This window comes from Parasedimentitalea psychrophila (genome assembly GCF_030285785.1).
In the GTDB taxonomy this organism is placed as follows: domain Bacteria; phylum Pseudomonadota; class Alphaproteobacteria; order Rhodobacterales; family Rhodobacteraceae; genus Parasedimentitalea; species Parasedimentitalea psychrophila.
The window spans coordinates 3,063,945-3,293,221 of the sequence record NZ_CP127247.1 but is presented as its reverse complement, the minus strand read 5'-3'; the positions used below and the strand labels follow the sequence as shown (position 1 = coordinate 3,293,221).

At 58.8% G+C, this 229,277-nt stretch carries 218 protein-coding genes, 1 tRNA gene, 1 other RNA gene and 5 pseudogenes (2 of these 225 cut by a window edge); 96 read left to right on the top strand and 129 right to left on the bottom strand.

Features of this window, described 5'->3' with window-relative positions:
• Positions 1-392, bottom strand: partial view of a copper-containing nitrite reductase gene (gene nirK / locus QPJ95_RS16045; RefSeq protein WP_270917124.1) — the 5' portion only. Its footprint begins 760 nt before the window's first position; the window shows 392 of its 1,152 coding nt (coding positions 1-392); its start codon is at positions 390-392; its stop codon lies off the left edge, out of view.
• Between the two features lie 529 nt (positions 393-921).
• A complete protein-coding gene (locus tag QPJ95_RS16040; RefSeq protein WP_270917123.1) occupies positions 922-2,160 on the bottom strand; it encodes a PAS domain-containing protein in 1,239 nt (412 codons plus the stop codon).
• A gap of 378 nt (positions 2,161-2,538) precedes the next feature.
• On the opposite strand from QPJ95_RS16040, the gene QPJ95_RS16035 reads away from it, so the two are divergent.
• On the top strand, positions 2,539-4,416 hold the full coding sequence (locus QPJ95_RS16035) for a monovalent cation:proton antiporter-2 (CPA2) family protein (RefSeq protein WP_270917122.1): 1,878 nt from the start codon (positions 2,539-2,541) through the stop codon (positions 4,414-4,416).
• Positions 4,417-4,463: 47 nt separating this feature from the next.
• On the opposite strand, the gene cobT is transcribed toward QPJ95_RS16035, so the two are convergent.
• Positions 4,464-5,480, bottom strand: coding sequence for a nicotinate-nucleotide--dimethylbenzimidazole phosphoribosyltransferase (gene cobT, locus QPJ95_RS16030; protein ID WP_270917121.1), 1,017 nt, complete (start codon positions 5,478-5,480; stop codon positions 4,464-4,466).
• A 99-nt stretch (positions 5,481-5,579) separates the two neighbouring features.
• Here cobT and cobS point away from each other — a divergent pair, with 99 nt between their 5' ends.
• Positions 5,580-6,329 (top strand): adenosylcobinamide-GDP ribazoletransferase, encoded by a 750-nt coding sequence (gene cobS / locus QPJ95_RS16025; protein ID WP_270917120.1) that lies wholly within the window; start codon positions 5,580-5,582, stop codon positions 6,327-6,329.
• Positions 6,330-6,516: 187 nt separating this feature from the next.
• Here cobS and QPJ95_RS16020 read toward each other — a convergent pair whose 3' ends face one another.
• The 5 genes from QPJ95_RS16020 to QPJ95_RS16000 form a co-directional block, all read right to left on the bottom strand.
• Complete coding sequence (locus tag QPJ95_RS16020) at positions 6,517-7,038, bottom strand: CarD family transcriptional regulator (protein ID WP_270917119.1); 522 nt, start codon at positions 7,036-7,038, stop codon at positions 6,517-6,519.
• A gap of 325 nt (positions 7,039-7,363) precedes the next feature.
• Complete coding sequence (fdxA, locus tag QPJ95_RS16015) at positions 7,364-7,702, bottom strand: ferredoxin FdxA (protein ID WP_270917118.1); 339 nt, start codon at positions 7,700-7,702, stop codon at positions 7,364-7,366.
• A gap of 62 nt (positions 7,703-7,764) precedes the next feature.
• Entirely contained in the window at positions 7,765-8,139 is a 375-nt protein-coding gene (locus QPJ95_RS16010) for an RNA-binding S4 domain-containing protein (protein ID WP_270917117.1), read from the bottom strand.
• A 4-nt stretch (positions 8,140-8,143) separates the two neighbouring features.
• Positions 8,144-11,143: a helicase-related protein gene (locus QPJ95_RS16005; protein ID WP_270917116.1), complete on the bottom strand. Its 3,000-nt coding sequence runs from the start codon at positions 11,141-11,143 to the stop codon at positions 8,144-8,146.
• Positions 11,144-11,157: 14 nt separating this feature from the next.
• Positions 11,158-11,727 carry a tetratricopeptide repeat protein gene (locus QPJ95_RS16000; protein WP_270917218.1) on the bottom strand — a complete coding sequence of 190 codons (570 nt, stop codon included), beginning with the start codon at positions 11,725-11,727 and terminating at the stop codon, positions 11,158-11,160.
• Positions 11,728-11,825: 98 nt separating this feature from the next.
• Between QPJ95_RS16000 and QPJ95_RS15995 the strand changes: the two genes are divergently transcribed.
• The 3 genes from QPJ95_RS15995 (at position 11,826) to QPJ95_RS15985 (ending at position 15,016) form a co-directional block, all read left to right on the top strand.
• Positions 11,826-12,116: an SCP2 sterol-binding domain-containing protein gene (locus tag QPJ95_RS15995; RefSeq protein ID WP_270917115.1), complete on the top strand. Its 291-nt coding sequence runs from the start codon at positions 11,826-11,828 to the stop codon at positions 12,114-12,116.
• Positions 12,116-13,075, top strand: a complete 960-nt coding sequence (locus QPJ95_RS15990) for an alpha/beta hydrolase (RefSeq protein WP_270917114.1) — start codon at positions 12,116-12,118, stop codon at positions 13,073-13,075. The genes QPJ95_RS15995 and QPJ95_RS15990 overlap by 1 nt, the downstream gene beginning before the upstream one ends.
• A 120-nt stretch (positions 13,076-13,195) precedes the next feature.
• Positions 13,196-15,016: a M3 family oligoendopeptidase gene (locus QPJ95_RS15985; protein WP_270917113.1), complete on the top strand. Its 1,821-nt coding sequence runs from the start codon at positions 13,196-13,198 to the stop codon at positions 15,014-15,016.
• A gap of 111 nt (positions 15,017-15,127) precedes the next feature.
• Here QPJ95_RS15985 and QPJ95_RS15980 read toward each other — a convergent pair whose 3' ends face one another.
• Entirely contained in the window at positions 15,128-15,397 is a 270-nt protein-coding gene (locus QPJ95_RS15980; RefSeq protein WP_270917112.1) for a DksA/TraR family C4-type zinc finger protein, read from the bottom strand.
• A gap of 31 nt (positions 15,398-15,428) precedes the next feature.
• A complete protein-coding gene (locus QPJ95_RS15975; RefSeq protein ID WP_270917111.1) occupies positions 15,429-16,403 on the bottom strand; it encodes a Gfo/Idh/MocA family protein in 975 nt (324 codons plus the stop codon).
• A 139-nt stretch (positions 16,404-16,542) separates the two neighbouring features.
• Between QPJ95_RS15975 and QPJ95_RS15970 the strand changes: the two genes are divergently transcribed.
• The gene (locus QPJ95_RS15970; RefSeq protein WP_270917217.1) at positions 16,543-17,715 is read left to right on the top strand and encodes a dipeptidase; all 1,173 of its coding nucleotides are present in this window, start codon (positions 16,543-16,545) and stop codon (positions 17,713-17,715) included.
• Between the two features lie 482 nt (positions 17,716-18,197).
• Here QPJ95_RS15970 and rpoH read toward each other — a convergent pair whose 3' ends face one another.
• Positions 18,198-19,094: an RNA polymerase sigma factor RpoH gene (gene rpoH, locus QPJ95_RS15965; protein ID WP_270917110.1), complete on the bottom strand. Its 897-nt coding sequence runs from the start codon at positions 19,092-19,094 to the stop codon at positions 18,198-18,200.
• A 262-nt stretch (positions 19,095-19,356) separates the two neighbouring features.
• Positions 19,357-20,406: an RluA family pseudouridine synthase gene (locus QPJ95_RS15960; protein ID WP_270917109.1), complete on the bottom strand. Its 1,050-nt coding sequence runs from the start codon at positions 20,404-20,406 to the stop codon at positions 19,357-19,359.
• Here QPJ95_RS15960 and QPJ95_RS15955 point away from each other — a divergent pair.
• Positions 20,405-20,704 carry a DUF6476 family protein gene (locus QPJ95_RS15955; protein WP_270917108.1) on the top strand — a complete coding sequence of 100 codons (300 nt, stop codon included), beginning with the start codon at positions 20,405-20,407 and terminating at the stop codon, positions 20,702-20,704. The two genes, QPJ95_RS15960 and QPJ95_RS15955, sit on opposite strands and share 2 nt — an antisense overlap.
• 114 nt (positions 20,705-20,818) lie before the next feature.
• Positions 20,819-21,979: an MFS transporter gene (locus QPJ95_RS15950; RefSeq protein ID WP_270917107.1), complete on the top strand. Its 1,161-nt coding sequence runs from the start codon at positions 20,819-20,821 to the stop codon at positions 21,977-21,979.
• A gap of 249 nt (positions 21,980-22,228) precedes the next feature.
• On the opposite strand, the gene scpB is transcribed toward QPJ95_RS15950, so the two are convergent.
• The 7 genes from scpB to QPJ95_RS15915 all read right to left on the bottom strand — a co-directional run bounded on the left by scpB (position 22,229) and on the right by QPJ95_RS15915 (position 29,330).
• Entirely contained in the window at positions 22,229-22,876 is a 648-nt protein-coding gene (gene scpB, locus QPJ95_RS15945) for an SMC-Scp complex subunit ScpB (protein WP_270917106.1), read from the bottom strand.
• Positions 22,876-23,667 carry a segregation and condensation protein A gene (locus QPJ95_RS15940; RefSeq protein ID WP_270917105.1) on the bottom strand — a complete coding sequence of 264 codons (792 nt, stop codon included), beginning with the start codon at positions 23,665-23,667 and terminating at the stop codon, positions 22,876-22,878. The genes scpB and QPJ95_RS15940 overlap by 1 nt, the downstream gene beginning before the upstream one ends.
• Positions 23,660-24,691 carry a beta-N-acetylhexosaminidase gene (gene nagZ, locus QPJ95_RS15935; protein WP_270917216.1) on the bottom strand — a complete coding sequence of 344 codons (1,032 nt, stop codon included), beginning with the start codon at positions 24,689-24,691 and terminating at the stop codon, positions 23,660-23,662. The genes QPJ95_RS15940 and nagZ overlap by 8 nt, the downstream gene beginning before the upstream one ends.
• Positions 24,691-25,797 carry an SPOR domain-containing protein gene (locus QPJ95_RS15930; RefSeq protein ID WP_286018138.1) on the bottom strand — a complete coding sequence of 369 codons (1,107 nt, stop codon included), beginning with the start codon at positions 25,795-25,797 and terminating at the stop codon, positions 24,691-24,693. The genes nagZ and QPJ95_RS15930 overlap by 1 nt, the downstream gene beginning before the upstream one ends.
• Positions 25,798-25,882: 85 nt before the next feature.
• Complete coding sequence (gene argS, locus QPJ95_RS15925) at positions 25,883-27,628, bottom strand: arginine--tRNA ligase (protein ID WP_270917103.1); 1,746 nt, start codon at positions 27,626-27,628, stop codon at positions 25,883-25,885.
• Positions 27,629-27,761: 133 nt separating this feature from the next.
• A complete protein-coding gene (locus QPJ95_RS15920) occupies positions 27,762-28,061 on the bottom strand; it encodes a YciI family protein (RefSeq protein ID WP_270917102.1) in 300 nt (99 codons plus the stop codon).
• Between the two features lie 114 nt (positions 28,062-28,175).
• Positions 28,176-29,330, bottom strand: a complete 1,155-nt coding sequence (locus QPJ95_RS15915; protein ID WP_270917101.1) for a deoxyguanosinetriphosphate triphosphohydrolase — start codon at positions 29,328-29,330, stop codon at positions 28,176-28,178.
• 90 nt (positions 29,331-29,420) lie between these two features.
• Here QPJ95_RS15915 and QPJ95_RS15910 point away from each other — a divergent pair, with 90 nt between their 5' ends.
• On the top strand, positions 29,421-29,744 hold the full coding sequence (locus tag QPJ95_RS15910; protein WP_270917100.1) for a HesB/IscA family protein: 324 nt from the start codon (positions 29,421-29,423) through the stop codon (positions 29,742-29,744).
• 40 nt (positions 29,745-29,784) lie between these two features.
• Here QPJ95_RS15910 and QPJ95_RS15905 read toward each other — a convergent pair whose 3' ends face one another.
• Complete coding sequence (locus QPJ95_RS15905) at positions 29,785-30,855, bottom strand: DUF6902 family protein (RefSeq protein ID WP_270917099.1); 1,071 nt, start codon at positions 30,853-30,855, stop codon at positions 29,785-29,787.
• A gap of 64 nt (positions 30,856-30,919) precedes the next feature.
• Positions 30,920-31,213, bottom strand: a complete 294-nt coding sequence (locus QPJ95_RS15900; protein WP_270917098.1) for a DUF6749 family protein — start codon at positions 31,211-31,213, stop codon at positions 30,920-30,922.
• Positions 31,214-31,564: 351 nt separating this feature from the next.
• Between QPJ95_RS15900 and xth the strand changes: the two genes are divergently transcribed.
• Positions 31,565-32,371, top strand: coding sequence for an exodeoxyribonuclease III (gene xth, locus QPJ95_RS15895; protein WP_270917097.1), 807 nt, complete (start codon positions 31,565-31,567; stop codon positions 32,369-32,371).
• A gap of 87 nt (positions 32,372-32,458) precedes the next feature.
• On the opposite strand, the gene QPJ95_RS15890 is transcribed toward xth, so the two are convergent.
• Both QPJ95_RS15890 and dksA read right to left on the bottom strand, forming a co-directional pair.
• Complete coding sequence (locus tag QPJ95_RS15890) at positions 32,459-33,634, bottom strand: FAD-dependent monooxygenase (protein ID WP_270917096.1); 1,176 nt, start codon at positions 33,632-33,634, stop codon at positions 32,459-32,461.
• A 92-nt stretch (positions 33,635-33,726) separates the two neighbouring features.
• Complete coding sequence (gene dksA / locus QPJ95_RS15885) at positions 33,727-34,149, bottom strand: RNA polymerase-binding protein DksA (RefSeq protein ID WP_270917215.1); 423 nt, start codon at positions 34,147-34,149, stop codon at positions 33,727-33,729.
• 185 nt (positions 34,150-34,334) lie between these two features.
• On the opposite strand from dksA, the gene QPJ95_RS15880 reads away from it, so the two are divergent.
• From QPJ95_RS15880 to QPJ95_RS15855, 6 genes are all read left to right on the top strand, one after another.
• Positions 34,335-35,174, top strand: a complete 840-nt coding sequence (locus QPJ95_RS15880; protein ID WP_270917095.1) for an AAA family ATPase — start codon at positions 34,335-34,337, stop codon at positions 35,172-35,174.
• A gap of 91 nt (positions 35,175-35,265) precedes the next feature.
• Entirely contained in the window at positions 35,266-35,715 is a 450-nt protein-coding gene (locus QPJ95_RS15875) for a GNAT family N-acetyltransferase (protein ID WP_270917094.1), read from the top strand.
• Positions 35,712-37,079: a DUF2927 domain-containing protein gene (locus tag QPJ95_RS15870; protein WP_270917093.1), complete on the top strand. Its 1,368-nt coding sequence runs from the start codon at positions 35,712-35,714 to the stop codon at positions 37,077-37,079. Before QPJ95_RS15875 ends, QPJ95_RS15870 begins: the two co-directional genes overlap by 4 nt.
• 3 nt (positions 37,080-37,082) lie before the next feature.
• Positions 37,083-37,250, top strand: coding sequence for a hypothetical protein (locus QPJ95_RS15865; protein WP_270917092.1), 168 nt, complete (start codon positions 37,083-37,085; stop codon positions 37,248-37,250).
• 4 nt (positions 37,251-37,254) lie between these two features.
• Positions 37,255-38,439, top strand: coding sequence for a vWA domain-containing protein (locus QPJ95_RS15860; RefSeq protein ID WP_270917091.1), 1,185 nt, complete (start codon positions 37,255-37,257; stop codon positions 38,437-38,439).
• A 123-nt stretch (positions 38,440-38,562) separates the two neighbouring features.
• Positions 38,563-39,249 carry a M48 family metallopeptidase gene (locus QPJ95_RS15855; protein WP_270917090.1) on the top strand — a complete coding sequence of 229 codons (687 nt, stop codon included), beginning with the start codon at positions 38,563-38,565 and terminating at the stop codon, positions 39,247-39,249.
• Between the two features lie 98 nt (positions 39,250-39,347).
• Here QPJ95_RS15855 and QPJ95_RS15850 read toward each other — a convergent pair whose 3' ends face one another.
• The 5 genes from QPJ95_RS15850 to QPJ95_RS15830 form a co-directional block, all read right to left on the bottom strand.
• Positions 39,348-39,890 carry an RSP_2648 family PIN domain-containing protein gene (locus QPJ95_RS15850; protein WP_270917089.1) on the bottom strand — a complete coding sequence of 181 codons (543 nt, stop codon included), beginning with the start codon at positions 39,888-39,890 and terminating at the stop codon, positions 39,348-39,350.
• An 11-nt stretch (positions 39,891-39,901) separates the two neighbouring features.
• Positions 39,902-41,116, bottom strand: a complete 1,215-nt coding sequence (locus QPJ95_RS15845; RefSeq protein WP_270917088.1) for an RSP_2647 family RNA methyltransferase — start codon at positions 41,114-41,116, stop codon at positions 39,902-39,904.
• A gap of 52 nt (positions 41,117-41,168) precedes the next feature.
• A complete protein-coding gene (locus QPJ95_RS15840) occupies positions 41,169-41,936 on the bottom strand; it encodes a DUF6778 family protein (RefSeq protein WP_270917087.1) in 768 nt (255 codons plus the stop codon).
• Between the two features lie 216 nt (positions 41,937-42,152).
• Entirely contained in the window at positions 42,153-42,389 is a 237-nt protein-coding gene (locus QPJ95_RS15835) for a hypothetical protein (protein WP_390923829.1), read from the bottom strand.
• A 19-nt stretch (positions 42,390-42,408) separates the two neighbouring features.
• The gene (locus QPJ95_RS15830; RefSeq protein ID WP_270917214.1) at positions 42,409-45,207 is read right to left on the bottom strand and encodes a [protein-PII] uridylyltransferase family protein; all 2,799 of its coding nucleotides are present in this window, start codon (positions 45,205-45,207) and stop codon (positions 42,409-42,411) included.
• 278 nt (positions 45,208-45,485) lie between these two features.
• On the opposite strand from QPJ95_RS15830, the gene QPJ95_RS15825 reads away from it, so the two are divergent.
• The 6 genes from QPJ95_RS15825 (at position 45,486) to QPJ95_RS15800 (ending at position 49,919) form a co-directional block, all read left to right on the top strand.
• Entirely contained in the window at positions 45,486-46,247 is a 762-nt protein-coding gene (locus tag QPJ95_RS15825; RefSeq protein ID WP_270917085.1) for a class II aldolase and adducin N-terminal domain-containing protein, read from the top strand.
• A gap of 219 nt (positions 46,248-46,466) precedes the next feature.
• A complete protein-coding gene (locus QPJ95_RS15820) occupies positions 46,467-46,838 on the top strand; it encodes a hypothetical protein (protein ID WP_270917084.1) in 372 nt (123 codons plus the stop codon).
• Positions 46,839-46,951: 113 nt separating this feature from the next.
• Positions 46,952-47,383 (top strand): c-type cytochrome, encoded by a 432-nt coding sequence (locus QPJ95_RS15815; RefSeq protein WP_270917083.1) that lies wholly within the window; start codon positions 46,952-46,954, stop codon positions 47,381-47,383.
• 9 nt (positions 47,384-47,392) lie between these two features.
• Complete coding sequence (locus QPJ95_RS15810) at positions 47,393-47,734, top strand: copper resistance CopC family protein (protein WP_270917082.1); 342 nt, start codon at positions 47,393-47,395, stop codon at positions 47,732-47,734.
• Positions 47,735-47,817: 83 nt separating this feature from the next.
• On the top strand, positions 47,818-48,603 hold the full coding sequence (locus QPJ95_RS15805; protein ID WP_286018137.1) for a copper resistance D family protein: 786 nt from the start codon (positions 47,818-47,820) through the stop codon (positions 48,601-48,603).
• An 8-nt stretch (positions 48,604-48,611) separates the two neighbouring features.
• Complete coding sequence (locus tag QPJ95_RS15800) at positions 48,612-49,919, top strand: multicopper oxidase family protein (protein WP_270917080.1); 1,308 nt, start codon at positions 48,612-48,614, stop codon at positions 49,917-49,919.
• Positions 49,920-50,083: 164 nt separating this feature from the next.
• On the opposite strand, the gene QPJ95_RS15795 is transcribed toward QPJ95_RS15800, so the two are convergent.
• On the bottom strand, positions 50,084-50,926 hold the full coding sequence (locus QPJ95_RS15795) for a hypothetical protein (RefSeq protein ID WP_270917079.1): 843 nt from the start codon (positions 50,924-50,926) through the stop codon (positions 50,084-50,086).
• Between the two features lie 406 nt (positions 50,927-51,332).
• Between QPJ95_RS15795 and QPJ95_RS15790 the strand changes: the two genes are divergently transcribed.
• On the top strand, positions 51,333-53,210 hold the full coding sequence (locus tag QPJ95_RS15790; protein ID WP_270917078.1) for an FAD-dependent monooxygenase: 1,878 nt from the start codon (positions 51,333-51,335) through the stop codon (positions 53,208-53,210).
• A gap of 340 nt (positions 53,211-53,550) precedes the next feature.
• Here QPJ95_RS15790 and QPJ95_RS15785 read toward each other — a convergent pair whose 3' ends face one another.
• The 3 genes from QPJ95_RS15785 to QPJ95_RS15775 form a co-directional block, all read right to left on the bottom strand.
• Entirely contained in the window at positions 53,551-54,744 is a 1,194-nt protein-coding gene (locus QPJ95_RS15785; protein ID WP_270917077.1) for an ABC transporter substrate-binding protein, read from the bottom strand.
• Complete coding sequence (locus QPJ95_RS15780; protein ID WP_270917076.1) at positions 54,741-55,808, bottom strand: prohibitin family protein; 1,068 nt, start codon at positions 55,806-55,808, stop codon at positions 54,741-54,743. The genes QPJ95_RS15785 and QPJ95_RS15780 overlap by 4 nt, the downstream gene beginning before the upstream one ends.
• Before the next feature lie 79 nt (positions 55,809-55,887).
• A complete protein-coding gene (locus QPJ95_RS15775; RefSeq protein ID WP_270917075.1) occupies positions 55,888-56,538 on the bottom strand; it encodes a YcjF family protein in 651 nt (216 codons plus the stop codon).
• A 550-nt stretch (positions 56,539-57,088) separates the two neighbouring features.
• On the opposite strand from QPJ95_RS15775, the gene QPJ95_RS15770 reads away from it, so the two are divergent.
• The 5 genes from QPJ95_RS15770 (at position 57,089) to QPJ95_RS15750 (ending at position 62,909) form a co-directional block, all read left to right on the top strand.
• On the top strand, positions 57,089-58,294 hold the full coding sequence (locus QPJ95_RS15770; RefSeq protein WP_270917074.1) for an MFS transporter: 1,206 nt from the start codon (positions 57,089-57,091) through the stop codon (positions 58,292-58,294).
• A gap of 483 nt (positions 58,295-58,777) precedes the next feature.
• Positions 58,778-60,034 carry a diaminobutyrate--2-oxoglutarate transaminase gene (gene ectB, locus QPJ95_RS15765; RefSeq protein ID WP_270917073.1) on the top strand — a complete coding sequence of 419 codons (1,257 nt, stop codon included), beginning with the start codon at positions 58,778-58,780 and terminating at the stop codon, positions 60,032-60,034.
• Positions 60,035-60,058: 24 nt separating this feature from the next.
• A complete protein-coding gene (locus QPJ95_RS15760) occupies positions 60,059-61,411 on the top strand; it encodes a SidA/IucD/PvdA family monooxygenase (RefSeq protein ID WP_270917072.1) in 1,353 nt (450 codons plus the stop codon).
• A gap of 77 nt (positions 61,412-61,488) precedes the next feature.
• Positions 61,489-62,541 carry an aminotransferase class I/II-fold pyridoxal phosphate-dependent enzyme gene (locus QPJ95_RS15755; protein ID WP_270917071.1) on the top strand — a complete coding sequence of 351 codons (1,053 nt, stop codon included), beginning with the start codon at positions 61,489-61,491 and terminating at the stop codon, positions 62,539-62,541.
• Positions 62,542-62,555: 14 nt separating this feature from the next.
• A complete protein-coding gene (locus QPJ95_RS15750) occupies positions 62,556-62,909 on the top strand; it encodes a nuclear transport factor 2 family protein (protein ID WP_270917070.1) in 354 nt (117 codons plus the stop codon).
• Between the two features lie 920 nt (positions 62,910-63,829).
• Here the strand turns inward: QPJ95_RS15750 and QPJ95_RS15745 are convergent.
• A tRNA-Val gene (locus QPJ95_RS15745) sits at positions 63,830-63,904 on the bottom strand.
• A 19-nt stretch (positions 63,905-63,923) separates the two neighbouring features.
• Positions 63,924-64,286, bottom strand: coding sequence for an HU family DNA-binding protein (locus tag QPJ95_RS15740; RefSeq protein ID WP_313851320.1), 363 nt, complete (start codon positions 64,284-64,286; stop codon positions 63,924-63,926).
• Between QPJ95_RS15740 and QPJ95_RS15735 the strand changes: the two genes are divergently transcribed.
• Together QPJ95_RS15735 and QPJ95_RS15730 are read left to right on the top strand one after the other, a co-directional pair.
• Positions 64,285-64,572, top strand: a complete 288-nt coding sequence (locus tag QPJ95_RS15735) for a hypothetical protein (protein ID WP_270917069.1) — start codon at positions 64,285-64,287, stop codon at positions 64,570-64,572. The genes QPJ95_RS15740 and QPJ95_RS15735 overlap by 2 nt on opposite strands.
• A gap of 308 nt (positions 64,573-64,880) precedes the next feature.
• A complete protein-coding gene (locus tag QPJ95_RS15730) occupies positions 64,881-65,930 on the top strand; it encodes a Glu/Leu/Phe/Val family dehydrogenase (protein ID WP_270917068.1) in 1,050 nt (349 codons plus the stop codon).
• A gap of 63 nt (positions 65,931-65,993) precedes the next feature.
• Here QPJ95_RS15730 and lon read toward each other — a convergent pair whose 3' ends face one another.
• Both lon and tgt read right to left on the bottom strand, forming a co-directional pair.
• Positions 65,994-68,408, bottom strand: a complete 2,415-nt coding sequence (gene lon, locus QPJ95_RS15725; RefSeq protein ID WP_270917067.1) for an endopeptidase La — start codon at positions 68,406-68,408, stop codon at positions 65,994-65,996.
• Between the two features lie 295 nt (positions 68,409-68,703).
• Complete coding sequence (gene tgt, locus QPJ95_RS15720) at positions 68,704-69,834, bottom strand: tRNA guanosine(34) transglycosylase Tgt (protein WP_270917066.1); 1,131 nt, start codon at positions 69,832-69,834, stop codon at positions 68,704-68,706.
• Between the two features lie 179 nt (positions 69,835-70,013).
• Here tgt and QPJ95_RS15715 point away from each other — a divergent pair, with 179 nt between their 5' ends.
• Together QPJ95_RS15715 and QPJ95_RS15710 are read left to right on the top strand one after the other, a co-directional pair.
• Positions 70,014-70,904, top strand: coding sequence for an SPFH domain-containing protein (locus tag QPJ95_RS15715; RefSeq protein ID WP_270917065.1), 891 nt, complete (start codon positions 70,014-70,016; stop codon positions 70,902-70,904).
• Positions 70,904-71,182, top strand: coding sequence for an NfeD family protein (locus QPJ95_RS15710; RefSeq protein WP_270917064.1), 279 nt, complete (start codon positions 70,904-70,906; stop codon positions 71,180-71,182). The genes QPJ95_RS15715 and QPJ95_RS15710 overlap by 1 nt, the downstream gene beginning before the upstream one ends.
• A gap of 99 nt (positions 71,183-71,281) precedes the next feature.
• Here QPJ95_RS15710 and tpiA read toward each other — a convergent pair whose 3' ends face one another.
• From tpiA to QPJ95_RS15695, 3 genes are all read right to left on the bottom strand, one after another.
• A complete protein-coding gene (gene tpiA, locus QPJ95_RS15705; protein WP_270917063.1) occupies positions 71,282-72,031 on the bottom strand; it encodes a triose-phosphate isomerase in 750 nt (249 codons plus the stop codon).
• A gap of 147 nt (positions 72,032-72,178) precedes the next feature.
• Positions 72,179-72,538, bottom strand: coding sequence for a HesB/IscA family protein (locus tag QPJ95_RS15700; protein ID WP_270917062.1), 360 nt, complete (start codon positions 72,536-72,538; stop codon positions 72,179-72,181).
• A gap of 193 nt (positions 72,539-72,731) precedes the next feature.
• Entirely contained in the window at positions 72,732-73,094 is a 363-nt protein-coding gene (locus QPJ95_RS15695; RefSeq protein ID WP_270917061.1) for an SUF system Fe-S cluster assembly protein, read from the bottom strand.
• Positions 73,095-73,552: 458 nt separating this feature from the next.
• Between QPJ95_RS15695 and QPJ95_RS15690 the strand changes: the two genes are divergently transcribed.
• Positions 73,553-74,254: a hypothetical protein gene (locus QPJ95_RS15690; protein WP_270917060.1), complete on the top strand. Its 702-nt coding sequence runs from the start codon at positions 73,553-73,555 to the stop codon at positions 74,252-74,254.
• 77 nt (positions 74,255-74,331) lie between these two features.
• On the opposite strand, the gene QPJ95_RS15685 is transcribed toward QPJ95_RS15690, so the two are convergent.
• The 5 genes from QPJ95_RS15685 to QPJ95_RS15665 form a co-directional block, all read right to left on the bottom strand.
• The gene (locus QPJ95_RS15685) at positions 74,332-75,708 is read right to left on the bottom strand and encodes a TRAP transporter large permease (RefSeq protein ID WP_270917059.1); all 1,377 of its coding nucleotides are present in this window, start codon (positions 75,706-75,708) and stop codon (positions 74,332-74,334) included.
• Positions 75,708-76,388 carry a TRAP transporter small permease gene (locus QPJ95_RS15680; protein WP_270917058.1) on the bottom strand — a complete coding sequence of 227 codons (681 nt, stop codon included), beginning with the start codon at positions 76,386-76,388 and terminating at the stop codon, positions 75,708-75,710. The genes QPJ95_RS15685 and QPJ95_RS15680 overlap by 1 nt, the downstream gene beginning before the upstream one ends.
• A gap of 101 nt (positions 76,389-76,489) precedes the next feature.
• The gene (locus QPJ95_RS15675) at positions 76,490-77,494 is read right to left on the bottom strand and encodes a DctP family TRAP transporter solute-binding subunit (RefSeq protein ID WP_270917057.1); all 1,005 of its coding nucleotides are present in this window, start codon (positions 77,492-77,494) and stop codon (positions 76,490-76,492) included.
• A gap of 330 nt (positions 77,495-77,824) precedes the next feature.
• On the bottom strand, positions 77,825-79,054 hold the full coding sequence (locus tag QPJ95_RS15670) for a sigma-54-dependent transcriptional regulator (RefSeq protein ID WP_270917056.1): 1,230 nt from the start codon (positions 79,052-79,054) through the stop codon (positions 77,825-77,827).
• On the bottom strand, positions 79,051-80,805 hold the full coding sequence (locus tag QPJ95_RS15665) for a sensor histidine kinase (protein ID WP_270917055.1): 1,755 nt from the start codon (positions 80,803-80,805) through the stop codon (positions 79,051-79,053). Before QPJ95_RS15665 ends, QPJ95_RS15670 begins: the two co-directional genes overlap by 4 nt.
• 59 nt (positions 80,806-80,864) lie before the next feature.
• On the opposite strand from QPJ95_RS15665, the gene QPJ95_RS15660 reads away from it, so the two are divergent.
• Complete coding sequence (locus tag QPJ95_RS15660; protein WP_270917054.1) at positions 80,865-82,046, top strand: cytochrome P450; 1,182 nt, start codon at positions 80,865-80,867, stop codon at positions 82,044-82,046.
• 278 nt (positions 82,047-82,324) lie between these two features.
• On the opposite strand, the gene QPJ95_RS15655 is transcribed toward QPJ95_RS15660, so the two are convergent.
• Positions 82,325-82,792 carry an Lrp/AsnC family transcriptional regulator gene (locus QPJ95_RS15655; protein ID WP_270917053.1) on the bottom strand — a complete coding sequence of 156 codons (468 nt, stop codon included), beginning with the start codon at positions 82,790-82,792 and terminating at the stop codon, positions 82,325-82,327.
• A gap of 158 nt (positions 82,793-82,950) precedes the next feature.
• On the opposite strand from QPJ95_RS15655, the gene cobA reads away from it, so the two are divergent.
• The 7 genes from cobA to infC all read left to right on the top strand — a co-directional run bounded on the left by cobA (position 82,951) and on the right by infC (position 88,706).
• Complete coding sequence (cobA, locus tag QPJ95_RS15650; protein WP_270917052.1) at positions 82,951-83,769, top strand: uroporphyrinogen-III C-methyltransferase; 819 nt, start codon at positions 82,951-82,953, stop codon at positions 83,767-83,769.
• Complete coding sequence (locus QPJ95_RS15645; RefSeq protein ID WP_270917051.1) at positions 83,769-84,077, top strand: DUF2849 domain-containing protein; 309 nt, start codon at positions 83,769-83,771, stop codon at positions 84,075-84,077. Before cobA ends, QPJ95_RS15645 begins: the two co-directional genes overlap by 1 nt.
• Entirely contained in the window at positions 84,070-85,737 is a 1,668-nt protein-coding gene (locus tag QPJ95_RS15640) for a nitrite/sulfite reductase (protein WP_270917050.1), read from the top strand. The genes QPJ95_RS15645 and QPJ95_RS15640 overlap by 8 nt, the downstream gene beginning before the upstream one ends.
• A gap of 4 nt (positions 85,738-85,741) precedes the next feature.
• Positions 85,742-86,533: a phosphoadenylyl-sulfate reductase gene (locus tag QPJ95_RS15635; RefSeq protein WP_270917049.1), complete on the top strand. Its 792-nt coding sequence runs from the start codon at positions 85,742-85,744 to the stop codon at positions 86,531-86,533.
• Positions 86,530-86,937 carry a DUF934 domain-containing protein gene (locus QPJ95_RS15630; RefSeq protein WP_270917048.1) on the top strand — a complete coding sequence of 136 codons (408 nt, stop codon included), beginning with the start codon at positions 86,530-86,532 and terminating at the stop codon, positions 86,935-86,937. The genes QPJ95_RS15635 and QPJ95_RS15630 overlap by 4 nt, the downstream gene beginning before the upstream one ends.
• A gap of 139 nt (positions 86,938-87,076) precedes the next feature.
• On the top strand, positions 87,077-87,940 hold the full coding sequence (locus QPJ95_RS15625; protein WP_270917047.1) for a ferredoxin--NADP reductase: 864 nt from the start codon (positions 87,077-87,079) through the stop codon (positions 87,938-87,940).
• Positions 87,941-88,085: 145 nt separating this feature from the next.
• A complete protein-coding gene (gene infC / locus QPJ95_RS15620; protein ID WP_270917046.1) occupies positions 88,086-88,706 on the top strand; it encodes a translation initiation factor IF-3 in 621 nt (206 codons plus the stop codon).
• A 212-nt stretch (positions 88,707-88,918) separates the two neighbouring features.
• On the opposite strand, the gene QPJ95_RS15615 is transcribed toward infC, so the two are convergent.
• From QPJ95_RS15615 to QPJ95_RS15585, 7 genes are all read right to left on the bottom strand, one after another.
• A complete protein-coding gene (locus QPJ95_RS15615; protein WP_270917045.1) occupies positions 88,919-89,704 on the bottom strand; it encodes an FAD binding domain-containing protein in 786 nt (261 codons plus the stop codon).
• A gap of 109 nt (positions 89,705-89,813) precedes the next feature.
• Positions 89,814-92,177, bottom strand: coding sequence for a xanthine dehydrogenase family protein molybdopterin-binding subunit (locus tag QPJ95_RS15610; protein WP_270917044.1), 2,364 nt, complete (start codon positions 92,175-92,177; stop codon positions 89,814-89,816).
• Between the two features lie 142 nt (positions 92,178-92,319).
• Entirely contained in the window at positions 92,320-92,805 is a 486-nt protein-coding gene (locus QPJ95_RS15605; RefSeq protein ID WP_270917043.1) for a (2Fe-2S)-binding protein, read from the bottom strand.
• 196 nt (positions 92,806-93,001) lie between these two features.
• Positions 93,002-94,000 (bottom strand): molybdopterin-binding protein, encoded by a 999-nt coding sequence (locus tag QPJ95_RS15600; protein ID WP_270917042.1) that lies wholly within the window; start codon positions 93,998-94,000, stop codon positions 93,002-93,004.
• A complete protein-coding gene (locus QPJ95_RS15595) occupies positions 93,997-94,992 on the bottom strand; it encodes an XdhC family protein (protein WP_270917041.1) in 996 nt (331 codons plus the stop codon). Before QPJ95_RS15595 ends, QPJ95_RS15600 begins: the two co-directional genes overlap by 4 nt.
• A 133-nt stretch (positions 94,993-95,125) precedes the next feature.
• Positions 95,126-96,373: a vWA domain-containing protein gene (locus QPJ95_RS15590; protein WP_270917040.1), complete on the bottom strand. Its 1,248-nt coding sequence runs from the start codon at positions 96,371-96,373 to the stop codon at positions 95,126-95,128.
• An 81-nt stretch (positions 96,374-96,454) separates the two neighbouring features.
• Positions 96,455-97,363 carry an AAA family ATPase gene (locus QPJ95_RS15585; RefSeq protein WP_270917039.1) on the bottom strand — a complete coding sequence of 303 codons (909 nt, stop codon included), beginning with the start codon at positions 97,361-97,363 and terminating at the stop codon, positions 96,455-96,457.
• A gap of 195 nt (positions 97,364-97,558) precedes the next feature.
• Between QPJ95_RS15585 and QPJ95_RS15580 the strand changes: the two genes are divergently transcribed.
• The 9 genes from QPJ95_RS15580 (at position 97,559) to QPJ95_RS15540 (ending at position 106,541) form a co-directional block, all read left to right on the top strand.
• Positions 97,559-98,620 (top strand): glycosyltransferase family 2 protein, encoded by a 1,062-nt coding sequence (locus QPJ95_RS15580; protein WP_270917038.1) that lies wholly within the window; start codon positions 97,559-97,561, stop codon positions 98,618-98,620.
• 104 nt (positions 98,621-98,724) lie between these two features.
• Positions 98,725-99,681 (top strand): phosphoadenosine phosphosulfate reductase, encoded by a 957-nt coding sequence (locus QPJ95_RS15575; RefSeq protein WP_270917037.1) that lies wholly within the window; start codon positions 98,725-98,727, stop codon positions 99,679-99,681.
• 63 nt (positions 99,682-99,744) lie between these two features.
• The gene (gene pyrC / locus QPJ95_RS15570; protein ID WP_270917036.1) at positions 99,745-100,785 is read left to right on the top strand and encodes a dihydroorotase; all 1,041 of its coding nucleotides are present in this window, start codon (positions 99,745-99,747) and stop codon (positions 100,783-100,785) included.
• 75 nt (positions 100,786-100,860) lie between these two features.
• The gene (locus QPJ95_RS15565; protein ID WP_270917035.1) at positions 100,861-101,541 is read left to right on the top strand and encodes an orotate phosphoribosyltransferase; all 681 of its coding nucleotides are present in this window, start codon (positions 100,861-100,863) and stop codon (positions 101,539-101,541) included.
• Between the two features lie 255 nt (positions 101,542-101,796).
• Positions 101,797-103,323 (top strand): replicative DNA helicase, encoded by a 1,527-nt coding sequence (locus QPJ95_RS15560; RefSeq protein ID WP_270917034.1) that lies wholly within the window; start codon positions 101,797-101,799, stop codon positions 103,321-103,323.
• Between the two features lie 116 nt (positions 103,324-103,439).
• The gene (locus QPJ95_RS15555) at positions 103,440-103,889 is read left to right on the top strand and encodes a nuclear transport factor 2 family protein (RefSeq protein ID WP_270917033.1); all 450 of its coding nucleotides are present in this window, start codon (positions 103,440-103,442) and stop codon (positions 103,887-103,889) included.
• Between the two features lie 95 nt (positions 103,890-103,984).
• Positions 103,985-105,019: an alanine racemase gene (gene alr, locus QPJ95_RS15550; RefSeq protein WP_270917032.1), complete on the top strand. Its 1,035-nt coding sequence runs from the start codon at positions 103,985-103,987 to the stop codon at positions 105,017-105,019.
• Entirely contained in the window at positions 105,016-105,798 is a 783-nt protein-coding gene (locus tag QPJ95_RS15545; RefSeq protein WP_270917031.1) for an MlaE family ABC transporter permease, read from the top strand. The genes alr and QPJ95_RS15545 overlap by 4 nt, the downstream gene beginning before the upstream one ends.
• Positions 105,795-106,541 carry an ABC transporter ATP-binding protein gene (locus tag QPJ95_RS15540; RefSeq protein WP_270917030.1) on the top strand — a complete coding sequence of 249 codons (747 nt, stop codon included), beginning with the start codon at positions 105,795-105,797 and terminating at the stop codon, positions 106,539-106,541. The genes QPJ95_RS15545 and QPJ95_RS15540 overlap by 4 nt, the downstream gene beginning before the upstream one ends.
• A 261-nt stretch (positions 106,542-106,802) precedes the next feature.
• On the opposite strand, the gene QPJ95_RS15535 is transcribed toward QPJ95_RS15540, so the two are convergent.
• Both QPJ95_RS15535 and QPJ95_RS15530 read right to left on the bottom strand, forming a co-directional pair.
• Positions 106,803-107,285: a dihydrofolate reductase gene (locus tag QPJ95_RS15535; protein WP_270917029.1), complete on the bottom strand. Its 483-nt coding sequence runs from the start codon at positions 107,283-107,285 to the stop codon at positions 106,803-106,805.
• A gap of 1 nt (position 107,286) precedes the next feature.
• Positions 107,287-108,120, bottom strand: coding sequence for a thymidylate synthase (locus tag QPJ95_RS15530; RefSeq protein ID WP_270917028.1), 834 nt, complete (start codon positions 108,118-108,120; stop codon positions 107,287-107,289).
• Positions 108,121-108,272: 152 nt separating this feature from the next.
• Between QPJ95_RS15530 and QPJ95_RS15525 the strand changes: the two genes are divergently transcribed.
• On the top strand, positions 108,273-108,701 hold the full coding sequence (locus tag QPJ95_RS15525) for a VOC family protein (protein WP_270917027.1): 429 nt from the start codon (positions 108,273-108,275) through the stop codon (positions 108,699-108,701).
• Between the two features lie 277 nt (positions 108,702-108,978).
• Here QPJ95_RS15525 and QPJ95_RS15520 read toward each other — a convergent pair whose 3' ends face one another.
• The 3 genes from QPJ95_RS15520 to QPJ95_RS15510 form a co-directional block, all read right to left on the bottom strand.
• Positions 108,979-109,476, bottom strand: a complete 498-nt coding sequence (locus QPJ95_RS15520; RefSeq protein WP_206188329.1) for a MarR family winged helix-turn-helix transcriptional regulator — start codon at positions 109,474-109,476, stop codon at positions 108,979-108,981.
• A 74-nt stretch (positions 109,477-109,550) separates the two neighbouring features.
• The gene (locus QPJ95_RS15515) at positions 109,551-109,808 is read right to left on the bottom strand and encodes a succinate dehydrogenase assembly factor 2 (protein ID WP_270917026.1); all 258 of its coding nucleotides are present in this window, start codon (positions 109,806-109,808) and stop codon (positions 109,551-109,553) included.
• A complete protein-coding gene (locus QPJ95_RS15510) occupies positions 109,805-110,206 on the bottom strand; it encodes a helix-turn-helix domain-containing protein (RefSeq protein ID WP_270917025.1) in 402 nt (133 codons plus the stop codon). Before QPJ95_RS15510 ends, QPJ95_RS15515 begins: the two co-directional genes overlap by 4 nt.
• 95 nt (positions 110,207-110,301) lie before the next feature.
• Here QPJ95_RS15510 and QPJ95_RS15505 point away from each other — a divergent pair, with 95 nt between their 5' ends.
• Positions 110,302-111,504 carry a pyridoxal phosphate-dependent aminotransferase gene (locus tag QPJ95_RS15505; RefSeq protein ID WP_270917024.1) on the top strand — a complete coding sequence of 401 codons (1,203 nt, stop codon included), beginning with the start codon at positions 110,302-110,304 and terminating at the stop codon, positions 111,502-111,504.
• A gap of 11 nt (positions 111,505-111,515) precedes the next feature.
• Positions 111,516-111,923: a hypothetical protein gene (locus QPJ95_RS15500; RefSeq protein ID WP_270917023.1), complete on the top strand. Its 408-nt coding sequence runs from the start codon at positions 111,516-111,518 to the stop codon at positions 111,921-111,923.
• Positions 111,924-111,993: 70 nt separating this feature from the next.
• Here QPJ95_RS15500 and QPJ95_RS15495 read toward each other — a convergent pair whose 3' ends face one another.
• The 3 genes from QPJ95_RS15495 to QPJ95_RS15485 all read right to left on the bottom strand — a co-directional run bounded on the left by QPJ95_RS15495 (position 111,994) and on the right by QPJ95_RS15485 (position 115,099).
• Positions 111,994-112,515, bottom strand: coding sequence for a hypothetical protein (locus QPJ95_RS15495; protein WP_270917022.1), 522 nt, complete (start codon positions 112,513-112,515; stop codon positions 111,994-111,996).
• A gap of 228 nt (positions 112,516-112,743) precedes the next feature.
• Positions 112,744-113,475 carry a sulfotransferase family 2 domain-containing protein gene (locus tag QPJ95_RS15490; RefSeq protein ID WP_270917021.1) on the bottom strand — a complete coding sequence of 244 codons (732 nt, stop codon included), beginning with the start codon at positions 113,473-113,475 and terminating at the stop codon, positions 112,744-112,746.
• Between the two features lie 229 nt (positions 113,476-113,704).
• Positions 113,705-115,099 carry an MATE family efflux transporter gene (locus QPJ95_RS15485; protein ID WP_270917020.1) on the bottom strand — a complete coding sequence of 465 codons (1,395 nt, stop codon included), beginning with the start codon at positions 115,097-115,099 and terminating at the stop codon, positions 113,705-113,707.
• Between the two features lie 108 nt (positions 115,100-115,207).
• On the opposite strand from QPJ95_RS15485, the gene QPJ95_RS15480 reads away from it, so the two are divergent.
• Together QPJ95_RS15480 and QPJ95_RS15475 are read left to right on the top strand one after the other, a co-directional pair.
• On the top strand, positions 115,208-115,468 hold the full coding sequence (locus QPJ95_RS15480; RefSeq protein WP_270917019.1) for a hypothetical protein: 261 nt from the start codon (positions 115,208-115,210) through the stop codon (positions 115,466-115,468).
• Positions 115,465-116,076 (top strand): glutathione S-transferase family protein, encoded by a 612-nt coding sequence (locus QPJ95_RS15475; RefSeq protein ID WP_270917018.1) that lies wholly within the window; start codon positions 115,465-115,467, stop codon positions 116,074-116,076. Before QPJ95_RS15480 ends, QPJ95_RS15475 begins: the two co-directional genes overlap by 4 nt.
• 71 nt (positions 116,077-116,147) lie before the next feature.
• On the opposite strand, the gene QPJ95_RS15470 is transcribed toward QPJ95_RS15475, so the two are convergent.
• A complete protein-coding gene (locus QPJ95_RS15470; RefSeq protein ID WP_390923825.1) occupies positions 116,148-117,566 on the bottom strand; it encodes a pyridoxal phosphate-dependent decarboxylase family protein in 1,419 nt (472 codons plus the stop codon).
• 233 nt (positions 117,567-117,799) lie between these two features.
• Here QPJ95_RS15470 and parE point away from each other — a divergent pair, with 233 nt between their 5' ends.
• The 4 genes from parE (at position 117,800) to QPJ95_RS15450 (ending at position 122,391) form a co-directional block, all read left to right on the top strand.
• A complete protein-coding gene (gene parE, locus QPJ95_RS15465; RefSeq protein WP_270917016.1) occupies positions 117,800-119,758 on the top strand; it encodes a DNA topoisomerase IV subunit B in 1,959 nt (652 codons plus the stop codon).
• On the top strand, positions 119,755-120,339 hold the full coding sequence (locus QPJ95_RS15460) for a hypothetical protein (protein WP_270917015.1): 585 nt from the start codon (positions 119,755-119,757) through the stop codon (positions 120,337-120,339). Before parE ends, QPJ95_RS15460 begins: the two co-directional genes overlap by 4 nt.
• An 834-nt stretch (positions 120,340-121,173) precedes the next feature.
• On the top strand, positions 121,174-121,854 hold the full coding sequence (locus tag QPJ95_RS15455; RefSeq protein WP_270917212.1) for a hypothetical protein: 681 nt from the start codon (positions 121,174-121,176) through the stop codon (positions 121,852-121,854).
• Positions 121,855-121,956: 102 nt separating this feature from the next.
• Positions 121,957-122,391, top strand: coding sequence for a DMT family transporter (locus QPJ95_RS15450; RefSeq protein WP_270917014.1), 435 nt, complete (start codon positions 121,957-121,959; stop codon positions 122,389-122,391).
• A 126-nt stretch (positions 122,392-122,517) separates the two neighbouring features.
• On the opposite strand, the gene QPJ95_RS15445 is transcribed toward QPJ95_RS15450, so the two are convergent.
• Together QPJ95_RS15445 and QPJ95_RS15440 are read right to left on the bottom strand one after the other, a co-directional pair.
• Positions 122,518-123,201 (bottom strand): ABC transporter ATP-binding protein, encoded by a 684-nt coding sequence (locus QPJ95_RS15445; RefSeq protein ID WP_270917013.1) that lies wholly within the window; start codon positions 123,199-123,201, stop codon positions 122,518-122,520.
• Complete coding sequence (locus QPJ95_RS15440) at positions 123,194-124,480, bottom strand: ABC transporter permease (protein WP_270917012.1); 1,287 nt, start codon at positions 124,478-124,480, stop codon at positions 123,194-123,196. The genes QPJ95_RS15445 and QPJ95_RS15440 overlap by 8 nt, the downstream gene beginning before the upstream one ends.
• Before the next feature lie 230 nt (positions 124,481-124,710).
• Here QPJ95_RS15440 and QPJ95_RS24470 point away from each other — a divergent pair.
• Both QPJ95_RS24470 and QPJ95_RS15435 read left to right on the top strand, forming a co-directional pair.
• A pseudogene (locus tag QPJ95_RS24470) lies at positions 124,711-124,833 on the top strand (hypothetical protein); the annotation flags it as partial.
• 90 nt (positions 124,834-124,923) lie between these two features.
• Positions 124,924-125,385, top strand: a complete 462-nt coding sequence (locus tag QPJ95_RS15435) for a pentapeptide repeat-containing protein (protein WP_449301438.1) — start codon at positions 124,924-124,926, stop codon at positions 125,383-125,385.
• An 82-nt stretch (positions 125,386-125,467) separates the two neighbouring features.
• Here the strand turns inward: QPJ95_RS15435 and proS are convergent, their stop codons facing one another.
• The gene (gene proS / locus QPJ95_RS15430; RefSeq protein ID WP_270917010.1) at positions 125,468-126,823 is read right to left on the bottom strand and encodes a proline--tRNA ligase; all 1,356 of its coding nucleotides are present in this window, start codon (positions 126,821-126,823) and stop codon (positions 125,468-125,470) included.
• A 173-nt stretch (positions 126,824-126,996) separates the two neighbouring features.
• Between proS and QPJ95_RS15425 the strand changes: the two genes are divergently transcribed.
• The 4 genes from QPJ95_RS15425 (at position 126,997) to QPJ95_RS15410 (ending at position 131,895) form a co-directional block, all read left to right on the top strand.
• Positions 126,997-128,361 carry an FAD-dependent oxidoreductase gene (locus QPJ95_RS15425; RefSeq protein WP_270917009.1) on the top strand — a complete coding sequence of 455 codons (1,365 nt, stop codon included), beginning with the start codon at positions 126,997-126,999 and terminating at the stop codon, positions 128,359-128,361.
• A 158-nt stretch (positions 128,362-128,519) separates the two neighbouring features.
• Positions 128,520-129,587 carry an AI-2E family transporter gene (locus QPJ95_RS15420; RefSeq protein WP_270917008.1) on the top strand — a complete coding sequence of 356 codons (1,068 nt, stop codon included), beginning with the start codon at positions 128,520-128,522 and terminating at the stop codon, positions 129,585-129,587.
• A 1-nt stretch (position 129,588) separates the two neighbouring features.
• Complete coding sequence (locus QPJ95_RS15415) at positions 129,589-130,296, top strand: P-loop NTPase family protein (RefSeq protein WP_270917007.1); 708 nt, start codon at positions 129,589-129,591, stop codon at positions 130,294-130,296.
• Positions 130,297-130,353: 57 nt separating this feature from the next.
• Positions 130,354-131,895: a Ppx/GppA family phosphatase gene (locus QPJ95_RS15410; protein ID WP_270917006.1), complete on the top strand. Its 1,542-nt coding sequence runs from the start codon at positions 130,354-130,356 to the stop codon at positions 131,893-131,895.
• Here the strand turns inward: QPJ95_RS15410 and QPJ95_RS15405 are convergent, their stop codons facing one another.
• The 8 genes from QPJ95_RS15405 to QPJ95_RS15370 form a co-directional block, all read right to left on the bottom strand.
• Positions 131,896-132,258 (bottom strand): hypothetical protein, encoded by a 363-nt coding sequence (locus tag QPJ95_RS15405; RefSeq protein ID WP_270917005.1) that lies wholly within the window; start codon positions 132,256-132,258, stop codon positions 131,896-131,898.
• Positions 132,259-132,290: 32 nt separating this feature from the next.
• Complete coding sequence (locus QPJ95_RS15400; protein ID WP_270917004.1) at positions 132,291-133,286, bottom strand: endonuclease/exonuclease/phosphatase family protein; 996 nt, start codon at positions 133,284-133,286, stop codon at positions 132,291-132,293.
• A complete protein-coding gene (locus tag QPJ95_RS15395; protein ID WP_270917003.1) occupies positions 133,267-133,965 on the bottom strand; it encodes a molecular chaperone DjiA in 699 nt (232 codons plus the stop codon). Before QPJ95_RS15395 ends, QPJ95_RS15400 begins: the two co-directional genes overlap by 20 nt.
• Positions 133,966-133,974: 9 nt before the next feature.
• Complete coding sequence (locus QPJ95_RS15390) at positions 133,975-134,499, bottom strand: GNAT family N-acetyltransferase (protein WP_270917002.1); 525 nt, start codon at positions 134,497-134,499, stop codon at positions 133,975-133,977.
• Positions 134,496-135,098 carry a VOC family protein gene (locus tag QPJ95_RS15385; protein ID WP_270917001.1) on the bottom strand — a complete coding sequence of 201 codons (603 nt, stop codon included), beginning with the start codon at positions 135,096-135,098 and terminating at the stop codon, positions 134,496-134,498. The genes QPJ95_RS15390 and QPJ95_RS15385 overlap by 4 nt, the downstream gene beginning before the upstream one ends.
• Before the next feature lie 275 nt (positions 135,099-135,373).
• On the bottom strand, positions 135,374-135,859 hold the full coding sequence (locus QPJ95_RS15380) for an MAPEG family protein (protein WP_270917000.1): 486 nt from the start codon (positions 135,857-135,859) through the stop codon (positions 135,374-135,376).
• Complete coding sequence (gene scpA / locus QPJ95_RS15375; RefSeq protein ID WP_270916999.1) at positions 135,859-137,988, bottom strand: methylmalonyl-CoA mutase; 2,130 nt, start codon at positions 137,986-137,988, stop codon at positions 135,859-135,861. Before scpA ends, QPJ95_RS15380 begins: the two co-directional genes overlap by 1 nt.
• The gene (locus QPJ95_RS15370; RefSeq protein ID WP_270916998.1) at positions 137,951-138,952 is read right to left on the bottom strand and encodes a hypothetical protein; all 1,002 of its coding nucleotides are present in this window, start codon (positions 138,950-138,952) and stop codon (positions 137,951-137,953) included. Before QPJ95_RS15370 ends, scpA begins: the two co-directional genes overlap by 38 nt.
• Before the next feature lie 114 nt (positions 138,953-139,066).
• Here QPJ95_RS15370 and QPJ95_RS15365 point away from each other — a divergent pair, with 114 nt between their 5' ends.
• Positions 139,067-139,510, top strand: a complete 444-nt coding sequence (locus QPJ95_RS15365; protein WP_270916997.1) for a DUF4174 domain-containing protein — start codon at positions 139,067-139,069, stop codon at positions 139,508-139,510.
• Between the two features lie 4 nt (positions 139,511-139,514).
• On the opposite strand, the gene QPJ95_RS15360 is transcribed toward QPJ95_RS15365, so the two are convergent.
• From QPJ95_RS15360 to QPJ95_RS15330, 7 genes are all read right to left on the bottom strand, one after another.
• Positions 139,515-140,039, bottom strand: a complete 525-nt coding sequence (locus tag QPJ95_RS15360; protein ID WP_270916996.1) for a hypothetical protein — start codon at positions 140,037-140,039, stop codon at positions 139,515-139,517.
• A gap of 4 nt (positions 140,040-140,043) precedes the next feature.
• Positions 140,044-142,044 (bottom strand): acetyl-CoA carboxylase biotin carboxylase subunit, encoded by a 2,001-nt coding sequence (locus QPJ95_RS15355; protein WP_270916995.1) that lies wholly within the window; start codon positions 142,042-142,044, stop codon positions 140,044-140,046.
• 134 nt (positions 142,045-142,178) lie between these two features.
• The gene (locus QPJ95_RS15350) at positions 142,179-142,382 is read right to left on the bottom strand and encodes a hypothetical protein (RefSeq protein ID WP_270916994.1); all 204 of its coding nucleotides are present in this window, start codon (positions 142,380-142,382) and stop codon (positions 142,179-142,181) included.
• A 256-nt stretch (positions 142,383-142,638) separates the two neighbouring features.
• Complete coding sequence (locus tag QPJ95_RS15345) at positions 142,639-142,986, bottom strand: hypothetical protein (protein WP_270916993.1); 348 nt, start codon at positions 142,984-142,986, stop codon at positions 142,639-142,641.
• A 69-nt stretch (positions 142,987-143,055) separates the two neighbouring features.
• Positions 143,056-143,196, bottom strand: coding sequence for a hypothetical protein (locus QPJ95_RS15340; protein WP_270916992.1), 141 nt, complete (start codon positions 143,194-143,196; stop codon positions 143,056-143,058).
• A 214-nt stretch (positions 143,197-143,410) separates the two neighbouring features.
• Positions 143,411-143,779 carry a DUF6497 family protein gene (locus QPJ95_RS15335; RefSeq protein WP_270917211.1) on the bottom strand — a complete coding sequence of 123 codons (369 nt, stop codon included), beginning with the start codon at positions 143,777-143,779 and terminating at the stop codon, positions 143,411-143,413.
• A 215-nt stretch (positions 143,780-143,994) separates the two neighbouring features.
• Positions 143,995-145,527 (bottom strand): acyl-CoA carboxylase subunit beta, encoded by a 1,533-nt coding sequence (locus QPJ95_RS15330; RefSeq protein ID WP_270916991.1) that lies wholly within the window; start codon positions 145,525-145,527, stop codon positions 143,995-143,997.
• 188 nt (positions 145,528-145,715) lie between these two features.
• Between QPJ95_RS15330 and QPJ95_RS15325 the strand changes: the two genes are divergently transcribed.
• On the top strand, positions 145,716-146,927 hold the full coding sequence (locus QPJ95_RS15325) for a multidrug effflux MFS transporter (RefSeq protein WP_270917210.1): 1,212 nt from the start codon (positions 145,716-145,718) through the stop codon (positions 146,925-146,927).
• A 93-nt stretch (positions 146,928-147,020) separates the two neighbouring features.
• Positions 147,021-148,409: a helix-turn-helix domain-containing protein gene (locus QPJ95_RS15320; protein ID WP_270916990.1), complete on the top strand. Its 1,389-nt coding sequence runs from the start codon at positions 147,021-147,023 to the stop codon at positions 148,407-148,409.
• Between the two features lie 79 nt (positions 148,410-148,488).
• Here QPJ95_RS15320 and QPJ95_RS15315 read toward each other — a convergent pair whose 3' ends face one another.
• From QPJ95_RS15315 to QPJ95_RS15300, 4 genes are all read right to left on the bottom strand, one after another.
• On the bottom strand, positions 148,489-148,728 hold the full coding sequence (locus QPJ95_RS15315) for a YdcH family protein (protein WP_270916989.1): 240 nt from the start codon (positions 148,726-148,728) through the stop codon (positions 148,489-148,491).
• Between the two features lie 152 nt (positions 148,729-148,880).
• A complete protein-coding gene (gene betA / locus QPJ95_RS15310; RefSeq protein ID WP_270916988.1) occupies positions 148,881-150,536 on the bottom strand; it encodes a choline dehydrogenase in 1,656 nt (551 codons plus the stop codon).
• A gap of 115 nt (positions 150,537-150,651) precedes the next feature.
• Positions 150,652-152,109 carry a betaine-aldehyde dehydrogenase gene (betB, locus tag QPJ95_RS15305; RefSeq protein WP_270916987.1) on the bottom strand — a complete coding sequence of 486 codons (1,458 nt, stop codon included), beginning with the start codon at positions 152,107-152,109 and terminating at the stop codon, positions 150,652-150,654.
• 3 nt (positions 152,110-152,112) lie between these two features.
• Entirely contained in the window at positions 152,113-152,319 is a 207-nt protein-coding gene (locus QPJ95_RS15300) for a hypothetical protein (protein WP_270916986.1), read from the bottom strand.
• Positions 152,320-152,348: 29 nt separating this feature from the next.
• Here QPJ95_RS15300 and betI point away from each other — a divergent pair, with 29 nt between their 5' ends.
• The gene (betI, locus tag QPJ95_RS15295) at positions 152,349-152,924 is read left to right on the top strand and encodes a choline-binding transcriptional repressor BetI (protein ID WP_270916985.1); all 576 of its coding nucleotides are present in this window, start codon (positions 152,349-152,351) and stop codon (positions 152,922-152,924) included.
• A gap of 30 nt (positions 152,925-152,954) precedes the next feature.
• Here betI and QPJ95_RS15290 read toward each other — a convergent pair whose 3' ends face one another.
• Positions 152,955-153,815 (bottom strand): DMT family transporter, encoded by an 861-nt coding sequence (locus tag QPJ95_RS15290; protein WP_286018283.1) that lies wholly within the window; start codon positions 153,813-153,815, stop codon positions 152,955-152,957.
• 221 nt (positions 153,816-154,036) lie between these two features.
• Complete coding sequence (locus QPJ95_RS15285; protein ID WP_270917209.1) at positions 154,037-154,642, bottom strand: LysE/ArgO family amino acid transporter; 606 nt, start codon at positions 154,640-154,642, stop codon at positions 154,037-154,039.
• A 150-nt stretch (positions 154,643-154,792) separates the two neighbouring features.
• Here QPJ95_RS15285 and QPJ95_RS15280 point away from each other — a divergent pair, with 150 nt between their 5' ends.
• Complete coding sequence (locus tag QPJ95_RS15280) at positions 154,793-155,689, top strand: LysR family transcriptional regulator ArgP (RefSeq protein ID WP_270916983.1); 897 nt, start codon at positions 154,793-154,795, stop codon at positions 155,687-155,689.
• A 62-nt stretch (positions 155,690-155,751) separates the two neighbouring features.
• On the top strand, positions 155,752-156,597 hold the full coding sequence (locus QPJ95_RS15275; RefSeq protein ID WP_270916982.1) for a COG3904 family protein: 846 nt from the start codon (positions 155,752-155,754) through the stop codon (positions 156,595-156,597).
• A 99-nt stretch (positions 156,598-156,696) separates the two neighbouring features.
• On the opposite strand, the gene QPJ95_RS15270 is transcribed toward QPJ95_RS15275, so the two are convergent.
• The gene (locus QPJ95_RS15270; protein ID WP_270916981.1) at positions 156,697-157,437 is read right to left on the bottom strand and encodes a YebC/PmpR family DNA-binding transcriptional regulator; all 741 of its coding nucleotides are present in this window, start codon (positions 157,435-157,437) and stop codon (positions 156,697-156,699) included.
• Positions 157,438-157,558: 121 nt separating this feature from the next.
• Here QPJ95_RS15270 and QPJ95_RS15265 point away from each other — a divergent pair, with 121 nt between their 5' ends.
• Together QPJ95_RS15265 and QPJ95_RS15260 are read left to right on the top strand one after the other, a co-directional pair.
• Complete coding sequence (locus tag QPJ95_RS15265; protein ID WP_270916980.1) at positions 157,559-159,331, top strand: SLC13 family permease; 1,773 nt, start codon at positions 157,559-157,561, stop codon at positions 159,329-159,331.
• 181 nt (positions 159,332-159,512) lie between these two features.
• The gene (locus tag QPJ95_RS15260) at positions 159,513-161,174 is read left to right on the top strand and encodes an FAD-binding dehydrogenase (protein WP_270916979.1); all 1,662 of its coding nucleotides are present in this window, start codon (positions 159,513-159,515) and stop codon (positions 161,172-161,174) included.
• Between the two features lie 78 nt (positions 161,175-161,252).
• On the opposite strand, the gene QPJ95_RS15255 is transcribed toward QPJ95_RS15260, so the two are convergent.
• The 5 genes from QPJ95_RS15255 to mgtE all read right to left on the bottom strand — a co-directional run bounded on the left by QPJ95_RS15255 (position 161,253) and on the right by mgtE (position 167,055).
• On the bottom strand, positions 161,253-162,011 hold the full coding sequence (locus QPJ95_RS15255) for a YbaY family lipoprotein (RefSeq protein WP_270916978.1): 759 nt from the start codon (positions 162,009-162,011) through the stop codon (positions 161,253-161,255).
• Positions 162,012-162,125: 114 nt separating this feature from the next.
• Positions 162,126-163,904 carry an SLC13 family permease gene (locus tag QPJ95_RS15250; RefSeq protein WP_270916977.1) on the bottom strand — a complete coding sequence of 593 codons (1,779 nt, stop codon included), beginning with the start codon at positions 163,902-163,904 and terminating at the stop codon, positions 162,126-162,128.
• Positions 163,905-163,989: 85 nt separating this feature from the next.
• The gene (locus QPJ95_RS15245) at positions 163,990-164,802 is read right to left on the bottom strand and encodes a TIGR00282 family metallophosphoesterase (RefSeq protein ID WP_270916976.1); all 813 of its coding nucleotides are present in this window, start codon (positions 164,800-164,802) and stop codon (positions 163,990-163,992) included.
• 278 nt (positions 164,803-165,080) lie between these two features.
• A complete protein-coding gene (locus tag QPJ95_RS15240; RefSeq protein WP_270916975.1) occupies positions 165,081-165,644 on the bottom strand; it encodes a 5-formyltetrahydrofolate cyclo-ligase in 564 nt (187 codons plus the stop codon).
• 10 nt (positions 165,645-165,654) lie between these two features.
• The gene (mgtE, locus tag QPJ95_RS15235; protein WP_270916974.1) at positions 165,655-167,055 is read right to left on the bottom strand and encodes a magnesium transporter; all 1,401 of its coding nucleotides are present in this window, start codon (positions 167,053-167,055) and stop codon (positions 165,655-165,657) included.
• 134 nt (positions 167,056-167,189) lie between these two features.
• Here mgtE and guaD point away from each other — a divergent pair, with 134 nt between their 5' ends.
• Positions 167,190-168,476 carry a guanine deaminase gene (gene guaD / locus QPJ95_RS15230; RefSeq protein ID WP_270916973.1) on the top strand — a complete coding sequence of 429 codons (1,287 nt, stop codon included), beginning with the start codon at positions 167,190-167,192 and terminating at the stop codon, positions 168,474-168,476.
• A 102-nt stretch (positions 168,477-168,578) separates the two neighbouring features.
• Here the strand turns inward: guaD and QPJ95_RS15225 are convergent, their stop codons facing one another.
• The 4 genes from QPJ95_RS15225 to QPJ95_RS15210 form a co-directional block, all read right to left on the bottom strand.
• Positions 168,579-169,019, bottom strand: coding sequence for a CAP domain-containing protein (locus QPJ95_RS15225; protein WP_270916972.1), 441 nt, complete (start codon positions 169,017-169,019; stop codon positions 168,579-168,581).
• 4 nt (positions 169,020-169,023) lie between these two features.
• Positions 169,024-170,361 (bottom strand): 8-oxoguanine deaminase, encoded by a 1,338-nt coding sequence (locus tag QPJ95_RS15220; RefSeq protein WP_270916971.1) that lies wholly within the window; start codon positions 170,359-170,361, stop codon positions 169,024-169,026.
• A 110-nt stretch (positions 170,362-170,471) separates the two neighbouring features.
• On the bottom strand, positions 170,472-171,263 hold the full coding sequence (gene hisN / locus QPJ95_RS15215; protein WP_270917208.1) for a histidinol-phosphatase: 792 nt from the start codon (positions 171,261-171,263) through the stop codon (positions 170,472-170,474).
• A 117-nt stretch (positions 171,264-171,380) separates the two neighbouring features.
• Positions 171,381-171,752 carry a helix-turn-helix domain-containing protein gene (locus QPJ95_RS15210; RefSeq protein ID WP_270916970.1) on the bottom strand — a complete coding sequence of 124 codons (372 nt, stop codon included), beginning with the start codon at positions 171,750-171,752 and terminating at the stop codon, positions 171,381-171,383.
• A 344-nt stretch (positions 171,753-172,096) separates the two neighbouring features.
• Here QPJ95_RS15210 and QPJ95_RS15205 point away from each other — a divergent pair, with 344 nt between their 5' ends.
• The gene (locus QPJ95_RS15205) at positions 172,097-173,068 is read left to right on the top strand and encodes an NADPH:quinone oxidoreductase family protein (protein WP_270916969.1); all 972 of its coding nucleotides are present in this window, start codon (positions 172,097-172,099) and stop codon (positions 173,066-173,068) included.
• A gap of 69 nt (positions 173,069-173,137) precedes the next feature.
• Here QPJ95_RS15205 and QPJ95_RS15200 read toward each other — a convergent pair whose 3' ends face one another.
• The gene (locus QPJ95_RS15200) at positions 173,138-174,025 is read right to left on the bottom strand and encodes a LysR family transcriptional regulator (protein WP_270916968.1); all 888 of its coding nucleotides are present in this window, start codon (positions 174,023-174,025) and stop codon (positions 173,138-173,140) included.
• A gap of 127 nt (positions 174,026-174,152) precedes the next feature.
• Between QPJ95_RS15200 and QPJ95_RS15195 the strand changes: the two genes are divergently transcribed.
• The 3 genes from QPJ95_RS15195 (at position 174,153) to QPJ95_RS15185 (ending at position 175,880) form a co-directional block, all read left to right on the top strand.
• Positions 174,153-174,362, top strand: a complete 210-nt coding sequence (locus QPJ95_RS15195; RefSeq protein WP_270916967.1) for a DUF1127 domain-containing protein — start codon at positions 174,153-174,155, stop codon at positions 174,360-174,362.
• A 183-nt stretch (positions 174,363-174,545) separates the two neighbouring features.
• Positions 174,546-175,322 carry a Bax inhibitor-1/YccA family protein gene (locus QPJ95_RS15190; RefSeq protein ID WP_270916966.1) on the top strand — a complete coding sequence of 259 codons (777 nt, stop codon included), beginning with the start codon at positions 174,546-174,548 and terminating at the stop codon, positions 175,320-175,322.
• Between the two features lie 84 nt (positions 175,323-175,406).
• A complete protein-coding gene (locus tag QPJ95_RS15185) occupies positions 175,407-175,880 on the top strand; it encodes a GNAT family N-acetyltransferase (protein ID WP_270916965.1) in 474 nt (157 codons plus the stop codon).
• 103 nt (positions 175,881-175,983) lie between these two features.
• Here QPJ95_RS15185 and QPJ95_RS15180 read toward each other — a convergent pair whose 3' ends face one another.
• The 9 genes and pseudogenes from QPJ95_RS15180 to QPJ95_RS15140 form a co-directional block, all read right to left on the bottom strand.
• On the bottom strand, positions 175,984-176,145 hold the full coding sequence (locus QPJ95_RS15180; RefSeq protein ID WP_270916964.1) for a hypothetical protein: 162 nt from the start codon (positions 176,143-176,145) through the stop codon (positions 175,984-175,986).
• Between the two features lie 329 nt (positions 176,146-176,474).
• Complete coding sequence (gene rpmG / locus QPJ95_RS15175; protein WP_270916963.1) at positions 176,475-176,642, bottom strand: 50S ribosomal protein L33; 168 nt, start codon at positions 176,640-176,642, stop codon at positions 176,475-176,477.
• Positions 176,643-176,749: 107 nt separating this feature from the next.
• Positions 176,750-177,172, bottom strand: an RNA gene (gene rnpB, locus QPJ95_RS15170) — RNase P RNA component class A.
• Between the two features lie 271 nt (positions 177,173-177,443).
• A pseudogene (locus tag QPJ95_RS15165) lies at positions 177,444-177,941 on the bottom strand (N-acetylmuramoyl-L-alanine amidase); the annotation flags it as partial.
• A complete protein-coding gene (locus QPJ95_RS15160; RefSeq protein ID WP_313851295.1) occupies positions 177,938-178,708 on the bottom strand; it encodes a hypothetical protein in 771 nt (256 codons plus the stop codon). The gene QPJ95_RS15160 and the pseudogene QPJ95_RS15165, both read right to left, overlap by 4 nt.
• A gap of 37 nt (positions 178,709-178,745) precedes the next feature.
• Positions 178,746-180,233: an Asp-tRNA(Asn)/Glu-tRNA(Gln) amidotransferase subunit GatA gene (gatA, locus tag QPJ95_RS15155; protein ID WP_270916962.1), complete on the bottom strand. Its 1,488-nt coding sequence runs from the start codon at positions 180,231-180,233 to the stop codon at positions 178,746-178,748.
• Positions 180,234-180,237: 4 nt separating this feature from the next.
• Entirely contained in the window at positions 180,238-180,525 is a 288-nt protein-coding gene (gene gatC / locus QPJ95_RS15150; protein ID WP_270916961.1) for an Asp-tRNA(Asn)/Glu-tRNA(Gln) amidotransferase subunit GatC, read from the bottom strand.
• Positions 180,526-180,690: 165 nt separating this feature from the next.
• Positions 180,691-181,296: a DNA-3-methyladenine glycosylase I gene (locus tag QPJ95_RS15145; RefSeq protein WP_270916960.1), complete on the bottom strand. Its 606-nt coding sequence runs from the start codon at positions 181,294-181,296 to the stop codon at positions 180,691-180,693.
• A gap of 197 nt (positions 181,297-181,493) precedes the next feature.
• Positions 181,494-181,943 (bottom strand): nucleoside deaminase, encoded by a 450-nt coding sequence (locus tag QPJ95_RS15140; RefSeq protein ID WP_270916959.1) that lies wholly within the window; start codon positions 181,941-181,943, stop codon positions 181,494-181,496.
• A 61-nt stretch (positions 181,944-182,004) separates the two neighbouring features.
• Here QPJ95_RS15140 and QPJ95_RS15135 point away from each other — a divergent pair, with 61 nt between their 5' ends.
• The 6 genes from QPJ95_RS15135 (at position 182,005) to QPJ95_RS15110 (ending at position 188,734) form a co-directional block, all read left to right on the top strand.
• Positions 182,005-183,069 carry a pseudouridine synthase gene (locus tag QPJ95_RS15135; protein WP_270916958.1) on the top strand — a complete coding sequence of 355 codons (1,065 nt, stop codon included), beginning with the start codon at positions 182,005-182,007 and terminating at the stop codon, positions 183,067-183,069.
• 165 nt (positions 183,070-183,234) lie between these two features.
• Positions 183,235-184,146: a 5-bromo-4-chloroindolyl phosphate hydrolysis family protein gene (locus QPJ95_RS15130; protein ID WP_270916957.1), complete on the top strand. Its 912-nt coding sequence runs from the start codon at positions 183,235-183,237 to the stop codon at positions 184,144-184,146.
• Between the two features lie 20 nt (positions 184,147-184,166).
• Complete coding sequence (locus tag QPJ95_RS15125) at positions 184,167-185,357, top strand: toxic anion resistance protein (protein ID WP_270916956.1); 1,191 nt, start codon at positions 184,167-184,169, stop codon at positions 185,355-185,357.
• Between the two features lie 3 nt (positions 185,358-185,360).
• A complete protein-coding gene (locus QPJ95_RS15120) occupies positions 185,361-186,350 on the top strand; it encodes a DUF2927 domain-containing protein (RefSeq protein WP_270916955.1) in 990 nt (329 codons plus the stop codon).
• A 16-nt stretch (positions 186,351-186,366) separates the two neighbouring features.
• Positions 186,367-187,533: an SPFH domain-containing protein gene (locus QPJ95_RS15115; RefSeq protein ID WP_270916954.1), complete on the top strand. Its 1,167-nt coding sequence runs from the start codon at positions 186,367-186,369 to the stop codon at positions 187,531-187,533.
• Positions 187,534-187,606: 73 nt separating this feature from the next.
• Positions 187,607-188,734: a primosomal protein N' (replication factor Y) - superfamily II helicase gene (locus QPJ95_RS15110; RefSeq protein WP_270916953.1), complete on the top strand. Its 1,128-nt coding sequence runs from the start codon at positions 187,607-187,609 to the stop codon at positions 188,732-188,734.
• 50 nt (positions 188,735-188,784) lie between these two features.
• On the opposite strand, the gene QPJ95_RS15105 is transcribed toward QPJ95_RS15110, so the two are convergent.
• Complete coding sequence (locus tag QPJ95_RS15105; RefSeq protein ID WP_270916952.1) at positions 188,785-189,213, bottom strand: META domain-containing protein; 429 nt, start codon at positions 189,211-189,213, stop codon at positions 188,785-188,787.
• Between the two features lie 232 nt (positions 189,214-189,445).
• Here QPJ95_RS15105 and QPJ95_RS15100 point away from each other — a divergent pair, with 232 nt between their 5' ends.
• From QPJ95_RS15100 to QPJ95_RS15090, 3 genes are all read left to right on the top strand, one after another.
• Positions 189,446-195,007, top strand: a complete 5,562-nt coding sequence (locus QPJ95_RS15100; protein ID WP_270916951.1) for a hypothetical protein — start codon at positions 189,446-189,448, stop codon at positions 195,005-195,007.
• A gap of 22 nt (positions 195,008-195,029) precedes the next feature.
• Complete coding sequence (locus tag QPJ95_RS15095; RefSeq protein WP_270916950.1) at positions 195,030-195,734, top strand: CpXC domain-containing protein; 705 nt, start codon at positions 195,030-195,032, stop codon at positions 195,732-195,734.
• Between the two features lie 96 nt (positions 195,735-195,830).
• Positions 195,831-196,091, top strand: a complete 261-nt coding sequence (locus tag QPJ95_RS15090; protein ID WP_270916949.1) for a hypothetical protein — start codon at positions 195,831-195,833, stop codon at positions 196,089-196,091.
• 62 nt (positions 196,092-196,153) lie between these two features.
• Here QPJ95_RS15090 and QPJ95_RS15085 read toward each other — a convergent pair whose 3' ends face one another.
• The gene (locus tag QPJ95_RS15085; protein WP_270916948.1) at positions 196,154-197,242 is read right to left on the bottom strand and encodes an alcohol dehydrogenase family protein; all 1,089 of its coding nucleotides are present in this window, start codon (positions 197,240-197,242) and stop codon (positions 196,154-196,156) included.
• A gap of 83 nt (positions 197,243-197,325) precedes the next feature.
• Between QPJ95_RS15085 and QPJ95_RS15080 the strand changes: the two genes are divergently transcribed.
• The 3 genes from QPJ95_RS15080 (at position 197,326) to QPJ95_RS15070 (ending at position 200,092) form a co-directional block, all read left to right on the top strand.
• Entirely contained in the window at positions 197,326-197,838 is a 513-nt protein-coding gene (locus tag QPJ95_RS15080) for a TetR/AcrR family transcriptional regulator (protein ID WP_270916947.1), read from the top strand.
• 556 nt (positions 197,839-198,394) lie between these two features.
• Positions 198,395-198,859 (top strand): FAD-dependent oxidoreductase, encoded by a 465-nt coding sequence (locus QPJ95_RS15075; RefSeq protein WP_270916946.1) that lies wholly within the window; start codon positions 198,395-198,397, stop codon positions 198,857-198,859.
• 468 nt (positions 198,860-199,327) lie between these two features.
• Positions 199,328-200,092, top strand: a complete 765-nt coding sequence (locus tag QPJ95_RS15070) for a phosphodiesterase (protein ID WP_286018282.1) — start codon at positions 199,328-199,330, stop codon at positions 200,090-200,092.
• 116 nt (positions 200,093-200,208) lie between these two features.
• Here the strand turns inward: QPJ95_RS15070 and cls are convergent, their stop codons facing one another.
• The gene (gene cls / locus QPJ95_RS15065) at positions 200,209-201,618 is read right to left on the bottom strand and encodes a cardiolipin synthase (RefSeq protein ID WP_270916944.1); all 1,410 of its coding nucleotides are present in this window, start codon (positions 201,616-201,618) and stop codon (positions 200,209-200,211) included.
• A 214-nt stretch (positions 201,619-201,832) separates the two neighbouring features.
• Here cls and QPJ95_RS15060 point away from each other — a divergent pair, with 214 nt between their 5' ends.
• Positions 201,833-202,921, top strand: coding sequence for a mechanosensitive ion channel family protein (locus QPJ95_RS15060; RefSeq protein WP_270916943.1), 1,089 nt, complete (start codon positions 201,833-201,835; stop codon positions 202,919-202,921).
• Here the strand turns inward: QPJ95_RS15060 and QPJ95_RS15055 are convergent.
• From QPJ95_RS15055 to QPJ95_RS15040, 4 genes are read right to left on the bottom strand one after another with little or no spacing between them, the layout of a single operon-like run.
• Positions 202,902-203,363: a phage holin family protein gene (locus QPJ95_RS15055; RefSeq protein ID WP_270916942.1), complete on the bottom strand. Its 462-nt coding sequence runs from the start codon at positions 203,361-203,363 to the stop codon at positions 202,902-202,904. The two genes, QPJ95_RS15060 and QPJ95_RS15055, sit on opposite strands and share 20 nt — an antisense overlap.
• An 11-nt stretch (positions 203,364-203,374) precedes the next feature.
• Positions 203,375-203,671 (bottom strand): hypothetical protein, encoded by a 297-nt coding sequence (locus QPJ95_RS15050; RefSeq protein ID WP_270916941.1) that lies wholly within the window; start codon positions 203,669-203,671, stop codon positions 203,375-203,377.
• A gap of 5 nt (positions 203,672-203,676) precedes the next feature.
• The gene (locus QPJ95_RS15045) at positions 203,677-204,798 is read right to left on the bottom strand and encodes an AI-2E family transporter (protein ID WP_270917206.1); all 1,122 of its coding nucleotides are present in this window, start codon (positions 204,796-204,798) and stop codon (positions 203,677-203,679) included.
• A gap of 60 nt (positions 204,799-204,858) precedes the next feature.
• On the bottom strand, positions 204,859-205,095 hold the full coding sequence (locus QPJ95_RS15040) for a hypothetical protein (RefSeq protein WP_270916940.1): 237 nt from the start codon (positions 205,093-205,095) through the stop codon (positions 204,859-204,861).
• Between the two features lie 279 nt (positions 205,096-205,374).
• On the opposite strand from QPJ95_RS15040, the gene QPJ95_RS15035 reads away from it, so the two are divergent.
• On the top strand, positions 205,375-206,223 hold the full coding sequence (locus tag QPJ95_RS15035) for a YihY/virulence factor BrkB family protein (protein ID WP_270916939.1): 849 nt from the start codon (positions 205,375-205,377) through the stop codon (positions 206,221-206,223).
• 124 nt (positions 206,224-206,347) lie between these two features.
• Here the strand turns inward: QPJ95_RS15035 and QPJ95_RS15030 are convergent, their stop codons facing one another.
• Entirely contained in the window at positions 206,348-207,205 is an 858-nt protein-coding gene (locus QPJ95_RS15030) for a DUF1269 domain-containing protein (protein ID WP_270916938.1), read from the bottom strand.
• Between the two features lie 330 nt (positions 207,206-207,535).
• Between QPJ95_RS15030 and QPJ95_RS24255 the strand changes: the two are divergent.
• Positions 207,536-207,712: pseudogene (locus QPJ95_RS24255) on the top strand (helix-turn-helix domain-containing protein); the annotation flags it as partial.
• Positions 207,713-207,735: 23 nt separating this feature from the next.
• On the opposite strand, the pseudogene QPJ95_RS24250 reads toward QPJ95_RS24255, so the two are convergent.
• The 5 genes and pseudogenes from QPJ95_RS24250 to QPJ95_RS15010 all read right to left on the bottom strand — a co-directional run.
• Positions 207,736-207,993 (bottom strand): annotated as a pseudogene (locus QPJ95_RS24250) (hypothetical protein); the annotation flags it as partial.
• A gap of 71 nt (positions 207,994-208,064) precedes the next feature.
• Positions 208,065-208,631, bottom strand: a complete 567-nt coding sequence (locus QPJ95_RS15025; protein WP_270916936.1) for an HdeD family acid-resistance protein — start codon at positions 208,629-208,631, stop codon at positions 208,065-208,067.
• Between the two features lie 110 nt (positions 208,632-208,741).
• Positions 208,742-209,152 carry a PRC-barrel domain-containing protein gene (locus tag QPJ95_RS15020; protein ID WP_270916935.1) on the bottom strand — a complete coding sequence of 137 codons (411 nt, stop codon included), beginning with the start codon at positions 209,150-209,152 and terminating at the stop codon, positions 208,742-208,744.
• 86 nt (positions 209,153-209,238) lie between these two features.
• Positions 209,239-209,748 (bottom strand): DUF1269 domain-containing protein, encoded by a 510-nt coding sequence (locus QPJ95_RS15015; protein WP_270916934.1) that lies wholly within the window; start codon positions 209,746-209,748, stop codon positions 209,239-209,241.
• A gap of 105 nt (positions 209,749-209,853) precedes the next feature.
• Entirely contained in the window at positions 209,854-211,359 is a 1,506-nt protein-coding gene (locus tag QPJ95_RS15010; RefSeq protein ID WP_270917205.1) for an arylsulfatase, read from the bottom strand.
• A 442-nt stretch (positions 211,360-211,801) separates the two neighbouring features.
• Here QPJ95_RS15010 and QPJ95_RS15005 point away from each other — a divergent pair, with 442 nt between their 5' ends.
• The gene (locus QPJ95_RS15005) at positions 211,802-213,100 is read left to right on the top strand and encodes an AI-2E family transporter (protein WP_270916933.1); all 1,299 of its coding nucleotides are present in this window, start codon (positions 211,802-211,804) and stop codon (positions 213,098-213,100) included.
• 93 nt (positions 213,101-213,193) lie between these two features.
• Here the strand turns inward: QPJ95_RS15005 and QPJ95_RS15000 are convergent, their stop codons facing one another.
• The 3 genes from QPJ95_RS15000 to QPJ95_RS14990 form a co-directional block, all read right to left on the bottom strand.
• Complete coding sequence (locus QPJ95_RS15000; protein WP_270917204.1) at positions 213,194-215,197, bottom strand: AsmA family protein; 2,004 nt, start codon at positions 215,195-215,197, stop codon at positions 213,194-213,196.
• A 1,238-nt stretch (positions 215,198-216,435) separates the two neighbouring features.
• On the bottom strand, positions 216,436-217,572 hold the full coding sequence (locus QPJ95_RS14995; protein WP_270916932.1) for an acyl-CoA dehydrogenase family protein: 1,137 nt from the start codon (positions 217,570-217,572) through the stop codon (positions 216,436-216,438).
• The gene (locus QPJ95_RS14990; RefSeq protein WP_270916931.1) at positions 217,569-218,744 is read right to left on the bottom strand and encodes a CaiB/BaiF CoA transferase family protein; all 1,176 of its coding nucleotides are present in this window, start codon (positions 218,742-218,744) and stop codon (positions 217,569-217,571) included. The genes QPJ95_RS14995 and QPJ95_RS14990 overlap by 4 nt, the downstream gene beginning before the upstream one ends.
• A gap of 80 nt (positions 218,745-218,824) precedes the next feature.
• On the opposite strand from QPJ95_RS14990, the gene QPJ95_RS14985 reads away from it, so the two are divergent.
• Complete coding sequence (locus QPJ95_RS14985) at positions 218,825-219,718, top strand: LysR family transcriptional regulator (protein ID WP_270916930.1); 894 nt, start codon at positions 218,825-218,827, stop codon at positions 219,716-219,718.
• A 98-nt stretch (positions 219,719-219,816) separates the two neighbouring features.
• Here QPJ95_RS14985 and QPJ95_RS14980 read toward each other — a convergent pair whose 3' ends face one another.
• The 8 genes and pseudogenes from QPJ95_RS14980 to QPJ95_RS14945 all read right to left on the bottom strand — a co-directional run bounded on the left by QPJ95_RS14980 (position 219,817) and on the right by QPJ95_RS14945 (position 228,509).
• Positions 219,817-220,200: a diacylglycerol kinase gene (locus tag QPJ95_RS14980; protein ID WP_270916929.1), complete on the bottom strand. Its 384-nt coding sequence runs from the start codon at positions 220,198-220,200 to the stop codon at positions 219,817-219,819.
• A gap of 61 nt (positions 220,201-220,261) precedes the next feature.
• On the bottom strand, positions 220,262-221,971 hold the full coding sequence (locus QPJ95_RS14975; RefSeq protein WP_270916928.1) for a sulfatase-like hydrolase/transferase: 1,710 nt from the start codon (positions 221,969-221,971) through the stop codon (positions 220,262-220,264).
• A gap of 389 nt (positions 221,972-222,360) precedes the next feature.
• The gene (locus QPJ95_RS14970; RefSeq protein ID WP_270916927.1) at positions 222,361-223,017 is read right to left on the bottom strand and encodes a M15 family metallopeptidase; all 657 of its coding nucleotides are present in this window, start codon (positions 223,015-223,017) and stop codon (positions 222,361-222,363) included.
• A gap of 38 nt (positions 223,018-223,055) precedes the next feature.
• Positions 223,056-224,513: a caspase family protein gene (locus QPJ95_RS14965; protein WP_270916926.1), complete on the bottom strand. Its 1,458-nt coding sequence runs from the start codon at positions 224,511-224,513 to the stop codon at positions 223,056-223,058.
• A 249-nt stretch (positions 224,514-224,762) separates the two neighbouring features.
• Positions 224,763-225,896 (bottom strand): MFS transporter, encoded by a 1,134-nt coding sequence (locus QPJ95_RS14960; RefSeq protein ID WP_270916925.1) that lies wholly within the window; start codon positions 225,894-225,896, stop codon positions 224,763-224,765.
• A gap of 250 nt (positions 225,897-226,146) precedes the next feature.
• Positions 226,147-226,257 (bottom strand): annotated as a pseudogene (locus QPJ95_RS14955) (IS6 family transposase); the annotation flags it as partial.
• 739 nt (positions 226,258-226,996) lie between these two features.
• On the bottom strand, positions 226,997-227,932 hold the full coding sequence (locus QPJ95_RS14950; RefSeq protein ID WP_286018136.1) for a pirin family protein: 936 nt from the start codon (positions 227,930-227,932) through the stop codon (positions 226,997-226,999).
• Between the two features lie 145 nt (positions 227,933-228,077).
• Entirely contained in the window at positions 228,078-228,509 is a 432-nt protein-coding gene (locus QPJ95_RS14945; protein WP_270920765.1) for a DoxX family protein, read from the bottom strand.
• 112 nt (positions 228,510-228,621) lie between these two features.
• Here QPJ95_RS14945 and QPJ95_RS14940 point away from each other — a divergent pair, with 112 nt between their 5' ends.
• Positions 228,622-229,277: the 5' portion of a LysR family transcriptional regulator gene (locus tag QPJ95_RS14940; protein WP_270920764.1), read on the top strand. 247 nt of this gene lie beyond the right edge of the window; 656 of the gene's 903 nt are visible here — the first part of the coding sequence; its start codon is at positions 228,622-228,624; its stop codon lies beyond the right edge, outside the window.

Below are 229,277 nucleotides of genomic sequence, written 5' to 3'. Positions count from 1 at the left end.
TGGAAGTCGATATTGTGCTGAAACATGTTTTCTGGCGGATTGTAGAGGGTCAGTTCAACATAGTCGCCTTCATGCACCACCATCATCGGCCCTGGCATCGAACCATTGAAAGTCATCGCCTGCAAATAGGCATCATCGGAAATTTGCACTTCTTTCTCGATGATCTTCATTTCGAACTGAATAACCGCAGGACCGCTGGTCGCGACCTGTTCATGCTCATGCACAAACGGCGGTCTGACCAATTTGACTTTGCGACGGGGAAGAGTGCTGAGATCAACGGATTTCGCATCGGAAGTGTCCATGACTTCCTCTGATGAAGCTGAGGCCTTGATTGCCAGCGGCGCGGTTGCGACCGCTACAGCACCCATCAGTGTGGCTCTACGTGTCAGCATTGGCTCTCTCCTATTAGGACATTGTTTCACCACTGACCTACTGCGGTTTTTGCCGCTCAACTTTGTTCCAACGCAAACTTCAAAACTAAACTCTGGCCGATTGGATATCCTCGCGCCTGAGCCGGTAAAACATTGTGGGGATTAACTTGTTTGGATTCGTCGGCAGACCCTGGCAGCACCGCCAGAAACGCCCCCGCATGTCTTGATTGGCCCGGCCAGATTTTCCGGGATCACGGGATAGCACCCGTCCCGGCCCTCCTATGGAGGAGGGCGAAATCAGACCGTGGAAAGGCTGCCGTCAATCCGACGTCGAATGACACGCCAAGACCCCTGCGCCCCGCAGCGGCGGCGCAGGGGTCTTGGTAAATGCAGGCAAATTTCCTGACAAAAGAGTGGGCCAAATAAGTTTGAAACCACCGAGAACCATCGAAGAACCACCGCGGATGGGCTGGAACGAGCCAGCAGATGGCCGTTGCCAGTTGGTCAGTTCAAAGCGCCAAAGCGGGTCAAAGCGCCAAAGCGGGCTTTGTTACCGAACCCGTTGTGTCTCGAAGTCCTGCGATCGAATTTCGTTACTCAACCGAACGATGTGATCCAGTTTTTCGGAAATACGAGACTGAAAATCGGCAAGCTGATCTATGATATCGGTCAGTGTTTCTCCGGTGTCTGGCAGCCGGGCACTTTCGATTTTGCACAGCACACGGGTAGAACTCAGCCCCAGCAAATGACGATGCATGATACTGCAGGCCTGCAAAATGCGGTCGGCCTCGGTTCTCACATCCTGTAATCCAGCATAGGCCTCGGTAACCCGGTCCGCCGATACCTTACTCAGAATCTTACGTTCTGCATCCACATCCTGATTGTCGAGACTTTGTTCCTCGGCTGAAAACATCTCGCCACACTCTCCTATGACCAGGGCCATACACTCGGCGAACAGGCTATTATTGACGGTGCCATTGATGCTGGAAAAATTGCTTTTCTCACCCAGAACATGTGCTTCAAACCACTGTGACATGCTCTCAGACATGGTGCTGTAGTTTTGCGACAGAACTGTTACCGGCCCACCGGCAGGTTCAATGCGTGAGGCGATAACCCGCAAATTATGCGGAATGGTCCGCATCGCCTGAAATTCTTTAACCAGGCCTTGGCTTTCCTGCTTCAGCGTCTGGGCATTGTTCAGCATCTTGCGCATGTTTGAGATCGTTGCATTTTGTGTTCGCTTCAGACCGACATCGCGCGCCAACAGTTCTTCGCTGGCAGCATGGGCTGCAAAATGATGATATTTGTCAAATCCCAACTCTTGCAGCCGGGCCAGTAAGCGCATGGCGCTGGCTTGCGGCGTCAGATTTTCGGTCTGTTCGGCCTTAAGCAGCGCTTCATATTCAGTTTGAATTGTTGCGAGCAGAGGACTGCTGGGTTTAAAACGAACCGAGAGGTACCCGCCCTCGCAGGGGACCACCATAGCGTAGACCCAGTAATAAAGCCCATCCTTGGTGCGGTTCTTTACATAGGCCCCGATACTGCGGCCGCGCTTGATCGTGTCCCATAAAAGCCAGAACAGGCCCTTGGGCATATCGGGGTGACGCACCATTTTATGCGGCGCCCCCTTCAATTCGTCCCATTCAAAACCTGCAACCCGCTTGAAAAGGTAGTTTCCGGCCTGAATGATCCCGCGTTCATCTGTTCTTGAGAAAAAACACTCGTGCAGCTGGAATGGAGCTTCGCCGTTGGAGGCCTGGTTTCCCATATGCTGGTCGTGAAAGGACATGGCAATTTCCGTTATAAAAATGATTCGTAGTCATTTCTAAGACACCAAACTTTTTCAGATCTTAATTGCGGTAGTTTTACGCCGCGTAGCCTGCGAAAAAATCATCTTGCTGCTTGTTTTTATCAAATCCCCCGGCGCGACCGCCGCTGCCGGACACACATCAGTCTGCGGCCAGCACCAAAACGATGCAAAATGCCTCTTCTGCGCCCCAGCTTCGCATGATTTCGGCAAGTCCCATAGGGCTGCGGGAGGCAAAGTTTGCAAGCGCCGCACCCTAACGGATCCACTAAAACACCACTGCAATTGGACCATCCCCATCGAGAGGTCTGTCTTGGCAACCCCATTGCCAAGACCACTGCGCCTTGCGATACCAACAATATGGAAGCCTTTTTATACCAAGCCACGATCTATCTATCGGCCGCGGTGATAGCGGTTCCAATTGCTGCCCGGCTCGGGTTGGGATCCGTGTTGGGATATTTGGCGGCCGGCATCATGATCGGCCCGGTTTTTGGGCTGGTTGGCTCTGAAGCCCGTGACCTCCAGCATTTTGCTGAATTTGGCATCGTGATGATGCTGTTCCTGATTGGGCTGGAACTGGAGCCCCGGGCGCTTTGGGCCATGCGCCACAAGCTGATCGGCCTGGGCGGCCTGCAAATAATCCTGAGCACTCTGGCGCTGATGGGGGCGGCGATGGTGGCCGGTGAGCCCTGGCAGGTATCATTGGCAATCGGCTTGTCATTGTCGCTGTCATCAACCGCCATCGTCCTGCAAACCCTGTCGGAGAAGGGCCTGATGCAGACCGGTGGCGGCCGCGCCAGCTTCTCGGTATTGCTGACTCAGGATATCGCAGTCATTCCCATTCTGGCCTTCATGCCACTTCTGGCGGCAAAGAACCTTCTGCAGATGTCCGATGATGGCTCCATTCAGCGGGCAAGCAGCGTTGCCACCGAACACGGCAGCCGTCTGTCTCTGGTGGATGGACTGCCCGGCTGGGGCGTCACCTTGGTCACCATCGGTCTGGTTGCCCTGATTGTGCTTGCAGGGATCTACCTGACCCGTCCGGTTTTCCGCTATATCCACGCGGCCAATATGCGCGAAATGTATACCGCACTGGCCTTGCTGATCGTGGTTGGCATCTCTTTTCTGATGACATTGGTGGGCCTTTCGCCTGCCCTTGGGGCGTTCTTAGCCGGAGTGGTGCTGGCCAACTCCGAATTCCGCCACGAGCTGGAGAGCGATCTCACCCCGTTCAAAGGACTGCTACTGGGATTGTTCTTTATCACGGTCGGCGCAGGCATCAACTATCAGCTGTTTTTGTCCAATCCCGGTGATTTGATAGGGCTTGCGCTACTAGTGATCGTGGCCAAAGGCAGCATCTTGTATTTTGTGGCCCGTGCCTTTGGTCTGAAGCGGCGCAATCGCTGGCTGTTCACCCTGGGGCTGGCTCAGGCCGGGGAATTTGGCTTTGTGCTACTGTCGTTTTCCCGCCAGTTGGACGTCATCCCGTCGGCCCTGACTGAAAAACTGCTGTTGATCGTGGCGCTCTCGATGCTGATCACGCCGTTGCTCTTCATCACCTACGACCTGCTGTCGAAACGACTTGGCGACACCGCAGCCGAACTCGAACCCGATGAAATCGATGAAGAAGGCCCGGTTATCATCGCTGGCATTGGTCGTTTTGGTCAGATCGTCAACCGGTTGGTTCGGGCCAGCGGTGTTAAAACCGTGGTGCTCGACTATGATATGAAGTCGATCCAACTGATGCGCCGCTATGGAGTCAAAGGCTTCCTCGGCGACCCCACCCGCCCTGAACTTCTCAAGGCTGCAGGCCTGTCTAAGGCTCGGGTACTGGTGGTGGCGCTGGATGACCCCAAGAAAACCGTTCAGATGGTCCGCCAGGTGCGTCGTATGCAACCGGATCTGCACATCATCGCCCGCGCCCACGACCGCACCCATGTGTTCGAGCTATATAAGGCCGGCGCCAATGACATCGTCCGCGAATTATTCGACAGCTCGCTGCGCGCCGGGCGTTATGTTTTGGAAAACATCGGTCTCAGCGAGTATGAGGCCGCCCGGGCAGAACAGACCTTTTATGCCCATGATCGGATGACCGTCCGCGATCTGGCCGATTACTGGATACCCGGAGTGCCCTCCAGCCTGAACAAAGCCTATATCGCCCGCGCCCGGGAGTTGGAAAAAGACTTGGAAACGGCGCTGCTGGAACTGTACGAGGAAAAGGATCAAAATCAGGCGTAAATGCCGCCTGATTTTTGGCTTTTTGGTCCGAAATCCGGTGTCAGGATCTAACCGTCACTGACGCCAGCCTCGGCGAATGTTGCCATACCACTATGGCAAACAACCGCCCCCTTCAGAATCTGAATGGCCAATGCCGCGCCCGATCCTTCGCCCAGGCGCAGCCCCAGCGACAACAGTGGCTCTTTTCCAAGCTTGGCCAACAATGCTGCATGCGCGTTTTCAGCGCTTTGGTGACCTGCAATGCAATGATCCAATGCCCCGTCAGCAGTCTGCGCCAGGCAGGCCGCCGCCGCGCAACAGATGAAACCGTCGAGAATAACCGGAATACGCAACATCCGCGCCGCGGCGATTGCCCCGGCCATCGCAACAATCTCCCGTCCGCCGAGACATCTCAATGCATCCAACCCGTCTTGGATAGCCGATTGATGCAGAGCCACGCCCTCGCGCACCACACGGGTCTTGTTTTCCAGCCCGGCATCATCGACGCCAGTCCCCCGTCCGGTCCAATCCGCAGCCTCACCGCCAAACAACGCATGCGCCAAAGCCGCAGCCGAGGTGGTATTGCCAATGCCCATTTCCCCAACAACCAGCAAATCCGAGGCCGGATCCACCGAGCCCCAGCCTGCCTGCAGCGCCGCCATCAGGCCGGCCTCATCCAGCGCGGCCCCTTGGGTGAAATCCTTGGTGGGGTGATCCAAGCACAGGGCCTGGACATCCAACCGCGCCCCGGCCAGAGCAGCAAGCTGATTGATCGCCGCCCCGCCATGTTCAAAATTTCCCACCATCTGAGCAGTGACTTCTGGCGGAAACGCCGACACGCCCTGCTCGCAAACCCCATGATTGCCCGCAAAAATGACCACCTGCGGGCTTTCAATAACCGGACGCCCGGTTTGGCGCCAACCGCCGTACCAAATCGCCAGCTGTTCCAGCCGGGCCAGAGCGCCTGGCGGCTTGGTCAACTGACCATTGCGCTGCTCAGCAGCGGCCAGCGCCCCAAGATCGACAGCAGGCGCTTGAGACAGCAGGGAACGGAAGTGATCTAGATCAGTCAGCACTGGCAGCATAAAAAGCCTCGTTGCATTAAAGGGGACGTCGCGGGTAAAGCGGGTAGCAACTGTTTAACCGCTGCAAACCATACCGCAAGCCCTGCAAGAGGCCCGCAAATGCGAAAAAACGACATCATCCGGGATATTGCCCTGGCCCTGATCCTGCTGACCCGGCTGCCACTGCCCAGCCTGCCCAAGCACTGGTTTCAGCACCAGGCGCAGGCGGCCTGGGCGTTTCCACTGGCTGGTGCGGCGGTCACCCTGCCTGCCTGCGCCGCAGCGGCACTGGCCCTATGGCTGGGCCTGCCCGCAACAATCGCCGCCGGGCTGCTGGTGACGGTGCAAATCATACTGACCGGAGCCATGCACGAAGATGGTCTTGCCGATACAGCTGACGGCTTCTGGGGTGGCTTCACTGTGGAACGTCGTCTCGAGATCATGAAAGACAGCCAGATCGGCACCTACGGGGTGCTGGCGCTATTGCTGAGCATCAGCCTGCGCTGGCTGGCGCTGGCGGCGCTTATCCCGCAAGCCGGGCTTTGGCCGGTGCTGGCCCTGGCCATCCTCAGCCGGGCTGTAATGCCGCTGTTGATGGTGGCACTGCCCCATGCGCGCAATTCAGGTCTGTCGCAATCGGTGGGTCGCCCCAGTGCGGCAGCCAGCTCCATTGGCCTGGGGCTGGCTCTGCTGATTTCGATATTGATAATCGGCATCACGACCGTCCCTGTCGCAGTGGCCATGGGCCTGACCACCCTCGGCATAGCCCTGCTCGCCCGCGCCAAAATAGGTGGCCAAACCGGCGATGTCTTGGGCGCCGGACAAAATATCGCCGAACTCACCGGGCTGCTGGTCCTGCTGGCGACCTAACCTCAGCCCACCGCCCGGCTTCATCTGGCTAAAAATATCCCAGGGGTGAATTGGCCGTAGGCCAAGAGGGGGCAGCGCCCCTTCCCTTCCCAAACCTTCCCCTGCCAAATCCTCCCAAATTGTCACCTCCCAAGAAAAAGGGCCGCACCCTACGGCACGGCCCCAATCGTCTTTTTCAACCGCTGGCTCAGGCTGCGGCTGCGGGGGCGCGGGACGCCAACACATCGCCAACCTGCTTGGCGGCCAGGATCTCGTCCCCACCAGCCACAGCAGCCACTTCGCGGGTCAACCGCTCCAGCGCCGCTTCATACAGCTGACGCTCAGAATAGCTCTGCTCCCGCTGATCATCGGTGCGGTGAAGATCCCGGACCACTTCGGCAATAGCGATCAGATCGCCCGAGTTGATCTTCTGCTCATATTCCTGAGCGCGGCGCGACCACATGGCCCGCTTGACCTTGGCCTTGCCCTTCAGTGTCTTCATCGCATGGGCGATCACATCGGGTGAGCTGAGCGACCGCATCCCCACCTCGATGGCCTTATTGGTCGGCACCCGCAGCGTCATCTTGTCCTTTTCAAAGGTGATCACGAACAGCTCCAGCGAAAAGCCGGCCACTTCCTGCTCTTCGACCGAGATGATCTGGCCAACGCCATGGGCCGGGTAGACCACAAACTCGTTCGGGCGGAAGTCGAGCTTCTTCGATTTACTCATTCATGTCGTTCCTTGCTGTCTATCGGCCTCAGGGCCAAAAACCGGTCAAACCATCTCATCATCTCAACTGGCCGCAGAATGCGTCCCATATCAGAGAATCAGGGTAGGTAAATCCACCCGAATGAGCACACCAAAAGGCACGCTATCGGAATGGGGACCGGTATGTGAGTATGTTGGTGGCATTAGTATACCACAAAATTCACCGCTCCAACAGTCGAGCCACGTCAAAGGATAGTGAAAATTTCCCCAATCTGCCTGAATATTGCAGAAAACGGCCGGTGCCCGGACCCTGTTCGCGAATCATCCGGTGCCAGGACTGGCCTGTTTAGCCGCCCTCGCCCGGGGCTTCCGAGAAGTATTTCTCCAGCTTGCCAGCTTCGCCGTCTCGTTCCTCAGCACTTGGCATCGGATCTTTTTTGGAGATGATCACCGGCCAAAGTTCAGCATATTTACGGTTGAACTCAACCCATTTGTCCATGTCTGGCTCAGTATCCGGGCGGATTGCGTCTGCCGGGCATTCCGGCTCGCAAACACCGCAATCGATACATTCATCGGGATGAATGACCAGAAAGTTCTCACCTTCATAGAAACAGTCTACCGGGCAAACCTCGACGCAGTCGGTGTATTTGCATGCAATGCAGTTGTCCGTAACGATGTAGGTCATAGGCCAGGTCCAGTTTGTATCATGCCGCCTAGCTAAATCAGAGCCAGCGCTACTTCAAGGTGTCAATACACGTCCCGGCGCCTGCTAAGGTCAAGCTCACGGCGTTCCTTCTTGCCAGGACGGCCTTTTCCTTCAAACCGAGGATTAGGCGGAACATCGTCCTGCGTTTCGCTCATATCAAAGTACAGCGCCTGCGCCTCGGGGGCCGGTCCACGCCGACTGCCGATTGCCTCAATGCGCACGACCCGGACCTGCCGACCCTGGGGAAAGGTCAAAACATCCCCCGGGGTCACCATTTGAGCCGGTTTCTGAACCCTGTTGCCGTTAAGGCGGACATGACCCGCAGTGACCTGTTTGGCCGACAGGCTGCGGCTCTTGTAGAACCGCGCCTGCCACAACCATTTGTCAATTCGAATCCTGCCCGCCGGTTCCGACATCAGATCACTTGCCCTGCTTCATCCCCATCAGCGCTGCTGCAAATGGGTTGTCGGGATCGATCTTCTTCTCCGGCCTGGTGGGCCGCGATGAGAAGGTCTTGGCGCCCTGCTGAGGACGACCACCCTTTTTGGCAGCACCAGCAGCTTTACCAGCGCCACTTTTGCCCTGCGGCTTACCACCACGGCCCTTGCCCTGGGGTTTACCCTGAGGCTTGCCACCCCGACCGGCGCCGCCCTCTGTGCCCTGCTCGCGACGTTGGCCCCGTTGGCCACCAGCCTGGCGATTGCGGCCCCAGGTGAAGGTCACAAACTGTTCCATTTCAGGCGCAGGTTCTGCAGCGACTGCCGCGTCTTCTGCAACAGGATCTGCCGTCACATCTGCAGCTTCAGTGGCCGCAGTTTCGGTGCTCTCAGTTTCACTGACCGCAGTGTTTTCGGTAGCCTCGGCTGGTGCCTCGGTACTTTCGTTGGCCTCGGCTGCCGCCTCGGTGCTTGCGGTGGCCTCGGCTGCCGCCTCGGCGGTGGCGGCAGTTTCATCTGCCGGAGCAGGTTCAACCGCAGCATCTGCGACCGCATCGTCAGACCCGCGTGCCTTGGCGGCGTCGGGTTTTGGCTCGGCAGAGGCCTTGACCTTAAGCCGCTCGCCCTTTTCAGCCTTATAGCCCAGGCCGCTCATCAGATCGGCAAACTGCTCCAGCGTCATACCGGTAATCGACAGCATGTCCGGCTTGGCCTCAAAGCCACCGCGGCTGTCTTCGCCGCGCAGCATATCAGCCAGACGTTCCAGCATATCGATGCGGATTGCCCGGGTGCCAGCAGAGCGATAGCCACACATGGTGTCATAGCCCTTTGGTGCAGTGGCGTCAGCAGGCACAGTCACCAGACCCGGAGGCGGCGCCTCGGGGAATTCCTGCAGACCCTGCACCAGCGACCACAGCACCAGACGCAGGCGCGTCGGAGCCGGTTTCAGCAGCAGCGGCATGAAGATGGTGAACTGACCAAACCGAATGCCGTGCTTGCGCAGGGCCCCGCGAGAGTCCTGGTCCAGATCCTTGACCTCCTGGGCCACATCCGCGCGTGGCAGGATGCCCAACGATTCGACCATGCGAAAGGCAAAGCCCCGCGCCAGGCCGGTCAGCGCTTCGTCTTGTTGCAAGGCGATCAGCGGCTCAAACAGAGCGGCAACCTTGCGACTGATGAAATGCTGCAGGCGGCGTTCAACCTTTTGGGCGACCTCCGCACCGGCAGCGTCATCCACAAACACTGTGATCGTTGGTGTCAAAGCGTCAGCGCCGGCAGTCAATTTGCCAACCGCATGTTCGCCCCACATCAATCCACCCTGTTCGGTAAAATCAATCTCGGTATCGGGTGCATTGTAGAACCGGTCTGCGCGCAAATGGAATTGCGGCGCCAAAGCCTGCATCGAGGCGGTTTTCAAGGCTTTCGCCTCGGCCCCCTGCGCGCTTTTGTCCGGTGAAAACCGGAACCCTTCCAGCCGACCAACGAATTCGCCTTCGATGGTCACATCACCTTTGTCATTCACTTCGGCCAAGAGGGCCTCCTTCTGTTTGAGCCGGCGCAAAAGCACGGATGTGCGCCGATCCACAAATCGCTGAGTCAGACGCTCGTGCAATGCGTCCGACAGTCGGTCTTCTACAGCGCGGGTTACCCCACGCCAATGGCTTTCGTCACGAAGCCAGCCTTTCCTTTGCGAAACATATGTCCACGTCCGGATAAAGGCCAATCGCTTGGACAAAGTATCAATATTGCCGTCGGTGCGGTCAATCAACTTTATCTGACGCGCAATCCAATCGTCCGGCACCACGTTGCGTTCAACCAAATGGTCAAAAATCAACCCCAGCAGATTGGCATGTTCACCGTGAGAAACGCCCCGAAAATCAGGGATTCGGCACACATCCCAAAGCAATTTCACGCTTGGCCCCGAGCGGGTACGCGCCGCGATCAGCGCATCCTGCGACAGCATTTTCAGGGTGCGCAGGTCATCGGCCTCGCGGGCCCTAGTCAGCTGTTCGCCTACCGGGCTAACCTCCAATGAGCGGATAAGCGCCTCTGGCGTGCCAAATTGCAGATCGGCAGAGCGCCAGTTCAGTTTTTTCAGCGGTGCAAACTGGTGGTCCATGATCGCGCCCGCAACATGATCGTCCAATGGCCGGGCATCACCGGTGACCCCAAAGCTGCCATGGCTCATGCCGCGCCCGGCCCGACCGGCGATCTGCGCCAGCTCATTTGGCTCCAGCGGCCGCATCCTCTGGCCGTCGAATTTGCTAACCGAGGAAAACGCCACATGGTCAATATCCAGGTTCAGCCCCATGCCGATGGCGTCGGTGGCGACCAGATAATCCACCTCGCCATTCTGGTACATCTCGACCTGAGCATTGCGGGTGCGCGGCGACAGCGCCCCCATCACCACGGCAGCACCGCCTTTTTGGCGGCGAATCAGCTCGGCGATTGCATAGACATTATCCACCGAGAAGCCGACAATAGCGCTGCGCGGCGGCATCCGGCTGATCTTTTTCGAGCCACTATAGACCAGCTGCGACAGCCGCTCTCGGTGGATGAACTGTGCCTCGGGCACCAGCGCCGAAATGGGGCCGCGCATGGTGTCTGAGCCCAGAAAAAGGGTCTCATGCAACCCGCGCGCCCGCAACAGCCGGTTGGTAAAGACATGGCCGCGCTCGGGATCAGCGCAGAGCTGGATTTCATCAATCGCCAGGAAATCACAGCCCATGCCCTCGGGCATCGCCTCGACTGTGCAGACGTAGTATTTGGTACGAGGGGGAACGATGCGCTCCTCACCGGTGATCAATGCCACCACCGAGGGGCCGCGAATCGCGACGATCTTGTCATAGACCTCACGTGCCAGCAGCCGCAGCGGCAGCCCGATCACCCCTGTGCGATGCCCCAGCATACGTTCAATTGCGTAATGGGTTTTGCCAGTGTTGGTCGGGCCCAGAACGGCCACAACCCGAGATGCGCCAGTCATTGCGTCAGCCCTACTTACAGTTCTTTGCCCACAACCGAGCGTCTTAATCTATTCAGGGCCGTGGATACGTCCTCGTGATGCGGATGTATAGCCTGCGCCCTGAGATAGGCCTGATACGCAGCCTCCGGGTCCCGGAAAAGCTCAAACACATTGCCCAGTGCAAAAATGGCGTTGTAATCATTTGGGTTCAGCAACAGCGCCCGCTCCAGATCTGCGACCGCCGGGCCGTAGCGTCCGATCAGGAAATACGCCCGCGCCCGTTGATACCAGCCATAGGAGAATTCTGGCGCGTGATCGGTCAGGGCGGTCAGATGCTCGATGGCCTCGGGCAGATCTCCGCGTTCGATCCCATCGATACCGCGTTTCAGCAACAGATCCATCGCGGCTGAGCCGCTTTTGCTCCAGAGCGCCTGCAATTGGCGATCCAGCCGCCGTGCTTGCGATGATTCTGCCCCGGCCAGCGCCGATAACAGCGCCGGTTCATCCGTTGAATCCTGTGCATTCGCGGCAAATGGTAAGATAATCGTGACTGACAGCAGGGTTGCCGCCACGATAGCTTTGAGGTTCGACGTGTTTATGATCATGATGTCAGGCAGTGTAACGACGCAGGCCATGATTTCCAGTGCTGACGGACGGACCGTCACGCAGAAGTGCTGGCTACAGTATCAAATAAGGACACCAGATGAGCGACATTCTTTCCCAGGCCGCAGACGCGCTGAACGAGAAACTGACCGGCGCAGACTTCGACGCCTCGGCAAAATTTGAGATTGCCGACCTTGGGGCGGTGGTGATTGATGCCAATGGCGCACGGGTCAGCGATGACGAGGCCGATGTGACCCTGTCCGCTGACACCGAAACCTTTCAGGACATCCTTAGCGGCGAGCTGAACCCAACCAGCGCCTTTATGTCCGGCAAGCTGACCATTGACGGCGACATGGGTACCGCGATGAAGCTGGCGGCGGTTCTGGCCTGATGGATGCCCGCCCAGGTGACCTGCAGCCCGCTCCGTTTTTTGCCGATATCGCCAAAGGACCGGAGGGAGGTCAGGCCCATTGGGTAAAGACCAGCGATGGCCTGCGCATCCGCGTGGGCCATTGGCAGCCTGAGACCGCGACCAAGGGCACAGTGCTGCTGTTCCCCGGCCGCACGGAATATATCGAGAAATATGGCCCCGCCGCCGCGGAACTGGCCAATCGCGGCTATGCCACCCTGACCATAGACTGGCGTGGTCAGGGTCTGGCCGACCGGATGCTACCAGACCGCCGGCTGGGGCATATTGATGATTTTCAGGATTTCCAAAAGGATATCGCGGCAGCGCTGGATCTGGGCGACCGGCTGGCCCTGCCAAAGCCCTATTTCCTGATCGGCCACTCGATGGGCGGCGCTATTGGTCTGCGGGCGCTGATAGAGGGGCTGCCGGTCAAGGCCTGCGTGTTCACCGGCCCCATGTGGGGCATTGATATCGCCCCGGCAATGCGCCTCTTGAGCAGGCTGATGGGCAAGATTGGCCCCGCCATCGGATTGGGCGGCAAACTTGTACCAACATTGGAGCTGCAAACCTATGTGCTGGCAAATCCCTTTGACGGCAACACTCTGACCAATGATCCCGCAATGTATCAACTGATGCGTGACCAGCTGCAGGCACAGCCGGGTCTGGCGCTTGGCGGGCCAACGATAGGCTGGCTGGGCCAGGGCTTGCAGGACTGCGCCGCACTGGCAGCACTGGACTCGCCAGCCCTGCCCTGCATCACCTTTCTGGGCAAACAGGAACAGATCGTCGATTGCCCTGCCATTCATGACCGCATGGCGCGCTGGCCCGGTGGCGAGCTGGTCTTGCTGGATAACGTCCAACACGAGGTGATGATGGAAGCCGCTGAGGTTCGCAGCCGCGTCTTTGACCGCATCTGCAGCCTGTTTGATCAATACCGCTAACCCCGGGGCTACCCCTGCCCCCGGGGTAGCGGCAGTATCGGTTTCAAGCGGTTCGTACCGCTTGTGATCCCCCTTCGCGCCGCTTAGATGTTTTGCAAACGCTAGATATTGAGGTGCACCATGTTCCAACTCCCCTTCCCCGTTCGCGACGCCAATGCCGCCTCTGGTTCCGATCAATTCGGCAACCTGCCAGAGTGGGATCTCAGTGATCTCTACACCGGCGAAGACGCCCCCGAGCTGAAACGCGACCTGCAGTGGCTGGAGAGCGAATGCAGCAGTTTTGCCAGCGATTACGAGGGCAAACTGGCAGATATCGACGCTGACGGCTTGCTGACCTGCGTGCTGCGCAACGAAAAGATCAACGGTATTGCCGGGCGTATCATGTCTTATGCCGGTCTGCGCTATTACCAGCTGACCACCGATGCCGACCGCGCCAAGTTCATGTCGGACATGCAAGAGGCCATCACCGTCTTTACCACCCCGCTGGTGTTCTTCACACTGGAACTGAACCGCATCGACGACGCCGTTCTGACCGCTCACTTTGCGGCCAACACCGATCTGGCCCGCTACAAGCCCGTCTTTGATCGCATCCGCGCCATGAAGCCCTATCAGCTGTCGGACGAGCTGGAGAAATTCCTGCATGATCTCGGCGTGGTCGGCGACGCCTGGGAGCGATTGTTCGATGAGACCATCGCTGGCCTCACCTTTTGCATCGACGGCGATGAGCTGAATATTGAGGGCACCCTGAACCTGCTCACCGAGCAGGACCGCTCCAAACGTGAGGCCGCCAGCCGTGAATTGGCGGCAGTGTTCCAGGACAACATCAAGATCTTCGCCCGCGTCCACAACACCCAGGCCAAGGAAAAAGAGATCGTCGATCGCTGGCGCGGCATGCCCAGTGCGCAGGCGGGTCGCCACCTGTCCAACGATGTCGAACCCGAAGTGGTCGAGGCCCTGCGCAGCGCTGTTGTCGCCGCCTACCCCAAGCTGAGCCACCGCTATTACGATCTGAAACGCAAATGGCTGGGGCTAGAGCGGATGCAGGTCTGGGACCGCAACGCGCCACTGCCGATGGAAAACACCCGCACCGTCAGCTGGGCTGAGGCCGAACAGACGGTGATGGAGGCCTATACCGCCTTTGATCCGCGCATGGGTGAACTTGCCGCGCCGTTCTTTTCCAAGGGCTGGATTGACGCTGGCGTCAAACCCGGCAAGGCCCCCGGCGCCTTTGCCCATCCCACCGTCACCGATGTGCACCCCTATGTGATGCTCAACTATTTGGGCAAACCGCGCGATGTGATGACCCTGGCGCATGAACTGGGTCACGGCGTGCATCAGGTGCTGGCCGCCGGTCAGGGCGAAATGCTGTCCTCCACCCCGCTGACCCTGGCTGAAACGGCCTCGGTGTTTGGCGAAATGCTGACCTTCCGCAAGATGCTGGACAAGGCCGAAACCAAAGAGCAGCGCAAAATCCTGCTGGCGGGCAAGGTCGAGGACATGATCAACACCGTGGTGCGCCAGATCGCGTTCTACGATTTTGAATGCAAACTGCACGCCGCACGCGCCGAGGGTGAGCTGACACCTGATGACATCAACGCCCTGTGGATGTCGGTGCAGGCCGAATCCCTGGGCGAGTGTTTTGACTTCATGGACGGCTACGAGACCTTCTGGGCCTATATCCCCCACTTCGTGCACTCACCGTTCTACGTCTATGCCTATGCCTTCGGCGATGGCTTGGTGAACGCGCTCTATTCGGTTTACGCCGAGGGCGACGAGGGGTTCGAGGACAAGTATTTCGAGATGCTGAAAGCCGGTGGATCGAAGCACCACAAAGAACTGCTGGCGCCCTTTGGTCTGGATGCCAGCGATCCCAAGTTCTGGGACAAGGGCCTCAGCATGATTTCAGGCTTCATTGATGAGCTGGAAGCGATGGAAGACTAAACCGGCCCCACATTTCTCTGTTTGGCCCGGCGGTGCCCGCCCCTCCCCTGTGGGGGAGGGGCGGGCGCGGCCACCCAGGGTCAGATATGACCCTGGTCAATCACCGCAAACCTACTTCAACTGGCTGTCCTTGGACCCACGCCGGTTGAACCCGCCGCGGGCCTTATAGGTCCCGTCGCGCTCCTGCTGGCAATCAACGCATAGTTTGACACCGGGGATGGCGATCTGGCGCCTCTCGGGGATCGGTTCCTCGCAGTCGGCACAGTGGGTCAGACTGTCGCCCACAGGTTTCTTGCGGGTCTGCATCCGGGCCAGCTCGTCACTGATCGAGGCTTCGATCTGCTCGCTGACCGCGCCGTCCTTTGCCCATCCGCCTGCCATGGCACCATCTCCTGTTGTTTCGACCCAGCCCTCACAAGGGCTGCGCCACCTCAAATACCCGGTCAATCATCTCTTGCGTGCCGCGCGAGAATTCCAGCGGACAGGGGTAGCTGACCCCGTCGCGCACCGAGCGGCCAAAGGCCTCAACCTGCAGCTTGTAGTGATCATCCGCCGGAAAGCGTGTCACCTGCACCTCTAATCCCGACAGGTGCAGCTCCACCCGCGCCTCGCCAAAGACCCGCGCGTTGAACGGTGCCGTCAGCCGTATTACCCCGGTCTCGCCATGGAACAGCATCTCTTGATACGGATGCATCCGAATGCTGACATAGGCGGAATAGGAAAATCCCGGGAATTGTGCCTGCACCTCGGCCAGAGCATCCACTCCGTTTTCCCAGCGAATACGCGCCGAAATCTCATCCGGCTCCTGACCCGTGGCATAACGCGCTGCGCCAAACACATAGACGCCAATGTCGCGCAAGCCACCGCCGCCGGTCTCGGCCTTGTTGCGAATATTATTGGTATCCGCCCGGTTATCAAATGAGAACTTGCCGCTGACATGGGCCAGCTTGCCAATTGCGCCCTCGTCAATCAGCCGCTTCACCATCTGCCACTGAGGGTGATGCACGATCATATAGGCCTCAGCCGCCAGCAAACCGGTCTCGTCTCGCTTAGCGATCAACTGGTCGAACTGCTCCGCCTGCATGGTCATCGGCTTTTCGCACAGCACATGTTTGCCCGCAGCCAAGGCCTTCAGGCTCCACTCCACATGCAGATGATTGGGCAGCGGCACATAGACCGCATCGATATCGGGATCGGCCAATAGCGCGTCATAATCGCCGTAAACCGTCAAATCGGGGCAGAACGCCCGAAACGGTTCCGCTTTCTCAGAACTCGAGGTGGCGAGCGCGACCAATTGCGCGCCCTCAGCCGCGTGGATCGCAGGCGCCATAAACTGGCGCGCAAACTGCGCGGCCCCCAGAATTCCCCATCTCACTGGTTTCTGCATCATCACTCTCCTGATTATGCGTGCAATTTACCTATGTTACCGCCACCGGCAAGAGGGGTGTTGCCCTGACGTTCCCCTTTGCGCCCCTATGGCCCTGCCCTAGGCTACCGGAAAAATGGATCTGGGAAAGGGTATTCACATGCGCAGGTTGGGAAAATGGCTGGGGCGGTTGCTGATCCTGCTGGCAATTGCGGTTATCACATTTCTTGTTTACGGCCCGGAATATGTGGAGACAAAGCGCAATGTGGTGAGCGAACACGCGCCCTACCCAATCAGCCCCGAAGCCACCGCGCTGCACAGGGATCTGCTGATTGGCGACTGGCACGCCGATAGCCTGCTGTGGAACCGCGACCTGAACAGGCGCGGCACCCGGGGCCAGGTCGACATTCCACGCCTCATCGAGGGAAACGTGGCGTTGCAGATGTTCACGGCGGTCACAAAAACCCCCGCAGGAATGAATTATGACCACAACGCGGCGGATGCTCGGGATAATATCACCCTGCTGGCCATTGGTCAGCTCTGGCCGCCACGCACCTGGGGATCGCTGTATCAGCGGGCGCTGTATCAATCGGAGAAGCTGCACGCCGCTCAGGCCGCCTCGGGTCGGCACCTACGCATCATCCGCAGCGAGGCCGATCTGGATGCATTGATGGCCCTGAAACTGGCAGGGGAGCCTGTGGTCGGCGGGCTGCTGGGCATCGAAGGCGCCCATGCTCTTGAGGGCGATCTGGCCAAACTACTGGGCCTGCAGCAGGCCGGCTATCGAATGATTGCGTTGCAGCATTTCTTTGACAACGAACTGGGCGGGTCTTTGCACGGCGACGGCAATACCGGGCTAACCGATTTTGGCCGCGAGGTGGTTGAGGCCGTGGCGACCCGAGGGTTGATTCTGGACCTGGCCCATTCGGGCCACCAGGTGGTGCGCGACGTGCTGGCAATGACAGACATGCCGCTGGTGGTGTCGCACAGCGGCATTCACAAGAACTGCCAGGTCAAACGCAATATCCCCGACACGTTGATGCAGCAGATCGCTGCCACTGGCGGCGTGATCGGCATTGGCTATTGGGCCGATGTCACCTGCGACGACAGCCCCGCCGGGGTGGCCCGGGCCATCAAAGTTGCCATTGACGTTGTGGGCGAAGATGCCGTGTCGCTGGGCTCGGATTTCGACGGCTCAGTGACGACATCCTTTGACACCTCCGAGCTGGCGGCAGTGACACAGGCGATGATGGACATTGGGCTGAGCGAGACCCAGATCCGCAAGGTCGCTGGTGAAAACATGCTCCGGGTTCTGCGCGCCAGACTGGACTGATCCCAGACCCTGCAAGGGGACCATCTCAAACCCGCCCGCGACAGCCTGGGCGGGTTTTTTGTTGCCGCAGCCTATCTGATGGTTTTTGCCGGCCATTCAATTCCGACAATTACTGTCAAGTATATGATTTTATTACATTTCCACATTGACCCCGCGCTGGTGCTGGCCTATCTAGGCGGCAAGACATGCAGCCAGCCAAACTCATTGGGCTGCAAGCATCGAGCCAATCCAGCCAGCCCGCAGGGCACGCCAGATAGCCAGACACGCCAGCCCCCCAATGCGTTCAGCCAGCCATGCCAGCCAAGGGCCCTGCCCTAGCCAGTCGCTGAAACGACCCCAACAGCCAGCCGCATCCTGTCAGCCAGCATTCCTTTGCCAGCGAATCCAGCCGGTTTCCGGTCCCGCCTGCAGGACGATGCCAGCATCAAAAAAGGCGGCGCATAAGCACCGCCTTTCTTGCATTTCAATCCCGAAAAATCGCGTTACGCTGTGGCCATCATACCTTTGGCCAGCGCCAGTTCCCGCATCTTCGTTTGCAGCTTTTCAAAGGCCCGCACCTCGATCTGACGGATCCGCTCGCGGCTGACACTGTACTGGCCGCTCAACTGCTCCAGGGTCATGGCCTTTTCGGCAAGACGGCGCTGGGTCAGAATGTCCTTTTCACGGTCATTCAACACTTCAAGCGCCTCCCCCAGCAACTCACGACGGGCGTCCAGCTCATTGCGTTCTTCGTAATCGCCAGCCTGATCAGCGCTTTCGTCTTCCAGCCAGTCCTGCCATTGCATGGTGCCTTCGCCTTCGGACCCCACGGTGGCATTCAGCGAAGCATCTCCGCCCGACATCCGCCGGTTCATCGAGATCACCTCGGCCTCGGTCACGCCCAGATCAGTGGCAATGCGCTTGACGTTGTCGGGGTGCATGTCGCCGTCTTCCAGCGCACCGATGCGGGCCTTGGCCTTGCGCAGATTGAAGAACAGCTTCTTCTGCGCCGAGGTCGTGCCCAGTTTCACCAGCGACCAGGACCGCAGGATATATTCCTGAATAGACGCCCTAATCCACCACATCGCATAGGTTGCCAGCCGGAACCCACGCTCGGGGTCAAACCGCTTCACCGCCTGCATCAAACCAACGTTGGCCTCTGAAATCACCTCAGCCTGAGGCAATCCGTAGCCACGATAGCCCATTGCAATCTTTGCCGCCAACCGCAGGTGCGAGGTGACCATACGGTGCGCGGCACCGGTGTCTTCCTTTTCCACCCAGGCCTTGGCCAGCATGTATTCTTCTTCCGGTTCCAGCAGCGGAAACTTACGGATTTCCTGCATATAGCGGTTCAGTCCGCCCTCTGGTGTTGGTGCAGGTAGGTTCTTAAAATTCGCCATGTAGTGTGCCCCTCCCTAATGTATAAAGACTTAACATATCAGCATATGGGTCAGCATTGTCTCCCTTTCAAGAGGTGCTGCAACTTTCTGATATACTAACACGAGAAGGCGCGTCTGTGATCTGCTTCACAGGGATGTGCAAAAAGTTGCCAAAAAGTTAAGACCGCTATCCGCCTGCAACGGCACTGCAGCCGCCCGGCCTTGCAGCCGGGCCACATAGTGCGCTCAGGTCAAACGCTCGGGCCCTCCCTCAGGCCCTCCCTCAAGCCGGTCTGGACTGCTCTGCCGGCAGTCGCAACTGCTCCATCAGCGCTTCCATGTCGCTTGGCATCGGTGCTTCGAACCGCATTTCCTCGCCCGATACCGGATGCACGAAGCCCAGAACCGCAGCATGCAGCGCCTGACGCGGAAAGGCCCGCAAGGCGTCATGTGCAACTGGAGCCAGTGACTTACCCGCCAGCTTGCGCCGCCCGCCATAGGTCGGGTCGCCCACCAGCCCGTGACCAGCATGGGCCATATGGACCCGGATCTGATGGGTGCGGCCGGTTTCCAGCCAGCATTCAATCAGTGCCACAACACCGGGATTGCCAAAGGGCTCCACAATCCGCGCCCGTGTCACCGCATGGCGGCCGCCCTGAAACAGCACTGCTTGCCGTTGGCGATCAAACTTGTGCCGCGCCAGTTGGGTGGTCAGTTTCAGAATGTTGCCGGGTTCAAAACTGGTGCCCCTGATACCGCGCAGGCGCGGATCATTGGCATCTGGAACACCGTAGCAAATGGCGCGGTAATAGCGCTCAACCGTGTGTTTTTCGAACTGCTTGGCCAGCCCCTGATGCGCCACATCAGACTTGGCCACCACCAGCAAGCCACTGGTTTCCTTATCGATACGGTGCACGATACCGGGGCGCTTTATGCCGCCCACACCGGACAGATTGTCACCGCAGTGGTGCAACAGCGCATTGACCAAGGTCCCCGACGGGGTGCCCGGCGCCGGGTGCACAACCATGCCAACCGGTTTGTTCACCACAATCAGATCATCGTCTTCATAGATCACATCCAGCGCGATGTCTTCGGGGCCAATATGACTGTCCTCGGCCTCTTCCACGGTGACCAGGATCATTGCACCCTCAGCAATCTTGGCCTTGGGGTCTACGACCACCACACCGTCCACAGTCACCGACCCGGCAGCGATCAACCGGGCCAACCGGGTGCGCGACAGGGTTGCTTCCTCTGGCACATTCCGCGAAAGCGCCTTATCAAGCCGGTTAGGCGGATTTTCCGCAATGACAAACTCAATTTGGCGGCTGCCCATGACACGTCCTTCCGAACCCGAAATCCAAGAGCCAGCTCAGCTAAAGTTCCTGAGACGGCTGGTGACCACGCTCACCGCGGTCATGATTGGCGGGCTTGTAGTGGTAATTAGCCTGCTTGTCATCCGCTTGTCGGATAAAGCTGTAACATTACCCGACAGCATCACCCTGCCCGATGGCACCACGCCCACCGCCGTCACCTTTGGCAAGGGCTGGATTGCCGTGGTCACTGACGACAACCGCATTCTGATTCTGGATGCCGAAAGCGGCGCCCTGCGTCAGACGATTATGATTGAATAGCCGCCGCAGCCCGCCCTGGGTATCATAAATCTACGGCAGCGGGTCTTTCGTCATTTCACAGAACACGGTTCAGCCAATACGAGATCTTCCTGAACACAATTCGAGGGCAAGCCCATGTTGGCATCCATTCTTATTCTGCTGAGTGCCATTGGTGTCATCGGTGCAAATTCCCTGTTGCTGTCGCCGCTGGTGACCGCCGTGGGTAGTGAATTGCAGGTCAGCGCAGCGCAGGTCATGCAGGCCGCCAGCGCCTATGGGCTGGGCGTCGCGGCTGCCGCTTTGGTGCTGGCGCCGCTGGGTGACCGGTTTGGCGCCGGGCGCCTGCTGCGGGCGGCGCTGGTCGTTTTGACCTTCGGACTGGCGGCCAGCGCTTGGGCGCCAAACCTTGCGGCCCTGATTGCTGCCCAAGCGCTTTGCGGATTGGCGGCCGGCGCGGCGCTGCCTTCGATCTACACATTGGCCATCACCATCGCCCCAAAGGGGCGCGAGGCGCAGACCATGGGGGCGGTGCTGACCGGCTGGACGGTGTCGCTGGTGCTGGGCGTCAGCGCCGGAGCCTGGCTCACCGACCTGGCAGGCTGGCGGGCTGTTTACACGGCGCTGGCTGTTGGCACTGCCCTTCTCTGGCTGCTCAGTTCCGGCTTGCGTCAGTTGGGCACCAGCGGAAACCCAGGCACATCGCCGCTGACGGCGCTGAGAGTGCCCGGCATGGCCCGTGGCTTGCTGGCGACGGTGATGCTGATGCTGGGTTTTTACCTCACCTATTTCTTTATTGGCGCCCATGTCACCGTGGCTCTGGGGCTCAGCACCACAAAGGCCGGGTTGATCCCGCTGTTCTATGGAGTTGGCTTTGGTCTCGCGGTGCTGCTGGATCCGCTGCTGGACCGGCTGGGTCTGGCGCGGGCAACCGCCCCGGTGTTTCTGGCCATTTCCCTGATATACCTCGGCATGGCGACCCTGACGGAATCGTTTCACGCCATGTTGATGATAGCGGTTGTCTGGGGGATTGTTCAGCATCTGGGCCTGAACCTGCTGGTGGCCCGCCTGACCGCGCTGGATCCGTCGCAACGCGGCGCCATCATGGGGCTATACAGCACCGCTACATATCTGTGCATCTTTGCGGTGCCGGTTCTGGGAGATCAGGCCTATGCCCGCTGGGGGCTGGCTGGATGCCTGGCGATTTCGGCGCTGTTATGTCTGATCGAGGCGGTCGAATCCCTTAGCCTGCGGCGCGCTACTTCCATGGCCCCCGTTGCGTCAGACGCGCCTGTTTAGCAGCCCGCTTGCGATCTGATCCGGGGACAGGCATTGTCGATCCCCGACTGTCGCCTCCACGGGAGTTCTTGCCCAGCCTGGTGGCCGCTTTGATACCTGCACCGACGCCAAAATTAACCGCCCGGCGCATAACCTGCCTGATGACCATGTTGATGATGGAATTTAGATTCATACCAGTACTCCCTGCAGTCCGTCGCATTTTTTAACAGAGGATTAAGTCCATTTAGAGGCGTCAGAACGGTGGTGAATTCAGTCCTCAAACAGTTCCGGCTGCTCTTCGTCTGCCTCATCCAGATCGCCAAGTTCCAAGGCCCCGGGCGGTGGGCGATTATCCAGCAAGCCGGCGGACCGCAGCTCTTTCAGCCCCGGTAGATCGCGGGCGCTCTCAAGCCCAAAATGATCGAGAAAATGCGGTGTCACCACAAAGGTCACCGGACGCCCCGGCGTCATTTTGCGCCGCCCCAGCCGGATCCACTCCATTTCGAGCAGTTGATCAATGGTGCCCCGCGACACCGAGACGCCGCGAATTTCCTCGATCTCGGCGCGGGTGACGGGCTGGTGATAGGCGATGATGGCGAGGGTCTCGATCGCAGCCCGGCTCAGCTTGCGGGTCTCGACAGTCTCTTTCTGCATCAGAAAGCCCAGATCACGCGCCGTCCGCATCGCCCAGGTGTCGCCGACCCGAACCACCTGCACACCACGCCCCTCATATGTCTTGCGAAGATGCGCCAGCGCCTCGGCCGGGTTGCAGCCATGCGGCATCCGCGCTTGCAGATCCCGCAGGGTGACAGGCGTGGCACTGGCGAACAGAACCGCCTCGACCATACGTTCCTGCTCGGCCATCAGCGGCGCATCAAACAGGCTTTCGCCGTCAGAAACTGTACTGTGGTCTTCCATTAATGGCCCTCGCCGCAGCTGCGCAATTGAATCGGAGCGTAGATCTCTGACTGGCGCAGTTCAAGTTTACCTTCTTTGACCAGCTGCAACGCCGCCGCAAAGGTCGCAGCGGTCGCCGAGCGGCGCCGCACCGGGTCACTGTGCCAGCCATCTGGCAGATAGCTGAGCATATCCGTCCAGCTGCCGGTAAAGCCGATCAACCCGCGCATCCGCTCCAGCGCCTCCTCCATGGTGAACACAGAGTCACGATCAACCACAAAGGGGCGAAAATCATCGCGGGTGCGGATGCGGGCATAGCCCTGCATCAGATCCAGCAGCGTGGCACTGTGGGTCACGGTTTTGATCCGGGTGATGTCTTCCGCCTGACCACGGGCAAAGAAGTCACGCCCCAGCTGGTCCTGCGCCATCAACTGAGCGGCAGCGTCGCGCATGGCCTGCAACCTCTCCAGCTGAAAGGCCAGATGTGCCGCCAGCTCTTCGCCGCTGGGCCCCTCTTCACCCGGTTCGGGGGGCAACAGCAGTCGCGATTTCAAGAAGGCCAGCCAGGCCGCCATCACCAGATAATCCGCAGCCAGTTCGATCCGCAGCAGCTTGGCACGTTCCACAAAGCTCAGGTATTGTCGGGCCAGCTCCAAAACAGAGATCTTGCGAAGGTCGACTTTTTGGCTGCGCGACAGGCTGAGCAGCACGTCAAGCGGCCCCTCATACCCGTCAACATCCACAATCAGTGCTTCAGCCGCCAGCCTTTCGGCCACCGATTGCGCAGTCTCCTGAAACAGATCGTCAGCCATATACCTGTCCGCCCATGAGGGCAGATAGTTCGTCTTCGGCGGCAGCAATGTCAAGTTCAACGGGGGTTTGGCGGGCCGCAAGGGCCCGTTCGGCGCGAATTTGCGCTGCCTCGGTCATTTCGCCAGCAGCCTGGGCCACTGCCGAGCGCTCGGCAATTGGGCCGTTGCAGTACAGTGCGACGTCACATCCGGCATCAAGCGACGCGCGGGCCATGTCAGCCGGAGCGCCTTTCAGCGCCTTCATCGAGATATCATCGGTCATGACCAACCCATCAAAGCCAATCTGCTCGCGGATCAGCCGCATCATCACCGGGGACAACGTGGCTGGCTTCGGATCTATAGCGTCATAGACCAAATGCGCGGTCATCCCCATTGGCAGATCATTCAGGGCGCGGAACGCCTCAAAGTCAGTGCGGTTGAGGGTGGCCCTATCGGTGCCCACATGCGGCAGATCGTGATGGCTGTCTGCCGTCGCACGCCCGTGCCCTGGCAGGTGCTTCAACACCGGCAAAACGCCTCCGTCCAGCAAGCCTTGCGCCGAAGCGCGGCCAATGTCTGCGACGGTCTGCGCATCGCTGCCGTAGCAGCGGTTTTTCAGAAATGGATGGGTGTCGTTGCCGGCCAAGTCGACCATTGGCGCGCAATTGCTATCGATTCCGAGCCCCTGCAGCTCGTCCGCGATCAGCCGATAGCGCAGATACATGGCGCGGGCGACAGCCGTCGGCTCGTCGCAGGGCGGCGCAGTCGCCTGCGCCCGCGCAACATGGTCCAACGGCGCCAGCCACTGACGGGCCAGTGGTGGGCGCAGGCGTTGAACCCGGCCACCCTCTTGATCAATAGTAATAAGACAGTTGCGCCCCACCGCATTGCGGAAATCATCGCACAGGGCGCGGATCTGGTCCGCCGTGTCGATGTTGCGGGCAAACAGGATAAAGCCAAACGGGTTGGCATCGCGAAACAGCGCCACTTCCTCGGCTGTCAGCCGCAGGCCTGCGGCGTCCAGAATGGTGGCCCCGAACCGCATCAGCGAGTGGTCACAGGAATGCAATCGGCCTTGCCGGCCACCAGCGTTGCGCAGAAGCGCCGGGCGCCAGACAGGTCAGCGAACCCCATGGCCCGAAGCCGGTAAAAGGTCCGGCCGCCGCTTTGTGCTTTTTGGATCACCCGTTTTTTGCCCTCCAGATAATCTTCGAACCTTCCGTAAATACGATCCCACTCGGCCCGCGCCACATCGGCGCTTTCATAGGCCCCCAGCTGGGCCAAACGCGTGCCCGCAGGCAGGCTGGCGGCATCAACCTCCAGCGTTGACCGCCCCTGAGAGGCGGAGGCGCTATACAACGAGGGTGAAAACCGTGCGGGGCGCACCAGCGGACGCAACGACACTTTGACACCGGGCGCATTGAGCACAGCCGGAGCGGTAACCGCCGTTTCAGACCTGACAGGTAGCAGGGGTGCGGGTTGCACGATCGAGGCTGCCGAAGCCGAGGCCAGGGTTGCCCCCACCCGGTTTGTCGTGGTGCTCAAAGGTGTAACACCAGCAGTCAACGCCGCAACCAGCACGTCAATTTCAGTGGGCTGAGTGGCGGCGGATTCGGCTGCCTGGCCCGCATCGTTCAGCGCCTGAACCGGTGCAGCAGATCCGGAAATGACCACTTCGGCCACAGGAACGTCATCCTCGGTCAGGCGCAGCGAGCTGGGCGCCAGAATCAACCGGTCCGCCGGATCCGACGCAATACCATTGGCGGCAACCGCATTGACCGCCAGCCCCTGATTGACGGCGGCCTGACCACCTGGATTTTCGGGCTGAACCCTCATTGGGCCTTCCAGAGACCGGACAACTGGCACCCCACTGACGTCCCGCGCCACCAGTTTGTAGCCCCAAACGCCGACGCCCACGATCAGGGCCAGCGAGGCCACAGCGCCCAAAAAACCCAGTGTCCTGGTGACATCCCCCGAGAAGGCAATCGGGGCATCCTCATTCGTCGCAAGAGGATCCGCCTGGCCATAGGCCTGCGGTTCATGCTGCTGGTATTGTGTCTGGTACCGGCCATCATCGGGCGCACCCCGGGACGAGGATGCACCTTGCAAAGAATACGCCTGGCTCTCGCCAGCTTGCGCGTTAAACGCCATGTCCGCCTCACTGCCCAGCTGATGCGTCAACGCGCATTTTCAGGGTCTCTTGAACTGCCTCAGACCAGCGCTTTGGGCGATTTTGTTACCGCATCTCCTGCGCCGGAGTCACTCCCAGAATACCCAAACCAGCGGAAATAACAATCGAAACGGCCCGCGCCAGTGCCAAATTCGCATGTGTTGCCGATTGGTTGCTTGTGTTAACAAATCGTAAATTGTCATTGGATTTGCCCATATGATAAAGCCCGTGCAGGTCTGAGGCCAGATCATAGAGGTAGAAGGCCACCCGGTGTGGTTCATGGGTGCGCGCGGCGATATCGACCAGACGCGGCCATTCTGCCAGCTTCTTGGCCACCATGATCTGCGCGCCGTCCGCCAGCAGCGTCAGATCCGCAGCACCAAGGGTTGCATCGTCAATGGCGATTCCCTCGACAACCGCCTTACGCAGGGTTGAGCAGATCCGGGCATTGGCGTATTGCACATAGAACACCGGATTGTCCTTCGACTGCTCCAGCACCTTGGCAAAATCAAAGTCCAGCGGCGCATCGTTCTTGCGGGTCAGCATCACAAAGCGGGTAACATCCGCCCCCACCAGGTCCACCACGTCGCGCAGGGTCACAAAGGTGCCCGCCCGCTTGGACATTTTGAATTCCTGGCCGTCCTTGAACAGTTTGACCAGCTGGGTCAGCTTGATATCCAGTGGCACCCGGCCATCAGACAACGCCGAAACCGCCGCCTTCATCCGCTTGACATAGCCACCGTGATCGGCGCCAAAGACGTCGATCAGCATGTCAAAGCCGCGGTCAACCTTGTCATAGTGATAGGCGATATCGGGGGCAAAATAGGTCCAGGCACCGTCAGATTTCTTGACCGGGCGATCAACATCATCGCCGTGCTCGGTGGATTTGAACAGAGTCTGCTCGCGCGGTTCCCAGTCTTCGGGCTTTTTGCCTTTTGGTGGCTCCAGCACGCCCTGATAGATCAGCCCCTTGCCGTCCAGCTCGGAAATAGCCGCTTCGATGCGGCCGGTGCCATAGAGAGACTTTTCGGAATAGAATTTATCCATCACCACGCCCAGTGATTTCAGGTCAGCGCGGATCAACACCATCATTGCGTCGGTGGAGAAGGTCCGGACCTCTTGCAGCCAGACATCCTCGGGCTGGTCAACATAGGCGTCGCCCACCTTGTCCTTCAGCGCCTTGCCGGTCTCGATCAGGTAATCGCCGGGATAGGTGCCATCGGGAAAGGCAACCTCTTGGCCGTGTGCCTCAAGATAGCGCAGGTACACTGACCGCGCCAAAACATCGACCTGGCCGCCACCATCGTTGATGTAATATTCGCGGGTCACGTCATAGCCGGCAAAATCCAGCAGACTGGCCAGCGCGTCACCAAAGACCGCCCCCCGGGTGTGGCCCACATGCAGCGGACCGGTGGGATTGGCCGAGACATATTCGACGTTGACCTTCAGCCCCTGCCCCATATCGGAGCGGCCAAAATCCAGGCCAGAATCAAGCACTGATTTCGGGATGTCTTGCCAGATTGACGTCGCCAGACGTATGTTCAGAAACCCCGGCCCCGCCACTTCGGCCGAGGTGATCCGGTCATCCGCAACCAGCTTGGCCGCCAGAGCATCAGCAATGTCGCGTGGCTTTTTCTTGGCCGCTTTGGCCAGCACCATCGCCGCATTGGTGGCCATGTCGCCATGGGCCGCATCGCGGGGGGGCTCAACCGCAACATTTCGCAGGTCCAAACCTGCCGGAAGTGTGCCGTCAGACACCATAGTGTCGAGGCTTTCAATCACAAGCGAGCGGATATCTGTAAACAGGTTCATGTCTGGCGTCCCATAGGTTCAGTCACGCGAAGTATCACGCCCAGCCCAAGGGTCAATATCTTATGGACTGCATCAGCAGCAGTGCTGGGCTGCAATCGCGGGCCATATGGCGCCCCCACCCCCAAAATTCGGCTTAGGCTAGCATGCCCTGCACCACAGAGGTCTGACCCTGGATATCAATGGAATACCGGCGCAGCGACGGGACATAATAGGGATCCTTTAGCACCAATCTCTCCACCTCGGCACGGGTTTCGGCCTCGACAGTCCAGATTGCGCCCGGAAAATCCTGCTGCGGGCATAGCGCCAAAGTGCCACCAATCTGCAATCCCGGCCGCCCACGCACATAGGCAATATGGGCATCCCGGCGCGCCTTGTCGGCCCGGATCTTGGTCATTTCAGGGGCATCCTGAAAAATAACGGTCCAATGTGTCATTCTGGTCTCCCTGCCAGTCTCCCTGCCGGCCTCCCTCACAAAGAAAGAATAATGCACAAAGCTCATAGGGCCAGTTTCACACCGCTCATATTTCCAGCCCCAAACACAGGGCCCTTACTTGGTCACCTCCAGCCCCAAGATCAATCGCTGATGTTCCTGCAGGGCAAAGCGGTCGGTCATGCCGGCGATATAATCCGACACAATCCGCGCCAGCGCGGTCTCACTGTTGGCCGCTTTTATCTCGGCGTGCCAGCGGTCCGGCATTTGCAGCGGGTTCTGCTGGTAATAGGGGAACAGAGCCTCCACCACCTTGCTCACCTCGGAGCGCTTCACCATCACCGACGGCGCGCGATACATGCGGGTGAACAGAAAGCCGCGGATTTCCTTCAACTCACTCCAGATCCGGTCCGAGAACTGAACCACCGGGTGATCCAAGGCCCGCACGGCTTCGACGGCTTGGACGCCGGTCTGAGCAATCAACCCACGTGAGGTGTCGATCACATCGCCCACCATGACGCCAAACACCCGGCGAAGCGCCTCGTGTCTGCGACGGCTGGGATCCAATCCGGGATACAGATGGTCCACCTGGGCGTAGGCAGGCCCAATCATCGACAGCTCAGAAATATCAGCATCGCTAAACAGCCCGGCGCGCAAGCCGTCATGCAGATCGTGATTGTTGTAGGCAACATCATCGGCCAACGCGGCCACCTGCGCCTCGGCGCTGGCATGGGTGTGAAGCTCCAGGTCATGCCTGGCGTTATAGTCAGACAGAGCATAGGGCAGCTCTCCCACCACCGGGCCGTTGTGCTTGGCAATCGCCTCCAGCGTTTCCCAGGTCAGGTTCAACCCGTCGAATTCGGCATAATGACGCTCCAGCGCGGTCACGATGCGGATCGCCTGCGCGTTGTGATCAAAACCGCCATAGGGCGCCATCAGGGCATGCAGCGCGTCCTCGCCTGTGTGGCCAAAGGGCGTGTGTCCCAGATCATGCGCCAAGGCCACCGCCTCGGTCAGTTCCTGGTTCAACCCCAAGACCCTGGCAATGGTTCGCCCGACCTGCGCCACCTCAATCGTATGGGTCAGCCGGGTGCGGTAATTGTCGCCCTCATGCTCAACAAAGACCTGGGTCTTATGTTTGAGCCGCCGAAAGGCGCTGGCGTGAATGATCCGGTCGCGGTCGCGCTGAAAAGGCGAGCGAAAGCTGCTCTCGTCCTCCTCGACCAATCGCCCACGAGTGTTTTCTGGTTTTGAAGCATAAGGCGCATGCATCTTAAATCTTTTCCTTTGCAAATCTTGTCGCCCAGCCACTACCTTTCTATATAATGGATGACACCGCAACAGAACATCGTGGAGACGGGCATGCAACTGCCACCAAAAGTAACTGACCGTGCCTTTGCCCGGCTGGCAGAGATCGGCGCTGCCGGACAGGGTCAGGCCCTGCGGATTGCCGTCGAAGGCGGTGGCTGTTCCGGATTTCAGTATGAAATTGAGCTGGACAGCGCCAAGACCGACGATCTGGTGCTGGAAGGTCAGGGCGAAAAGGTGGTGGTTGATTCCGTGTCACTGCCATTCCTGGAAAACGCAGTGATTGATTTCACCGAGGAACTGATCGGGGCGCGCTTCACCATCGAAAACCCCAATGCCACCGCCAGTTGCGGCTGCGGCACTTCATTTTCAATGTAATTCAGGCTTTGGCTGGTGTTTTCAGAGGCTTCGACTGCGGCTAGGCAAAGGCCGTGCCGGCCCGAGCGAACCCAGCAAAGAAGCGTTCAAAATTGCTGGTACTGCTTTCGGCGGCGCTCAAAATATCATGGAATTCCTGGCTCAGGCCGGATTGCAAATGCCGCCGCATCAAGGGCCAGTCGGCGCTCCTGTGATCCTGCAGTTCATATAACATCTGTGACATCTGCCGCAGCGGCCCGGTTCGGCTGGCGCTTTGCCTGATCTGCATCGCTCCCGGCGGCACCCGCTGCGCAAAATATGAGTGCTGCGTCGCCGCCATCAGCCAGTTGCACACAAAATACTGGTGATATGCGTCCGGTGTCTGCCCCGGGCCATCGCCGGTCAGAACAAAACCAGCCGTCTGCCGCAAAAGCCAGCCCATCCATTCCACCGGTGGCGGCTTTCCGGCATAGTGCAAGGCGATACACACCTCTGCCAGCAGGTCCGAGTTCTGATCCAGATAGGCCAGCAGCCCGGCATATTCGAGACTGATCAGCGCGCTCGACTCCAGCTGCGGATCAAGACGACCGTACTCCGACAGGTAGAACACGATATGGGTCAACTCATAGGCCGCTTTGCGATTGGGCAGCGCAAATGTGTCAGATCGATTGATGAAGCAGCGAAGGCGGTGTTCCAGGGCGGCATAATCGCCGACGGCCTTGATGCCGCGCCGCTGCATCAGCCGGTGCGCTTCAGCACGTTGAAGGTCTGACAACTCGGCCTCGGCCAACCCCTGCTGCGCCACCCAATAGGCAATATCTTCACCCTTGCGTCCCGCCAGCCCCAGATCCTCAAGATCCAGGCAAATCGACAAAATGAAGCGATAATATTGCTGGAAAAAGCATATCTGATCTTCGATCTGATGGTAGAAACTGATCAGTGGCCGCAGCTGGTCTTCGCTAAACTTGGCCCCGGTGCATTCCAAAATATTCAACAGCTCGGCATTTTCCTTTAGCCAGAACACATCGCCTTGCTGTCGCCGGTGCTGTGCAAAATTATCAATGAGCGCAGTGCATTGCTGATCAAAACTGGGTTGCGCACCTGGCGCCCTGAGTGGAATGACGTTTGACATTCGATAACTTTCTTTCAGTCCACGTAATCACAAGGCGCCCTGATGGGGCAAAGAGCAGGCGCTGTTAGCTGCCTGACGAGAACATCTGCGTCCCCTCGCCCAAAGTGGTCAACTGAAGCCGGGTTGGCGCGGAGCCCGAGGAAAACAATTGAGTGCCCTCACCTGCCAAACACGCGGATACAGAGGTCGGAGCCGATCCCGAAGAAAAGGCGCCGATTGCCTCTCCATTGAAAATATCGGCGCTCATCTCAGCAATGGAGCCAGAGGAAAACAATGCGGTGTCATCACCGTCAAAAAGACTGGACACTGTGGATACGTGGTCACTGGTAAACGCTGTATTTTTACGAAGAGCGGTCATGGAATAAACTCCTTAAACGGGTTGAATGGGCACAGATCGCAGTTGCACTCTTAACGCGATATTTGTTTCTAAAATATACTCATAATTGTATGATATCTCATATTTCAGAGAGCTTCGCGTCACAACTCCATGAAATAATTGCTCAATAAATAATCAAAAAATATTCAACCACCAGCACCCGCTACCGCAAAACTGCAAGACTTCTTAACCATACCGAGGGTTTATTTTGCGATATTTCACTATCAAATTGATCGCCCCAGCGCCCGATTCGGTCGCCATGTTCACATCGCCAGCTTGCCCCTGCCGCCAACATCGGCAATAGATCTCACTCAGCCCAACAGGAGACCTGAGATGAAAATCGCCAGTTTTAACATCAATGGCATCAAAGCCCGCGCTTTGGCTCTCCCGGCCTGGCTGGATGACGCCCAGCCCGACGTGGTGCTGCTGCAAGAGGTCAAATCGGTCGATGAGGCCTTCCCGCGCGCGCTGTTCGAAGACCGGGGCTATAACGTCGAAACTCATGGCCAAAAGGGCTTTAACGGTGTTGCGATCCTGTCAAAGCTGCCGCTGGAGGACGTGACGCGGGGATTGCCCGGCGACGACGACGATGTTCAGGCGCGCTGGATTGAGGCGACAGTGATTGGCAAACAGGCCCTGCGCATTTGCGGCCTCTACCTGCCAAATGGCAACCCCGTGGAACTACAGGACGACGGCTCCCCGGTACCGGGTGGCAAATATGATTACAAAATGCGCTGGATGCAGCGATTGCAAGCGCGCGCCGTCGAGCTGATGTCAGGAGATACCCCGGCGCTGATGGCTGGCGACTACAACATCATACCGCAGGCCGAAGATGCCAAGCGACCAGAGGCCTGGCTGGAGGACGCATTGTACCGGCCAGAAAGCCGCGCCGCCTACCGGCGCATCGTCAATTTGGGCTTTACAGAAGCATTTCGCGCCCGCCACCAGGGCCCTGGCCATTATTCATTCTGGGATTATCAGGCTGGCGCCTGGAACCGGGACGACGGCATCCGAATTGATCATTTCCTGCTGACACCGCAGGCTGCAGACTTGCTGCTGGACTGTCAAATCGACAAACAGGTGCGGGCCGGCGAGAAACCGTCGGACCATGTGCCCATCTGGATCGACCTGGACCTCTGAGGCCGGACCTCTGAGGTCGGCCCTATACTGACACCAGTTCACCCGCGGTCTCACTGCATGGGCAAGACTGTAGCCGCCGAGCCTAATTCACGAAACTTCGGCGGTTACGTCATGCCCATATATCCAGTCAAACTGGCGGACCATTCGCTGCGGCGCGAACCGGCCTCCCAGCTTCAAAGCCTGATGCGCCGGCCATGCCAGCGGAGCCCGCAGGTGGTACTTCCAGGCGTTATGATTGGCCGCCTCAACGATGCGCAGCGTGCGGGTGTATCGTTGATGCTGATAGCGCTTTAGTCCGGCCTCGATAGTGTCGGCTGCGATCAGAGATTCGGTCAATACCCAGGCGTCTTCCAGCGCCATATTGGCCCCTTGCGCCATGAACGGCAGCGTTGGATGCGCGGCATCGCCCAGAATTGCGACATGCCCCTGATACCAGTTTTTCGCCACCGGATGACGGAACAGCCCCCAAAGACGTACATCATCGACCGCCGATATCAGACCACCAGCGATGCCGCCAAATTCCCGAAAAGCCGCCCGCAGATTGGCCGGATCATCGCTGTGGTTCCAGCCTTCTTTCGCCCAGGCACTGCGCTCTTGTACCGCGACCAAATTCACCTGTTTGCCGTCCCGCAAGGGATAGGCAACCAGATGTTTCTTGGGCCCCATGAACACCTGCGCTTCGGCTGGCAGTTGCATCAGATTGGGCACTGTCGCCCGCCAGGCCACCTGACCGGTGAACGCTGGCTGGCCTGGATTGTTAAAGGCTTTTCTGGCTTTCGAGTGCAATCCATCGGCACCAATCACCAGGTCACCGCCGCATTGGGCGCCGCGGGACAGATGCACCACCGGAGACGGTCCCGTCTCCACCCGCTCGACCTTTTGCAGCAATCGAACCTGCACTCCGGCCCGACGCACCGCATCAGCCAGCATCGTAATCAGGTCCGAGCGATGCACAAAATAGAAATTCTGACCGCCGGCATATTGGTCAAGGTCGAGCCGCACCACTTGGCGGCCGTGACGATAGTGCCGCAAACAAACAGCCCTTGCCCGCTGCGAGCACCAGGCCAAATCATCGTTCAGTCCGAGAGCCGCCAGTACCGCCACCCCGTTGGGCGTGATCTGCAGCCCGGCGCCAACTTCGGAAATCGCCTCGGCCTGCTCCAGCACCGTGACCTCGGCGCCTTTTCGCTGCAGAGCCAGCGCCGCGGTCAGCCCACCGATGCCGCCGCCAATTATCGTGATCTTCTGACCTTTGAGTTCCATATCACCCAGCTTCGCCTATGTTCTTCACCCATAAACGAAAAACGCCGGGACAACAGGCCCCGGCGTCAGTTTGTTAAATAATTGATCTGGCCTCAATCGTCGCGATGAACTTTTTCGCGGCGTTCATGACGTTCTTGCGCTTCGAGACTCATCGTAGCGATTGGCCGGGCATTCAGACGCTTCAACGAAATCGGATCACCCGTCACGCTGCAATAGCCATATTCACCTTCGACGATACGGCGGATTGCAGAGTCGATCTTGGATACCAATTTGCGCTGCCGGTCACGGGTCCGCAGCTCCAGTGCACGATCGGTCTCTTCGCTGGCACGGTCGGAAACATCAGGAATATTACGCGTATTATCCTGCAGTGCCTCAATCGTGTCACGACTGTCCGCCAGAAGATCTTGCTTCCAGTCCAATAGTTTGCGTCGGAAAAATTCCAACTGCCTTTCATTCATGAAAGGTTCATCTTCGGCCGGTCGATAGTCATCCGGCAGAAACAGTTCTTGCTTCATTTCGGCTCCTTCGGTCAGGCCATCAATGCTGGTCATAGTCTACTCCCAAACATTTGGCCGCCCCTCTGGGGCAGCATTTATCTGCTCCACCCGAGATTGTCACTACACAATAGTAACCGTACTGGGTTAAAAGCAGCGTAACAGCAACACGTCGCGGGCTTCTGCGCACTCAAGGTGGGAAAAATATGCGTTTTCAGGGCACTAAAGACTACATTGCGACCGACGACCTGAAAATTGCGGTGAACGCGGCTGTCACCCTTGAACGACCGCTGCTGGTCAAGGGGGAACCTGGAACCGGCAAGACCGAATTGGCACGGCAAGTGGCGAGCTCGCTGGGGATGCGGATGATCGAGTGGAATATCAAATCCACCACCCGCGCCCAGCAGGGCCTGTATGAATATGATGCGGTCTCAAGGCTGCGCGATAGCCAACTGGGCGATGAGCGCGTGCATGACGTGCGCAACTACATCAAAAAAGGCAAGCTCTGGGAAGCCTTCGACGCCGACGAACGGTTGGTGCTACTGATTGATGAGATCGACAAGGCTGATATCGAGTTCCCCAATGACCTACTGCAGGAACTCGACAAGATGGAGTTCTACGTCTACGAGACCGGCGAGACCATCCGGGCCAAGCACCGTCCGATCATGATCATCACCTCGAACAACGAAAAAGAACTGCCGGACGCGTTTTTACGGCGCTGTTTCTTTCACTACATCCGCTTCCCCGATGCCGAGACGATGAAACAGATTGTCGAAGTCCACCACCCCGGCATCAAACAGGCGCTGCTGACCACCGCGCTGACCCAGTTCTACGAAATTCGTAACACCGACGGGTTGAAAAAGAAGCCGTCAACATCTGAGGTGCTGGATTGGCTGAAGCTGTTACTGGCCGAGGACCTGACCCCCGAGGACCTGGCCCGCAACGGCGCTGACGCCCTGCCCCGCCTGCATGGGGCACTGCTGAAGAACGAGCAGGACGTGCATCTGTTTGAGCGTCTGGCCTTTATGGCGCGCGGCAAACGCTGATTTCAGATCCGCTTGCCACCACGCAATTGCAATGGCACCATGATTGCACCTGACGCGCTATTTCATCTCTTGGGAATTGGACCCGCTAAGTATGACAGGACAAGTGTTGATCCGCGCGCTGCGCGCCGACGATCGCCCCGATTGGGCCGCGATGTGGTGCGACTATCTGGCCTTTTACGAAACCGAGGTGTCGCAAGCGATCTACGACAGCACCTTTGCCCGCTTGATCGGCGAGGATCCTCAGGATTTCTCCTGCTTTATCGCCGAGCAGGACGGTGAAATCATCGGCTTGACCCATTATTTGTTCCATCGCCACAGCTGGACGCTGGACAACACCTGCTACCTGCAAGATCTATATGCCAGCCCCAAGTGCCGCGGCACCGGTGTTGGCCGCGCGTTGATCGAGGCGGTTTATGGCGCCGCCGATGTGAAGGGCAATGGCTCTGTTTACTGGCTGACGCAGGATTTCAACCAGACCGCGCGTAGGCTCTATGACCGGGTTGGAAAACAAACGCCGTTTATCCGGTATCAGCGCAAATGATCTGGCGCGCCGTCTTGATCTCGACCCTATTACTGGGTGGCTGCAACACCATTCCGCTGGAGCCGCCGCCGACGCGCGCCCGCATCGCTGACAGCGCCTTGCCGCCTGTCAAACGGTTTGGGACAACACGCCCGCTGCCGCCACAGCGCTCAAACAGCGATATGGCGCGTGATTTTCTGGATCTGCACTTCAAATTGGAGGGCGGCAGCTCTCTGCCGGTATTCACCCGGTTTGACCAGCCGATAACGCTGCGCGTCACCGGTCGCCCTGCCAAAAACCTGACCCCGGACCTGACCCGCCTGCTGTCGCGATTGCAAAGCGAAGCGGGCATCAAAATTCACCGCGTTGACAGCAGCAACGCTGTCATCACCATTGAATCCGTCAGCAGCGCCCAGATCCGCCGGGTGTTGCCAAAGGCGGCCTGCTTTGTGGTTCCTAACGTCGGCTCACTGGCCGAATACCGTCGCAACAGACGGCGCGCCAAAACCAACTGGTCACAGCTGCGCAAGCGCGCCAGGCTGGCGATTTTCATTCCCAACGATGTCAGCCCGCAAGAGGTACGCGACTGCCTGCACGAGGAACTGGCGCAAGCAATCGGACCGCTCAACGATCTGTACCGACTGCCGGATTCGGTGTTCAACGACGACAATGTCCATACGGTGCTCACCGGCTTCGACATGCTGATCCTGCGCGCCACTTATGCGCCCGAGCTGGCAACCGGGATGACCCGCGCCGAGGTCTCGGCCCGCCTGCCCGCAGTTATGAGACGCATCAATCCCCGGGGAGCGTCCCGGCCCTCGGCACCACTGCAAGAAACCCCGCGCGAATGGGTGACTGCGGTGGAAACCGCCATTGGCCCCAATGCCACAGGTCAAACCCGCAGACGTGCCGCCAACCAAGCCGCCGATATTGCAAAGCGTTTGGGGTGGCAAGATCACCGGCGGTCTTTCAGCCACTTCATTCTGGGCCGCATGGTTCAGGGATCTGACCCGGATCTGGCGCAAGACCACTTCAAGACAGCAATGCGCCATCTTGGCAACGCCCCGATCACCCAATTACACCGCGCCCAAATCGCGGCCCGTATGGCGGCCTTTGAAATCACCCGTGGCAACGGTCGCGCCGCACAGGCATTGTTGCGACCCAGCATCCCAACCGCCGCGCGGTTTGAAAATGCCACATTGCTGTCCACCCTGATGCTGCTGCAGGCCGAAGCACTGGCGCTGAGTGGTGATTTTGACGCGGCACGCGCCGTCAGGCTGGACAGCCTGGGATGGGCGCGCTACGGGTTCGGCTCAGACTGGGCGGTGCGGGCAAGACTGAATGAAATTGCCGCGCTGAACCCCAATACTTTGACGGGCGGATAGAAAATGATCGTAATTGGCGGTTTGGTTATTGGGGCCCTGCTGGGCGGCTACAAGGCCCGAAAGCGTGGCGGAGGTCTTGGAGACATTCTTCAATATGCTGCGGCCTATGGTATCATTTTGGGCCTGGCCGGTATGCTGCTGACCCTGATGGTGCATCGTTTGGCGGTCTGAGGTCATGTTCCAGCCATTCTTTGAGAACCTTCGCAACGCATCAGTGCCGGTATCCCTGCGCGAATACCTTACGTTTCTCGAATGCCTGAAGGCTGGCCTTGCCACCTATGACGTCGAAGCCTTCTATTTCCTGGCCCGCGCATCCATGGTCAAGGATGAGCGCAATATCGACAAGTTCGACCGCGCCTTTTCCGCCACGTTTAAAGGGCTAGAGGCGATCCCGGCGCAGGCCGTGATGGATGCTGTCGACATCCCCGAAGAGTGGCTCCGCAAAATGGCGGAGAAACACATGTCAGAGGAAGAGCGCGCCGAGATCGAGGCGCTGGGTGGCTTTGACAAGCTGATGGAAACCCTGAAACAGCGCCTTAAAGAACAAGAAGGACGCCATCAGGGCGGCAGCAAGTGGGTCGGCACCGCCGGAACCTCTCCCTTTGGCGCCTATGGCTACAACCCCGAGGGCGTGCGCATCGGCCAGAAAGAAAGCCGCCACCAACGCGCGGTCAAGGTCTGGGACAAACGCGAATTCAGAAATCTGGACGGCGACGTCGAACTGGGCACCCGCAACATCAAGGTGGCGCTGAAACGCCTGCGGCGCTGGGTGCGTCAGGGCGCCCATGAAGAGCTGGATCTCGACAATACCATTCGCTCCACCGCTGAACATGGGTACCTGGACGTCAAGACCCGCCCCGAGCGCCACAACGCTGTCAAAGTGCTGCTGTTCCTGGACGTAGGTGGCTCGATGGATCCGCATATCAAGGTGGTGGAAGAGTTGTTTTCCGCCGCGCGTAGCGAGTTCAAGCATCTGGAATACTACTATTTCCACAATTGCCTGTATGAAGGTGTCTGGCGCGATAATGCCCGGCGCTGGGATGCGCAGATCCCGACCCACGAGGTGCTGCGCACCTATGGCCCAGACTACAAATGCATTTTTGTCGGCGATGCCTCGATGAGCCCATATGAAATCGCCTATCCCGGCGGCGCCAATGAACACTGGAACCCCGAGGCCGGTCAGGTCTGGCTACAGCGCGCACGCGACCGCTGGTCCTCCAACCTGTGGATCAATCCGCTGCCCGAGAAATATTGGGATCACACCCATTCGATCAAAATGATGCGCGAGATCTTTGCCGACCAAATGGTGCCGATGACCCTGTCAGGGCTGGAAAAGGGCATGAAAGAACTGACCCGCTGACCCGCGATGCCAGGATCTCGGCAGGGTCTTAGATCTACCCGTTGATAGATATTTGGCGCCCCCAGCATCACCTCTGCGTCTTTCTCTCTTGTTCAACGCGCGGCCACAGCCCATATCTAAGCCATGTTGCGTCTTGCCCCAATTCTACTGGCCATTGCCTATGGCCTTGTCATGTACCGGATATCAATCTGGCGCACCCATAAGGATTTGGATGCAAAATCGACCGAACTGGCCGACCGTAAAATGAAAGCGCTGACAGACCGAATGGCCGCCGCGCTGGAGATTTCGCGCATTCCGGTGTTTATCTACGAGATTGACCCGGTCAACGGGCTGGCCGCACCGGATGGCCGGATTTTCATCACCCGCGGATTTTATCGCAAATATCAGAACGGTGAGGTCAGCGCCGAGGAGCTGGCATCGGTGATTGCCCATGAGCTGGGCCATGTGGCTCTGGGGCATGCCAAGCGACGCATGATCGATTTTTCGGGCCAGAACGCCCTGCGCACGGCGCTGATGATGGTTCTGGGTCGCTACATCCCCTTTATTGGCCCCTGGATTGCCGGCATGCTGACAACCCTGATTGCAGCCCGGCTGTCGCGCGGCGATGAATATGAGGCGGATGAATATGCAGCGGCGCTGCTGATCAAGTCGGGGATCGGGGTTGAGCCGCAAAAGACCCTGTTTCGCAAGCTGGAAGCTTTGACGCAAAGCCGCGCCGGCATGGCCCCCGCCTGGCTGATGAGCCATCCAAAAACCGAGGACCGGATAGAGGCCTTGGATCGGTTGCAGGGAAAGTGGACCCGGTCCTAGGGACATCAGCGAGAGATAATTGGGGGCGCTGCCCCCTCTTGGCCATACGGCCAATTCACCCCTGGGATATTTTTGGCCAGATGAAGCCAGCGGATTTTTTAGCCGGCCAGTGCTTTGGCCAGGCGCGGCAACCGGGCCTTTTTCAACAAGGGGCGGATCTGCCATTTCTGGCCAGACAGGCGATTTGCCACTGCCAACACGCGCTGGCCCAATTGCTCTAGCCCGCTGTTATCGTTCAACCATAGGTCATAGAGCAGCGCGTCGGGGCCAAGACGCTTCAAACCTTCGTCGGCCAGAATATTGCGCGGGAAGTCCTTGTTGTTCATCGTCACAATGGCATCCGCCGAGCCCGAGATTGCCACTGCCAGCACGTGAATATCCCCAGCGTCCGGCAGCCACAGGCGGGACTCTAACCCCGGCGCCGGGGGCAGTTCCGCCTGTGGCCAGTTGGCCCGGATCAGGACAATCTCGGCGCTGGCCTGCGCTGCGCCTGCGGGGCCCAGCTTCACCGCTGCGCGCTCCCACTCGCCCAAGATCCGGGTCGACCACAGCGGCACGAAATGCCCCAGCCGGGCCGCGCCCAACAGCATCTCGCGCATCACCGTGGGGTAAAGCACACAGGTATCCAGCAGCAGTTTCACCGGGCCCTATCTTAGTCGAGCCGGAAGAACACGGATTTCAGATAACCGCTTTCGGCCAATTGTGGCAATTGCGGATGATCCGGTCCGGCAAAACCGGTGCGGATCAGTTGTGCCGAGCGACCGGCGCGGCCGATGCCCCGTGCCGATGCGCCGCGGAATTTGCTGAGGTCGGCGGCATGGCTGCAGGAACACAGGCCAAGGTAGCCGCCGGGTTTGACCAGCGGTGCCGCCAGTTTGGCGATGCGTTCATAGGCGCGCAGGCCCGCCTCTAGCGTCGGTTTTGATGGCGCAAATGAGGGCGGATCACAGATCACCACGTCGAACATCTCACCCTCGGTGGCCAGAGCGGCCAGCGTGTCGAAGGCATCGCCCTGACGGGTGGTGAGCTGGTCGCCCAAACCACTGGCGGCAGCGCCCTGTTCAGCCAGCGCCAGAGCCGGGGCCGAGCCGTCGACACAGAGCGCCGAACCGGCACCCGCGGCCAGCATCGCCAGACCAAAGCCGCCAACATGGGAAAACACATCCAGCACCCGCGCACCGGGCGACGCCAGTCGCGCGGCAAAGGCATGGTTGGGTCGCTGGTCGTAGAACAGGCCGGTTTTCTGACCGCCGGTGAGATCCGCCATATAGCTGGCGCCGTTCATCTGCACCACAACCGGAGCCTCGGGGGCGGTGCCGTGCAGCACCATATTCACATCATCCAGCCCCTCAAGGCTGCGGGTGCGGCCGGCGGCATTTTTCAGCACCACCTCAACGCCGGTAACATTGATCAGCGCCTGCGTCAGCAGCTCCAGATGGGCCTCGGCCCAGGCGGCGTTGGGTTGCAGCACGCAGGCCGAGCCAAAGCGGTCGATCACCACACCGGGCAGCCCGTCGGATTCAGCATGGACCAGGCGATAGAACGGCGCGTCGAACAGTTGTTCGCGCATTTGCAGCGCACGGGTCAGGCGGGCTTCGAACCAAGCCAGATTCAGCTCAGCATCGGGGTTGCGGTCCAGCATCCGGGCGATGATTTTGCTGTCGGGGTTCACCGTCACCAGCCCCATCGGGGTCTGCACCTCGTCCTCTAGCACCGCCAGGGCACCAGGGACCAACTTACGGGTGCGCCGGTCAGTGACCAGCTCGTTGGCAAAGACCCAAGGAAACCCGTGCCGGATGGCGCGGGCATTGGATTTGGGTTTCATACGGACGCGGGCGCGCTGGGACGCAGAAGAGGAGGCTGTCATGGCCTCCTCTTAGCGGTATCACTGGTTCAGGGAAAGGCCCCAATGGGGGGCGCTAGAAGTTGTAGAGCATCTGAACAAACTCTGCGCTGGCGTTTTGGTAGCCCTCGGGCTTGGTCAGCTCGCGCCGAATCACGGCTGCCAGATGCTCGGTGATCCGCACTTTTTGGGTCTGGCCAGAGGCCATCGCGACCAGGGCTTGCTGGCCGCCAAAGGCGTTGAGGTCTGCCCGGACGCTGCGCAGGGGCAACAGCAATGCGCCGGTTTCCGCATGTCTCACAGCCATCTCAAATGAGATCCCATGGCGGCCACCAGTGGTATAACGGGCCTTTTCGGTTAAAGCATGGAACTTTGTGATCTCTATGTCCACAACCACTGGCACCGGTCCGTCAAGCCCGGCAACGCCGCGGTCCATTGCACTCTGCACAATTGTTTGCACCTGGGCGTAGCGGTCGCCAAGTGGATCTTCACGCCAGACAATATCACCATGTGGAAGATAGCGATTGGCCTCGGAGACCTTTAACGCGCGGGGCACGCGGACCTGCACCGAAGTCACTTGCACAGGCACCTGCCGCGCCGCAAATTCAGCGCCGCCAAAAGAAACCACCGCAACAACAGGGGTCACGTCGGTGACCGCTGGCCTCCCCCCTGTGGGCTTCCACAGCGGCGCGGTCTGCTCGCGGATCTCATATCCCTGTGGCGTGCTCACCTGCCCATCGGGAAGGGCTTCAAACGGCGCGTTACGTGTTGGCACCTCCACCGAGGCACAGGCCGAAACGGTCAATCCAAGAGTGAGCAGCATCAGTTTACGAAGGATAGTCATCGGGTTGCTCCTTGCGGCGACCGGAATGTCCCGGTCTGAGAGGTCCTCTGCAAGGTCGCGCCCAAACGCGGCAGCATTTAGGCAAATTTAGCTCAATTTCGCGATATGTTAATGAATATTGACGCGGCCCCCACCCCATCGCTGTTAAATTAAGGGGGTTCGGCAGCCGCCTGTTTACATTTGTTAACAGGCGGCTGCCGGGTTTCGCGGGGGCCATCAGTCCCGCTTGCGCCCGCGCCAACCGCCACGGCGCTTGGGATTGACCACAGCCTCCAGCCCCTGCTGCAACACCACACTCATCGGGTGATCCGGGTTCGCAGCGCCATACATATCCAGGATGACCTGGATCGCCGTGGCACTGTCCTGGCCGCCTGGCAGGCTCAAGGCCCAGTCAAGAAAGATGCTGCGACACTCGGCCGACTTTATTCCGTCGATGTGATAAGCCTCAAACATCAAAGACTTTGGGTCCAATTCAATCCTGGCCACGATCTGCACCTTCTCGTTTCAGGGCCTTTGCAATCAGTGTATTGCAGGCCTCATACCTTTGTTCCAAATCATCCTGCAGGTCCGCCAGACGGTCAAATCCGGTGCTGCGGCACAAAAACTGTGCACCGCCCTCGCCCAGATTATCAATCTCTATCCCGGTGCTGGACAACAGCCTTGCGGCGGTCTGTACGGACCAGAATAAATCATAGCTACTGTGCAAATATGTCGCCTCCGCGACATCCAGCCAGCCACTTGCGACGGTTGCCTGCAAACCCGCCCCAACTTTCTGTGCTGTGCTGCCTTCCAGCAAGGCACCAACTTGCGATGTCAGCTCGACATCCATCATCCGGCCGCCACCAACCTTGGCATCCCAAACGCCCTCTGGTGTTTTTGCCGCCGCCAGCCGCACCCGCATCTGTGCCATCTCGCTCAGGATTTTGAGCCGGTCGCGCGGGGCAGTCAGAACCTCGGTGCGAAACGCCTCGATATCCTGGGCCAATTCCGCCGACCCAGCCACCACCCGGGCGCGGGTCAGGGCCAGATGTTCCCAAACCCAGGCCTCATTCTGTTGATAATGGGTGAAACTGGACCAGCTGGTTGCCACCGGCCCCTTTGATCCCGAAGGTCGCAACCGCATGTCGACCTCGTACAAACGCCCCTGCGCCATCGGCGCGGTCAGTGCAGTAATCAAAGCCTGGGTCAGACGCGCATAATAGGGACGTGTGGCCAGTGGTCGCTTGCCCTGTGACATGTCCTCGTCCAGCGGGTCATAAATCACAATAATGTCCAGATCGGATTGCGCATTGATCCTCTCAGAGCCCAGCGATCCCATCGCCAATACCGCAGCGCCGCGCCCCGGGGGCGGGCCGTGCTTGGTTCCAAACTGAGCGATCACCACAGGGCATAAGGCAGCGATCACCGCCTCGGCCAGTTGCGCATATTGCACGCCGGCCTCCTGGGCGTTGGTCAGGCCACGTAAAAAATGCACACCAATGCGAAAATGCCATTCCTTGCACCAGCGCCGCGCACCGTCCAGCCGCGCCTCATAATCCATCTCTTGCGCCAGCCTGGAGGCCAGATCGGCCTGCAAGCTTGCCGTGCCCGGCCAGTCATCAAAGAAAGAGCCGCCAATCACCGCGTCAAACACCCCCGAATTGCGCGACAGGTGACTGGCCAGCGCCGGCGATGTACCGGCAATATCCACCAGTAGATCAATCAGTTGCGGATTGGCCTCGAGCAGGGAAAACAGTTGCACCCCGGCAGGCAAGCCAGCCAGAAATCCATCCAGCGCCATCAGCGCCTCAGATGGTTTTGCGGTTTTGCTCAACCGGGCCAGCAGTTCAGGCTTAAGGCGTTCAAAAATCCGCGCGCCCCGCACCGACCGCAACGCCGGATAGGTTGGCCAGCGCGCAATGATATCACCGTCCAACTCCTGCGACAGCACAGGCACAGCGCCGGTTCCACTGTCCGGCGCAAAGAAGTCTTCGGTCAGCTCATGGACCTCGGTCAGCCTCGATTTGACCTGACGGATCAGAGCCGCCGGTTCAAGATCCATCAGGCAGGCGACCCGCGCCAGGCCTTCCTCGGTTTTTGGCATCCGATGGGTCTGCGCATCATGGATCATCTGGATGCGATGCTCGACCTCGCGGTGGGCGCGGTAATGTTCAGTCAGTTTTGCCGCAGCGTCGCTGGGGACCCAGTTACGATTTGCCAAAGCGGCCAGCCCCTCGACGGTGCCCCGCAAGCGCAGGCTCTCGTCGCGACCGCCGGCGATCAACTGCCGGGTCTGGGTGAAAAACTCAATCTCGCGAATGCCGCCACGGCCCAGTTTCATATCATGACCGGGAACTTCGATCGGGCCACCGACCCCCTTGTTCTCGCGAATTCGGAGCCGCATTTCATGGGCGTCCTGAATGGCGGCAAAGTCCAGATGGCGACGCCAGACAAAAGGTTTCAGAGTTTTGAGAAACCGCTCTCCGGCCGCGATATCACCGGCACAGGCGCGTGCTTTGATATAGGCGGTGCGTTCCCAGGTGCGCCCCAGACTTTCATAATACCGTTCCGCCGCCTCCATCGCCAGGCAAACCGGGGTGACCGAAGGATCGGGGCGCAGCCGAAGGTCGGTGCGAAATACATAGCCATCGGCCGTTCTGTCGCTAAGCGTCGCGCACATATTGCGGGTGGCACGCACCATGCCCTGCCGGGCCTGTTGGAAATCATCCGGGTCAAACCGGGTTTCATCAAACAGGCATATCAGGTCGATATCAGAGCTGTAGTTCAGCTCATACGCCCCCATCTTGCCCATGGCCAGAATACTCAGCCCGCCCGCAGTGGCGATGTCGTCTTCAGTCATTCCCGGCAATTTGTTGCGCCGGATCAAAGCCGCGATTTCGGCCTTGATCGCCACATCCGCCGCCAAGGCGCCAAACTCGGCCAAAACCCGGGTGACCTGCTCCAGGCTCCACCCACCGCTGAGATCGGCCAGCGCCGTCAGCAGCGCAACCCGCCGCTTGGCTTGCCGCAATCCCGGCTTTATCTGATCGAACGGCAAAGTCCGGCAGACGTCAAACACCTGTGCCATCGCCGCCTCGGGGTCTGCCAATGCCTGGTCCAGCCAGCCCGATTCGCGCCCTATCAGCTCTTTCAGAAAAGGACTGGACCCGGCCGCACCACTGATGAGGGCCGCCATTTCGCCGCCCAGCGCAGGAACCAATGCTTTGGCTTCAGCCCCCAGGTCGACATCAAAGGCGCGCGGCAGGCGGGTTATTTTCAAAGACATGTTCATGGCCGCATAATTGTTCGCCCCGGTCGGCAAGGTCAATGCGTCAAACATCACGATCCCGGATCGGACATGACCAACCAAGGCGACCCAGGCGATGCCGGTGAGATTGAGGAAGAACGCCAGCCCAAGGCGGTGCCTACTGGCCTGCCCTCAAAGATCAAATGCAATGGTTGAAAAAACAATACCCTGGCTGCCTAATTCGCTTGCTCCAAGCCTCCATCAGTTTCAACTTGGGCACAGGGCGTTCCATTTGGGGAATGCCGGACAGAGAGAGAGCTTTGATGTCAACACCTTCCGCAACCACGCAACCCAACCTAGCCCATTGGAACGAACGCGTTGACCTGGCCGCCACCTTTCGCTGGACAGCGCGGCTCAATATGCACGAAGCGGTTGCCAACCACTTTAGCCTGGCGGTGAATGACGATGGCTCGCAGTTCCTGATGAACCCAAACCAGATGCATTTCAGCCGGATAAAGGCGTCCGATATGTTGCTGCTGGACGCAAACGATCCGAACACGATGGACCGTCCGGGTGCGCCAGATGAAACGGCCTGGGGATTGCACGGGTCGATACACCGGCTTTGCCCACAGGCCCGCTGTGTGATGCATGTGCACTCTATTCATGCAACGGTTCTCGCCTCACTTGCGGATAGCACATTGCCACCAATCGATCAGAATTCCGCGATATTTTTCCGGCGGCATGTGGTGGACGAGGAATACGGCGGTCTTGCGTTTGAAAGTGAAGGCCAGCGCTGTGCCGGATTGTTAACAGACCCCAAGATCAAGGTGATGATCATGGGCAATCACGGTGTGCTGGTCATCGGCGATACTGTGGCCGACACCTTTAACCGGCTTTACTATTTTGAACGTGCCGCTGAGACCTATATTCGGGCGCTGCAAACCGGCCAAAAGCTGCGGGTACTCAGCGATGAGGTCGCTGAAAAAGTGGCGCAGGAGCTGGAAGACTATCCAGATCAATCCGAGCGCCATTTGGCGGAGTTGAAAGCCATCCTCGACGGCGAAAATGATCCCTACGCGAACTGAGGCCCCGTGAAAGGCGGTCTCCCGGTCGGTAACATATCATCTGAGCTCTGCGCCGGGTCTGTGGCAGCCCCCAGTCCCGGCGCAAACGGCTGCTGACTTGGGGTGAGGCTCTGCAACAAATTCGGGGCGATTGAGGATCTACGCAATTGTGATACGGTCAAACACCACCAGTGGCCGTTAAAGGTTGATCGCGAAATTAAAAAGCCCTAGCAAAAACCAATGGACATGCTGAAGCGCATACTCTCGCCCCTTGCAATCGGTTTGCTGATCCTGACAACGGGGCTCGGCACAACCGCTTTTGCGCTGGCCATGGATAGAGACGCGGGCCACTGCGCAGAGCACATGTCGATGCTCGCTGAGGCCAATCCGACCACAAATGGTACCATCGACACCTCCCCGCATCAGATACCCTCTGACTATGCAGGCGGTGAGCACGATAAATGCAAGGTACACATGTGCCTGGGATTGACCATTTTGACACCTCAGATATCTGCCAGCATGGTTCACTTCGACCTAATCCAGGCGCGTTTCAAACGGGATCTGCATCATGTGAACCAGATCGAAGCCCCAGACCGGCCACCAACCTCCTGAGACTGAATTGCCGTGCGTTTGCTGTTCGGCCAAACTTGGGTGCGGTTGCATTCGGCGTCGCTGCCGACCAGCAAACGCACTTTTCCAGTCCATACCCATGTTGGGAACACTATATGAAACGAAAATATACCGTGCTCGCTGGCAGCGCGTTTTTCGCCCTCACCCTGTTTGCTGTCTGGCAGACCACAACCCCGCAGCCACAGACCACCAGTGAGGCCGTCGCGGGCGGCGCAATTGCCGCCGTGCAAAGCCCGCTGATCGATGGCAATGCGGCGATTGGCAAGGCTATTTTTGACAAGGCATGCGCCTCTTGTCATGGCGAAAACGCAGCAGGCACCAACGGTCTGGCACCACCGCTGGTGCATAAGATCTATGAACCCAGTCACCATGCGGATGAGGCGTTCCAACGCGCCGCCAAACTTGGCGTCAAAAGCCATCACTGGCCATTTGGAGATATGCCACCGGTCCAGGGTCTGACCCGTGGCGATGTCACCATGGTCGTCGCCTATATTCGCACGTTACAACGTGCCAACGGAATCCACTGAGGTATCACCATGAAAATCATCATCACAATGATCGTTTCCGCCTTGCTTGCCTCGGGGGCATCTGCCCATTCAAAGGTCAGCACGACAACGCCGTCCAACCATGCTGAGCTTGCCGATGTTCCGGCCCAGATCGGCTTCGACTTTGCAAAGAACATTCGATTGACCAAGGTGAAAGTGACCCACGACAACGATCCGGCGGTGCCTGTTGATCTTGTTGGGCAGACCGATTTTGAGCGGATCTTTACGCTGCCGCTACCAGACATGGGCGACGGCACCTACCACATCGAATGGCGGGGCTTGGGCATGGACGGTCACGCCATGCAGGGCGATTTCACCTTTGAGGTGAATTGAGCATGCCGGACATTTGGGAAAGCGCATCGATATTGGCAAAGTTGCTACTCTACGCCGGGATTACCGGGGCCACGGGGATCGCCATGATCCGCCTCATCTTTTGGGACTACGTCAAGTGTCTTGATGCGCGCCTGCGGCGCTTTTCGCTTGGTCTGGCTGGCGTCGCAGTCACCGCCGCCATCATTGGTTTTCTGCTACGCGGAGCGGCCCTAACAGGCGACATCGCAGGTATGGTTGACCGCGAAATGCTTGGCCTTTTGTGGGGCACCTCGGTGGGAGAGGCGTTCACCTACCGGTTGGCCGGCATCATCGTGATCAGTATCGGCCTGTACCTGCCTGTGATCGGGGCATGGGTCAGCCTGGCTGGCGGCCTTATTGCCCTGTGGTCGTTTACGCAGATTGGCCACATCCCGGACCAGGAGCAAACCGGTATACGCCTGCTGCTGCTGCTGCATCTGCTTGGCGTTTCGTTTTGGGTTGGCATACTTGCCCCGCTGCGCTGGCTGGCCCGCGATCCCGAATATTTGGCGGTCGCCGCAAATTTCGGCGATAAATTTGGTGTCATGGCATCGGGTATTGTCGCCGTGCTGGTGCTGGCCGGAGGGCTGATGGCCTGGTTGATCCTGGGGACGCTCTCGCTGATCTTCACAACCGCTTATGGCTTGGCGCTTGTCGGCAAAGTGACCTTGGTCGCGCTGCTGCTAGGATTGGCAGCCGCCAACAAACTCCGCTTTATTCCAGCCATGCAAGCCGGAAATCAAAAGGCGGCGGCTCACCTTGCCCGCTCCATTGAACTGGAAATCACTGTCATCACCGCTGTCTTGGTTGCGACCGCGACCCTGACCAGCGTTTTGGCATTACCGATGTGAGAAACACTATGAAAAGACGTGAATTCCTGACCGCGGGCTGCGCGGCAATACTGGCTCCGCAGCTCAGCTGGGCGGCCACTCCACTCGAGCTGATTGCACAATCTGTGAGCGCCCAGATCTTACCAGGTGGCAGTCCAAAAACCGCCATGTGGGGGTACAACGGCACCACACCCGGCCCCGAACTTCGCCTGCCTCAGGGAGGCTTCCTTGATGTCAGATTTCTGAACCAGATCGATCAGGGATCGGCAGTGCATTGGCATGGGCTGCGCGCGGACAACGCAATGGATGGTGTGCCGGGACTGACCCAGGATGTCGTCCCGTCCGGCGATGCATTCACCTATCGCTTTCGGGCGCCGGATGCGGGGACCTTCTGGTATCACTCTCATAACCGATCATGGGAGCAGGTCGCCAAGGGGTTATATGGACCGTTGATCGTCGAAGAAACCAATCCACCGGATGTGGATCACGATATTACCGTTCTGATTGATGACTGGCGAATGTCAGACACCGGCGTCCTGGCTGCCGACTTTGACAGCCCGCATGACCAGGCCCATGCGGGCCGGTTGGGGAATTTTGCCCGCGCGATCATCACCACAGAAGGTGCAGTTCGCACCGGCGACCGCCTGCGCCTTCGCCTGATCAATGTTGCAACCGATCGCGTGTTCCCAATCGATCTGACTGGCATCCAAGGTAAGCTGGTCGCTTTGGATGGTATGCCGCTGGCCGAGCCTCAGGACATTGCAGACCTGGTGCTGGCCCCGGCGCAGCGGGCCGATATCATTGCCGATGTCACCTCCCCCCAGGGCGTTCAATTTGTCTTTCCGACCCGCGACGGCCCCTATGTTATGGGCGAGATTTCCAGTACAGGCACCAATAACCACCGCGTCGCCTCAATCATACCGCCGCTACCGGCCAACAGGGTGGCGCAGCCTGACCTGGACAATGCGCTGGCCCTGACGCTCACCATGGACGGCGGCGCAATGAGCCCACGCAATACGCTGACTGACATCTGGGGCCTTAACGGTCAGTCGGGACTAACTGACATTCCATTTCACAGCTTCAAACGCGGCCAGACCGCGCGCATAACATTGGTGAACAACACCCGTTTCCCACATGGAATTCACCTGCATGGCCACCACTTTTTCGAAGTTGAGGCGGATGGGAATCCGGCAGCCTTCAGGGATACCACCCTGGTCGACGCCGGTGACACCCGTGATATTCTCTGCGTCTTCGACAATCCCGGCAAATGGTTGTTGCATTGCCATATGCTCGGGCATCAGGCGGCTGGTATGAAAACATGGCTGGAGGTGGCCTGAGGCGGATCAGAAAGCGGTCCGGGGGCTCCCCCCCCGGCCAACGCAATCCACATTGGATATTGGCCGCCCTGCGGTCTGACCGCGACAGCCTCATAGGCTGAGGAACAGCCGGTTTGACGGGGCGGCCCAATCAGGGCCATATCTACGATATGGGCTAATCGCTTCTACTTGTAGACAGACAGTCCGTTCTCCGTCAGAATTTTCCGAATTTTAACACCCATTTGCTTCACGTCATCCCCTTGGCTTCTGGAGCAAGTTTTACACTGCGGTCTCACCTGCCATTTGGGAACCCGGATTTTCAAGGCACTCAAAGCATACTGAAAATACGCGGTGCCAAATTCTTGGGGCGGAACATGGTCAGCATCGAACTTAGTGCTAGCCAGCTTTTTCTTACATGTATGGCATCCGTCCGAATCGCCAAAATCTTGCATCTCATCGCGCTGGTTGTTAGACGCTTCAGCCTTTTGCCCTTTAATACTCAGTGACAAATCCTGATGGTGAATATTTTTTTTCTCTTTCGCCGAAAGATCCGGAAATGCACCCTTCTTCTTAGCAATAGCATTCAACTTTTTGACCAGCTTACTCTGATCCTCGGCGCATGTATTGCAGTGGGGAAAAAAACGATAAGACCCTTTCTTCCATTTTGGCCAATAGTTTAAAATGGCACTTTCACTTAGATTTTTAGGTGGGATGTGATCTGATATCCATACGTCATTCGGTGCCTTGCCACATGTATGGCATCCACTGGTACGTCCAATTCTATTGACCTCAAATTTATGGGTGGCCTTCAATGGCCCGGGTGTCGCTGCCCCACCGATCTTCACCCCCCCTCCTCGATACTGAGCAGTTGATGCCCCCGTCAAAAACTTTCCCAGAGTGGCCTTCAACGGTTTCAACTGATCTAGAATAGTTTCTTCATCAGGTTGCTCTTTCAGTCGTTTTGATTTTCGATCCCCATCGTCACCATCGTCATCACCGCCGCGGTTTCGTTTGACACCTTTAGGCATAATTTTGTTCCCTCCCCAATTGGACAATGCCGGCGCGTTTGTCGCCAGCTGTCTATTCAATAAACAAGTCTTCAAATGCATTACAAAGTGACTGCGTCCGGCAATCGAAGCACCCCGGACTTTAAAGCACCATATTTTTCCCGAAAAAAACAGGCCATTTAACCAACCGTGACCTCTTCCCCTGCATCTGTCAACGATTGCTATTTAGTTGGGCAATTATTTGAAATTCAAATTCACATCCAAATCCGTCTCTTGGAACATCCAATGAAACGGCCTGTAAATAGAGGACACCAAGTTCGACGCAAAACGCGCCGAGCGTCAATATGATATGCATACATATCATATTGACGCGACGGCGCCCTGCCTGCTACTTGATATGCGCACATACTAAACTGGAAAACCCCACATGCAGTATCATCTGAATGGCTTTCACCCCGGCGTTCCATTTGTCGCAAAGGCGCTGGACGCGACAGATGCCAGTTCAGCAACCGTTGATGTTCTGATCGTTGGCTGTGGTCCGGCTGGGCTGACACTTGCGGCGCAATTGTCTGCCTTTCCCGAGATCACCACGCGGATCACAGAGCGCAAATCGGGACCGCTGGAAGTCGGCCAAGCCGATGGCATCGCTTGCCGGTCAATCGAGATGTTTCAAGCCTTCGGGTTCGCGGAAAAGGTGATCAAGGAGGGCTACTGGGTCAATGAGGTGGCGTTCTGGCGCCCCCTTGAGGGTGGCTCAGGTCTGCAACGGGCGGACCGGATTCAGGACGTCGCCGAGGATCTGTCTGAAATGCCCCATGTCATCCTCAACCAGGCAAGGGTGCATGATTTCCACCTTGAGGTCATGCACAACAGCCCGCATCGACTGACACCAGATTACAATCGAGAACTGATAGAGCTAAGCAGATCTGATGACGCGGACTATCCCATCACCGCCACGTTCAGATGCCTTGATGGCGACCGCGAGACGGAAATCATTCGCGCCCGCTATGTTGTTGGCTGTGACGGCGCCCACAGCACTGTGCGAACATTCATCGGCCAAGCCCTGAAAGGCACCTCGGCACGGCAGCTTTGGGGCGTGATGGACGTGCTGGCCATCACCGATTTCCCGGATATTAGGTTGAAAACGGCCATCCAGTCGGCGGATCAGGGCAGCATCCTGATTATCCCGCGCGAAGGCGGCTATATGGTCCGAATGTATATTGAGCTGGACGAGTTGCACGGCGATGAACGTGCCGCCGACAGGAAGGTGTCGTCTGAGATGTTGATCGAAAAGGCGCGCGCTATCTTTGCCCCCTATTCGCTGGATGTAAAGGAGGTCGCCTGGTGGTCTGCCTATGAAATAGCCCAACGACTCTGTGATGCCTTTGACGATGTCCCTGACGGAGAGCGGCGCAGCCGCAACCCTAATATCTTCATCGCCGGTGATGCCTGCCATACTCACAGCCCAAAGGCTGGCCAGGGTATGAATGTGTCGATGGCCGACACTTTCAATCTGGGGTGGAAGCTGGCGGCCGTTTTGCGTGGCCAGGCAGCCCCCGCTCTGCTGCACAGCTACTCGGAAGAACGCCGCGCCAAAGCCAAGGAATTGATTGACTTCGACAGGGATATGGCCCGCCTTTTCAGTGCCAAACCCAAGGACGCGGCAGAGGCCGCGCAATTCCAGCGGTTTTTCCAGAAACACGGGCGTTATACCGCAGGAGTTGAGACCCGATATCAAACCTCTCTCATCACTGCGCCGCAGACGCATCAAACACTGGCGGCAGGTTTCAAAGTTGGAATGCGGTTCCACTCAGCCCCGGTGATCCGACTGGGTGACGGCAAGCCGATGCAGCTTGGCCATACGCTCAAAGCCGATGGCCGGTGGCGGTTAATCGCCTTTGCAGCGACGCAGGATAGCGGCCAACCCGGTGGCGGCATTGCCCGGCTTTGCGACTTTCTGACCGCTAATCCGGACAGTCCGGTGGTACGCTTTACGCCCAAAGGGGCCGATATCGACAGTCTCTTTGACCTGCGCGCCGTGTTCCAGTTGCCGCATCAATCTATGACACTGGAAACATTACCAAAGCTGCTGCTGCCCACCAAGGGGATCCACCGTCTGACGGACTACGAAAAGGCCTTCTGCCCTGATCTCAAGCAGACCCCTGACATTTTTGATATGCGCGGGATCGACCGCAATACAGGGGCGCTACTGATCATCCGTCCTGACCAGCATGTCGCCCATGTCCTGCCGCTGGATGGCTTTGAGGAACTGGCGGTTTTCTTTCAAAAAATCATGGTCCTGTAACAACAGCTTGGTGCGTTTCCGCTAATTTTTTCGACGCAGATGCCTCACAACAGCAGTCCCTGACAACCGAACCGATTTGTATCGGGTGGATGATTTCACCTGATGCCAATCCGGCGATGCCGCAATCCTGCCCCAGGCCACCCTCAGCCGCGACGATGGCGCGGGTCGGAGGCCATCAATAGCAAAAGCCCAAGTAAAGGCGTCAGGCAAATCGAAGCGAAAAAATATGCCCAACCACCGAGCTTGCGATGGCGGCCGACGATTCCAAGAACACCGCAAGTCAAAAGATAAGCTACCGCAATCCAGAGAACGAAGTGATTTGCTATGGGCATGTCGCCACCTATCGGTTGGAAGAAATGAAAATGTCAGATGCTAAAGTATTGCCCGGTACAAACGTCAAAGATTCACTATAATCCGTCGGTTGCGGCGAGATATGAGGATAGCCAACTGTAATGCCTGCCCAGGGCAGGCTGTTGCGCAGCGCTGGTGCCACAACTGATGGATCAAGGGACTGTGCGGCGTCTACCGCGGCTGCCAGCAATAACACCGCGTCATAACCCTGACCGGCCCAGCCATTTGGGGTGACTCCATAGCTGCGTAAAAATGCTCTTCGAAAGTCCGCCACTTGGTATGCATTCTCTTGCTCGGCAAATAGGCTGGGCTTTAGGATTACCAGGTTCTCTGAAAATCGGTCCTTGGCCGTTAGGCCAAATCCTTCGGGATGCCCCAGCAGAATCGGCCGATCGTAGCGCAGCCGCGCGGCGTCCAGCAGCAGGCCCTCGCGCATTTGTCGGTTTGCCAGGATGACCAGCGCATCAACATCGGCTTGATCCAGACGGGTCAACAGATCCTGATAGCTCGCCTGTTGCCGGTGCAGGGTGACCTGCAAGGCAATGTCGATCTTCCGGTAGGCCGCCCTGTTTGTTGCAGCAATGGCGATTTCGCCGGAGAGGTCGGAAGGGTCCCTAACAATCGCCACCGAACGCAATCCTAACTGCGACATGGCATCCGCGATGCCTTCACCAATGTCCCGGCTGTCGGGAATAATGGCGAAAGTGTAATCAAGGGGGAGATTGCTCAGAGTCTTGTGCGCCACCAAAGCGTTCAGATATATGACACTGTTTGCATCATAAAGAATGGCCGCCTGCGCAGCGTTGGCCCGAGTGGAATGACCGATTACCGCAAGCAGGGCGGAGTTCTCGACCAGCTGACGCGCAACGACATTTCGGTCTCTTTCCTCAGGGTCCAGCGCCGCTTCGTCCATTTCAATAAGCCCGAGTGGCTTTCCGAGTAGGCCACCGCGTGCATTCACCTCGGCTACGGCCATGTTCACCCCCTCGCGAAATTGGGGATGGCTGTTGCCATTGTAAACCAGTCCAAGCGCCACGGTCTTATGGGCCCCCAACTCATTGATCGCGGGAGGTCGGGTCGACAAATCGAGCCTGTTGCGCTCAGCTTCCTGACCGCCGCGGACCACCAGATTCAAGCCAAGGCCAACGCAGAGGATAAAGAAAAGCAACTTGTTTACGCTCATGGTAACACCTCGAATGGGGCCTCAAGGAATTCTGCTGCCGTCAGCAAACCGTCCGCCACTTCTGCGCGTGGCGGCTGACCGGTGACAACCGGTACGGTTTCAGTGCGCCTGACATTGGTAAAAGAAATGCCCGGAGGCGAGCGCCCATCCACAGCAGCCGGCCCCTTGGGAGTATTTGAAAATGTGTCCCCACCAAGAATGAGCGGCAGGCCATTCTGGCTGCCACCAATCACCACGACTTTGGCATTGTTCGAAACCGCCAGCTCCAGCGTCGCCTGGATACCCTGCCAGGTGATTAACCGGTCATTCAGTGTTTTGTTGATCTCGAAAAGATAGTCGTGAATGCCCCCGGCCTCAATCTTGAGACGCTCGGCTTCCTTTCGCTGTTGCCTGATCCTAAATTCATAGGCATCCAGTTGCTGTTGATAGACCAGCTTATCTTCCACCGCCGCAGCCACGCGCGGCGGAAGAACCACTTCGCGGATGAGCACCCCAGTGATTTTTACATAGCGTTGGCCGGCTTCTTCGCCCGCCTCCTGCAGAACACTGGTCAAAATGCCAGCCTTGTTGGTGTAAATTTCTTCAGGATCGGCCTGTCCCAACCGCCGTCTCAGAACCGATTCAATCTGATTTACGACAATGACTTCGGCGTAGTTTGGACCAATATGTTTGTGCAACAACCCGACAAGTTCGCGTTCCGGGTGATAGCGGATGGCCAGTTTCAACGTCACCGGCAAGCCTTTGTTGGTCAGGGTGGTAAAGTCGTGCAGGATGGTCTGGATACGGATGTCGTAGATATATAGCTTGTCCCAGGGGTACTTAATGTGCACGCCTTCCTGAAACACCCGATCAGTGATCGTGCCGTTGGAGAGCGGTTTGTAAACGACCCCAGCCGAGCCGGCGGGAACGATGCGAACAACGGCAGGATATAGTGCCGCGCCGAGGATCAGAAGGATCGCGAGAAAGGCCAGCAGCCCCTTAGCGGCCGAATCAACGGCCCATCTCAACCGATGTTTTTTCTGTGTCTCGACACCATTTTGGGGCGCCAGATCAGCTACATCCACTGAAGAGGTCCTCCAAAATAGTCAGTTGGCCCCGCGACGGTATTGCGCAGGGCCTGAAATGGGCCTGCCAATACCAAGATTATGCGAGTTCCGGCTTTGCCGTTTCAGCTGTGGCGCTATCGGCCTTAAGATCCTTTGCCACAGACTTACCCAACTTGAACTCGCGCAGAAAAAACGCGCGCATATCGGCAACGCTGAAGCCAATCAGATCACCGCCACTGTCAAAGTGCCGGGCGAAAACTTTGCCGATGGCGTAGGTGATAGCCCCGGCAAGAACAACCATGCCTGCGGTCCCGGCCAAGGTCCCTGCCAACGGCACCGATTTGGCCAGGCTGGCCGCGCCCAAGGCGATCGCCACAGGTGCGGCGCCGCCAATCAGCGAGATGATAATGCGGCGGGCCAGTTTCTCATTGAAGGCCACATCATAGAGCTTGGCAAACCCGTGAACCATTTTCAGTTGCACCGCAATAATGGCCGCAGCGTCGAACATCGGTACAGGCACCAGGGCCACCCCCATGGCAGCGACAACATAGGTCTTGATCAAGTTCTCGATCTCAATCTCGCTGGGCAATTCAGTCCCTTTTTCTTCGACCGATGGCACCACGTTTGACTTATCCACAGCCACATCCTGCTCTGGGCTTTCAGGTTCAATGGCCTTTGGCTTGATTTTTGCACTTATCTTTCGTGCGGTGGATTTGACCGGGGTTTCGGAAGCAATTTCTTCTGTCATTTCAATTACCTCTTTAGGTCTCTATGGAACCCTGCTGAAAAAACGAGATCCCACAGGGAATCCGAATCATTTACTTGATTGCTGTTGTATAATAATTGATTTACTCTCTACTACAAGTTGATTTTACCATCACATTCCTGTACCGTCCCAAAAAAGATCAAACCACTTTTGAAACCACGACTCAGACTGCCAAGGAAAACCTAATGTTCGACCTCGGAATGCGCGGTCCGTTGGTCAATGTGCGGTCCGGTGAGGAGCACCGATGATCACCACTCTTTCCGGGTTGGGATATCAGATCAGTGGACTGGGTTTTGCCGGTGCTCTGCTGTCAATCGTGACGACCGCCCATTGGATTCATACGGCAGACCATCCAGAGCAACATTTGGCTGCCGCAGGCCGCTTGCCGCCGGTGCTGGGCCGCAGTCGTCGGTCAGTGCCGGGACGCAGGACCAGAATTGACTGCGGGCAGATTGTGCATCACCGACAGACCGCCACGTGACCAGACAAAATGCCGACACCCCATCGTATCAGTTCGCGGAAATAGGCCATCATGACCTCAAACGACCTCTCCCGTCGCACCATCATATTTGTGAATATAGCCCATTCTTTTGACCATTTCATCCTGCTGATCTATCCAACTGCGGTGATTGCCATCGCGGTTGAGAGGGGGCTGGATTATGCGATGCTGATCACGCTGGCAACCGGAGCATTTGTCGCCTTTGGACTGTGCTCCCTTCCGGTTGGTTGGCTGGCAGCGCGCTATGGCTCTCGCAACATGTTGGCGGTGTTCTTTATCGGATATGGGTTATCTTGTATTGGGGTTTCCACACAAACCTCGTTGCATGGGCTGGCTATCTGGCTGCTCATTCTGGGCGTATTTTCCGCGATCTACCATCCAATCGGATCGGATATGATCGTGACGCATGCGCAGCACCCTGGCCGATCACTTGGCTGGAATGGCGCATGGGGGAACATCGGCGCCGCCAGCGCACCTGGGGTAACTGCGCTGATTGCTACAACCGTTGGCTGGCAGGCCGCCTTTGTGGTGCCCGGATTGATTTGCATCGGGATCGGTATTTTATTCATGATTCTAGTACCTTACGATGGAGATGGCCAAAATCAGGAAATATCCAAGGTAGGAAAGCGCCCGCCGGTGGCGCGGCCCATCGCCCTATTGGCAATTTTTGGACTGGCTATCGTGGCGGGCGGCCTGACCTTCAATATGACAACCATCTCCCTACCAAAAATTGTCGACGAGCGGCTGGGCACTGAACTGTCGCTTGTGCTCACCGGATCTTTAGCGACCATCGTTTTCCTGCTGGGCGCTCTGACCCAAGTCACCTTGGGCCGATTGATCGAAAACTTCAGCTTGCCGATGGTATTTCTCTGTGTGGCCATATTTCAGCCAATCGGCCTCACCGTGGCTGCAACCAGCACCGGTCCTCTGATGTTGATGGGTTTGGTGATGGCAATGGCCGCGATCTATGGTCAGGTGGTGGTCAACGATGCCATCGTTGCCTCATACGTGCCGCGCGAGCTTCGCGCCAAGGCCTTCAGCCTAAGATATTTCATGGGATTCACCGTCGGAGGCTTCGCCATACCGATCATCGCCTTTTTGCACTCTGTCGGAGAATTTCCACTGGTGCTGGCGGCGATGGCATGCTTCGGGACGCTGGTCTTTATCTCCTCCATAGCATTTGCACTGGAGGCGAACCGTGACGCGATGCCCTCATCAGTACAGGCAGCTTCTGAATAATCGCGTCCGTTTATGTCTCCTCCGGCGCATCAAATTGAGGCGAGGGTCTTCGGATTTCTGTTCGTCGAGACGCATTTCTGGTCGCAGCGCTTCGCCGCGTCAGGTTCTTGGCGCCCTCTCCACTTTGTGGTCCTCAGACCGCCATCTTGGCACATTTCGGTGCCGTCACTGAGAAGGCGGCAACCAGCCCATCTTCAGTATCTGGAGTTGCCCTCCAAACGCGAAACTACCGGCGTCAACCGGCAGTCATTCAATAACGCAAACTTACATTGCAATTACTTTTCGGTCGGGCTAAACCTAAGGTTGTTAAATATGTCAGTTTAATTTTTCATGCCGTCGAATTGCAATGCCATTCCCGACATTGACGGCAAACTTTCATGAGTGACCGACCCGCGCTTGCCTATCTTGGCTGAGCTCTGCCTCGATCTAGCGGAGCAATCGAGAATTATTGCGCAAGGATGGGTATTTGTTTGGGGGACCACAATGAATCATCAAATTGAATCCGAAGTCAGGAGCTATTGCCGGTCCTATACGACGGTTTTCGAGCGCGCTGCCGGTGCGCATATGTATAGTTTACAGGGGGCAGAATACCTGGATTTCTTAAGCGGCTGTGGGGCGCTGAACTATGGCCACAATAACCCAGTGCTGCAAGACGCCTTGCTGGGTTACATTCAGTCGGGCGGTATCGCGATGTCGATGGACATGCATACCCGCTCAAAGTCGCAATTCATCGATGCCTTCGACTCCCTTATCCTCAGACCGCGTGAAATGAACTACCGGCTACAGTTCACCGGGCCCACAGGCGCCAATGCAGTCGAGGCCGCGATAAAGCTTGCCCGCAAGATCACTGGGCGCACCAATGTAATCGCCTTCACCAATGGGTTTCACGGCTGCACACTTGGGGCATTGGCCTTGACTGGAAACAGCCATCACCGCGCTGCCTCTGCTTCACTCTTAAGCCAGGTCAGCCGGTTCCCTTACGACGGCTATCTCGGGGCCGGTACAGATACATGTGAATTGCTCCAAAAAATGCTCGAAGACCCCTCCAGTGGCTGCGATAAACCGGCGGCGATTATCCTTGAAACCGTTCAAGGCGAAGGCGGCCTGAACCATGCCTCCGCGCCCTGGATTCGCAAGCTGGCCACAGTGGCCAAACGCAATGATATTCTAGTTATCATAGACGACATCCAGGCGGGCTGCGGCCGGTCCGGAACATTCTTTTCCTTCGAACACATGGGGATAGAGCCGGATATGATTACCATGGCCAAGGCGCTAAGCGGGTTTGGCCTGCCGATGTCCATGGTGCTGATCAAGCCCGAACTGGACCACTGGCTGCCCGGAGAACACAACGGCACCTTCAGAGGCAACAATTTTGCCTTTGTGACAGCCCGGGTAGCACTTGAACACTATTGGGCAGACGACACATTTGCCCAGCGTTTGAACAGCAAGATAGAAATGCTGCACTCAGAGCTTTCAACGCTGGCACATCGCTATGGTTTTCACACCAAGGGGCGGGGTTTTATGCAGGGCATTGATCTGCGCGACGGAGCCCTCGCCGAGGCGGTGCGTGCCCGCTGTTTCGCAGCAGGCCTGATTATCGAAACCTGTGGCCCCAAGGGTGAAGTTCTGAAATTACTGCCACCCCTGACGATCTCCGAAGCCGACATGCTTGATGGTATTGGCCGCATTGAGGCGGCTCTGCAGGCGACCCTGTCACAACCGATTTTAGCAAATGCATAACTCTAACAATTGGGAAGAAAATCTATGAAACGCTCTCACCCATCGACGGAAATCTATGACATTGTCGGCATCGGCTTCGGACCCGCCAACATCGCTCTGGCAATCGCACTGGAAGAATTGCACCCAGACAAAAGCTTTCGCTTTGTCGACAGTCAAAAGCAGATTGTCTGGCAGAATGAAATGCTGTTTGAAAACGCGCTGGATGTGTATTCAAACATTCAAAACTCGCCTCATCGCGATCTGGCCACGCCGCGCAATCCACGCAGCCGCTACAGTTTCCTCAATTATCTTCATGAGAATGGTCTGTTCTGGACCCAATTGAACCTGAACATGAGCATGCCGCTGCGGCCTGATTTTGCAAACTACATTGCCTGGGTGGCAGAGAATTTCCGTGATCATTTCATTGGCGGCACTTGGGTAACCGGGATTGAACCTCGCGGTGACCACTATGCGATCAAATGCGACAATGGACCTGAGCTACTGGCGCGGCATGTGGTGCTGGGAACCGGGCGCCCGCCACAAATCCCTGAACAATTTCAGGACATCACGAACCCCAACTGCATCCACTTCACCAAATACAACTCGTCAATAGATGCCATGGTTGCCGGCAACGCCAAACGTATTGCCATCGTGGGCAGCAGCCAAACCGCGGCCGAGATAGTGTTGCACCTCACCAAGATGCACCCGCAGGTCGAAGTCGATGTGATCATGCGACGCTTCGGATTCCCCCTCAAGGATACCACGCCCTTTGTCAGCGAAATCTATTTCCCAGAGTTCACGGATCTCTACTTCAATTCCTCAGAGGCGATGAAACGTCGGATAGATCGCGACGTTTACGGCACCAACTACGGCACGGCCGACGAAGACGTCATCCAAGAAATCTACCAGCAAATTTATTATGATAAGTTGGCTGGTCGCAATAAACTGGAACTCCACCGGCTTTCAGAGATCAACAACGTCCGTGACAAGGGCGGCAAAATTGAAATCACCATCAACGACAGAATGCACACCCGGACCTTCGACAAGGCCTATGACGGGGTGATTTTGGCGACCGGATTTGTCAACTATGGGCCGCATCCGCACAACCAAAAGATACCCAACCTGCTGCAACCATTGCAACATCTTTTGCAGCTTGAAAGAGGCGCGGTGTCGGTCGGGCGGAAATACGACCTTGCTCTGACGCCAGAAGCTCCCGGAAAGATTTTGATGAACGGGCTTTGCGAAGTGACCCATGGAATGGGGGATGCCGGATCAATCAGCCTGATGTCACTCCGCGCGGCGGAAATCGCCTCAAAGGCCTTTGAACCCGCTGACAGTGCTGACCCGGCGACTGCCTTAGGCGATGCCGACACTGAGTTACACCCCGTTATCGCCTGACCAGAGCAACCAGACCCCACCGCGAACATCCCGGTGCGATGGGGTCAAATCAACTCTTTTGAGGCGAGGCAGCTGCTGTGACGCCCCCTGACACATTGATCGATCTCTCAATTGGTGTGGTACACCCCGACGTGGATTTCTGGCCATCCTGTGATGGCAAGATGTCCAACCCGGTGGCATACCCAGACCGCTACGGCGACCCAGAGTTGCGGGCGCGCCTGTCCGCAGGCCTAGACGGGATGCCGCCAGTTGCGGTAACGGCAGGCGCCTCCATGGCGTTGGTCAGCACCTTTGCCGTGTTGCAAGCCTCTGGGCCAATCCTGATCCCACGGCCCGGCTTTCCAGGATATCACCGGGCGGTAAAACATTTGAAAATTGCCCATAAAACGTATGACATGTCGCTTCAGGAACCGGCCGAAGTCAGCATTCGAACCGCCATTAAGCAGGCCGTCAAAGGCGGCGCAATCGTCATCGCAAACCCTGGCAACCCGCTTGGAACGCTTATCCCCGATGGCACTGTCTCGGAACTATGTGCTGCTGCGCTAACCGCTGGAATTCAACCGATTTTGGATGAAACCTATCGCGGGCTGGTGTTTGACACCGACGCCATCAAGGGTGGTGCCAGGGTGGTGCCAGGGGCGGTACAGGTTTTCAGCCTGTCAAAGGGGCGTGGGTTGGCGGGCGCCCGGTTGGGGTATTTGACCGCGCCGCAAAATCTGTTGCAACAAATAGTGGAGGTTCACCAAGATCTGACGCTGGGCGCCAGCCAAGTGAGCCAGTCGGCGGTTCCCGGTACCGGCCCGTTGCAGGTCTCCACCCTTCAAACATCACAACGCCGCTTTCTCCGCCGCGCCCGCGACCGGGGCCGATCCTTTCTGAGCGGAAGCCGCCTAAAGATCTCCAACCCAATTGCGACGCCGGCCTTCTGGGTTGAATTTCCAGATTGCCCATTGGACAGCCGCGACCTAGCCGCTCGTTTGCGTGACCAACACGGCATCCTGGTAGAACCGGGGGACAAGTTCGGGATTTATAATCGCACTGCGATCCGCATTTGCTTTGCTTTGCCGGAAGACAAGGCACGCTGGGCATTTACATGCCTGGCACAGCTCAACCAAAGCCTTTCTCCCTGACCAAAGGAATTGATATGACCTATGATGATTTAGCGACCTTCAGCCAGGCCTGGACCAACAAGGATCTGGACACCCTGATGCGCTACATCCATCCCGATTGCGTCTATGCCGCCTCGGTTGGCCCGGAACCGGGGCAGACGTTTCGCGGCATTGACGAGGTGCGGCGCGGTTTCGCCAATATGCTGGCGCATGACACAGGCAAACGCCAGGAAGGGGCAACAGTGATTTTTGGCCAAGAGGCCATCAGCGAATGGTCCTTTACCGAGCAGAGTGACGGCCAAGAGGTGGATATTCGCGGCTGCGATATTTTTGCCTTTCGGGGCGGCAAGATCCTGAAAAAGGACGCCTTTCGCAAAGTCTTTTCCTGATCTGCTCGGAGGTGATACGGCCGATGGAACAGTTACTTGAAAGAGCCATCCTGAACGGCAGACCGCGACGACATTACTGTGTCGACTTGGTTGCACGACCCGCTGTTTCAAGGGCACACCTGCAACGCATACTCTGCACCGAATTTTGCCATGGCGTGTTCCACAGCCAGGCATTATTTTGTGCGGCGGGAGATGACAGGCTGGTCAGACTGTCCAGTTGTGGGCGACTAAGCCTGTTGGCGCTTTTGCATGTTTCGCGACCGACACCAGAGACAGAGGCCTGGTCGGAAAATTGGTATCCAAGGCATGAAGACATCGCGGCGAGATTTGAAAAATATCGCCTGGCCATTGCCTCCGGTGAAACGGCATTGGTCTGTCGGGCCCTGATCTGCTGAGCGGCCAGATCTGCTGAAAGGCCAGATCTGCAGAGAGGCCTGGTCGGAAGCTATGTTGGTAAAATCGTCTTCCCGAAAGTGACCCATGGCCGGCGGATGCCGCCTTTGTTGCCCAAAACGGCTGAGCGGATTGATGTCGCAAATCCAGCGTGACCTGCCCTACGTCAAGGTCCGATCGCTAAAGTTGTGGACCGAAAAGTGGGCACAGAGAGATCATCAGGCGAAACCTTCACGAGGAAAATCCGCGCCTGACCTCTCACGGGCTGCGCATGACGAACGCCACAATTATCGCGTCAGCCGTCGCCAACAGCCCCGAAAGGCGGGATCGAGCATGTTCAAAGCCTGCTCGCCCCGCCCTCCAAGGCGATGTAAGAGCACCACGCTCGGCGCGCCGCGCATGAACAGATGAACAACGAACCCATCGTCCTCATGCCTGATTTTGGGAAATCGAGGTGAGCTTTGGGAAGCTCTGTACATATACAGAGCATTAGAACCCCCTAAACCCGTTGTTTTAAAAGGAGAATATGGTGGGTGATAAGGGATTTGAACCCCTGACATCTTCGATGTGAACGAAGCGCTCTACCACTGAGCTAATCACCCGTAAGGCCGGGTCTTACCGTCAGCTTTCGTCCGCTGCAAGGGGATCTGTGCCAGTATTATCCTCTTCGGACGAATTTTCACCCATGGCTGTGCTCTGCCGCAGCTTGCACACAATTATCCGGCCGTTGCTCCGTTCCACGCTCCGGTTGATGCGCAGTTTCCCCAGCGGTTGCAGATTCAATTCGCGCCCGCTTCCGATCGCCTCACCCAGCACAGCAAGCATCGCTTCAACGACGGGCTTGGCGTCTTTTTTCTTGATGCCAGAGCGTTCAACAACCAGGTCAATAAGCTCTTTCTTTCGCATCGGCAAACCAGCGCCATCCGCATCTGCCTCAACAAAAACCGGGTCCGGTGTCTCAACGGTTTTGATGGGCTCAGCCATGGCAGCCGGGACCGCTTTGGTCACCGCCTTGGTCACCGTCTTGAAGCCAGGCTTGAGGCCAGGCTTGGGTTTAGCCGGGGATGGTGCCTTGGCAGTGGTGGTTCTGGCAGTGGTGGTTCTTGACGTGGCGGTTTTGGAAGCTGTGGTTCTGGAAGCAGTGGTTTTGCCTGTACTGCTGGGTTTTGTGGTGCTCGTTGCCATGGTTTACCCCGTGGTTTGCGTGTCTTTTCTTAACCTACGCCCGATGCCACCCGGTTTCCAGTTCCGCGCCCATATCAGACCATAATCGACCCGGGTAAGACTTATTAACGCGGCATTGTTGCCAAAATACGTACATCCGGCAGCGCCCACCGGCGAATGCAGTCGATCCGCCGCCCCCCAAAACATCGCCAGTTTTGGTTTCCGACAACCCAAAAGGCAACCTGTTACGCCGGATCACTATGTGCAGGGTGAAACTGGAGCGGGTCGAGCGAATTCCCGAGTTGACAGTCAAAATTTGGCAAAAACCTCCAAAATTCGCGAAATCTTCAGCTGAATTTGGCGAAAACCAGCGGGCAACCTAGTTTATCAAGTGGCCATGGAGGAGCAGATAGAATGATCATCACACCGGTGCCGACCAGCAGCCACGAGGAAATTTACTATGTCGAGGACGCCGCCACCGGTCTGCTTGGATATATCGCCGTGCACTCCACCCAGCTTGGCCCGGCGGCCGGCGGCCTGCGAATGCGGCCATATCAGACCCCACAAGAGGCGCTGACCGATGTTAAGCGGCTAAGCCAGGGCATGACCTACAAAAACGCTGCGGCAGGGCTGCCGCTGGGCGGTGGCAAGGCGGTGATCATTGGCGATCCGGGGCGCGACAAAACACCCGAGTTGTTGCACGCCTTTGGTCGTGCCATCGACACCCTGCAGGGGCGCTATTTCACCGCCGAGGACATGGGGATGACTCCGGCTGACATGGCCCACCTGGCGGCGGTGACGCCCTTTGTTGCGGGATTACCCAGCGGTAAATTTGCCAGTGGCGATCCCTCGCCCATCACCGCACGCGGTATCTTTAATGCCATATGCACGGCGCAAAAACACCTCTGTGGCAGCGCCGATCTGGGCGGCGTCACCGTCGCGGTTCAGGGCCTGGGCCACGTCGGCTGGCACCTGTGCAGGCGGCTCTCTTCGGCGGGAGCAAATCTGGTGGTTGCCGATACCGACGACAGTCGAATATCCAAGGCAAGGACGGTGTTTGAGGCTGCAGCTGTTGCACCAGATCAAATCTATTCGGTGCAGGCGGATATCTTTGCCCCATGCGCTATTGGCGGCATTCTGAACGCCGACACGATACCACAACTCAAAGTCTCGATTGTGGCCGGCGGGGCCAACAATCAACTGGCCTCTGCTCAAGATGGGCGCGCGCTGCACGCCCGCAGCATTCTTTATGCACCCGATTTTGTTGCCAATGGCGGTGGCATCATCAATGTCGCCACTGAAATTCTGAAAATTTCAAACCGGGCGGAATTTGTCGAGGAAAAACTGATGGCTCTCGATCTGACCATGCAGGCGATCCTGACCCAGGCCCGGGCTGAAAACACCTGCCCCGACGCAGTGGCGGTGGCCACCGTGCAAGCCAAAATGGCGCGCGGCATCGCATAAGCTATATTCAAAATAGGCGACCCAACTGGGCCGCCTATTTGGTGTCTCATCGCAAAGTCAGGATCAGTGTGCTGTCGCCCCTGACCCACCATCAGGATGTCTCAGCGCCGCTCTGGCCGCAGCGGCCTCTTCTTCCGCTTCTTCATCCCATTCGATCGCTTCCGGTGCTCTGGTCAGCGCATATTTCAGCACTTCAGACACATGTGAAACCGGGATGATTTCCAGCCCCTCTTTCACATTGTCAGGGATTTCCGGCAGATCTTTTTCGTTGTCTTTCGGGATCAGCACCGTCTTGACGCCGCCACGCAGTGCCGCCAGCAGCTTCTCTTTCAGACCGCCAATCGCCAGCGCGTTGCCGCGCAAAGTAACCTCGCCGGTCATCGCTATATCCTTGCGCACCGGGATCTGTGTCAGCACCGACACGATTGAGGTCACCATAGCCAAACCGGCACTAGGCCCATCTTTTGGCGTCGCCGCCTCGGGAACGTGGACGTGGATATCCCAACGGTCAAAGCGCGGTGGCTTAACGCCAATCTGAGGCGAGATCGAGCGCACATAAGACGCCGCCGCCTCAATCGACTCTTTCATCACATCGCCCAGCTTGCCAGTGGTTTTCATCCGGCCCCTGCCCGGCAGACGCAGCGCCTCGATGGACAACAGCTCGCCGCCGACCGATGTATAGGCCAGCCCAGTCACCACCCCGATCTGATCTTCCTTCTCGGCAAGACCATAGCGGAATTTCTCGACACCCAGGAAATCACTCAGATTATCCGCCGAAACGGTGACGCTCTCAGCCTCTTTCTTGATAATCATGGTCAGAGATTTCCGCGCCACCTTGGCGATCTCACGTTCCAGATTCCGCACCCCGGCCTCGCGGGTATAGGTGCGGATAATCTCGGTCAGAGCATCGTCCTTAAGTTCAAACTCCTTGGCTTTCAAACCATGGTTCTTGATCTGTTTGGAGATCAGATGCTGCTTGGCAATCTCATGTTTTTCATCTTCGGTATAGCCAGACAGCGGAATGATCTCCATCCGGTCCAACAGCGGCCCGGGCATATTGTAGCTGTTCGAGGTGGTCAGGAACATCACGTTCGACAGGTCGTATTCGACCTCCATATAGTGATCAACAAAGGTCGAGTTCTGCTCCGGGTCCAGCACCTCCAGCATCGCGCTGGCGGGATCGCCGCGGAAATCCTGACCCATCTTGTCGATCTCATCCAGCAGGATCAGCGGATTGGTGGTCTTGGCCTTTTTCAGCGCCTGAATGATCTTGCCCGGCATGGACCCGATATAGGTCCGGCGGTGACCGCGAATCTCACTCTCATCACGCACGCCGCCCAGCGAAATACGGATGAACTCACGTCCGGTTGCCCGCGCCACCGATTTGCCCAGGCTGGTCTTACCAACCCCGGGAGGGCCAACAAGACACAGGATTGGCCCCTTCATCTTGGTCGAGCGCTGTTGCACCGCAAGATATTCGACAATGCGCTCTTTGACCTTCACCAGACCATAGTGATCATCATCAAGAATTTCCTGCGCCTTGGCCAGATCCTTCTTCACCCGCGACTTGGTGCCCCATGGAATGGACAGCATCCAGTCAAGATAATTGCGCACAACGGTCGCCTCGGCCGACATTGGCGACATGTTCTTAAGCTTCTTCAACTCGCCTTCGACCTTTTCACGGGCCTCTTTGCTCAGCTTGGTCGCGGCAATCTTGGCTTCCAGCTCGGCCAGTTCGCCCTCGCCTTCTTCGCCATCGCCCAATTCCTTCTGAATCGCCTTCATCTGCTCATTCAGGTAATATTCGCGCTGGGTCTTCTCCATCTGGGTCTTGACCCGCGTCTTGATCTTTTTCTCAACCTGCAACACCGACATCTCACCCTGCATCAGGCCATAGACCTTCTCCAGACGTTCGGAGACCGACAGGGTTTCCAGCAGATCCTGCTTTTGCTCGACCTCAATGCCCAGATGACCGGCAACCAGGTCGGCCAGTTTGGCTGGCTCAGCCGAGTCACCCACCGCCGACAGCGCTTCTTCGGGGATGTTCTTGCGCACTTTCGCATAGCGCTCGAATTCATCGCCAACGGTGCGCAACAGCGCCGCAGTGGTGGTCACATCGCCCGGAATTTCAGTCAGATATTCCGCCCGCGCCTCAAAGAAATTGTCGTTTTCCAGATACTCGGTGATGCGGACACGGGCATGACCTTCGACCAGCACTTTGACGGTGCCATCCGGCAGCTTCAGCAATTGCAATACATTGGCCAGAACGCCAACCGGATAGATACCTTCGGCTTCGGGATCATCCTCAGCCGGGTCAACCTGACTGCTCAACAAGATTTGCTTGTCGTCAGCCATCACCTCTTCCAGGGCGCGCACCGACTTTTCTCGGCCCACAAACAGTGGCACGATCATATGGGGAAAGACCACAATGTCGCGCAACGGCAATACAGGATAGGAAGAATTAAGAGGCTCTTGCATACTCGGTCCTTACTTTTGGCAAGACGATCCGGTCCCGAAATTCGGCAACCTTTGTTCGTCTCCTCGTTGGATCTGTTAATTTGGGGCAGCCGATACCGGGTTTCAACCCACCAGCTGTCCAGTTGCCCCGCAGTCTGCCTGCAGCGGCGCATGACCACAAGGCACCAATTGCAGTCACGGTGATCAAAACCCTAATCCAAAACCCGGACCAAAAGGACACCAACCTGCATTTCTTCTTTGTAAAATACTCCCGCCGGAGGCGCCCCGACCGGCGCCCGGCGATGACCTCAACGGATCAAAGAGCTTCGATATCACCCTGCGCTCGGCCGGCATGGAAATCCCGCTGCCACTGCGCAAACAGCCCCGCCGCAATCGCCTCCCGCATTCCTGCCATAATATCCTGAAAATACTGCAGATTATGCCAGGTTAGCAGCATACCGCTGATCATTTCATTGCTGCGGAACACATGGCTTAGATAGGCCCGCGAATAGTTGCGACAGGCCGGACAGGAACAATTTTCATCCAGCGGGCGCGGGTCATCAATGTGGCGTGCATTCTTGATATTGACCACACCGTGGCGGGTGTAGACCTGCCCGGTACGACCCGAGCGCGACGGCAAAACGCAGTCCATCATATCAACGCCCCGCGCCACCGCCCCGACAATGTCGTCAGGCTTGCCAACCCCCATCAGATATCGTGGCTTATTTTTCGGCAACATGTCCGGTGCATAGTCCAGCACGCCAAACATTGCCTCCTGACCCTCGCCAACCGCCAATCCACCCAGGGCATAGCCGTCAAACTCGATCTCGCGCAGCTTCTCAGCACTCTCAGCGCGCAGCTCCTGCGTCACCCCGCCTTGCTGAATGCCAAACAGCGCGTGGCCAGGCCGATCACCAAAGGCATCCCGCGACCGCGCCGCCCATCGCATCGACATCCGCATGCTTTCGGCCACTTCGGCATCGGTCGCAGGCAGCGCCGGGCATTCGTCAAAACACATGACGATGTCACTGCCCAACAGCCGCTGAATCTCCATTGAGCGCTCCGGGGTCAGCTCGTGCTTAGAGCCATCCACATGGCTTTTGAAGGTCACCCCCTGCTCAGTCAGTTTGCGCAGACCAGCCAGCGACATCACCTGAAACCCACCCGAATCCGTCAGAATAGGGCGATCCCAGTTCATAAATTTGTGCAAGCCACCAAGACGGTCGATCCGTTCCGCAGTCGGGCGCAGCATCAGATGATAGGTATTGCCCAGCAATATATCAGCCCCGGTCGAGCGCACACTTTCCGGCATCATCGCCTTGACCGTTGCCGCGGTCCCCACCGGCATAAACGCAGGGGTGCGGATCTCGCCGCGCGGCGTGGAAATCACCCCGGTACGGGCTTTGCCATCAGTGGCGTGTAGATCAAATGTAACTTTCGGCGACATCGGAATATCCTCATCCTATCGGCTCGGGCGGGCGCAACCCGGCGCGTTTGCCCTATCCAGATGGATTTGACAAGCCTTGTGGCCGCTTGCCACAACGCCCCCCAAGGCCCATACATAGGTTGAAATCAGGGGAATTGCCCCCACATGTATACCATAGTACACAAACATTGAGGCACAGCATGAACGAAGAACAGATTATTGGGTTAATTTCCCAAAACGTCATTTACCTGCTGGGGGCGATTTTCCTGATCATTGTGATCCTGAAAGGTGTCCGCATCGTACCACAGTCCGAAAAATTCGTTGTCGAACGCTTTGGCCGACTGCACGCTGTGCTTGGCCCTGGCATCAACTTTGTCATTCCGTTTCTCGACGCGGTTGCCCACAAAATTTCGATCCTTGAGCGGCAGCTGCCCTCGGCCAGCCAGGACGCAATCACCAGGGATAACGTGCTGGTGCAAGTGGAAACCTCGGTATTTTACCGCATTATTGAGCCGGAAAAGACGGTCTACCGTATCCGCGACATTGACGGTGCCATCTCCACCACCGTGGCCGGCATCGTGCGCGCCGAAATCGGCAAGATGGATCTGGACGAGGTGCAATCCAACCGCGACCAGCTGATCGCCACCATCAAGTTGGCTGTTGAAGATTCGGTTGACGACTGGGGCGTCGAAGTGACCCGCACCGAGATCCTCGATGTGAACCTGGATCAGGCCACCCGCGACGCCATGATGCAGCAGTTGAACGCCGAACGCGCCCGGCGCGCCCAGGTGACTGAGGCCGAAGGCACCCGCCGCGCGGTTGAACTGGCCGCCGACGCCGAACTCTACGCCGCCGAGCAAACCGCCAAGGCCCGCCGCATCCAGGCCGACGCTGAGGCCTATGCCACCGAAGTGGTGGCCAAGGCGATCAAGGAAAATGGCATCGAGGCAGCACAATACCAGGTGGCGCTGAAGCAGGTCGAGGCGCTGTCAACTCTCGGCAACGGCGACGGCAAGCAGACCATCATTCTGCCCGCCGACGCGGTTAATGCTTTTGGCAATGCCTTCAAGATGCTGACCGGAGGAAAATAATGAGTGACCCCATTTGGTCAATTTGGTGGCTTTGGGCAGCAGCAGCATTGCTGCTGGCCATTGTCGAAGTGCTGGCTCCCGGCTTTGTCTTTCTGGGCTTCGCCATCGGCGCTGCAGCGGTGTCACTGATCCTTCTCAACACCGGCCTGTCTTTGGGCCTTCCCATATTGCTGCTGATCTTTGCCGCCCTGTCACTGCTCGCCTGGCTTCTGATGCGGCGAATCTTTGCCCGCCCGCAGGGCCAGGTGAAAACCTTTGACCACGACATCAACGACTGACAGACCTGCCAAAATGGCGCAGGTCTCCGGCATCATCTTTTCCTAACTACTCCCGCCGGAGGCCTGCGCCGCTGGGGCGCAGCGCCCCTCCACGCAGGATCAGCTGCGCTCCAGCGCCGCAATGATCGGTGCGAAATCTGCGGCCTTTAGACTGGCTCCGCCAACCAGCGCCCCATCCACATCCTCCACAGCAAAAATCTCGGCGGCATTGCCGGGCTTCACCGAGCCGCCATAAAGCAGCCGCACGCCAGTGCCGAGCTCATCGCCAAACCGTGCAACCAATTGGGCGCGCAAAAACCCATGCACTTCGCCAATCTGCTCCAGTGTCGGCACCTTGCCGGTGCCAATGGCCCAGATCGGTTCATAGGCAATGACCAAATTATCAGCGGTCGATCCATCCGGGACCGATCCTTGCAGCTGAGCACCAATAACAGTCAATGTCTCGCCCGCTTCGCGCTGCTGCAGGCTTTCACCCAGACAGACGATGGCCGTCAGACCAACCGCCATCGCAGCCTCAGCCTTGGCGCAAACCGCCGCGTCCCGCTCACTGTGGTCTGTGCGGCGCTCGGAGTGACCCAGAATGACCGCACTGGCGCCCGCGTCCTTCAACATCTCTGCGCTGTTGTCACCGGTGTGGGCGCCTGACACAGCAGCGTGGCAATCCTGCCCCCCCACAGCGACCGCGCTATCGCTGACCACCACAGCGGCGCGGTGCAGCAAGGCGGCAGGCGGACAGATCAACACCTCAACGCCCGCAGTGCCATAGGCCTCGGCCAAAGCCTTCAGTTCCGGCAACATCGCACTTGTGCCGTTCATTTTCCAATTTCCTGCCGCCAATTTCTGCCGCATCTGCCGCCTCCTGCTAAAGTTTTGCAATTTGGTAGCATTGTCGGCCCGGCGAGACAATTACCGCCAACACAATTGGATCAGAGCCAGCAGCCAGACAGCAAAAAGGCGGGACACCCCGCCTCATGTCTCACGCCAACTTCTGCGCCATCATTCTACGGGCACATCCTTGAAGCTGATCGACTCGCCACAGCCACAGGCATCCGAGACATTGGGATTGTTAAACTTGAACCCTGCCTCGAGCAAAGACACCTCATAGTCGATTTCGGTGCCAAACAGGAACATCTGCGCCATTGGCGCGATCATCACCTTGGCGCCATCCTGTTCCACCACCTCGTCATTGGGGTCAGGTTGCTGGACGTATTCCATGGTGTATTCCATGCCCGCACAGCCGCCTTTTTTGACACCGATCCGCAGACCAGCATGCCCCGCCGACAGCATCAACTTAGAAATTTGAGTTGCGGCTTTGGGGGTGATTGTGACGGCTTGCTTACCGGGAATGCCAAACATCGATGTCTCCTTATGGCCCCTAATCTAAGGGTGCGGCCGGGGCGTCTCAACCCCGGTTCAGGATTATGCAGGAAAAACACTCATCTGAGATGCACATTTTAGTGAACCCAGCACCCCGCTTGGTGAACTCAGTACGCCGTTGGTGTGGCACCGGTGTGGCGCCAAGCCAAAGACCATTAAGGTCAGCCCAGCGTTACATAAAGCCCAATTCAAGCCGGGCCTCGTCGGACATCATTTCCATGCCCCAGGGCGGCTCGAACGTCAGCTCGATATCAACCGATTTCACCCCGTCAATTGGCGAGATAGCATCCTCAATCCAGCCCGGCATCTCGCCGGCCACCGGACAGCCCGGAGCGGTCAGGGTCATGACGATCTTGATGTCGCTCTCGTCATTGATATCGATGGTGTAGATCAGCCCGAGCTCATAAATATCAACCGGGATTTCCGGGTCATAAACCGAACGGCAGGCTTCGACCACCGATTCGTACAAGGGATGGCTGACAGTGGAAGGCGCAATCAGTGGTGCACCTTCAAGGGGTTGGGACGCATTGGTCATCGGGACAGGGCCTCAAGTGTTAACTTGACTGATTATATAGGGATTTTGGAATGGGGCGTCCAGAGGCGGCGACAGCAAAGATCGGTTTTGCTCGGCTGCGGCGAAAATGCCGCGGCGGGCTGGGCCTGCAGCACTGGCCCCCAACAGAGTGCGATGCGACGGCCTAAGCGCGCACCAGGTCGGCCTTTTGTTTTGCGGCCTGGGCGATCGCCAACCACAGTCTGGCAAAAATAGTTTGTTGTTTTCTGGCCCCTCCCCCATTGGCGACTACATATAGTATAACGCAAAAGCCGTCATAGTTGAGCACATCGAAGGCATGCCAGCCACTTCAGAGGCCACCTGAAGCTGCAAAATATATTCAGGACCATTCTGGTCGTCGTGCTATTAAGGAGGCTGATATCATTCGGACACCTGCAAAGCTCCCGCCCCGCTCGGTTCTGGCTCTGGCCATCTGTGGGATGTTATATCCCCAGTCACTGGTAGCACAGGAGGATTGGGCCTTTGTAATTACCCCTTACCTGCTGGCCCCATCCATTGACGGAACCACAACCCTAGGCAGGGTTGGCGGTGATGTATCCGTCGACCCCGGGGATATCTGGGACAATTTCGAGGCCGGAGGCATGCTCCGCTTTGAGGGTCGCCACGATTCTGGCTTCGGTTTTGCGCTGGATTATTCGGTGATGAATCTTGGCAACGGCGCCAGCAGTCCGATTGGCGATATCCGGGTCGACTATGATCAGGCCGTACTTGAGGCCGTAGCGACATATCGTCTTGACGGCACTGGAAACCAGATCGACATCTACGCCGGCCTGCGACATTGGGATATCGACACTCACCTGAATGTGCTGACCGGCCCCGCGACAGGCCAAATCAACCGCGGCGCCAGCTGGACGGATCCAATTGCCGGGTTGCGGTGGCAGCGACGGCTCTCTCCTCAATGGCGCGTGCTGATGCAGGGCGATGTTGGCGGCGGCGGCTCAGATTTCACTTGGAACGCCATGGGCGGTTTTGCCTATGACCGCTGGGAGAACACCTCTGTGTTCATGATGTACCGCGCCCTGGGTGTGGACTACGAAGAAGGCAGCCGCGGCACCTCCTCTTTCTTTGAATATGACACGGTGACTCAGGGCCTGCTGGCGGGTGTTGGGTTCCGGTTCTAACCCCACAACCAGAGATCCTGATACAAAAAGGGCGCCCGCAGATTGGGGCGCCCTTTTCGTTTATCAGTCGTCATCCGCTATTTGGTGATGATCTCTGGTCCCATCACCGCGTTTGGCAACACCGTCGACAACCAGGGAATATAGGTGATCATGATCAGGAACACGAAGAGCACCGCCAGGAAGGGCAGTGCTGCCCGCACCACCGCCATCATCGGCATTCCCGCCACCCCAGAGGTGACAAATAGGTTCAAGCCCACCGGCGGGGTAATCATCCCGATCTCCATGTTCACCACCATGATGATGCCCAGATGGATCGGATCAATGCCCAGCTCCATCGCAATCGGGAACACCAAAGGTGCCACGATAACCAGCAGCCCCGATGGCTCCATGAACTGACCGCCGATCAGCAGGATCACGTTGACCATGACCAGGAACATCACCGGACCAAACCCGTAAGACAGCATCGCATTGGCAATGCTCTGCGGGATCTGCTCATCCGTCAGCACGTGCTTCAGGATCAATGCGTTGGCAATCACAAACAACAGGGTGACGGTCAGCTTGCCGGCGTCAAACAGCGTTTGCCTGGTGTCGTGGTGGAAAAACGCGGTGATCAGCGCGTGGGGCTTTTTCAGCAGACTGGTCTTGGCCTGACCTTCGCCATTAGACAGCGGCCCCATGTCTTTGTAGATAAAGCAGGCAATCAGGAAGGAATAGATCGCGGCAACCGCTGCCGCCTCAGTTGGGGTAAAGATGCCGCCATAGATACCGCCCAGAATGATCACGATCAGGAACAACCCCCAGCCAGCCTCGCGGCCTGCGGTGAAGATCTCGCCCCAGCCCTGCCATTCGCCCTGCGGCAGATCCTTGACCTTGGCCATGACATAGATGGTGACCATCAACATGGTGCCGGCCAGCAATCCCGGGATCACGCCAGCCAGGAACATCCGCCCCACCGAGACCTCTACTGCGGCGGCATAGACCACCATCACGATAGACGGCGGGATCAGGATGCCCAGCGTACCGGCGTTACAGATAACCCCGGCGGCAAACTCCTTGGTATAGCCAACCTGGCGCATACCGGCGATGACAATCGAGCCGATGGCCACCACGGTGGCCGGCGAGGATCCGGACAGCGCCGCAAACATCATACAGGCAAACACCCCGGCAATCGCCAGGCCGCCGGGCAGATGCCCCACGCAGGCAATCGAAAAGCGGATGATCCGCCGCGCCACTCCGCCTGTGGTCATGAACGACGAGGCCAGAATGAAGAACGGGATTGCCAGCAGGGTGAAATGCCCCTCAAAGGCCTCAAACAGCGTGCCCGCAACCGAGGCCAGCGAACTGTCGGAATAGACCAGCAGGAACAGGGTTGAACTCAGGCCAAGGGAGACCGCAATCGGCACCCCGATCAGCATCATGCCAATCACCAGGGAAAATAGCAGGACAACGTCCATCAGTCGCGCTCCTCATCGTGCTGAGCGCGCATGGCTTCCAGCTCTTCTTCTACTTCATGACTGGCCACCAGCCGGTCCAACTCGCCGCGCCAAATCTGCACCGCCGTCTGCGCGAAGCGAAACAGCAGCAGCAGCATCGACACCGGCAGCACCACATAGGGCACCACTTTGGGCAGCTTCTCATAAGCATCACCGTAGTTGATCAGCCCTTCCAGCCAACGCAGCCCGGACACCATCGGCACATCCTGCACCTCATAGAAACTCTGGCTGCGCGCGGTCAGGTCAAACCCGGTGGGAAACCAGCGCCCCGAGGTCGGCGGCAGGTCAGCAAACACCGCCCAATAGTCATAGGTGCCTTTCAGCAGCAACAGCGAGAACGCCAGGCAACAGCCAACCGAAACCAGCGCCATGATGCGGCGCGGGCCCGGGGCCAGCAGATTCAGGATTGCATCGACGCCTAGGTGGGCATGGGTTTTCACCGCATAAGACGCCCCCAGCAGCACCAGCCAGGCAAACAGGAATACCGTCAGCTCCAGCGCCCACAGAATGTTAGAGTTAAAGACAAAGCGTGCGACCACATTGGCAAATGTGATCAGCGTCATCAGGCCCAACAGCCCGGCGATCACGCTTTCCTCGATTGAATTTATAATTCCGGCCGGACCGGACCTTGCCCCCGACATATCGCTGTCTCCATCTCGTTGGAAGTCGTTCGCTGCGACACCGCGATCCGGGTGCCGTAAGTGTAAGGTGCGTGCTAGCACGCACCCTACGATGACCTGAGTTACAGGCCTGCGTTGATGGCCTGAGCGGCGTCAATCTTGTCTTGACCCACATCACCCGAGAACATGTCCCAAACCGGCATCATGGTCTCGACCCAACTCTGGCGCTGGGTTGCGTCCAGCTGACGAATGGTGCCGCCTGCAGCAACAATTGACTCTTTGGCCGCTTCGTTGACCGCAAAGGCTTCTTTGTTGCGTGCCTCGGTGACCTCGCCCAGGATGGTCAGGAACTGCTCACGCACCGGCGCATCCAGACTTTCCAGCCAGTCCACATTGGTCACCACCAGATAATCGATGATACCGTGGTTGGTCTCGGTGACGCCGTCCTGAACCTCAAAGAACTTCTTGCCATAGATGTTGGACCAGGTGTTTTCCTGACCGTCGACAACACCCTGCTGCAGCGCGCCGTATACTTCCGAGAACGCCATTTTCTGCGGCGAACCACCGATGGCTTCCATCTGTGCAACCAGAACATCCGACGACTGAACGCGGAACTTCAGGCCATTGGCGTCCGAGGGGGCGATCAGTGGCTTATTGGCCGACATCTGTTTCATGCCATTGTGCCAGAACGCCAGTCCCTGCAGACCACGGCGCTGCATGCTGTCCAGCATCGCCTGACCATCAGCCGACCCCTGGAATGCATCCACAGCGGCGATGTTTTTGAACATGAACGGCAGATCAAACAGGCGGAACTGCTTGGTGAACTTCTCGAATTTGGACAGCGACGGCGCCGCCAGCTGCACGTCGCCCTGCAGCATCGCTTCCAGCACTTTATTGTCGTTGTACAGGGTCGAGTTTGGATAGACCTCCAGGCACATGGTGCCGTTCATCTCGTCGTTGATACGCTGCTCCAGCAGCGAGGCCGCGATACCCTTGGGGTGCTTGTCGGTGTTGGTTACGTGGGCAAATTTCACCACGATCTCACCAGTGTCACAGGCCGCACTTGCAACGCCGGCGGTTGTGGACAGGGCCATTGCCGTGGCAGCGGCAGTCATCAGAATCTTCATAGTATCCTCCCGGGAATTCTATCTCCGGCTCTCTCCAACAGAGAGCTCCGAGCAACAGCATCACGGTTCGCTGTCAAACGCTCAAGAAGTGTTTCAGGACCTCCGGGCAAATGTAAAATTCATATGTTTGTCATGCTGTTAAGCCTGTCACCCCCGCTGCCTGCTTCAATGCTTAGGCGCCTATGTGCGGATTTCCGCACAGTCAAAGGGGGCCATTGTGCGAAAATCCGCACAAATTGCATACCGGCTACCCATTCGAGAATCACCAGTGTTTTATCAGTATCTAATGCGATTCCAATGTCGGGTAGAACCACACGACATCCGTCAGCCCTACCGCCGGTAATCCTCGGGCCGGATGCCATAACGTGCCAGTTTATCGTAAAACGTCTTGCGCGGCAGCTTCAGCGCCTGCGCTGCGGCGGCAGCCCGACCGTTTTGCCGTCCCAGCGCGGCAATCAACAACGAGCGCTCCACCTGTGCCAACTGCTCTGCCAGCCCCAATTCAGCCGCCTCCGCCGTCTCTTCCGGCATGCCCAACACAAACCGCATCGCCGCCGACATCAGGGACCGCGTATTGCCCGGCCAATCCTGCGCCATCAGCGCTGCCAAATGCTCTGGGCTGATGTCCGGCTGGGCGATCCCCGCCTGCTCTGCCGCCTGCGCCACATAGTGACGATACAGCACCGGAATATCCTCGGGCCGTTCGCTGAGCGACGGGATTCGCACTCGCATCACGTCCAGCCGGTAAAACAACCCCGCGTTAAAGGAGCCCGCCTCGACCAGAGCCGCCAGATTGGCCGTTGAGCCCGCGATCACCCGGGTCCCGGCGCCGCGTTCCAGCCGGTCCAGCACCGCATATTGTGTTGTCTCTGGCAGGGCCGAGACCTCGTCAATAAACACCGATCCGCCGGCCCCGGCACTGCACAGCTCATCGAAACCCGCCGCACTCAGCCCAGCGCTCGGGCGTTTGACAAATGGCCCCTGCGCCAGATGAGACATCAGATGCACCACCTCTGCAATCTTCGAGACCCCGCTCCCCGGCGCCCCGGTCACCAGCACTTCGGCGCCGGTCGACGCCACGCTGCGCACCTTGGCGCGCAGGTCATCGGATTGCGGCGAGGTGCCAAACAACATCCGCGCCGCCGGATCACCGCTTTCCAGCTGCACTTTCAGGCGCCGGTTTTCCAACACCAAAGCACGGGTTTTCATCGCCCGTTTCAACACGGTCAACAGATCCGCCGCCGCGCAGGGCTTCTCTAGAAAACCAAACGCCCCATGCGCCATAGCGCGCACCGCCATCGGGATATCACCTTCCCCGGTAAGCAGGATCACCGGCAGTTCTTCATCCACCCCATGCGCATATTCGAGCAGGTGAAACCCATCGCGCCCCGGCATCCGGATGTCGGACACGATCACCCCGTCAAACTGCGGGGTGATATGATCCTTGGCCACCACAAAGGAGGCCGCCGTCATCGCCTCCAGGTCATTCAGCTCCAGGGTCTGAGCCAGCGCATCACGCACCGCAGCATCATCATCGACAAGCAGGACTTTGCGGGTCATACGACGTCTTCCTCTGTCCAATAGTCCAGTTCCACCGTGAACATGGCGCCGCGCTCGACGTTGACACCGCGAATGTTGCCGCCAAAGCTTTGCACCAATCCATAAGAGATAGACAGGCCCAGCCCCATTCCGTCAGAGCTGCCAACAGTCTTGGTGGAGTAAAACGGTTCAAACACCTTTTCGGGCTCCTTGATCCCCGGCCCCACATCACTCACCGTGACGGCCAGGCGGTCGCCGGTGTTGATCGAAATATGCACCTGACGATCGTCCTGATCCAGCATTGCATCCGCTGCGTTGTTGATCAGATTGACAAAGACCTGCGCCAGCCGAACCTCACCGCCCCAAGCATAGACCGGCGCATCATATTGATCCGCGTTCCAGTCCACACTCACCTGATCCGCCTGCAACCGGGCCTGGGTCAGCTCCACCGCCGCAGTGATCACTTTCACCAGATCCACCCGGCTGACGGGCTCGCTTTCATTGCGGGCAAAGGCGCGCAGGTTCTTGATGATCCGGGCCATCCGGGTGGCCATATCGGAAATCCGTCCCAGGTTTTCTCCGGCCCGGTCCGCCTTGCCCTGCTGTAGAAAGGCACTGCCGTTGTCCGCATATTGCTGGATTGCCATCAGCGGCTGATTCAGCTCATGACTAATCCCCGCCGACATCTGCCCCAGCGCCGACAACTTACCCGCCTGCACCAGTTCCTGCTGCGCCAATGTCAACGCCGCCTCTGCCCCCTGTCGTTCCTTGACCTCGCGCCGCAACTGCATGTTGGACGCCGACAGCGCCCGCGTGCGCTTGGTGACCCGGCTTTCCAGCACCACATTGGCCAGCGCCAGAGTGCGCCGTCGTTCGGTCGCCAGAAACAAAAGCGCGCCAAAGGCCAGGCAAATCCCAGCCAGGGCCGCCGCCTGCAGGGTCGCAATGCGCCGGGCCGGAGCGGTATCAAGCAGAATTTCCCCGATCATGCCAATCACCGGCAGGTCCACCGCGCGGTGCAGGGCCCGCTGCGGCAAATACGGCCCCCAGCCCAGCTGCCAAATCTCATGACCACTCACCCTATGCGCGGAAAAGACAACCTGCCGCCCATCCTGTGGCTGCAACCCTGTCTCACCCGGCTGGCGCTGCCACAGCAGCAGTTCCGATCGGTTGGAAATGAACACCTCGCCATTGCGGTCGGTAAAAAACACAGCCGGCAGCGAGCCCCGCCATGTCTGTTCGACATCCACCACATCCGCAACCGTCACCAATGCCCCGCGCACGGTGCCGTCCGCGCCAAAATCCGGCGCCGCATAGAAAAACGCCCGGCGGTTCAGTGGCTGCAACACGCCATGACCGGTGCCAAGGGCGCCATGCATGGCGCGGCTGAAATAATCGGTTCCCGAGACATCAGGCCCGGTAATTCCCTGCGCCGCCACCAGCACCCGCCCCGACGCATCGGCATAAAATACATCCAGCGCCGCGGTGCTATCGGCCACGTCGCGCAACAGGCGGACAGCGGCGCGGCGACTCTCTTCGCCACTCAACTGCTCAAGTGCAGGATGTCGCGCCATCAGCACAGCCAGCTCCTGATAGACCTGCAACTGGGTGCTGACCCGGTCCGAGGCCAGCTCCAGATCCGCCTCGCCCTGTCGCGCCAAAACGTCCAGCGCCTGACGATAGCCATAGGACCACACAGCACCCGTCAGTGCCGCCAGCGCCAGAGCAAAGCCCAGCACGATCCACCCCCGATGTCCTTCAAGATTTCTCATTTCAACACAATAGCAAAGCTCTCCTTGCATTGACCAGCCGGCTTCGCGATTGTGCCGCCATGATACCAATTATCCAATCCCCCACCGACCCGAATTTTGTGCAAAACCCCTATCCGTTTTACGCAGAAAACCGCGCCAAGGCCCCGCTGCAGGTCTGGAGCGATTACAACATGCCCGCCGCCTTTAGCCACGCCGCAGTTGCGGCCCTGCTGCGCGACCGCCGCTTTGGCCGCGAGATCCCGGCGGAACTGGCCACCCCGGGCCCGGCCCATCTGGCGCCGTTCCTGCTGACCGAGGCACATTCGCTGCTCGACGCCGAGCCGCCACGCCACACCCGGCTGCGCAAACTGATTCTGCGGGCCTTTACCTCACGGGCGATAAATGCGCTCAGCGATGACATGGAAACTCTGTGTCACCAGCTTATCGACGATTTTCCCGACGCGCCGTTTGACCTGCTAGAGGCCTATTGCACTCAGGTGCCGCTGATCACCATCTGCCGCCTTCTGGGGGTCCCGGTGGATATGGCCCCCAAGCTGTTACGCTGGTCGCATGACATTGTTGCGATGTATCAGGCCAGCCGCACAACGGACACAGAACACCGCGCCGCCGCCTCTGCAGCCGAGTTCACCAGCTTTCTGCACAGCTATATTGATCAACGCCGCTCGGACCCGCGCGATGATCTGATCACCCGGCTGATCACCGCAGAAGAGGACGGCGAGAGCCTCAGCACCGATGAGCTGATCGGCACCTGCATCCTGCTGCTCAATGCCGGCCACGAAGCCACCGTGCACAGTCTGGGCAATGGGTTGAAAACGATGCTGCAACAGGGCTGGGATGCCAGCTGTCTGGCCCCCAATGGCATCGACCGGCTAGTCGAAGAGATGCTGCGCTATGACCCGCCGCTGCATATGTTTACCCGCTATGCCTATGAAACGGTCGAGCTGTTCGGCCACACCTTCCAACGCGGTGACCAGGTGGCGCTGCTGCTTGGTGCGGCCAACCGCGACCCCGAGGCCTTTGCCGATCCGGACCGGTTTGACCCAACCCGCGAGATCAAAACCAACACCGCCTTTGGCGGCGGCCTGCATTTTTGCGTTGGCGCACCGCTGGCCCGACTGGAAATGAAGATCGCCCTGCCAATCCTGTTTGATCGTTGCCCCAATCTGAAACTGGCGGCGGAACCGGACTACAGCAACAGCTACCATTTCCACGGGCTGACCCGCCTGATGGTCACCACTTAAGTCTGCCTACCTATGTCTTGCCTGGGTCAAGGATGGCCGCAGGCCACCGCGAGACCACCGCAGGCCACCACGTCTGGGCGCGGGCGCAGCTCCTTTCCGCGGGCAAGACACAGCAGACTGAACACAGGCGCATTCAGGGCAAACCTGCCCCTGAACAGCGTCTCAGCAAATCCATCCAGCTTTCAGCACAGCACTATCCCCAAGACAAAAACGTCACCTCACCACCTGCTGAATAAGAGCGCGCGGAAGCGCTCCTTTTGGTCACCGGCGCAGGTCGGTCACTCGTCCAATGGCAACATCGTCGTCGATTTGATCTCCTCCATCGACAGCAGCGCCGTCACGTTGTGCACCCGCACCTCGGATATCAGCGCCTGATAAAACGTGTCATAGGCCCGCGCGTTTTTAACCCGCACCTTCAGGATATAGTCGATATCCCCCGCCAAACGATGCGCCTCCTGCACTTCGGGGCGGTCCCGCAGCGCCTGCAAGAATTTTGCCTGCCAGTCCGCCTCATGCTCCGAGGTGCGGATCAAGACAAAGAAACAAGCCTCGAACCCCAGCGCCTCGGCGTCCAGTACCACGGTCTGCTGACCAATCACCCCGGATTCGCGCAATTTGCGGATGCGATTCCACACCGGCGTCTTGGAACTGCCCACATTTCGGGCAATTTCATCCAGTGATTGACTGGCATCGCGCTGCAGCTCTGCCAGAATTTTCCGATCAGTCGCGTCGATCCGTATCGTCATTCTCGAATTCCCCATGCAACAGAACCATTCCCTCAATTGAACGCCAATATCGGAACAGAGATCCTTATTCATCCCAACATATAGCAATGATGCGGGAATATTTCCTATATCTAACATCAAGTCAAACGCAACAAATCGAGGCCGCCATGCGCCACCAGATGCCCCAGCCCACCGCCGCGCCGACCCTCGCGGGACGGATGTGCATGCAGTCCGGTCAGGTGGTCTTTGCCGGATCAGGCCCCGGCGACCCCGATCTGCTCACCCTGAAAGCCCTGGCAGCCCTGCAACAAGCAGAGGTTATTCTGTTCGATCGCCTGGTCAGCCCCGAGATTCTGGAGCTGGCCGGCCCGCAGGCCATTCTGGAGAATGTCGGCAAAGAAGGCTTTGGCGCTCAGGTCAGCCAGCAACACATCTGCAACCGGCTGATCACCCATGCTCAGGCCGGCAAACGGGTGCTGCGCCTGAAATCCGGTGATGCCACCCTGTTTGGTCGCCTCGACGAAGAGCTTTCGGCCTGTGATGCAGCTGGCGTCCGCTACCAGATTGTCCCCGGCATCACCGCCGCCTCGGCAGCGGTGGCCGGTATCGGTCAGAGCCTGACCCAGCGCGGCCGCAATTCTTCGGTTCGCTATCTGACCGGCCATGACACCCAGGGTTTTGCCGACCACGACTGGCAGGCGCTGGCCCGCCCCGGCGAGGTCGCCGCCATTTACATGGGCAAGAAATCCGCACGCTTTGTGCAGGGGCGGCTGCTGATGCACGGCGCCAACCCGGCAACCGCCGTCACCGTGGTCGAGAACGCCTCCCGTACCAATCAACGTGTTCTGGAAACCACTCTGGGCCAATTGCCCGCCGATTTGGCCGAGGCCCGCTTTGACGGCCCGGCCCTGACCTTCCTGGGACTGGCCCCACGCGCCAGCCTCACCGCCCTGCCCGACCTACCGGTGCAAACAGACCTGAAAATGGAGCTCGCATAATGGCCCGTATCTTTACCGCCAAAGTGGTCACCGCCAACGCCCTGATTGAGGGCGACGTGATCTACCTGACCGCCGATGACCAATGGAGCCGCGATCTGACCCAGGGTGAACTGATCACCGACGAGGCCCACGCCCAGCTCCGCCTGCTCAAGGCCCAATCGCAGGTCGCCACCATCGTTGGCGCCTATCTGGCCGACGTCAAACCGGGCGACAACGGTCCCGAACCCACCCATTTCCGCGAGGACTTCCGCCGCACCGGCCCCTCAAACTATGCCCACGGCAAACAGGAGGCTGAGGCCAATGTATAAGTACAACGATTTTGACACCGCCTTTGTGACTGAGCGCAACGCCCAGTTCCGCGCCCAGGTCGCGCGCCGCATCGACGGCTCGCTCACCGAGGACGAGTTCAAGCCGCTGCGCCTGATGAACGGGCTCTACCTGCAGCTGCACGCCTACATGCTGCGCGTGGCGGTGCCATACGGCTCGCTGAATTCTGCCCAGATGACCCAATTGGCGCTGCTGGCTGAAAAATGGGACAAGGGCTACGGCCACTTCACCACCCGCCAGAACATCCAGTTCAACTGGCCCAAACTCAGCGACGTGCCGGATATGCTGGACGCCCTGGCCGAGGTCGGCATGCACGCGATCCAGACCTCGGGCAACACCATCCGTAACGTGACCTCGGATCATTTCGCCGGCGCCGCCGCGGATGAGATCGAAGACCCACGTCCAGTGGCCGAACTGATCCGCCAATGGTCCACCGATCACCCTGAATTCCAGTTCATGGGCCGCAAGTTCAAAATCGCCGTTGGCGCCGCCGCCGAGGATCGCGCGGTGCTGAAAGCCCATGATCTGGCGGTGCGCATCGTGCAAAACCCCGCAGGCGAGACCGGCTACCAGATCCTGATCGGCGGCGGCTTGGGCCGCACTCCGATGATCGGCCAGGTGATCAACGATTTCCTGCCCCGCGCCGACCTGCTGCCCTATATCGAATCCGTGGTCTCGGTGTGGAACCAGATTGGCCGCCGCGACAACAAGTATAAGGCCCGCATCAAGATCACCGTGCACGAGCACGGCATCGACGATATCCGCGCCCGCGTCAAAGCCCGCTTTGCGCTGATCCGCCCCAGCTTTACTGGCGCCGACCAGGAACTTCTGTCCGAGATCAAGGCGCATTTCGCCGCCCCGAACTTCCGCTCCGGCTCAACCGCAGCCTACGGCGCCGCCTATAACGCCGATCCGGTGTTCCGCGCCTGGGCCGACACAAACCTGGCCGAGCACCGCAACGAGGCCCACGCCATTGTCACCATCTCGATCAAGAAACACGGCGCCACCCCGGGGGATGCCAGTGCGGATCAAATGCGCGCCATGGCCGACCTGGCCGCCGAATATGGCTATGATGAACTGCGCATCAGCCACCAGCAGAACGTGATCCTGCCGCATGTCCATAAATCAGACCTGCCCGCGCTCCATGCCAGGCTCAAGCAACATGATCTGGCGACCGCCAATATCGGGTTGATCTCGGATATCATCGCCTGCCCCGGCATGGATTACTGCGCCCTGGCCACCGCCCGCGCCATTCCGGTTGCCCAGCAGATCGCCACGCGGTTTGACGCGCTGAAGCTGGAACATGACATCGGTCATTTGCAGATCAAGATCTCGGGCTGCATCAATGCCTGCGGCCACCACCACATTGCCCATATCGGCATTTTGGGACTGGACCGCGCCGGCGTTGAAAACTACCAGATCACCCTGGGCGGCGATGCCACCTGGACCGCCAATATTGGCGAACGCGCCGGCCCGGGCTTTGCCTATGACGAAATCGTGCCTGCGGTTGAGCGCATCGTAGAAGCCTACCTCGATCTGCGCAGCAATGCCGAGGAAACCTTCCTGGAGACCTACCGCCGGGTTGGCCTGTCGCCGTTCAAATCAGCACTTTACCCCGAAGCCCAGAAAAAGGTCGCCTGATCCCATGCTTCATCTGGCTGAAAATATCCCGGGGGCCCGGGGGCCGGCCCCCGGCGAGCGCGAGTTGACACAAAAGGTGGCGGCGCTGAATGCCCGCTACCGGCACCACTCGGCGACCGCAGTGATGCAGGGGGCGCTGCAGGAGGCGGGCCATGTCGCCCTGGTCTCCAGCTTTGGTGCCGAATCCGTGGTGCTGCTGCATATGGCTGCGGTGATCGACCCGATGACTCCGGTTATCTTCGTCGACACCCAACTGTTGTTCACCGAAACCCTGGTCTACCAAACCGAGGTGACTGAGCGGCTCGGCCTGCGCAATCTCCACATCATCCGCGCCGACGACATCAATGAGAAAGACCCCCACGGCGCCCTGCGCTTCAACAGCACCGACGCCTGCTGCGCCCTGCGCAAAACCGCGCCGCTGCAAAAAGCGCTCAGTGGCTACGATGGCTGGATCACCGGCCGCAAACGCTTCCAAGCGGGCAGCCGCGCGGCGATGGACTTCTTTGAAATCGAAAAGACCGCCGACGGCGCCACGGATCGCATCACCGGTCGCATCAAGATCAACCCGCTGGCCCATTGGGCGCCCGACGATGTGCGTACCTACATGGACGAAAACCGCCTGCCGCGCCATCCGCTGGTGGCCAAAGGCTACCCTTCGATCGGCTGTGCCCCCTGCACCTCGCCGGTGAAAGAAGGCGAAGATCCCCGCGCCGGACGCTGGCGTGACCAAACCAAAGAAGAATGCGGCATCCACGTGGTGGATGGGCAATTTATTCGCACAGGAGCAAATACATGACTGTGATCGTGACCGATACGGGCTTTGGCCCCGACACCTGGACCGCCGGCTACCAAGGCGACACCGCACTCGACCTGACCTCGGATACCGATCCCGTGCAGCTGGTTGATCGGCTGGCCGCCCAGGTGCAGATGATCCGCATCGATTTTCCCAGCTTTGCGGACGGCCGCGGCTTTACCATTGCCCGCCAGTTGCGGCTGTCTGGCTACAAAGGCCACATCCGGGCCGCTGGCCATGTGATCGCCGACCAATATGCCATGGCCCGCCGGGCCGGCTTTGACGACGTTGAAATCAGCGACCAACTGGCGGCGCGTCAGCCCGAAGAGCAATGGCTGGCCCGCGCCAACTGGCAACAAAACGACTATCAATCCCGCATGCGTGGCGGCGGCCCCGCTGCCGCCTAGGATATCATTTGCATACTAACAATTGTGTTTTCGGCACATCACATCCTTCGCGTGTCGGAAACATGCAAAACAATTCCTTTCCCTGACCCATATCAACGACTAATCAGAGGTGTCGGCCATGGTGTCGGCAGTGCAACCGATGAACGAGATTCTCAAAGTGACCGATGCCGCCACCAATGCCGAGCCAGTAAAGGCCGTCCCCACCCTTCCCGATGCCCAGACCGTCACCGCGGTCAAGCACTGGACAGACAAGCTGTTTTCCTTCCGCGTCAGCCGCCCCTCGACGATGCGGTTCCGCTCGGGTGAATTTGTGATGATCGGCCTGATGGGCGACGTGAACCCCAAGACCGGCAAGCAAAAACCGCTGCTGCGCGCCTATTCCATCGCCTCTCCCAGCTGGGATGACGAGCTGGAGTTCTATTCGATCAAGGTGCAGGACGGACCGCTGACCTCGCGCCTGCAGCACATCCAGGTCGGCGACGAAATCATCCTGCGCCCCAAACCCGTCGGCACCCTGGTGCATGACGCGCTGATCCCCGGAAGGCGCATCTGGTTCTTTGCCACCGGCACCGGCTTTGCCCCCTTCGCCTCGCTGCTGCGCGACCCGCAGACCTTTGAGGACTACGACGAAATCATCATCACCCATACCTGCCGCACGGCGGGTGAGCTAACCTATGGTGCCGAGCTGATTGCGAACCTCAAAAAAGATGAGATGATGATCGAGCTACTGGGCGAAGAGAATCTCAACAAGATCCGCTATTACCCCACCACCACCCGTGAAGAGAGCCCCAAGATGGGCCGCATCACCGATCTGATGCGCTCGGGTGAGGTATTCAGCGATCTTGGAGTCGAGCCAATCAACCCCGACAGTGACCGTGCAATGGTTTGCGGCAACCTCGCCTTCAATCTCGAAATCAAGGATCTTCTCGAAGGTTACGGCCTGGAAGAAGGCGCAAATTCCAAGCCTGCTCAATACGTTGTGGAAAAAGCATTCCTCGACTAAACTCATCTGTCGCTGGGCCGTTCTGCCTTGAAACCCGGCCTGGCGACGACATCATCCTGTACCATAAATCGCCTTTATCGGCGACTTATTTAACGGCCCGTTCACGCAAGACAAGCCATTCAAGGATTTCCTTGCAAGATCGCATTTGCACCTTGAAACACACGCGGGTCGGGTCTACGTTGCAGCCTCAAAATCTAGTAATTACGCAAGGACTGAACCGATAGCCCGCAGACCCCATAATGCGCCGCCGCAACGTGACACCGGCCCGCGCGTCAACGAAAAAATCCGTGATTCCGAAATCCGCCTGATTGGCGCCGATGGCGAGAACGCTGGTGTGGTTCACCCGGCCAAAGCCATGCTTATGGCGCAAGAGGCCGGATTGGATCTGGTTGAAATTTCGCCGAATGCCAAACCGCCCGTGTGTAAGATCATGGATTTTGGCAAGTTCAAATATGAACAGCAAAAGCGGGAAAGCGAAGCGCGTAAAAAGCAAAAGATCATCGAGATCAAAGAGGTCAAATTCCGACCCAACACTGATGTCCATGATTACAGCGTCAAAATGCGCAACGTGTACAAATTCCTCGAAAACGGCGACAAGGTCAAAGTGACCCTGCGGTTCCGTGGCCGCGAAATGGCCCACCAGAACCTGGGCCGTGAGTTGCTGGAACGGGTTGCCGCAGACATCAAAGATCACGGCAAAGTCGAAAACATGCCCAAGATGGAAGGCCGCCAGATGATTATGCTGATCGGCCCTCTGCCCAGATAAGCACCCGCTGGAGATCTGCTCCAGCCGCTTCAGGCAAATGAATAACAAGGAGCGGCCCGGTGCCGCTCCTTTTGCGTTTCAGGGACTGGACGACCAGAGCCATCGCCCTTACGGCCCGATCAGCTGAAGCCAGCCCCATCGATGGCATCGGGTCCGAAATGAAAAAAGGCCCCGCCAGTCTGGCGAGGCCTCAGGATGTCATTGCCCAGCGTTCAGACTGCCGCCGCCACCGCCCGCTTGGTCATCACAGCAACCAGATGGGCCCGGTACTCCTTGCTCCCATGCAGATCTGCGATCATGTTTGCCGGATCAACAGTCAAGCCAGCCAGGGCATCTGCACTGAACGAAGCGTTCAACGCCGCCTCAGCCGCCCCCCAGCGGAACACCCCCGACTCAGAGGCGCCGGTCACCGCCACCCGCACCCCATTGGCGTATTTGGCCACAAAGACCCCCACCAGCGCAAAGCGCGAAGCGGGCTGAACGAACTTCTGATACTGCGCCACTTCGGGAATGGGAAACTTCACACCGGTGATGATCTCGCCCTCGTTCAGGGCGGTCTCAAACAGCCCCTGAAAGAAATCATCCGCAGCAATCTCACGGGTATTGGTGGTAATCACCGCAGCCGAGCCCAGCGCCGCCGCCGGGTAATCCGCAGAAGGGTCATTATTGGCCAGAGACCCACCAATGGTGCCCCGGTTGCGCACCGCCGGATCACCAATATGACTGGCCAGATCTGCCAGCGCCGGATAGGCCCCGGCCTCTGCAGCAACTGTGGCATGACTCGTTGCTGCCCCAACCGAAACAGCCCCATCCACCACCTCAACACCCTGTATCTCGACAATACCGCCAAGGCTGACCAATTTGGATGGCATCGCCAACCGCTGTTTCATCGTTGGGATCAGCGTCTGTCCGCCCGCCAATACCTGCGCGTCCTCCACCGCCAATGCCGCCACGGCGTCAGCAACTGTCGAAGGCGCCTCATACTCGAAATTATACATTTCGTCCTTCCTTCCCAAAGATCAAAGGGGCTACTCCCCTGTTCATCTGGCTAAAAATATCCCGGGGGTCCGGGGGGCTGGCCCCCCGGCGCGCTGCGGCCCCTCCGGCTCAACTGTTCATCGCGGCCCAGACCCGACCCGGGCTCAGGGGCATATCAATATGGGTGACATCCTTACCGGCAGACTGCAGCGCATCCACCACCGCATTCACCACCGCAGGCGGCGAGCCAATGGCCCCGGCCTCGCCGCAGCCCTTTACCCCAAGCGGGTTATGGGTACAGGGGGTCTGGCAGGAATGGTCCACCGTATAAAACGGCAGATCATCGGCCCTTGGCATCGCATAATCCATGAACGACGCACTCAACAGCTGACCGTCACTGTCATAGACACAGCCCTCCAGCAACGCCTGACCAATGCCCTGGCCAATGCCGCCATGCACCTGACCATCGACAATCATCGGATTGACGATATTGCCAAAATCATCCGCCGCCGAGAACCGCTCGATGCTCACTTTGCCAGTGTCAGGATCCACCTCAACCTCGCAGGCATAGGCCCCCGACGGGTAGGTAAAGTTGGAAGGATCATAAAACGCGGTCTCCTCCAGCCCCGGCTCGATATCTTCCAGCGGATAATTATGCGGCACATAAGCCGCCAGGGTCACATCGCCCCAGGCCACCGACTTGTCGGTCCCGGCGACAGAGAATTGGCCGTCCTTCAGCTCGATGTCAGCATCCGAGGCCTCCATCAGATGCGCCGCAATCTTCTTGGCCTTGGCGATGATCTTCTCGGTCGCCTTGACCATCGCCGAGCCGCCAACCGCCAGCGACCGCGAGCCATAGGTGCCCATGCCCATCGGCACTTTTGCCGTATCCCCATGGACGATTTCAATCATGCTCTCGTCGATGCCGATCATCTCGGCAATCACCTGCGGGAACGAGGTCTCATGGCCCTGACCATGGCTGTGGCTGCCGGTCATCACCACCAGACCACCAGTGGCATTGACTCGCACCGTGGCACTTTCATACAGCCCCGCCCGCGCGCCCAACTGGCCAACCAGACTGCTGGGCGCGATGCCACAGGCCTCGATATAGCAGTTGACGCCAAGCCCGCGGATCTTGCCTCTGGCCTCGCTTGCGGCGCGGCGTGCCGCAAATCCGGACAGGTCGGCAATCTCTTCCAGCTTGTCCATGGTGGCATGGTAATCGCCGGTGTCATATTCCACCGCCACTGGCGTGGCATAGGGAAATTCGGTGATAAAGTTCTGCCGCCGCAGCGCAATTGGATCAACCCCCAACTCTCGCGCCGCCTTGTCCACCACCCGCTCCAGCTGGAACGTCGCTTCGGGGCGCCCAGCGCCGCGGTAAGCATCCACCGGCACGGTGTTGGTGAACACCGCCTTAACGTTCACATAGACCAGCGGAGTCTTGTAATTGCCCGCCATCAGGATGCCATGCAGCCAGGTCGGTACGGCCGGCGCAAAGGTCGACAGATAGGCCCCCATATTGGCGTAGGTATCGGTGCGCACTGCGGTAAAGTTGTTATCCGCGTCCAGCGCCAATTCGATCTTGGTCACATGGTCGCGGCCATGGGCATCGGACATGAAGGCCTCAGACCGCGACGAGGTCCATTTGACCGCGCGATTACAGGCCTTGGCCGCAAAAGTGCAAAACGCCTCTTCCGCATAGTGGAAGATCTTGGTGCCAAAGCCACCGCCAACATCAGGCGCCACAACACGCAGCTTATGCTCAGGGATGCCCAGTACAAAGGCGCCCATCAGCAGCCGGATCACATGCGGGTTTTGGCTGGTGGTGTAGAGGGTGCTGTCATCACTGGAACGGTCATACTCGCCAATCGCCACCCGGGGTTCCATCGGATTGGCGATCAACCGATTGTTGATCAACTCCAGAGTGGTGACATGCGCCGCGTCTTGAAACGCCTGCTCCACCGCCTCGCGGTTTTCCTCAACAAATCCCCAGTCAAAACAAAGGTTCGAGGTCAGATCATCGTGAACTTTAACCGATCCATCGGCCACAGCGGCCTTCATATCAATGACAGCGGGCAGCTCTTCGATATCCAGCTCAATCGCCTCGGCGGCATCGCGGGCCTGCTCGGGGCTATCCGCAACCACCGCAGCAATCGCTTCACCAACATGGCGCACTTTGCCCTCGGCCAAGATCGGATGCTTGGGTTCTTGCATCACCTCGCCATGGCGATCAGTGATCTGCCAGCCGCAGGGCACACCGCCGACGGCCTCGAAATCAGCCGCAGTGAAAATCCTCACAACACCGGGCATTGCCTCGGCTGCAGTGGTATCAATGCCGTTGATTTTACCGTGGGCCAGATCAGAGCGCAGAAAATGCACATAGGCCTGGCCATGGGCGTTGATGTCATCAGTATAATTGCCGTTCCCGGTCAGGAACCTAACGTCTTCGCGCCGCTTTGGGCTGGCGCCAATGCCACTATCCTTAGGCATGTTTTATATCCTCTCCCTGAATGGTGCGTGCAAGCACACACCCTACACCAACAGCTGACCTTTGGGGCTACCCCCAAGCCATGCGCCCTGTGTAGGGTGCGTGTTCATCACGCACCTTGAGCCGTTGATCGTCGCTGTGCCGTCATTCCGCCGCGAGAGCCGAAACGTCCTGCCCACTGGCTGCCATGATCGATTTGACGATATTGTGGTAGCCGGTGCAGCGGCACAGATTGCCTTCCAGATACGCCCGGATTTCCTGTTCCGAGGGCTTTGGGTTGTCCTTCAATAGCGCCGCTGCGGACATCACCATGCCCGGCGTGCAAAACCCGCACTGCAGGCCATGATGCTCTCGAAATGCCGCCTGAATGGTATTGAGCGTGCCATCTTCAGCCGCCTGACCTTCGATGGTTGCCACCTCGGCCCCCTCAGCTTCCAGCGCCAGCATGGTACAGCTTTTCACTGCCTTGCCATCCACATGCACCACACAGGCACCACATTGGCTGGTATCACATCCGACGTGTGTCCCCGTGAGGCCAAGCTCCTCGCGCAGAAATGAGACCAGGAGCGTACGCCCTTCGACCTCTGCACTGGCAGCTTTGCCGTTCACGGTCATTGAGACCTTCGCCATGAACCCCTCCCTTAGCTATTTATATTGGCTACAGAGAGTTAAACACGAGATCGGACATCTGCGAAGTGATTTGAACACTCAAAAGTTCTCCCACAGGATGAACTTCGCCATCAAATCAAACTAATCCATTGAAATTTATGTATTTTCAAAACTTCCGCCATAGACTAAAGTAGGAGGTTCCCCGCCGAATGGCGGATCAGCCTTCACTGCGGCGCGGCATTGGCCGGGTGGGGATTTCCTTCAGCAAGCCACCAACGCCCATAGCAGCAATATCGCCACTGCTCACGTTAATGCCGCAGATCACCCGCTCCAGCACCCAATCGGCACCATTCAAAGCCGGAGACCGCGCGCAGCCCGGCAGGCCGACAACAGGACTGTCGCCCAAAGTGCCCAGAAACAGCAGGTTGCCCGGATCAACCGGCATACCAAACCGGGTCACCTCTCCTCCGGCCCTGCGCAGCGCCTGGGGTGCGACATCCAGTGGATCCGAGGTGGCCGACCCCGTGAGGATCAGCACCAGCTCTCCCGGTGCATCCGCTATCGCCCGCGCCAGTTCCGCCTCGCTATGTGGCACCACCACGCGCGGGCTCAGCTCCAACCCCATGCGATCCAGCCGCCCAGCCATTGCAGCGCGGCCCTTTTCTGACGGCGTATCAGCGCTAACCCGTGTCTCGATCAATGTCGCTGATCCATAAGCCGGAGCTGATACCTCTAGCGCGCCACCGGCCCCTGCCCCGGCACACAGCAATGCGGTCTGAGGCACGGCGTAGGAGATGATTTTGATGGTGGCAATCATGCCCCCTGCATCAACCCTATGCCAGCCCGGCACAGTGGCAATCGAGATCATTGGATCCACTTCATTCACCGCCTTCAGCCGATCGGCATCCAGTTGGACAACGCCACAGGTTGCGGCGTATAAGTTCACCCGCCCAGCGCCTGCCCCCGAGATCCGCACCTGTTGAGCCTCTGGATCGGGAACAATCATACGGGCAAGCGCCAGTGCAGCTTCGTTCTCCTGCACATCCCCAGCTTCCAAACGCGCCACTGTGATCTCACCAAACCCAGCGGCCTTAAGATCCGTCAAATCCGTTGCGGTCAACTCGGTGCCCTTGGCAATTCTGCGCCCGCCAGCCTGCAACGAATGGGCCAGAATTGCCCCTGCGGCCTCGGTTAGCGGTACCTGGCCAAACTTCATTCTGCCTTGCCCCGCAGCACGGCAGTCATCTCACCCAGTATTGAGACCGCAATCTCTGCCGGTCCGGCAGCACCAATGTCCAGACCAATCGGTCCGTGAATACGACCGATCTGAGCCTCACTAAACCCCGCAGCCAGCATCCGCTCTACCCGTTTGGCATGGGTACGTTTTGACCCCAGCGCGCCAATATAGCAACACTCGGCAGCCAATGCAGCCTGCAAGGCCGGATCATCCAGTTTGGGATCATGTGTCAGCAGAACAAGCGCCGTGCGGGCATCCAGCCCCAGTTTCGCGACCGCTTCATCCGGCCAATCGTCCAGAATGACTTCGCCCGGAAACCGGTCGGTGGACGCAAAGGCCTCACGCGGATCAATCAACACAGGGTCATACCCCGCAATCCGCGCCATTGGGACCAAAGCCTGCGCAATATGCACCGCGCCGACGCAGATCAGTCGCAGCGGAGGGTTATACACTGCCACAAAGGTCTCGCCGTCCTCTTCCATCCCCGAGCGATCCCGTCGCATTCGGTCTGGGTAACCACTATGCAACAGCCGCCGCACGCCGCTTTCTATGTTCACCTCATAGGCCAGCGCCTGACGCCCTGCCCGAGCCGCCACCAGCTGCTGTAGCAAATCAAGCGGCATCGCTGATCCCACCGGCTCGACCAGAATCTGTATCGTACCGCCACAGGCCAGCCCAACCGCAAAGGCATCTTCATCGCTGACGCCATAGTCCAGCAACCGATGCTGACCATCCTGCAGCGCCTCTTGCGCCTCAAACACCACCGCAGCTTCGACGCAGCCGCCAGAGACCGAGCCCTGCATCCGGCCATCGCCACTGATCACCAGCATCGACCCCGCCCGCCGCGGCGCCGAGCCCCAGGTCTGCACCACCGTCGCCAACACCGCACCCAGCCCAGCGCTATGCCATTCCAGTGCGGTTTCCGGTGCGTTTTCCAGTGTGTTTTCAAAGTGATTGCTTATCTGGGTCATATCGTCCTCCGGCCCTCACTATGCCCCCATCCCTAGGCAACGTCTGCCCCCAAATGATCACAACCCACCCAGGCTGCAGAACACCCCGGGCCGGCGGTGGTCAAAATTGCCACCCTTAGGTGTCTGTTTCCAGCTACAGCTGCGCCATCAACCGCGCCTTTTCGCCGTGATCATCGGGGTTTGAAATCACCTCGGCCAGATCTTTGAGCGAGGCAATCGAATGGCCGGCGCGGAAACTGTCCACATGCGGCAGCATCGCCCGAATGCCCTGCGCCTTGGGGGCAAACCCCTGCCAGCGCAGCAGCGGGTTCAGCCAGATCAACCGGCGTGCGGAAAGCTGAAGTCGCTGCATTTCATGGGCAAGCGCTACGGGGTCGTCCCGGTCCAGCCCGTCAGTGATCAGCAGCACCACCGCGCCCTGCCCCATCACCCGACGGGACCAATCCCGATTAAAGTCGTGAAGGCATTGACCAATCCGGGTGCCGCCTTCCCAGTCCTGAGCCTCGGCCCCAGCCGCCGCCACCGCCGCGTCCACGTCTCGCTGAGCCAGATGCCGGGTGATATTTGTCAGCCGCGTGCCAAAGGTAAAGCCATGCACCCGCGCCCATCCGGCCCCCTGTGCGTTCGAGACCGCATGAAGAAAATGCAGGATGATGCGGCTATACTGGCTCATCGAACCGGAAATATCACAGATCACCACCAGATTTGGCCAGCGCAGGCGCCGCTTGGCCCGCGCCATGCTCTGGATCTCGCCGCCCTGCCGGGCCGCATCGCGCAGGGTCCGGCGCCAGTCGGGGCGCGGGCCACGCACGGCGGCCATCAGGCGGCGGCATTGCAGCGGCTGCACCGGCAGTGTCATCTGCGACAGGATCCGTTTGGCCTGGGCAACCTCATCCGTGCTCATCTGTTCAAAGTCGAGTGTCCGCAGCTTTTCCTCTGCCGACATCGTCAGGCTGGCATCAAATTCAATCTCCGTTCCCAGCTCGCCGTCAAAGGGGACCTGGTCCGCTTGGGTCCCGTGCAACAGCGCCTCGGCCGCCCGTTTCTCGCCCGGTCTGGCAGGTCTCTCGTCCTGAACACCGCGCACTGCGGGCATCAGCATCGCCATCATATGCTCCAGAAACTGCGGATCGCGCCAATACAGCCGGAACATCTGCGAGAAAACCACCCGGTGCTCGGGTTTGCTGACAAAACAGGCGTGCAGTACCCAATAGAAATCCAGCCGGGACGTGAAGCCTGCCGCCGCAACCGCCTGCACCGCATCCACAACCCGGCCCGGACCAATCGGCAGCCCCGCCTGGCGCAGAGCCCGGGCAAAATGGGTGATGTTCTGGGCCAGTTGCGGCGTCTCAGGCAGCTGGATCTGGGGCGTTTCAGGCATTCGCACAGGAAATCACACAGGAAGTCATACAGGCGGGGGCCAGCCCCCGCACCCCCGGGATATTTTCAGCCAGATGAAGGATCATGTCGGCTCCAGATCGGCCCTGGCCTGATCCAGAATCCGCTTGGCCTCGCTGCCCTGCAACCTGCTGATGTCATCCTGATATTTAAGGATCGCCCCCAGAGTATCGGCGATCACCTCGGGCGACAGATCAATTACATCCAGCGCCAGCAGGCAGTTGGCCCAGTCGATGGTTTCGGCAACTCCCGGTTTTTTGAACAGATCCTCGCGGCGCAGGGCCTGAACAAAACCCACCACTTCGCGACGCAGCCGGGCACTGATGTCGGGCGCCCGCGCCTGCAGAATTTCCACCTCGCGCTGGAAGTCAGGATAGTCCACCCAGTGATAGAGGCAGCGGCGCTTTAGCGCGTCATGCACCTCGCGGGTACGGTTTGAGGTCAGGATCACAATCGGCGGCTCGGCGGCCTGTATGGTGCCAAGCTCCGGAATTGTCACCTGAAAATCTGACAGGGCTTCGAGCAGGAATGCCTCGAAGGGTTCATCGGTGCGGTCCATCTCGTCGATCAGCAGCACCGGCGCGCCGTGTTGATCCGGGCGCATGGCCTGAAGCAGCGGCCGTTCGATCAGAAACTCATCCGAGAACAGCTCTGCCTGCAGCGCGCCGCGATCTGCAGCACCGGTGGCCTCGGCGGTGCGGATCGCAATCATCTGGGCCGGGAAATTCCACTCATAGACTGCCGAAGAGGCATCCAGCCCCTCATAGCATTGCAAGCGGATCAGACGGCGGTTCAGCCCGGCAGCCAGCGCCTTGGCAATCTCGGTCTTGCCAACGCCAGCCTCGCCTTCCAAAAACAACGGCCGTCCAAGTTTCAGCGCCAGAAACACCACCACGGCCAGCGCCCGGCCGCAGACGTAGCCCTGCCCGGTCAATAGCGCCTGAACCTGTTCGATGGTGTCTGGTTTCTGCATCTGCTGCCTCCTGTTGCCGCCAAACAGGCCACGCACCGGCGCTGTGGTCAAGCCCGCAGTGGCGGCACTTTGGTCTAATACGCAACACTTTGCATGTGTTGCCTGCACCGCCTCGGCCAGAGTTGACGCCAGAGTTGACGCCAGCCGGTCCGCAATGCGATGCCCTATGCAACACCCCCAGCCAGAAGAAGATCCATGCGTTATCTTGCCATTGTCACCCTGCGCAACGAGGGAGCCTTTCTGTTGGAATGGCTGGCCCATCACCGGGCTGTGGGGTTCACTGATTTCCTGGTGTTTTCAAACAATTGCCAGGATGGAACCGATGACATTCTGGACCAGTTGCAGGCGGCGGGTCAGGTCACCCATGTCCGCAACGATGGGCCATATGACAAGCGTGGCATTCAGTTCACCGCGATGAAGACAGCCGACAGTCACCCGCTGATCCAGCAGGCAGATTGGATCCTGACGCTGGACATCGATGAGTTTGTCAACATCCACACCGGCGACGGCACCCTGGCCGGCCTGCTAGAGGCCCTGCCGCAGGCCGATGCGGTGACCCTGACCTGGCGGCTGTTTGGCAATGCGGATCAGGTTCGCTACCACGACCAGCCGGTGACCGCGCAATTCACCCGCTGCGCGCCCGAGGTGATTCACTGGCCCTGGCGGGCGGCCATGTTCAAAACGCTTTATCGCAACAATGGCAGCTACCGCAAAACCGGCGTCCACCGTCCACGCAATGCCAATGCCAACCGTCTGGGCGACTTTCGCTGGTTCGACTGCGAAGGCCGCGAACTGGGCCCCGAAATCAGGACTCAAAGGCTGTTTTCAACCTTTGGGCGGCCCAATTTCAAGCTGGCCCAGCTGAATCACTATGCGCTTGGTGCGATGGAGAGCTATGTGCTCAAGGCTGACCGCGGCCGCGTCAACCGCTCGGACCTGCCATTGGGCATGGATTATTGGGTGGAGCGTAACTTCAACACGGCCACGGATACCTCCATCGCTCGGTACCAACGCGACACGGCGGCTTTTCTCGGTGACATCAAATCAGACAGCGGTTTGGCAGACCGGCATGATGAGGCCGTGAAATGGCGCCATGATCGTTTTTGCTCGCTGATGGAGGATGACCGTTTTCGCAGCCTGTTCAGCCGCTTGCTAATGACGCCCCCATCTCGGTTGATCAATGCCACCACCGCCCGGACCCTGACCGCGTTTGCCCGGCTTGGGCACCAGGCCAAAGGCGATGACCCGTCAAAATAGTCGAAAATCTGGCACGAATTCTTCCCAATTTGGCCGCATTTTACACCTAGAGGTAAAGGCTTATAACTGGCCCGCAACGTGGCTGGGCTGTGAGGATTGCATCAATGCAGGACGGACTGGAAAATCTGGACGAAAGCCTGGCTGGGTTGACACCAAAGCAGTGGCGGCAACGCATGGCCGCACTGGCCGAGCAACACGGCATGTATCAGTCATTGGGCGACCGGCATTTTGCGACATTCATAGATCAGGACAACACTTTGCTGGTCACATTTGAGACCGTTCAGGGCATCCAGAGCCTCTCCGAACAGGCGCAACCGCTTGGCTTTGACCTGGTCAAGAACCAAGGCTGGTCGCATCTATGCCTGATCTCTGACGGCGACACTTGGTTCCGCAACAACCGGGTTTACGGGTTCTTTGATCAGCTGATTGACGATGGCTTTTTTGAAGAATTCGACAAGGTTGTTTTTTATGGCGCCGGTCCCTGCGGATATGCAGCCGCTGCCTTTTCTGTCGCCGCCCCCGGCGCCACGGTTGTTGCAATCCAGCCCCAGGCCACCCTGGATCCGCAAATGACCGAGTGGGACGACCGGTTTGTCGAAATGCGCCGGACCTCTTTCACCGACCGGTACGGCTATGCGCCGGACATGCTTGATGCCGCCGATCAGGCCTTTATTCTGTATGACCCGCGTGAACAGCTGGATGCCATGCATGCGGCCCTGTTCAGCCGATCCAATGTGACCCGCCTGCGGCTGCCAAATATGGGCAATACGCTGCAGACTCGGCTCGTCGAGATGGAAGTTCTGTATCAGATCATATCCCTGGCCGGGGCGGGAAAACTAACGACAGTCCGGTTCTGGCAACACTATCGGGCACGGCGCAACAATTTGGGCTACCTGCGCCGGCTGGTCGGTCGGCTGAGCCAACCGGACCGCCCCTACCTGACCGCCGTCTTGTGTCGCAATGTGGCCCAACGCCTGCGCGCACCGCGGTTTCGACGCCGCTATCGGGAATTGGAGAAACTGGCGGAAGCCGGTGAATTCACCATGCCTCCCAAACGCTGAGATTTCAGCCCCGCGACCGCTGTCCCACTTCCCCTTGAGAGGGAGCTGTGTTAGGGCGGCGACATGATCCAGAGCCTCACCATTGCCCGCCCCGACGACTGGCACCTGCACCTGCGCGACGGCGCCATGCTGACTGCCGTTCTGCCCGAAACAGCCCGCCATTTTGCCCGCGCAATCATCATGCCAAATCTGGTCCCCCCGGTGGTGACCGGGGCCCAGGCGGCCGCTTACCGCGACCGCATTCTGGCGGCACTGCCGGCCGGCCAGACGTTCGAGCCACTGATGACCCTCTATCTGACCGAAGACACCGACCCGGCAGATGTCGCAGCAGCCCATGCCAGCGGCTTGATCAAGGCGGTCAAACTGTATCCGGCGGGCGCCACCACCAATTCGGCCAGCGGCGTTGGCGATTTTGACAAGGTCCGCCCCGTGCTGGAAAAAATGGCTGAAATCGGCCTGCCGCTCTGTGTGCATGGCGAAGTCACCGATGCCGACATCGACATTTTCGACCGCGAGGCGGTGTTCATTGACCGGGTACTCGACCCGATCCGCAAATCCACTCCCGGGCTGCGCGTGGTGATGGAACATATCACCACCGCCGAGGGCGTCGACTACGTCAAATCCAACGACCATGATCTGGGTGCCACCATCACCACCCATCACCTGATCATCAACCGCAACCACATTCTGGTTGGCGGCATCAAGCCTCACTACTACTGCCTGCCGGTCGCCAAGCGCGAGATCCACCGGCTGGCCCTGCGCGCTGCCGCCACCTCTGGCGATGCCCGCTTCTTCCTCGGCACCGACTCGGCACCGCACACCGACCCCAACAAGGAAAGCGCCTGCGGCTGTGCCGGCTGCTTCACCGCCACCAACACCATGCCGCTGTTGGCACATGTCTTTGAACAGGACGGCGCGCTGGACAAACTAGAGGGTTTTGCATCGCGCAACGGGCCGACTTTCTATGGCTTGCCGGTAAACAACGAGACCCTCACGCTAACCAAACACGCCCAGCCCGCCAGCTTCCCGGCGAAGATCGACACTCCAGACGGCCCCGTCACCGTCTTTGATCCGGGCTATCCGGTTTACTGGACCGCGACGTAACGCTTCTTTTTGCCAGAAATACTCCCGCCGGAGGCTCCCGACCTGCCCCCCGGCGCCAAACCCGAGGATGATCCGATGATCCCCACATCATACCCGACCCGCGAAGAGATCGCCCGCCTGTCAGCCCGTATGCTGCTGGAAATCGGTGCGGTGGACTTTAACACCGACACCCCCTTCACTCTGGCATCGGGGCTGCCGTCGCCCAGCTATGTCGACTGCCGCAAACTGATCTCCTACCCGCGCATCCGCGCCACCCTGATGGATTTCATGACTGTCACCGTGATGCGCAACGCCGGGTTTGAGGCCTTCGACAATATCGCCGGTGGCGAAACTGCGGGCATTCCCTTTGCTGCACTGGTGGCAGAACGTATGGCGCTGCCAATGACCTATGTGCGCAAAAAGCCCAAAGGCTACGGTCGGAATGCCCGCATCGAAGGCGTGATGCGCGAAGGCGAACGGGTTCTGCTGGTCGAAGACATGACCACTGACGGCGGCTCAAAACTATCCTTTGTCGATGCCATTCGCGAAACCGGAGCCACCTGTGGCCATACGGCGGTGATCTTTTACTATGACATATTCCCCGAAACGATCCAAAAACTGGGCGATCACGGGGTTCAGTTGCATTATCTCTGCACCTGGTGGGACGTTCTGGCCGAGGCCCGCGCGCAACAGTCTTTCAGCATCGAAACACTGGACGAGGTCGAGACCTTCCTGAAAGCCCCCCGTGCCTGGCAGGACGCGCATAAATCCGCCTGAGCTCAAACTAGTCGGGGGCAGCCTCCCTGTGGATAACGCCCCCGACTCGCAAATCTGCCACAAAATCGCCTCAACAATTCGCGGTTGTTGAGTTTCCCCCCACATCATGTAGAGTTTCACAATTGGTCCACAAAACATCCACAGGGTTTTCCCCAGTGGCTGCGCAGTTATCCCCATAGGGCCCACAGAAAACATACATGTCGCATCCGACGGGCCTTCGGCCTACTGACTATAGCTCAGACCACGAGAGCACACATGAACGAACTGACCCCATTCGACGGCCATCAGCCGCCCGCCTTGATGCCCGATCAATTGCCCGCCAACGCCGAGACTGCGCCGGAAAGCCCGATGCCGCATTCGGTGGAGGCCGAACAGCAACTTCTGGGAGCGATTCTGACCAACAACGATGTCTTTGACCGCATTGCGTCGATCATCAGCGCTGAACATTTCTACGATCCGGTGCACGCCCGCATCTATGAAATTGCCGCGGCGCGGATCTCCAAGAACACGCTGGCCTCGCCGGTGACGCTCAAGGCCTTCATGGAGGAAGATGAGGGGCTCAAGGAACTGGGCGGCCCCGCCTATCTGGCCAAGCTGGCCGGCGCCTCGATCTCGGCTTTTGCGGTGCGCGACTATGCGCAGATGATCTATGATCTGGCGATCCGCCGCGAGCTGATCGGGCTGGGGCAGGATATTGCCGACAAGGCCCGTCGCGTCGATGTCGAGTCCGAACCCAGAGAGCAAATCGTCGAAGCCGAACAGTCGCTGTATAAACTGGCGGAACAAGGCCAGACCGAAAGCGGTTTCAAATCCTTCCTCAAAGCGGTGACCGAGGCGGTCAACGTCACCAACGCAGCCTATCAGCGTGGCGGCGGCATGGCCGGCATTTCCACCGGTCTGGTCGATCTGGACAAACAGCTGGGCGGCTTGCACCCATCGGATTTGCTGATCCTGGCGGGGCGTCCCTCGATGGGCAAAACCTCGCTGGCCACCAACATCGCCTATAACGTCGCCAAGGCCTATAAGCGCGGCATCCGGCCCGACGGCACCGAAGGTGCCATTGATGGCGGCGTGGTTGGCTTTTTCAGCCTCGAGATGAGCGCCGAACAGCTGGCGGGCCGTATTTTGGCCGAAGCCTCGGAAATCTCGTCACACAAGATCCGCCAAGGTGACATGACCGAGGCCGAGTTCCGCAAGTTCGTCGAGGCCGCCAAAACGCTGGAAAGCTGCCCGCTGTTCATTGATGACACGCCCGCCCTGCCGATCTCGCAATTGGCCGCCCGCGCCCGTCGCCTGAAACGCACCCACGGGCTGGATCTACTGGTGATCGACTACCTGCAGCTTTGCCGTGGTACAGCTGAAAACCGGGTCAACGAAATTGGTGAAATCTCCATGGGGATGAAGGCCATCGCCAAGGAATTGCAGATCCCGGTGATCGCCCTGTCGCAGCTGTCACGTCAGGTGGAAAACCGCGAAGACAAACGGCCACAACTGTCTGACCTTCGCGAATCCGGCTCGATCGAGCAGGATGCCGACGTGGTGATGTTTGTCTACCGCGAGGAATATTACAAAGAACGTGAAAAGCCCGGCGATCACGAGCTGGACAAGATGGAAGAGTGGAAAGAGGCGATGGAACGGCTGCATGCCCGTGCCGAAGTCATCGTTGGCAAACAGCGCCACGGCCCCATCGGCATTATTGATCTGTCGTTCGTGGCTGAGTTCACCCGCTTTGGCAACCTTGCCAAAACCTGGCAGAACGGTCCGCGCGAAGAGGAATACTGATCCCACGCCGTGCGCCTTGACCGCATCATGGTCAGGGCGCACGGCCTGGCAAAGACTTGACGCCAGCGAAAGACCCTGCACAACTGCGCCTATTGCACTCCAGGGGATTTCCAAAAATGAGCATTCACACCTTTATGGCCGCCTATAAGCGGGTCTGGGAAGCAAAAGACCCAGCCGGTTTTGCCGCCCTGTTCACCCCGGATGGCCGCTACCACAATACCCCGTTCCAAGTGCAATCCGGCCCTTCGGAGCTGGCCGCCTATTGGCAACGTATTCTGCTACAGGACGGTATTTCTCTGTCTTACAAGGTCTTGGGTGAATCCTCTGATGGCGGGGTCGCCCATTGGAATGTGACCTATCAGGTCACCAGCGAAGAGCTGTTTCAAATCTGGGCCGCCTCAACCGGCACCGGTTTGCCCGACCGCCGCCCTGGTGACCCTCTGCCCCGAATGGAGCTGGACGGAACCCTTGTTGCCGAGCTTGACGATCAGGGTCTGGCCACAACCGTGCGCATCTGGTGGCATTCAATGCCACAGCCCAACGAAGGGCCGCCAACGGGCACATGAATGCGCGACACACTGACCGGCAACTGTAGCCTGCAAACTGATTACCGCGACTATTCCCCCCTTGACCCCTGCCCCGCGCATGTCATGAACAAATCATGAGTACAGCAAAACTATCAATCAATCTGGATGCCCTGGCAACCAACTGGCGCAACCTTGATGCCCTCAGCGCGGGCGAGACCGCCGCCGTGGTCAAAGCCAACGGCTATGGCTTGGATACTGGCCGTGTGGGCCAGGCCCTGGCCAAGGCCGGCGCCCGCAACTTCTTTGTTGCCGTCGCCGAAGAAGGCGTCGCATTGCGCCGCGCCCTTGGCCCTGATCTGGGGATCTCGGTGTTTTCCGGTCACATGGAGGGCGACGCCCGGCTGCTACAGGAATTCAACCTGACACCGATGCTCAATTCGGTCGACCAGATGCTGCGCCATTTTGAGACCCTGCCCGGCCACAGCTTTGGCGTGCAGCTCGACAGCGGTATGAACCGGCTGGGCATGGAGCCCGCCGAATGGGCCGCCCTACGCGAAATTGCTCTGGGTCAGGGCCCGGTTCTGGTGATGTCCCACCTGGCCTGCGCCGATGACCCCACCCACCCGATGAATGCGCTGCAGCTCAAGGTCTTTCGCGATATGACCGAAGGCGTAGAGGTGCCGCGCTCGCTGTCTGCAACCGGCGGCATCCTGCTTGGGCCAGACTATCACTTCGACCTGTGCCGTCCCGGCATTGGTCTTTATGGCGGCCGCCCCTACCGCGACGCGCTGCCGGTGGTCACGCTGGACCTGCCAGTGATCCAGATCCGCGATGTGCTGCCCGGCGAAAGTGTCGGCTATGGCAATGGCTGGATTGCCCGACGTCCCAGTCGCATCGCCACCGTTGCCGCCGGCTATGCCGACGGCCTGATCCGTGCCATGGGGGCGGGTATCAATGCCTACGCAGGCGAGAACGCCTGCCCGGTGGTTGGCCGGGTCTCGATGGATCTGATCACCATTGATGTCACTGAATTGACTGAAGACCCCGAATGGCTCAGCCTGATCACCCCGCATCAAACCATCGACCATCTGGCCGATGCGGCCGGAACCATTGGCTATGAGATCCTGACATCGCTGGGCCACCGCTTTGCGCGAAGCTATACCGGATGAGCCCAATTGCTTTTCTGGCCCACTTGGGCCGCGCGGTGCTGACCGCCCTCGCCGCCCTTGGCCGCCTGTCGCTGTTTGCATTCAGCACCCTCGCCCATATGCTGCGGCCGCCCTTCTACCCGCGTGAGTTCTTCTCGTCGTTGCTGAACATCGGCTGGCTGTCGCTGCCAGTGGTTGGCCTGACGGCCGTGTTCACCGGTGGTGCCCTGGCGCTGCAGATCTATTCCGGCGGCGCCCGCTTCAACGCTGAATCCGTGGTGCCGCAGATCGTCGCCATCGGCATCGTGCGCGAACTTGGCCCGGTGCTGGTCGGCCTGATGATCGCCGCCCGCGTCACCTCCTCCATCGCCGCTGAGATTGCCACCATGAAGGTGACCGAGCAGATCGACGCGCTGGTCACCCTGTCGACCCATCCGATGAAATACCTGGTCGCCCCCCGCGTCGCCGCCGCACTGATCACCGTGCCGCTGCTGGTCGCCGTGGGGGATATCATCGGCATTGCAGGCGGCTATGTGGTTGCCACCGAGAACCTCGGCTTCAACGCCGCCGCCTATATCAAGAACACCGTCGATTTCCTGGAACTCAACGACGTGGTCTCCAGCCTCGTCAAAGGCTGTGCCTTTGGCGGTATCGCCGCTACCATGGGCTGCTATTACGGCATGCAATCGGGCCGCGGTGCCCAGGGCGTCGGGGCGGCCACCAAATCTTCGGTCGAGGCGGCTGCAATCCTGATCCTCGCCGCCAACTTCGTGCTCACAGGGATGTTCTTCTCGCTATGATCCGCATGCAAAACGTCCACAAATCCTTTGGCGACAACCGCGTGCTGCGCGGCATCGACCTGCACATCGCCAAGGGCAGCTCGATGGTGATCATCGGTGGCTCCGGCACCGGCAAATCGGTGGCGCTGAAATCGGTGCTTGGCCTGATCAAACCGGACTCCGGCACCATTCTGGTTGATGGCAAGCCTTCCGACAGCGGCGACCGCGACGCCTTTCTCGCCCGTTTTGGCATGTTGTTCCAGGGCGGCGCGCTGTTTGACTCGCTGCCGGTCTGGCAAAACGTCGGCTTCCGGCTGCTGCGCGGCACCCTGAAACGCCCCGTGGACGAGGCCCGCGAGATCGCTATTGAGAAACTGCGCCGTGTGGGTCTGAAAGCGGATGTTGCCGACCTGCTGCCGGCTGAACTATCCGGTGGCATGCAAAAACGCGTCGGCCTGGCCCGCGCCATCGCTGCCGAGCCCGAGATCATCTTCTTTGATGAGCCCACCACTGGCCTTGACCCGATAATGTCCGGCGTCATCAACGACCTGATCCGCGAGATCGTGGTCGAAATGGGCGCCACCGCCATGACCATCACCCACGACATGTCCTCAGTCCGCGCCATCGCCGACAATGTCGCCATGCTGCACGACGGAGTGATCCAGTGGACTGGCCCAGTGGCGGATATGGATGCCTCAGGCGATCCCTATCTGGATCAGTTTATTCACGGCCGCGCTGAAGGGCCCATTGAAGCGGTGCGGTAATTACTATTTTTTTGGCGAGAGATTTATGAGTGCTGATCCTTTAAAAATCGAAGACCTTCGAGACGCATCTGACGAGTAGACGCTCCTAAACATCTTCTCGTTGCCTAAATACTCCCGCCGGAGGCATTCCGTCCAAGACCCGCGCCTGAATTTGCGGCGTGAAAATCGTCTGGGAAATGATCTGGCGGATCATTTCAGGTTTGAACCGGCGGAGCCAAGTCAGCCGCGGGCCGGGCCGCGAGGGGGCAAAGGCCGCCTGCTTCACCGCCTGCGACGCAGGTATTCCACCAGCACGCAGGATGGGGCTTCCCCACGCAGCTCGGTCTTGTTGGTGATCTGCCAATCGTCAACATTGAAGTCGGGAAAGAATGTATCGGCCCCGTCGATGTCCAAATCGACTTGGGTAATCAACAGACGGTCCGCCAGCGCCAGCATGTCGCGATAGATGCCAGCGCCACCAATCCCATAGATCCGCTGATAGCCCTGCGCCCGCGCCTCATCCACTGCGGCCTGCAACGAGGGGCATACAGTGTCAGCCGCATCCGGGTTCGACGACACCACCAGGTTCAACCTATTTTTCAACGGCTTGAACGGAAGACTGTCCCAGGTTCTGCGGCCCATGATGATGGCTCCGCCCAGAGTTTCCCGTTGAAACGCCTTGAGATCCTCGGGGGCGTGCCAGGGGATTGTATTGTCTTTGCCGATTGCCCTGTTGCGGGCACAGGCGACCATCAGTGAAATCATCTTACACCGCCACCGGGGCGCGGATTGCCGGATCCGGATTATAGTTCAACACTTCAAAATCCTCGTATTTGAAATCAAAGATCGAGTTGACCCGACGTTTAATTCTGATTTGCGGCAGCGGATGCGGCGTTCTGGACAGTTGCAGCTGCACCTGCTCCGTATGGTTGGCGTAGATATGCGCATCGCCAAGGGTGTGCACAAAATCTCCCGGCTCATATCCGGTGACATGCGCCAGCATCAGCAGCAGCAGCGCATAAGAGGCGATGTTGAACGGCACCCCCAGAAACATATCCGCCGAGCGTTGATACAGTTGCAGATGCATCTTGCCGTTCAGCACCCGCACCTGCCACAGCGTATGACAGGGCGGCAATGCCATTTGTGGCACATCCGCCGGGTTCCAGGCCGAGACGATCAATCGGCGGCTATCCGGGGATTTCTTTATGTTTTCAACAAGGTCCGCAATTTGATCAACAGATCCAGCCCGGTATAGCGGCTCATCTCCGGTGGTGCCCTCAACCAGGTCCAGCCGGGGGAACCGGCGCCACTGGTGGCCATAGACCGGCCCCAGATCGCCATTTTCATCGGCCCATTCGTTCCAGATCGACACGCCATTTTCCCTCAGATAGCCAATGTTGGTATCGCCGGACAGGAACCACAGCAGCTCGTGGATAATGGATTTCAAATGCAGCTTCTTGGTGCTCACCAATGGGAATCCATCCGCCAGCGCATAGCGCGTCTGCAGGCCGAAACTGGACAATGTGCCGGTTCCGGTTCGGTCCGGCGATGGCTCGCCATGTTGCAAAATCTGCCTCAACGCATCGTGGTATTGCTGCATGGCGTCGCCTTCATATGTGCTGATGTCCCTACCCCGGTCATAACCGCTGTGAACGCTGCCGCACAATAATATTCGTCCGCCCCTGCCCTTTCCCACTGGCACACACCGCTTACAGCAGTAAGCTGCGCCGGGAAACAACCCCGGAGACCATTATGTCGCTCACCTATTTACACACGATGATTCGCGTCAAAGATCTGGAAAAGACCATCGCTTTTTTCGATCTGCTCGGGCTCAAGGAAACCAAACGCCATGACAGCGAGGGGGGCCGGTTTTCACTGATCTTCCTGGCGCCTCCCGGCCAAGAGGACTGCCCGGTTGAGCTGACCTACAACTGGGATGGCGATGATGACCTGCCCAGTGACAGCCGCCATTTTGGCCATCTGGCCTATGGGGTGGATGACATCTACGCCACCTGCGCGCATCTTCAGGCCAATGGCGTCACCATCAACCGGCCGCCGCGCGATGGTCACATGGCCTTCGTGCGCTCGCCGGACAATATCTCGATTGAATTGTTGCAAAATGGCGACTCTCTCGCCCCGGCAGAACCCTGGGCCAGCATGGAAAACAGCGGCCACTGGTGAATCAAAGCGCCGGCCTAGATACAGAACCGCAGCGCGGTCCCCGACCTGTCGAGGAAACGCGCTGCGGTTTTAAACTCTGTTAATCTCTTTATCGGCCCACATCCGGTCGCTTCTGCAACCGTATATACCTGCGTATCCAACTTAGACTCAAGCGACGTACAAGCAGTGTGGTGGCGCGGTCAAAAATCGCTTTAACGCGACTTCGTTCTGCGGTTCATCCCGGCTGATGAAAAAGGCCGGACCGCCCTTTGGGAACTGATGCACCCAACGGATTGGTTTAGTAGATGTAACGGATCTGATCAGTCCAGTACCGCTCAACACGTTTCAGCGCAGTTGAGATGTCAGCGATACCCTCGATATCGATAACTCCCTTGCCTTCCAGACCTTCGGCATGACGCGAGAACAGTGACGACACAATATCGCGCACCTCGCGGCCGCGTGGTGTCAGGCGGACCCGCACTGAGCGACGATCAATTTCACAACGCTGATGGTGCATATAGCCCATCTCAACCAGCTTCTTCAGATTGTAGCTGACGTTGCTGCCCTGATAGTAGCCACGGCTTTTCAATTCGCCCGCGGTCACTTCGTTGTCGCCGATGTTAAACAGCAAAAGCGCTTGTACCGCGTTGATCTCCAACACGCCGACACGCTCAAACTCATCCTTGATTACATCCAACAGCAACCGGTGCAGGCGTTCAACCAGCGCCAGTGCTTCTAGATAACCAGACATGAACCCCTTTTGGTCCTGCTGGCCGATTGGCATTTCCATACTCATTCGCTTCTCCGACTCGAACTTCTAAGGCAGAGTGTGACGAATAATCACAAAGAATCAGTTAAACTGAATTTTCTTTATTTTTGAAATGTTTGCGATACATCTTTGATCAGTATTTTCAACGAATCCGGCGCCTCAACCTGACCCGTCACCCACTGGTACAGATCCTGATCGTTTTCATCCAGCATCTGATCATAGAGATCCAGCTGGGCCGCGTCCATCTGACCCAGATGGGTCTTCGCATAGGCGGTCAGGATGATATCCATTTCCTTGATGCCGCGACGCATCGATCGCATCTGCATCCGTTTCAGCCGATGCTCGTAGGTCTCGCTCATGCCTGACCACCGCGCTCCAGCAACAGGCGCAATTTCTTTTCCAGCCGTCCGGTGCGTTCGGCACTGCTGCGCATATCGTTGCGGATGTCGCGCAGTTCAGCCAGAATTTCCGAAAAGTCACCGGCCACGATGATCTCGTCAGCGGGCTGGCTCATGCCTTCGCCTTCGCCGGTGATCAACCAGGCCATCGACACATTCAGCACCCCGGCCATCATCGACAGCTTGTTGGCGCGCGGCTCGGACAGATCCTGTTCCCAGCCCAGCAATGTGGCTTTCTTGACCCCCAACCGGCGGGCCAGCTGGGCCTGGGTCATCGCAGCCACTTCGCGCGCACCGGCCACCCGGTCGCCAAAGGTCGCCGCATCCGGGCCGTACCAATCATATCCTAAATCAGTCATTTGAATTCTCCTGTACAGACTTATCCGTAAACACTTGAACGGCTTTTCGCTGCATCCTATGACAGTCTGGCGCAACATTCAAACAGAGGCCAATTATGCCGTTCATTTCCGACACACTCAGCCGCGTCAAACCTTCGCCAACCATTGCGATGACCGCCAAAGCAGCTGAGCTGAAAGCCGCCGGTCGCGATGTGATTGGCCTCAGCGCAGGTGAGCCGGATTTTGACACGCCGCAGAACATCAAAGACGCCGCCATTGCCGCCATTGCCGCGGGCAAGACCAAATACACCGCCCCCGATGGCATCCCCGAGCTGAAAAAGGCGATCTGCGCCAAGCTGAGCCGCGACAACGGGCTGGACTATTCCCCGGCGCAGATCTCGGTGGGCGCAGGCGGCAAGCAGACGCTGTATAATGCGCTGATGGCCACCCTGAACGCCGGCGACGAGGTGATCATCCCGACGCCTTATTGGGTCAGCTATCCCGACATGGTGCTGCTGGCTGGCGGCACCCCGGTGCTGGCTGAGACCACGCTGGAGGGGAATTTCAAACTGACCGCCGCCCAGCTTGAGGCCGCGATCACCCCAAAAACCAAATGGTTCATCTTCAACTCGCCCTCCAACCCCACCGGCGCCGGCTACAGCCGGGCCGAGCTGAAGGCGTTGACCGACGTGCTGCTGCGGCATCCGCATGTCTGGGTGATGAGCGACGACATGTATGAGCATCTGGCCTATGACGGCTTTGAATTCAGCACCCCGGCGCAGATCGAACCGGCGCTGTATCCGCGCACCCTGACCTGCAATGGCGTCTCCAAGGCCTATGCGATGACCGGCTGGCGCATCGGCTATGCGGCAGGCCCGGTGGCGCTGATCGCCGCCATGCGCAAGGTGCAGTCGCAGTCCACCTCGAACCCCTGCACCATCAGCCAATGGGCGGCGGTCGAGGCGCTGAACGGCACTCAGGATTTTCTGCCCGGCAACAACGCCACCTTTTTGCGCCGCCGCGATCTGGTGGTGTCGATGCTGTCGGCGATTGACGGGATCACCTGCCCCACCCCCGAAGGCGCCTTTTACGTCTACCCCTCGATCAAAGCGCTGATCGGCAAGACCACCCCAAAGGGCACCGTGATCAACGACGATCAGGCCTTTGCCAACGCGCTGCTGGACGAGGCGGATGTCGCCGTGGTGTTTGGCGCCGCCTTTGGTCTTTCACCCAACTTCCGAGTCAGCTACGCTACCTCGGACGCGGCTTTGATTGAGGCCTGCAGGCGGATCCAGACCTTCTGCGCAGCCCTTACCTAAAAGGACACAGCATGAGCGCTGACTTACCGGACTATTACTTCCGGGTGCGGGATAACGGCGCCTTTGTTTACCGTATCGACACTGAAAACCGGCAGCGCCGCATTGAAATGGACCAGATCGCCGTTGTGAACATCCGCAACGGCGAGGTCAAACCACATGGCGGCCGCAGCCTGTCGGACCGTGACAAGGCCGAGATCAGGAGCTGGATGATCACCCGCAAAGCCCTGCTGGCCACCCGCGACATCGACGACATCCACCGCGCCATTGACTACCTGAACACCACCGCCCATTGGGCCCAGTCCAAGGCCGCCCCGGATCAACTAGAGATGATCACCGACGACCTGCTGCTCGCCATGCACGACCTGCGCACCGTACTGGTGCGCAAAAAAGCCGACCGGCTGATGAAAGGGCAAGGCTAGGGCGGGACCACTGACGGACCTGTGCCCACCCGTCACGTTCGGCAGCTTACCGAGCCGTGACTGCAAGGAGCTAAGAAGCCTGCCTGTTTTCAAGGAAATGGTAAGCCTCAATAATAGTTGAGGTCAGCCCATCAAAAAAGCCCGGCGCACTGATATCGACAAGGCCTGCGGGTGCCTGCAATTCATCGTCGCTGATGTCTTCGGCTGGGTTCACAGCAAAAAGGGCGCTTGGGGATTTAAGTAGTTCCCGATAACTCGCGCCTTTGCCATGCTTCAGCACGTTGATCACGAGATAATATTGATGGATCCTATCGGCCAGGGCCGTTTTCCCAGACGCCAACAGCAGTGACTTCAATTTGCGGGAAAACGGGCCCCGTCGAAAGTGGTGCTGCATCCGCGCTTCGAACACAGAGTAGATATCGACCGCGGCCAATTCAAGCGCAACAGTTGCAGCGCGAAGGTCTTCGACTTGGGCGTCGGACCCGTTCTGCCCATCGGTAAGTTGTAAGATTTCTGAAATGCGATCTTCAAACGCCTTTGCATTGGCCCGCGCCGCCGCAACCAGTTCAAGTAAGTTCTGTGGATCGCCCATCGTTCATTCTCCATAACGTGCCACTTCCCTTAAGCTATACGGCTAGGAATGATAGTGGCGGGATGGAATATTCTGTGCCGGGACTTCGGAATTTGAGGTCAGGCCGGGTCTTGGTGTTGGGGCGCTTGGATTGGGTGGTCGATGTCCAAGCTGGGGTTGAATGCAGACCTGCGCCCCGAAATCGGATAGGTCGAACGGCCTGCAAAACGGCCTGCAAGGGATTTCCCTCTAAGGCTCATAATCCAGCAGTTCAAAGTCTTTTTTGTACAGTTCCAAGATCAATCGCCGCTCTTCCACAGACATGGTCTCTTTGTCGAACTCTCTATTCAATGAAGTATTTTCAAAAGCGAGCAACGGTAATGAAGCGACGGGAATCCCCACTAATTCAGCAATCCTCTTAATGCCCTCATCCAATTCTTCCTGCCTAATGAGCAAGTCGTAAGACATAATTCCAATCGCAAGATAGTCCGTTTGCGGTTGAAAATGCCCATCCCAGCCCAATCCGTGGCGCTGTAGCCCTTTTAGGAAATCAACGAATATTATCCGTTTAGCGACTTCCTTGGCATGATACCGCGAGTCATCCCAAACCTTGGGGCCCTTTAACGACTTAATGAGGCCTGTCCAGACATAGGTGCCAAGCTGGAATTTTCGTGCGTAACGCTGCACCTTGCTCTTGTAGCTCGAAATCGACCTTGAATAAGGATTCCGCATCACCGCAACCCATTTATAAGAAGGGTGTTGTTTGGCAAATTCACAGAGCAAATGACTCGGAATATTGCGGCTGACAAACCCGTTTCCTTGTAGCAATTTGCGTTCATGACGGGCAAATTTTCGAGCATTTCGCTCGCCGATATCTACCCCTGACAACGACATGGCAAATTTAAGCAAAGTTGTGGAGGCCACCTTTGGTGACAATACAATGCACAAATTGTATTTCTCCACGACAACAACCATTGGCATAGAATCGCTCCTTCAAGCAGTAATGTCCCTGGCAGCAGAAGCCTTCAGTTCCTTGTCGCGATAACAAATAGGCGAGGGCATTGAAGATGGTGTCGAGCCGTTGAAACGCTAGATCAACAGGATTTGGGCCGAGGGTCAAATTGATAGAATAATATTTTTCTCTTGGAATGTTCTTTGCGACCCGCCTTCTGCGCCAAATGTGCACGGTGCCGCATTGCCCACTGCGACGTCACATTTGGCGCGAGCCCGCCTCCTCGCCAACCCGGCCAATCACCACTCCCCAGAACCGCAGCATCAGCAGGACCGATGCACAGCTGAGCCCCAGCACCAGCCCCATCCAGACCCCAACACCGCCATAGCCAAACACAAATCCCAGCAGATAGGAGCCCGACATGCCGACCCCCCAGTAGCTGAACACCCCGATCACCATGGGCACCGTGGTGTCCTGCACCCCGCGCAGCAGCCCCAGCGCGATGGCCTGCACCCCGTCCACCAGCTGAAACAGCGCCGCCATCGCCATCAAGCCAACGCCAATCGCCAGAATTTCCGGTTTCTGCGGGTCGCTGCCATCCATAAAGGCCGACATCAGCGCCTCCGGCATGGCCAGGAAAAACACCGTTGCGATCACCGACATCACCAGCGACATCACCGTCACCACTTTGCCGCCGCGCGCCATGTGGTCGCGGTCCCGCCGCCCATAGGCATTGCCAGACCGGATCGTCGCCGCATTGCTTAGCCCCAGATGCACCATGAAGGTCAGCCCGGCCAGCGACACCGCAATGCCATGCGCCGCCAGTGCCACCGTGCCCAGCCAGCCCATCATCACCGCCGAGGCGGCAAACAGGCTCACTTCGCTCAACGTCGTCAAACCAATTGGCACCCCCAGCCGGAAAACCTTTCGCAGCATCTCCCAATCGGGGCGCTGAAAGTTTTTCAGCAACTCATGCTCGGGCAGCACCTTCAGCGCGTAAATGATGATCGCCACAAAGGACACCACCTGGGTGCTGAACGAGGCAATCGCCGCGCCGCGCACCCCCAGCTCAGGCGCCCCCCAATTGCCGAAAATCAGCGCATAATTCACCGCCGCATTCATCACCGCGGCGCCCAAAGTCACCCAGAGCACAATCTGAGTGCGCTCCAGTGCCGCCAGATAGGATTTGAGCACCATCACCAGCAGCGCCGGGAAAATGCCCCAGCCCGCCACCCGCAGGTAACCCGCCGCCATCTGTGAAATCACCGGCTCTTGGCCCAGCATATCCAGAATGGGACCGGCATAGAGCAACAGTGGCATCACCATCACGCAATAGGCCAGCGACAACCACAGCCCCATGCGGGTACAGCGGCGGATTTGCCGGTCCTCACCAGCGCCCGCCGCCGCCGCCACCATCGGCATCACCGCAAAGCCAAAGCCGGCGCCAAACAAAAACAGCACAAAGAAATAGGTCGAGGCCAGCGTCACCGCCGCCAGCGCCTCAACCCCGTACCAGCCCAGCATCACCGTGTCGGTCAGACCAATGGCAAACTGCGCCACATGACCTCCGATCAGCGGCAAGCCCAGCACGGCAATGGCAGCGACATGACCGCCTCGGGTCATTGGAGATTTGGAGTGCGATGTATTCTTCATCCCCAAGCCTTAGCCACAGCCAGTCCTTGAGGGCAAGGTAATCCGTTCCCCCTTGGGTTGGGCATTTCTGTGCTAGGCTGGCGCGATACAGATTCGGAGCTTGTTTTCATGACCGATTCCTTTGCCCAGCGCGTCCCCGCAGCCAGAGTTTTTCTGAAAGAACCCACCCGCAACAGCGGCGTTGCCGATCTGATGCCACGGCTGATGTTGCACGGCTTCCCCAAATACAGCGGCGCCTGGCCGGCACCCGCGCCGCCTCTGCCCTGCATCAACCTGCAGCAGGCTGCACCCCAGAGCTGCCGCCAATACCACATCGAAATCGCTCAGCTCATTGCCGACTGGGCTGGCGAACAGGACATCACGTCATGATCACTGTGCACCACCTCAACCGCTCCCGCTCCCACCGTATCTTATGGCTGCTCGAAGAGCTGGAGCTGGATTACCAGGTGATCCGCTACGACCGCGACGCCAAGACCAACCTTGCCCCGCCAAAGTTGCGCAAGCTGCACCCGCTGGGCAAATCTCCGGTGGTGGAAATGGACGGCGAGACAGTGATCGAATCGGCTGCCATCGTCGAGCTGATCTGCAGCCACCACGCGCCGCAAATGATCCCGCTGCGCAGCACCCCGGCGTTCATTCGCCATATAGAACTGATACATTTTGCCGAAGGCTCCGCCATGACGCCAATCCTGCTCAACCTCTATGTGGGCATGCTGGGCGAGGCCGGCACCCCGCTGCACTCCCGGATCCAACACCAATTGACCAGCCACTTCGCCTATATGAACAGCCAGCTGCGCGCCTCGGGACATTTTGTTCTCGACCAGCTCTCCGCCGCCGATATCCTGCTCAGCTTCCCGGCCGAGATCGCCATTCGGATGGGCCGCGGCGACGAGTATCCGGCGCTGGCCGGTTTTGTCGAAGCCCTGCAGAACCGCGCCGCCTACCAGCGCGCCTTTGTCCGCGGCGGCGGCGCCTGACCCCCGGCTTCATCTGGCCATAAATATCCTGGGGGTCTGGGGGCAAAGCCCCCAGCGATCACAACCAAAAATCATCCCACCGCGGCCAGTGCCGCCACCGCCGCAAGGGCAGCCCGGATATCCGCGTCCCGGCTGCGATGATTGGTCATGGCGGCGCGCAGCATCACCACCCCCTGCACCCGGGTGGTAGAGAACACCGCCTCGCCCCGCTCCTGCAGAGACTGGGCAATCTCACTGTTCAACAATGACTGCGCCTGCGGCGTCAGATCAGCCCGCGCCGTGAACACACAGACATTCGACACCACCGGCGCCGCCAGACCCATCTCGGGGCGTGCCTCGACTTCCTGCGCCATCAGTGCTGCCAGTCGGCAATTGTCGCTGATCGCCGCCGCCAAAGCCGCCTCACCGTACATTTCCAACGCGGTCCAGATCTTCAGCGCCCGATTGCCGCGTGACAGATCAATACCATAGTCACAAAACCAGGGATCGCCCCCCGCCAGCCCGCGTTCCGCCGCCTCCAGATAAGCGGGCCGCGCCGCAAAAGCCGCCCGGTGCGCGGCCTCATCGGCAATCAGCACCAGGCCGCAGTCATAGCCCACATACATCCATTTGTGAAAATCCAAGGCGATACTGTCAGCCCGGCCAATACCATCGCTCAAGCCCCGCCAGGGCTGCTCGGCAATCCGCGTCCAGGCGCCAAAGGCGCCGTCCACATGCAGCCACAGATCCTCGTCAGCCGCCACATCGGCCAATCCATTCAGGTCATCATAGGCGCCCAGATCCACCGATCCCGCCATCCCGACCAGCAGAAAGGGCAGCCCCCCTGCCGCCCGGTCCCGGGCAATCTGCGCCCGCAGCGCGCCCAAATCGATCTGCCCCTCGACCAAAGGCAGTAGCCGCAGATTGTCCGACCCGATCCCCAACAGCTCCAGCGCCTTGCTGGTGGCATTGTGAATGCCCTCGCCCGCATAGGCGATCAGCCGCGCCGTCCCCTGGCCGGTCTTGCGCAGCTGCGGCAATACCCGCAGCCGCGCCGCCTGAAAGGCAATCACCGTCGCCTGCGAGGTCCCCGCCACCAGCACCCCACTGCTGCCCTCGGGCATCCCCATCTTTTCACGGGTCCAGTCGATCACCGCGCGCTCCATATAATTGGCGCCGTGATCACGACCGCCGGTATTGGCATTGATCACCGCCCCCGCCATGCCGGCAATCAGATCCGAAGCCAGCCCGCTGCCCTGCACCCAGCCCCAGAATCTCGGGTGAATATTACCCCCGTGATAGGGCAGCACCTCCTCGGTTATCCGCCCCACCATCTCGCCAGCGTCGCAACCCTCAGCTCGCACCGTATAGCCCTCTTTCACCGCCTCGGGCACCGCCTGCCAGGGCCGCTCGGCCACCTGCTGCAACTGATCAATAGAGGCCTCCAGCATCCGCCGCGCCTCACTGCGGAAATCCTCCCAGTCAACCGGGTCCAATCCGCAACTCTTCATGCTGTTCTCTGTCATATCAGTCATCCTCTGCCGCACCTGGCATGGATGTTCTACTCTGCGGCCATTTCAGGTACAGCCAAATTGCTCATCCGATAAGGCCAAGCCCCACAGCACCCGGCGCGATCTCTGCGGCAGCACCGCAGTTATCCACAACACTTAGCCTCCCCCTTTCCCCACACCGCCACACCTGCCATACTGTGACCAACCACCCTCACCAAAGAGCAGCCCCCCACATGGCCAATGATCTCCTGTCCGACACCGAAACGGAAACCTATGACGCGTCCTCGATCGAGGTTCTGGAGGGGCTGGAACCGGTCCGCCAGCGTCCGGGCATGTATATCGGCGGCACGGATGAACGGGCGCTGCACCATCTGGTGGCCGAAATCCTCGACAACTCGATGGACGAGGCGGTGGCCGGCCATGCCAACCGCATCGAGGTCACCCTGAATGCCGACTACTCGGTCACCATCACCGACAACGGCCGCGGCATCCCCATTGACCCGCATCCCAAATTCCCCGGTAAATCGGCGCTTGAGGTGATCCTCTGCACCCTGCACTCGGGCGGCAAGTTCTCCGGCAAGGCCTACCAGACCTCGGGCGGCTTGCACGGGGTTGGCTCCTCGGTGGTGAACGCGCTCTCCGATAGCCTGGTGGTGCAGGTGGCCAAGAACAAAGAACTGTTCGAACAACGCTTCTCGCGCGGCATCCCGCAGGGCCCGGTGGAAAAGATCGGCGCCGCCCCCAACCGGCGCGGCACCTCTGTCACCTTCCACGCGGATGAGCAGATCTTTGGCCATCACCGCTTCAAACCCAAACGCATGATCTCTTTGGTGCGCTCCAAGGCCTATCTGTATTCCGGCGTCGAAATCCGCTGGAAAACCGCCATCGACGACGGCGAGACCCCAACCAGCGCCATCTTCCACTTCCCCGGCGGGCTTAAGGATTACCTTAGCGAAGTGCTGGGCAAATCCTCGGTCTATGCCGAGGCCCCCTTTGCCGGCAAGGTCGAGTTCCGCGAGAAATTCGGCGAGGTCGGCTATGTGGAATGGGCGATCAACTGGACCCCATCGCGCGATGGTTTCACCCAGTCCTACTGTAACACCGTGCCCACCCCCGAAGGTGGCACCCATGTCACCGGCTTCTGGTCCGCCATCCTCAAGGGCATCAAGGCCTACGGCGAGCTGATCAGCAACAAAAAGGCCGCCCAGATCAACCGCGACGACCTGATGGCGGGGGGCTGCGCGCTGGTGTCGTGCTTTATCGCCGACCCGGCCTTCGTCGGCCAGACCAAGGACCGGCTGTCCTCGGAACATGCGTCCAAGATGGTAGAGAACTCGGTCCGCGACCACTTTGACAACTGGCTGGCCAATGACACCAAATCGGCCGGCGCCATCCTTGATTTCCTGGTGCTGCGGGCCGAGGAACGCCTGCGCCGCCGCCAGGAAAAAGAGACCCAGCGCAAAACGGCCACCAAGAAGCTGCGGCTGCCCGGCAAGTTGACCGACTGCACCGCCAAAAACCGCGCCGGCACCGAATTGTTCATCGTCGAGGGCGACAGCGCGGGCGGCTCCGGCAAGGGGGCGCGCAACCGGGTCAATCAGGCGCTGCTGCCGCTGAAGGGCAAGATCCTCAACGTGCTGGGGGCGGCGTCGAACAAGATCGGCACCAACGCCGAAATTCGGGATTTGTGCGAGGCGCTGGGGGTCGGCACCGGCAGCAAGTTCAACCTCGACGATCTGCGTTATGACAAGATCATCATCATGACCGATGCGGATGTTGACGGCGCCCATATCGCGGCGCTGCTGATGACCTTCTTCTTCACCCAGATGCGACCCATGATCGACGCCGGCCACCTCTATCTGGCCTGCCCACCGCTGTTCCGCCTCACCCAGGGGGCGCGCCGGGTCTATTGCCTGGACGAGGCGGAGCGGGATGAGTGGATGGCCAAGGGTCTGGGCGGCAAGGGTAAAATCGACGTATCCCGGTTCAAGGGTCTCGGCGAGATGGACGCCAAGGACCTCAAGGTCACCACCATGGACCCCAAAACCCGCAAACTGATCCGCATCACGATTGATGAGGATGAGCCGGGAGAGACCGAAGATCTGGTCGAGCGCCTAATGGGCAAAAAACCCGAACTGCGATTCCAGTATATTCAAGAGAATGCGCGGTTTGTGGAGGAGTTGGATGTTTGAGTAAGACAATTTCAGCTAGTGAGAATTTAATTCAATTTTTCGAAATGGCGTGGGTAGATGTTTTTGTAGCATTTCTCACACCGCTGACGATCGCTTTGGTAGGGTATGTTCTGAACCGCCGCCTAAAGAGTATAGATCATGCTCAATGGCAGAACAGGAAGATCGTAGAAAAACGGCTCGATTTATATGATAAAATTGCTCCCAATCTAAATGCTATATTCTGCTTCTTCGTTTGGATCGGGTACTGGAAAGATGTGTCACCCAAATATCTGATCGAAAAGAAACGCGAACTGGACAAAGTCGTAAATATCTACAGACATTTGCTCAGTGAAGATTTCTACACAACTTACAACAGCTTCATTCATCTTGCATTTCAAACTTACTCCGGTGCAGGAAAAGACGCACTAATCAGGAGCCACATTTCCTGCGGTGACGGAGACAGAAAAGAACACACGAATTACGAGTGGAACGACGAGTTCGAACAGCTATTCGACACCTCATCCATCCCTCAAAAAAATGAAATTGAAGCTGCGTATCAAGCCGTGATGGAAGAACTTCGATCCTGCATTGGAATCTCTTAACTCGAGCGAAAACTCAGTCTGCGTTTCTCCAACTTGCCACCACCGCACACCAAAAGGCCCGCGCCTGACCTTGGGGAGGGCGCATATGCGCCTTCCCCGGGGGGAAGGTCAGGCGCGGGCCGTGCGGCTATGCCTTACGTCCCAAGGGGGCAATACCGCCAACACCGCTCTTTGATTTGCACTGTTGGTTGCATAGGGCTCCGCCCGTCCACACCTCAAACAGTGCCCCACACTGTTTGTCCCTTCGGGAGCCGGTGTGGACTCCAAAAATACCGCCAGACGTGGGGCGGGCCACGGCGCCCCCGGCGCCCCCGGCGCCAAAAGCCGCAAAACACCAACCGCCCGCCCCGCCCGCTCAATCCAATACAGTTCAATACGGTGCAATCCTGCAATAGCCACCATTTCTCGTTGCCAAAATACTCCCGCCGGAGGCATCCAACCTCACCAACCACCCAGCCCTCAGCGGCTCAATCCCAGCCGTTGCAGCCCAGCCCCCCCACCGTACGCCCTGCTTGGCCGTCCTTAACCCGAGGCTGCGATACCTCAGCCGTCGCGACACATATGGCCAGGACTGACACCCCGGGCCACAGGACCAAGGGCTCCCTTAAAACCGGAGCGTGACTGACAGCTTTCAAGACGCGGGCGCCATGCCCGTCCGCTTCCGCATGGGCGGCGCCGTCCTTTTTACATCCCAGTCTCACTAAGGACCCTCCAGACAGAACCACCTTATCCCCCGGGGCAGCGCCCTGCCGGGGCCTTTTGACCTGCACAAATTCGCCGCCCGCCGAAGCCATTTCCCTGTTCACCCTGCCCAAGCCCGGCTACCCTGAGCAGATGTTCATGCGTGCTATTGTGATCCTGCTGCTCATCGCCGCCTGCGGCCGTCCGCTGACCGAAGCGGAGCGGGGCTTTGCCAGTCAAATTCAGGGAGACTCCCTGAACCTGGACCGTATCCGACTGGTCCACGGCGCTCCGGTTGCCTCGGTCACCTTCCACCGCCTGCCCCGCCCCCGGCTGTCCTGCCGCGAGCGTATCCTGCCACCGGTCAAGGCCGAAATCGTCACCGCCTCACCAGCCGCTGTCGCCCTGTTCAACCATATTTTCTTCGCCAAGGACTGGTATTTGCCGGACTTTATGCCTGCCTACCCGGATCAGATCTTCCTGATCGACTCCATGCTGCTGGCGCATGAGCTGACCCATGCCTGGCAATGGCAGAACCGCGCGGTCACCGGCTATCACCCCCTGCGCGCCGCCGCCGAGCACGGCACCCGCACCGATCCCTATCTGTTTGATCTGGCCGCCGAGGCGGATTTTCTCAGCTATGGATATGAACAGCAGGGGTCGATCATCGAGGAATACGTCTGCTGCCGTGCTCTGGCCCCCAAAGCAGCGCGCACCCGCCGTCTGCACCAGATGATCAGCGGCGCAATGCCGGTGTCAGAGCTGCCGCAAAGCCGCGAGGCTGATGTCTATCTGCCCTGGAAAGATGTTCAGCTCGGCGGCATTTGCGATTAGGCTGCGGTGCCGGTTCATGGCGACAAACGCCGCTGCGTCCGATCTTGCACATCCGCCGACATTGCCGCAGACAGATATCCAGAACCAATGTGGAGAGCCGAAATGACCAATTACGCCCTGATCATGCTTGCCGCCGGTATCGGCATTCCGGTGCTGGCCGCGATGAACGCCGGGCTGGGGCAATTGATCGGCTCGCCGATGGCTGCGGGGGTGGTGCTGTTTGCCGTCGCCTTTTCCGCCGCCGTTCTGGTCTATATCCTGATCGGCCCCCGCAGCCTGTCCCTAGTCACAAGCGCCCCCAGACATCTGCTGCTGGCGGGTCTTCTGGTCGCCTTTTACGTGTTATCGATCACCCATGTGGCGCCGCATTTCGGCATTGGCAACGCGGTGTTCTTTGTGCTGCTGGGCCAATTGTTCAGCGCCGCCGCCATTGATCATTTTGGCCTGTTCGGCGCCCAGATCAGCCCGCTGACCCTGACCCGCGCCGCCGGGGTTTCGGTGATGGCCCTGGGGGTTTGGATTACCCAGATGGCCTGACAATCTAGGCTGGCGGTCGCGGTCTAAAGCCGGGGCTTTGCCCCTCTTGTCCTGCGGACAATTCACCCCAGGATATTTAGAGCCAGATGAACAAGGGTCCAGATAAACAAGGGCTCTATCTGGTGGTCAAACAGTCACCAACACTCCGTTTTCAAGCCTGACCATCCGGTCCATCCGCGCCGCCAGCTCCATGTTGTGAGTGGCAATCAGCGCAGACATGCCAGTGCCTGCGACCAGCTCCATCAGGGCGCCAAACACCTGATCCGAGGTGCCGGGGTCCAGGTTGCCGGTGGGTTCATCCGCCAACAGGACACGCGGCTGATTGGCCAGTGCGCGGCAAAAGGCCACCCGCTGCTGCTCGCCTCCCGACAGTGCGGCCGGGCGGTGATGGCCACGGTCCTGCAATCCAACCCGGGCCAGCAAATCCTGCGCCCGCGCCGTGGCGGCGCGCTGCGATATACCGTTGGCCAGCTGCGGCAGGGTGATGTTTTCCACGGCGGTGAATTCGGGCAGCAGGTGGTGAAACTGATAGATAAATCCCACATCCTGACGACGGGTAGCGGTGCGGCTGCGGTCGCTTTTGCCGGTCAGCTCAGCCCCGCCAAGCCGCACCGTGCCCGCGTTCGGCGTATCCAGCAGGCCGGCGATATGCAGCAGCGTTGATTTGCCGGCACCCGAGGGCGCCACCAGCGCCACCACTTCGCCCGATTTCAATTGCAGATCCGCGCCGCGCAGCACATCCACCTGTCCCGGCTTGCCCCGGTTATAGGATTTCACGATGCCGGTCAGTTCCAACATAAGATCACTCATATCGCAGCGCCTCGACCGGGTTCATCCGCGCCGCACGCCGCGCTGGAAACAGGGTGATCAGCCAGCTGAGCGCCAGGCTGAGAGCCGCAGCCGAGCCCACATCGCCAAAGGTCACCACGGCGGAGGGAAAGAAAAACCCACTGGCCTCGAGATCGCGCACGCCGCTGCCGGTGATCCAGTCAACCAGCCCGTAGACCACGTCAATATTGGCGGCAAATCCCACCCCCAGCAGCACCCCTACAAAGGTGCCCGCAGTCCCCACCGAGGCGCCACACAGAAAGAACACCCGCAGGATTGATCCTTGGCTCAGCCCCATGGTGCGCAGGATGCCGATGTCGCGGCCCTTGTTCTTGACCAGCATGATCAGCCCCGAAACGATGTTGAGCGCCGCGATCAGCACCAGGATCGACAGCACGATGAAGATGGCGTTGTCCTGCATTTTCAGCGCCTTGATCATACCGCCTGCCCGGTCCTGCCAGGTGGTCACATAGGCGCGATCACCGCTTGAGCGCATCAAGGGAAGCACCATCTGACCCACCTGCTCAGGGTCCCTGAGGCGCAGATCCAGCTGATCAACAGCACCCTCGCGGTTAAAGAAGCTCTGCGCCTCAGCCAGCGGCAGGTACAGCCGGCTTTGATCGACAAACCCCTGCCCCGAGGAGAACACATAGACCACCTCATAGGCCGAGACCCGCGGCGAGGTTCCCATTGGCGTCTTGACCCCGTCGGGCGAGATCAGCTTGATCCGGTCGCCAATCGTGACCCCCAACTGGCGCGCCATCATTGCCCCGATGGCAACGCCCTCGTTGAACCGGGACAGATCACCCATAGCGTTTGGGGATGCCGCGATCTTTGGGTAGGTCTGCAAATCCATAAGGGTGATGCCAAACACGTCCACCGGCAGGTTGCGGCCGCGATAGCTGCCCATCACCTGGCCGCGCACCAGTGGCGACACCAGGGTCACAGAGGGCAATGCGCCGATCTTCTCCACCAGCTCTGGGTAGTTGCGGATCAGGTGATCCTGCGGAACCTCGCCACTAAAATCACGCCTATAGTGGATCTCGGCATGGGCATTGGTGCCCAGCATGGTCTGAATGAGATCCGCGCGCAGCCCCTCGCGGACGGCCAACGTCGCCACCAGCGCAAACACCGCCAGCGAGATGCCGGTCAGGCTGATCCAGGTCATTGCCGACACGCCGCCCTCGGCCCGCCGGGCGCGCAGGTATCGCCAGGCGATCATCCACTCAAATCGTGCAAACGGCGGGGGAGTACTGGCCATTATGGTTCCTGCTCATAGGTTTGCGTCAAATTGGGGTGTTGCAGTGCCGGGGTCAAGCCAAGGGTTTGTTATGCGCGGCATTCCTCCAGCCCAACGGGCAGGCCTGCGACAATCGGCAGCCACAATTTTACGCAGATATTGCATGGCTTTGCCCCTCCGTTATCATCTCTCAATGGCTTTCCTTCCATCGTCCCGCGCCATAGATTACTCGACAGAGTGAATTGGTCTGGATGGAGTGTTCGGTGAAGCAAGAGCAAAAGAGGCTTACTCGACGTGCCATTGAATCTCTCCTGTCTGAAAATGCTTTCAAAGGGGTCGACATAGTCGGACAGGATCTCTCAGGCCTGGATTTCTCTGATTGTTCCTTTGAAGACTGCAACTTTATAGATTGCGGCCTTAAAGGTATTTCATACGAGGGCGCCAGCTTCAGATCATGTCGGGCCTTGAACGCCGATTTCAGTTACAGCGATTTCACCGAGGCTCGGTTTTACAATTGCAACTTATCTCTGACCAACTGGAGAGGGTCTTATGTGTCGGGTGTATTGTTTGAAGATTGCAAACTGACCGGGGCAAATTTCGACGAGGCCAGGTCGCTTGGTATCCGGTTTTCCAAATCTATTCTGGCCAACGCCTTCCTTAGAAAAATGAATTTTCGAAAATCTGAGCTGGTAGAGATTGACTTCACGGGGGCTGATTTGGCCGGTTGCGATTTTCGCGATGCGGTGCTGGACCGGTGCCGTATGAGCGATGCACATCTGTCGACCTCGCGCTTTGCTGGAGCAGACCTGAGAACAGCAGACCTTGGGGAGTTGAGCTTTTCAAGCGTTGCAAACTTTAAGGGCGCGATCATCTCCAAGGACCAGGCCACTGAATTGCTAAAGGGTCTTGGCCTGCGCGTTTTCTAGCGCCCGTAAGCGCAGATTATGCAACGCACAAAAAAGGGCAGATCCTGCGACCTGCCCTTCTCTAAATCTATGAGGTCAAACCTCAGAACCCGCGGCTGGTCATATGTGGTGCGTAGATCTCCACGACCTTTTTAACCGCCTCTTCCGGGCTCATCTCGACGCTTTCGCCGGTGCGGCGCGAGGTCAGCTCGACCACGCCGTTTTTCAGACCACGTGGGCCTACGGTGATGCGCCAGGGCAGACCAATCAGATCCATGGTGGCGAATTTGCCGCCAGCGCGTTCCTTGCGGTCGTCATACAGCGGCTCAAGCCCGGCAGCGGTCAGCGCCGCATAGAGCTGGTTACAGGCGGCATCGGCCTCGTCGTCACCCTGCTTCAGGTTGACGATACCACAATGGAACGGGGTGACGCCTTCGGGCCAGATGATACCCTTGTCGTCGTGGCTGGCCTCAATGATGGCGCCCAGCAGGCGCGACACACCAATACCGTGTGACCCCATATGAACCGGAGTGGGCTTACCGTCCTGGTTCTGTACCTTGGCGCCCAGCGCTTCGGAATATTTGGTGCCAAAGTAGAAGATCTGGCCAACCTCGATGCCACGCGCCGTGCGGCGGCGTTCTTGCGGCACTTCGTTGAACAGCGCCTCGTCGTGGGTCTCGTCAGTGCGGGCGTATTTGGTGGTGAACTCTTCCAGCACACCCTGACACTGCTCGACGCTGTCATAGTCGATCTCACGATCACCAAAGCTCAGGTCGGTGACGTCGCTGTCATAGAACACCTCGGATTCGCCAGTGTCAGCCAGCACCAGGAATTCATGGGTATAATCGCCGCCAATCGGACCACCGTCAGCGCGCATCGGGATTGCCTGCAGACCCATGCGTTCATAGCTGCGCAGGTAGCTGACCAGATGACGGTTATAGGCGTGCAGCGCGTCCTCTTTGGTGAGGTCAAAGTTATAGCCGTCCTTCATCAGGAATTCACGGCCCCGCATGACGCCAAAACGCGGACGCACTTCGTCGCGGAACTTCCACTGGATATGGTAGAGGGTCAGCGGCAGGTCTTTGTAGCTGTTGACGTGGCTGCGGAAAATATCGGTGACCAGCTCTTCGTTGGTGGGACCATAAAGCATATCACGGCCATGACGGTCACTGATCCGCAGCATCTCTTTGCCGTAGTCATCATAGCGACCGGATTCCTTCCACAGATCAGCCGATTGTATTGTCGGCATCAGCATCGGGATGTGACCGGCACGCATCTGCTCGTCATGCACAATGGTTTCGATCTTCTTCAGAACCTTGAACCCCATCGGCAACCAGGAATAGATCCCGGCCGAGGATTGCTTGATCATCCCGGCACGCAGCATCAGCCGGTGGCTGACAATCTGCGCCTCGGCAGGGTTTTCTTTCAGAACAGGCAGGAAATAGCGGGTCAGGCGCATGTTGGTCTCATTCGCAAAAAAGGGTTCCACAGGGGTCTAAGCCATCACCGCGCCGCAAGCAATCGGGCTTTGCCCGTTGCCGCAATGTCGGTTTTGCCCAAACATGTCGCAAATTTTCTTGAATGGGTATTCCAGTTTCCTATGTTGGCCAAAATTCAGGTGGAGCAAGCCCCGTGACCCAAACCATTACCGAACCCGCCCGCGAGATCCCGGTCATTCACCAAACCGAGGTGCTGGTCATCGGCTCCGGCCCCGGTGGGCTGGCAGCGGCGCTGGCCGCAGCCCGAGCCGGCGTGCAGGTGGCGTTGTTGGACCGGTTTGGCTGTTTTGGCGGCAATATCACCAGCGTCGGGGTTGAGGGCTTTGCCTGGTATCGCCACGAACAAACGGTTGAGGCCGGCGGTATCGGCTGGGAGTTCGAAGAGCGCGCCAAGATGATGGGGGCGGCAGTGCCGGAAAGCCAGTCTCTGTCTTACGAGCTGGACAGCGAAGGCTTCAAACTGGTGGCGGACAAACTGGTGGAAGAGGCCGGCATTCACCCGATGCTGCACCGCCAGTTTGTCGCGCCGATCCGCGAAGGCGACACTGTCACCGGGGTGATCGTCGAATCCAAGGCCGGCCGCGAGGCCATTCTGGCCAAGCGGGTGATTGATGCCACTGGCGACGCCGACATTGCCCATATGATGGGGGCACCCTGCATCAAGACTCCGATTGAGGAGATGCAGGCAGCATCGGTGATGTTCCACATTGCCGGCGTCGATAAGCAGAAATTCATGGAAGGCGTCAAAGCCGATCCGCAGACCTATGCCAACTGGTCCACTGGCGAGTGGCAGGTGGAAACCTCAGGCAAAGAGGACGACATGTACTCGCCCTTTCTGGCCAAGCCCTTTGCTCAGGCGATCCGTGACGGGATTATTCCGGCGCATCTGAACACCATCGGCGGCACCTGGGGCGCAGTGCATGACAGCGGCGAGATGACCTATATGAACCTGGTGCATCTGGCTGGCATTGACGGCACCGACCCCGACAGCATGACACGCGGTGAAATCGAGGGCCGCAAACAGGCGATGCTGGCGATCGAGGCGCTGAAGGCCTATACCCCCGGCTGCGAGGCGGCGCGGTTGCGTAATTTTGGCATGACCATCGGCATTCGCGACAGTCGCAAGATCGACGCGCTGCACAATATCACCGAGGACGAGACCCGCCATCAGGGAAGGTTTGACGACAGCATCGGCATCTACCCGGAATTCATCGACGGCTATGGCATCCTGATTCTGCCCACCACCGGACGTTACATGCAGATCCCTTACCGCTGCATGCTGCCCAAGGGGGTGAAGAACCTGCTGGTCACCGGTCGCGCCATTGGCGGCGACAAAGTGGCCCATGCCGCCACCCGCAACATGGCCTGCTGCGCGGTGGCTGGTCAGGGGGCCGGCATTGCCGCCGCGCAGTCGATTCGCAGCGATACTCCACTGGATCAGGTCGATATCGTGGCGGTGCAGGCTGAGCTGAAACGACAGGGCGTTCGCATCGACTAAGGCAGCCCCCGCCGTATCAGGCCTGTTATCCACAGCAAAAACCGCAGCCGTCCCCGGCTTACCCACCGGGGATTGCCGCCTGCCCCTTGCATGCCTGATGCCCTTGGGTGAAGAATGCGTGCAAGACATTGGACGCGGACCAGAGTGGGCTTAAAAACATGACACTACCGGCAAAGAAACAGCTGAGCTATTGGGGCCTTGTGGCGCTGATTTTTGCGGTGGTGCTGTGGGCGCTGGGGGACGTGTTGCTGCCCTTTGTGCTGGGCGGCGCGGTGGCCTATCTGATCGACCCGATTGCGGATCGGCTCGAGAAAATGGGCCTGTCACGTTCCGGTGCCACTGCGGTGATCACGGTGGCGACCGTGGTGATTTTCCTGCTGCTGCTGCTGGTCGTATTGCCCACGTTGATTTTTCAGATGATCGAATTGGTCCAGGTCCTGCCCGAGCTGTTCCGCGACGCCCGCATCTTTGCCAACGAGCGCTTTCCATCGCTCTTTGACGAAAACAGTCAAGTACATCAGGCGCTTACATCGCTGACCTCCACCCTGAAAACCCACTGGCTGAGCGTGTTGGAATCGGTGCTGGGATCGGCGGCATCGCTGCTCAATGTGGTGGTGCTGATCGTCATTGTGCCGGTGGTCTCGATTTACCTGCTGCTGGACTGGGACCGGATGACCAAACGGATCGGCGAGCTGCTGCCGCGCGATCATGCCCCGGTGATCCAGCAACTGGCGGCTGAGATCGACGCGGTTCTGGCCTCGTTCATTCGCGGCATGGGCACCGTTTGCCTGATCCTGGGCACCTATTACGCGGTATCGCTGATGCTGGTGGGGCTGAACTTTGGTCTGGCGGTGGGCTTTATCGCTGGATTGGTAACTTTCATCCCCTATCTCGGCGCCTTGATTGGCGGCGCGCTGGCGATTGGCCTGGCGCTGTTTCAGTTCTGGGGCGACTGGTACTCGATTGGCGCCGTTGCGGTGATCTTTGTCATCGGACAGGTGATCGAGGGCAATTTCCTCACCCCTAAACTGGTGGGCAACTCGGTTGGGCTGCACCCGGTCTGGCTGCTGCTGGCGCTGTCGGTGTTTGGCTCGCTGTTTGGCTTTGTCGGCATGTTGGTGGCCGTCCCTATGGCAGCGGCGCTGGGGGTGCTGGCCCGATTCGTGACCGGGCAATATCTCGGCAGCCGCCTATATCGTGGCACATCCCACCAGGACGCCGAGTAACATGCTAAAACAGCTGAGTTTCAATCTCCCCGCCAAACCGGCGCTGGGGCGAGACGACTTCTTTGTGGCCCCCTCAAACGCCATGGCGGTGGCGATGCTGGACAGCGCCTTTACCTGGCCCAGTGGCAAACTGGTGCTCAGTGGGCCACGGGCCGCGGGCAAGACCCATCTGGTGCATGTCTGGGCCAGCCAGTCCGGCGCCAAAATCATTGCGGCCGCAGATCTGAGCGAAGACAGGGTGCCAGAGCTGGCCCGCGGCCCGGTTGCGGTCGAAGATGTCCCTTTGATTGCCCGCAGCCCCGCCGCGCAGACCGCATTGTTTCACTTGCACAACATGGTGCTGGCAAATGGCCACGCGCTGATGCTGACCGGTCAGGCGCCGCCAAATCTGTGGGCGCTGTCGCTGCCGGATTTGCAAAGCCGGGTGCAGGCGGCAACCCATGTGGCGCTTGAGGCGCCGGATGATGCGCTGCTGGCGGTGGTGCTGGCCAAACTGTTCGATGACCGCCAAATCATCCCCAAGCCGGATGTGATCCCCTATCTGGTGGCCCATATGGACCGCTCGTTTGAGGCGGCAGCGCAGATCGTTGCGCAGATGGACGAAATCTCGCTCGCCGAGGGCCGCACCCTGTCGCGACCGCTGGCGGTGCGACTATTGGCGCAGAACCAATATGAAATGTCGCTCGAATCTGAGCCAAAGGACGATTGACCACCGCCCTTTGATCCCGCATCCTGCGCTTACGCCTACGACGACCTGGGGACCATTATGAACGTGAAACCGGAACCTGCTGCTGAGTGGGGGCCCTTTGAGCGGCCGCTGTTTGAAGACCCGGGTGCCCGTGCCCTGTCGCGGGTTGGGGTGGTCGACGTGGGATCAAACTCGGTCCGGCTGGTGGTGTTCGACGGCGCCGCCCGCAGCCCTGCCTATTTCTACAACGAGAAAATCATGTGTGCCCTTGGTGCCGGCCTGTCAGACTCTGGCATCCTGAACCCAAAAGGCCGTGTGCGCGCCCTTGCGGCGCTGCGCCGTTTTCAGAAACTGGCAACCGGCATGGGGCTGCCTCCGCTGAGCGTGGTGGCGACGGCGGCGGTGCGCGACGCCAGCGACGGGCCTGAGTTCTGCGCCCAGGTCCTGCGGGAAACCGGGCTGAAAATCTGGGTCATCGACGGCCGCGAAGAAGCCCGCCTGTCGGCGCAGGGGGTGCTGCTGGGCTGGCCCGGATCTTATGGACTGGTCTGCGATATTGGTGGCTCGTCGATGGAGCTGGCCGAGCTGCAGGATGGAAGGGTTGGCAAGCGGCTGACCTCCTCGCTGGGGCCGCTGAAACTGCGCGAATTGCCGGGGGGACGCCGGGGCCGCAAGGACCACATCAAACAGGTCATCACAGATCTGAGCAAACAGATGGGCCCGCAACAGGACCGGCTGTTTCTGGTCGGCGGCAGCTGGCGCGCCATTGCCCGCATCGACATGGAGCGGCGCGGCTATCCACTGAAGGTTCTGCATGAATACCGGATGACCACCCAAAGCGTTCGCGACACTGTGAAATACATCGAGGCCAATGATATCGAAAAGCTGCGGCAGACCTGCGGATTGTCGCTGGCGCGGATGTCACTGGTGCCCATCGCGGCGGATGTTCTGTCGCGCCTTGTCCGCACCTTCAAGCCCCGCGACATTGCGGTGTCCAGCTACGGCATCCGCGAGGGGCTGCTTTATGAACAGATGCCGCAACGGCTGAGAAACCGGGATCCGCTGATCGAATCCTGTCGCTTTGCCGAGGCCAAGGACGCCCGGATGCCGGGATTTGGCAAAACGCTGTATAACTTTGTGCTGCCGCTGTTCAAATCCAACCCCGATACCACCAAACGGCTGATAAGGGCGGCCTGCCTGCTGCATGACGTCAGCTGGCGCGCCCATCCCGACTACCGGGCCGAGGTCTGTTTCGACAATGCCACCCGCGCCAATCTAGGCGGGTTGAAACACTCAGAACGGATTTTTCTGGGCCTCTCCCTGTTGCACCGCTATCGCAATAAACGTCAGGGCAAACAATATGAGCCGCTGTTTGGTCTGCTGGATGAAAAAGGCCAGAAACAGGCCGAGGTTCTGGGCAAGGCCATGCGATTTGGCGCCATGTTGATGGTCTCGAAAGACGGCGATATTGGCGCCTTTAAATGGCATCCGCGCAAGAAACAGCTGCGTCTGACACTGCCCCAATCGGCTGAAGCCCTGTTCAGTGAGGTTGCCCAGGCCCGTCTTCAGGCCCTGGCTCAATCATTGGATGCGACGGTTACAGTGGATATCAAGGACTGATTAGATGTCGGTCTGGCCGCCTGCCTCTGGCTCGTCCGCTTCGCTGTCTGTGGTTTTTTTGCGGATGATGATATCGCCATTGGGCAGGATCTCGGGCATCTCATAGGTGCTCCAGTCCTCGACCTCAGCTGCGATCTTGGCCAGTGCCGGACCCATCTGACGCAGGAACCCCTGCATGTCTGGCGCAAAATCATCGGCCAGTTGTTGCAGATCATCCAGCGCCGGCGCCATCTCCTCGCGCAGACCCTCAAAGAACAGCTCCATGCCCTGTTCCATCAGACTGGGCCCCGGTTCGGTTTCCTGAGCATAGGTAGGCGCTGCCAGCAGGGCGGCAAAGATCAACGGTAATACGATGTGTTTCATGCGATCAATATAGTCCCTCTGCCCGAGCATTTTTAGGTCAATTCGATATCCAAGCTTACCGGAAAATGGTCGGAGGCCGCCAAGAGCGCCTCGCGCAGCTCCACATCCGCGTAACATCTGGCATCCTCAAACGGGTGCCAGATTCGCCAACTGGGCGCGTGCTGCATCAATCCAGGTGACACCATCACATAGTCCAGCAAGGCCCGAAAATAGCGTTTTGTCGTTGCATTGTAAAACCGCGAGGTGCTGGGCTGATCCGCCGTGCGCGGCTGCAACAAGTGGCTGGCGAAGGGATCCTGCATATCGTCGCCCATAATGATCTCGACCGAGGAGCGGCCAAACAGCCGCTCATATTCATCCAGCCCCGGACCATCGTTCAGATCCCCCATAACGATCAGATCCTGGCCCTCTGCCAGATGCTGCTCTACCCGTCGTCGCAACCAGATCGCCTGCGCCAATTGCTTGCGACGGTTGGCAATGGAAATCCGGATCACCGCATCCCTGTTGCGGGCACCATGCGGCGCCTTGGATTTCAAATGCGCACCAATCAGTCGCAGCTCCTGGCCTTTGGCCGTGGTCACCGCCAGCTCAAGCGGAGGTTTGGAGAACCGCACATGATCCATCTTGGCGTCGATGTCCAAGTCGAGCTTCAGCACATCGTCAAAACGCGGCGCATCCTCGCCCTGCTGCGGGTCATGCCGCGCCTGCAGCACATCCGGGTCATACATCAGTGCAATTTCCTGCTGGGTGTCATTGGCAAATCCCATGACAACAGCCCGCGCCCGGATCTCAACACGCTCGGCAAAATTCTCCAAGGCCTTTACAGTGCCTTGTTTTTTGCCGGAATTAGGCGCTTCGATCACCATCACCGCATCCGCATCAAGCGTCTGAAAAACCTGTGCCAGCGCATGCCCCTGGGTATATCGATCAACCCCGTAACGCCCTGACGCCTGCTGATCCAAAATCAATTGATCAGAATCGTCAAACAGCGCCCCAAACCATTCGACGTTATAGCTGACGAGCCGCATATTTCGCACATCCGTTGATCTGATCCCAGGCGCGGTTGATATCGATCATCCGCTTTTCAGCCAGTCGCACCGCCTCTTCCGGCACCCCGCGTGCCATCATCGCATCCGGGTGGGTTTCGCGCACCAGCTGACGCCAGTGTTTGCGGATCTCATCGCGCGGCATATCCGGGCGCACGCCCAGTATGGTAAACGGGTCCTGTGGCGCATCCGGCACAAATCGCGCCCGCAGCGCCCGGAACTGGGTGATGTCCTGACCAAAGATCTGCGACACCTCGCGCAGAAACTCGTTCTCATTGGGATGGTAAAACCCATCGGCCATTGCGATGTGAAACAGGCCCTCCATCAGGTCGCATAAAGTGGAAGGATCCTCGGCAAACATCGCCTGGATCTGGCGCGCATATTGGCGGTAGCCCGCCATATCGGTGCGCGCCATGTTGAACACCCGGGCCGCCCCCGCCTCATCCGCCTGCGCGATCTGGAACACCTCGCGAAACGCCGTCACCTCATCCCTGGTGACCTGACCGTCCGCCTTGGCCATTTTGGCCCCCAGAGCAATGACCGCAATGGCAAAGCCAACAGATTTTTCCGGCGCCTGGCGCAGATGCTCAAAGACCTGCGTCAGGCCTTCGCCCTTGGCCAGAGCTGCAAGCGCGTCAGATATGCGGGTCCACAATGACATGATGCCAGCCTATCCCTGTTTGTCGCTGCTGTCAGGGTGGGGAATTCCCGCCTGCGGCATTATTTTCTGCATCAGCACGGTGTCCAGCCATTGGCCCTTTTTATGGCCGACCTCAGGCAACCGCCCAACCTCGGTAAACCCCAGCGCCGCGTGAAAATCAACGGCCCCCGGATTGGCGCTGCTGATACCGGCCACCAGCACATGCAGTCCCGCCATCACCGCCCGCTGTTCCAGGGCCCGCAACAGCGCCCGGCCAATGCCACGCCCCTGCGCCGCAAGCGACAGCTGAATGGTGTGCTCGGCGGTAAACCGATAGCCCGACCCGGCGCGAAAATCGCCATAATAGGCATGGCCCACAACCTGGCCATCCAGCTCGGCCACCAGATAATCCTCGCCCTTGTCGGCAATCATCGCCCTGAGCTGCACCGGTGTTTTTTCCGCGCTGGCAAAGGTGATCAGCGTGTCGCGGATCACCCGGTTGGCAATCTCGCAGAGCGCCTCGGCATCCGCCGCCCTGGCCGCCCGAATGATCACGACAGCACCCGCTGCCCATGGGCTGTGTCAAAGGTGGCTTCAAAGCCAATCTCGCCGGTTTCATAGACCACCCGGTCATCGCCAAGAGGCAAAAGCGCCTGCAATTCACCTGCTTTTGGATGCGACAGGGTCAACCGCTGCAACCGGCATCCCTGCTGGCTCAGCAAAGCTGCCGGATGGGCACTGTGCCATTCGATCAAGGCCGGGACCATATTGTCATAGGGCAGTATCCCATCGGTGGGCACCGCCATGTCCCAGCGCAGATCGCCGCGGCTCAGCGCCACCGGGGTGCCAGTCCCAGCGGGCAATTGCGCCAGTACATCCGCCATATGTGAACAGCGGCAAATCCAATTGCTGATCCGCGGCGCGCCGGAAAACCGATCCAGATCAAACCAGCGCGGGCTGCGCTGCGGCGTGACCTCAGGATTTATCGCAATCGCCTCCAGATACAGCCCATCGCCCAGACCCAGCAGATAATTATGGGTGCCGAACAACTCATGCTGGCCACCCGGCTGCATGGGCACCCCCAGCGCCTCTTCCACATGGGCCTTTGCCGCCTCCAGGCTCTCACCCGCCACTGCCAGATGATCCAGTTCCATCACGCGCTCCTGTTGCTGGCGTCACCTTAGCTGCGGTGCCACCGGGTACAAGCTGAAAGGTCGGGTGCAGAGAGCCTCAAACTTCCGCAACATTGGCTTTGACCCAATGTATCATCAAGCAAGACGGATCAGACGGGTGGCCAGCGATCTGCGACCATTCAAAAGCCAGACGCCGATCGATCTGGCGTTAAGCTCTGCCGGCTTCATCTGGCCAGAAATATCCTCGGGGGTGAATTGGCCGCAGGCCAAGAGGGGGCAGAAAGCCCCCCGCCCGATCACATCAGCCAGACCATCAGCGACCACAACGCAGCCAGCACTGTGGGATAAAACGTCCCGGCAAACCCCAGTGCGCGCAGCGGCGGCGACGCCAGATAGCCAAGCCAGAAAACAACCCGCATAGCGGCAAAGCCCAGCCCCAGCGCCAGCACCACCGCGCCGCCCAGGCTGACCGCAACAAAGGGCCAGATCACCAGCGCCAGCACCAGTTGCTCAGCCGTGTTGGTCAACACCCGCTGAGCGATCTCTTCGCGCGAACCCAGCGCAAATGGTTCACCATCTATGATCGCATCATCAAAGAACCGCCGCTGGGCCAGAAACCCGATCACCGCGATCAGAAATATCCCCGGCGCCACAAAGGCACCGGGCAGAGCAAGCTGCGCCGGGATATAGCCCAGACCCATCCATATCGGCCCGCCGACCAGCAGCAGCCCCCAGAGGCCACCGCCAGCCATGCCCAGCACAATCTTGCCGCGTTTACCCATCAGCTGCGGGCGTCGCGGATCAGTTGCAGAATATTCTGCGCCGCCTCGGGGATATTGGTGCCGGGACCAAAGATCGCCTTGACGCCGGCCTTATACAGGAAGTCATAATCCTGCTGCGGGATCACCCCGCCACAGATCACCAGGATATCCTCGGCACCTTGATCTTTCAGCGCCTGCACCAATTGCGGCGCCAGCGTTTTATGGCCCGCCGCCTGAGACGAGATTCCGATGACATGCACATCATTGTCGAGCCCGTCCTGTGCCGCCTCCTCTGGGGTTTGGAACAGAGGCCCCACATCGACGTCAAAACCGATATCGGCGAATGCGGTGGCAATCACCTTGGCGCCGCGGTCGTGACCGTCCTGGCCCATCTTGACCACCAGAATGCGCGGCCGGCGGCCCTCTTCCTCGGCAAAACTCTCGATGTCTTGCTGAATGGCGGCAAAGCCTTCGTCGCCCTCATATGCGGCGCCGTAGACCCCCGCCAGAGTTCTCACTTCGGCGCGGTGGCGACCAAATTCGACCTCCAGTGCCATGCTGATTTCCCCCACTGTGGCGCGCGCGCGGGCGGCCTCGATAGCACTGGCCAACAGGTTGCCGCCCTTCCTGGCACAGGTGGTCACCGCCGCAAGCGCCGCCTGACAGACAGCTTCATCGCGGCTGTCGCGGATCTGTTTCAGGCGGGCGATCTGACTGTCGCGCACCGCCATGTTATCCACATCGAGAATGTCGATCGGGTCTTGTTTGTCCAGACGGTACTTGTTGACGCCAACAACCACCTCGTCACCGCGATCCACCATCGCCTGCCGCTTGGCAGCACTTTCCTCGATACGCAGTTTTGGCATGCCACTGGCCACTGCCTTGGTCATGCCGCCCATTTCCTCGACCTCCTGGATCAGCGCCCAGGCCTTGTCGGCCAGCTCCGCTGTCAGGCTTTCGACATAATAGGACCCAGCCAGTGGGTCGACCACATTGGTGATGCCGGTTTCTTCCTGCAGGATCAGTTGGGTGTTGCGGGCAATACGGGCCGAGAAATCGGTCGGCAGCGCCATTGCCTCGTCCAATGCATTGGTGTGCAGCGACTGGGTGCCGCCCAGTGCCGCCGCCATTGCCTCATAGGCGGTGCGCACCACGTTGTTATAGGGATCCTGTTCCTGCAGGCTGACGCCCGAGGTCTGACAATGGGTGCGCAGCATCTTGGAGCGTTCGGATTTGGCGCCAAATTCAGTCATGATGCGATGCCACAGCAAACGCGCGGCGCGCAGCTTGGCGGCCTCCATGAAGAAATTCATGCCAATGGCAAAGAAGAAGCTGAGGCGGCCGGCGAATTTGTCCACATCCATGCCCGCCTCGATCGCCGCACGCACGTATTCGCGGCCATCGGCCAGAGTATAGGCCAGTTCCTGCACCAGATTGGCGCCGGCCTCTTGCATGTGGTAGCCGGAGATCGAGATCGAGTTGAATTTCGGCATCTCGTTGGCGGTGTATTCGATAATATCCGACACAATCCGCATCGAGGGTTCCGGCGGATAGATATAGGTATTGCGAACCATGAATTCCTTGAGCACATCGTTCTGAATGGTGCCCGCCAGCTGCGATTTATCGTGGCCCTGTTCCTCGCCTGCGACGATGAAACTGGCCAGGATCGGGATCACCGCACCGTTCATGGTCATCGACACCGAGACCTTGTCCAGCGGGATGCCGTCGAACAGGATCTTCATGTCCTCGACAGAATCAATCGCCACGCCGGCCTTGCCCACGTCACCAACCACACGCGGGTGGTCGCTATCATAGCCCCGGTGAGTGGCCAGATCAAAGGCAACGGATACACCCTGTTGACCGGCCGCCAGATTGCGCCGGTAAAAGGCGTTGCTCTCTTCGGCGGTGGAGAAGCCAGCATATTGCCGGATGGTCCAGGGGCGGCCAGCGTACATAGTCGCCTTGACGCCACGGGTAAACGGGCCGGTGCCCGGCATCGAGCCCATATGCGGCAGATCGGCGGTGTCTTCTTCGGTATAGATCGGCTTGACCTCGATGCCTTCGAGGGTCTGCCAGGTCAGATCGTCAACGCTGCGTCCGCGCAGCTCTTTTTCAGCCAGCGCCCGCCACTCGTTCTGTTTGGTCGTCATGGGGTGTTCCTCTTGTCAGGTCTGTGCGGGCCGGGTTCATGCCCTGCCCTGCTTTTTCTGGATCTTGTTTCAACTGCACCAGCCCATCGCCGCCAGCAGCCAACCACATCAGGTCATCGGCATAGGTCTCGCGCAGGGCGGCAATCTGAGCCGTATCAAAGGGTTGCCAGCGGCCCTGCCCTGCGGGCAGTCGATCCGCGACCGCGCTGTGCAACTGGCGGCGCAGATCCTCCAGCCGCGGTGTTGCGTTCAGGCAGTTTCGGACAGGGTTGCGAGGCATCTGTTGGCCAGTGATCGCCGCCAGCTGCGCCTCGGGGCGGCCGCCATAGGTTTCAAACGGCAGCGCCCAGATGCGGGCACCGGGCACCGCACAGGCCACATCGGTCAGCACATCCCGCCAGCTGCGCCGACTGTAGGCCAGATGGTCCAACATCGCGGCGCTGGGAATGCGATGGCCACGCGCCACCCCATAGCCAAACGCCGAGGCCCAGTAGCTTTCGAGGCTGCGCAGATTGACCATCACATCACTGACGTACCCGTCAAAAGCCTCAGCAAAGCGGGCCATCCGTTCGCCGACGCCGCCATATAGCCCGCCGGTGCGCAGGTTCTGGCGCATGGTGCCCATCATGTTTTCATCCGAGACAAGCAGCTGATCCAGCCCCAGCGACTGACTGCGCGACAGCTGCATCTGCACCCGCCCAACCGCCCGGCGCTGTGGATTGCGCCCGGTTGCGGCGATGGGCCCCGGCAGGATGCCGTTGAACAATCCGTTGCGGGTGCGGCCTGGCCCCCAATAGCCTATATTGCGGGCGTCCAGCGCGTCTGAGTTGCGGCGCAGATAATCCTGAAAGCTGGTGGTGGCGCAGCGATGCGCCCCGATATGCAAAAATACCTTCATCGCCTTGCCAGTCCTTTGGACAGCGGCCACCCGCAGCAGCCGGTTGGAGGGAAACTGCAGGATCATAACCCGCAACCCCTGTCAGACCGATTAACGATGATTGATTTTTTGAGGCCGCAGGTCATTTCCCCCATCGCATTCCGCGCAAAGGTGCATATATTCAAGGCAACAGGAGATCTTATGAAACCATTCCTAGCCCTTGTTCTGGCGGTAATTCTTGCCGCCCCCCTGATCGCACAAGACGCCACCGAGACGGGGGCTCCGGCGCTGATCCAACCGGGGAATGACAGCGATTTAAGCGAATATCTCTGGAAAAATCGCCCAGTGGTGGTGTTTGCCGACAGCCCCGATGATCCGCGCTTCCATGAACAGATAGAACGGCTGTCACAGGGCGCCGAGGCGTTGTTTGATCGCGATGTGGTGGTTCTGGTCGATACCGATCCCGCCGCCAATTCGACCCTGCGCCAGAAACTGCGGCCACGTGGATTCATGCTGGTGCTGGTGGGCAAGGACGGCGGCGTCAAGCTGCGCAAACCCTCGCCCTGGACGGTGCGCGAGCTGAGCCGCACCATCGACAAGTTCCCATCGCGCCTGCGCGAGGTCGAGGAACGGCGCGGCAGCTGAGCCATCACACCGTCCCCCGCGCAAAATACAGCCGTTCATTGCGGCGATCCAGCACCGCCATGACATTGCCATCCGGGTCAAACATCAGCACCGCGTCGGGGTCCAGCAAGGCCCGCAAATAGGCAGTCTTGACTGTCTTGGTCATGCAATTCTTGCCGGCAATGCCCGACGACAGCACCCCGATCCCCTGCGGCAGGTCCTTGGACATGATCTGTTCGGACACCGCATTGGGCGACAGGCCTTTGACATCAAAAGCCACCGCCTCGCCGTCTTTCAGCAAGGCCATGCCGGAGGCCACCGAGCGGGCCTTGGTGATCAGCGAGGTGATGCGGGTGCCTTCGACATCAAACACCCCGGCGGTGCAGTCCATCGATGATTTGAAATAGCGGGTGTCGCCCAGGGTGATCCAGGTGCCAACCCGTGCCCGCACCGCGTCTTCTTTGTCCATGGCGCAGCCCGCCAGCCCGGTCAGGGCCAGCGCCACCAGTGCCGCATGGGCGACCCGGCGATATGACTGCGCCACAGGCATCAGATTATTCGAACTCCATGATTATGTCGTCCACCGCCAGGCTGTCACCGGCCGCAGCATTGACCTTGGAGATAATGCCTTTTCTCTCGGCGCGCAGGATGTTTTCCATCTTCATCGCCTCGACGGTACACAGGGCCTGACCATCCTGCACCTCGTCGCCCACCTGAACCGCCACATTGACGATCAGGCCGGGCATTGGGCAGAGCAGCAGCTTTGAGGTATCCGGCGCCACCTTCTCAGGCATCAGCCTGGCCAGTTCCGCCTGCCGCGGGGTGCGCACATGCACCTTCATGTCGGCCCCGCGTGAGCGGATGCGGAAACCGCCCGAGACCTTGCCAACCTTGAGTACCAGCGGATCACCGTCCACCTCCAGTGTTGCCAGCTGATCACCGGGAGTCCAGTCACTGGTGACCCGCTTTTGGCTGCCATCGGCAAAACTGATGGTCGATCCGTCGCGGTCGGCGGCGATGGTCATGCCGTAGTCCTGGCCTTGCAATGTGACCACCCAATCAACGCCAACCCGGCGTTCATGGTTGTCCATGCGGCCCGACACCCGGGTGCGCCGTATTTCGGCAACCCGGTGCATGGCGGCACAGGCGGCAGCAATGCGGCGCAGCGCATCCTCGGGCAGCTCAACCCCCTGGAAGCCATCGGGATATTGCTCCTCGATAAAGGCGGTGGTCATCTCGCCGGCGATAAAGATCGGGTGATCCATCACCGCCGACAGGAACGGCAGGTTGTGACCGATGCCTTCGACCTCAAACCCGTCCAGCGCGTTGCGCATGGCCTCGATTGCGGCGGCGCGGGTGGGCGCCCAGGTGCACAGCTTGGCGATCATCGGGTCATAATACATCGAGATCTCGCCGCCCTCAAAAACCCCGGTATCATTGCGTACAATGTGGGTTTCCTCGACCACCTCCGCAGGGGGACGATAGCGGCTCAGACGGCCGATGGAGGGCAGGAAACCACGGTAAGGATCTTCGGCATAGAGCCGGTTCTCAATAGCCCAGCCGTTCAGTTTCACGTCACCTTGCGTGATGCTCAGCGGCTCGCCATTGGCGACGCGGATCATCTGTTCGACCAGATCGACGCCAGTGATCAGCTCGGTCACCGGATGTTCCACCTGCAGGCGGGTGTTCATTTCCAGGAAGTAGAAATTCTTGTTGCCATCAACGATGAATTCCACGGTGCCGGCCGAGGCATAGTCTACCGCATGGGCCAGCATCACCGCCTGTTCGCCCATCGCCTTGCGGGTGGCCTCGTCCAGGAACGGGCTTGGCGCCTCTTCCACAACTTTCTGCTGGCGGCGCTGGATCGAGCATTCGCGTTCGCCCAGATAGATGCCATTGCCGTGGCTGTCGCAGAGCACCTGAATTTCGATGTGGCGCGGCTGGGTGATGAATTTCTCAATGAAGATACGGTCATCACCAAAGGCATTCGCGGCCTCGTTCTTGGAGGACTGAAAGCCTTCGCGGGCCTCGGCGTCGTTCCAGGCAATCCGCATGCCCTTGCCACCACCGCCGGCGCTGGCCTTGAGCATCACCGGATAGCCGATCTCGTTAGAGATCTTCACCGCCTCGTCGGCGTCTTCGATCAGACCCATATGGCCCGGAACGGTGGAGACCCCGGCCTCCTGGGCGATTTTCTTGGAGGTGATCTTGTCACCCATCTTTTCAATCGCGCCCACTGGTGGGCCAACAAAGGCGACGCCCTCGGCGGCCAGTGCGGTGGCGAATTTGGCGTTTTCCGACAGGAAACCATAACCCGGATGCACCGCCTGGGCGCCGCTCTGGCGGATCGCCTCCATCACCTTGTCAATGACGATATAAGACTGGTTGGCCGCGGGTGGGCCGATATGTATTGCCTCGTCGGCCATTTCCACATGCAGCGCGTTGCGGTCGGCATCGGAATAGATGGCAACAGTCTGGATGCCCATTTTGCGCGCGGTTTTGATAACCCGGCAAGCGATCTCGCCCCGGTTGGCGATCAGGATCTTGTTAAACATGGGCAGTCCTTTGTCTTCTGGATGTCGAAACGCAAAACGCCGCGCCAGCCCCAAGGGACCGACACGGCGATGCAGTGTTTTCTAAGCGGGCTTTTGCCGGCCGGTATGTCAGCTGGTTCTCTGGCGTCAGCGGATCAGCATCTGCCAGGGTTTTCCTTGCAATAGATGAGGTTTGCAGCGGTGCCAACAGCGGCACCGGTGACCAGACTGCCACCAATGAGCGCAGACCCCAGCAGCCCGGCGCCAGCACCAATGACCACCTGTTCTCCGGTTGTGTTGCCACAGGCCGCCAAGCCCGCGCAGAGCCCAAACGCAAGGGTGATTTTAGAGACCAGCATTGTTGTTTCCCCTTCTGGTGAGATATCGCCTTGCCCGCGGACAAAACCTCGCGACACAGGGTTTTCAAGAGCAAGTGATGGGCGGTCGCATTCTGCGCAGAATGACGCCCAAACAGCCGCCTTACCCGGCGGGGTTCCGCCACGCATGGACGTGGAGTGTTGCAAAACGCAGCTTGATGCCTATGCACAGGTAAAGCAACTACCTTGGTAGTTTCATCCTGTAGGTTATGGCTCTGCCTCTGCAACATCTAGCCGATCACTCCCCAAACACGTCCGGAAACGACAGCTGAGCGATGCGCAGGTCAAGCACCAGCAAGGCGTCATAGCTTTCCGGGTCAAAGGGATCTTCACCGGCGATCACTTCGCGCTCGAACAGCCAGCTTATCCGGCCGGCATCAAGATTGCCGCGCTCAAAGGGCTGATCGCCGAACTGTATCCACAGGGCCTTGATAAACCCGGCATCGGCGCGCCGGTCAGCCGGACGGCGATCGTGAAAGCGTTCGCGACGCGATATCGCAGTCACCCCTTTGGGGTTGGGGCGACGAATGGTGAATTGAAAATCTGTACCTGGCAGACGGCCAGGGAATCCGCGGTGTTTCAGCATGGATGCGCCTTTCGACCGGCGCTGCGCGGATGACTGGGGACCGACCGCAGGGCCGGGCCCCAATTGGTATTATTTATATTTGCCGGTATAGGCTGGTTCGACCGAGATCGGCTCAGGATCGACGATGACAAATTCTTCTTCTTTGCTGCCGCATGCGGCGACCACGGCCAGCAGGCCGACCATGGCAAACAGTTTGATGCTCTTGGACATTGCTGTCTCCTGTGTGAACAATTGAAACCCGCACGACGTTGAGTCGCTGCCGGTTCCGACCTCATATGACAGGCCGCATAATTGCGACCCAAGCGCATAGTAACCGGAACTCCAGCCAGATTACATCCCAAAGGCCGCCGTACCGGGGCTTGTGGCCGTAAAGCCGCAACATTCCGCCGAGATGAGGCTTGTTGCGCAAGATATTGATGCCGCATCAGAACTCCTCCCAGATGCAGCGGGCGTCTGTGGGGCGATAACTTTCAAAAAACTGGGTGGCAGTGGGATCTTGGGCACCAAAGGCAACGGGGCGATCCATCAGCGAGATCACCACCCGCGCCGGGGTGATGGCATGGGTTTCCAGATAGGGCAGCGCCAGCGCATCACAGAGGTGATCCATATCCGGGGCGGCCTGATCATAGTCAACACTGCCACTGTTGCGGGCAATCGCCGGCGCCACAAAGCGGAACCGCACCCAGAGCTCGCCCGGGGCCTGATCCAGCAGCACCTCACTTAGGATGACATTCTGTCCAGACGGCACCGGAAAAGGGTCGCTGGCCAAGGCGGGCGTCGCGCCAAGCAGCACCGCCAACAAATATCCACAGCCCCGACCCCCAATGACTTGAGCTCCTCCGGCCGGGGCTGCTGGCGCTACGCCACTGGTGGCGCGCGCTGTTCTATCTTGGCTGAAGCGGATCATGGTGCAGGTTTATGGCTCATGTCAAATGTTTCGAGGGTGAGACCCGCCGAATTAATTTTTGTGCCTCCGGCGGGAGTATTTTCAGCAAAAAGAAATCCCGTTCATAGCGGAATATTATCGTGCTTTTTCCACGGGTTCTTTAGCGACTTGCCGCGCAGCGAAGCAAAGGCGCGGGAGATCCGGCGGCGGGTGGACCGGGGCTGGATTACCTCGTCGATGAAGCCCCTCTCGGCGGCGACAAAGGGATTGGCAAAGCGATCCTCATAGTCGGCCACATGTTCAGCGATCTTGTCGGCATCGCCCAGATCAGCGCGATGGATGATCTCGGTGGCGCCCTTGGCGCCCATCACTGCGATCTCGGCGGTGGGCCAAGCATAGTTGAAATCGCCGCGCAGGTGTTTGGAGGACATCACATCGTAGGCACCGCCATAGGCCTTGCGGGTGATCACTGTGACCTTGGGCACTGTCGCCTCGCCGTAGGCAAACAGCAGCTTGGCACCGTGTTTGATGACACCGCCGTATTCCTGGCTGGTGCCGGGCAGGAAGCCGGGCACATCAACCAGCGTCAAGATCGGGATTTCAAAGCAGTCACAGAAGCGCACAAAGCGGGCGGCCTTGCGCGAGCTATCAATGTCGAGGCAGCCCGCCAGCACCATCGGCTGGTTGGCGACAACGCCCACGGTCTGGCCCTCAAGGCGGATGAAACCGGTCAGGATATTCTTGGCGAATTCTTCCTGAATTTCATAGAAATCGCCCTCATCCGCCAGTTTGTGGATCAGCTCTTTCATGTCGTAGGGGGTGTTGGGATTGTCCGGGATCAGGGTGTCCAGACTGGCCTCAATCCGGCCCGGTTCGTCAAAGAACGGCCGAACGGGTGGTTTTTCACGGTTGTTCAGCGGCAGGAAATCGACCAGGCGGCGGACCTCGGCCAGCGCCTCGACGTCGTTTTCAAAGGCGCCGTCGGCAACCGATGATTTTTTGGTATGAGTGGACGCACCGCCCAGCTCCTCGGCAGTGACCGTTTCATTGGTCACGGTTTTCACCACGTCAGGGCCGGTGACAAACATATATGAGGTGTCTTTGACCATGAAGATAAAGTCGGTCATCGCCGGGGAATAGACCGCACCGCCAGCGCAGGGGCCCATAATGACGGAGATCTGCGGCACCACGCCCGAGGCCAGCACATTGCGCTGGAACACCTCGGCATAGCCGGCCAGCGAGGCGACGCCTTCCTGGATGCGCGCACCGCCGGAATCATTGAGGCCGATCACCGGGGCGCCGTTCTGCATCGCCATGTCCATGATCTTGCAGATTTTCTGGGCATGGGTTTCAGACAGAGAGCCGCCAAAAACGGTGAAATCCTGGGAATAGAGATAGACCATGCGGCCATTGATGGTGCCCCATCCGGTGACCACACCATCGCCTGCCGGGCGCTGCGACTGCATGCCGAAATCGGTGCAGCGGTGGGCGACAAACATGTCGAACTCTTCAAAGCTGTCTTCGTCCAGCAGCAGCTCGATACGTTCGCGGGCGGTCAGTTTGCCACGCGCGTGCTGTGCGTCGATGCGGCGCTGACCGCCACCCAGCCGCGCATCCTGACGGCGGCTTTCCAGCTCGGAAAGAATGTCTTTCATGGCCCATGTCCCCTAATGATTTGACGCGACCTTATCTTGCGCCTCAGCCAGACCCAAGGATATTATCGCAAATTTGCAAAGCCTCTACAGGGGTATCCTAGCAAACTGCAAATCTGCTAATGGGTATACTTAGGATGTAACGCGTCGTTTGATTGGACAAGTGGCCGCTGCTGGCCTATTCGGAAATGATGCAGAACACCCCCAAACGCTATCTAAGCCGCAGCTCACCGCCACATATCTCCACCCTGATCCTGCTGGCGGGGATATCGGCCCTAGGCATGAACGTCTTCCTGCCATCGCTGCCGGGTATGGCGATATACTTTGACGCCGACTATCGCCTGATGCAATTGTCGGTGGCGCTGTATCTGGCGATGAATGCGGTGATCCAAATTCTGGTGGGACCTATTTCGGACAAGATGGGGCGGCGGCCGGTGATTCTGACCGGGATCGTGCTGTTCCTGCTGGCGACACTGGGCTGCATCTGGTCGCCCACCGCCGAGATCTTTCTGGTGTTTCGCATGGCGCAGGCGGCGGTTGCAGTCGCCATGGTGCTAAGCCGCGCTGCGGTGCGCGATCTGTATGATCAGGACAAGGCCGCCAGCATGATCGGCTATGTCACCATGGGCATGGCGGTGGTGCCGATGATCGGGCCGGCCATTGGCGGTGCTCTGGATCAGGCCTTTGGCTGGACTGCAAATTTCTGGCTGCTGTTTGGGCTGGGCGCATTGATTCTGGCCGTCACCTATTTTGATTTCGGCGAGACCGCCCACAAAAGCGGCAAGACCCTGATTGCGCAATTCCGGGAATACCCGGAGCTGCTCAGCTCGCCGCGGTTCTGGGGTTATTCGCTGGCCTCTGGCCTCGCCTCGGGGGCATTTTTTGCCTATCTCGGCGGCGCCCCGTTTGTCGGCACCGAGATCTACAGCCTGTCCACCGCGCAATTGGGCGTCTACTTCTCGGCCCCGGCGGTGGGGTATTTCGCCGGCAACTTCCTGTCCGGGCGCTATTCCACCCGGATCGGCATCAACCGGATGGTCCTGTGGGGCTGCTGGATCAATGGATTTGGCATCGCATTGTCACTTGTCGTGGCACTGGCCGGGCTGGATACGGTCTATAGCTTCTTTGGTTTCATGACCTTTGTTGGTCTTGGCAATGGCATGGCCATTCCCAATTCCACCGCCGGTGCGCTGTCGGTCCGCCCCCATCTGGCCGGCACCGCCGCCGGATTGAGCGGCGCCCTGATGCTGGGGCTCGGGGCCGGGCTCAGCGCGCTGGCGGGCTGGTTGCTGGGGCCGGGATCAACTGCGGTGCCGCTCTTGGTGATCATGTTGGCGACAGCTGTTTTGGGCCTGCTCTCGATCCTGATGGTCATCCGGCGGCAACGGCGGCTGGGATTATAACCCCAGTCCGGGCCCTGCGACGCCCTGGCCCTTGCGGCCAGGACTTTGCAATTCTACAACTCAATGAGTTCAGATTTGCAAAGGCGTGACATCATGGCCCCTCAGAAACTCTATGCCGGTGCAAAACTGCGCGAGATGCGGACCCGCCTGACCCTGACGCAAAAGGATTTCGCCGCCAAGCTGGGGGTGTCGCTGCCCTATTTGAACCAGATGGAGAACAACAACCGCCCCGTCAGCACCACCGTGGTTCTGGCGCTGGCGCAGGAGTTTGGTCTGGATGTGACCGAGCTCAGCTCGGGCGATAGCGAGCGGCTGGTCAGTGACATGCGCGAGGCGCTGGCGGATCCGGTGTTTGGCGATGACGCCCCGCCGCTGGCAGATCTGCGGCTGACCGCCTCCAATGCGCCAGCCCTTGCCCGGGCCTTTCTGGAGCTGCACCGCGCCTATCGACAGACCCACGAGCGGCTGGCCTCGCTGGACGAGGCCCTGGGTCGCGAGGATTCGCGTATTCAACCCAGCCCCTGGGAAGAGGTGCGCGATTTCTTTCACTACTGCGACAATTACATCGACGCGGTGGACCGGGCAGCCGAGCACTTCACCAGCGATGGCGACGCCAGAGAGGCCGCCATCGCGCTGTTGAAAACCCTTGGCATCTCGGTGCTGGTGAGCAAGATGGACAACCTGCGCCATTTTGACAGCAGCCGCCGCATTCTGCATCTGTCGAACCGGGCGGCGCCGCAAACGCAGGTGTTTCAGATGTTGCTGCAGGTGGCGCTGCTGCGTCAGAACGAGCTTCTGGAGGCAACGCTGGATGCTGCCCGCTTCAACAGTGACGAAGCCCGCGCAATTGCCAAGATTGGTCTGGCCAACTATTTTGCCGGGGCGGCACTGATGCCCTATGGCCGGTTTCTCGCCGCAGCGCAGGAGTATCGCCATGATCTGGAACTGCTGGCGACCCAGTTTGGCGCCTCAATCGAGCAGGTGGCGCATCGGTTGTCGACCCTGCAACGCCCCGGCGCCAAGGGCATTCCGTTCTTCTTTGTCCGGGTCGATCAGGCGGGCACCATCACCAAGCGCCACTCGGCCACGCGGTTGCAGTTTGCCCGTTTTGGCGGCGCCTGCCCGTTGTGGAATGTGCATCGCGCCTTTGAGACGCCGGGGCGGTTTCTGCGCCAGCTGGCCGAGACCCCGGACGGGGTGCGTTATATCTCGCTGGCGCGGGATGTGTCGAAATCCGGCGGCTCGTTTGGCTCACCGGTGCAGCGCTATGCCATCGCGCTGGGCTGCGAGGTGCGCCACGCCGATATGATCGTCTATGCGGATAATATGGGCGTCGACAATGACAGCGCCTACGAGCCGATCGGCATCTCCTGCCGGATCTGCGAGCGCCAGCAATGTCACCAGCGCTCGGTGCCGCCACTGGAGCGGCGGCTGACCATCAACACCGACAGGCGCGGTGTGTTGCCATATGAGGTGAGTTGAGGGCCGCGACAGCCGCCGGAAAATTCGAATTTTCCGAGCCATTTTCTATGCAGAAAATGATACCGTCGCAGCCGCGAGTTCAGGCCTTGGACAGAATGCCCCAGATCTCATCCTTCAGGGCGCCGCGCGTCTTGCGCAGATCGGCCTCGGCCTGATCGCTGATCGGTTCCACATTGGTTTCCGCCCGGTGCACCGCACGGTTGACGGTGTGGTATTCATCCGCCAGCTTGGCAAAATGCGCATCCGACTGCTTTAACGCACTGATCGCCGCCGCTTTTTCTGGAAATTCCTCGGCCAGTTCATGGGGGGTATTTGTCATCTGTTCGCTCCTTGGTTTTAGGGTTGATCTCAGGCTAGCTCACCCAGGGGCTGCGCACTTTGACCGGGATCAAACAAAAATGACGGCGGTCGAAAACCAAACAAAAAGTCCGCGCGGATGCAGGGGATTTTTGCTGGTTTTCGATGGCAGGCCTAGCGTTGTGACTGCTGCCAGTCCGGGTGGTACCAGGGCTCTGCGTTGGAGGCCGACAACGGGCGATCCAGGATGTGATCGGCGGCTTTTTCGCCGGTCATGATCGAGGGCCCATTCAGGTTGCCATTGGTTATGCGCGGGAAGATGGAACTGTCGGCCACCCGCAACCCATCGACGCCGATCACCCGGCATTCGGGGTCCACAACCGAAGTCATATCATCCGCCGCCCCCATGCGGCAGGTGCCACAGGGATGAAAGGCGCTCTCAACGTGCTCGCGGATAAAGCTGTCCAACTCATCGTCGCTTTGCAGTTGGATACCCGGCTGGATCTCGTGTTTGACATAAGGCTTGAACGCCTCCTGGCCAAAGATCTCGCGGGTGAGACGGATGCATTTGCGGAAATCCACCCAGTCTTGCTCGCTGGACATATAGTTGAACAGGATGTTGGGGGCGTCTTTGGGGTCACCGCTGGCCAGTGTCACCGAACCGCGGGACGATGAGCGCATGGGGCCGACATGGGCCTGGAACCCGTGGCCCTCGGCGGCGGCCTGACCGTCATAGCGCACCGCCATTGGCAGGAAATGGTACTGGATATCAGGATAGTCGATGCCCTGACGCGAGCGGATGAAGGCGGCGGATTCAAACTGGTTCGAGGCACCGAGGCCGGTTTTGGTGAACAGCCATTGCGCCCCGATCAGTGCCTTGCTGAACAGGTTCCAGTGTTTGAACAGGGTGATCGGCTGCGAACAGGCCATCTGCAGATAGAGCTCCAGGTGGTCCTGCAGGTTCTGCCCGACACCGGGGCGATCCGCCACCAGCTCAATACCATGCTCGGCCAGATGCTGCGCCGGGCCAATGCCCGACAGCATCAGCAGCTTGGGAGAGTTCAGCGAACTGGCCGACAGAATGACCTCGCGATTGGCCCGGATCACCTCGATCTTGCCACCGCGCTCAATCTCGACCCCAACAGCCCTGCCCTGCTCGATCACCACCCGGCGCACAAAAGCCCGCGTCAGCGTACAATTGGGCCGCTGCAAAGCGGGACGCAGATAGGCATTGGCCGCCGACCAGCGACGGCCCTTGTAGACCGTCTGCTCCATCGGGCCAAAGCCCTCTTGCTGGTGGCCGTTGTAGTCGTCGGTGACCGGATAGCCCGCCTGACGGCCGGCCTCGACAAAGGCGCTGTGCAGCGGATTGTTGCGCGGCCCGCGCGAGATATGCAGCGGGCCGTCAGTGCCGCGCCAGTCGGCATCGCCGCCCTGACCACCGTGGTGCCAGGTCTCCATCCGCTTGAAATAGGGCAGCACATCGGCATAGCTCCAGCCCTGGGCGCCGCTTTCAGCCCAGTGGTCATAATCGCCAGCGTGACCGCGCACATAGACCATGCCGTTGATCGAGGACGAGCCGCCGATCACCTTGCCGCGCGGGGTGACCAGCTCACGTCCCCCCAGATGTGGCTCGGGCTGGGATTTATAGCCCCAGTCATAGAGGCTCATGTTCATCGGATAGCTCAGCGCGGCCGGCATCTGGATCAGCGGCCCGGCATCACTGCCACCGTGCTCGATCACCTGCACCTGATGGCCCGCCTCACTGAGGCGATAGGCCAGTGCACATCCGGCCGAGCCGGCCCCTACGATTACATAATCTGCATTCATCTCGACTTGCCTCGATCTTTCACTGGTCAACCAAGAGAGAGGACAGCGTCCCCTCCCGTTCTGATCGCCCCTTTGGGCGACGGGGCGGGTGGGTGGGCGTGGCCCAAAGGGGCGGTCAGAACGGCGCCTCAACGTCGCCCATGCGCACGTAAACCGACTTCACCTGGCTATAGTGCTTGATCGCCTCTTTTGAATTCTCGCGCCCAACACCCGAGGCCTTGACGCCGCCAAAGGGCGCCTCGACCGGCGCGTCATTGTACGAGTTGATAAAGCAGCTGCCTGCCTCCATCGCAGCAATCACCCGGTGGCCACGGCTTAGGTCACGGGTGAACACCCCAGCCGCCAGACCAAATTCGGTGTCATTGGCACGGGCAATCACCTCGTCCTCATCGTCAAAATCCAGCACCGCCATCACCGGGCCAAAGATCTCTTCGCGGGCGATTACCATGCCATCATTGACGTCGGCAAACACCGTGGGCTGGATATACCAGCCGTCGCGGTCCAGCTGTTTGCCGCCGTAAACCAGACGCGCCCCTTCGGCCTCACCCTTGGCAATATAGCCCAACGCGATGTCGCGCTGATTTTCGCTGACCATGGGGCCAAAGGTAGTGGCCTCATCCATCGGATCGCCAATCACCGCCGTCTCCAGCCGCTCAGTCAGACGGGTCAGAAACGCCTCCTTGATGCCCTTTTGCACAAAAACCCGAGTGCCATTGGAGCAGATCTGCCCCGAGGAATAGAAATTGGCCAGGATGGCGCCGCCGACAGCGTTCTCCAGATCCGCATCGTCAAAGATGATCAGCGGCGATTTGCCGCCCAGCTCCATGGTGACATGCTTCATGCCGGCAGCCGCAGCCGCATAGACCTTTTTGCCGGTTGGCGCCGACCCGGTCAGCGAGACCTTGTCAACGCGCGGATCAGTGACCAGCGCACCGCCAACTTCGCCCATGCCCTGAACAACGTTGAACACGCCCGCTGGCAGGCCGGCCTCAAACAGGATCTCGGCGACCTTCAGCGCACAGAGCGGCGTCGTCTCAGAAGGTTTGAACACCATTGCATTGCCGCAGGCCAGCGCCGGTGCGGCCTTCCAGCAGGCGATCTGGGTCGGATAGTTCCAGGCGCCAATGCCAACACAGAGCCCAAGTGGCTCGCGCACGGTATAGACCCAGTCCTGTCCCATCGGGATATGCTCGCCGGTCAGCGACCCGGCCAGGCCGCCAAAATATTCCAGCGCATCGGCACCGGACGTTGCATCCACATAGAGCGTTTCCGACATTGGTTTACCGGTGTCATAGGTCTCCAGCACCGACAGATCATGGTTGCGGTCACGCATGATATCGGCGGCCCGGCGCAGCACCCTTCCCCGTTCGGTGCCAGTCATCGCCGCCCAGGATTTTTGCCCGGCCTTGGCCGAGGCCAGCGCCATGTCAACAATCTCGGGGGTGGCGGCATGAACCGATGCAATTTGCTGGCCAGTGGCCGCATAAATCACCGGGATTTCGGTGCCGGCGGTATCTTCGACATAAGCGCCATTGATGAAATGGCTGGCCTTGGGTTGAACGGTAACAGTCATTTTCTATTTCTCCGACGGGATAACATGGCCAAGGGCAGTGGCCGGTTTAAAGGGTCGCAACATAAAGCCGGCGCAATCGCTGCCGACAGCAGGGCTGGCGATCCGCCCTTTTCTGGCGTTGAGCACCGTCATATCACTCATTTCGGTACGTTCAAACAATTTCTGGTACCGGCAATCAGGTTTCTCACCAATCCACATCAGCAGTTGCAACCGCTAGGCAGCTGACGCAATTATGCAGCATGAGCAGGAAACGCATCCGAGACATTCGCAACGAAGAACTGATCGAGGCCACCATCGTGTCGGTGCACCGGCATGGCTATGGCGTTGTAACGATGGCAGACATTGCCCGCGAGGCCGGGGCTTCGGCGGCCTCTATCAACTATTATTTCGGCTCCAAGGAAGGCCTGATGGAGGCGACAATGCGCCATCTGCTGCGCAAGCTTAGGACCGCGATGATTGCGGGATACAACACCGCATCATCACCGACGGATCGGCTGCATGTGGTGATGGATGCCAATTTCTCGGATCAGTTGTTCACGGTCGAGCAATGCAGCATCTGGATGCAATTCTGGGCCAGCGCACCTTATTCACCGCATCTGGCGCGTCTGCACCGGGTCAACCGATCAAGGGTGCGCAGCCATTTTCGCGCCGAGTTGCGCCAGCTTTTGCCTGCCGAGGGAATAGAGACCGCCCGCCAGGCCTTGCAGAACTACATGGATGGCGCCTGGCTGCAGGCGGCGCTGTCGGACCAGCCGCTGGATGCGCAGCAGGCCCGCTCGGCGGCGCGTCGGGTGGTGGATCTGGTGCTGTCCTAACCGGCATGCTGGTGCCGCCGGTCCCGCCCCTCACGCTTTGATAGCGGTCTCCGCAGGCAGGGTGGCGCGGCGCTTCAGAACGGCTTCGCGCCAGGTGATGAAACTGACTGCAGCCAGAATCAGCCCGCCACCACAGACCACCCAGATATCCACCGGCTCGGCAAACACCAGCGCCCCCAGCGCCGTGGCCCAGACCAGCTGCAGAAACGTCACCGGCTGGGTCACCGTCAACGGCGCCGTGGCAAAGGCCAGCGTCATCGCATAATGGCCCGCAGTGGCAAAACAGGCGACCCCGAACAACAGCACCAGTTCGGTGAGCGTTGGCGTCACCCAGACCGCCAGCGCAAAGGGCGTCAGCCCCAGCGTCACCCAGATCGACAACATCGCCACAACCACCACCGGATTGGTGCCATCGACGGTGAACTTGGCCAGCAGATACGAGGCGCCAAAGGCAATGGCGGTGAACAGCATGGCGATATGCCCGGGTGAGATTTCACGGAAACCGGGGCGCAGAATGATCATCGCGCCGACCAAAGCAGTCAGGATGGCGCCGACCCGCCGCAGCGCCAGACGTTCGCCGAGAAACAGCGCCGCCCCCAGCGTCACATAGACCGGCGCCATGTAATTCATCGCGGTGACCTCGGCCAGCGGGATCTGGGTCATGGCATAGAACCACAGGATCACGCCGCCGGTATGCACCACGCCCCGGCTGGCAAACAGCCCCCACATGCGGGCGCTGATGTGGGTCCGGCGCAGCGTGCCAAGCATCGGCAGCAGAAACACCAGCCCCAGCAAATAACGCAAAAAGGCCATCTCGGCAGGCGGCAGGCGGCCGCCCATATATTTAACCAGCGCCGTCACCGCCACAAAGCAAAGACCGGTGATCAACATCCATATGGCCCCGATCAGGGGTTGGTTCTGTGTGTTCTTTTTCATGATCTGGACCCAACACGTAATCAATGGTGGGCACAACCCTTCACATGACAATCAATTTCAGATCCTGGCATTCACAGATCCCGGCGCTCAATCGCTTTGCAGGGCGGGACAGGGGTGGGCGGGTGGGCTGGTCCGCCCTGCAAAGCCTTTCCCCACAGCTGCCCATCGGAACCGGGTCACATTAGCAACAATTTGACCGCAATCGCCCACATGGTCAGCCCCACCAGCAGATCCAAAATCTGCCAGGCCCGCGGCCGGGCAAACAGCGGCGCCAAGGCCGCCGCCCCATAGCCCAGTGAAAAGAAAAACGTGAAACTGGCCAGTGCTGCGCCAATGCCAAACCACAGTGGCTGCGGGTATTGCGCCGAGATTGCCCCCAGCAGCACCACCGTATCCAGATAGACATGCGGGTTCAGCCAAGTCAGCGCCAAAACCGTTGCCAACACCGGCAGCACTGTCGCCCCTGCCCCAGTACTGGCCCCTGCCTCCAGGCTCTCGCCGCCTCGCCAGGCCGCCAGCAGGCTGCGGCCACCGTACCAGATCAAAAACCCCGCCCCACCCCAGCGCATCGCCTGCTCAAACCACGGCCAGAGCAGGGTCAGCGAGCCAAACCCCATGACACCACCGGTGATCAGCAGCGCATCCGAGGTGGCGCAAGTCAGGCAGATCCAGAACACATGCTGGCGCCGCAAACCCTGACGCAGCACAAAGGCGTTCTGCGATCCAATTGCCATGATCAGGCTGAATCCAAGGATAAATCCGGCGAATAGGCTGGGGGGCATGGGGGGCATGGGGCGTCCTGTTGTCTGTTCCGGCTTGACTAAGCCAGCCCCGGAGCGCAATCAAATTAAAGATGCTCAGCCCACTTAAGTTCTGCTAATGATGGTCCGGACCACCAGGGCGCCAAACAGTCCCCGCAGCAAGGACCCGCAATGCAATTCCCTCCTCATCATCTGGCAGCCCTGTCGCAGGTACTGCGGCTTGGCAGTTTTGACGCGGCGGCGGCGGCGCTGTTGGTGACCCCGTCGGCGGTGTCACAGCGCATCAAGGCGCTGGAGGATCAGGTGGGCAGCGCGCTGGTGCGGCGTGGCCCGCCCTGTCGCGGAACCGAGGCGGGGCTGCGGATTGCCAAACATGCCGAAGACATCGGCCTGCTGGAGGCGCAGTTGAGCCGTGAGCTGGCGCTGGACCGGGACCCCATAAACGCCCGCCTAAAAGTGGCGATCAATGCGGACAGTCTGGCAACCTGGTTTATCGAGGCGATGGCCTCGGTCGACGGCGTGTTGTTTGATCTGGTGATCGACGATCAGGACCACAGCGCCGACTGGCTGAAACGGGGCGAGGTTTCGGCCGCCATTACCGCCCATGACAAACCGGTGACCGGCTGCGATGCCCATGCGCTGGGGGCGTTTCAATATGTGGCCTGCGCCAGCCCAGCCTATATGCAGCGCTGGTTTCCCAACGGGGTGACAGCCACGGCGGCGGCACGGGCCCCCTGTCTGGTCTTCAACGCCAAGGATGCCCTGCAACGGCGGTGGCTGGAGCTGAATGTGGCGCCGGATCTGGCCCCCCCGGCGCATTTCCTGCCCTCGACACAGGGGTTTGTCGATGCTGCGGTTGTCGGCATGGGCTGGGGCATGAACCCAGCAGAATTTGTCCGCCGCCATATTCGCGACGGTAAACTGGTGCCCCTGTTGGCGCAGACTGAGCTGAAAATCCCTTTGACCTGGCAGGTCAGCCGGGTGATGGCCCCGGCCTTGGCCGAGGTCACCCGCGCCGTAATCAACACAGGTCGGCGACATTTGGCACAGAAGCCGACAGAGGCGTGACACTGGCGTGACACCCACAGCTCCGGCTTGATTTGACGGGTTCCTTCGCCCAGATTGCTGTTATGATCCGTCGCGCCCCCCTGGCTTTGCCCCATAGTTTCTGGCTGCATCTGGTGCTGCCCCGCGCCGTGATCTTGCTGGCACTGAGCGCGGCGGATGGTGTGTTGCGCCTGGATATGAGGCTGCTCTACGGGCTGGTTGCGGCGGATGCACTGGTGTTCCTCTGGCAGGTGATGCGGTTTCAGGCCAGCGCTGACAATCACCTGCGGGGCATGGGCGGCATGACGCTGATCTGGGGCGGCTATCTGGTGCTGCTGGTCTCGGGCTTTGCCTCGATCTCGCTGTGGTGGGGGAGTTTTCTGTTTGCCGCACAGCCTGAAACCACCGAGCTGTTCACCGACCGGATGGACCGCCTGCATGCCGCCGAGTATCAGCTGAGCCTGTCCGACGATGGCAGCTCGCTGAGCTTTAGCGGCACCATCACCTATGGGTTGACCAAACGCGCCACCGAGTTGCTGGCAGCGAACCCGCAGCTTGTCACTGTTACCCTGACCAGCATCGGCGGCCATATCTACGAGGCGCGCGGCTTTGCCAATCTGATCCGTGCCCGGGGCTTGAACACAGTGGTCAAAGGCGATTGCAGTTCGGCCTGCACATTGCTCTTTGTCGCCGGGACCCAGCGCCGTCTGGCCCCTGGCGCACGGCTGGGGTTTCATCGCTATGCGCTCGAGTTCGGCCCCCTGCTCCCCAACCTGGATCTGGCAAAGGAACAGGAGAAGGATCTTGCTTTTTTCCGGGCTCAGGGAATCAGCGAGGCGTTTTTGGCCCAAGTGTTCGAGCAGCCCAGCAGCGCGCTGTGGTATCCCAGCCGCCAACAGGCACTGCAGGCCGGTTTGCTGGTCCATTAGACCTAGACCCGCGGATCAGGCAGCCATGCAGGCTGCGCCCGCGCACATAAAAAAAGGCCCGCCGATCAGGCAGGCCTTTAAAACGAATAAGCGGGCCTTTTACAGCTGCTCCATCACCTCGTCCGAGGCTTCGAAATTGGTAGTGACGCGCTGAATGTCATCGTCATCTTCCAGCGCATCCACCAGCTTCATCAGCTTTTGCATGGCAATCAGATCCATTTCGGTGGTGGTGGTGGGCTTCCACACCAGTTTGGTGCTGTCGGATTCACCCAGCGCCGTCTCCAGCGCGTTTGACACCTCATTCAGATCAGAGACTTCGCAGTAGATGATATGGCCATCTTCCGAGCTCTCAACATCTTCGGCGCCGGCCTCGATAGCCGCCTCAAAAACCGCATCGGCATCGCCAACAGAGATGCCGTAGGTGACCTCGCCCTTGCGGTCGAACATAAAGCCAACCGAGCCGGTTTCGCCCAGATTGCCGCCATTCTTGGAGAAGGTTGAGCGCACGGTGGATGCGGTGCGATTGCGGTTGTCGGTCATCGCCTCGACGATCACTGCCACGCCGTTGGGGCCGTAACCCTCGTAGCGCACTTCTTCGTAGTCGTCGCCATCACCCGCAGTGGATTTCTTGATCGCGCGATCAATCACATCCTTGGGTACCGATTGCGACTTGGCCTCTTTGACCGCCATCCGCAGACGTGGGTTTTTCTCAGGATCCGGGTCGCCCATTTTGGCGGCAACGGTGATTTCCTTGGAGAGTTTCGAGAACAGTTTTGAGCGAACCGCATCCTGGCGACCTTTACGGTGCTGGATGTTTGCCCATTTTGAGTGGCCTGCCATGGTCCATCCCTATGCTGAATTATACCTTTGGCGCACATATAGCCCCGTCTGGTGGCAGCTTTCAAGCGCTGGCCCTGCGATCAATGCTTGTTCCGGTCCCCACAGCACCTAAAGTAGCCTTATGACATTTGACCAAATCACATTGTTTTCACTGTTTGCAGCCGTCTTTGCCCTGCTGGTCTGGGGCCGGTACCGCTATGATCTGGTCGCCTTTACCGCGCTGATGGTGGGCGTGGTGCTGGGGGTGGTCCCCACCAAAGATGCCTTTGCTGGCTTTGGCCACCCGGCGACGCTGGTGGTGGCGCTGGTGCTGATTGTCTCGGCCGGGTTGGTGCGATCCGGGGCGGTGTTCCTGATCACCCGCACCCTGGTGGATGCCTCGCGCGGATTGGGCAGCCATATCGCACTGATGGGCGGCATCGGCGCGGTGCTGTCGGCGTTCATGAACAACGTGGCGGCGCTGGCACTGTTGATGCCGGTGGATATCCAGACCGCCCGCAAGGCCGGGCGCGCACCGGGGCTGAGCCTGATGCCGCTGTCCTTTGCCACTATTTTGGGCGGCATGGTGACGCTGATTGGCACCCCGCCCAATATCATCATCGCCTCGATCCGCGCCGAAACATTTGGCGAGCCCTTTGGCATGTTCGATTTTGCCCCGGTGGGCGGCATTGCAGCGATAACCGGGCTTATTTTTGTTGCACTGGTGGGCTGGCGATTGATCCCGACCCGAGACGACGCCGGATCCTCTGAGGCGCAGCTGGCACAGTATATTGCCGAGCTGACGGTGCCGCAGGACTCAGGCCTGATCGGCACGCGGCTGGGGGAATTGGACGATGAGGCCGAAAAGGCGGATGTGGCCATTCTGGGTCTGATCCGCGACGGCCAGCGGCGCTATGGCCGCGCCGCCGGATCGGTATTGCAGGCCGGCGATGCGCTGCTACTAGAGGCGACGCCCGAGGCACTGGACGAGTTTCGCACCACAATGTCGCTGGATTTCTCGGATCAGGCGCGACAGGACAAGCTGACCGCCGAGGGCGAAGGTCTAGAGGTGGTTGAGCTGGTGGTGCCCGAGAGCGCCCGCATTGCCGGACGATCAGCGCAGTCCATCGGGCTGGCCTGGCGTCAAAGCACCGTGTTGATGGGATTGTCGCGGCAAGGGCGCCAGTTGACCAAGCACATTCGCCAGACCAAAATCGAACCCGGTGATATCCTGCTACTGCTGTGCCCGCGCGACCGGGCGAGCGATGTGACCGAATGGCTGGGCTGCCTGCCGCTGGCAACACGCGGGCTGGCGGTGACCGCCAATGACAAGATCTGGCTGGCGATTGCGATGTTTGGCTCTGCGGTGCTGGCGGCCTCGGTCGGGCTGCTGTATCTGCCAGTGGCGCTGGGGCTGGTGGTGGTGGGCTATGTGCTGACCAAGATTCTGCCGGTGGCCGAGATCTATGACCATATTGAATGGCCGGTGGTGGTGCTGTTGGGATCAATGATCCCGCTGGGCTCGGCGCTGGAAGGTTCGGGCGGCACCGCGCTGATTGCCGATGCGCTGATCGGGCTGACCCAGGGCCTTCCGGCCTGGGCCATTCTGACGGTGCTGATGGTGGTCACTATGACCCTATCGGATGTGCTGAACAACACCGCCACCACCATTGTCGCCGCTCCGGTGGGGATACAAATGGCCAATACGCTGCAGGTTTCTGCTGATCCGTTTTTGATGGCGGTGGCCGTTGCCGCCTCGGCTGCGTTTCTCACTCCGATCGGCCATAAGAACAACACCCTGATTCTGGGTCCGGGCGGCTATCAATTTGGTGATTACTGGCGCATTGGCCTGCCGCTGGAAGTGTTGATCGTGGCGGTCAGCATTCCGGCGATATTGGTGTTCTGGCCGATGTGACCGCGACGACAGCCGGAAAATTCGAATTTTCCGGGGCATTTTCTTGAAAGAAAATGGGGTATTGATCGCTCCCCTCAAGAAAGCCACCAAACAGTTGCCCCTACGACAGTTGGCAAAACAATTGCCCACTCGCCTCCTGGCCTTTTAGGCTGGCCAGGATCGGATCACGGAGAGGCCAAACATGGGCAGCAACATCGCAGATGTCATCATTGTCGGCACCGGCCTGGCCGGGCTGGCGGCGGCGACCGAACTGGGAGATCGCGGCAAGCGGGTGATCCTGCTGGATCAGGAACCGGCGCATTTTCTCGGCGGGCAGGCCCATTGGAGCCTCGGAGGTCTGTTCATGGTGGATACCCCTGAGCAACGGCGCATGGGTATCCATGACAGCCTGGGTCTGGCGCTAAACGACTGGATGGGCAGTGCCCAGTTTGACCGGGTTGAGGATCACTGGCCGCGCCAATGGGCCGAAGCCTATCTGGAGTTTGCCGCAGGCGACATGCGCCAATGGCTGCACGACATGGGGCTGCGCTGGTTTCCGGTGGTGGGCTGGGCCGAACGCGGTGGCAGCATGGCCCAGGGTCACGGCAATTCGGTGCCGCGGTTCCACGTCACCTGGGGCACCGGCCCCGGCGTGGTTTCGCCCTTTGTAGACCGGCTGCGCGCCCATATTGAGACCGGCCTGATCGCGCTGCGTAGCCGCCATCAGGTCAGCCAGATCCTGACCCAAAACGGCGCCGCCTATGGGGTCGCGGGCGAGATCCTGGCCGATGACAGCGCCGCTCGGGGTGCCCGAACCAACCGCCAGCAAATCGGCAGCTTTGAGATACATGCGCCTGCGGTGATCGTCGCCTCGGGCGGCATTGGCGGCAACCTGGAGCTGGTGCGCAAAAACTGGCCGCGGGATCGGCTGGGCGAGCCACCCAAGCACATGGTCTCCGGGGTGCCGTTCCATGTGGATGGCCGGATGATCCCCATTGCCGAGGCGGCAGGAGGCCATCTGATCAATGGCGACCGCATGTGGCATTACTGCGAGGGGCTGCGCAACTGGGATCCGATCTGGCCCAACCACGGTATCCGCATCCTGCCCGGCCCCTCGTCGATGTGGTTTGATGCCAATGGCGACCGCCTGGCCGCCCCCTGCCTGCCGGGGTTTGACACCCTTGCCACCCTGAAGGAGATCCTGAAGACCGGGCAGAGCTACAGCTGGTTTGTGTTGAGCCAGAAGATCATCGAAAAGGAATTTGCCCTGTCCGGGTCCGAGCAGAACCCCGATCTGACCTCGGGCAAATGGCTTGAGGTGATCCGGGCGCGGTTGCTGTCACGGGGTCAGGCTCCGGCACCGGTCGAGGCCTTCAAGACACACGGCGCGGATTTTGTGGTGGCCAATGATCTGGCCACCTTGGTCGCGGGCATGAACAAGATCGCCGAGGTACCGCTGAAAGAGCCGCATCTGCGCCGCCAGATAGAGGCACGCGACAGTCAGGTCGACAACCCCTTTGCCAAGGACGCACAGATCATCGCCATCCATGCCGCCCGCAACTATCGCGGCGACCGCTTGATCCGCACCGCCAAACCGCACCGCATTCTGGACCCAAAGAACGGGCCGCTGATTGCAGTACGGCTGAACATCCTGTCCCGCAAAACGCTGGGCGGGTTGCAGACCAACCTGGACAGTCAGATGATTGGCCAAGATGGCGCGGTGGTTGCAGGGTTATACGCGGTGGGAGAAGCCGCCGGCTTTGGCGGTGGCGGCTATCACGGCTATAATGCGCTAGAGGGATCCTTTCTGGGTGGCTGTATCTTTTCCGGACGCAACGCCGGGCGGTCCAGAGATATTGCCTGAGGCCCTTTCTACGACGAAAAAGGCATTCTTCGCCGTTTCGCCCGACCTTCCCCACCGGAGGCTGCTGCCCTCACCTGATCACCGCCCCAGCGTCAGCACCATCAACACCGAGCCATCCTCGGCCAGCATTTGCATCAGCGGCCCTTGGCGTTCAATTGATTTGACCTTGGCCAGGGCTGCCAGAAAATCATTTTCCTGCACATCCAACCCCGGCGCACAGGCCATCAGCGTACCGGCCAGCCTATCGGGGAAACTGATCTCACTGCCGTTCAACTGCGCCTGCCCCATAAAGCGGTTACACCCAGCCGACGTCGAAAATTGTCCGTCCATTGCAAAGACAATGCCCGGGTCGCGGCCCTTGTCCACCGCAGCGCCGTTCAGTTCAATCAGGTTCCAGCTGGTGTTGTCCAATTGCATATCCGCTGACCCCGATGCGGCAGTTGGCACCGGTTTCACGATCATATCGACCCTGTGCCCTGCCCCACGGGTCAGCACCGGATAGGTCGTATCGGTGATAAACAGCAAAGTGCCGTCCAGTGTGATCCGCGCGGATACCGCATAGCTGAGGTTGTCGACAATGTCGCTGTCCGCAAAGCTGAGAGAATAGTCGAACGGCACAGCCGACAAATCATAGTCCTGCGCTGTCAACAACTTGGACGGTGCATCAGCCAGCGATACATCGCGCAATTCGACCAGCAGCCTGGCCCCGGGTGGCACTGCGATACGCTGCAAATAAGTGACGCTGCCGTCTACCGTGCCTGCCTTGGCCATCGAAACACCTGCAATTGCAGTTGATGTCGCAAGGACCAGAGCCATGAAACCTGTTTTGATATCCATTTTCAGTGCCTCGTAAGAAACTCAATCCCAAGTCATCTGGGGATTGAATCACAGATTACACCCTCGCATCGCCGCAATTGGCAAAAACGCGCCGAATTGGCCCTAGTGCCAGCCCTAGTTCAGGGGCCAAAACACCGGGATCAGCGCCGACGCCAGCAATCCGATGCTGAGATTCAGCGGAATGCCCACCTTCATGAAATCGGTAAAGCGATAGCCGCCGGGACCATAGACCATCATATTGGTCTGATAGCTGATCGGGGTGGCAAAGGTGGCGCTGGCGGCCACCATCACTGCAATCACCAGCGGCCTGGGCTCTACCCCCATCGACAGCGCCAGACCAATCGCAACCGGGGTCAGCACCACCGCCACCGCGTGGTTGATCAGCTCGGACAGCACCGAGGTCAGCAGGTAGACCGCCCAGACGATGAAGAACGGCGGCAGGCCACCGATCAGCGGTGCCAGCGCATCAACGATCAGTTTGATCGCGCCCGAGGTTTCCAGCGCCGTCGCCACCGCCAGCATGGCAAAAATCAGCGCCAGAAGCCGCCCGTCAATAAAGGAAAAGGCCTCGTCGCTGTCGATGCAGCGGGTCAGGAACACAGTTGCCATGGCCAGCACAGCCAGCAGCAGGATCGGCGCCACTCCCATTGCCGCCAACACCACAATGCCCGCAATCGCGGCCAGCGCGATGGGCGCGTGGCTGCGGCGATAGGCGCGGGCCGAGGGTTTGGTCACATCAACCATATCCATTTCGGCGGCCAGCCGCTGGATATCATCCGAGCCGCCCTCGAGCAGCAGTGTATCGCCGACCCGCACCACCAGACCGTCCAGCTGCTGACCGATATTCTGGTTGCGCCGGTGGACTGCCAAAACATAAACACCATAGCGACGGCGTAGCCGCATGGCCCCCAGAGCGCGGCCAATCATCCGGCATCCCGGCGTGATCAGCACCTCGACGGTTGAGGTCTCCACCGCCGACACCTGATCGACCCGGCGCAATTCCTTGTTGCGCTGCAGGCTGAGCAGTTCGGCCATCTGGGTGCGCAGCACAACCCGGTCACCAGCCTGTAGTTCGACAGCCTTAAGATCGCGGCGCAGTGAGACATCGCCCCGGATCACATCAATCAGCCGCACCCCGGCCCGTTTGAACAATTGCACCCCCGACACCTCGCGCCCCACCAGATTGCTCTCAGGCGGGATCACCGCTTCGGTAAAGAACTTCATCGTGTGCTTGCCCGACAGCAGCGTCGCCATGCTGGAGCGATCCGGCAACAGGTGCGGCGCAATATAACGCAGATAGATCGCGCCCCAGATCACCAGGAAAATAGCCAGCGGGGTGATCTCAAAAATGGTAAAGGGTTCCAGCCCATTGGCCCGCGCCACCCCGTCCACCAGCAGGTTGGTCGAGGTGCCGATCAGGGTCAGGGTGCCGCCCAGAATGGCCGCATAGCTCAGCGGGATCAGCATCTTGCTGGCAGAGATCCCCAGCTTGCGGGACAGTTGCACAAACACCGGGATCATCACCACAACAACCGGTGTATTGTTCACGAATGCCGAGGCCACAACGACAAACAGCATCAGCGCGCCGATCGCAACGGCGGGCCGAGAATCGGCCTGCGCCTCGGCCAGATCGGTGAACCATTGCAAGGCACCGGTGCGCACCAGAGCCCCCATAACGATGAACATGGCCACGATGGTCCAGGGCGCCGGGTTGGACAGGACATGCAGCGCCGCCTCATAGGGCAACACCCCCAGCGCCAGCATTGTTGCAGCACCACCAATCGCCACCACCTCAGCCGGGTAGGATTCGCGCATGAACAGGATGAACATCACAACCACAACAACAAGGGTCGCAACCGCGCCGCCGGTGTCCGAAAAAGCCACTAAATTCATGCCACCGCCCGTCATCTTCTTTGCACGACATCCTGACCCGCTTTGGCATATGGTGCAAGCAAAGCCGCAGGGATGGTCCGGTGGGTTACAGCACTGAGTCCTGCAACACTCCACCCGACCGGATCATCCGGATCTCCTTGGTGGCGCCGGTGCGGTCATCCGTGGAGATAAACACCCCCGACAGGGTTGCCTCGCCCGTTGCCGGGGTAAAGCGGCTTTTGGGCATGCCGGTGATAAAGCGGCGCATCGGTTCGGCTTTTTCCATGCCAATCACCGAGTTGTAATCGCCGCACATGCCGGCATCCGTCAGATAGCCGGTGCCGCCGTCAAGGATCTGCGCATCGCCGGTTGGCACATGGGTGTGGGTGCCCACCACCAAGGATGCCTTGCCATTGCAGAAATGCCCCATCGCCATCTTCTCCGAGGTCGCCTCGCAGTGCATATCGACGATAACCGCCTGCGCCAGCCCGCCACGCGGATGCGCCCTCAGCACGGTTTCGACGGCAGAAAACGGATCATCAAAGGCGCGTTTCATGAACACCTGCCCCAGCGCCTGCAGCACCAGAACCTTGCGGCCACCCGGCGCATTGAACAGCCGGTAACCCTTGCCCGGCGCGCCCTTGGCATAGTTCAGAGGCCGGATGATACGCGGTTCCTTCTCGATGAACTGCAGCATGTCCTTTTGGTCAAAGGCGTGATCGCCCAGGGTCAGGCAATCGACCCCGGCGTCCAGCATCGCCTTGGCGTGATCGCCGCTCAGCCCCATGCCATTGCTGGCGTTCTCGCCATTGACCACAACAAAATCCAGCCGCCATTCGTCGCGCAAACGCGGCAGATTCTCGGTGACAGCCTTGCGCCCGGCGCGGCCCATCACATCGCCTAAAAACAGAATTCTCATGGCCCGTGCTTAGGCCGTCGCAGGGGGCGAGGACAACCCCCTACTGCACGCCGGTCTGCTTCTTTGGGGTCAAGGGTCGCACAGCGACCGCGCGCATGCGCGGCCAGCCCTTGAGGCCAGGGAAGCAGACAATAGACTTGATATGGCTCCTGAGGGGCAGACCTGCACCTCAGAGCCTCTCAGCAGCCTTTTTGTTGCACCGCGCGTCAGCGCGGTGCCACGCCCAACGGGCGGCAGGCCTGCGCAGGCAGGTCAACAACGGGCGGGAGTGGCGCGCGTCAGCGGTTGAACTGCAGCACCCGGCTTTCGGTGATCAGCATGTCCAGCGGCTGGTCGGTGGGTTCCAGTGGCAGATCTTCCGCCTCTTGCGCGTCAAAGGCAAAGCCGATGGCCAGGGTTGGTCGCTTGGCGCGCAACCCCTCCAGGGTGCGATCATAGAAACCGCCGCCATAGCCCAGCCGTCCACCGCGGGCATCAAAGGCAACCAGCGGCACGATCAGGATCTCGGGGTCAAAAAAATCGTCCACCTCGGGGACCTTTGCGCCAAAGGGCCCGTCGCGCAGTGGCGCTTCGGGTTGCCAGCGGCTGAATTTCAACGGCTGCCCTGCCGCCATGATCACCGGCACCGCAACCGGGCCATGCGCCGCCGCCTCAGCCATTGCAGCCAGTGGATCAATCTCGGTACGGATCGGCATATAGCCCGACAGCGGCACCCCGCGATAGCCGGCCAGCACCTCGGACAGATGGCCGGCGGCACCGGGTTTATGCATCGAAAAAGCGTCCTTGCGCCGGGCAAAACCCGCCTTGCGGGCCTGGGATTTGATCGCAGTCAGATCTGTCATACCCTGTCTCCTAGAACAGAACCGAGGCCGCCAACCCCAAAAAGGCAAGGAACCCAACCACATCCGTCACCGTGGTCACAAAGGCACCAGAGGCCAGCGCCGGGTCGATCCCGGCCTTATCCAATAACACCGGGATCACCGTACCGGCCAGCCCCGCCACGACCAGATTGATCACCATTGCGACCGCGATCACCAGCCCCAGCGCCCCGGATCCAAACCAGACCAGCCCCACCAGCCCCATCACCACCGCAAAAATAATGCCGTTGGCCAGCCCCACCAGCACTTCGCGCCGGATCACCCGCCAGACGTTTGAGCTGGTCAGATCCTTGGTGGCAATTGCCCGCACCGCAACGGTCAGCGACTGGGTGCCGGCATTGCCGCCCATCGAGGCGACAATTGGCATCAGGATGGCCAGCGCCACCAGCTCGGAAATGGTCGCCTCAAACTGAGAAATCACCATCGAGGCCAAAATCGCCGTCACCAGGTTCACCGCCAACCAGGGCAGCCGCCGCTTAATGGTGTCCTTCACCCGGTCCGACAGCGCACTTTCACCAACCCCGGCCAGCCGCAGAATGTCTTCTTCGTGTTCTTCGGCCAGCACCACCATGGCATCATCAATGGTGATCGCCCCGACCAACCGGCCCTCACCGTCCACCACCGGCGCCGAGATCAGGTGGTACTGGTTGAAGGCATAAGCGACGTCTTCTTCATCCTGATCTGCCGGGATCACCTGAAAGATCTCTTCTTTCAGCGAGGTCAGCTTGACCTTGCGGTGGGCGCTCATCAGCCTGCCAAGCGTCACATTGCCCACCGGTTTCAGCCGCGGGTCGACCAGCACCACGTGATAGAATTGCTCGGGCAGATCCTCGGCGTCGCGGATGAAATCAATCACCTGACCGACAGACCAGTGCTCGGGCGCCATCACCACCGCGCGCTGCATCAAACGGCCGGCTGATTTTTCCGGATAGGCCAGCGCCTGCTCCACCGCGACCCGGTCGGCATCCTCCAGCACCTCAAGGATCGCCTCTTGCTGCGGCTCTTGCAGGTCTTCGACCAGATCAACCACGTCATCGGTTTCGAGATCGCGCACCGCCTCGGCCAGCACCTGCGGGTGGAGGATGGGCAGCAGCTCTTCGCGCACCGATTCTTCCAGCTCCGACAGGATTTCACCGTCGAACTGATAGCCGAGTAATTCAATCAGCCGGGCCCGGTCATGGCTGTTGATCTGTTCCAGAAGGTCGGCAATGTCAGCCGCGTGCAGTGGCGCCATCAACTGGGCCAGCTGGTCCTTGTCCTGCACATCCACCGCATAGAGAATGGCGGCAACCGCCTTGCGGTCCAGCTCATACGCATCCTCGCGCGGGTGATCGCCGCTGCGGTTGCTGCTGTCGTGATCGCTGCCTGTGCTCATGGGCTGACCTCCGCCTGATTGATTGCAAACTAGAAGAAGCTGCTACCGAAAAACAATGACAATGGCATAATTTACCGCAACTGCTGCGCCGGGTATCCTGCGGGGCACAGTTTGGCAAGAAAAGGACGCGCATCATGAGCACCGAGACTATCCTTAAGGGGCAGGTATTGTCCTTCTCGCGCTCGCCCTTTGACGAGGGCGCGCCGCAGGATGCCGCGCAACTGTCTGAAGCGGTTGCCATTCGGGATGGGCTGGTGGCCGGTACCGGATCGCTGGCAGAGATGCGGGCGCTGCTGCCGAGGGCACCGCTGGTGGATCACAGCGACAAGCTGATCCTGGCCGGATTCGTCGACGCCCATGTGCATTACCCGCAGACCGCCATCATCGCCAGCTGGGGCAAGCGGCTGATCGACTGGCTGAATACCTATACATTCCCCGAGGAAATGCGCTTTGGCGATCGCGCCTATGCCAATGAGGTCGCCAATCGCTATCTGGATCTGACCACAGCCAATGGCACCACCACGGTCTGTTCCTTCTGTACCATCCACCCCGAAAGCGTCGATGCCATTTTCTCCGCCGCGCAGACGCGGGGCCAACGGATTGTGGCCGGCAAGACCTGCATGGACCGCAATGCCCCGGATGGTCTGCGCGATACGCCGCAATCAGCCTATGATGACAGTGACGCGCTGATCGCCCGCTGGCACGGGGTGGATCGGCTGGGCTATGCTATTACCCCACGGTTCTCGCCGACCTCAACCCCGGATCAGCTAGAGGCGATGGGGGCGCTCTGGGCCAAGCACCCGGACTGCCTGATGCAGACGCATCTGAGCGAGCAAGTGGATGAGATCGCCTGGGTTAAGACGCTGTTCCCGCAGGCGCGGGACTATCTGGATACCTATGAGGAGTTTGGCCTTTTGGGGGCGCGCGGATTGTATGGCCATGCCATTCATCTGGAGGAGCGCGAGCGCCACCGGCTGCGGGAGTTTGGCGCCGCACTGGTGCATTGCCCGACCTCAAACACTTTCATCGGCTCCGGATTGTTCGACATGAATGGGCTGATGGCTGAGGGTCAGCGCATTGGTCTGGCCACAGACACCGGCGGCGGCTCCAGCTTTTCGATGCTGCGCACCATGGCGGCGGCCTATGAGGTTGGCCAGCTGCGCGGCACCCCGCTGCATGCGGCGCAGCTGTTGTGGCTGGCCACCCAAGGGTCGGCGGCGGCGCTGCGGCTGGAGCATAAGATCGGCAATATCGCGCCCGGCATGGAGGCCGATCTGGTGGTGCTGGATCTGGCCTCGACCCCGGCGATTGCCCAGCGCACAACCCGCGCGGCGGATCTGTGGGAGGCGGTGTTTGCCACCATCATGATGGGCGACGACCGTGCCGTGGCCGAGGTTTGGATTGGCGGACGGGCGGTATAAAAGGGTGCCCGCTGGCGCGGGCGGCCTCCGGCGGAGGTATTTCAGACAAGAAGAAAATAGGCGGCGCGCCTTTGTCAGCAGCCTGGGGTCAGCAGCTTGGGGTCAGCAGCCTGGGCGCGCCAACACCATAACCCAGATATTGCCCGGTGCGCGCACCAGCGCAAACTCACTTACGGATGTGTTCAGCATATTCTTTCGGTGGCCGCGCGACTTGGTCCAGGCGCGCATCACGTCAGCCAATGTGGGCTGACCTGATGCGATATTTTCGGCGGCAGCGCACCAGCCATAGCCGCTGCGGGTCAAGCGCTCGCCGATGCCTGATCCATCGCTGCCAGTATGGGAAAAGAACCCCTTGCGGACCATGTCCTCGGCGTGGCGACGGGCGGCTGTCTCAAGCGTCATGGAATACTGTAACTCTGAAAGCTGGCTGTCGACCCGCAGGGCGTTGAGATGGTTGCTGGCGTCGTTGCGATCCAGCTCAGCCGCCGAGACCGGCAGCGCCGATAGCAGGAGGCTGATCATCAGCGTGGCCCGCTGCTTCATGGGGTCAGGTCTCCATCAATCGCTGCGCCAGCGCGTTGTGACGCTGCAGCAGCTGCGGCAGCTCTACAGTGGTGATTTCTCCGCCTCGCACAATCTGGCGGCCTTCGACGAAGAGATGTTTCACCTGGCTCGGGCCAGCCAGCAGCAGCGCGGCGGGGTCCCAGCTGCCGCTGGAGCTGACGCCAGTGGTGTCCCAGATGGCGATGTCAGCGCGTTTGCCGGGCGATAGCCGGCCACAGTCGGGGCGGCCCAGAACATCAGCGCCGCCACGGGTGGCAATTTCCAACGCCTCATAGGCGCTCATGGCGTCGGCGCCGTTTTGTACCCGCTGCAGCAGCATCGACTGGCGCGCCTCGCCGATCAGATTGGCCGCATCATTGCTGGCCGAGCCGTCAACGCCGAGGCCAACCGGAACGCCCGCATCGCGCATCTGGCGCACCGGGGCGATGCCGCTGCCGAGGCGGCAGTTGGAACAGGGGCAATGGGAAACACCGGTGCGCGAGCGGGCGAAGAGGTCGATTTCGACCACATCCAGCTTGACGCAATGGGCATGCCAGACATCGGCGCCGGTCCAGCCCAGATCTTCGGCGTATTGGCCCGGGCGACAGCCGAACTGGGCCAGGGAATAGGCGACGTCTTCGTCATTTTCGGCCAGGTGAGTGTGCAGCATCACGCCTTTGTCACGGGCCAGTATTGCAGTGTCGCGCATCAGCCCGCGGCTGACCGAGAACGGCGAACAGGGCGCCAGCCCAACCCGGCACATCGAGCCCTCCGCCGGGTCATGAAAGGCATCCACCACCCGGATCATATCGTTGAGAATGGCCTCTTCGCGTTCCACCAGGGCATCGGGCGGCAACCCGCCGTCACTTTCGCCAATGCTCATGGCGCCGCGAGTGGGGTGAAAGCGCAGGCCCACCGTGGCGGCGGCGTCAATGGTATCTTCCAGCCGGGCGCCGTTGGGATAGAGGTAGAGGTGATCTGAGCTGAGGGTGCAACCAGACAGCGCCAGTTCAACCAACCCCAGTTGCGCCGAGGTGAACATCTCGTCCGGGCCAAAGCGGCCCCAGATCGGGTAGAGCCGTTGCAGCCAGCCAAACAGCAGAGCATCCTGCGCGCCGGGCACCGCGCGGGTCAGGTTTTGGTACAGGTGGTGGTGGGTGTTCACCAGTCCCGGCGTCACCACGCAGCCGCGCCCCGAGAGGGTCTCTCCTGCAGTGTGCAAATCTGGCCCCACGGCCGCCACCACTCCGTCGCGGATCAGCAAATCGGCGCCGTGATAGACCCGACCGCCATCGTCCATGGTGATGATGGTATCGGCGTTTTGAATCAGAATTTCAGGCATAGCCCCTCACACTTCGTATGTTGGCCCGCTTCGCTACGAAGTGTGTATTTGGGCCGACAGAAGGGGCAAAGGACTCGGCTTTTGTAAAATAGCCGAAGGTCAGATCCGGCTCAAGCTTTTTTCAGGAGCGCCAAAGCTGCGGCGTGGATTTGTGGGTTGGCCGCCGCCAACACCCGGCCGCCGTTATGGGCCGGGCCGCCCTGCCAGTTGGTGACAATGCCGCCAGCCGCCTGGATCACCGCGATCGGGCCCTGGATATCATAGGCGTTCAGCCCGGCCTCGATCACCAGATCCACCTGCCCCGCCGCCAGCAGCGCATAGGCGTAACAATCCATGCCATAGCGGGTCAGCTTGACCTGCGCCGAGACACTGTCAAACCCGGCGCGTTCGGCTGGGGTGCCGACCTCGGGGAAGGTGGTGAACAGAATGGCCTGATCCAGCGTGGTGGTTGCGCGGGTTTGCAAGGCCTGTGGTCCCAGCGGTCCGGTCATCGTTGCGCCATCGCTAGATCCGACAAAACGCTCGCCCGTATAGGGCTGATCGACAATGCCCAAAAACGGCCCCTGGTCATCGCTCAGGGCGATCAAGACGCCCCAGGTCGGGGTGCCACTGATAAAGCCGCGGGTGCCGTCGATCGGGTCCAGCACCCAGCTGCGCCCGGAGGAGCCCAGTGTCTGCCCGAATTCTTCGCCCCAAATACCATCCTGAGGCCGGTGATCCGCCAAGATCGCCCGCATAGCGAGTTCGGCAGCGCTGTCGGCGATGGTGACGGGGTCAAACCCCTCTTTCAGCTTGTTCTCGGCACAGAGGTCGGAACGGCGGAAATAGGGCAGGATTGCAGTGCCGGCAGCATCCGCCAGCATATGGGCAATCTCGAGATCGGTAAACGCGGTTGAGGTCATCCCCATCGGTTGCCACTCAACCGCGTCTATTGCAAGCCTTAAGGCCAGATTCTCAAGCCTCACGGCTAGGTCTTCAAGCCCAATGGCCAGGTCTTCAAGCCTAAAGGCCAGTCGCGATCAGGCGACGTCGCTGAGCACCCGGGCCAGTTCAAACAACCGGCGACGCTGGTTTTCAGGAATCGCATAGTAGGAGCGAACAAGATCGAGAGCTTCCTTGTCGCCCATCAGGTCGGCGGGCACCGAGGATTTATCAGATCCTGAATCGGCCGCCCCTTCTAGGCCTTCGAAAAAGAAACTCACCGGAACAGTCAGCGAATCCGAAATATCCCACAGCCGCGAGGCGCTGACGCGATTGGCGCCGGTCTCGTATTTTTGGATTTGCTGAAACTTGATGCCAACCTGTTCGGCCAGCTGCTGTTGGGTCATGCCAGTCAACCAGCGGCGGTGCCGGATCCGCTTGCCCACATGCACATCTACGGGATGAGCCATGCTTCTCTCCTCATCTAAATTTTAGGTCAAATGCCTGGCGGCCAAATAACGACTGAAAGACTGTGCCAATTACCTAGCCCGTCCTCAATCTATCCCCATCCAACACGCCAAACTCAACCACTGTGTTAACATTACGCTCTTCTTGGTTGAATTCAACCCCATCCCCACCCGGCTGCCGGTGGCTTTATTCCAAATATCTGATTTTACCGATCTTTTTTTCTCGTATCTGGTGTAGTGAAGTGCTGCGACTCATCCCCAATAATAGTGAGGGTGAATATTAATGATTCTAATTTTACAGATTTCATCAAAATCGTCTTAGGGACAGAAAAACAGGGAGTTTTAGTATGCGTGCGTATCATATGCCTGCCTCCGGCGGCCCTCCCCGGCTGCTGCAAATTGACGCGTCCCAACCGGGATCGGAGCAAATACAGGTCAGGATATTCGCCTGTGGGTTGAACTTCGCAGATCTACTAATGCTGAATGCGACCTATCAGGACACCCCGGATCTGCCCTTCACCCTGGGCATGGAGATTTCCGGCGTCATCACCGCGCTTGGGGCGCAGGTTTCCGGGTTTGCAGTGGGGGATCGGGTTGCAGTGTTCTGCGGCCACGGCGGGCTGGCGGAAAGTGGCGCATTTGCGGCCAGCCGTGCGGTGAAGATCCCCGACCAGATGAGCTTTGAGCAGGCAGCCGCGTTTCAGATCGCTTATGGCACCAGCCATGTGGCGTTGGATCACTGTGCCCGGTTGCGCCCCGGCGAAACGCTGCTGGTGACTGGTGCGGCCGGCGGCGCCGGTCTGACCGCCGTCGAGATCGGCAAGCAGATGGGCGCCCGGGTGATTGCGCAGGCCCGCGGGGCTGACAAATTGGCGGTGGCGCGCGCCGCCGGGGCAGACCACCTGATTGATGCCGGTGACGATTTAACAGAGGTGGTGAAGGCGCTGGGAGGGGCGGATGTGGTTTATGATGTGGTCGGCGGCGCGCTGTGGAAAGCCGCCTTCCGCGCCACAAATCCCGGCGGCCGCCTGCTGCCTATTGGCTTCGCCAGCGGTGACATCCCGCAGATCCCGGCCAATCATCTGCTGGTCAAGAATCTGACCGTCATCGGCTTTTACATTGGAGGCTATCTCAAATCCCACCCCGAGGTGGTGCGCGGGTCTCTGGACAGGCTGCTGGGCTGGTTTGTCGAGGGGCGGTTGCATCCGCATATCAGCCACTGCCTGCCGCTGGAGCGGGTGGCCGAGGGCATGGATTTGCTGCGCAATCGCAAGTCGACAGGCAAGGTGGTGATTACCATGCCGGGGCAGCCCATCTAGAACCGCAACCAATTTGCCCGGCCGATAGGCCGGGCAGCACCTGACCTATCGGCCAAATTGACGCAATTCTTAGGCGGCGTGCCAGTGCGGCGCCGCCAGCGGCGTGGAGACGGTGCTAAACGCCTGCCGCAGGAACCCCGACATCTCGGCGACGATATGGGATCCGGTGACCTCGGCCCCATAAAGGTTGACCATCTGCACCGGCAGCTCCGGCAGGCTGCCGCCATGATCGATCTGCGCCAGATGCGGCGGTTCGGTGCCTTCAATCATCGTTTGGATCGCCAGATCCGCCGCCACTGTGGCTTCGACCGTGCGGTCACTTTCGGTTTCCACCACCAGATCCCAGGCGATGTCCATTTTGTCTAACTCGGCAACCACTTTGGGGCGGAACGCACAGTGAAGACAATAGGCCAGTGGCAGAGGGCGCTGGCGCCAGGCCGACCCATTTGGCGCCCCGATCCAGCACAATGGGCGCTCGGCCAGGGTCTCGCTGTCTTCGGTGCTGGTGCTTTCGGTGGTGAGGATCAGATCAATCTTGCCTTTTGAAAACTGCTCTTTCAGATTGCGAGTATAGCTGGAAATCAATTGCACCCGCACCCGTGGATAGGCGGCGTGAAACCGTTGCAACACCTGCGGGATCGACGGGTAGACAATGTCATGCGGCACCCCCAGAACGATTTCCCCCTCATAGACCTGATCGGTCAGCCGCCCTATCGCCTCGTCGTTGAGCTTAACAATGCGGCGGGCATAGGCCAAAAGCTGCTCTCCTGATCCGGTCAGGGCAATGGTGCGCCCGGAGCGGTCCAGCAATTGCTGGCCCAGCAACTCCTCTAGTCGTTTGAGCTGCATCGACACCGCTGATTGCGTCAAATGCAGAAAGCCGGCAGCGCGGGTCACGCCGCCATTGTCTGCGACGGCCATAAATGACCGCAGGGTGGTGATATCCAAATTCCGCATCATCACAATCCTTGATGGAAGACTTCAAAAACATTCGTTTTCAATATCAATCATACTTCGTCATACACATCAACAGAATTGATCGACGACCGACAACGCATCAAGAACACCGGAAAGGACAAGACCAATGACCTATATCAGCCAAACCTGCGCCACCGCCCCGAGCCGCCCCTCGCTGATCGCCGGGCTGACCGCTCGTCTCGCTGTCTGGAAGCAGCGCCGGGCGCTGAAGGCGCTGGACGACAGCGCCCTCAACGACATCGGCCTGTCGCGGCGCCAAGCCAACACCGAAGCCCGCCGCAGCTTCTGGGATGCGCCGGATAGCTGGCGCTGCTGAGCGGCGCAAACCACGGCCAAATACGGAGTGAAATGGACGGGATGCCAAAACGGCCCCGTCCTTTCGCGTTTTTATGCGATATCTGCAACGAAATACTTGAAAACAAACTCCGTTCACCCGATATTTAGCGGGAGCGCAGCCACAGGTGGCGATGCAAGAGATTTTAGACGGAGACCATGACACATGGCACAATTTGACACCATTCGATCCGCTGCGGGCGCCCGCACTGCCGAGATCGACGCGGGCCTGCGCGCCCATATGAACCAAGTCTACGGCACCATGTCGGTGGGTATGCTGATCACCTTTCTGGCCGCCTGGGCGATTGCGGGCCTGGCGGTAACCTCGGATCCGGCTGGTGCAGCGGCGCAAATTGGGGCTGACAAATACCTGACATCCTTTGGCTATGCGATCTACGGGTCGGCGCTGAAATATGTCATCATGTTTGCCCCACTGGCCTTTGTCTTTGGCCTGTCAGCCATGATCAACAAAATGTCGGCCGCCACCGCGCAACTGACATTTTACGCCTTTGCCGCCACCATGGGCCTGTCGATCAGTTCCATCTTCCTGATGTATACAGGCGCCTCGATCATTCAGGTGTTCCTGATCACGTCGATCGCCTTTGCCGGCCTGTCGCTGGTGGGCTACACCACCAAGAAGGACCTGTCCGCCATGGGCACCTTCCTGATGATGGGTCTGATCGGCCTGATCGTGGCCTCGGTGGTTAATATCTTCATGCAGTCATCGGCGATGCAGTTTGCGATCTCCTCCATCGGCGTGCTGATCTTTGCCGGTCTGACCGCCTATGACACCCAGAAAATCAAGAACACCTATTTGCAGATGGCCCACTCGGGCGACAGTGAATGGCTGGGCAAGGCCGCCATCATGGGCGCGCTGAGCCTCTATCTGGACTTCATCAACATGTTCATGATGCTGCTCCACCTGTTTGGTAACCGCGAATAACCGCGCCACCACATACCAAATTCAACAGGGGGGCGGATCACAGCGATCCGCCCCTTTTGCGTTTTCAACAAGTGAGTATTGGTTATGAAGATTATTGATATCCCCGCCACCGACGCCCGGCGATTAGTGCCACTGCTGCAGGACCTGCATGCACTGCACGTCACCCATCAGCCAGCGCGACACACCCCAGAGCCGCAGCAGAAAGAGCTGCAAGCCTGGCTGCAGCAGTGGCTGGCAAGTGAGGGCCTCTATGCGCTTGGCGCTGAGAGCCCACAGGGGGCTTTGCTGGGCTACTTAATCTATCAGATAGAACATCGTGAGGCGCTACCGGTCCGCGCCGCTGAGACCCGCGCCATGCTGCATCACATCGCGGTGCAAAAACCCTGGCAGCGGATGGGGGTGGGCAAGGCACTGATGGCAAAAATGAAGGCCGAGGTCGCCGCCAAGAACATCACGGTTATTGCCACCAGTTACGCTCCGTTCAACGCGGCCTCGGCGGCCCTGATGGGCTGCATGGGATTGCAACCGGTTCTGACAGTGGCGGAATGGCGGGCCTGAGGCGCACCATTCCGGTCACTGGCACCAGCCAAGCTGCTGCACGACGTCCAAGCCAGTAACGTCCAAGCCAGTGACGTCCAGCCAGTGACCGGCACCAAGCACTCTAGCCCAATTGCTGCAACCGCTGCGTTTCAATCGCAGGGGGCGCGCTGACCACCACCGGATCCGCCTCAGGATCTGCCACCGGCCCTGCCTGGATCGCACCAGCCAGCAAAACCAGCACCGCCAGAGCCAGTATATTCAATAGGCGACTAGACCCCTGCATGACGCACCTCCAATGCAATGGTAGGTTGCATTGAAAAGATGGCAATAAGATGTATTTTCTGGCGCGGAGTCAGGATTATTTGGCGACAATTTGCTTGAAGTTGATGATATGCGCCCACCAACGGCAACAGCCAGGGCCGCCAACGGCGTCACCGCAAAGATGGCTGGCATGGTGAACCGATCGGGCGGCACACGGACAGGCGGACAAATGCGGCGGTGACGGCTCTGCCGGAGGCAGGCTCAACGGACAAACTCAAAACCGCCTCGCCAAAACACAACGGGGCCCCGCATATGCGAGACCCCATTGTTTGTCAGTCCTGACAAAAAGGCTTACTTGATTTTGCCTTCTTTGTACTCGACGTGCTTACGCGCAACCGGGTCGTACTTACGCATGACCATCTTTTCGGTCATGGTGCGTGCGTTTTTCTTGGTCACGTAAAAGTGGCCGGTGCCCGCGCTCGAGTTCAGGCGGATTTTGATGGTGGTAGGCTTCGCCATGGTATTCTCCTGCGTCCGAAAAGGCAGGGGGCCTTCCGGTAAATTCCTATTTGAGCCCGGCTTGTACCTGCCTCAGTGTCTGAGTCAATAGCAATCGGGAGGGATTAATGCGCAGAGGGCCTATAAGCCGGATTTTGTTCCGGGGTTACCCCCTTCGATGACCATTCCTCTAGGGCGCGCATTGCTGCGAACCTCAAGCTGCCAACCCGACCCCTCTCGGCTAAAGCCAGCCTAGCGGCGGTATCCCGGAGATCCGGGACCAGCCCGCGCGGGGGTCCTATTTGGCATTGCTCCTGGTGGGGCTTGCCATGCCGCCCCTGTTGCCAGCGGCGCGGTGGGCTCTTACCCCACCGTTTCACCCTTACCCGTACGGATGCTCCTTTGGCGAACCTCTGGTCCGACGGGCGGTCTATTTTCTGTGGCGCTCTCCGTCGGATCTCTCCGCCCGGGCGTTACCCGGCACCACTGCCTTATGGAGTCCGGACTTTCCTCGCGGGGCTTACGCCCCCCGCGGCCATCCAGCCCTCTGCGCGCCCCCGCCCTACGCCGCCGCATATCTGCCGTCAAGCATCAGTTATGGCACTGGGGCGACAATGGGGGCTTGCCCCTCTTGGCCTGCGGCCAATTCACCCCAGGATATTTAGGGCCAGATGAAGCTGGATCCGCTCTTCATCTGGCCCCAAATATCCCGGAGCGCGAGGCAGAGCCTCGCCCAGAAACAAAGAGACTGCCACCCGCGCGCCGCGACGTAGATGCACTGGGGTCAGGACATTCGCCCCGCTATTCTGTGCCGCGATCCGGCGCTGGCCGGGCCGCAAGCCCCTGCTCCTCCAAACGGGACCAGTCGAAACGGGGGCCGGGGTCAAATTTGCGACCCGGCGCCATATCCGAGTGACCGATCACACCCTGGGCGGGAATGGACCAGCGCGCCATGATCTCCGCCAGCAAGGTTTCCAGCGCCACCATCTGGGGCTCGGCAAAGGGATGGTCACCGCGATTGTCCAGCTCGATGCCAATGGAGCGAGAGTTGATATCGTCGAAGCCGCACCATTGCCCGGCCCCGGCATGCCAGGCGCGCTGAGCCTCGGCCACCATCTGCCAGCAGCGGCCATCGCCGCCGATCAGGTAATGGGCCGAGACCTCGACCAATGGGTCGCAGAGGCGTTGCAGCGCCGCACTGGCGCTGTCCATGGCGGTGTAGTGGATCACGATCAGCGACGGTAGCAACCCATCGCGACGCGGCCCGAAGTTAGGGCTGGGATGCCAGCAGGCGGCGGCGCTATCTGCCGCGCCGCTCAGTTTCTTACTGCATGCTGATAAAGAATCGGATCCCAGTCACAGGCGTAGCCGTCGCCATCGGCATCCAGGGACAGCCGGTCGCGTTTTGGCCCACCCGCGTCAAGAAACGCCTGCTGGGCCAGGTCCGGCGCCCGGTACCCGGCGCAGTTGCGGGCTGATTTGGCGCGCAGATTGATGCCTGTGCGGCTGTAGATGCGATTGCCCAGCGGATTGCTGGTGCCCAGCGCGTAAGCGACCACATTTGGTCCGGCCTCGCCCTGCCGCACTGGCACTGCGGTGGTTTCAATGACCTGATACTGGGAGCGGTTTTGGGCCAGTCGATCGGCGTCACTTTCGATACTTTGACGCGACGACACCGCGCCAAAGTCGTTCTCGTCCGAAATCCCGGCATTAACGATAGGCAGTGGCGCAGGGTTCGACGGGCTGGCCTCCAGCGGCACCTGACCCGAGTTGCTTTGCGCGGCGGACAGGGCTGCGGCTGTTTCGCTGGCGATATCGGCATTGCCCGACGCCGGGCTGAGGCTGCCTGCGCTGGTTGAGCTGCCCGGGCTGCGCGGCGCCGCAGCGGGCGCCACCAGCGAGGCCGTCTCAATCTGCACCGGCGGCACCAGCGGATCCCCGTATATCGTGGTTCCGGCCAGCGGCGCGCGATCAAACGGACTGCTGTCAAAGCCCGCCTCGGCACCGCTGTCCGGGATGGGTGGCGTACAGGCGGTCAAGGCCAGTACACTGCCCACAGAGATGAGGGAGACAATTACGCGCATCATTTCTACCTGCTGTTTCTGCTCATGATTGCGACGATGCTTACCACCATTTGCCCGGCTTGGCCACAAAGCCGGCTGCCGCTTCCAGGGCATAGGCGGTGTTCAGCAAATCACCCTCTTCCCAGGGCTTGCCGATCAATTGCAGACCCAGCGGCAGACCCTGGGCATCCAGACCCGTGGGCACCGAGATCCCCGGCAACCCAGCTAGGTTGACGGTCACGGTGAAGACATCGTTCAGGTACATCTGCACCGGATCGGCATCGATCATTTCACCCAGACCAAAGGCCGCCGAAGGGGTGGCCGGAGTCAGGATCGCATCGACACCGGCGGCAAAGACATCCTCAAAATCCTTCTTGATCAAGGTGCGGACGCGGCGGGCGCGGTTGTAATAGGCGTCATAGAATCCCGCCGACAACACATAAGTACCGACCATCACCCGGCGCTGCACTTCGGGACCAAAGCCTTCGGCGCGGGTCTTCTCATACATCTCGGTGATGCCGTCGCCGGCCTCAAGCTTGGCGCGGTGGCCGTAGCGCACACCGTCATAGCGGGCCAGGTTCGACGAGGCCTCGGCGGGGGCGATCACGTAATAGGCAGGCAGCGCGTATTTGGTATGCGGCAGCGAGATATCGACGATCTCGGCGCCGGCGTCTTTCAGCATTGCCGCACCATCCGCCCAGAGCGTTTCGATCGCCGCCGGCATGCCGTCCATGCGGTATTCCTTGGGGATACCGATTTTCTTGCCGCGAATATCGCCCGTCAGCATGGCCTCAAAATTCGGCACCGCCAGATCGGCGCTGGTGCTGTCTTTGGCGTCATGGCCAGCCATGACTTCGAGCATGATGGCCGCGTCGCGCACCGATTTGGTCATCGGGCCAGCCTGATCCAAGGAGGAGGCAAAGGCCACCACACCCCAGCGCGAGCAACGGCCGTAGGTGGGTTTGATGCCGACAGTGCCAGTAAAGGCGGCCGGCTGGCGGATCGAACCACCGGTATCGGTGCCGGTTGCCGCCAGACACAGATCCGCCGCCACCGCAGCAGCCGAACCACCAGAGGAGCCACCCGGTGTCAGAGCAGCGGTATCATCGCCGCGCCGCCAGGGGCTGATCACATCGCCGTAAACCGAGGTTTCATTGGACGAGCCCATGGCGAATTCATCCATGTTCAGCTTGCCCAGCATCACCGAGCCACTGTCGATCAGGTTCTGCGACACCGTCGATTCATACTCGGGCTTAAAGCCCTGCAGGATGCGGCTACCGGCCTGACTGGGAACGCCTTTGGTGCAGAACAGGTCTTTGATACCAATCGGCAGCCCACACATGGCGGGCGCATCTTCGCCTTTTAGGCGCGCATCCGCAGCGCTGGCGCGCTCCAGCGCAATCTCGGGCGTTTTATGCGCAAAGGCGTTCAGCGCACCGGCCGCGTCAATAGCGGTGAGGCAGGCCTGGGTCAGCTCAACCGAGGAGGTCTCGCCCTTGCGCAGCAGGTCACGGGCCTCGGCCAGGCCCAGTTTGTTCAGATCAGTCATGCTCTTATTCCATTACCTTAGGCACAGCAAAGAAACCCTCGCGGGCATCAGGGGCATTGGCCAGCACTTTGGGCTGCTGGTGGCCGTCATTGACCACGTCCTGACGGCGCTTCAGGCGCTGTGGCGTGACCGAAGTCATCGGCTCAACGCCCTCTACGTCCACCTCATTGAGCTGTTCAATAAAGCCGAGAATGGTGTTGAATTCCGCGGCAAGTGCCGGCAGGGCCTCTGCTTCGACCTTGATCCGGGCCAGTTTGGCCACGCGCGCGGCGGTGTCCTTGTCGATCGACATGGCTAATCTCCAGTTGCAACTTGGTCCAAGCGTTTAGCCCCGCTTGCGCGAGGGCGCAAGCGTCCGCCGTGATATCGCGCCGCGCCTTACCCGGTTATCGAAGCTGATCCGCTGTCATTGGGGATCAGACTGGAAGCGCAGGCCGGGGATCTGGCCGGGCATCCGCTAAGGCCGCTCAAACGCCAATCGCGCCTGCACCGCCTTCTCGCGACAATAACACCCTCTGGCGTGATCATTGATCAGCCCCATCGCCTGCATGAAGGCAAAGGCGGTGGTGGGGCCGACAAATTTCCAGCCGCGTTTCTTCAGCGCCTTGGACAGTGCCACGGATTCGGGGCTGGTGGTCTGGGTCTGCGGCTCTGGCAGGCTGTCTGAGTCTGGCTCAAAGCTCCAGAAAAACGCCGCCAGCGATCCCGCCTCAGCCTCCAGTTCCAGCGCCCGGGCGGCATTGTTGATCACCGCCTCGATCTTGCCGCGATGGCGGATAATGCCGGCATTCTGCAACAACCGCTCCACATCCGCCTCGGTGTATGTGGCCACTTTGGCATAGTCGAACCCGTCAAACGCGGCGCGAAAATTGTCGCGTTTGTTGAGAATGGTACGCCAACTGAGGCCCGACTGGAAACTCTCCAGACAGACCTTTTCGAACAGGCGGATATTATTGCCGACCGGATAGCCCCATTCGTTGTCGTGATAGGGCAGAAACTCCGGCACCGAGCCGCTCCAGCTGCAGCGGGCCTGACCATCCGGGCCTGTGGTGATATTGCTCACGGCTGTTCCTTTTCCTAATAAACTTACGACGCCTTCACCTGGAACATTGCAGGAACAGGTGCCGTTTTCAATACCAACCGTACCCGTTTCCGCCGCCAAGCCTTACCCGTCCCCTTTTAAGTCGAAGGGCAGCGCCCGACCGAGGCGGGTGCTGCCCGGCCTATCGGCCAGGCAAAGCAGGGTTCAACGCGACCGGATCAACGGCGCGCGGCAAAGAAATCTTTTAGCATCTGTTCGGCCTCATCCTCGGCAATGCCGTCATAGACCTCAGGCACATGATGCGCCTGCGGATGCGAGAACACCCGGGCGCCATGCGCCACGCCGCCCGACTTGGGGTCGGAGGCGCCATAATACAGCCGGCCGATCCGCGCCGCGGCAATGGCGGCGGCGCACATGGCGCAGGGCTCCAGCGTCACATAGAGATCATAGCCCGCCAGCCGCTGCGAGCCAGCTTCGCCGCAGGCGGCGCGCAGGGTGAGAATCTCGGCGTGGGCGGTGGGGTCATGCAGCTCACGGGTGCGATTGCCTGCGACTTGCACCACCTGCCCCTGCGGGTCGATCAGCACCGCCCCCACCGGCACTTCGCCTCGATCGGCTGCGGCGCGCGCCTCGCTAAGCGCCTGTTCCATATGAGATTTGAAAACCATGCTGCAAAATGCCTTGGATTGCGTGCTTTCGCAACCGCGCAGAATCGTCTAAGGGCGGGTTATGACCCAATCTCAGACCCCTCCTCCCGGCTCACCGCCGGCCGGCGATCGCATCGCCAAAGTTCTGGCCCGTGCCGGCATTGCCTCGCGTCGCGAGGCCGAGCGCATGATCAATGCCGGTCTTGTCTCCGTAAATGGCACGGTGATCGACAGCCCGGCGCTGAACGTCACGCCGCAGGACAGGATCATTGCCAATGGCAAACCCGTTGGCGACCCGGAACCGGCGCGGCTGTGGCTGTATCACAAGCCCAGCGGGTTGGTGACCACCAACAGCGATGAAAAAGGCCGCACCACGATATTTGACCGCCTGCCCGAGGATCTGCCACGGGTGATGACGGTGGGCCGGCTGGACATCAACTCCGAAGGCCTGCTGCTGCTGACCAATGATGGCGGCATCAAGCGCCAGCTTGAACTGCCCTCGACCGGATGGCTGCGCAAATACCGGGTGCGGATCAACGGCCGGCCACAGGACAGCGATTTTGAGCCGCTGCGCAAAGGCATGGTGATCGACGGTGAGCGGTTCCAGTCGATGCAGGTGACGCTGGATCGCCAGCAGGGCGCCAATGCCTGGCTGACAATCGGCATCCGCGAAGGCAAGAACCGTGAAATTCGCCGCGCGATTGAGGACATCGGCTTTACTGTGAACCGGTTGCTGCGGGTCTCGTATGGTCCGTTCCAGCTGGGTCAGCTGAAACTGGGCGCGGTTGAGGAAATCCGCCGCAAGGTGATGCGCGATCAACTGGGGCTGGAAGCTGAGCCAGAGCCTGAGGTCGCCGCAAAACCCAGACGCCCGCTGCGCAAGCGCCCCAGCACGATGGCAGGCAAACCCGGTCGCCCCCGCGAGCCGGAAGAGGACGGACGGCCCGGTGGTCGCGGCTATTCCAGCAAGGGCCCCGACCGCTCCGGTGGTGGTAGACCCACTGGACGCACAGGCGGCAAACCAACTGGCCGACCCGGCGGCAACCCAACAGGCCGCAGCGGTGGGAAACCCAGCACGGGCAGACCTTCGCAGCGCCCTGATGGGCGCTCGGGCGGCAAGCCGGGCGGCAAGAATCCCCGCCGCTGATTCGACTGCGCGCGAGTTCCCCCTAGTAAGACGCCCCGCTATCGCCTAAATTCTAAGGCGGAACAGCGTCTTCGGGAGACCCCGCGTGCAGAAAATTGCCTTTGTGGCCCTTTTGATCCTGATGCTCGGTCTCAGCACCGGCTGGATTGTGGGGGCCTAAAGCACATGGCCAAGAAATTCGGCGGTCATTACAGCCCCGAGGGTAATTCGGACCGCCCTGAGGGTGCCCCGCCCCGCAGCGCAGCGCCTTCAAATTCTTACAGAAATGCCCAGCCAGACCCAATCGGCGCGGGCTCGAACCTGATGTTTGTGCCGCCTGCGGTGATGGTTCTGTTTTCACTGCTGGACGGTGCCATGGGTCTGGCGTTGGGACTGCTGGCGGCCGGCGCCTGGACCGCTGCCGCCTGGATGTTACGCCAAGGTCTGCGGGCACAAAGCGCCTATAACGCCCGCCGGGTCGCCCGTCGCCCTGCCCTGCCCCGCAAGCTTGCCGCCTCGATCCTGACCGGGATTGGTGCAGCGCTCGCCGCCTGGAAGGCCGAACCGGGGCTGCTGATCGCGGCTGTCTATGGCTCGGCTGTTTTGGCGCTGCATATGGCGGCCTTTGGCCTGGACCCGATGGTGGACAAGGGTGTCGAAGGCATTGACGAATTTCAGCAATCGCGGGTGGCGCGGGTGGTCAACGATGCCGAGGCCTGCCTGACCACGATGCGGCACGCGGCCCGGCGGGCGCAGGATCGCCAGATCGACACCCGCGTGGCGCAGTTCCAATCCATCGCCCGCGAGCTGTTCCGCACCGTCGAGGAAGACCCGCGCGACCTAACCGCCGCGCGCAAGTATCTGACGGTCTATTTGCAGGGCGCCCGTGATGCGACGGTGAAATTCGCCGATATCTATAGCCGCAGCCAGGATGCCCAGGCCCGCGCCGACTATCTGGCGCTGCTGGACGATCTGGAGCAGGGATTTGCCGCCCGGAACCGCAAAATGCTGCTGGAAGACCGCAGCGATCTGACCATTGAAATAGACGTGCTGCGGGATCGGTTGCAGCGCGAAGGGGTCCATCTGGATCTGACCTGATTTTAACGAGGGAAGCCTTTATGTCCGAGAGTGTGAAGCAGAAAGCCGCCGAAGCAGAAAGCCTGGTCAAAGAAACCACAGCCATCGTGCTGCCGGAACCCGTGGCCGAAATTCAGACGCTGGAGCAAGCCGACGCCGCCAAAAGCGACGCCATCCGCGCCCGCATGGATCAGATCGATATGGGCGACAGCAACTCGATCATCTCGTTTGGCTCGGCGGCGCAGGCGGAATTGCAGGGGATCAGCCAGGCGATGCTGGCGGATGTGCGCAACAAGGATGTCGGCCCGGCCGGCGACAGTCTGCGTGACATGGTCACCGCCATTCGCGGCTTCTCGGTGTCGGAACTGGACGTGCGGCGCAAGCCCAGCTTTTGGGAGCGCCTGATCGGCAAGGCGGCGCCCTTTGCCCAGTTCACCGCCCGCTATGAAACCGTAATGGGGCAGATCGACAAGATCACCGACAATCTGCTGAGCCACGAGCACAGCCTGCTGAAGGACATCAAAGCGCTGGACATGCTCTATGGCAAGACGCTGGAGTTCTATGACGAATTGGGCCTGTATATATCCGCCGGTCAGGAAAAGCTGAGCCAGCTGGATAGCAGCACCATCCCCGCCCAGCAGGCTGAGCTGGCGGCGGCAGCTGAGGGTCAACAGGTGATGCGGGCGCAGGAGCTGCGCGACCTGCGCGCGGCCCGCGATGATCTGGAGCGCCGACTGCATGATCTGAAACTGACCCGTCAGGTCACCATGCAGTCGCTGCCCTCGATCCGGCTGGTGCAGGAAAATGACAAATCGCTGGTCACCAAGATCAACTCGACCCTGGTCAATACGGTGCCGCTGTGGGAGACCCAGCTGGCCCAAGCGGTGACCATCCAGCGCAGCGCCGAGGCCGCCGCCGCCGTGCGCGACGCCAATGACCTGACCAATGAGCTGCTGACCGCCAATGCCGCCAACCTGCGCGCCAGCAACAAGATAATACGCGAGGAGATGGAGCGCGGTGTGTTCGACATCGAAGCGGTAAAGCAGGCCAATGCCGATCTGATCGGCACCATTCAGGACAGTCTGGCGATTGCCGATCAGGGCAAGACCCAACGCGCCGCCGCCGCCCGGGAGCTGACCAAGATGGAGGGCGAGCTGCGCGATACCCTTGCCTCGGCCAGGGCGCGTCAGGATGCGGTTGGCGACACCGCGGCCACCTCGGTGCCGGGCTGATTGATGCGTCAGGGCGGAGAAAATAAACAGCGCAGATCACCGGGCAAGTCACCGGGCAAGTCACCGGGTGTCATCGCCGGTCTGGTTGGACTGGCGGCGCTGCTGGCCTGCACCCCGCCGCCACAGACCACCCCGGTGGCACCGCCGCCGCCGCAAGAACTGGCGCCGCCGCCACGCTCGGCTGCCAGCGAACAACTGGTCCATTATTATGCGGTGCTGCAGCAGGATCTGCTGACCCGCGGCCTGCTGCGCATAGATGGCGGCGGGCCGGACACGCCTTACAACGCAGATAAACTGGTCCGCAACTTTGAGGCCATCGCCTTTTTCGACGAATATGCCGGCAGTGGCAGCAGCGGCGCCGGCGGGCTGAGCCGCTGGCCCGGCCCGGTGCGTATCAAGGCCGAATTTGGCCCCTCGGTACCGCCGATGCAGCGTCAGCAGGACACTCAATTTCTGGCCAGTTATGCGGATCGGCTGGCCCGTATCACCGGCCATCCCATCACCGCCACCACTGGGCGCGGCAATTTTCATGTGATCTATGCCGGCAAGGATGACAGCGATTTCATCCGGGCGCGGCTGCAACAGATCCTGCCCAATATCAGCGCTGAAAATCTGGAGATATTTGCCAACCCTCCGCGCAGTTTTTACTGTCTGGTACTGGCTGGCGGGCCGCAACAGGATCCGCTGTCTTATACCCGGGGCGTGGCGCTGATCCGCGCCGAGCACCCGGATCTGGTGCGGCAAAGCTGTGTCCATGAGGAGGTCGCGCAGGGGCTGGGGCTGCGCAATGACAGCCCCCGGGCGCGGCCCTCGATCTTTAACGATGACGATGAATTTGCGCTGCTGACCAGCCATGACGAAAAGCTACTGACCCTGTTATACGATGCGCGACTGCACCCCGGGATGAGCGCCGCGCAGGCCCGCCCGATCACCCGCGTCATTGCCAATGAATTGATGGGGCTGCCTGCTGAGGACCTGCCCCGCGCGTATTAAGAAGAGGACCAGCACGATGGGAATTTTTGATTTTCTGACCGGTGAATTCATCGATGTCATTCACTGGGTCGATGACAGCCGCGACACTATGGTCTGGCGGTTTGAACGCGAAGACCATGAGATCAAATATGGTGCCAAGCTGACAGTGCGGAGCGGACAGGCGGCGGTGTTCATCCACGAGGGCCAGTTAGCGGATGTCTTTACCCCCGGTCTTTATATGCTTGAGACCAACAACATGCCGGTGATGACAACGCTGCAACACTGGCACCACGGTTTTCAGTCGCCGTTCAAATCGGAGATCTATTTCGTCAATACCACCCGCTTCAATGATCTAAAATGGGGCACCAAGAACCCGATCATCTGCCGCGACCCCGAATTCGGCCCAATCCGGCTGCGGGCCTTTGGCACCTATTCGGTCAAAATCTCTGACGCCGCCCGTTTCCTGACCGAGATTGTCGGCACTGATGGCGAATTCACCATGGACGAGATCTCGTTTCAGGTGCGCAATATCATCGTGCAAGAGTTTTCGCGGGTGGTGGCCGGCTCGGGCCTGCCGGTGCTGGATATGGCGGCCAACACGGCTGATCTGGGCAAGCTGGTGGCGGCTGAGATTTCCGCCACCATCGCCGACTATGGGCTGTCGATCCCCGAGCTCTATATCGAAAACATCTCGCTGCCACCGGCGGTTGAGGCGGCGATGGACAGGCGCACCCAGATGGGCATTGTCGGCGATCTGGGCCGCTACACGCAGTTTTCCGCCGCCGAGGCGATGACCGCCGCCGCGCAAAACCCCGGCGGTGGCATGGGGGCCGGTTTGGGAATGGGCATGGGTATCGGCATGGCGCAGGCCATGGCAGCGGGTCAGGCCGCTGGTCCCTGGGGCGCCCGCCCCGCCCCCGCTGCCGCCGCAACCACAACGCAGGCGGCTCCGGTTGCCGCCCCCCTGGCGCCACCGCCGCCGCCCGTCGAGCACGTCTGGCATCTGGCCGAAAACGGCCAAACCAGCGGGCCGTTCTCCAAGGCCAGGCTGGGGCGTATGGCCGCCGAGGGCGGTCTCAACCGCGAAACCCATGTCTGGACACCCGGACAGGACGGCTGGAAACGGGCCGGAGAGGTCACCGAACTGGCGCAGCTGTTCACCATTCTGCCGCCCCCCCCACCGCCCCCTGCCCCGGCAGGCTGACCGCCTTGCCCGCCAACGCATCCCTGCGGCGGGCAGAACTCAATTTTCACCTGTTCCAGATTTGAGCCCCGCCGTGTCTTCATCCCCTCCGCCGCCACCACCAGCCGCCTCCGAAGCACCCAAAGAAGGCCACCGCTTTCCCTGCGAGCAATGTGGTGGCGACTATCGCTATGACCCTGGCAACCGCAGCCTGAGCTGCGCTCACTGTGGACATGCCGAGCAGATTGGCGCCGGGCCCTGGCAGGCGGCCAGCCTGCGCGAGTTGGATTTCGACACCGCCGTGGCACAGCACCTGCCCGCGGCCGAGATTGAGATCACCCGAGTCTCGGCCTGTCCCAACTGCGCCGCGCAGGTCGAATTCGACCCTGCCACCCATGCCAAGGAATGCCCGTTTTGCGCCACCCCGGTGGTGGTGGACACCGGCGAAAACCGCCACATCAAGCCCAAGGGCGTGCTGCCCTTTGGCGTCGATGAGCGCAGCGCCCATAAGGAAATGGCCAGCTGGCTGGGGCGATTGTGGTTCGCCCCCAACGGGCTGAAGGAATATGCCCGTAAGGGCCGCAAGATGCAGGGGATCTATGTGCCCTACTGGACCTTTGATGCGGATACCAAGTCCAGCTACTCAGGTCAGCGCGGCACCGTCTACTATGTCACCGAGACCAAGATGGTGAATGGCAAGCGCCAGAGCCGCCAAGTGGCCAAGGTCCGCTGGCGACCGGCCTCGGGCCGGGTGCAGCGCTGGTTTGACGATGTGCTGGTGCTGGCCTCCAACAGCCTGCCCAAGAAATACACCGAAGCACTGGAACCCTGGGATCTGTCGGCAATGGAACGCTATCAGCCGCAGTATCTGGCCGGGTTCCGGGCCGAGGCCTATGCGGTGGAACTGCAGGACGGATATACCCAAGCGCGTGCCAAGATGGACCGGGTGATTGAGCGCGATGTGCGCTTTGACATCGGCGGCGACCGCCAGCGCATTCACGACATCGACACTGCAATCGCCGATGTGACCTTTAAACATGTGCTGCTGCCGGTCTGGCTGGCGGCCTATAAGTACCGCGGCAAAACCTATCGGTTTGTGGTCAATGGCCAATCTGGCCGGGTTCAGGGCGAACGTCCCTATTCCGCCTGGAAAATTGCGGCAGCTGTTGCGCTGGGGCTGATTATCGCCGGTGGCATTGGATATCTGGCGGCCCAACAATAGGGCAAAGCCGCCTTATCTGATCCAGCAGCGCCCGATCTCTCTGATCAGGCTTACTCGGTCAGGCGCGTGGCCCAGAGCATTGGCTCATCTGAGGCGTACATGACAAGCTGATTGTCGGCGTCAATTTCCAGACGATTGACCAGCCCAATTCGCTGCAGAAACTTGCGTTCGGTGATCATTGTTTGCTCGTCACACAACCCGCCACCAATTTGCAATGGGGCAAACATCAGGTTTTGAACATCCGGCCCAAAGCTCGTCTTAAAGCTTCTGCAGGGCGCGGATCCATACAGCGTGCCCGCGTCAAAATCAAACCGCAGCGCGTCAAACCCTGTCAGATCAACGCCCGTCACTTTCTCAACAATCCAGGCCCCGTCGAAGGTTTCTACCGTGGGTAATGTCATTGGAATATCTCCGATCGGTCCGTTCCCTTTATCCGATGCAAATGAGCCGCTGATAAATCCACTGCCGCCAAATCCCAAAAAAACCACAATGACCGACGCCCAAACTTTGCGCCGTTTATTCATTTGCCATATCCGGGTGCTAGAGAAATCAATAGAACCTCACATCATTGCCCCGATATATTGCGGGCTCGACCCAAGCCAGATCAGCGGAAAAAATTCTTGCTGAAACCCCGGCCCCATGCGACGCTCGAAGGCGCAGCGACGCTTGTGTTTAAATTTTTACATTTTTTTAATTGTCGGGATAGCCCTAATGTCTCTTGATGGATCTGCCGCAAAAGAAATCAAACAACAGATCGCATTGGCGCGAAAGCGAGAGCTTGCCTTTGGTCTGTGCTTTGGTAAGAAAATCGAGAATTCGGTTTTTATTCTTCACAAAACAAAAGCCTCTAAGATACTGGGAAAGCAGGCCAAAGCAGATGGCGAGACGGCGCTTTTCACCTTTGGGCGGTTGACACTCAAAGGAAAAGATCTCTCGGTCTCCATTGATGGTAAAATTCTGCCCGGATTTGCCCGCAAGGCGCGAAAACTGTTCATGGTTGTTGGGCTCAAGTTCAACATCATCGTGCTGGATCCCAGTGGCCAGGTGATTGAGTCGGACGCCGATGAAGACGAAGCCGAGGTAGGCAAGGATCAGGCCCCGACCAGTCCTGGCACGCCCCCCAGCCCCAAGACACCGCAAAAAGGCGAGACAGCAGAAGACACCGCAGAGGCGCCCGAAGCACCGTCAGACCAGCCCGATCCACTGGCTGAAAAATGGAAAACTGCGGCGACAAAGGTAGAGGCCAATCTGGCAAAGCTGGGTAACATCGCCGGCATAGACCTGACGCAAGTGAATGCCCTTTGGGCTGCCATTCAGGGCAAGGCAAAAACCGGCGCCTACAAGACCGCGCTTGATTTCATTGGTAAATTATCCGATGCGATGAAGACTGCGGCCAGGGACGCTGCCGCTTTGGCCAAGCGCCAGGCAATGCTAGAAGCAAAATGGCAGCAGGCATCGACAAAATTGACGCCGCTGGTGGCCGAGGCATTGGCCCTAGGGACACCGCAATCGAAAAAAATCCAGGCAGTCTGGGCGTTGATAAACGCCAAGGTATCGGCCACACCGCCTGATTTCGAAACCGCACTCAAGGCCGTCGGGCCATTGGCCAAGTCCATTTCCGAAGCTCGGCAAGCGGCCCCCGAAACACGTCCCGAAGAACCGGCGCCGGCCCCCCTGCAAGCGGCCAGCGAAGATGGCGAAACACTGACCGCCCCAAAGCCGTCGGCACCGGAAAAAGGCCCCTCTGACCAGGAGCCGCCGCCGGAGGTTGCAGGCGATAGCCCCGAACTCGATCTGTCCGAACAGATCCAGCGGATCGAGGCCGAGATCAAATCCCTGACCGACGGCCCGATCGCCAGCTACAACAGCCTGATAGCCGAGGCCGTTAGCCAAACCCCCGAGGCCTGGAACAGCGCGTTTCAAAAAATCGCCAAATTGGTATCAGACGCCAAGGCGACGCCGACACCAGACAGTGCGGCAAAACTGGATATCGGTGAAAAAGCGCTGATCGGAATAAAGCGGGCAATTGCCACCGAAACGCAGGCCAAGACAGGTTTCCAAAAGGCTTTGACAATTTTTGACCTGAGGCTGGTGCCGCTGACCAGCCACCCGAAATCTGGCTCGTCGGAAATTGCGCCGGAAATAACAAAGATCGCGGATATTCGCGCCGCTGCAATTGAGAAATCCAAAACCCATGCGCTGAAAGCAGCAACCGACGAATTGACCGCCGCAGAACCCGTTATTGCGATCACTGAAATCATGGCCGATGATTTTGCCCATTTTGCCGCAATTGACGGCGACCGCAAGATCAAGGCGGACACCGATCGCGGCAAGGTGACTGGCGCCGCAGCGGTTGATGATCCGGCCCGGGAAATGGAAGGCCTGTACGATGCGGCTCAGCTGGATTGCGCCGCCAAAAAGTTCAAGGACGGCATCAAGAAGCTCGACAAAATTGCCGAGATCTTCATAACCACCACGACGGTAAAAGAGCTCAAGGCGTCTTATGAAAAAAACCGGCCCATTGCAAAGGACTGGATTGATCACTGGGCCGGTTTGGCCGTCGACATCAAACAGCTGATCGCCGCCAAACTGGCAGAGCTAGACAGCTGCTATGCCGGGTCTGACATTGCGACAACGTCGGACTATTCTGTTTCCAGTCAAAAGCTTAGCCCAATATGGTCGGTAATTGCGCATCTCAAATCTGAAATTCCAACGGTCCAGCAATACCCGCCAAAGCTGCTGACATTTGAAACCAAGCTGCGCGATTTCAAAGCCCATGATGGGGCCTCGGGCATCCAGGTCATGATCCTGAAAATGGAGGCCGATCTGGTGGCGGCCAAGGCCGAGGCGGCGCTGCATAAATTCTCCACTGCCTCTGCTGTTCTGGCAACGACCGAAACCCAATGGCCCGCCAGTTTGGCGCAGGCAAACAGCTGTAAATCATACAAAGAAAAACGTATTTCCGTTCAGGGCAAAATTGAAGCGCTGAAGAACGTGCCGCAGGCCGCGTCACTGATCGAGGCCGCCAAGGCCTTGATGACAGAGGCGGCGCTATTGGCGTTGAAGTGTGATTTCACCGTTGCAAATTCCACCCTGGCTGACGCCGAAAAACGGGTGGACAACGCCAAGGCGGCGGCGGAAGCCGATCTTGACATTGATGCGCTGCATGACGAAGCCGCGCTGGACAAGTCGAAAAAGAAATGGGCCCCGGCGTTCAAGGTCTTTACCGACATTCGCGACAAGGTGCTGGCGGCCGACGTTGGGAATGACCTGTCAGCCTTTATCGCCAAGGCACAAGTGCCCGCAATGGAGGCCGAAAAAGCCCATAAGGCAAAGAAACACGATGATGCACGCGCACATTTGGACAGCGCCATTGCCAACCTGAAACTGGCCATGGTGCTGGTCCACCAGCATCGGGCCTATGCGGATATCAAACTCTCGCTGGGCACTCAGGTAGTGGCATTGGCGCCGCTGAATGTGGACAGCTGCCTGCAACCTCACATCAACAATATCAACGTAATGATCGGCGAGGCTGATGACCTGACCAAGCCCGAAGCCTATGATTACAAAGCGGCGGAAGCCAAGCTGGCCGCGGCGCGAAAAATCTGGGATCAGGCCCGCGCCGATGGAGAGGTTCACAAGCAGATCGTGAAACTCCGCACCAGCGCCACCGCGATCATTACCTCGATCACCACCGAGGGCGGCGCGGTTGCTGCCCAGCTTGCCCACCGGATAACAGAGATCCAAACGCTGTTGGATGACGGCGCCGCACTGCAGATCGGCGGCGATTTCAAAGCGGCCGCGGCCAAGGCCAAAGCGGCCACCGACTGGGAGGCCCCCACTGCAGAAGACATGACAACACTCAAAACCGTGCTCGGCTGGGAAGACCCGTATTTCAAGGTCCCGAGGGCGGCGCTTATCGGGCCCGGAAAAGAAGCAGGCGCCCATCAGGTTGCTCGGGCAGATGTCGATTTTGCCAAATATCAGACGCTGAAAACCGAGCATATCTATTCGGCAGCCCAGCGGGTGTTTGCGAACGCCTATCAAAAGATAACGGCCTGCAAAGCGCTGGTGGCGATGGCCGATCTTTACCACCCGGCTCTGACCGATACGCAGGCCGCAACGGAACTGCTGGACGGCGAAAGAAACGCCGCCACCGCCGCGCTGATCAAGGACATCGAAGACCGGCTTGCAGCGACCAAAGTCGACGAAACCAAAACTGACCTGACCGAAAACAGTTATTCTCAGGCGACCAAGGCCTTGCTGCAGATCACCACGCTGGCCAAGGCTCTGCTGGTCAAAATCAAAGGATCTTCCGATTATGAAACGGCCCGAAAGGCGGCCAAAGACAAGCTGGACGAGGCGCAGGGTCACAAACATGCGGATGCCATTGCCGCCCAGTTGATCCGGCTGACAACCAAATATGGCAATCTGGTCAAGCTGGCCCCCAGCGACTATGCAACCGCAAAAACCATGGCGGATGAACTGGCGGCCTCTGCGGAAGATGCGATCAAGACGGCCGGCAACCACGCACTTCTGGAGGCGGTGAACGCGGCCATTGGCGGGGACGAAGACAGCGCCCTCTGGTGGCCGCAAGTGGCACTGGCAAAACTGTCTATCAAATTCATCGCCAGCAAAGATAACGCTGATATTGCACAGAAATATCTGGATCTGGCAAATGCGGAAATCGACAGCTGCCAACAGGACGGGCTGGCTGCAAAAGAGGCCAAGGCGCATCTTTTGGCGGCCTTGGAGGCCTGCAACGCAGCGGATGAGATCATGTCGCAATATGGCTTCCTTGTGCAGGAAATCGCCCGGGCACAGACCGCATTGAGCGCCGTCAAGACACATGGTGAAACGGCCTATGTGACGACAGATATTGCCGAGATCGAAAAACTGTTGGCGCGCGCCGAAACGACGGCCAAAACCGGACAGAACTTTGATAAAGTCAGCGCCGATATAGAAGCCGCCATCGTGATGATTGGGCATGCGCTGGCGCTGGCGGATCAGCACAAGGACTACACAGATCTTCGGGCCAAACCGGAAGTGGAACCGCGGCTGGCCGAGCTGGAAGGCCATGAGCACAGATACGCGATCAAACCCAGCATCGACGCAATTCGCCAGAAACTGGTCGATGCGGCGGCGCAAATGGAGGCGCGCAAACCACCTGAGGCGATCAAACTGCTGGAAGAAGTGCGCGCCATTGGCACCAGCGCCTTTGTGATGGCGCAAATGCGGGCAAATACCCCTCCCGAACCCAAGGACATCGAGGAAATCCTGTCACGCCCGAACGGCACCGCTGAACTTGACGCTATGATTGATAATCTGGAACCCGAGGCTCAGCGTGCGGTCGTGAAGGTCGCGTTCAAGGCCCGGTTCGGCTGTGACATCAAGAACTTCAGCCAGGAAAACTTGGCCCCCGGCAGCAAAATTGAGGATAACAACCTGCAGGGGCCAAACATTGTCGCCTTCTACAAGGCGATGCAGGATCTGCCACTGGACCATACTCTCGACAATGACTCGATGAGCAAATTTGCGGTCAATGAACATAAGGATGGCGGCTCGCTGTATGACGGCAGCGAAAAGCGCATTGTGATGCACGAAGGCGATGCGGCGACCTCTTCGGCCCGGCCACTGGCCGGAGAAGACGCGGTGGGCAGTCTGGAGGACGCCGCGACGCCAGAAGAACGCGCCGAGTTAGAGAAATGCAAACCGGCCAATGACGACCCTGTCACCTTCTTCAACTGGAACACAATGCATGAGGTCGGACATGCGGTTGACGACAAGACCGGGTTTATGACCCGCAATGGCAGCGGCAAGGACTATGGCGGCTGGACCGAATACGGCGCCGATACATCTGTCATTGCTGACAAAATCGCCAAAAAGTTCCAATACGACAAATCTTATGTGACCAGTTATCTGGCACATAAGGAAAACCCGTATACCCCCGCCAAACCCAGCGACGAGGCCTGCTCGGACGAAGAATGGGAGAGCCGGCGCATTCAGGTGCGGGCACATATCGAGGCCGCCTCTGAATCGGCAAATCCCTGGGCCAGCATGAGTGGCGCCAAAAAAATTGCGATTGACGGTGTGGTTTATCAGGAGAGCTACGCCAACACCTGGACCTCTTACCTGCTGGACGCACGGCCAAAAGGCATCACAGGCTATCAGTTCCGCGCACCGGGAGAGTGGTTCTCGGAAATGTACGCCGCCTATTATTCCGGAAAGCTAAAGCCAAACCACCCTGCTGTCAGTTGGTTAGCCAAACTTTAGCCCTTTGAAAGGTCATTGATAAATGTCTCTTTTCCAGCCCGTAAACCTGGTGTGCCCGAAATGCGAGGCCCCCGTTATCATGATGGCCGTTGGCAGCGTCAATGCCGACCGCCGCCCCGATCTGCGAGAGGATATTCTGGCGGACCGCTTTCAGGACATTGAATGCGGCGCCTGTCAGGAACGCTTTCGCCTGCAACCACAGTTCAACTATCTGGATGTCGGGCGCGGCCAGTGGATTGCCGCGATGCCAGCGGACCGGATGCGCGATCACCTGCAAGTCGAGGACGACGCGGCGCTGCTGTTTGCCGAGAGCTATGGGGTCAAGGCGCCCCAGGCCGCCCAGCAGGTCGGTCAGGACCTTACCATGCGCGTCACATTTGGCTGGCCCGCTGTGCGCGAAAAATTGTTGATCCGCGAACATGATCTGGACGATGTCATCATTGAAATGATGAAACTGCACATCCTGCGCAGCGTTCCATCGGTGCCTCTGGCCGAGGGTGTCGAGTTGCGGTTGGTTGATACGGACGAGGACAATGACGCCTATGTGTTCTGTTGGCTGGAAACCGCCTCTGAAAAACCGATCGAGGACCTGAACGTGCCAAAGGCTCTCTATGGGGCGATACTGGCCAATCCCACCGGCTGGCAGGCCATGCGGGCGCGGCTGGAAAACGGCGCCTTTGTCGATATGCAAAAGCTCTATATGGGCGAGGGCCGCAAATCCGCCTGACCGCATAGAAACAGGCCATCGGGCGACGGTGTACAGCGCTGTGGCGGCGGCAATTTTGCGGTTGAATCCGCCGCGGCGGTTTTGGATACTGCGGCCATGGCGGAACATCACAAAGAAGGTCAGCGCAAAAGACAGGCCAAGCTTGCCGGCCATCCGGAATGGATGAATTATCCCCGCACGCGACCCCGAGCCCTGAAGGCTGGCACCGATTTTTTCTTCTCGGGCCGCATGTGCAAGAACCGCCATTATAATCTGCGCAGCGTTCTGGGCTCGCGCTGCGTTGCCTGCGAAGAAAAGGCACAAGACGTCAGCCCAAGCCTCGCAGCGTTCATGCACGACTGGCTGTTTGATCTATAGCGCCCGCCGCCGTGGACTGTGCCAGGACCGGATAGGCCAGGCCAAGACAGGACAGATTCGCGTCAGTCGGGGATCATGATCCCGATCTTGCCCACATGGGACTTTTCGAGAAACGCTTCCTGTGCTGCACGCAGATCGCGCAGCGGGTAGGTTTTCGCGAGGACAGGCCTGATTTCTCCCGCCTCGATATAGCCCACGAGGTCGGTGAAAACGCGCGGGTCTTGCCGCGTGCTGCCCACAAGCGTCAGGTCTTTAAGATAGAGGCTGCGCAAGTCGAGCTCGACGATCGGTCCAGCGATGGCACCAGAGGTCACGTAGCGGCCACGGACCGACAGCGCGTCGAGCAGCGCAGGCCAGCGCGCGCCGCCCACCAGATCGAGCACGACGTCGAAGCTGTCCTGCGGCGGGGCTTCGTCGCGGCCCAGCGTGGCGTCGGCACCGAGCGCCTCCAGCGCGCGGGCTTTTGACGGGCTGGTTACCGCTGTGACATGGGCGCCGCGACGTTTAGCAAGCTGCACCGCCGCTGAGCCGACGCCCCCCGAGGCGCCGGTAATCAGCACGCGCTCCGCGCCGATCCCGGCGCGCTGGATCATGCCCTCGGCGGTCGAGAAAGCGCAGGGAAAGGAGGCGAGCTCTGCGTCTGACAACGGGCTGTCGACGCAGACCGCTTCCTTGTCCCCGATGGTCGTGAACTCGGCGAAGCCCCCGTTGCGCTCCGACCCGAAGGTCTCCAACGCATCAGGGTCGCCCGCACCGTCAGGCCGATAACCGTTCGGCCGATACATCGGCCGCACCAGCACCCGTTCGCCCAGGCGCGAGCGCTCCACGCCCGCTCCCACCGCGACCACCACTCCGCAGCAATCGGCGCCCTGGATGCGAGGGAAGGACAACGCGCCAGACCACGCGCCATCGGCGTCAGAGGCGCCCGCATAGCCCTCCTGCGCGGCCGAACCAGTGTCGCCGCGCACACTCTTGGAATACCAGCCAGTGCGGGTGTTTACGTCGGTGTTGTTCACCGCCGACGCGCCGACGCGGATCAGCACCTCGCCTGCGCGCGGCTCCGGCACCGGCACGTCGTCGCGCCATTCGAGCTTGTCGAGCCCGCCATGACCGGTGAGGACCATGGCTTTCATCGTGTCGGGAACTGTCATCGTCAAAACTCCGCATGTAGAATGTTTCCTCTACTTGCATTGGTAGAGGGACCTCTCTACCAATGTCAATCATGACTGATACTATGACCAAGATCGCCGCCGGGCTGGAACGCGCATTCGCCAGCCGCGGCTTCGCCGAGCCGAACGTCGAAGACCTCCGCGACGCAGCCTCCGTAAGCCTTCGCACGTTGTACAAATATACCCCGTCCCGATCAGAAATGGTGCTGGCAGCCCTGGAACATCGCCACCGGCGCTACCTCTCAAAGGTCTTCGACGGCATGCCGGATGACCCCAACGCAGCACTCGACGCGCTGCTCAATCGCGTCGGGAATTGGATGGAAACCGAGACAGCGCATGGGTGCCTCTTTCACGGCGCGGTGGCAGCCGAGCCTGGGAGCGCCCGACTTCGAGAGCTACTTGAACGCCACAAGACCGAAGTGGCCACTTGCGCCGCCAAGGTCACCGGTCTTGTCGGGCGTGAGATTGAAATTTCAGTTATCCTGGAAGGTCTCACTCAAGCTTGGGCGCTGCATCGAGACGCCGCCGTGGAAAGCGCGAAACTGTTGGGACGTGGCCTGCGAAAACTTGAAATTTAGTCCGACAGGACACCGAAAATCGCAAGCATTGGACACAGGCCTTTGCACTGCCGCCAATTGTCGTTTCAGGGCCAATCAGTGCCTTACCCGGATGAAAACTAACGCCTAATTTGCTCAAAACTCAGTCCCGATTGGAACAATACCGTGCAAAGCTGAAATGCTCCTAAAGCAATATATTGCTGCCATGGTGCGCCAGAGAGCGCTCACGCCGCAGGGCAAGCGCGGCTTCCCAACAGCGCCCGTGGTCCATTTTGGCGGCCCCTTAGCAACAATATTACCTGCGCGGTGTCTCCCGGAAAGTTGCCGCGCATCTGTTGTTGGACCAGGCCAGGATTGCCGCTGGCGAAGCCCCTACTGATCCAGCGGAATTCGATCGCCGTCTTAGCGCAGTACTGGACGGCGCGCTGTCGCGTCACCTTGGCCTGCGCAGAAATGAGGCCTGTTGGCCATTCCCGATCTGACCGCCGGGATTGCTTGCAAAACGGGATGGTTTGGACGCAGAGTGCTTCCCGACGAACAGTGGCCGAATTCTTGATTTCGGTCACTGTCAAAACAATTGAGGTATAAGCTTGGGCATCGTCATCATAGGTGCGGGGCTCTCCGGATAGGTGCGGGGCTCTCCGGGCTAACAGCAGCCGTAACTCTTCAAAATGCGGGCGCTTGCGTTCAGATTGTCGAAGCGGATGCGCAAATCGGCGGCCGCATTCGCGCTTTGCGGCAACCGGTGACCAACCGAGCACTTGCCGATCTTGGGCCAACCTGGGTTTGGCCAAAGCATCAACCCGTTGTCGCTCGATGGCTCGAAATACTTGGCTTGAAAACCTTCGAGCAGTTTAACCAAGGTGACGCTGTTATCTTGGGATGTGGACCGCCCCCGCAACGCCAGCCTCTGCCCGGACAAGATGGAATGGCACGTATCGTCGGTGGGCCAACCGCGCTGATTGACACGCTCGCTAGGCGAGTTGGCAATGGGCGAGAGGGCGGCTTTCGGGGTGCTTGGAACAGGCCTGTAACTCTGTAATTGGTTGAAAATAGTCTGTGTCAATCGGCATTGAATGTTGCCCCCCTGGCTATTCCCCAGAGCTGTTCTCCACCAGCTTTGGGGACAATCAAAGCAACACGAGGTGGCACCATGACGCAATATGAAACAGACAGGCTCCTGTTCTGGGCTCCTGTTCTGGGCTCCTGTTCTGGGCTCCTGCCCCGGGCCCCTCCCGCATGCGGATAATTCGCAACCCGTGCCCGCAAAGTGTTTTAAGCTCGATGGGTAGTGATGTTAGGGTTGTTGTTATATCGCTGCGCGCCAGCCTGGAATTGCCAGCGCCGAATTGCCAGCGGGGAATTGATTGTGCCAAAGCGCTCGCCAAGCAATTGTTGTTGGGCGTAGTTCAGCAAACTGATGAAATTTAGGGAGGCGACGGATGCCGAAATTTAGCCACGGAGAGGCGAACTCCTCTTGCTAATCGCACAGATCAGCGACCCCCACATTGTGGAACCGGGCCGAAAAACATGCGATGTCGCGCCGACCAGTGAGAGATTGGCGCAGCTTGTGAGCTGCCTCAACAAACTCGATCCGCTGCCCGACGTGGCCTTGATCACTGGGGACATTACCCATGACGGCACGGCCGCACAGGCCGCACAGGCCAAGCATCTATTGGACCCACTGAAAATGCCCTATCATGTGGTGCCCGGAAACCATGACGACAGAACAACGCTGGCCAAAGTGTTTTCGGGGTCAACCTGCCCAGCGCAAGACGAAGAATTCCTGCACTATGTGATCGAAGACCACGACATCCGCCTAATCGGCCTGGACAGCACCAAACCGGGCGCTCCTGGCGGCGAGATCTGCCAAAGGCGCGCCGACTGGCTGCAAGCACGGCTGAACGAGGCACCGGAGCGGCCCACAGTCTTGTTCATGCATCATCCACCGGTGAAATTCGGAGTGCTGGAGACCGATGAGGATGGTTTTCAAGGGGCTGACCTGTTGGAAGGGCTTGTAGAACGATTTCCCAACATCGAGCGTATTCTCTGCGGGCACATCCATTTGACCGCCCATACCCAATGGCGTGGAACGGTTGTCAGTACGGCCCCTTCTGCGGGCGGTATGCGGCTGGCGCTGGATCTCACGCTCAAGAAATCGTCCGGTTTCCACCTTACCAACCCGGAATTCCAGCTCCACCACCGGACGACAGATGGTGGGCTGGTCACGCACCAGGTTGAAGTGTTGGAAAATGACAAACTATACTTGTTCTGACGACAGGGACGAAACCATGCCAGCTGACAACATCTCAGGCCCATTTTGATGCCGTCCTGACAACGGTTCCACGCCATCAACAAAGCCCTTTTGCTAGCTCAACGAAATGAGCAGGCCTACAACACAGGCGCAAACAGTCGGGCTATCGGAGCACCGACACGGATACGCCAGGGTTGCTCGTGCAGTTTTTTGCCTAGCAGCAAAGCGCGTTCGAAATCGCTTTCCAGCATGCTTGCTGTTGCGGCAGCAGGACGCGGGTCGAAAAAGGCGGCCATGGCCTCGAAATTCAGCCGGAACGAGCGGTTGTCCAGGTTGGTTGTGCCAATGGCCGCAAAATCATCATCCACCAGCACCACTTTCTGATGCATAAATCCCGGCTGGTAGCGCCAGACCTGAACTCCGGCTGCCCTGACCTCGTCGAAAAAGGCAAAGGCCGCCAGCCAGGGGATTTTGTGATCTATAACTTCGGGGACCAGGATGCGCACATCCAGCCCGCGCAAGGCCGCGTGTTTCAGCGCCGTCAGGACGTCGGTATCCGGTACGAAATAAGGTGACGCAATCCAAACCCGCCTCGTTGCTGCGCTGATGGCTGAGAAGAAGAACAGAGCCCCGGTTTCCATCTCGTCGCCCGGACCGGTTGGCACGATCATCGCGGTCATGTCCTCGGGGGCGTGCGGTGCTTCCCAGTTCAGAACATCGGTCAGCACCTCAGAGGTGGCCCAATGCCAGTCTTCGGCAAAGACCAGCTGTAGTTGCGTCACAACCGGACCCTGAAGTTCGACATGGGTGTCGCGCCAGTCGCCAAATTTTGGATTTTTGCCCATATATTCGTCGCCGACATTAAAACCGCCCGTGAAGCCGGTCTTTCCGTCGATCACAACCGTCTTGCGGTGGTTGCGCAGGTTGATTTGGAACCGGTTCTTAGGGCCACGGGTCTTTTTGGGATCGACGGCTTGCACGCCAGCCTCGCGCAAGCGCTGGTGATAGCTGTGCGGCAGTTTGGTGCTGCCCACGGCGTCGAACATAACCCTTACAGTGACACCGCGTTTGGCTGCAGCGATCAGGTGCTGAGCAAGGGCTTGTCCCAGATTATCGTCGTGAATGATATAAAACTGCACCAGAACATAGGTCTCAGCCGCATCGATCGCCGCAAAGATAGCATCGAATGTAGCGTTGCCATCGACAAGCAACGTCATACTGTTGCCACGCACTGCCGGTAGCTCCGAGATTTTCTCAAAGGCTTCAACAGGAAAACTGGGTTTGGCAGCGGGTGCGTTGGCGTCTTTGAAGGTCTTCACCCCCTCAATGATGTCTTCGCTGTCGCGCCGGGCAACCAGGTAATGTTTGAATTTATGATGCCCCAGAAACAGATACAGCGGCACCCCCGCATAGGGCGCAGCAATCAGGAATATCACCCAACCAACGGCCCCTTGAGACGTTCGCGCAGATGAAATTGCGCGCCAAGAAAACCAGATAGCAATAGCCTCCAGCACGGCGAATATCACCAGGGCAATCTGTGCAGCCATAGGCTTTCCTCCGTCAATGAGCCTAGAGCCGGTCACTTGAATTGCCAGAATTAACTGGATTCTTTTGCCGTTGTGACCGAGAATAAATATCAACAGCCCTATATTGTCGGCAATCTGAAACTTGCTGTCTGGCACCGGCAATGGCAGCAGAAACAAAGTGGAATCTATGGAGCCAGAGCCTTTTCCCTTGCCTGAACCCGCCGCAAGAATTGCGGTGCGATTTGCAAATTGGCTGGCCTCCATTGATCAGACTAACTTTTTTCTGGCGCTGATTTTCATAGTGTTGATCTGGCTGGCGCGCAATGTAATCGCCCATTGGGTTTTGGGCCTGTCTACCCGGCTTTTGAAACAATTGTCTGTGCAACTGCCCGAGCAGGTCCGAACTGAATTGGCCGCTACGACTGCAATTCTTGTGGTTGTTCTGGCCCTTTATCCGGTGCTGGACGTGCTGAATTTGCCTGATTTCGTAGATGGTTTGCTCAATAGAATACTGGCGTCGGTGGCGATCGTCGCGGTGTTCTCCGGCTGGTACAATCTAAGCGGCCCGTTTGTTTCGCTGTTGCGCAACGGCCGGTTCAGGAAAATCCACATGGAAGCCAGGTGGATGGAGCGGGTTGCTCAATTTGGCGTTCTCCTGTTTGCTATCACCTCGTTGTTAAAGGTCTGGCAAGTTGACATCACTGGCGCCCTGACTGGCGTTGGCGTGCTGGGGGCCGGGATTGCGATTGCCACCCAGGATCTGATCCGCAATCTGATTGCCGGGATGAATAATATGAGCGAAAAGCGGTTTGCCGTTGGCGATGTGATCCAGATCGAAGGCGTCCTGGTTGGAACCGTTGAGAACATTGATCTCAGATCTACCCTGATCAAGGGATTTGACCAGATACCGCGCTATGTTCCTAATTCGGATCTGTCCAATGCCGTTGTTCTCAATTTCACCCACCGCACCAATCGTCGCGTCTTGCTGAGCATTCCTTTGGTGCTGTCGAGCAGCCCTGCACAGATCACCCAAGTGCGGGATGCGCTGCGCCAGTATTTGTCACAAAGCGATGATTTTGAATTGTCCGATGACGCGCCGCAGCATGTGTATGTCCAGGCGCTTACAGACAGCGCTGTCCCAATCATCTTCTATGCCTGGACCAAGGTTCCTGACTATGCCAACTCGCTGCAAGTCAACGAACGGCTGTCGTTGAAAATCCTTGAAGTCGTTGAACAAGCCGGAACGGCTTTGGCATATCCAACGCAGACTGTTGAACTTGCCAAGGTTTCCGTGCCGGACGTGATCAGCTCTTCAGGTTCTTGACCACTGCCTTTGCCACCGCACCTGCGACACCGGGCACAATCATACCCAGTGGATCATTTGCCATGCGTTTTATCCCATCAACCGCCGCCTTGGCCTCGCCAACGGCAACTTGAAACTCTGCTTCAAGATCTTCCATCGCCAAATCGCGAACTTCGGCCACCGGGGCGGTTTCCGCCTCGAAATTTGCGTTGCCCGCTATTGACGCGAGTATCCCCGCCAGCACCAGATTGACAGCTGCCACGATCAGCGCCGCGAGAGGTTTTGACACCACATCGGCCAGGCCAAGATACGCTGCCATGTTCAGCATGATAATGCCCAAACCAGCGACCAGCCCCGCCGCGGCCAGAAGACCGGTCTGGCGGCGCAGAATTGCCAGGTGGCGTTGGGCAATCAGACGTTCCGCGCGCATGATAATAGAAATATTTCTGGATATTCGGTTCATGAATTTGGCTCCTATCTCGAACGGCCGATCAGATACCCAAGCGCCAAAGCGCCCAAAGCAAGCAACAGCGGTTTTTTCTGTGGAAAGTCCTCAAGCCCTGCCAGAACTTCCTGAAGTTGTTCCTCCCAGTCCGGATTATCTGGATCACTGACCGGGTCATCCGAGCTGTGCTGGGAAAGGCCCCCGTCGGTTGCAACACTTCCCCTACCAGCCTCACTGGCTGCGGCAGCGGTTGCGGCTGCCTTCTGTTGCGCAAGCTGCTGCCTCAACTCGGCAAGTTCCGCTTCTAGCTGTGCTTTTGTCGCCAATAGTCTTACTCCCCTTGCGCTGGTGTCGGCGCCGCTCCGGTCTGATGCAGCGGCTTTCCCGGCTGGTTGTCTGCATCCTCCGATGTGCTTTGCAAAAGCTTGCCGTCCCCTGACATCAGAATGGCCAGGCTTTGCGTTGCTGGAATATGTGACATGACGATCAACGCACAGACGGTGATCGGGACACTTAGCCAGGCCCCGGTTATCCCCCAAATAGCTGTCCAGAACGTGAGGGCCAAGACGACCATAAGGGGAGATAAGTTAAGCGAGCGGCCGGTCAGAGACGGCTCAAGTATGTTGCCGACGACAAATTGTACCCCCCCGCAACCAGCAACGATGATCAGGAACGGGGTAAAGGTTTCAAACTGGACCAGCGCCACCAGCGATGGCAGGGCAACCGCCATAATCGACCCTATGGTCGGAATGAAATTCAGTGCAAAAGCGAGAACGGCCCAGGTCTCCGCAAAGTCGAGCCCGACCGGGCGCATTATTGCGTAGCTGCCCATCCCGGTCAGGAGGCTGACAGACGTTTTGATACCCATGTAACGTTGAAGGCTTAGGGAAATGCTGCGGAGTACACGGCGCAGGTTGGCACTAAACCCCTCATCAGGGGAAGCCAGTTCGATCTTTGCCCGCATGGGCCCCCGTTCCAGCATCATGAACGGGATGTACAGCAACACCAAGAAAAACGCGCTCAGAAAGGTTCCGGCAGAGCTGAGTAGCCCTGAGGCGAAATCGGCAATGTTCAGGTCACTCAGCGCGGATTGTGCGGCGGCATAATTTGTGTCGCCAACCAGGGCAATAACGCGGCTGGCAATGCTGGCAAACCGCTCTTCGTACCGAGGAAGCGCTGCGGCCACGTCGCCTGCTTGATTGGACAATATCGAAAGAATGCCGAGCAGGCCAAACAACACCAGGGCAATGCCCAGAACATGGGCCAACCAGCCTGGAACCTGACGACCGCCAATGTCGATCTTGCCAATGCGGTCAATGATGGCCGTCAGCAGGACAAACAGCAGCAAGGCGACGGAAAGAGGCGCCAGTACATCGGCGGCCAGAACAAGGCCCGCCACGGTAAAAAACACCACAACAACAAGGCGATGCCAGAAAGCCAGGCCAAACGTCATCTTGGCTGAACTGGCTCCGGTGGCGGGTTCAGCCATATCCGGGACTTTCTCCGGACATGGTTAAGCGCCTTTCTTCATGCGGTCATAGGCCGCCTTCATCTTCAGGCCGATTTCCTTGGCCGCTTCGCCCACATCTTCGGCGGTTTGTTCGAATTGAGAGTGGGACAGGAACTTGTCCCATTCGCCCGTCAACTCTTCCCATTCATCCTCGGCCTCCTTAGATGCCAGATGCAGCTGCAAACGCAGCTCATCGCGGCGTTGCTTTAAGTTTGCCAAAATATCAATTATGTCAGTCATTTGCATCTCTTTTCAAGAATTCGACAAGGGCTTTCTACGACCTTTAACTACATAGCGTAATTTCCCGGGCAATCGATTTATTTTCACATATCAATGATTATTTTGAATTCATTGGCCAGCAAGCTACTGGTCGTTTGCAGCCAGTACATAATTGTTGCGGCAGCTCCGCAGCAGTTCTAAGCTGTGGTAAAATGCCCTGTGAACTGGCGCAAATAGGCCCATTTGGGGCGTTTGACCTATCATTAGAAACTCCTATTTTGAGGGGCGAGGTTCCGGGTGATGACGGCGCGGCAAATAACATTGGCACTCTGGGCCGCTTTGGTCCGGTTCGACAGCCAGCACGGGTGGTCCAAAAGCAGCCATATAGCCATGTCGATGATGCTGGCCTTGTTTCCTTTCACGATCTTTGCGCTGTCCTTGGGGCGGGCGGTGTCGGATGGGGTTTCGACCCAGGACATTGTCGAATTTGTCTACGGGACCTGGCCGGACAGCATTGCGGCTCCGATTGTAAATGAGGTGCAGGCGGTTCTGCGCGACAGCAGCCTGAAGACTCTGACAATTGGCGGTTTGTTGGCGGTGTTTTTTGCCTCCAACGGGGTGGATGCCGTGCGCCAGACCCTAACGGATGCTTACCGCGAGCACGATCCACGGCCACTTTGGAAATCGCGTGCAGTATGTGTTTTGTTTGTCCTGTGCGGCGCAGCAATCCTGACTTTTTCGGCGGCTTTGGTTTTTGCAGTTCCGGTTTATATTGAGGCTGTCTATGGACGCTCTGAAATGACTGAAGACGGGGCTCTGTCCTATGAAGCCCTGCGCCATGCCGTTTCATTCATTTTGCTGATTTTTTCGGTCTTGGCCTGTCATCTATGGTTGCCGGGCCACAGCCACTCTCTGAAGCAGGTGCTTCCCGGTGTCGTGCTGACCGTGGTTCTCTGGATCACCAGCGGCGGGATTTTCGCGCAATATGTTTCGAATTTTTCTGCCTACAGCATTACTTATGCAGGTTTGGCAGGGGTGATGACTGCACTGGTATTCCTGTACGTTATGGCGGCGATTTTTGTAATCGGCGCAGAGTTCAATGGTCGGCTTATTGCAGGTCAAGACGCAGGCACCGGCACAGGAGACTGAATGATGCAAGACCCGCGCGTGACTGCGCGACGGAGCTGCATCCCTTACTATCTTGCGACAGGCCGCCTGCACCAATAGAGGCTCAGCGCAGGTTAGGCTCGCCATAGGTCTAGGTGTGCCTGGATCAGGCCAGCGCGTCTTTGGCCAAAGCCATTGATGCATCCAATTTGGCTTTGCGTTCTTTATAGTCCGCCTGAATTTCTGTTTTACGCTTTTTGAATTTCTCACGGGTGTTGTCCGCGGCGGTGGTGATCTGCTGGTCGATGGCCTCCAAACGGGCGCCAGCCTCGCGGTCAAGCTCATCCAAGCGATGGGTGATTTTGCTGCGGGACTCCGTCATTTTCACTTTTGCCGCATTAATTTTGGCGTGGATAGCCTTCTTGGGTGCCTCCGACGATTGCGCCATCTCTTCGTTAAGGTCGGCGATCTCGCGGTCCAGTTCGGCCATTTCAGTCTCAAACTGCTCGTCGATCGCATCCACCCGCAGCTTACGAAACACGGTGCCCCCGGCGCTGGCCATTTGAGCGTCCAGAGGCGAGGTCCAGACTTCATCCACCGAAGCAATAAGACATGATTTCCCCGGCAGCAGCTCCAGGCTGACCTGATCGAGCATCTCGGAATCAATGCCAGCAACCCAAAGGTCGCGGTACATGCCAAACATGCCACCCGTCAGCGATCCGGCTGCCAGGCCTGTTGCCGCAGCAGAGGCCGCAGCTGCCGAACCGGCCAGCACAGCGCCTGAGGCCACGGCAACGGGTCCGGCAAGTACCCCGACGACACCGCCAAGGATCAAGCCAAAGGCGGTGCCTATAGGACCTTCGTCGTCGAACTTTTTGGTTTCGACCTTGCCCTCTTGATCTTTGCCGATCACCGCGGCGGCATAGACCGCCAACTCGCCGTTCCGGTGCAGGTCTCGCAGCGCGGTTTCACCTTTGTAGGCGGCTTCTTCTGTATCAAACACAACAGCGATAAATTTTTCCATGGATGGTTTCCTTGTGGCTTGGAGGTGAAGGTTGGAACGTCTGTCATCTCAGGCGGTGTTTATGGGTTTGGGAAAAATTGCATGTTCAGGCCATGTAGATCTGCCATTTCGGCAGGCCACTGCCGCGAGTGAAGACCGAGTATTGTGGTTCGACAAAGAAGTTGAATACCGTGTTTCCACGCTTACTGACCTTCCCCAGACGAAGACCAATCGGCACCGAATAGCTGTCATTGGCAAAGTTATACGACCAAATCGGGGCTGTCGGTGCGCGCTACCCCCAACTGCGACTCTTGTTAGAAAACAGTAGTTTATCTAACAAGAGGAATCGGCATGGGAACCGTTTATAGCCAACTTAGTATCACAGAACGACGCAGAATAGAACGCTGGAGACACGCAAAGGTCCCTGTTGACGAGATGGCACGTGTTTTGAAGCGTTGTCGATCTACGATATTTCGAGAGCTGAAGCGCAACCATTTCTCTGACCCGTGTATGCCGTCGATGGCTGGATCGGTTCCGGTCGACAGTGTGGTATGGCCGACAATTGTTTCGTTGTTTGCGTGCCGATGATGAGCGTTGCTGAAGGTGACGGCGTGTTCTTGCAGAGAGCGGAACCCGCCTTCGCCGATATGGGCACTGTATCTATCAATAAAATCCCCACGTAGCTGATCCACAGTGATCTGCAGTATCAACCGAGGCTTGTCACTGGCGGTTGATACCGTCGCTATCAAAGCCGCGACGCACAAGGAAACTACGGCCGCGACCAAGGGAACTGTGGGAATCCGAAACATTGGCACCTCATGCAAGTTGGGGCGGATTTATGATCCCCGCTCCGATTGATATTGAGTTTAAAATGCGACGGTTAGATCGCTACCGAGACATTATTCTTCAGGCCATAGGCAAGCCGGATAAATCCGGCCCCCTCTCCGATCAACGACACTCCAACCAAAATACCCAATAGCACAGCACTAATTTCCGGATACCGTGCCATCAGATACGCGGATGCCAGAACTGAGACGACGCCGCCAAAAATAACCCATGCGGACCCGGGTTCGGGACGGGCCATCACGCCGACCGCGATCCGTATCAACCCGTTCACGAAAACTGCAACAATCAACACCAGCGTCAGCGCAAGCATACCTTCCAGTGGACGGAAAAACAGCATTGCACCAGCGAAGGAGTTGAACAGCCCCAGGATCAGATACGTAAGCCGAGCGTTCCAGTCATTGCTCGTCTTGAAAACCTGAACCAGCATCATGATGCCACCGACACCGATGAAGATTCCAACGATCATTTCCACCGCCAGAGAAACGAGGAACGGAGCGAGAAAGGCGCTAAATCCACCGATTGCCATCACTATGCCCAAAGCAAGGAACCAGCCCCAGTTTTTTTGAATATCTGCTGCTTCGTTCTGCATAGCTGTGGGCATATATTCCATCCCTTATTATTGTCGATGCGCATGGGCCAGACAAACATCTGATCCGCTCTCAGTTCGCTATGACTCTGGCTTCCAACGGCAATTCAGACTGCCGGGCAACGTCAGTTTCTGGCGTAATGGAACGACGGCAATTCACTCAGATTGTCCTTCGTCGCGTTCGGCAATACAAAGTCGCCGTTGTCTTTGATCCCCAACGCTACCGTTGGTACAGCGACCAACTTGTTACCAATATTGAGAAAACCAGCGACATTGATGATGACAAATGTTGTGTCACCGCTTGGCAAGACAATAGCATCGTGAACGTAACCGACAAAATCCCCGAGCTCGTTGTAAACACTGCCGCGCAGCAATTCGACCACGCTCCAACCGCCCGCGACCACAGCAACATCCATGTCTTTGTACTCTAGCAAAATACCGCCAGCCACATGTTGCGCTTCTGCGGTTACGATTGTGGGGACATTTATAGAAATTGCACTCATGACAACGGCCGTAGCCCAAAATTTGTGTTTCATCCGATTTGTGTCCTTGAATGGGTAGTCATTTTGTGTGTTTTCGGGCGCCCAATTATCAAGACACCTTGAGATCGTCAGTTCTCTGGTCAGTTCCCGGACAGGGCCGCGCGCAATTCTTTCTCGTCGCTGACCGACAATGACGTTTCGATAATTTCGCCCTTCATACCCTCCAATTCGTTCAGAAGTTTCGTTGGTCGGTCCGTCCATCCGATCATTGCCAACGCTGAGGTATCGGGCTTGAGCTTAGCCCCGAGCCGCGCCGCCAGATCATCTTCTTCGTCGGCCTGATCCAATGCGCCTGCAAGTGTGCCCATCGAAGTTCCAGCCGCTGCCCCAAGGAGAAGCCCCGCAGCCGGGTTACCTGCAAGTGCGCCGATCATCATCCCCGTCAGAGACCCGATCGCACCCCCACCAAGCATTCCGGTTGCGGTCAGTGCGTCGGAATTCTTGATCCGCATGTTGCCATCGGCACCACGGGTAACGACGATGAAGTCATCAATATCGGCCTCCCAGTTGTCAGTCATCTTTGCGACACGCAACAGGGCCTCATCCGCAGTATGACGGCCTTCAAACAGAATTATGACAAGATTGGACATTGGATGTTTCCCTATCAATAATTGTTGGTCAGAAAGGATTTCAGAGAGCGGTGCCGGACAATCCAATGTGCGGCACCGCTCATTTGACAGATCAGCAATCCTGGATCACTTGCTGCCGTTATTTTCAGCCATTGCTTCCATAACTTGGTCGATGGAAAAGCTGGCCGGTTTCTGGCGTGGTGGAAATTCCTGGAACGTTGCCAGGAACTGCCCCACATATTTCTGGGCCGGCACCAAGAGAAAGACGCGGTCAATCATCCAGTCGAAATAGGTGTTTGACGTCAGATGCGCTTGCTCGAACGGGTCACGGCGCAAGTTGGTCATTAAGGGAACCCGCAACGCTGTCCACGGCTCGATCCAGGCCCGCAAAGTATATACAGCCTTCTGCTCCATGAAGATCAATTTCCAATCATCATAGCGCAGGGCCGTCAGCTCACCGGTGTCCGCGAAATAGAAGATTTCGTGACGCGGGCCTTTTTCAACTTCGCCAGTCAGAACTGGAAGGAAGTTGTAGCCATCCAGATGCACCCTGTACTCGCGGCCAATGGCATGAACGCCACCTTCCAGCAGTTGTTCCTTGATGGAGCTGTTTCCGGCTACTGCCAGGAAAGTCGGCAACCAGTCCATGTGGTGCATGATCTCGTTGGACACGCTGCCAGCCTCAATTTGACCCGGCCAGCGCACCATCGACGGCACTCTCCAGCCACCTTCCCAATTGGTGTTTTTCTCGCTGAAGAACGGGCTAGTGGCTGCATCGGGCCATGTATTCTTGTGTGGGCCATTGTCAGTCGAGTACTGCACGAGCGTATTGTCGGCGATCCCTAGTTCATCCAAAAGGTCCAGCAACTGTCCCACATGCATGTCATGTTCAACCATCCCGTCGCCATAGGTGTCCTGACCGGATATTCCGAAATGCTCGGGCTTTACGTGGGTGCGAAAATGCATGCGGGTGCCGTTCCACCAGACGTAAAATGGTTTGCCCTGATCGTTTGCACGCTTGATAAAGTCGATGGCCGCGGCGATGGTCTCGTCATCAACAGTTTCCATCCGCTTTTTAGTCAGTGGGCCGGTGTCTTCAATTGCGCCATCAGCCGAGGACTTGATGACACCCCGCGGACCAAAAGACTCGTGGAAAGTAGTGCCATCCGCTAGAATTGCATCGCCCGGATAGTCGCGATTTTCGGGCTCTTCTTCGGCATTCAAATGGTAGAGATTGCCAAAAAACTCATCAAATCCGTGATTGGTGGGCAGCATGGCATCCTGATCGCCAAGATGGTTCTTGCCAAATTGACCCGTTACGTAGCCTTCGGCCTTGAGCAGTCCGGCAATGGTCGGATCTTCTACTTGTATGCCAAGATCAGCCCCAGGCAATCCCACTTTGGAGAGACCGGTGCGATAGACTGACTGGCCCATGATATAGGAAGACCGCCCGGCGGTGCAGGATTGCTCGCCGTAGTAGTCGGTAAAAATCATCCCCTCTTTGGCAACCCGGTCGATATTGGGTGTGCGATACCCCATCAGACCCATTGTGTAGGCGGAAATGTTGGATTGACCGATGTCATCCCCCCAAATCACCAGTATGTTGGGTTTGTCCTGCGCTAGGGCCGGCATGGCCAGCAAAGCTGCAATGGCAACGCCTGCAGTTTGAAGTGGTAGTTTCCGCAGTCGGGAAAAACTCATACTCATAAGGGGCATAAGCCGGATCCTTTATCTAAAGTTACAAACGGGATCTAAAATTGGCAATATTCTTAGGTAGGGCGCGGGACTGTATTTGGTACATCTGCAGCGCATCTTTTGCATTTCTCGCATTCTGATGCTCAAAATGAGACGGCTTGGGGAGGTGCCATGGTTCGAGTTGCGATCTATATATTAGTCTCACTGAACGACCCTCAGGCACAGCGGGAGGCAGCGTTGCTGTTGCCGGTCACTCAATTCGGACGCTGCTTGGCGTGGGTCTTCCCTGTCGGTTCCACAACGGGCTTTCAGCAGGTTTGTATGGAGTTTCGCGTGTCTTGTGATAGCAATATTGATCAAACGCCAAAGGACGATCCAGATGGAATCTGAAACTTCGACTGACGCGACGGACCCCGATCAACCGGCTAATATTTCTCGATCTGTTGTGGCCTTGGTCTCTCTCGCGACAGCGACTGTAATTGTCACTTTCGCCTTCTTCGAAATCATACGCCCGTTCTTGAGCGCGCTGGTTCTTGCCGCGATCTGCTCGGTACTCGTCCAACCACTCTACCGCGCTGTTCTTGCTCGTGTCGGCAATCGAACTGGGTTGGCCAGCACGATCACGGTGCTGATGGGAATTGTCATTGTGGTCGGTCCGCTTATCGGCATTGCATATCTTGCGGCAACCCAGGCTTCAGGATTGATCGAGGGAGCCGACCAGCTATTGGACAATCTATCGGAAAACGTTGAGGCACTGAAACTAGGCACATTCGATTTTCCGGAGTGGATGCCGTTTCGCCAGGACCTTACCGAAGCAGGACCTCAGATCGTTGAAAAAGTGGAGCAAATGCTAGGGAGCATCGCCTCGTTTCTGGCCTCATCACTGTCTGGCCTGACCAACGGAACGGCCAGCTTTTTCCTGGGCCTGTTTACCTTTCTGTATGCAATGTTCTTTTTCCTGCCAATGAAAACTTCGGCCTTTCGACCAGTCCTTGCGAACACAGGGTTGGCCGTTGAGCTTCAGGAGAAGCTGAATGAAAGGATTGTTTCGGTCAGCCGGGCGACGATCAAGGGCACGTTGCTAATTGGCGTGATCCAAGGGGCTCTTGGCGGGTTTGGGTTCTGGATGGCCGGGATCGAAGGGGCGGCTTTCTGGAGCGTGATCATGGCCATCGCAGCGGCCATTCCGGGTTTGGGGGCCACCGCTGTTGTGATCGGCGGCGCGATCTATCTGGCAGTGCAAGGTGCAGTCACGGCCGCCATTGGCCTGGCTCTTTGGGCGGTTCTGGTTGTGGGCACCATCGACAACATCCTGCGCCCGACGCTTGTTGGTCGGGATGCCCAGATGTCTGATCTGATGATATTTGTTAGCACTTTAGGTGGTCTTGCCGTGTTCGGCGCATCAGGGTTGATTTTCGGCCCGGTAATCGCCGGCTTGTTCATCACAGTTTGGCACGCGGTCGCGGCATCCTCACTGCGATTTGACCGCGGCAAGAACAAACCGCAGGTTGCAGATGGGGGCGATGAACTGCAGAAACCTGAATCCAATCAGGATCCAGGCGAAGACCTTCAAAATAAACGATCTTTTGCGGTCACCCTATCCAAATCCGAGCTTGATGCCGAAGTGGAGCAGCTGAAGCGCGCATTCAGCGAGAACAAGCCTGAGGGACCCAAATAAAACCAGAGCGCATGACGCCCTCGGCCTTCCAGAAATTGAATTACGGATTTACCGTTGGAGGAGACATTTCGGGTGGCAATCCGGCACCGCCAGTTACCTCAGTTGCAGAATATCCGGAACGCAGTTTTTGCGTTTCTGGGGCATCGTTGACGCCCCATCCGAACGGCGCAGGCGTCGAGGCCCGTCCTGGACCTTTATCTTTGGATTGGCGATTGGTCCGGCGGCCGTGAAAGGCCACGGGCTGCGCGACAGCGGCTTGCCGATCCGCCGTGGCTGCCCCACAATATCCAGCGTCTGATGTTTCAGGTCTACATTGCCAAGCACCACAAGCTGCACCCGATCGGTTTCGACGACCGCTTGTTTCGTGGTTAGGCGTCCCTTCGAGATCGTAATCGGCGCACGCACACAGACAATGGTTACAACCGCTTCGCGTTCTTTCGAGAACAGCCACGGAACGACACCCAGGCCCGCCAGATCCAGAAGTTGGGAATCTATATTGCCGTTTTTCATCGACACCGTAGCGCGGCCTCTCAGGGTTGCGAGAAAGTCTCGGGTCGAGGCGTGGCTGCCAGAAACATCAAAAGTGGCATACAAAGTACCGCTGGCGCGTTTTTTGAACCCTAGGTCTTGCATGATATTTCCAAAGTTCCATCCGCCCATGGATCCTGACAGTTGCAAGGTGTCGGGGGCGTCTTTCAAATTCATTGCTCCACTGACGTTAAAATGACCGCCGCCGTATTCGAACTTTAGCGGACCTAAACGCGCCTTCTGGTCTTTGATCTCGAGATCACTTGTCAGATGACTGGCCCCTTTGACACCTTCGATCTTGCGCAGATCAATTGCGACCCCAAGATCAATGCCGGACAACAGAATTGATTGGCCCAGGGGCTGCAGGGTCACATTGCGAAATGGGCCTGTCGGTTGCGAGGTGCTGGCACCTGCAATGGCATCACCATCCGTTCCTTCGGTGTCGGCTGGATCGGTCTGTTCCGGGCTTTTCAGCACCAAGGGCTCGGGCCCAATGACGTCCTCACTTTGGTGAGGGGGACTGGCAGGGGCATTTCCCTGGGACGCGGCTCGCGCCAAATCGTTAAGCTTCGCCAACTGCATCGCCGCGGCAATAATATCGCGCAAATGTCTAACCCTGATCAGGTCACTTACAATCTGGCCTCTTATCTTTTGAGAAGGATCGTCAATATCAAGTTTCATGTTGAAGCCAAGCTGGGACGCCGCCACGGCAATAGTGACCTCGGTTGCCCACTCGCTCCCCAATGTCGACAATTGGTAAGTCACCGCTAGAGGTCCGGTTTTGATGGGGTCCAGTTTCAACGCACTCAGTAGCTTTGCGCCTGACGGGACATCAACAGCGATATCTAGTGCGATATCTCTGAACTGGAGCAGATTTTCGATCGCCCCGCTAACCTTCAGGCTCCAGAGATCGGTGCCCTGAGAGGCTGCCCTCAGGTCCGAAAGGCTGAGTTCGTGGGCATTGCCGCTTAGGCGGAAACCACCGGTCAGATGTCCCAACGCATCTGATGACTGAGACAGCGCCGAGGTTACCAGACTTGCCATTGGCATCGACAACCTGCCTTCAATGTCGATGCCTTCCAGCTGCAGAACATCTTCGACAGACCCCTCAAGAACCACAAAATTAGCCTCTGGCGGACCGATCCGGAGCACCAGCTTGCCGATCCTCAAATGTCCTTCCGGCGTCCGTGAAATCTCTGAAAATGATATCGGTGGCGGCCCTTCCCCGCGGGTGTCGAGAACAAAACCATTGGTTTCGATCACCATTCGGCGATGAGCTATCCCGTCCGGTTGGGCAATGATCTGCATGTCAACACCGATCAGTTTCAAATCCCGCCGCGCCTTAGTTGGCGGTGGCCGGTTGGCCTCTGAATATAGGCGGATGCTGGTATCAAGGGTGACGTCGGATGGATTGCTCAACTCCCCCAACGCGCCCGTCAGTTGCAGACTTTGTCCGCCATCCAATGTGATGAGCATGTCCAGGCTTTCGATACGTGCAGATTTTCCAGAGCGTTTAAAAACCGCTCTGACATGCCCCGTGCCGGACACCATTTTTTCGAGTTTGAGCACATCCAGCAACTGGCCCAGTTCGCCAATCTCCACCGCTATGGCAGCTGCGTAGCCGACATCATATCCGCCCGGATCCGGGCTGCCATCAACCTCGATGCTGATCTGGCTGAAATTTAGACTGACCTTGAACGGTTGCTCTTGCGGGAAGGTCCCGTTGAGGGACAGATCTTGCCCATTCAGCCGACCAACCCCCTGAAGGGTCACAGGGGCAAACTGGTCTTTTTGGGTCACGTCCAGAGACGTGAGAACCAGGTCGAATTCCAGACCGTTTCGCGCATCTCTGTAGGTCAGCTCCGAATTTGAAAACAGCATCCTATGACCTGCGAGAAAGTCGACCAGGTTGCCGTTTTTGTCCCTCAAACGCGGAGGTGGCGTGTTTCCAGCCGGTTCGGATTCAGAGATGTCAGCGGCTGAGCCACGAGGTGATTTGACTTTGGCCGTCGACCAGGATGACGTTCCGTACTGATCGACCACAAGTGCAACTTCAGCACCGTCAACATGAAGATCAAGCAGTTCGAGCCGACCTTTTAGCAATTCGCTCAGAGCCACATCAAATTCCAGTAGGCCAATCTCAGCCAGATTGACATCGGCGATGGTTTGACTGGGCAAAATCAATCCTTCGGCCACAACATGCAGCACCCGACCAAGATCCACCCCCACTCCACCTGTTATCTGAACAGATTGGCCCAGTTCGCCAGTAAGAAGGCGCGCAGTCAAGTTTCCTCGGATCTTGGCCAAAACCGAAGAGGACAATATCAGCCAAACAACCAGAAAGGCGACCGCAAACAGGCAAGTCAGCAAGAGTGCAAATCTCTTTATCCAACGCGGCAATTCACTCTCCTGACACCGTTTGGGCCCGATTTCGGAGAGGGCGCGTCGGTTTGAGTTGAGTCTATTCACTGTTGGCTGAGCCCGGAGGGCTGGCCCCACGGGGTGATCTGGTCTGAACGTTAGGGTAAGACACAGTTCAAGTCCATTGGGACGATGACTTGTCATGTGGGGCGAAATCAACGCTGAAGCGCCCTCGATTTTGTATGAAATAAGTCCTGAAACTGTAGAGCCGGCGTTGTGAAATGGTAAGAGCTCGGCCTTGCAAACAAACGTCGTGAGCTTCGCGGCCTATCACTGGGCTGCTTAGTCTTTCTTTTTGTTGACTTTTGTATCGCAACTGGTTGCATGGAGCAGCACCCAGTTGCGGACCGTTACCTACAAATGCCCACTCAACTGTTATTGCGGCCTCATTTTAGCAGGCTGCGTGCGATGATGCTGCGTTGAATTTCCGAGGATCCTTCGTAGATACGGAAAATCCGAAGATCGCGCAGGTAGCGTTCCAAGGGGAAATCTCGGGTGTAGCCATAGCCACCATGAATTTGCAGCGCCCGGTCGGCAATGCGCCAGGCCGCCTCAGAGGCAAAAAGCTTGGCAAATGCCGACTCGCTTGAATACCGTGCGCCAGTGCCGCGTTTGACCGCCGCCTGCATCGCCAACGCCCGCGCCGCCGCCAGATCGGTGGCGCTGTCTGCCAGCATCCACTGAAGGCCTTGGAAATCGGCAATCGGGTGGCCGCCAACCTTGCGGTCCTTGGCATAAGAAATTGCCGTCTCAAGGGCAGCGCTTGCAATGCCGGTGGCCTGTGCCGCGACCTCGATCCGGCCATTGTCGAGCACCTTCATCGCGGTGCGAAATCCTGTGCCTTCCGCGCCGATACGATTGCCCTCGGGCACCCAGCAATCGAAAGCTATGCCAAACACATGGCCGCCCCTTAGGCCCATGGTTCTTTCGTTCGGGCCAATGTCGACTCCTTCTGTAGTCTTTGGTTCAACCACAAAAGCGCTGACCCCACGCGCACCAGTGTCTCGGTTGGTTTTGGCGTAGACCACGATGAAATCGGCCGCTCCTGCGTTGGATATAAAGCATTTCGAGCCTTTGATCCGATATCCATCGCCTTCGCGGATTGCATATGTTGTCATGTCCGCCGGGTTAGAGCCCGCTAGCGGTTCGGTCAGGGCAAACGCCCCCAGCGTTTTACCGGCGGCAGCATCGGGCAGGATGCGCGCCTGCAATGCGTCATCAGCGCCGAGCAGAAGCGAGTCCGTTGCCAAAAAATGGGCCGTCAGCATCGAAGCGGTGGAGCCGCAGGCCCCGGCCACAGCTTCGACTGCCGCATAAAGTGCCGGACCAGTGAGGCCAATGCCCCCCTTTGTTTCCGGTAAGTTCATGCCCAAAAGGCCCATTTCGGCCATGGCAGGCAAGTGAAGGGTGGCAAACAGCGCCTCTTCGTCCAATCGCGCGGCCTGAGGGGCGAGCACCTCGGTGCAGAAGCGTTCGATCTGGGCTGTAATGGCGCGCTCGTCGTCTGTCAGCGAATAGCTCATGGGGTGTTTCCTTTAGAGAGTGCCGCCAGGATGTCGATGGCATCTGCGTTTAGTTCTGGCGCGGCAGATCGGTTACCGCGCGGGACATCACTGAAATGAACCGGCTGTTCGGGAACGTTGAGGAGACCCAAGGTTGGATGATCAACATCAGAGGCCAATTCTCGCTCAAGGGCCTGCGGCGAACCCCAGGCTTGGGCAACGGATTGAAGCAAGGCGGCGGGAATGCCTGCGCTGGACAGGCTTGCAACGATCTCGTCCGAGGGACGTGTGCTGGCCCAGATGTCAATGTGTTCGGCCAGCGCCGGTTCGTTTTCGCGGCGCAACGCATCGGTGGAAAATCGAGTGTCTTGCACCAGTTCCGGCTGGCCGATGACCTCGCAGAAGGTGGCAAACAGCCGATCATTCAGAACCGCAACCGCGAAATAACCGTCCTGCGCCGGATAGGTGCCAAAAGGTGCGGACAGCGGATGACGGTTGCCTGTGCGGGTCGGGGAAACCTTCTCCATCAAGGTACGACATGCCAAGATCGGCATCATCGACATCAGCGAGTCAAACAGTGCAACATCCACATGCCGACCTTTGCCGGTGCGGCTGCGATCAAATAGCGCCACCATCGTGCCCCAAGCGGCAAACAGGCCACCCGCGACGTCAGCAAAGGCTTCGCCAACCATGGTCGGTGGACCGTCCGCATCGCCAGTTGCATCCATCAGCCCGCTCATCGCCTGAATGATGATGTCATAGGCTGGCTTGGAGGCATTTGACCCGGTTTGGCCAAAGCCAGAAACAGAGACGTAGATCAGCGCGGGAAATTCCTCGCGCAGGGCTTTTTCGCCCAATCCCAGCTTGTCCATCACGCCGGGGCGATAGTTTTCAACCAGCACATCGGAGCTGCGCAACAGGGCTTTTACCGTGGCCAGACCCGCATCCGATTTCAAATCCAAAACAATTGAGCGTTTGCCGCGGTTGAGAGCCTGAAACAGCAGGCTTTCGCCCTGATCAAACGGTCCGATGTGGCGATAATCATCCCCGTGAACGGACTCCACTTTGATCACATCCGCGCCCAAATCGGCCATCATTGCGGTGCAATATGGCCCTGCGAGAACACGCGTGAAATCGAGCACTCGCACCCCATCAAGGGGTCTGGCTGACTGTGTAGGGGAAGCATTTTCCATTGGGATCTCCGGCTTGTGATGCCGGAGCTTAGGCAGTTGATTGCTATAGTGTAAAATACAGAGTAATCATAGTTCGATAAATGAAACCTATAGCTATCACCATACGCCAGATTGATTATGTAATTGCCACCGCCGATGGTGGCAGCACAGCTGCGGCTGCGCGCATGTTGAACGTGTCACAGCCGTCGGTGTCGCTTGCTATCGCGAAGGTAGAGCAACATCTGAGGCGTGCCCTGTTTGCGCGGAGCTCTGGCCAAGGTGTTGTATTGACCTCGTTTGGGCAGCTTAAGCTCGGCGAATTCAGAAATTTGCAAACCCAAGCGCAACAAGTCCTGAGCGCGGATGACCCAAACCGGGCCTCTCTTAATCTGGGCGTTTTCTCAACGCTTGGTCCGCGTTATGCGCCGTCGTTGGTTCGCGGATTTCAAGGCGAAAACCCGACGGCGCGCATAACATTGTTTGAGGGTGATCTCGAAACCCTGTCTGCATGGCTCGAAAGTGGGACAATTGATGTCGCCCTGATGTATGATTTTGGCTTGCCCTCGACGCTCGATGTCATCCCATTGGCCGATGTGCGCCCCTATGGTCTTTTGCCGCAAAATCATCCGCTCGCGAACCGTAAGGCGGTCAGTATTGCTGAGTTGCTTCAGGATCCGTTGATCTTGATGAACTTGCCGCACAGTCGCAGCTATTTCCTGACGCTGGCGCAGATGAACGGGATCACCCCAAAGATCGCCTATGAAACGAGCTCAGTTGAAATGCTGCGCTCGATGGTCGCCAACCAGCTGGGCGTGGGCTTGTTGGCAACCGATATACCGCATGAAACGGCCTATGACGGGCAAGCTATTGTCCGAATGCCGCTGACGGGAACCCTTGCCCCTCATCGTATTGCGTTGGCCCGGTCAGGGCGATTGCGATCAAGTGCTTTGGCGAACAAGTTCTGCCATTTTTCAGCTAAGTCCTTTGAGGACTGAGCATATCTTGGAAAAATGATTTGTCCGAAAGTTACGCGCTCAATTGATGTAGGCCCATTCTGCCAAGCGGGCGGCAGACCTGCCTGAATGGTCACGTGTTACCCACCTGATATTAACAGAAAAATTGCGTACCCCCACCAGGTCAAACTGTTGATCAACGCCAGTAGCACCGCAAAAGAACCTAGCTCTTTGGCTGCGCCGGACAACGGATGTTGATCCAGTGAGATCCGGTCGATCGTAACCTCAATCGCAGTATTTAGCACCTCGACGAGCAACACGAGCAACATAGACGAAATAAGCGTCAGCGCGAGCCGCACATCCGGCGCAACGAAGAATGACGCGGGCACCAGAACCACGCAGGCCAGCATTTCCTGACGAAAGGCAGCTTCGTTCGAAAATATGTACCTGATCCCCTTGGCAGTTGACCCACAGGCTACAACCAAGCGGCGAATTCCAGAGGTTTTTCGTGTACGGTCCGTCATCTTCCAACACCCCTAAGCCAAGATTGCGGACACCACGACGCGATGCCGGGTTTGGCGCAGGTTATACACCACCTGCCGCCACGCCACTCCATAGCGTTTTTGACAGCTCAATATCCACGCTAAGACGCTGGTTGACCACATCAACCCCAAAACGCTCAACCAGGGTCTCATCGTCTCGCAACAGCGAAACCCCCAGTCCCGCACCCGGATCGTCGGTGGGCAGCCAACCGATCCAATCAAGGATGGTGGGAAACACGTCGAGCATGGATCCGGGCCTGTCTATATGGACGGGCGGTTGATCATCCTGAAGGAAAATCACGGTGTTGCGCCGTTCAAATTGCTCAAGCGTGTCATAGGCGCTGTTGTGGTGGGCCAAGTGATCGCTCATCACCACGATCCTGGTATTGGTACCCGCTGTCCTATCTTTCAATTGGCGCACGAACTTTGCTGCCAGTGCCGAGGTACATCGAACGGCGTCGATGATATCTTGCGTAATGATTGGTTCGCCCAGACCCAAACAAGAATCCGACCGAAAGGCGCGCGGGCCATGTGTGTCCATCGTTGCAACGGTCAGGAAAAATGGTTGATCGCCGATAAGAAGGTGATCAAGTTCTTTCAAAGTGCGCTCCATCACCAGATCATCGCGGTATCCCCAGCCATCACTGCCATGTACCACCTTTTGGTCTTCACCGTATTCTTCAAACAAGTCAGATCGGTCGATGAACTGTGCACCGCCGTGGCTGTAATAGAAGTTGCCATAGCCAAAGTGACCTTGGTTTTCGCCGGCGATTTCAGTGCCGCTAATATAAACGTTTCTATACCCCCGCGCTGCCGTCAAATCCGACATGCAGATGACCTTGGGAACAAGCGGGTCATCGTTCGACCTGTCGGCTATTGCGTTAAATACGTTGATCACGACCGGCACGCCGCATTGGGTTGCAATCGTTCCTGCTAGGCTCCAGCCGGTCGCATAGATCTGATGAATGTTGGTCATTTCAAGGTTCGCCTCACCCAACTCTCGAATGGGTGCGTAGGCATCGCCAAAGCCGCTGGCCTCTCCGTAGGTGCGCTCCAGCCCTTCTAGGAAGACATAAATAATGTTGGGGTTGTTCATATCCGTAGTCGCGGCGGTTGGTTGCAGAGGGATGAAATTTGTCACAAATGATTCTTGTTGCTCAAATTGCGACAGTCCCTGGCTTTGCACCACGTCCACAAGCAGCGGATTGATAGCCAGAACACCTGCTCCAAAGGCCAAGTTGCGATACCGTAGGTCTGCCATCCAGGGGCGCATACGCAGGAATGTGACAGACAGCGCCAGCCAGTACATGAAAGTTGTAAAAACATAGGGAATGATTTCACCCCAGGGCGTACCTTCGACCCCAAAGACCCAGTGGAACACAAATGCCGCGACGTCCACATTGCCAAAAATCAACGCCGTCACAGTGACCGGAAAGATCAGAACCATTGAGATCAGCCAGAACACCCAACCGGCCTCGAACCGATACAAGCGCTGTCCTTGCGGCCCAGGTGTAGACACAAGAAGCGAAAGCCCCAGGATCACTGTCATCCCCACGCCGTACCGAATATCGCTGGTGTCATTGTCCCACAACGCCCGCAGGATAAGGTACAGGGCGACCAGCCCGGGCAGGAGGATAGAGACAAAGCGCAGGCCAGCGATAACCCACCGCAATAAGGAAATAACATTCGCCATCAAATTTCTTTCTGTATAATCAGTTCGCCAGCCAGTCGCTGTAACGGCAGAGCCTGTCAAGGTTAAAGCCCTGCGCCTTCGCGCTCAATCGTTAGTCGAATATCTTTCTTGCCTATCTGCCAGCACATGCCCCGTATTGAAGCCAATTTCAGTAAGTTGTGCCCGATGATTTGGTCCCAAATCTCTGACTTCTGCTTATCCGTGAAAATATGCGGCGACGATACTTCATGGTGCTCACTCCATCTTTCCTAAAAGATTAAAGTGTTGCGTCGCCCCGTTGAAACCGCCGCCCTTATTGTCGAAATGTGCATGGTGCAGCAGGTGGGCCACTTCACTCACTCATAAATGTAGCGAAGAGCCCAGATGAGACATTCACCGTCCATGTCGAGGTGGCACTGCAGCATTTCAATCGTGGAAATGACGCCAGAGCGGACACAGCGAGCCGTTTGTCAATGTCGCTTGGCAATCGGGAAATCAAAGCTGTGCCCCTTAAATGGTTCATTTCTAAAGCTGAAATGCCACCACTCTCTGGGGTAATTGCCAAACCCTGCGCGCTCCATTGCTGTTATCAAGAACCGACGGTTTTGCGCAGCACCTTCGGAAACCAGCTTCGAGCTGGATTGGCTTTTCAGATCGAAGAAATCGAATTTGGTACCCATATCCAATAGCGTTATTTTGCCTAAGGTTTTACGCGCGATTGTCAGATCTACCGTTCCACCGGCAGAATGCCCGGAACGGGAAGCAATATAGCCTTTTGGTATCAGCTGATGCGACGTCAGATTCGGAAAATAGGTCTCATCCGAAACATCATGCGCGGTGACGTAATCTACCATTTCACGTACCGCACGTGCGGGACGGTAACAGTCAAAAACCACCAGCGCTAAGTTCTTTTTTGCCAGCTCCCTTTGCAAAGAGGATAGAGCTCTGGCTGCGTTCTCGACCATTACACAGTCCGGAGAACCGTACCCGGCAAGGGGTTTGCCGACAAAATTATTATCTGTCGCATACCGAATATCCTCAACAATAGATGCATCAATATCTTGCAGATATACAAACCCAGCGGGTAGGTCGGCGGCATTGGCGTGATGCGCCACGAGGTTCAGCAAAATTGAACTGATAATCCTGCAAACCCGCGACCCAATAGTCACTGAAGCCGCAATTCGCTTATTGCAGTGTCACGGTATCTCGTTCCTCTGTGCACGCTGGTCAGGGTCAATGTTATCCAATTGACGTCGCCCAAATATGGTATGTTTAACACCTGAAACCGACCGCTATCTACAACTTGAATATCGCCCTCGAAACCGGTTGAGGTCCGCACGTTGAATGACCTCACCCGGCTATTCTTCATGTAGGCACTTTTACTTTTGTTGTAGCCGTTTGCGATCAGAATTTCATTTATGGTGGTTGGCCTCTCGAACGAAAAACGCAAAACTTCACCTATCCCGTCGCCGGTCTCACCTTCTACCCAGGCGGTGTTCATATTACCGTCAGCCAAATTGTCGCCGCTGTATGTATTTCCAGATTGCGTGCCAAGGACCGATGAAACGCAGAGCTTGCTCTGGATGTTGCCAAATCGCCGTGTATAGCACTCCCGCATGCGGATATCGGGCATCGGTAAATGCCGCGCGGCCTGCTTTGCAGGTTCTTCCAGTCTGGACAGTGCGTCGATGGCCAGAACGACATAAAAGTTATCCGGAATGTCCTGATAGTCGTTCAGGAACGCTCTCCATGCTGCGCGGCTGTCTAGCCGTTCGGCCAGGGCGTATTTTTGGGCTATGGCGTCTTGGGTAGGCACAAAAACTGTTGAACTGGAGTTTTGCGCAGGTTGGCCTTGTTCTGAATGGAAATAGAAATCCCCGGTTATTGAGCTGGTTTCCCATGGAACTTGCTTGTCGCCAGTGACGGCCAGCACCTCGCTTCTGGCTGTTTTGAAAACAGATTCAATTGTGCGCCCTCCGCCAGATGAAATCGCCGCGACAAGGGCCTTGGTGTAAGGGGAATTCTGCCCCGCTCCGTCAAGCGCAACAGAGCCAGGAGCCGTTGCATAGGCGATAAGGGTCCCTTTTGGTGCGTCAACCGATGCCAGCCCCCTTGATGCGGAGCGCGAAGACCCGACGAAGGGATTGTTGCGGCAAGCGTCCAATATGATGATGTTGATATTGGCATTTGAAGAATTCATGACCTGAAGAAAATTATTTACATTGATCGCCTCAAGATCAATCTCATCCTCATCGAGAATCTGCGCGTTAACGGGAACCAGATAGTTCTCTCCATGCAGCTGAACCCCATGCCCGGCATAATAAAACAACCCCGCATCAACATTGTCCTCCCGCAGACGCCGCCCAAATTTCAGCAGCTCCCTTTTCATCGTCACCTGATCTGCATTCACCAGCTTGGTCACGGTAAAACCCGCATCGCGCAGGGTGCTCGTCATTGATATCGCGTCATTTTCCGGGTTGGCCAATGAAGATGTGTGCGTGTATTTTGAGTTGCCAATAACCAAGGCAACGCGGTCCCCGGCCAAGACGCTGCTGTTCCAAAAGGTGAGGGTCAGCAGGGCAACGATGGCTGTTCCAATAGCGTGTATTACTGCTTGGGTCATTGCGCTAAACTCGCCTCTTCTCTGGCTTTTAGATTGTCAGACCACCGCCATTTGACCAAGCTTTTTCTCAAACCTCTCCAGTCCGATGAAACGATGTATCTGGATTATTGCTCCAGCTCGACCCGGTCTGCGCTTCAACCGCAGCGCCCGGTCGGCTGCGGACCTTCATGACCACTGAGGTGAATGGCTGGTCAGAGCCAAACCTACCGTCGCACGACTGGTCTGTTTTTCGGCTGCAGCCTGATAATTCTAGTCTGATACAATAATGCGGGCGGTCAAAGGTACGATGGCCATAAACAGCGCCAGCAACCAGAATGCAGTGGGCAAGCTGGTTGCGCCTGCAGCAAATCCAACCAAAGCGGGGCCCACCAGAATACCCACGTAACCTGTTGTGGTAACCGATGCGACTGCCAAGCCTGCTGGCATTACTTTTTGTCGACCGGCAAGGCTAAAGACGATGGGAACCAAGTTGGCAGCTCCCAAACCTATCAAGACAAATCCTGCCAGTGCGACGAGCGGCCAAGCAGAAACCAAAACTGTAGCCAGTCCGATGATCGTCAAGAGACCGCCAAAGACAAGGACCCAAAATTCGCCGAGCGCTGCAACTATACGGTCGCCTGTTAGTCGTGCAATTACCATCGCGACAGAGAATAGTATGTATCCCACGCCCGCACTTTGCGCATCGGTTAGCTGGCGCTCAATAATCAAAAGCGCCCCCCAGTCTAGGACAGCCCCTTCTACTAGAAACGTGATCGCGGCAAGTATCGCAAGAAGCATAACGCTGCCACGCGGCAGCGCGAAAGGCTCAGGCTTCCCACCGCTGACACAAAGAAGGCGGGGACCGGCCAGTAACATACCACAAAGCGCCACTGCCGCCCCGATGAGCGCTGCATTCACGACCGAGACATTTAGGGACAAAATCAGGGTCATAAGCCCGGCCCCAAAGAGGCCGCCAAGGCTGAACTGGGCGTGAAAGTTTGACATCAGCGGGCGCTTTTCTTGCCCTTCGACTTCAATACCATGGACATTCATTGCGACATCAACTGTGCCAAGTGAGGCACCAAACAGAAATATGGCGACTCCGAGGGCAAGCGGCGTTGCCGCCATCGCTAAAACGGGCAAGAACACGACAAGACCGAAACCTCCGAGCAGGACCATCGGTTTGGCACCGCTACGCGTGGCAATGATGCCGGTGACCGGCATGGCAATGATCGAACCCAGCCCGAGGCAAAGGAGAAGAACTCCGAACTGGCTTTCATCAGCGCCCACTCTGGCTTTGATGAATGGAAAGAGCGGCGCACAACAAGCCATAGAAAAACCAGCGACAAAAAAAGCAAGCCGCGTGGCAAGACGTGCTGGGGCTGTCGATGAATAGTCTGTCAATGAAGGTCCTAGCTTTACTGAAACTGAGAATGTCGTAGTCGGTACTGGGCCGTGACTATTTTCGTCCCGGCCTAGGCGAGAGGATCAGTTAGGCTTCGTACCGCATCCGTAATGATGATGTCGTTTCAATGCAACGACAGGACATGAGAGGGTGTTGTCAGACCAATTCGAACGGGTCTCTGCAAGGACAAAATGACTGTCCTTTATGCCGCGCCCAGTTGGCGCCACTCAGCGAGAGCGGCGGTACGGTTTCCGCAGCGAACATTGGTCCGAACCGGTTCCACCAAAATCGCACAGTCTCATGACTGATTTCGATCCCGCGCTCATGCAGCAAATCATCCACATCCCGGAGCGACAGGGGCGGTTACATCATCAAAGCCATCTCGATGGAGACTTGGAATACCAACAAAAAAGTTGGACAACGGATACCCTATTGCCAATCAGTATGAGCAATATTCGAAACCGGGATTGCAAAACCGGGAAATTAGTTTGGGTAAGAAAAACCCTTTGGGTTCGCTTCAGAATTCCATGTCATCTACGCCAAACGGTGACAATGACGACAGGTACCCATCTGTGCGTGCAGCGTTTAAAAACATCGAAGAGGCCCTTGCCTCCTCTAACGTTGAGAACTGCCAACGTCCCAGCCCCAGTCCCAGACTTGGATTGCATTATCGGCTAGGAGTGGGCGTTTTTGAAGGAGCTCCAGCGGTTGCCCACTCCTCCTCGTCCTTAAAGTTCAGTCCTTTTTCTACGCCTCGTGGGTCCTTCCTGGCCTTCTGAAGCATGCGGGTAACTCATCCCCCGTGACCGTAGGGTGTTTAAGGCTCGATGAGGGGTGAGGTTAGGGGTGTTGTTGTTACATCGCCGCGAGCCAGCGGGGATTGCCCGTGCAAAAGCGCCCGCCTGGCCTGACCGAGCCCCACCTGAAAGGCCTGGTTTGATCGTCTGTGCATGAATTTCTTGGATTTTGCTGGGTCGAGGCCTTCTGGAACTGGAGAGGAGTATCTATTCAGAGGAGTTTCGACCGCTTTTGGACAGCACTGGGTCAACTATGTTGGCGGCATGGGGCCCTGCCCTGCCCCCAGGTACGCCTCTACGATCTAGTCCGGTATGGGAATGAATTCGCCCTTGTCGCTGGGAGGCAGCTTGAAGCGGCCGTGTTCCCAGTCGCCGGCCGCCCAAGCGTCCTTGGCGGCCTCGATTTTTTCTTTCGATGAAGCTACAAAATTCCACCAGATATGGCGCGGGCCGTTCAGAGTTTCGCCGCCCAGCAACATCAGCCGCGCACCGGCGGGGCCTGCTTTGACTGTAATGGCGTCACCAGGGCGGAATACCATCATCTGGCCCGATTGGAAGACATCGCCCGCCACCTCGATGCTGCCGTCTGTGACGTAGATCCCGCGGTCCTCGTGGTTGTCAGGCATGGGCAACCTCGCACCCGCTTCGAGCACGGCATCGGCATAGAACATTTCGCTGAACGTCTTGGTGGGTGCGCGTTCACCCCAGGCATCGCCAAGGATCAGGCGCACTTGCTTGCCTTCGCCTTCGATGAATGGCAGCGCGGTTTCCTTGTGATGCTCGAAATCCGCGTCGATGTCTTCGGCATGCTCTGGCAGGGCAACCCATGTCTGGATGCCGAACAGGCTGCTGGGGCCCTTGCGGGTCTGCGCACTGGTGCGTTCGGAGTGGGTCACCCCGTGGCCCGCTATCATCCAGTTCACTTCGCCGGGATAGATCATCTGATTGGTGCCCAGCGAGTCCTGATGCTGGAATTCACCTTTATAGAGATATGTCACTGTCGCGAGGCCGATATGCGGGTGCGGGCGCACGTCGATACCCTGTTGGGTGATGAATTCCGCCGGTCCCATCTGGTCGAAGAACACGAAGGGGCCGACCATTTGCCGTCTGGGCGATGGCAGCGCACGGCGCACTTCGAAGTTTCCAATGTCGCGGGCGCGAGGGACGATCAGCGTCTCGATCGCATCCATGTTATCCACGCTCGGGCAGGTCGGTTCAATTGCGGGGTTCCAGCTCATCTCAGGTCCTTTCTGGTTGCGAGCAAAGACGCCGCCAGGGCGTTTGACGTGGCGATCAATTGGTCGACGCCTTGCGGGCGCTTCCGGCGAAAATCAGGAAATTGGGCACAGGTTCAGCTTTCTTTGAGAGGTAAGAGGGATCGGCTCAGGCTTTGAGCGCCTGGGGAATGAAACCGTCGATGAGTGGCAGTTTGCGCAGGGCAAAGGGGCCACTTCCCTGGACCGCGACCGAAGCGGCCAGAACCACCAGCAACAGTGGAAATTCCCAGCCGCCACCTTGGGAGCTGAACAACCAGCCATTGCCCGAATGTGCCCAGAGCGCGCCGACCAACAGCGGCATCGACAGCAGGGCAGCAAGCCGGGTGTAGAGCCCCAGAAGGATCGCCGCGCCGCCCGCTAATTCTGCAAGTATGGTCAGGTACGCCGCTGCTGCAGGTAAGCCCAGACTTTCGAAATAAGCCACTGTGCCGGGGACAGTGAACACCACCACCTTGAGGAGCCCATGGGACAGCAGAACGCCGCCAAGGCCCAAGCGGGTGATCATTGCGCCGTAGTTTGTGTTGGTTTCCAGTGTCATTGCCATTCTCCAAATGTGTTGTGTTTCCATCTGAGGCCAATATTGCATTGAGAAGTATGGTTGATAATATAGCGGTTCATAACCTCACTCATTCCAAAAGGTTGCCAATCGCATGGATCAGATATCGCGTGTCGGGATCTTCATCGCGGTGGTTCAGGCCCGCAGCTTCGCAGGGGCGGCACGCGTTCTGGGCATCACCAGTTCCGCTGTGTCCAAACAGGTCCAGAACCTGGAACTGGATTTGCAAGTCAAGCTGCTCAATCGGACCACGCGAAACGTGTCTGTGACCGAAGAAGGTGTCATCTATTTTGAGCGCGCAAAACGAGCATTAGAGGATCTGCAAGAAGCCAAGGAACAGATTTACGAATTGAAGTCCCACCCTCGCGGACCCTTGAAGGTTAGCCTCCCGTTGAGCTTGGGCGTCAAATATCTTGGGCAGGCTGTGGCGCAGTTTGCTTCCACCTATCCAGACGTCGAGCTGGACGTGAGCCTTGATGAGCGTTTTGTCGATATCGTGGGCGAGAGGTTCGATCTGGTGCTCAGGATCGGGTGTTTGAAAGACACGTCATTGATCGCGCGGCGTATGGCGTCTTGTCCTTTCATTCTATGCGCCAGCGCAGGGTATCTGGAGCGACATGGAACGCCTGATACGCCCGAAGATCTGTTGGAGCACAATGTGCTGGCCTATACCCGCAACAGCGGCCTGCATGAATGGCGCTATAAGGACAAGGCAGGAAAGATTGGCCAGGTGAGTTTGAGCGGTTCTTT

Coding starts and splice junctions, on each gene's coding strand:
- QPJ95_RS16040 (WP_270917123.1), bottom strand. CDS start 2,160: ATGTCCTTTCACGACCAGCATATGGGAAACCAGGCCTCCAACGGCGAA.
- QPJ95_RS16035 (WP_270917122.1), top strand. CDS start 2,539: ATGGAAGCCTTTTTATACCAAGCCACGATCTATCTATCGGCCGCGGTG.
- cobT (WP_270917121.1), bottom strand. CDS start 5,480: ATGCTGCCAGTGCTGACTGATCTAGATCACTTCCGTTCCCTGCTGTCT.
- cobS (WP_270917120.1), top strand. CDS start 5,580: ATGCGAAAAAACGACATCATCCGGGATATTGCCCTGGCCCTGATCCTG.
- QPJ95_RS16020 (WP_270917119.1), bottom strand. CDS start 7,038: ATGAGTAAATCGAAGAAGCTCGACTTCCGCCCGAACGAGTTTGTGGTC.
- fdxA (WP_270917118.1), bottom strand. CDS start 7,702: ATGACCTACATCGTTACGGACAACTGCATTGCATGCAAATACACCGAC.
- QPJ95_RS16010 (WP_270917117.1), bottom strand. CDS start 8,139: ATGTCGGAACCGGCGGGCAGGATTCGAATTGACAAATGGTTGTGGCAG.
- QPJ95_RS16005 (WP_270917116.1), bottom strand. CDS start 11,143: ATGACTGGCGCATCTCGGGTTGTGGCCGTTCTGGGCCCGACCAACACT.
- QPJ95_RS16000 (WP_270917218.1), bottom strand. CDS start 11,727: ATGATCATAAACACGTCGAACCTCAAAGCTATCGTGGCGGCAACCCTG.
- QPJ95_RS15995 (WP_270917115.1), top strand. CDS start 11,826: ATGAGCGACATTCTTTCCCAGGCCGCAGACGCGCTGAACGAGAAACTG.
- QPJ95_RS15990 (WP_270917114.1), top strand. CDS start 12,116: ATGGATGCCCGCCCAGGTGACCTGCAGCCCGCTCCGTTTTTTGCCGAT.
- QPJ95_RS15985 (WP_270917113.1), top strand. CDS start 13,196: ATGTTCCAACTCCCCTTCCCCGTTCGCGACGCCAATGCCGCCTCTGGT.
- QPJ95_RS15980 (WP_270917112.1), bottom strand. CDS start 15,397: ATGGCAGGCGGATGGGCAAAGGACGGCGCGGTCAGCGAGCAGATCGAA.
- QPJ95_RS15975 (WP_270917111.1), bottom strand. CDS start 16,403: ATGCAGAAACCAGTGAGATGGGGAATTCTGGGGGCCGCGCAGTTTGCG.
- QPJ95_RS15970 (WP_270917217.1), top strand. CDS start 16,543: ATGCGCAGGTTGGGAAAATGGCTGGGGCGGTTGCTGATCCTGCTGGCA.
- rpoH (WP_270917110.1), bottom strand. CDS start 19,094: ATGGCGAATTTTAAGAACCTACCTGCACCAACACCAGAGGGCGGACTG.
- QPJ95_RS15955 (WP_270917108.1), top strand. CDS start 20,405: ATGACACGTCCTTCCGAACCCGAAATCCAAGAGCCAGCTCAGCTAAAG.
- QPJ95_RS15960 (WP_270917109.1), bottom strand. CDS start 20,406: ATGGGCAGCCGCCAAATTGAGTTTGTCATTGCGGAAAATCCGCCTAAC.
- QPJ95_RS15950 (WP_270917107.1), top strand. CDS start 20,819: ATGTTGGCATCCATTCTTATTCTGCTGAGTGCCATTGGTGTCATCGGT.
- scpB (WP_270917106.1), bottom strand. CDS start 22,876: ATGGAAGACCACAGTACAGTTTCTGACGGCGAAAGCCTGTTTGATGCG.
- QPJ95_RS15940 (WP_270917105.1), bottom strand. CDS start 23,667: ATGGCTGACGATCTGTTTCAGGAGACTGCGCAATCGGTGGCCGAAAGG.
- nagZ (WP_270917216.1), bottom strand. CDS start 24,691: ATGCGGTTCGGGGCCACCATTCTGGACGCCGCAGGCCTGCGGCTGACA.
- QPJ95_RS15930 (WP_286018138.1), bottom strand. CDS start 25,797: ATGGCGTTTAACGCGCAAGCTGGCGAGAGCCAGGCGTATTCTTTGCAA.
- argS (WP_270917103.1), bottom strand. CDS start 27,628: ATGAACCTGTTTACAGATATCCGCTCGCTTGTGATTGAAAGCCTCGAC.
- QPJ95_RS15920 (WP_270917102.1), bottom strand. CDS start 28,061: ATGACACATTGGACCGTTATTTTTCAGGATGCCCCTGAAATGACCAAG.
- QPJ95_RS15915 (WP_270917101.1), bottom strand. CDS start 29,330: ATGCATGCGCCTTATGCTTCAAAACCAGAAAACACTCGTGGGCGATTG.
- QPJ95_RS15910 (WP_270917100.1), top strand. CDS start 29,421: ATGCAACTGCCACCAAAAGTAACTGACCGTGCCTTTGCCCGGCTGGCA.
- QPJ95_RS15905 (WP_270917099.1), bottom strand. CDS start 30,855: ATGTCAAACGTCATTCCACTCAGGGCGCCAGGTGCGCAACCCAGTTTT.
- QPJ95_RS15900 (WP_270917098.1), bottom strand. CDS start 31,213: ATGACCGCTCTTCGTAAAAATACAGCGTTTACCAGTGACCACGTATCC.
- xth (WP_270917097.1), top strand. CDS start 31,565: ATGAAAATCGCCAGTTTTAACATCAATGGCATCAAAGCCCGCGCTTTG.
- QPJ95_RS15890 (WP_270917096.1), bottom strand. CDS start 33,634: ATGGAACTCAAAGGTCAGAAGATCACGATAATTGGCGGCGGCATCGGT.
- dksA (WP_270917215.1), bottom strand. CDS start 34,149: ATGAAGCAAGAACTGTTTCTGCCGGATGACTATCGACCGGCCGAAGAT.
- QPJ95_RS15880 (WP_270917095.1), top strand. CDS start 34,335: ATGCGTTTTCAGGGCACTAAAGACTACATTGCGACCGACGACCTGAAA.
- QPJ95_RS15875 (WP_270917094.1), top strand. CDS start 35,266: ATGACAGGACAAGTGTTGATCCGCGCGCTGCGCGCCGACGATCGCCCC.
- QPJ95_RS15870 (WP_270917093.1), top strand. CDS start 35,712: ATGATCTGGCGCGCCGTCTTGATCTCGACCCTATTACTGGGTGGCTGC.
- QPJ95_RS15865 (WP_270917092.1), top strand. CDS start 37,083: ATGATCGTAATTGGCGGTTTGGTTATTGGGGCCCTGCTGGGCGGCTAC.
- QPJ95_RS15860 (WP_270917091.1), top strand. CDS start 37,255: ATGTTCCAGCCATTCTTTGAGAACCTTCGCAACGCATCAGTGCCGGTA.
- QPJ95_RS15855 (WP_270917090.1), top strand. CDS start 38,563: ATGTTGCGTCTTGCCCCAATTCTACTGGCCATTGCCTATGGCCTTGTC.
- QPJ95_RS15845 (WP_270917088.1), bottom strand. CDS start 41,116: ATGACAGCCTCCTCTTCTGCGTCCCAGCGCGCCCGCGTCCGTATGAAA.
- QPJ95_RS15840 (WP_270917087.1), bottom strand. CDS start 41,936: ATGACTATCCTTCGTAAACTGATGCTGCTCACTCTTGGATTGACCGTT.
- QPJ95_RS15835 (WP_390923829.1), bottom strand. CDS start 42,389: ATGTTTGAGGCTTATCACATCGACGGAATAAAGTCGGCCGAGTGTCGC.
- QPJ95_RS15830 (WP_270917214.1), bottom strand. CDS start 45,207: ATGAACATGTCTTTGAAAATAACCCGCCTGCCGCGCGCCTTTGATGTC.
- QPJ95_RS15825 (WP_270917085.1), top strand. CDS start 45,486: ATGTCAACACCTTCCGCAACCACGCAACCCAACCTAGCCCATTGGAAC.
- QPJ95_RS15820 (WP_270917084.1), top strand. CDS start 46,467: ATGGACATGCTGAAGCGCATACTCTCGCCCCTTGCAATCGGTTTGCTG.
- QPJ95_RS15815 (WP_270917083.1), top strand. CDS start 46,952: ATGAAACGAAAATATACCGTGCTCGCTGGCAGCGCGTTTTTCGCCCTC.
- QPJ95_RS15810 (WP_270917082.1), top strand. CDS start 47,393: ATGAAAATCATCATCACAATGATCGTTTCCGCCTTGCTTGCCTCGGGG.
- QPJ95_RS15805 (WP_286018137.1), top strand. CDS start 47,818: ATGATCCGCCTCATCTTTTGGGACTACGTCAAGTGTCTTGATGCGCGC.
- QPJ95_RS15800 (WP_270917080.1), top strand. CDS start 48,612: ATGAAAAGACGTGAATTCCTGACCGCGGGCTGCGCGGCAATACTGGCT.
- QPJ95_RS15795 (WP_270917079.1), bottom strand. CDS start 50,926: ATGCCTAAAGGTGTCAAACGAAACCGCGGCGGTGATGACGATGGTGAC.
- QPJ95_RS15790 (WP_270917078.1), top strand. CDS start 51,333: ATGCAGTATCATCTGAATGGCTTTCACCCCGGCGTTCCATTTGTCGCA.
- QPJ95_RS15785 (WP_270917077.1), bottom strand. CDS start 54,744: ATGAGCGTAAACAAGTTGCTTTTCTTTATCCTCTGCGTTGGCCTTGGC.
- QPJ95_RS15775 (WP_270917075.1), bottom strand. CDS start 56,538: ATGACAGAAGAAATTGCTTCCGAAACCCCGGTCAAATCCACCGCACGA.
- QPJ95_RS15770 (WP_270917074.1), top strand. CDS start 57,089: ATGACCTCAAACGACCTCTCCCGTCGCACCATCATATTTGTGAATATA.
- ectB (WP_270917073.1), top strand. CDS start 58,778: ATGAATCATCAAATTGAATCCGAAGTCAGGAGCTATTGCCGGTCCTAT.
- QPJ95_RS15760 (WP_270917072.1), top strand. CDS start 60,059: ATGAAACGCTCTCACCCATCGACGGAAATCTATGACATTGTCGGCATC.
- QPJ95_RS15750 (WP_270917070.1), top strand. CDS start 62,556: ATGACCTATGATGATTTAGCGACCTTCAGCCAGGCCTGGACCAACAAG.
- QPJ95_RS15735 (WP_270917069.1), top strand. CDS start 64,285: ATGGCAGCCGGGACCGCTTTGGTCACCGCCTTGGTCACCGTCTTGAAG.
- QPJ95_RS15740 (WP_313851320.1), bottom strand. CDS start 64,286: ATGGCTGAGCCCATCAAAACCGTTGAGACACCGGACCCGGTTTTTGTT.
- QPJ95_RS15730 (WP_270917068.1), top strand. CDS start 64,881: ATGATCATCACACCGGTGCCGACCAGCAGCCACGAGGAAATTTACTAT.
- lon (WP_270917067.1), bottom strand. CDS start 68,408: ATGCAAGAGCCTCTTAATTCTTCCTATCCTGTATTGCCGTTGCGCGAC.
- tgt (WP_270917066.1), bottom strand. CDS start 69,834: ATGTCGCCGAAAGTTACATTTGATCTACACGCCACTGATGGCAAAGCC.
- QPJ95_RS15715 (WP_270917065.1), top strand. CDS start 70,014: ATGAACGAAGAACAGATTATTGGGTTAATTTCCCAAAACGTCATTTAC.
- QPJ95_RS15710 (WP_270917064.1), top strand. CDS start 70,904: ATGAGTGACCCCATTTGGTCAATTTGGTGGCTTTGGGCAGCAGCAGCA.
- tpiA (WP_270917063.1), bottom strand. CDS start 72,031: ATGCGGCAGAAATTGGCGGCAGGAAATTGGAAAATGAACGGCACAAGT.
- QPJ95_RS15700 (WP_270917062.1), bottom strand. CDS start 72,538: ATGTTTGGCATTCCCGGTAAGCAAGCCGTCACAATCACCCCCAAAGCC.
- QPJ95_RS15695 (WP_270917061.1), bottom strand. CDS start 73,094: ATGACCAATGCGTCCCAACCCCTTGAAGGTGCACCACTGATTGCGCCT.
- QPJ95_RS15690 (WP_270917060.1), top strand. CDS start 73,553: ATGTTATATCCCCAGTCACTGGTAGCACAGGAGGATTGGGCCTTTGTA.
- QPJ95_RS15685 (WP_270917059.1), bottom strand. CDS start 75,708: ATGGACGTTGTCCTGCTATTTTCCCTGGTGATTGGCATGATGCTGATC.
- QPJ95_RS15680 (WP_270917058.1), bottom strand. CDS start 76,388: ATGTCGGGGGCAAGGTCCGGTCCGGCCGGAATTATAAATTCAATCGAG.
- QPJ95_RS15675 (WP_270917057.1), bottom strand. CDS start 77,494: ATGAAGATTCTGATGACTGCCGCTGCCACGGCAATGGCCCTGTCCACA.
- QPJ95_RS15670 (WP_270917056.1), bottom strand. CDS start 79,054: ATGACCCGCAAAGTCCTGCTTGTCGATGATGATGCTGCGGTGCGTGAT.
- QPJ95_RS15665 (WP_270917055.1), bottom strand. CDS start 80,805: ATGAGAAATCTTGAAGGACATCGGGGGTGGATCGTGCTGGGCTTTGCT.
- QPJ95_RS15660 (WP_270917054.1), top strand. CDS start 80,865: ATGATACCAATTATCCAATCCCCCACCGACCCGAATTTTGTGCAAAAC.
- QPJ95_RS15655 (WP_270917053.1), bottom strand. CDS start 82,792: ATGACGATACGGATCGACGCGACTGATCGGAAAATTCTGGCAGAGCTG.
- cobA (WP_270917052.1), top strand. CDS start 82,951: ATGCCCCAGCCCACCGCCGCGCCGACCCTCGCGGGACGGATGTGCATG.
- QPJ95_RS15645 (WP_270917051.1), top strand. CDS start 83,769: ATGGCCCGTATCTTTACCGCCAAAGTGGTCACCGCCAACGCCCTGATT.
- QPJ95_RS15640 (WP_270917050.1), top strand. CDS start 84,070: ATGTATAAGTACAACGATTTTGACACCGCCTTTGTGACTGAGCGCAAC.
- QPJ95_RS15635 (WP_270917049.1), top strand. CDS start 85,742: ATGCTTCATCTGGCTGAAAATATCCCGGGGGCCCGGGGGCCGGCCCCC.
- QPJ95_RS15630 (WP_270917048.1), top strand. CDS start 86,530: ATGACTGTGATCGTGACCGATACGGGCTTTGGCCCCGACACCTGGACC.
- QPJ95_RS15625 (WP_270917047.1), top strand. CDS start 87,077: ATGAACGAGATTCTCAAAGTGACCGATGCCGCCACCAATGCCGAGCCA.
- QPJ95_RS15615 (WP_270917045.1), bottom strand. CDS start 89,704: ATGTATAATTTCGAGTATGAGGCGCCTTCGACAGTTGCTGACGCCGTG.
- QPJ95_RS15610 (WP_270917044.1), bottom strand. CDS start 92,177: ATGCCTAAGGATAGTGGCATTGGCGCCAGCCCAAAGCGGCGCGAAGAC.
- QPJ95_RS15605 (WP_270917043.1), bottom strand. CDS start 92,805: ATGGCGAAGGTCTCAATGACCGTGAACGGCAAAGCTGCCAGTGCAGAG.
- QPJ95_RS15600 (WP_270917042.1), bottom strand. CDS start 94,000: ATGAAGTTTGGCCAGGTACCGCTAACCGAGGCCGCAGGGGCAATTCTG.
- QPJ95_RS15595 (WP_270917041.1), bottom strand. CDS start 94,992: ATGACCCAGATAAGCAATCACTTTGAAAACACACTGGAAAACGCACCG.
- QPJ95_RS15590 (WP_270917040.1), bottom strand. CDS start 96,373: ATGCCTGAAACGCCCCAGATCCAGCTGCCTGAGACGCCGCAACTGGCC.
- QPJ95_RS15585 (WP_270917039.1), bottom strand. CDS start 97,363: ATGCAGAAACCAGACACCATCGAACAGGTTCAGGCGCTATTGACCGGG.
- QPJ95_RS15580 (WP_270917038.1), top strand. CDS start 97,559: ATGCGTTATCTTGCCATTGTCACCCTGCGCAACGAGGGAGCCTTTCTG.
- QPJ95_RS15575 (WP_270917037.1), top strand. CDS start 98,725: ATGCAGGACGGACTGGAAAATCTGGACGAAAGCCTGGCTGGGTTGACA.
- pyrC (WP_270917036.1), top strand. CDS start 99,745: ATGATCCAGAGCCTCACCATTGCCCGCCCCGACGACTGGCACCTGCAC.
- QPJ95_RS15565 (WP_270917035.1), top strand. CDS start 100,861: ATGATCCCCACATCATACCCGACCCGCGAAGAGATCGCCCGCCTGTCA.
- QPJ95_RS15560 (WP_270917034.1), top strand. CDS start 101,797: ATGAACGAACTGACCCCATTCGACGGCCATCAGCCGCCCGCCTTGATG.
- QPJ95_RS15555 (WP_270917033.1), top strand. CDS start 103,440: ATGAGCATTCACACCTTTATGGCCGCCTATAAGCGGGTCTGGGAAGCA.
- alr (WP_270917032.1), top strand. CDS start 103,985: ATGAGTACAGCAAAACTATCAATCAATCTGGATGCCCTGGCAACCAAC.
- QPJ95_RS15545 (WP_270917031.1), top strand. CDS start 105,016: ATGAGCCCAATTGCTTTTCTGGCCCACTTGGGCCGCGCGGTGCTGACC.
- QPJ95_RS15540 (WP_270917030.1), top strand. CDS start 105,795: ATGATCCGCATGCAAAACGTCCACAAATCCTTTGGCGACAACCGCGTG.
- QPJ95_RS15535 (WP_270917029.1), bottom strand. CDS start 107,285: ATGATTTCACTGATGGTCGCCTGTGCCCGCAACAGGGCAATCGGCAAA.
- QPJ95_RS15530 (WP_270917028.1), bottom strand. CDS start 108,120: ATGCAGCAATACCACGATGCGTTGAGGCAGATTTTGCAACATGGCGAG.
- QPJ95_RS15525 (WP_270917027.1), top strand. CDS start 108,273: ATGTCGCTCACCTATTTACACACGATGATTCGCGTCAAAGATCTGGAA.
- QPJ95_RS15520 (WP_206188329.1), bottom strand. CDS start 109,476: ATGAGTATGGAAATGCCAATCGGCCAGCAGGACCAAAAGGGGTTCATG.
- QPJ95_RS15515 (WP_270917026.1), bottom strand. CDS start 109,808: ATGAGCGAGACCTACGAGCATCGGCTGAAACGGATGCAGATGCGATCG.
- QPJ95_RS15510 (WP_270917025.1), bottom strand. CDS start 110,206: ATGACTGATTTAGGATATGATTGGTACGGCCCGGATGCGGCGACCTTT.
- QPJ95_RS15505 (WP_270917024.1), top strand. CDS start 110,302: ATGCCGTTCATTTCCGACACACTCAGCCGCGTCAAACCTTCGCCAACC.
- QPJ95_RS15500 (WP_270917023.1), top strand. CDS start 111,516: ATGAGCGCTGACTTACCGGACTATTACTTCCGGGTGCGGGATAACGGC.
- QPJ95_RS15495 (WP_270917022.1), bottom strand. CDS start 112,515: ATGGGCGATCCACAGAACTTACTTGAACTGGTTGCGGCGGCGCGGGCC.
- QPJ95_RS15490 (WP_270917021.1), bottom strand. CDS start 113,475: ATGCCAATGGTTGTTGTCGTGGAGAAATACAATTTGTGCATTGTATTG.
- QPJ95_RS15485 (WP_270917020.1), bottom strand. CDS start 115,099: ATGAAGAATACATCGCACTCCAAATCTCCAATGACCCGAGGCGGTCAT.
- QPJ95_RS15480 (WP_270917019.1), top strand. CDS start 115,208: ATGACCGATTCCTTTGCCCAGCGCGTCCCCGCAGCCAGAGTTTTTCTG.
- QPJ95_RS15475 (WP_270917018.1), top strand. CDS start 115,465: ATGATCACTGTGCACCACCTCAACCGCTCCCGCTCCCACCGTATCTTA.
- QPJ95_RS15470 (WP_390923825.1), bottom strand. CDS start 117,566: ATGAAGAGTTGCGGATTGGACCCGGTTGACTGGGAGGATTTCCGCAGT.
- parE (WP_270917016.1), top strand. CDS start 117,800: ATGGCCAATGATCTCCTGTCCGACACCGAAACGGAAACCTATGACGCG.
- QPJ95_RS15455 (WP_270917212.1), top strand. CDS start 121,174: ATGTTCATGCGTGCTATTGTGATCCTGCTGCTCATCGCCGCCTGCGGC.
- QPJ95_RS15450 (WP_270917014.1), top strand. CDS start 121,957: ATGACCAATTACGCCCTGATCATGCTTGCCGCCGGTATCGGCATTCCG.
- QPJ95_RS15445 (WP_270917013.1), bottom strand. CDS start 123,201: ATGAGTGATCTTATGTTGGAACTGACCGGCATCGTGAAATCCTATAAC.
- QPJ95_RS15440 (WP_270917012.1), bottom strand. CDS start 124,480: ATGGCCAGTACTCCCCCGCCGTTTGCACGATTTGAGTGGATGATCGCC.
- proS (WP_270917010.1), bottom strand. CDS start 126,823: ATGCGCCTGACCCGCTATTTCCTGCCTGTTCTGAAAGAAAACCCTGCC.
- QPJ95_RS15420 (WP_270917008.1), top strand. CDS start 128,520: ATGACACTACCGGCAAAGAAACAGCTGAGCTATTGGGGCCTTGTGGCG.
- QPJ95_RS15415 (WP_270917007.1), top strand. CDS start 129,589: ATGCTAAAACAGCTGAGTTTCAATCTCCCCGCCAAACCGGCGCTGGGG.
- QPJ95_RS15410 (WP_270917006.1), top strand. CDS start 130,354: ATGAACGTGAAACCGGAACCTGCTGCTGAGTGGGGGCCCTTTGAGCGG.
- QPJ95_RS15405 (WP_270917005.1), bottom strand. CDS start 132,258: ATGAAACACATCGTATTACCGTTGATCTTTGCCGCCCTGCTGGCAGCG.
- QPJ95_RS15400 (WP_270917004.1), bottom strand. CDS start 133,286: ATGCGGCTCGTCAGCTATAACGTCGAATGGTTTGGGGCGCTGTTTGAC.
- QPJ95_RS15395 (WP_270917003.1), bottom strand. CDS start 133,965: ATGTCATTGTGGACCCGCATATCTGACGCGCTTGCAGCTCTGGCCAAG.
- QPJ95_RS15385 (WP_270917001.1), bottom strand. CDS start 135,098: ATGGAACTGGATCATCTGGCAGTGGCGGGTGAGAGCCTGGAGGCGGCA.
- QPJ95_RS15380 (WP_270917000.1), bottom strand. CDS start 135,859: ATGGGTAAACGCGGCAAGATTGTGCTGGGCATGGCTGGCGGTGGCCTC.
- scpA (WP_270916999.1), bottom strand. CDS start 137,988: ATGACGACCAAACAGAACGAGTGGCGGGCGCTGGCTGAAAAAGAGCTG.
- QPJ95_RS15370 (WP_270916998.1), bottom strand. CDS start 138,952: ATGATCCTGCAGTTTCCCTCCAACCGGCTGCTGCGGGTGGCCGCTGTC.
- QPJ95_RS15365 (WP_270916997.1), top strand. CDS start 139,067: ATGAAACCATTCCTAGCCCTTGTTCTGGCGGTAATTCTTGCCGCCCCC.
- QPJ95_RS15360 (WP_270916996.1), bottom strand. CDS start 140,039: ATGCCTGTGGCGCAGTCATATCGCCGGGTCGCCCATGCGGCACTGGTG.
- QPJ95_RS15355 (WP_270916995.1), bottom strand. CDS start 142,044: ATGTTTAACAAGATCCTGATCGCCAACCGGGGCGAGATCGCTTGCCGG.
- QPJ95_RS15350 (WP_270916994.1), bottom strand. CDS start 142,382: ATGCTGGTCTCTAAAATCACCCTTGCGTTTGGGCTCTGCGCGGGCTTG.
- QPJ95_RS15345 (WP_270916993.1), bottom strand. CDS start 142,986: ATGCTGAAACACCGCGGATTCCCTGGCCGTCTGCCAGGTACAGATTTT.
- QPJ95_RS15340 (WP_270916992.1), bottom strand. CDS start 143,196: ATGTCCAAGAGCATCAAACTGTTTGCCATGGTCGGCCTGCTGGCCGTG.
- QPJ95_RS15330 (WP_270916991.1), bottom strand. CDS start 145,527: ATGAAAGACATTCTTTCCGAGCTGGAAAGCCGCCGTCAGGATGCGCGG.
- QPJ95_RS15325 (WP_270917210.1), top strand. CDS start 145,716: ATGCAGAACACCCCCAAACGCTATCTAAGCCGCAGCTCACCGCCACAT.
- QPJ95_RS15320 (WP_270916990.1), top strand. CDS start 147,021: ATGGCCCCTCAGAAACTCTATGCCGGTGCAAAACTGCGCGAGATGCGG.
- QPJ95_RS15315 (WP_270916989.1), bottom strand. CDS start 148,728: ATGACAAATACCCCCCATGAACTGGCCGAGGAATTTCCAGAAAAAGCG.
- betA (WP_270916988.1), bottom strand. CDS start 150,536: ATGAATGCAGATTATGTAATCGTAGGGGCCGGCTCGGCCGGATGTGCA.
- betB (WP_270916987.1), bottom strand. CDS start 152,109: ATGACTGTTACCGTTCAACCCAAGGCCAGCCATTTCATCAATGGCGCT.
- betI (WP_270916985.1), top strand. CDS start 152,349: ATGAGCAGGAAACGCATCCGAGACATTCGCAACGAAGAACTGATCGAG.
- QPJ95_RS15290 (WP_286018283.1), bottom strand. CDS start 153,815: ATGTTGATCACCGGTCTTTGCTTTGTGGCGGTGACGGCGCTGGTTAAA.
- QPJ95_RS15285 (WP_270917209.1), bottom strand. CDS start 154,642: ATGCCCCCCAGCCTATTCGCCGGATTTATCCTTGGATTCAGCCTGATC.
- QPJ95_RS15280 (WP_270916983.1), top strand. CDS start 154,793: ATGCAATTCCCTCCTCATCATCTGGCAGCCCTGTCGCAGGTACTGCGG.
- QPJ95_RS15275 (WP_270916982.1), top strand. CDS start 155,752: ATGATCCGTCGCGCCCCCCTGGCTTTGCCCCATAGTTTCTGGCTGCAT.
- QPJ95_RS15270 (WP_270916981.1), bottom strand. CDS start 157,437: ATGGCAGGCCACTCAAAATGGGCAAACATCCAGCACCGTAAAGGTCGC.
- QPJ95_RS15265 (WP_270916980.1), top strand. CDS start 157,559: ATGACATTTGACCAAATCACATTGTTTTCACTGTTTGCAGCCGTCTTT.
- QPJ95_RS15260 (WP_270916979.1), top strand. CDS start 159,513: ATGGGCAGCAACATCGCAGATGTCATCATTGTCGGCACCGGCCTGGCC.
- QPJ95_RS15255 (WP_270916978.1), bottom strand. CDS start 162,011: ATGGATATCAAAACAGGTTTCATGGCTCTGGTCCTTGCGACATCAACT.
- QPJ95_RS15250 (WP_270916977.1), bottom strand. CDS start 163,904: ATGAATTTAGTGGCTTTTTCGGACACCGGCGGCGCGGTTGCGACCCTT.
- QPJ95_RS15245 (WP_270916976.1), bottom strand. CDS start 164,802: ATGAGAATTCTGTTTTTAGGCGATGTGATGGGCCGCGCCGGGCGCAAG.
- QPJ95_RS15240 (WP_270916975.1), bottom strand. CDS start 165,644: ATGACAGATCTGACTGCGATCAAATCCCAGGCCCGCAAGGCGGGTTTT.
- mgtE (WP_270916974.1), bottom strand. CDS start 167,055: ATGAGCACAGGCAGCGATCACGACAGCAGCAACCGCAGCGGCGATCAC.
- guaD (WP_270916973.1), top strand. CDS start 167,190: ATGAGCACCGAGACTATCCTTAAGGGGCAGGTATTGTCCTTCTCGCGC.
- QPJ95_RS15225 (WP_270916972.1), bottom strand. CDS start 169,019: ATGAAGCAGCGGGCCACGCTGATGATCAGCCTCCTGCTATCGGCGCTG.
- QPJ95_RS15220 (WP_270916971.1), bottom strand. CDS start 170,361: ATGCCTGAAATTCTGATTCAAAACGCCGATACCATCATCACCATGGAC.
- hisN (WP_270917208.1), bottom strand. CDS start 171,263: ATGACCTCAACCGCGTTTACCGATCTCGAGATTGCCCATATGCTGGCG.
- QPJ95_RS15210 (WP_270916970.1), bottom strand. CDS start 171,752: ATGGCTCATCCCGTAGATGTGCATGTGGGCAAGCGGATCCGGCACCGC.
- QPJ95_RS15205 (WP_270916969.1), top strand. CDS start 172,097: ATGCGTGCGTATCATATGCCTGCCTCCGGCGGCCCTCCCCGGCTGCTG.
- QPJ95_RS15200 (WP_270916968.1), bottom strand. CDS start 174,025: ATGCGGAATTTGGATATCACCACCCTGCGGTCATTTATGGCCGTCGCA.
- QPJ95_RS15195 (WP_270916967.1), top strand. CDS start 174,153: ATGACCTATATCAGCCAAACCTGCGCCACCGCCCCGAGCCGCCCCTCG.
- QPJ95_RS15190 (WP_270916966.1), top strand. CDS start 174,546: ATGGCACAATTTGACACCATTCGATCCGCTGCGGGCGCCCGCACTGCC.
- QPJ95_RS15185 (WP_270916965.1), top strand. CDS start 175,407: ATGAAGATTATTGATATCCCCGCCACCGACGCCCGGCGATTAGTGCCA.
- QPJ95_RS15180 (WP_270916964.1), bottom strand. CDS start 176,145: ATGCAGGGGTCTAGTCGCCTATTGAATATACTGGCTCTGGCGGTGCTG.
- rpmG (WP_270916963.1), bottom strand. CDS start 176,642: ATGGCGAAGCCTACCACCATCAAAATCCGCCTGAACTCGAGCGCGGGC.
- QPJ95_RS15160 (WP_313851295.1), bottom strand. CDS start 178,708: ATGATGCGCGTAATTGTCTCCCTCATCTCTGTGGGCAGTGTACTGGCC.
- gatA (WP_270916962.1), bottom strand. CDS start 180,233: ATGACTGATCTGAACAAACTGGGCCTGGCCGAGGCCCGTGACCTGCTG.
- gatC (WP_270916961.1), bottom strand. CDS start 180,525: ATGTCGATCGACAAGGACACCGCCGCGCGCGTGGCCAAACTGGCCCGG.
- QPJ95_RS15140 (WP_270916959.1), bottom strand. CDS start 181,943: ATGGTTTTCAAATCTCATATGGAACAGGCGCTTAGCGAGGCGCGCGCC.
- QPJ95_RS15135 (WP_270916958.1), top strand. CDS start 182,005: ATGACCCAATCTCAGACCCCTCCTCCCGGCTCACCGCCGGCCGGCGAT.
- QPJ95_RS15130 (WP_270916957.1), top strand. CDS start 183,235: ATGGCCAAGAAATTCGGCGGTCATTACAGCCCCGAGGGTAATTCGGAC.
- QPJ95_RS15125 (WP_270916956.1), top strand. CDS start 184,167: ATGTCCGAGAGTGTGAAGCAGAAAGCCGCCGAAGCAGAAAGCCTGGTC.
- QPJ95_RS15120 (WP_270916955.1), top strand. CDS start 185,361: ATGCGTCAGGGCGGAGAAAATAAACAGCGCAGATCACCGGGCAAGTCA.
- QPJ95_RS15115 (WP_270916954.1), top strand. CDS start 186,367: ATGGGAATTTTTGATTTTCTGACCGGTGAATTCATCGATGTCATTCAC.
- QPJ95_RS15100 (WP_270916951.1), top strand. CDS start 189,446: ATGTCTCTTGATGGATCTGCCGCAAAAGAAATCAAACAACAGATCGCA.
- QPJ95_RS15095 (WP_270916950.1), top strand. CDS start 195,030: ATGTCTCTTTTCCAGCCCGTAAACCTGGTGTGCCCGAAATGCGAGGCC.
- QPJ95_RS15090 (WP_270916949.1), top strand. CDS start 195,831: ATGGCGGAACATCACAAAGAAGGTCAGCGCAAAAGACAGGCCAAGCTT.
- QPJ95_RS15085 (WP_270916948.1), bottom strand. CDS start 197,242: ATGACAGTTCCCGACACGATGAAAGCCATGGTCCTCACCGGTCATGGC.
- QPJ95_RS15080 (WP_270916947.1), top strand. CDS start 197,326: ATGACCAAGATCGCCGCCGGGCTGGAACGCGCATTCGCCAGCCGCGGC.
- cls (WP_270916944.1), bottom strand. CDS start 201,618: ATGGCTGCACAGATTGCCCTGGTGATATTCGCCGTGCTGGAGGCTATT.
- QPJ95_RS15055 (WP_270916942.1), bottom strand. CDS start 203,363: ATGAACCGAATATCCAGAAATATTTCTATTATCATGCGCGCGGAACGT.
- QPJ95_RS15045 (WP_270917206.1), bottom strand. CDS start 204,798: ATGACGTTTGGCCTGGCTTTCTGGCATCGCCTTGTTGTTGTGGTGTTT.
- QPJ95_RS15040 (WP_270916940.1), bottom strand. CDS start 205,095: ATGACTGACATAATTGATATTTTGGCAAACTTAAAGCAACGCCGCGAT.
- QPJ95_RS15035 (WP_270916939.1), top strand. CDS start 205,375: ATGACGGCGCGGCAAATAACATTGGCACTCTGGGCCGCTTTGGTCCGG.
- QPJ95_RS15030 (WP_270916938.1), bottom strand. CDS start 207,205: ATGGAAAAATTTATCGCTGTTGTGTTTGATACAGAAGAAGCCGCCTAC.
- QPJ95_RS15025 (WP_270916936.1), bottom strand. CDS start 208,631: ATGCCCACAGCTATGCAGAACGAAGCAGCAGATATTCAAAAAAACTGG.
- QPJ95_RS15020 (WP_270916935.1), bottom strand. CDS start 209,152: ATGAAACACAAATTTTGGGCTACGGCCGTTGTCATGAGTGCAATTTCT.
- QPJ95_RS15015 (WP_270916934.1), bottom strand. CDS start 209,748: ATGTCCAATCTTGTCATAATTCTGTTTGAAGGCCGTCATACTGCGGAT.
- QPJ95_RS15010 (WP_270917205.1), bottom strand. CDS start 211,359: ATGCCGGCCCTAGCGCAGGACAAACCCAACATACTGGTGATTTGGGGG.
- QPJ95_RS15005 (WP_270916933.1), top strand. CDS start 211,802: ATGGAATCTGAAACTTCGACTGACGCGACGGACCCCGATCAACCGGCT.
- QPJ95_RS14995 (WP_270916932.1), bottom strand. CDS start 217,572: ATGAGCTATTCGCTGACAGACGACGAGCGCGCCATTACAGCCCAGATC.
- QPJ95_RS14990 (WP_270916931.1), bottom strand. CDS start 218,744: ATGGAAAATGCTTCCCCTACACAGTCAGCCAGACCCCTTGATGGGGTG.
- QPJ95_RS14985 (WP_270916930.1), top strand. CDS start 218,825: ATGAAACCTATAGCTATCACCATACGCCAGATTGATTATGTAATTGCC.
- QPJ95_RS14980 (WP_270916929.1), bottom strand. CDS start 220,200: ATGACGGACCGTACACGAAAAACCTCTGGAATTCGCCGCTTGGTTGTA.
- QPJ95_RS14965 (WP_270916926.1), bottom strand. CDS start 224,513: ATGACCCAAGCAGTAATACACGCTATTGGAACAGCCATCGTTGCCCTG.
- QPJ95_RS14950 (WP_286018136.1), bottom strand. CDS start 227,932: ATGAGCTGGAACCCCGCAATTGAACCGACCTGCCCGAGCGTGGATAAC.
- QPJ95_RS14945 (WP_270920765.1), bottom strand. CDS start 228,509: ATGACACTGGAAACCAACACAAACTACGGCGCAATGATCACCCGCTTG.